At 57.2% G+C, this 230,686-nt stretch carries 226 protein-coding genes, 1 other RNA gene, 4 pseudogenes, 2 riboswitches and 1 other annotated feature (1 of these 234 cut by a window edge); of the genes and pseudogenes, 90 read left to right on the forward strand and 141 right to left on the reverse strand.

Features of this window, described 5'->3' with window-relative positions:
• Positions 1-174: 174 nt before the first annotated feature.
• The 3 genes from ltrA to ssrA form a co-directional block, all read right to left on the reverse strand.
• Positions 175-1,566 (reverse strand): group II intron reverse transcriptase/maturase, encoded by a 1,392-nt coding sequence (gene ltrA / locus GE107_RS07090; RefSeq protein WP_219639000.1) that lies wholly within the window; start codon positions 1,564-1,566, stop codon positions 175-177.
• Between the two features lie 652 nt (positions 1,567-2,218).
• Positions 2,219-3,304, reverse strand: a complete 1,086-nt coding sequence (locus tag GE107_RS07095) for a hypothetical protein (protein ID WP_219639001.1) — start codon at positions 3,302-3,304, stop codon at positions 2,219-2,221.
• A gap of 429 nt (positions 3,305-3,733) precedes the next feature.
• Positions 3,734-4,093, reverse strand: a transfer-messenger RNA (tmRNA) gene (gene ssrA / locus GE107_RS07100).
• A 279-nt stretch (positions 4,094-4,372) separates the two neighbouring features.
• Positions 4,373-4,637: a binding site (T-box leader), on the forward strand.
• Between the two features lie 112 nt (positions 4,638-4,749).
• Here ssrA and asd point away from each other — a divergent pair.
• From asd to GE107_RS07115, 3 genes are all read left to right on the forward strand, one after another.
• Positions 4,750-5,838: an aspartate-semialdehyde dehydrogenase gene (gene asd, locus GE107_RS07105; RefSeq protein ID WP_219639002.1), complete on the forward strand. Its 1,089-nt coding sequence runs from the start codon at positions 4,750-4,752 to the stop codon at positions 5,836-5,838.
• A gap of 261 nt (positions 5,839-6,099) precedes the next feature.
• On the forward strand, positions 6,100-6,405 hold the full coding sequence (locus GE107_RS07110) for a DUF485 domain-containing protein (protein ID WP_219639003.1): 306 nt from the start codon (positions 6,100-6,102) through the stop codon (positions 6,403-6,405).
• Positions 6,402-7,925, forward strand: a complete 1,524-nt coding sequence (locus tag GE107_RS07115) for a solute symporter family protein (RefSeq protein ID WP_219639004.1) — start codon at positions 6,402-6,404, stop codon at positions 7,923-7,925. The genes GE107_RS07110 and GE107_RS07115 overlap by 4 nt, the downstream gene beginning before the upstream one ends.
• An 18-nt stretch (positions 7,926-7,943) precedes the next feature.
• On the opposite strand, the gene GE107_RS07120 is transcribed toward GE107_RS07115, so the two are convergent.
• The 6 genes from GE107_RS07120 to GE107_RS07145 form a co-directional block, all read right to left on the reverse strand.
• Positions 7,944-8,483 (reverse strand): DUF2812 domain-containing protein, encoded by a 540-nt coding sequence (locus tag GE107_RS07120; protein ID WP_370636318.1) that lies wholly within the window; start codon positions 8,481-8,483, stop codon positions 7,944-7,946.
• Between the two features lie 11 nt (positions 8,484-8,494).
• The gene (locus GE107_RS07125; RefSeq protein WP_219639006.1) at positions 8,495-8,833 is read right to left on the reverse strand and encodes a PadR family transcriptional regulator; all 339 of its coding nucleotides are present in this window, start codon (positions 8,831-8,833) and stop codon (positions 8,495-8,497) included.
• 267 nt (positions 8,834-9,100) lie between these two features.
• Positions 9,101-9,781, reverse strand: a complete 681-nt coding sequence (locus GE107_RS07130; RefSeq protein ID WP_219639007.1) for an oxidoreductase — start codon at positions 9,779-9,781, stop codon at positions 9,101-9,103.
• A 178-nt stretch (positions 9,782-9,959) separates the two neighbouring features.
• On the reverse strand, positions 9,960-11,417 hold the full coding sequence (locus GE107_RS07135; RefSeq protein WP_219639008.1) for a M56 family metallopeptidase: 1,458 nt from the start codon (positions 11,415-11,417) through the stop codon (positions 9,960-9,962).
• Positions 11,414-11,773, reverse strand: coding sequence for a BlaI/MecI/CopY family transcriptional regulator (locus GE107_RS07140; RefSeq protein ID WP_219639009.1), 360 nt, complete (start codon positions 11,771-11,773; stop codon positions 11,414-11,416). The genes GE107_RS07135 and GE107_RS07140 overlap by 4 nt, the downstream gene beginning before the upstream one ends.
• A 215-nt stretch (positions 11,774-11,988) precedes the next feature.
• Positions 11,989-13,167, reverse strand: coding sequence for an epoxide hydrolase family protein (locus tag GE107_RS07145; RefSeq protein WP_219639010.1), 1,179 nt, complete (start codon positions 13,165-13,167; stop codon positions 11,989-11,991).
• A 157-nt stretch (positions 13,168-13,324) separates the two neighbouring features.
• Between GE107_RS07145 and GE107_RS07150 the strand changes: the two genes are divergently transcribed.
• Entirely contained in the window at positions 13,325-14,257 is a 933-nt protein-coding gene (locus GE107_RS07150; protein ID WP_370636320.1) for a helix-turn-helix transcriptional regulator, read from the forward strand.
• 248 nt (positions 14,258-14,505) lie between these two features.
• On the opposite strand, the gene yidC is transcribed toward GE107_RS07150, so the two are convergent.
• From yidC to GE107_RS07170, 4 genes are all read right to left on the reverse strand, one after another.
• Complete coding sequence (gene yidC / locus GE107_RS07155; RefSeq protein WP_255570308.1) at positions 14,506-15,324, reverse strand: membrane protein insertase YidC; 819 nt, start codon at positions 15,322-15,324, stop codon at positions 14,506-14,508.
• A 30-nt stretch (positions 15,325-15,354) separates the two neighbouring features.
• The gene (locus tag GE107_RS07160; RefSeq protein ID WP_219639012.1) at positions 15,355-15,606 is read right to left on the reverse strand and encodes a hypothetical protein; all 252 of its coding nucleotides are present in this window, start codon (positions 15,604-15,606) and stop codon (positions 15,355-15,357) included.
• Positions 15,607-15,728: 122 nt separating this feature from the next.
• Positions 15,729-17,477 carry a sensor histidine kinase gene (locus tag GE107_RS27060; RefSeq protein WP_219639013.1) on the reverse strand — a complete coding sequence of 583 codons (1,749 nt, stop codon included), beginning with the start codon at positions 17,475-17,477 and terminating at the stop codon, positions 15,729-15,731.
• Positions 17,467-18,195 (reverse strand): response regulator transcription factor, encoded by a 729-nt coding sequence (locus GE107_RS07170; protein ID WP_219639014.1) that lies wholly within the window; start codon positions 18,193-18,195, stop codon positions 17,467-17,469. The genes GE107_RS27060 and GE107_RS07170 overlap by 11 nt, the downstream gene beginning before the upstream one ends.
• A 345-nt stretch (positions 18,196-18,540) precedes the next feature.
• Here GE107_RS07170 and GE107_RS07175 point away from each other — a divergent pair, with 345 nt between their 5' ends.
• On the forward strand, positions 18,541-19,089 hold the full coding sequence (locus tag GE107_RS07175; protein WP_219639015.1) for a hypothetical protein: 549 nt from the start codon (positions 18,541-18,543) through the stop codon (positions 19,087-19,089).
• Between the two features lie 444 nt (positions 19,090-19,533).
• Here the strand turns inward: GE107_RS07175 and GE107_RS07180 are convergent, their stop codons facing one another.
• A complete protein-coding gene (locus tag GE107_RS07180; protein ID WP_219639016.1) occupies positions 19,534-19,956 on the reverse strand; it encodes a helix-turn-helix domain-containing protein in 423 nt (140 codons plus the stop codon).
• Positions 19,957-20,169: 213 nt separating this feature from the next.
• On the opposite strand from GE107_RS07180, the gene GE107_RS07185 reads away from it, so the two are divergent.
• From GE107_RS07185 to GE107_RS07420, 48 genes are all read left to right on the forward strand, one after another.
• Positions 20,170-20,484 (forward strand): hypothetical protein, encoded by a 315-nt coding sequence (locus tag GE107_RS07185; RefSeq protein ID WP_219639017.1) that lies wholly within the window; start codon positions 20,170-20,172, stop codon positions 20,482-20,484.
• Positions 20,481-20,693, forward strand: a complete 213-nt coding sequence (locus GE107_RS07190; protein ID WP_219639018.1) for a helix-turn-helix domain-containing protein — start codon at positions 20,481-20,483, stop codon at positions 20,691-20,693. The genes GE107_RS07185 and GE107_RS07190 overlap by 4 nt, the downstream gene beginning before the upstream one ends.
• A 335-nt stretch (positions 20,694-21,028) precedes the next feature.
• Positions 21,029-23,026, forward strand: a complete 1,998-nt coding sequence (locus GE107_RS07195) for a Mu transposase C-terminal domain-containing protein (RefSeq protein WP_219639019.1) — start codon at positions 21,029-21,031, stop codon at positions 23,024-23,026.
• A gap of 23 nt (positions 23,027-23,049) precedes the next feature.
• On the forward strand, positions 23,050-24,042 hold the full coding sequence (locus tag GE107_RS07200; RefSeq protein ID WP_219639020.1) for an AAA family ATPase: 993 nt from the start codon (positions 23,050-23,052) through the stop codon (positions 24,040-24,042).
• A gap of 10 nt (positions 24,043-24,052) precedes the next feature.
• Positions 24,053-24,289: a hypothetical protein gene (locus tag GE107_RS07205; RefSeq protein WP_219639021.1), complete on the forward strand. Its 237-nt coding sequence runs from the start codon at positions 24,053-24,055 to the stop codon at positions 24,287-24,289.
• Positions 24,286-24,678 (forward strand): hypothetical protein, encoded by a 393-nt coding sequence (locus tag GE107_RS07210; protein WP_219639022.1) that lies wholly within the window; start codon positions 24,286-24,288, stop codon positions 24,676-24,678. The genes GE107_RS07205 and GE107_RS07210 overlap by 4 nt, the downstream gene beginning before the upstream one ends.
• The gene (locus GE107_RS07215) at positions 24,678-25,328 is read left to right on the forward strand and encodes a hypothetical protein (RefSeq protein ID WP_219639023.1); all 651 of its coding nucleotides are present in this window, start codon (positions 24,678-24,680) and stop codon (positions 25,326-25,328) included. The genes GE107_RS07210 and GE107_RS07215 overlap by 1 nt, the downstream gene beginning before the upstream one ends.
• The gene (locus GE107_RS07220; protein ID WP_219639024.1) at positions 25,325-25,801 is read left to right on the forward strand and encodes a hypothetical protein; all 477 of its coding nucleotides are present in this window, start codon (positions 25,325-25,327) and stop codon (positions 25,799-25,801) included. Before GE107_RS07215 ends, GE107_RS07220 begins: the two co-directional genes overlap by 4 nt.
• The gene (locus tag GE107_RS07225; protein WP_219639025.1) at positions 25,770-26,063 is read left to right on the forward strand and encodes a hypothetical protein; all 294 of its coding nucleotides are present in this window, start codon (positions 25,770-25,772) and stop codon (positions 26,061-26,063) included. Before GE107_RS07220 ends, GE107_RS07225 begins: the two co-directional genes overlap by 32 nt.
• On the forward strand, positions 26,032-26,973 hold the full coding sequence (gene zapE / locus GE107_RS07230) for an AFG1/ZapE family ATPase (RefSeq protein WP_219639026.1): 942 nt from the start codon (positions 26,032-26,034) through the stop codon (positions 26,971-26,973). The genes GE107_RS07225 and zapE overlap by 32 nt, the downstream gene beginning before the upstream one ends.
• A gap of 14 nt (positions 26,974-26,987) precedes the next feature.
• The gene (locus GE107_RS07235) at positions 26,988-27,239 is read left to right on the forward strand and encodes a hypothetical protein (RefSeq protein WP_219639027.1); all 252 of its coding nucleotides are present in this window, start codon (positions 26,988-26,990) and stop codon (positions 27,237-27,239) included.
• Entirely contained in the window at positions 27,223-27,516 is a 294-nt protein-coding gene (locus GE107_RS07240; protein WP_219639028.1) for an AbrB/MazE/SpoVT family DNA-binding domain-containing protein, read from the forward strand. The genes GE107_RS07235 and GE107_RS07240 overlap by 17 nt, the downstream gene beginning before the upstream one ends.
• Complete coding sequence (locus GE107_RS07245; RefSeq protein WP_219639029.1) at positions 27,513-28,175, forward strand: ABC transporter permease; 663 nt, start codon at positions 27,513-27,515, stop codon at positions 28,173-28,175. Before GE107_RS07240 ends, GE107_RS07245 begins: the two co-directional genes overlap by 4 nt.
• The gene (locus GE107_RS07250; RefSeq protein WP_219639030.1) at positions 28,150-28,308 is read left to right on the forward strand and encodes a hypothetical protein; all 159 of its coding nucleotides are present in this window, start codon (positions 28,150-28,152) and stop codon (positions 28,306-28,308) included. The genes GE107_RS07245 and GE107_RS07250 overlap by 26 nt, the downstream gene beginning before the upstream one ends.
• Before the next feature lie 7 nt (positions 28,309-28,315).
• The gene (locus GE107_RS07255) at positions 28,316-28,717 is read left to right on the forward strand and encodes a regulatory protein GemA (RefSeq protein ID WP_219639031.1); all 402 of its coding nucleotides are present in this window, start codon (positions 28,316-28,318) and stop codon (positions 28,715-28,717) included.
• An 11-nt stretch (positions 28,718-28,728) separates the two neighbouring features.
• Positions 28,729-28,941: a hypothetical protein gene (locus GE107_RS07260; RefSeq protein WP_219639032.1), complete on the forward strand. Its 213-nt coding sequence runs from the start codon at positions 28,729-28,731 to the stop codon at positions 28,939-28,941.
• Between the two features lie 20 nt (positions 28,942-28,961).
• Positions 28,962-29,270, forward strand: a complete 309-nt coding sequence (locus GE107_RS07265) for a Mor transcription activator family protein (protein WP_219639033.1) — start codon at positions 28,962-28,964, stop codon at positions 29,268-29,270.
• Positions 29,271-29,403: 133 nt separating this feature from the next.
• Positions 29,404-29,766 (forward strand): type 2 periplasmic-binding domain-containing protein, encoded by a 363-nt coding sequence (locus tag GE107_RS07270; protein WP_219639034.1) that lies wholly within the window; start codon positions 29,404-29,406, stop codon positions 29,764-29,766.
• Positions 29,763-30,059, forward strand: a complete 297-nt coding sequence (locus GE107_RS07275) for a hypothetical protein (RefSeq protein WP_219639035.1) — start codon at positions 29,763-29,765, stop codon at positions 30,057-30,059. Before GE107_RS07270 ends, GE107_RS07275 begins: the two co-directional genes overlap by 4 nt.
• Positions 30,059-30,601, forward strand: coding sequence for a phage protein Gp27 family protein (locus tag GE107_RS07280; protein ID WP_219639036.1), 543 nt, complete (start codon positions 30,059-30,061; stop codon positions 30,599-30,601). Before GE107_RS07275 ends, GE107_RS07280 begins: the two co-directional genes overlap by 1 nt.
• Positions 30,598-31,899 carry a terminase large subunit domain-containing protein gene (locus GE107_RS07285; RefSeq protein WP_219639037.1) on the forward strand — a complete coding sequence of 434 codons (1,302 nt, stop codon included), beginning with the start codon at positions 30,598-30,600 and terminating at the stop codon, positions 31,897-31,899. Before GE107_RS07280 ends, GE107_RS07285 begins: the two co-directional genes overlap by 4 nt.
• A complete protein-coding gene (locus GE107_RS07290) occupies positions 31,896-34,148 on the forward strand; it encodes a phage portal protein family protein (RefSeq protein ID WP_219639038.1) in 2,253 nt (750 codons plus the stop codon). Before GE107_RS07285 ends, GE107_RS07290 begins: the two co-directional genes overlap by 4 nt.
• 15 nt (positions 34,149-34,163) lie before the next feature.
• Complete coding sequence (locus GE107_RS07295; protein ID WP_219639039.1) at positions 34,164-35,111, forward strand: ATP synthase subunit B family protein; 948 nt, start codon at positions 34,164-34,166, stop codon at positions 35,109-35,111.
• A gap of 15 nt (positions 35,112-35,126) precedes the next feature.
• Positions 35,127-35,480 (forward strand): capsid cement protein, encoded by a 354-nt coding sequence (locus GE107_RS07300; protein WP_219639040.1) that lies wholly within the window; start codon positions 35,127-35,129, stop codon positions 35,478-35,480.
• Positions 35,481-35,502: 22 nt separating this feature from the next.
• The gene (locus GE107_RS07305) at positions 35,503-36,417 is read left to right on the forward strand and encodes a major capsid protein (RefSeq protein ID WP_219639041.1); all 915 of its coding nucleotides are present in this window, start codon (positions 35,503-35,505) and stop codon (positions 36,415-36,417) included.
• Positions 36,418-36,430: 13 nt separating this feature from the next.
• Positions 36,431-36,682 (forward strand): DUF7210 family protein, encoded by a 252-nt coding sequence (locus GE107_RS07310; RefSeq protein ID WP_219639042.1) that lies wholly within the window; start codon positions 36,431-36,433, stop codon positions 36,680-36,682.
• 134 nt (positions 36,683-36,816) lie between these two features.
• The gene (locus GE107_RS07315) at positions 36,817-37,245 is read left to right on the forward strand and encodes a gp436 family protein (protein ID WP_219639043.1); all 429 of its coding nucleotides are present in this window, start codon (positions 36,817-36,819) and stop codon (positions 37,243-37,245) included.
• Positions 37,245-37,784, forward strand: a complete 540-nt coding sequence (locus tag GE107_RS07320; protein ID WP_219639044.1) for a phage virion morphogenesis protein — start codon at positions 37,245-37,247, stop codon at positions 37,782-37,784. The genes GE107_RS07315 and GE107_RS07320 overlap by 1 nt, the downstream gene beginning before the upstream one ends.
• Entirely contained in the window at positions 37,781-38,272 is a 492-nt protein-coding gene (locus GE107_RS07325) for a hypothetical protein (RefSeq protein ID WP_219639045.1), read from the forward strand. Before GE107_RS07320 ends, GE107_RS07325 begins: the two co-directional genes overlap by 4 nt.
• The gene (locus GE107_RS07330) at positions 38,269-38,490 is read left to right on the forward strand and encodes a hypothetical protein (protein ID WP_219639046.1); all 222 of its coding nucleotides are present in this window, start codon (positions 38,269-38,271) and stop codon (positions 38,488-38,490) included. Before GE107_RS07325 ends, GE107_RS07330 begins: the two co-directional genes overlap by 4 nt.
• Positions 38,491-38,495: 5 nt before the next feature.
• Positions 38,496-39,902: a DUF2586 domain-containing protein gene (locus GE107_RS07335; protein ID WP_219639047.1), complete on the forward strand. Its 1,407-nt coding sequence runs from the start codon at positions 38,496-38,498 to the stop codon at positions 39,900-39,902.
• 13 nt (positions 39,903-39,915) lie between these two features.
• On the forward strand, positions 39,916-40,347 hold the full coding sequence (locus GE107_RS07340) for a hypothetical protein (RefSeq protein ID WP_219639048.1): 432 nt from the start codon (positions 39,916-39,918) through the stop codon (positions 40,345-40,347).
• 17 nt (positions 40,348-40,364) lie between these two features.
• Positions 40,365-40,712, forward strand: a complete 348-nt coding sequence (locus tag GE107_RS07345; protein WP_219639049.1) for a DUF6848 family protein — start codon at positions 40,365-40,367, stop codon at positions 40,710-40,712.
• A gap of 5 nt (positions 40,713-40,717) precedes the next feature.
• Positions 40,718-40,924 (forward strand): hypothetical protein, encoded by a 207-nt coding sequence (locus tag GE107_RS07350; protein ID WP_219639050.1) that lies wholly within the window; start codon positions 40,718-40,720, stop codon positions 40,922-40,924.
• A 23-nt stretch (positions 40,925-40,947) separates the two neighbouring features.
• Positions 40,948-43,791: a hypothetical protein gene (locus GE107_RS07355; RefSeq protein WP_219639051.1), complete on the forward strand. Its 2,844-nt coding sequence runs from the start codon at positions 40,948-40,950 to the stop codon at positions 43,789-43,791.
• Positions 43,792-43,795: 4 nt separating this feature from the next.
• Positions 43,796-44,452, forward strand: a complete 657-nt coding sequence (locus GE107_RS07360) for a LysM peptidoglycan-binding domain-containing protein (RefSeq protein ID WP_219639052.1) — start codon at positions 43,796-43,798, stop codon at positions 44,450-44,452.
• Positions 44,453-44,457: 5 nt separating this feature from the next.
• Complete coding sequence (locus tag GE107_RS07365) at positions 44,458-45,189, forward strand: hypothetical protein (protein WP_219639053.1); 732 nt, start codon at positions 44,458-44,460, stop codon at positions 45,187-45,189.
• A 5-nt stretch (positions 45,190-45,194) separates the two neighbouring features.
• The gene (locus tag GE107_RS07370; RefSeq protein ID WP_219639054.1) at positions 45,195-45,494 is read left to right on the forward strand and encodes a hypothetical protein; all 300 of its coding nucleotides are present in this window, start codon (positions 45,195-45,197) and stop codon (positions 45,492-45,494) included.
• On the forward strand, positions 45,487-45,906 hold the full coding sequence (locus GE107_RS07375) for a GPW/gp25 family protein (RefSeq protein WP_219639055.1): 420 nt from the start codon (positions 45,487-45,489) through the stop codon (positions 45,904-45,906). The genes GE107_RS07370 and GE107_RS07375 overlap by 8 nt, the downstream gene beginning before the upstream one ends.
• A 2-nt stretch (positions 45,907-45,908) precedes the next feature.
• On the forward strand, positions 45,909-47,057 hold the full coding sequence (locus GE107_RS07380) for a baseplate J/gp47 family protein (protein ID WP_219639056.1): 1,149 nt from the start codon (positions 45,909-45,911) through the stop codon (positions 47,055-47,057).
• Positions 47,054-48,433 carry a phage tail protein gene (locus GE107_RS07385; protein ID WP_219639057.1) on the forward strand — a complete coding sequence of 460 codons (1,380 nt, stop codon included), beginning with the start codon at positions 47,054-47,056 and terminating at the stop codon, positions 48,431-48,433. The genes GE107_RS07380 and GE107_RS07385 overlap by 4 nt, the downstream gene beginning before the upstream one ends.
• Positions 48,434-48,820, forward strand: a complete 387-nt coding sequence (locus tag GE107_RS07390; protein WP_219639058.1) for a phage tail-collar fiber domain-containing protein — start codon at positions 48,434-48,436, stop codon at positions 48,818-48,820. It abuts the gene before it with no gap.
• Between the two features lie 14 nt (positions 48,821-48,834).
• The gene (locus GE107_RS07395; RefSeq protein WP_219639059.1) at positions 48,835-49,263 is read left to right on the forward strand and encodes a hypothetical protein; all 429 of its coding nucleotides are present in this window, start codon (positions 48,835-48,837) and stop codon (positions 49,261-49,263) included.
• Between the two features lie 14 nt (positions 49,264-49,277).
• Positions 49,278-49,634 carry a hypothetical protein gene (locus tag GE107_RS07400; protein WP_219639060.1) on the forward strand — a complete coding sequence of 119 codons (357 nt, stop codon included), beginning with the start codon at positions 49,278-49,280 and terminating at the stop codon, positions 49,632-49,634.
• A 17-nt stretch (positions 49,635-49,651) separates the two neighbouring features.
• Positions 49,652-51,130, forward strand: a complete 1,479-nt coding sequence (locus tag GE107_RS07405; RefSeq protein ID WP_219639061.1) for a hypothetical protein — start codon at positions 49,652-49,654, stop codon at positions 51,128-51,130.
• A gap of 69 nt (positions 51,131-51,199) precedes the next feature.
• Positions 51,200-51,538 carry a diversity-generating retroelement protein Avd gene (gene avd, locus GE107_RS07410; RefSeq protein ID WP_219639062.1) on the forward strand — a complete coding sequence of 113 codons (339 nt, stop codon included), beginning with the start codon at positions 51,200-51,202 and terminating at the stop codon, positions 51,536-51,538.
• A gap of 295 nt (positions 51,539-51,833) precedes the next feature.
• A complete protein-coding gene (locus tag GE107_RS07415; RefSeq protein WP_219639063.1) occupies positions 51,834-52,904 on the forward strand; it encodes a reverse transcriptase domain-containing protein in 1,071 nt (356 codons plus the stop codon).
• 14 nt (positions 52,905-52,918) lie between these two features.
• Positions 52,919-53,701 (forward strand): N-acetylmuramoyl-L-alanine amidase, encoded by a 783-nt coding sequence (locus tag GE107_RS07420; protein ID WP_219639064.1) that lies wholly within the window; start codon positions 52,919-52,921, stop codon positions 53,699-53,701.
• A 219-nt stretch (positions 53,702-53,920) separates the two neighbouring features.
• Here GE107_RS07420 and GE107_RS07425 read toward each other — a convergent pair whose 3' ends face one another.
• The 9 genes and pseudogenes from GE107_RS07425 to GE107_RS07465 all read right to left on the reverse strand — a co-directional run bounded on the left by GE107_RS07425 (position 53,921) and on the right by GE107_RS07465 (position 66,114).
• Entirely contained in the window at positions 53,921-55,480 is a 1,560-nt protein-coding gene (locus GE107_RS07425) for an RraA family protein (protein ID WP_219639065.1), read from the reverse strand.
• 18 nt (positions 55,481-55,498) lie between these two features.
• Complete coding sequence (locus GE107_RS07430; protein WP_219639066.1) at positions 55,499-56,770, reverse strand: ABC transporter ATP-binding protein; 1,272 nt, start codon at positions 56,768-56,770, stop codon at positions 55,499-55,501.
• Positions 56,771-56,792: 22 nt separating this feature from the next.
• The gene (locus GE107_RS07435; protein ID WP_370636298.1) at positions 56,793-57,596 is read right to left on the reverse strand and encodes an ABC transporter permease; all 804 of its coding nucleotides are present in this window, start codon (positions 57,594-57,596) and stop codon (positions 56,793-56,795) included.
• Between the two features lie 164 nt (positions 57,597-57,760).
• Positions 57,761-58,314, reverse strand: a pseudogene (locus GE107_RS07440) (IS1595 family transposase); the annotation flags it as partial.
• Positions 58,315-58,456: 142 nt separating this feature from the next.
• Positions 58,457-59,197 (reverse strand): IS21-like element helper ATPase IstB, encoded by a 741-nt coding sequence (gene istB / locus GE107_RS07445; RefSeq protein ID WP_219639067.1) that lies wholly within the window; start codon positions 59,195-59,197, stop codon positions 58,457-58,459.
• Between the two features lie 4 nt (positions 59,198-59,201).
• Positions 59,202-60,683 (reverse strand): IS21 family transposase, encoded by a 1,482-nt coding sequence (istA, locus tag GE107_RS07450; protein WP_219639068.1) that lies wholly within the window; start codon positions 60,681-60,683, stop codon positions 59,202-59,204.
• Positions 60,684-60,864: 181 nt separating this feature from the next.
• Positions 60,865-61,188 (reverse strand): annotated as a pseudogene (locus tag GE107_RS07455) (transposase); the annotation flags it as partial.
• Positions 61,189-61,421: 233 nt separating this feature from the next.
• Positions 61,422-62,453 carry an Ig-like domain-containing protein gene (locus GE107_RS07460; RefSeq protein ID WP_219639069.1) on the reverse strand — a complete coding sequence of 344 codons (1,032 nt, stop codon included), beginning with the start codon at positions 62,451-62,453 and terminating at the stop codon, positions 61,422-61,424.
• Between the two features lie 49 nt (positions 62,454-62,502).
• Positions 62,503-66,114 carry an Ig-like domain-containing protein gene (locus tag GE107_RS07465; RefSeq protein WP_219639070.1) on the reverse strand — a complete coding sequence of 1,204 codons (3,612 nt, stop codon included), beginning with the start codon at positions 66,112-66,114 and terminating at the stop codon, positions 62,503-62,505.
• A 237-nt stretch (positions 66,115-66,351) separates the two neighbouring features.
• On the opposite strand from GE107_RS07465, the gene GE107_RS07470 reads away from it, so the two are divergent.
• Positions 66,352-67,767, forward strand: a complete 1,416-nt coding sequence (locus GE107_RS07470) for an MBOAT family O-acyltransferase (protein ID WP_219639071.1) — start codon at positions 66,352-66,354, stop codon at positions 67,765-67,767.
• Positions 67,742-68,761, forward strand: coding sequence for a hypothetical protein (locus GE107_RS07475; protein WP_219639072.1), 1,020 nt, complete (start codon positions 67,742-67,744; stop codon positions 68,759-68,761). Before GE107_RS07470 ends, GE107_RS07475 begins: the two co-directional genes overlap by 26 nt.
• Before the next feature lie 60 nt (positions 68,762-68,821).
• On the opposite strand, the gene GE107_RS07480 is transcribed toward GE107_RS07475, so the two are convergent.
• From GE107_RS07480 to GE107_RS07490, 3 genes are all read right to left on the reverse strand, one after another.
• The gene (locus GE107_RS07480; RefSeq protein WP_219639073.1) at positions 68,822-69,316 is read right to left on the reverse strand and encodes a hypothetical protein; all 495 of its coding nucleotides are present in this window, start codon (positions 69,314-69,316) and stop codon (positions 68,822-68,824) included.
• 95 nt (positions 69,317-69,411) lie between these two features.
• Positions 69,412-70,386, reverse strand: a complete 975-nt coding sequence (locus GE107_RS07485) for a glycosyltransferase family 2 protein (protein WP_219639074.1) — start codon at positions 70,384-70,386, stop codon at positions 69,412-69,414.
• Complete coding sequence (locus GE107_RS07490) at positions 70,376-71,782, reverse strand: undecaprenyl-phosphate glucose phosphotransferase (RefSeq protein ID WP_219639363.1); 1,407 nt, start codon at positions 71,780-71,782, stop codon at positions 70,376-70,378. The genes GE107_RS07485 and GE107_RS07490 overlap by 11 nt, the downstream gene beginning before the upstream one ends.
• A 181-nt stretch (positions 71,783-71,963) precedes the next feature.
• Between GE107_RS07490 and GE107_RS07495 the strand changes: the two genes are divergently transcribed.
• Entirely contained in the window at positions 71,964-74,345 is a 2,382-nt protein-coding gene (locus GE107_RS07495; protein WP_219639075.1) for an O-antigen ligase family protein, read from the forward strand.
• Positions 74,346-74,390: 45 nt separating this feature from the next.
• Here the strand turns inward: GE107_RS07495 and GE107_RS07500 are convergent, their stop codons facing one another.
• From GE107_RS07500 to spoIID, 17 genes are all read right to left on the reverse strand, one after another.
• Entirely contained in the window at positions 74,391-76,538 is a 2,148-nt protein-coding gene (locus GE107_RS07500) for a hypothetical protein (RefSeq protein WP_219639076.1), read from the reverse strand.
• A gap of 166 nt (positions 76,539-76,704) precedes the next feature.
• Positions 76,705-79,653: an S-layer homology domain-containing protein gene (locus GE107_RS07505; protein WP_219639077.1), complete on the reverse strand. Its 2,949-nt coding sequence runs from the start codon at positions 79,651-79,653 to the stop codon at positions 76,705-76,707.
• Between the two features lie 464 nt (positions 79,654-80,117).
• Entirely contained in the window at positions 80,118-83,813 is a 3,696-nt protein-coding gene (locus tag GE107_RS07510; protein ID WP_219639078.1) for an S-layer homology domain-containing protein, read from the reverse strand.
• Between the two features lie 195 nt (positions 83,814-84,008).
• Positions 84,009-85,139 carry a glycosyltransferase family 4 protein gene (locus GE107_RS07515; protein WP_219639364.1) on the reverse strand — a complete coding sequence of 377 codons (1,131 nt, stop codon included), beginning with the start codon at positions 85,137-85,139 and terminating at the stop codon, positions 84,009-84,011.
• A 147-nt stretch (positions 85,140-85,286) separates the two neighbouring features.
• Entirely contained in the window at positions 85,287-85,988 is a 702-nt protein-coding gene (locus GE107_RS07520; RefSeq protein WP_255570335.1) for a WecB/TagA/CpsF family glycosyltransferase, read from the reverse strand.
• 101 nt (positions 85,989-86,089) lie between these two features.
• Positions 86,090-87,376: a polysaccharide pyruvyl transferase family protein gene (locus tag GE107_RS07525; RefSeq protein WP_219639080.1), complete on the reverse strand. Its 1,287-nt coding sequence runs from the start codon at positions 87,374-87,376 to the stop codon at positions 86,090-86,092.
• Positions 87,376-89,385, reverse strand: coding sequence for a DUF5693 family protein (locus tag GE107_RS07530; RefSeq protein WP_255570336.1), 2,010 nt, complete (start codon positions 89,383-89,385; stop codon positions 87,376-87,378). The genes GE107_RS07525 and GE107_RS07530 overlap by 1 nt, the downstream gene beginning before the upstream one ends.
• Before the next feature lie 1,041 nt (positions 89,386-90,426).
• Positions 90,427-92,130, reverse strand: a complete 1,704-nt coding sequence (locus GE107_RS07535) for a phospho-sugar mutase (RefSeq protein ID WP_219639082.1) — start codon at positions 92,128-92,130, stop codon at positions 90,427-90,429.
• Between the two features lie 76 nt (positions 92,131-92,206).
• On the reverse strand, positions 92,207-92,647 hold the full coding sequence (gene fabZ, locus GE107_RS07540; RefSeq protein ID WP_219639083.1) for a 3-hydroxyacyl-ACP dehydratase FabZ: 441 nt from the start codon (positions 92,645-92,647) through the stop codon (positions 92,207-92,209).
• 166 nt (positions 92,648-92,813) lie between these two features.
• Positions 92,814-93,323, reverse strand: coding sequence for a CDP-alcohol phosphatidyltransferase family protein (locus GE107_RS07545; protein ID WP_219639084.1), 510 nt, complete (start codon positions 93,321-93,323; stop codon positions 92,814-92,816).
• Positions 93,324-93,458: 135 nt separating this feature from the next.
• Complete coding sequence (locus GE107_RS07550) at positions 93,459-93,689, reverse strand: DNA-directed RNA polymerase subunit beta (protein WP_219639085.1); 231 nt, start codon at positions 93,687-93,689, stop codon at positions 93,459-93,461.
• A 129-nt stretch (positions 93,690-93,818) separates the two neighbouring features.
• Positions 93,819-94,634: a flagellar hook-basal body protein gene (locus GE107_RS07555; protein WP_219639086.1), complete on the reverse strand. Its 816-nt coding sequence runs from the start codon at positions 94,632-94,634 to the stop codon at positions 93,819-93,821.
• A 29-nt stretch (positions 94,635-94,663) separates the two neighbouring features.
• On the reverse strand, positions 94,664-95,530 hold the full coding sequence (locus tag GE107_RS07560; protein WP_219639087.1) for a flagellar hook-basal body protein: 867 nt from the start codon (positions 95,528-95,530) through the stop codon (positions 94,664-94,666).
• 101 nt (positions 95,531-95,631) lie between these two features.
• A complete protein-coding gene (gene mreB / locus GE107_RS07565) occupies positions 95,632-96,630 on the reverse strand; it encodes a rod shape-determining protein MreB (protein WP_219639088.1) in 999 nt (332 codons plus the stop codon).
• A gap of 130 nt (positions 96,631-96,760) precedes the next feature.
• Positions 96,761-97,048: a sporulation transcriptional regulator SpoIIID gene (spoIIID, locus tag GE107_RS07570; protein WP_219639089.1), complete on the reverse strand. Its 288-nt coding sequence runs from the start codon at positions 97,046-97,048 to the stop codon at positions 96,761-96,763.
• Between the two features lie 175 nt (positions 97,049-97,223).
• Positions 97,224-97,958, reverse strand: a complete 735-nt coding sequence (locus GE107_RS07575) for a M23 family metallopeptidase (protein WP_219639090.1) — start codon at positions 97,956-97,958, stop codon at positions 97,224-97,226.
• Between the two features lie 92 nt (positions 97,959-98,050).
• Complete coding sequence (spoIID, locus tag GE107_RS07580) at positions 98,051-98,968, reverse strand: stage II sporulation protein D (RefSeq protein WP_219639091.1); 918 nt, start codon at positions 98,966-98,968, stop codon at positions 98,051-98,053.
• 939 nt (positions 98,969-99,907) lie between these two features.
• Here spoIID and GE107_RS07585 point away from each other — a divergent pair.
• Positions 99,908-100,669 (forward strand): winged helix-turn-helix transcriptional regulator, encoded by a 762-nt coding sequence (locus GE107_RS07585; protein WP_219639092.1) that lies wholly within the window; start codon positions 99,908-99,910, stop codon positions 100,667-100,669.
• A 1,071-nt stretch (positions 100,670-101,740) separates the two neighbouring features.
• On the opposite strand, the gene murA is transcribed toward GE107_RS07585, so the two are convergent.
• From murA to GE107_RS07650, 13 genes are all read right to left on the reverse strand, one after another.
• Entirely contained in the window at positions 101,741-103,117 is a 1,377-nt protein-coding gene (gene murA / locus GE107_RS07590; RefSeq protein WP_219639093.1) for a UDP-N-acetylglucosamine 1-carboxyvinyltransferase, read from the reverse strand.
• 249 nt (positions 103,118-103,366) lie between these two features.
• Positions 103,367-103,675, reverse strand: coding sequence for a DUF1146 domain-containing protein (locus tag GE107_RS07595; RefSeq protein WP_219639094.1), 309 nt, complete (start codon positions 103,673-103,675; stop codon positions 103,367-103,369).
• Positions 103,676-104,472: 797 nt separating this feature from the next.
• Entirely contained in the window at positions 104,473-106,023 is a 1,551-nt protein-coding gene (locus tag GE107_RS07600; RefSeq protein WP_219639095.1) for an NADH-quinone oxidoreductase subunit N, read from the reverse strand.
• 3 nt (positions 106,024-106,026) lie between these two features.
• Positions 106,027-107,643, reverse strand: coding sequence for a complex I subunit 4 family protein (locus GE107_RS07605; protein WP_219639096.1), 1,617 nt, complete (start codon positions 107,641-107,643; stop codon positions 106,027-106,029).
• Positions 107,644-109,509 (reverse strand): NADH-quinone oxidoreductase subunit L, encoded by a 1,866-nt coding sequence (nuoL, locus tag GE107_RS07610; RefSeq protein WP_219639097.1) that lies wholly within the window; start codon positions 109,507-109,509, stop codon positions 107,644-107,646. It lies immediately after the preceding gene.
• A gap of 3 nt (positions 109,510-109,512) precedes the next feature.
• Positions 109,513-109,815 (reverse strand): NADH-quinone oxidoreductase subunit NuoK, encoded by a 303-nt coding sequence (gene nuoK / locus GE107_RS07615; protein WP_370636321.1) that lies wholly within the window; start codon positions 109,813-109,815, stop codon positions 109,513-109,515.
• Positions 109,816-109,817: 2 nt separating this feature from the next.
• The gene (locus GE107_RS07620; RefSeq protein WP_219639365.1) at positions 109,818-110,342 is read right to left on the reverse strand and encodes an NADH-quinone oxidoreductase subunit J; all 525 of its coding nucleotides are present in this window, start codon (positions 110,340-110,342) and stop codon (positions 109,818-109,820) included.
• Positions 110,339-110,788 carry an NADH-quinone oxidoreductase subunit NuoI gene (nuoI, locus tag GE107_RS07625; protein WP_219639099.1) on the reverse strand — a complete coding sequence of 150 codons (450 nt, stop codon included), beginning with the start codon at positions 110,786-110,788 and terminating at the stop codon, positions 110,339-110,341. Before nuoI ends, GE107_RS07620 begins: the two co-directional genes overlap by 4 nt.
• Positions 110,789-110,792: 4 nt before the next feature.
• Positions 110,793-111,815, reverse strand: coding sequence for an NADH-quinone oxidoreductase subunit NuoH (gene nuoH, locus GE107_RS07630; RefSeq protein WP_304516716.1), 1,023 nt, complete (start codon positions 111,813-111,815; stop codon positions 110,793-110,795).
• The gene (locus tag GE107_RS07635) at positions 111,815-112,915 is read right to left on the reverse strand and encodes an NADH-quinone oxidoreductase subunit D (RefSeq protein WP_219639100.1); all 1,101 of its coding nucleotides are present in this window, start codon (positions 112,913-112,915) and stop codon (positions 111,815-111,817) included. Before GE107_RS07635 ends, nuoH begins: the two co-directional genes overlap by 1 nt.
• A 7-nt stretch (positions 112,916-112,922) precedes the next feature.
• Positions 112,923-114,080: an NADH-quinone oxidoreductase subunit C gene (locus tag GE107_RS07640; protein ID WP_219639101.1), complete on the reverse strand. Its 1,158-nt coding sequence runs from the start codon at positions 114,078-114,080 to the stop codon at positions 112,923-112,925.
• Positions 114,080-114,595, reverse strand: coding sequence for a NuoB/complex I 20 kDa subunit family protein (locus tag GE107_RS07645; protein ID WP_219639102.1), 516 nt, complete (start codon positions 114,593-114,595; stop codon positions 114,080-114,082). Before GE107_RS07645 ends, GE107_RS07640 begins: the two co-directional genes overlap by 1 nt.
• Positions 114,580-114,951 carry an NADH-quinone oxidoreductase subunit A gene (locus GE107_RS07650; RefSeq protein ID WP_219639103.1) on the reverse strand — a complete coding sequence of 124 codons (372 nt, stop codon included), beginning with the start codon at positions 114,949-114,951 and terminating at the stop codon, positions 114,580-114,582. The genes GE107_RS07645 and GE107_RS07650 overlap by 16 nt, the downstream gene beginning before the upstream one ends.
• A gap of 196 nt (positions 114,952-115,147) precedes the next feature.
• Here GE107_RS07650 and GE107_RS07655 point away from each other — a divergent pair, with 196 nt between their 5' ends.
• The gene (locus GE107_RS07655) at positions 115,148-115,681 is read left to right on the forward strand and encodes a hypothetical protein (RefSeq protein WP_219639104.1); all 534 of its coding nucleotides are present in this window, start codon (positions 115,148-115,150) and stop codon (positions 115,679-115,681) included.
• A 1,003-nt stretch (positions 115,682-116,684) separates the two neighbouring features.
• Here the strand turns inward: GE107_RS07655 and GE107_RS07660 are convergent.
• From GE107_RS07660 to upp, 20 genes are all read right to left on the reverse strand, one after another.
• Positions 116,685-117,689, reverse strand: a complete 1,005-nt coding sequence (locus tag GE107_RS07660) for an FTR1 family iron permease (RefSeq protein WP_219639105.1) — start codon at positions 117,687-117,689, stop codon at positions 116,685-116,687.
• Between the two features lie 21 nt (positions 117,690-117,710).
• Positions 117,711-118,928, reverse strand: a complete 1,218-nt coding sequence (locus GE107_RS07665) for a hypothetical protein (RefSeq protein ID WP_219639106.1) — start codon at positions 118,926-118,928, stop codon at positions 117,711-117,713.
• A gap of 42 nt (positions 118,929-118,970) precedes the next feature.
• Positions 118,971-119,744, reverse strand: a complete 774-nt coding sequence (locus tag GE107_RS07670; protein ID WP_219639107.1) for a hypothetical protein — start codon at positions 119,742-119,744, stop codon at positions 118,971-118,973.
• Positions 119,745-119,914: 170 nt separating this feature from the next.
• The gene (locus GE107_RS07675) at positions 119,915-121,492 is read right to left on the reverse strand and encodes a glycosyltransferase family 39 protein (RefSeq protein WP_219639108.1); all 1,578 of its coding nucleotides are present in this window, start codon (positions 121,490-121,492) and stop codon (positions 119,915-119,917) included.
• Positions 121,493-121,507: 15 nt separating this feature from the next.
• Positions 121,508-122,218, reverse strand: coding sequence for a glycosyltransferase family 2 protein (locus GE107_RS07680; RefSeq protein WP_219639109.1), 711 nt, complete (start codon positions 122,216-122,218; stop codon positions 121,508-121,510).
• A 32-nt stretch (positions 122,219-122,250) separates the two neighbouring features.
• Positions 122,251-123,723 carry an alkaline phosphatase family protein gene (locus tag GE107_RS07685; protein ID WP_219639110.1) on the reverse strand — a complete coding sequence of 491 codons (1,473 nt, stop codon included), beginning with the start codon at positions 123,721-123,723 and terminating at the stop codon, positions 122,251-122,253.
• Positions 123,720-124,679, reverse strand: coding sequence for a lysylphosphatidylglycerol synthase transmembrane domain-containing protein (locus GE107_RS07690; RefSeq protein WP_219639111.1), 960 nt, complete (start codon positions 124,677-124,679; stop codon positions 123,720-123,722). The genes GE107_RS07685 and GE107_RS07690 overlap by 4 nt, the downstream gene beginning before the upstream one ends.
• Before the next feature lie 580 nt (positions 124,680-125,259).
• Entirely contained in the window at positions 125,260-126,246 is a 987-nt protein-coding gene (locus GE107_RS07695) for a YpdA family putative bacillithiol disulfide reductase (protein WP_219639367.1), read from the reverse strand.
• 645 nt (positions 126,247-126,891) lie between these two features.
• Positions 126,892-127,293 carry a F0F1 ATP synthase subunit epsilon gene (locus tag GE107_RS07700; protein ID WP_219639112.1) on the reverse strand — a complete coding sequence of 134 codons (402 nt, stop codon included), beginning with the start codon at positions 127,291-127,293 and terminating at the stop codon, positions 126,892-126,894.
• A 27-nt stretch (positions 127,294-127,320) separates the two neighbouring features.
• Complete coding sequence (gene atpD / locus GE107_RS07705) at positions 127,321-128,739, reverse strand: F0F1 ATP synthase subunit beta (protein WP_219639113.1); 1,419 nt, start codon at positions 128,737-128,739, stop codon at positions 127,321-127,323.
• Between the two features lie 112 nt (positions 128,740-128,851).
• The gene (atpG, locus tag GE107_RS07710) at positions 128,852-129,721 is read right to left on the reverse strand and encodes an ATP synthase F1 subunit gamma (RefSeq protein WP_304516722.1); all 870 of its coding nucleotides are present in this window, start codon (positions 129,719-129,721) and stop codon (positions 128,852-128,854) included.
• A 65-nt stretch (positions 129,722-129,786) separates the two neighbouring features.
• Positions 129,787-131,301, reverse strand: a complete 1,515-nt coding sequence (atpA, locus tag GE107_RS07715) for a F0F1 ATP synthase subunit alpha (RefSeq protein ID WP_219639114.1) — start codon at positions 131,299-131,301, stop codon at positions 129,787-129,789.
• Between the two features lie 72 nt (positions 131,302-131,373).
• Positions 131,374-131,919, reverse strand: a complete 546-nt coding sequence (locus tag GE107_RS07720; RefSeq protein WP_219639115.1) for a F0F1 ATP synthase subunit delta — start codon at positions 131,917-131,919, stop codon at positions 131,374-131,376.
• Complete coding sequence (gene atpF / locus GE107_RS07725) at positions 131,916-132,401, reverse strand: F0F1 ATP synthase subunit B (RefSeq protein ID WP_219639116.1); 486 nt, start codon at positions 132,399-132,401, stop codon at positions 131,916-131,918. Before atpF ends, GE107_RS07720 begins: the two co-directional genes overlap by 4 nt.
• Before the next feature lie 105 nt (positions 132,402-132,506).
• Positions 132,507-132,725 (reverse strand): F0F1 ATP synthase subunit C, encoded by a 219-nt coding sequence (gene atpE, locus GE107_RS07730; protein WP_219639117.1) that lies wholly within the window; start codon positions 132,723-132,725, stop codon positions 132,507-132,509.
• A 35-nt stretch (positions 132,726-132,760) separates the two neighbouring features.
• The gene (atpB, locus tag GE107_RS07735; protein WP_219639118.1) at positions 132,761-133,528 is read right to left on the reverse strand and encodes a F0F1 ATP synthase subunit A; all 768 of its coding nucleotides are present in this window, start codon (positions 133,526-133,528) and stop codon (positions 132,761-132,763) included.
• A 1-nt stretch (position 133,529) separates the two neighbouring features.
• Positions 133,530-133,904 (reverse strand): ATP synthase subunit I, encoded by a 375-nt coding sequence (locus GE107_RS07740; RefSeq protein ID WP_219639119.1) that lies wholly within the window; start codon positions 133,902-133,904, stop codon positions 133,530-133,532.
• A gap of 38 nt (positions 133,905-133,942) precedes the next feature.
• Complete coding sequence (locus GE107_RS07745) at positions 133,943-134,191, reverse strand: AtpZ/AtpI family protein (RefSeq protein WP_219639120.1); 249 nt, start codon at positions 134,189-134,191, stop codon at positions 133,943-133,945.
• 357 nt (positions 134,192-134,548) lie between these two features.
• A complete protein-coding gene (wecB, locus tag GE107_RS07750; RefSeq protein ID WP_370636302.1) occupies positions 134,549-135,685 on the reverse strand; it encodes a non-hydrolyzing UDP-N-acetylglucosamine 2-epimerase in 1,137 nt (378 codons plus the stop codon).
• Positions 135,686-135,709: 24 nt separating this feature from the next.
• Positions 135,710-136,339 (reverse strand): uracil phosphoribosyltransferase, encoded by a 630-nt coding sequence (gene upp / locus GE107_RS07755; protein ID WP_219639121.1) that lies wholly within the window; start codon positions 136,337-136,339, stop codon positions 135,710-135,712.
• A gap of 162 nt (positions 136,340-136,501) precedes the next feature.
• Here upp and GE107_RS07760 point away from each other — a divergent pair, with 162 nt between their 5' ends.
• Both GE107_RS07760 and GE107_RS07765 read left to right on the forward strand, forming a co-directional pair.
• Positions 136,502-136,798: a hypothetical protein gene (locus GE107_RS07760; RefSeq protein ID WP_219639122.1), complete on the forward strand. Its 297-nt coding sequence runs from the start codon at positions 136,502-136,504 to the stop codon at positions 136,796-136,798.
• Positions 136,799-136,972: 174 nt separating this feature from the next.
• Positions 136,973-137,995: an NADH:flavin oxidoreductase/NADH oxidase gene (locus GE107_RS07765; protein WP_219639123.1), complete on the forward strand. Its 1,023-nt coding sequence runs from the start codon at positions 136,973-136,975 to the stop codon at positions 137,993-137,995.
• A gap of 367 nt (positions 137,996-138,362) precedes the next feature.
• On the opposite strand, the gene GE107_RS07770 is transcribed toward GE107_RS07765, so the two are convergent.
• The 10 genes and pseudogenes from GE107_RS07770 to prfA all read right to left on the reverse strand — a co-directional run bounded on the left by GE107_RS07770 (position 138,363) and on the right by prfA (position 147,853).
• The gene (locus GE107_RS07770; RefSeq protein WP_219639124.1) at positions 138,363-139,610 is read right to left on the reverse strand and encodes a serine hydroxymethyltransferase; all 1,248 of its coding nucleotides are present in this window, start codon (positions 139,608-139,610) and stop codon (positions 138,363-138,365) included.
• Between the two features lie 63 nt (positions 139,611-139,673).
• The gene (locus tag GE107_RS07775) at positions 139,674-140,258 is read right to left on the reverse strand and encodes a TIGR01440 family protein (RefSeq protein WP_219639125.1); all 585 of its coding nucleotides are present in this window, start codon (positions 140,256-140,258) and stop codon (positions 139,674-139,676) included.
• A 71-nt stretch (positions 140,259-140,329) separates the two neighbouring features.
• On the reverse strand, positions 140,330-140,788 hold the full coding sequence (rpiB, locus tag GE107_RS07780; protein ID WP_219639126.1) for a ribose 5-phosphate isomerase B: 459 nt from the start codon (positions 140,786-140,788) through the stop codon (positions 140,330-140,332).
• Between the two features lie 161 nt (positions 140,789-140,949).
• Positions 140,950-141,032, reverse strand: a riboswitch (ZMP/ZTP riboswitch).
• 68 nt (positions 141,033-141,100) lie between these two features.
• Positions 141,101-141,694, reverse strand: a complete 594-nt coding sequence (locus GE107_RS07785) for a low molecular weight protein arginine phosphatase (protein ID WP_219639127.1) — start codon at positions 141,692-141,694, stop codon at positions 141,101-141,103.
• A 28-nt stretch (positions 141,695-141,722) separates the two neighbouring features.
• Entirely contained in the window at positions 141,723-142,283 is a 561-nt protein-coding gene (locus GE107_RS07790) for a manganese efflux pump MntP (protein WP_219639128.1), read from the reverse strand.
• Between the two features lie 121 nt (positions 142,284-142,404).
• Positions 142,405-143,490, reverse strand: coding sequence for an L-threonylcarbamoyladenylate synthase (locus tag GE107_RS07795; RefSeq protein ID WP_219639129.1), 1,086 nt, complete (start codon positions 143,488-143,490; stop codon positions 142,405-142,407).
• 273 nt (positions 143,491-143,763) lie between these two features.
• Positions 143,764-144,555: a stage II sporulation protein R gene (locus tag GE107_RS07800; RefSeq protein WP_219639130.1), complete on the reverse strand. Its 792-nt coding sequence runs from the start codon at positions 144,553-144,555 to the stop codon at positions 143,764-143,766.
• Between the two features lie 999 nt (positions 144,556-145,554).
• On the reverse strand, positions 145,555-146,118 hold the full coding sequence (locus tag GE107_RS27065) for a N5-glutamine methyltransferase family protein (RefSeq protein WP_370636322.1): 564 nt from the start codon (positions 146,116-146,118) through the stop codon (positions 145,555-145,557).
• Between the two features lie 264 nt (positions 146,119-146,382).
• Positions 146,383-146,760 (reverse strand): annotated as a pseudogene (locus tag GE107_RS27070) (class I SAM-dependent methyltransferase); the annotation flags it as partial.
• A 19-nt stretch (positions 146,761-146,779) separates the two neighbouring features.
• Positions 146,780-147,853, reverse strand: coding sequence for a peptide chain release factor 1 (gene prfA / locus GE107_RS07810; RefSeq protein ID WP_219639132.1), 1,074 nt, complete (start codon positions 147,851-147,853; stop codon positions 146,780-146,782).
• A gap of 303 nt (positions 147,854-148,156) precedes the next feature.
• On the opposite strand from prfA, the gene GE107_RS07815 reads away from it, so the two are divergent.
• Both GE107_RS07815 and GE107_RS07820 read left to right on the forward strand, forming a co-directional pair.
• Positions 148,157-149,098 (forward strand): helix-turn-helix transcriptional regulator, encoded by a 942-nt coding sequence (locus tag GE107_RS07815; protein ID WP_219639133.1) that lies wholly within the window; start codon positions 148,157-148,159, stop codon positions 149,096-149,098.
• A 90-nt stretch (positions 149,099-149,188) separates the two neighbouring features.
• Positions 149,189-149,692, forward strand: a complete 504-nt coding sequence (locus GE107_RS07820) for a DinB family protein (protein WP_219639134.1) — start codon at positions 149,189-149,191, stop codon at positions 149,690-149,692.
• Between the two features lie 16 nt (positions 149,693-149,708).
• On the opposite strand, the gene GE107_RS07825 is transcribed toward GE107_RS07820, so the two are convergent.
• The 9 genes from GE107_RS07825 to GE107_RS07865 form a co-directional block, all read right to left on the reverse strand.
• Positions 149,709-150,788: a sensor histidine kinase gene (locus GE107_RS07825; protein WP_255570312.1), complete on the reverse strand. Its 1,080-nt coding sequence runs from the start codon at positions 150,786-150,788 to the stop codon at positions 149,709-149,711.
• Positions 150,778-151,467 (reverse strand): response regulator transcription factor, encoded by a 690-nt coding sequence (locus GE107_RS07830; RefSeq protein ID WP_219639135.1) that lies wholly within the window; start codon positions 151,465-151,467, stop codon positions 150,778-150,780. Before GE107_RS07830 ends, GE107_RS07825 begins: the two co-directional genes overlap by 11 nt.
• Positions 151,468-151,510: 43 nt before the next feature.
• Positions 151,511-152,068 carry a class I SAM-dependent methyltransferase gene (locus GE107_RS07835; protein ID WP_219639136.1) on the reverse strand — a complete coding sequence of 186 codons (558 nt, stop codon included), beginning with the start codon at positions 152,066-152,068 and terminating at the stop codon, positions 151,511-151,513.
• Positions 152,061-152,708 (reverse strand): phosphatase PAP2 family protein, encoded by a 648-nt coding sequence (locus tag GE107_RS07840; RefSeq protein WP_219639137.1) that lies wholly within the window; start codon positions 152,706-152,708, stop codon positions 152,061-152,063. Before GE107_RS07840 ends, GE107_RS07835 begins: the two co-directional genes overlap by 8 nt.
• Positions 152,709-152,845: 137 nt before the next feature.
• Positions 152,846-153,034: a hypothetical protein gene (locus tag GE107_RS07845; RefSeq protein ID WP_219639138.1), complete on the reverse strand. Its 189-nt coding sequence runs from the start codon at positions 153,032-153,034 to the stop codon at positions 152,846-152,848.
• A gap of 1,134 nt (positions 153,035-154,168) precedes the next feature.
• Complete coding sequence (gene ychF, locus GE107_RS07850; RefSeq protein WP_219639139.1) at positions 154,169-155,269, reverse strand: redox-regulated ATPase YchF; 1,101 nt, start codon at positions 155,267-155,269, stop codon at positions 154,169-154,171.
• A 164-nt stretch (positions 155,270-155,433) separates the two neighbouring features.
• Complete coding sequence (locus tag GE107_RS07855; RefSeq protein WP_219639140.1) at positions 155,434-155,634, reverse strand: hypothetical protein; 201 nt, start codon at positions 155,632-155,634, stop codon at positions 155,434-155,436.
• Positions 155,635-155,677: 43 nt separating this feature from the next.
• Positions 155,678-156,481 carry a GAF domain-containing protein gene (locus tag GE107_RS07860; RefSeq protein WP_219639141.1) on the reverse strand — a complete coding sequence of 268 codons (804 nt, stop codon included), beginning with the start codon at positions 156,479-156,481 and terminating at the stop codon, positions 155,678-155,680.
• 147 nt (positions 156,482-156,628) lie between these two features.
• Positions 156,629-157,546, reverse strand: coding sequence for a DUF6612 family protein (locus GE107_RS07865; RefSeq protein ID WP_219639142.1), 918 nt, complete (start codon positions 157,544-157,546; stop codon positions 156,629-156,631).
• Positions 157,547-157,660: 114 nt separating this feature from the next.
• On the opposite strand from GE107_RS07865, the gene GE107_RS07870 reads away from it, so the two are divergent.
• The gene (locus GE107_RS07870) at positions 157,661-157,804 is read left to right on the forward strand and encodes a hypothetical protein (RefSeq protein WP_219639143.1); all 144 of its coding nucleotides are present in this window, start codon (positions 157,661-157,663) and stop codon (positions 157,802-157,804) included.
• Positions 157,805-158,462: 658 nt separating this feature from the next.
• Here the strand turns inward: GE107_RS07870 and GE107_RS07875 are convergent.
• Both GE107_RS07875 and GE107_RS07880 read right to left on the reverse strand, forming a co-directional pair.
• Positions 158,463-159,737: a molybdopterin-dependent oxidoreductase gene (locus GE107_RS07875; RefSeq protein ID WP_219639144.1), complete on the reverse strand. Its 1,275-nt coding sequence runs from the start codon at positions 159,735-159,737 to the stop codon at positions 158,463-158,465.
• A complete protein-coding gene (locus tag GE107_RS07880; protein WP_219639145.1) occupies positions 159,734-160,090 on the reverse strand; it encodes a winged helix-turn-helix domain-containing protein in 357 nt (118 codons plus the stop codon). Before GE107_RS07880 ends, GE107_RS07875 begins: the two co-directional genes overlap by 4 nt.
• Before the next feature lie 375 nt (positions 160,091-160,465).
• On the opposite strand from GE107_RS07880, the gene GE107_RS07885 reads away from it, so the two are divergent.
• Together GE107_RS07885 and GE107_RS26465 are read left to right on the forward strand one after the other, a co-directional pair.
• The gene (locus tag GE107_RS07885; RefSeq protein WP_219639146.1) at positions 160,466-161,203 is read left to right on the forward strand and encodes a hypothetical protein; all 738 of its coding nucleotides are present in this window, start codon (positions 160,466-160,468) and stop codon (positions 161,201-161,203) included.
• Positions 161,204-161,464: 261 nt separating this feature from the next.
• Entirely contained in the window at positions 161,465-161,629 is a 165-nt protein-coding gene (locus GE107_RS26465) for a hypothetical protein (protein WP_370636304.1), read from the forward strand.
• A gap of 133 nt (positions 161,630-161,762) precedes the next feature.
• Here the strand turns inward: GE107_RS26465 and GE107_RS07895 are convergent, their stop codons facing one another.
• The 4 genes from GE107_RS07895 to GE107_RS07910 all read right to left on the reverse strand — a co-directional run bounded on the left by GE107_RS07895 (position 161,763) and on the right by GE107_RS07910 (position 165,032).
• On the reverse strand, positions 161,763-162,998 hold the full coding sequence (locus tag GE107_RS07895) for a cation:proton antiporter (RefSeq protein ID WP_219639147.1): 1,236 nt from the start codon (positions 162,996-162,998) through the stop codon (positions 161,763-161,765).
• 255 nt (positions 162,999-163,253) lie between these two features.
• Entirely contained in the window at positions 163,254-163,565 is a 312-nt protein-coding gene (gene trxA / locus GE107_RS07900; protein WP_219639148.1) for a thioredoxin, read from the reverse strand.
• 87 nt (positions 163,566-163,652) lie between these two features.
• A complete protein-coding gene (locus GE107_RS07905; protein ID WP_219639149.1) occupies positions 163,653-164,078 on the reverse strand; it encodes an RrF2 family transcriptional regulator in 426 nt (141 codons plus the stop codon).
• Between the two features lie 120 nt (positions 164,079-164,198).
• Complete coding sequence (locus GE107_RS07910; protein ID WP_370636306.1) at positions 164,199-165,032, reverse strand: aldo/keto reductase; 834 nt, start codon at positions 165,030-165,032, stop codon at positions 164,199-164,201.
• Between the two features lie 234 nt (positions 165,033-165,266).
• Here GE107_RS07910 and GE107_RS07915 point away from each other — a divergent pair, with 234 nt between their 5' ends.
• The 4 genes from GE107_RS07915 (at position 165,267) to tatC (ending at position 168,833) form a co-directional block, all read left to right on the forward strand.
• Positions 165,267-165,929, forward strand: a complete 663-nt coding sequence (locus GE107_RS07915; RefSeq protein WP_219639151.1) for a DsbA family oxidoreductase — start codon at positions 165,267-165,269, stop codon at positions 165,927-165,929.
• A gap of 193 nt (positions 165,930-166,122) precedes the next feature.
• A complete protein-coding gene (locus GE107_RS07920) occupies positions 166,123-167,796 on the forward strand; it encodes a PhoX family protein (protein ID WP_219639152.1) in 1,674 nt (557 codons plus the stop codon).
• 31 nt (positions 167,797-167,827) lie between these two features.
• Positions 167,828-168,082, forward strand: a complete 255-nt coding sequence (gene tatA / locus GE107_RS07925) for a twin-arginine translocase TatA/TatE family subunit (RefSeq protein WP_219639153.1) — start codon at positions 167,828-167,830, stop codon at positions 168,080-168,082.
• A 10-nt stretch (positions 168,083-168,092) separates the two neighbouring features.
• Positions 168,093-168,833, forward strand: a complete 741-nt coding sequence (tatC, locus tag GE107_RS07930; RefSeq protein WP_370636307.1) for a twin-arginine translocase subunit TatC — start codon at positions 168,093-168,095, stop codon at positions 168,831-168,833.
• 265 nt (positions 168,834-169,098) lie between these two features.
• Here tatC and GE107_RS07935 read toward each other — a convergent pair whose 3' ends face one another.
• From GE107_RS07935 to GE107_RS07960, 6 genes are all read right to left on the reverse strand, one after another.
• Positions 169,099-170,553: an NAD(P)/FAD-dependent oxidoreductase gene (locus GE107_RS07935; protein WP_219639154.1), complete on the reverse strand. Its 1,455-nt coding sequence runs from the start codon at positions 170,551-170,553 to the stop codon at positions 169,099-169,101.
• A gap of 58 nt (positions 170,554-170,611) precedes the next feature.
• Positions 170,612-170,711: riboswitch (purine riboswitch) on the reverse strand.
• 243 nt (positions 170,712-170,954) lie between these two features.
• The gene (locus tag GE107_RS07940; protein ID WP_219639155.1) at positions 170,955-172,160 is read right to left on the reverse strand and encodes an FAD-dependent oxidoreductase; all 1,206 of its coding nucleotides are present in this window, start codon (positions 172,158-172,160) and stop codon (positions 170,955-170,957) included.
• A gap of 41 nt (positions 172,161-172,201) precedes the next feature.
• Positions 172,202-172,819 carry a PadR family transcriptional regulator gene (locus tag GE107_RS07945; RefSeq protein ID WP_219639156.1) on the reverse strand — a complete coding sequence of 206 codons (618 nt, stop codon included), beginning with the start codon at positions 172,817-172,819 and terminating at the stop codon, positions 172,202-172,204.
• 344 nt (positions 172,820-173,163) lie between these two features.
• Positions 173,164-174,030: a transglutaminase family protein gene (locus GE107_RS07950; RefSeq protein WP_219639157.1), complete on the reverse strand. Its 867-nt coding sequence runs from the start codon at positions 174,028-174,030 to the stop codon at positions 173,164-173,166.
• Positions 174,027-174,980 (reverse strand): alpha-E domain-containing protein, encoded by a 954-nt coding sequence (locus GE107_RS07955; RefSeq protein WP_219639158.1) that lies wholly within the window; start codon positions 174,978-174,980, stop codon positions 174,027-174,029. The genes GE107_RS07950 and GE107_RS07955 overlap by 4 nt, the downstream gene beginning before the upstream one ends.
• Positions 174,981-175,012: 32 nt before the next feature.
• Positions 175,013-176,470, reverse strand: a complete 1,458-nt coding sequence (locus tag GE107_RS07960) for a circularly permuted type 2 ATP-grasp protein (RefSeq protein ID WP_219639159.1) — start codon at positions 176,468-176,470, stop codon at positions 175,013-175,015.
• 334 nt (positions 176,471-176,804) lie between these two features.
• Between GE107_RS07960 and GE107_RS07965 the strand changes: the two genes are divergently transcribed.
• Positions 176,805-177,704, forward strand: a complete 900-nt coding sequence (locus GE107_RS07965; RefSeq protein WP_219639160.1) for a cation diffusion facilitator family transporter — start codon at positions 176,805-176,807, stop codon at positions 177,702-177,704.
• A gap of 66 nt (positions 177,705-177,770) precedes the next feature.
• Here the strand turns inward: GE107_RS07965 and GE107_RS07970 are convergent, their stop codons facing one another.
• A complete protein-coding gene (locus GE107_RS07970) occupies positions 177,771-177,962 on the reverse strand; it encodes a hypothetical protein (protein WP_219639392.1) in 192 nt (63 codons plus the stop codon).
• A 241-nt stretch (positions 177,963-178,203) separates the two neighbouring features.
• Between GE107_RS07970 and GE107_RS07975 the strand changes: the two genes are divergently transcribed.
• The gene (locus GE107_RS07975; RefSeq protein WP_219639161.1) at positions 178,204-179,118 is read left to right on the forward strand and encodes an ArsR family transcriptional regulator; all 915 of its coding nucleotides are present in this window, start codon (positions 178,204-178,206) and stop codon (positions 179,116-179,118) included.
• A 192-nt stretch (positions 179,119-179,310) separates the two neighbouring features.
• Here the strand turns inward: GE107_RS07975 and cyoD are convergent, their stop codons facing one another.
• From cyoD to GE107_RS08010, 7 genes are all read right to left on the reverse strand, one after another.
• Positions 179,311-179,658: a cytochrome o ubiquinol oxidase subunit IV gene (gene cyoD, locus GE107_RS07980; RefSeq protein ID WP_219639162.1), complete on the reverse strand. Its 348-nt coding sequence runs from the start codon at positions 179,656-179,658 to the stop codon at positions 179,311-179,313.
• Position 179,659: 1 nt separating this feature from the next.
• Positions 179,660-180,265: a cytochrome o ubiquinol oxidase subunit III gene (gene cyoC / locus GE107_RS07985; protein ID WP_219639163.1), complete on the reverse strand. Its 606-nt coding sequence runs from the start codon at positions 180,263-180,265 to the stop codon at positions 179,660-179,662.
• Positions 180,265-182,235 carry a cbb3-type cytochrome c oxidase subunit I gene (locus GE107_RS07990; RefSeq protein ID WP_219639164.1) on the reverse strand — a complete coding sequence of 657 codons (1,971 nt, stop codon included), beginning with the start codon at positions 182,233-182,235 and terminating at the stop codon, positions 180,265-180,267. Before GE107_RS07990 ends, cyoC begins: the two co-directional genes overlap by 1 nt.
• A 32-nt stretch (positions 182,236-182,267) precedes the next feature.
• Positions 182,268-183,254 carry a ubiquinol oxidase subunit II gene (gene cyoA / locus GE107_RS07995; protein ID WP_219639165.1) on the reverse strand — a complete coding sequence of 329 codons (987 nt, stop codon included), beginning with the start codon at positions 183,252-183,254 and terminating at the stop codon, positions 182,268-182,270.
• 825 nt (positions 183,255-184,079) lie between these two features.
• The gene (ymzB, locus tag GE107_RS08000) at positions 184,080-184,442 is read right to left on the reverse strand and encodes a protein YmzB (RefSeq protein ID WP_219639166.1); all 363 of its coding nucleotides are present in this window, start codon (positions 184,440-184,442) and stop codon (positions 184,080-184,082) included.
• Between the two features lie 24 nt (positions 184,443-184,466).
• The gene (locus GE107_RS08005) at positions 184,467-184,658 is read right to left on the reverse strand and encodes a hypothetical protein (RefSeq protein WP_219639167.1); all 192 of its coding nucleotides are present in this window, start codon (positions 184,656-184,658) and stop codon (positions 184,467-184,469) included.
• Between the two features lie 308 nt (positions 184,659-184,966).
• On the reverse strand, positions 184,967-185,200 hold the full coding sequence (locus tag GE107_RS08010) for a hypothetical protein (RefSeq protein ID WP_219639168.1): 234 nt from the start codon (positions 185,198-185,200) through the stop codon (positions 184,967-184,969).
• A gap of 207 nt (positions 185,201-185,407) precedes the next feature.
• Between GE107_RS08010 and GE107_RS08015 the strand changes: the two genes are divergently transcribed.
• The 3 genes from GE107_RS08015 (at position 185,408) to GE107_RS08025 (ending at position 189,416) form a co-directional block, all read left to right on the forward strand.
• Complete coding sequence (locus tag GE107_RS08015) at positions 185,408-186,250, forward strand: DUF4097 family beta strand repeat-containing protein (protein WP_219639169.1); 843 nt, start codon at positions 185,408-185,410, stop codon at positions 186,248-186,250.
• Positions 186,251-186,440: 190 nt separating this feature from the next.
• Positions 186,441-187,088, forward strand: coding sequence for a hypothetical protein (locus GE107_RS08020; protein ID WP_219639170.1), 648 nt, complete (start codon positions 186,441-186,443; stop codon positions 187,086-187,088).
• Between the two features lie 261 nt (positions 187,089-187,349).
• Positions 187,350-189,416 carry a multicopper oxidase family protein gene (locus tag GE107_RS08025; protein ID WP_219639171.1) on the forward strand — a complete coding sequence of 689 codons (2,067 nt, stop codon included), beginning with the start codon at positions 187,350-187,352 and terminating at the stop codon, positions 189,414-189,416.
• Positions 189,417-189,526: 110 nt separating this feature from the next.
• Here GE107_RS08025 and GE107_RS08030 read toward each other — a convergent pair whose 3' ends face one another.
• Positions 189,527-190,408 (reverse strand): SDR family oxidoreductase, encoded by an 882-nt coding sequence (locus GE107_RS08030; RefSeq protein WP_219639172.1) that lies wholly within the window; start codon positions 190,406-190,408, stop codon positions 189,527-189,529.
• Positions 190,409-190,554: 146 nt separating this feature from the next.
• On the opposite strand from GE107_RS08030, the gene GE107_RS08035 reads away from it, so the two are divergent.
• Entirely contained in the window at positions 190,555-191,535 is a 981-nt protein-coding gene (locus tag GE107_RS08035; protein WP_370636308.1) for a helix-turn-helix transcriptional regulator, read from the forward strand.
• 265 nt (positions 191,536-191,800) lie between these two features.
• Here the strand turns inward: GE107_RS08035 and GE107_RS08040 are convergent, their stop codons facing one another.
• The gene (locus GE107_RS08040) at positions 191,801-192,460 is read right to left on the reverse strand and encodes a Dph6-related ATP pyrophosphatase (protein WP_219639173.1); all 660 of its coding nucleotides are present in this window, start codon (positions 192,458-192,460) and stop codon (positions 191,801-191,803) included.
• Between the two features lie 89 nt (positions 192,461-192,549).
• Here GE107_RS08040 and GE107_RS08045 point away from each other — a divergent pair, with 89 nt between their 5' ends.
• The gene (locus GE107_RS08045; RefSeq protein WP_219639174.1) at positions 192,550-192,936 is read left to right on the forward strand and encodes a VOC family protein; all 387 of its coding nucleotides are present in this window, start codon (positions 192,550-192,552) and stop codon (positions 192,934-192,936) included.
• A gap of 6 nt (positions 192,937-192,942) precedes the next feature.
• Here GE107_RS08045 and GE107_RS08050 read toward each other — a convergent pair whose 3' ends face one another.
• The gene (locus GE107_RS08050; protein ID WP_219639175.1) at positions 192,943-193,980 is read right to left on the reverse strand and encodes a hypothetical protein; all 1,038 of its coding nucleotides are present in this window, start codon (positions 193,978-193,980) and stop codon (positions 192,943-192,945) included.
• Positions 193,981-194,324: 344 nt separating this feature from the next.
• On the opposite strand from GE107_RS08050, the gene GE107_RS08055 reads away from it, so the two are divergent.
• Positions 194,325-194,663: a L,D-transpeptidase gene (locus GE107_RS08055; protein ID WP_219639176.1), complete on the forward strand. Its 339-nt coding sequence runs from the start codon at positions 194,325-194,327 to the stop codon at positions 194,661-194,663.
• 55 nt (positions 194,664-194,718) lie between these two features.
• Positions 194,719-195,654, forward strand: coding sequence for a ketopantoate reductase family protein (locus GE107_RS08060; protein WP_219639177.1), 936 nt, complete (start codon positions 194,719-194,721; stop codon positions 195,652-195,654).
• Between the two features lie 415 nt (positions 195,655-196,069).
• Here GE107_RS08060 and GE107_RS08065 read toward each other — a convergent pair whose 3' ends face one another.
• From GE107_RS08065 to GE107_RS08075, 3 genes are all read right to left on the reverse strand, one after another.
• A complete protein-coding gene (locus GE107_RS08065) occupies positions 196,070-196,864 on the reverse strand; it encodes a TPM domain-containing protein (RefSeq protein ID WP_219639178.1) in 795 nt (264 codons plus the stop codon).
• Between the two features lies 1 nt (position 196,865).
• Entirely contained in the window at positions 196,866-197,429 is a 564-nt protein-coding gene (locus GE107_RS08070; RefSeq protein WP_219639179.1) for a LemA family protein, read from the reverse strand.
• 445 nt (positions 197,430-197,874) lie between these two features.
• A complete protein-coding gene (locus GE107_RS08075) occupies positions 197,875-199,062 on the reverse strand; it encodes a DUF3900 domain-containing protein (RefSeq protein ID WP_219639180.1) in 1,188 nt (395 codons plus the stop codon).
• 303 nt (positions 199,063-199,365) lie between these two features.
• Between GE107_RS08075 and GE107_RS26470 the strand changes: the two are divergent.
• The 4 genes and pseudogenes from GE107_RS26470 to GE107_RS08095 all read left to right on the forward strand — a co-directional run.
• Positions 199,366-200,142 (forward strand): annotated as a pseudogene (locus GE107_RS26470) (COG4705 family protein); the annotation flags it as partial.
• Between the two features lie 550 nt (positions 200,143-200,692).
• Positions 200,693-201,364 (forward strand): response regulator transcription factor, encoded by a 672-nt coding sequence (locus tag GE107_RS08085; protein WP_219639182.1) that lies wholly within the window; start codon positions 200,693-200,695, stop codon positions 201,362-201,364.
• Positions 201,361-202,779: a HAMP domain-containing sensor histidine kinase gene (locus GE107_RS08090; RefSeq protein ID WP_219639183.1), complete on the forward strand. Its 1,419-nt coding sequence runs from the start codon at positions 201,361-201,363 to the stop codon at positions 202,777-202,779. The genes GE107_RS08085 and GE107_RS08090 overlap by 4 nt, the downstream gene beginning before the upstream one ends.
• Positions 202,776-203,363: an undecaprenyl-diphosphatase gene (locus GE107_RS08095; protein WP_219639184.1), complete on the forward strand. Its 588-nt coding sequence runs from the start codon at positions 202,776-202,778 to the stop codon at positions 203,361-203,363. Before GE107_RS08090 ends, GE107_RS08095 begins: the two co-directional genes overlap by 4 nt.
• Positions 203,364-203,714: 351 nt before the next feature.
• On the opposite strand, the gene GE107_RS08100 is transcribed toward GE107_RS08095, so the two are convergent.
• Positions 203,715-204,167: a hypothetical protein gene (locus GE107_RS08100; RefSeq protein ID WP_219639185.1), complete on the reverse strand. Its 453-nt coding sequence runs from the start codon at positions 204,165-204,167 to the stop codon at positions 203,715-203,717.
• 138 nt (positions 204,168-204,305) lie between these two features.
• On the opposite strand from GE107_RS08100, the gene GE107_RS08105 reads away from it, so the two are divergent.
• Positions 204,306-204,515: an H-type small acid-soluble spore protein gene (locus tag GE107_RS08105; protein WP_219639186.1), complete on the forward strand. Its 210-nt coding sequence runs from the start codon at positions 204,306-204,308 to the stop codon at positions 204,513-204,515.
• An 11-nt stretch (positions 204,516-204,526) separates the two neighbouring features.
• Here GE107_RS08105 and abc-f read toward each other — a convergent pair whose 3' ends face one another.
• The 10 genes from abc-f to GE107_RS08150 all read right to left on the reverse strand — a co-directional run bounded on the left by abc-f (position 204,527) and on the right by GE107_RS08150 (position 215,597).
• Positions 204,527-206,470, reverse strand: a complete 1,944-nt coding sequence (abc-f, locus tag GE107_RS08110) for a ribosomal protection-like ABC-F family protein (RefSeq protein ID WP_219639187.1) — start codon at positions 206,468-206,470, stop codon at positions 204,527-204,529.
• Positions 206,471-206,592: 122 nt separating this feature from the next.
• On the reverse strand, positions 206,593-206,724 hold the full coding sequence (locus GE107_RS26475) for a hypothetical protein (RefSeq protein ID WP_255570315.1): 132 nt from the start codon (positions 206,722-206,724) through the stop codon (positions 206,593-206,595).
• Between the two features lie 119 nt (positions 206,725-206,843).
• Entirely contained in the window at positions 206,844-207,869 is a 1,026-nt protein-coding gene (locus GE107_RS08115) for a ThiF family adenylyltransferase (protein WP_219639188.1), read from the reverse strand.
• Between the two features lie 53 nt (positions 207,870-207,922).
• On the reverse strand, positions 207,923-208,198 hold the full coding sequence (locus tag GE107_RS08120; RefSeq protein WP_219639189.1) for a MoaD/ThiS family protein: 276 nt from the start codon (positions 208,196-208,198) through the stop codon (positions 207,923-207,925).
• Positions 208,199-208,204: 6 nt separating this feature from the next.
• Positions 208,205-209,305 (reverse strand): WD40/YVTN/BNR-like repeat-containing protein, encoded by a 1,101-nt coding sequence (locus tag GE107_RS08125; RefSeq protein ID WP_219639190.1) that lies wholly within the window; start codon positions 209,303-209,305, stop codon positions 208,205-208,207.
• Between the two features lie 168 nt (positions 209,306-209,473).
• Complete coding sequence (locus GE107_RS08130; RefSeq protein ID WP_219639191.1) at positions 209,474-211,744, reverse strand: ATP-dependent DNA helicase; 2,271 nt, start codon at positions 211,742-211,744, stop codon at positions 209,474-209,476.
• 1 nt (position 211,745) lies between these two features.
• A complete protein-coding gene (locus tag GE107_RS08135) occupies positions 211,746-212,504 on the reverse strand; it encodes an HNH endonuclease (RefSeq protein WP_219639192.1) in 759 nt (252 codons plus the stop codon).
• Positions 212,505-212,510: 6 nt separating this feature from the next.
• Positions 212,511-213,122: a TVP38/TMEM64 family protein gene (locus GE107_RS08140; RefSeq protein WP_219639193.1), complete on the reverse strand. Its 612-nt coding sequence runs from the start codon at positions 213,120-213,122 to the stop codon at positions 212,511-212,513.
• Between the two features lie 545 nt (positions 213,123-213,667).
• On the reverse strand, positions 213,668-215,065 hold the full coding sequence (locus GE107_RS08145; RefSeq protein ID WP_219639194.1) for an SH3 domain-containing protein: 1,398 nt from the start codon (positions 215,063-215,065) through the stop codon (positions 213,668-213,670).
• Complete coding sequence (locus GE107_RS08150; protein ID WP_370636309.1) at positions 215,052-215,597, reverse strand: RNA polymerase sigma factor; 546 nt, start codon at positions 215,595-215,597, stop codon at positions 215,052-215,054. The genes GE107_RS08145 and GE107_RS08150 overlap by 14 nt, the downstream gene beginning before the upstream one ends.
• Before the next feature lie 120 nt (positions 215,598-215,717).
• Between GE107_RS08150 and GE107_RS27075 the strand changes: the two genes are divergently transcribed.
• Both GE107_RS27075 and GE107_RS08160 read left to right on the forward strand, forming a co-directional pair.
• Positions 215,718-215,846, forward strand: coding sequence for a DUF4023 family protein (locus GE107_RS27075; RefSeq protein WP_219639195.1), 129 nt, complete (start codon positions 215,718-215,720; stop codon positions 215,844-215,846).
• Positions 215,847-216,012: 166 nt separating this feature from the next.
• Positions 216,013-216,423: a DUF1761 domain-containing protein gene (locus GE107_RS08160; protein WP_219639196.1), complete on the forward strand. Its 411-nt coding sequence runs from the start codon at positions 216,013-216,015 to the stop codon at positions 216,421-216,423.
• A 180-nt stretch (positions 216,424-216,603) separates the two neighbouring features.
• Here GE107_RS08160 and GE107_RS08165 read toward each other — a convergent pair whose 3' ends face one another.
• The 3 genes from GE107_RS08165 to GE107_RS08175 form a co-directional block, all read right to left on the reverse strand.
• Entirely contained in the window at positions 216,604-217,830 is a 1,227-nt protein-coding gene (locus tag GE107_RS08165) for an MFS transporter (RefSeq protein WP_219639197.1), read from the reverse strand.
• Between the two features lie 88 nt (positions 217,831-217,918).
• Positions 217,919-219,793: an ABC transporter ATP-binding protein gene (locus tag GE107_RS08170; protein ID WP_219639198.1), complete on the reverse strand. Its 1,875-nt coding sequence runs from the start codon at positions 219,791-219,793 to the stop codon at positions 217,919-217,921.
• Entirely contained in the window at positions 219,774-221,522 is a 1,749-nt protein-coding gene (locus GE107_RS08175; protein WP_219639199.1) for an ABC transporter ATP-binding protein, read from the reverse strand. Before GE107_RS08175 ends, GE107_RS08170 begins: the two co-directional genes overlap by 20 nt.
• A 318-nt stretch (positions 221,523-221,840) precedes the next feature.
• Here GE107_RS08175 and GE107_RS08180 point away from each other — a divergent pair, with 318 nt between their 5' ends.
• Genes GE107_RS08180 through GE107_RS08190 form a run of 3 tightly spaced genes read left to right on the forward strand, consistent with a single transcriptional unit; the run spans position 221,841 to position 224,164 of the window.
• Positions 221,841-222,539, forward strand: a complete 699-nt coding sequence (locus GE107_RS08180) for a futalosine hydrolase (RefSeq protein WP_370636310.1) — start codon at positions 221,841-221,843, stop codon at positions 222,537-222,539.
• A 4-nt stretch (positions 222,540-222,543) separates the two neighbouring features.
• Complete coding sequence (locus GE107_RS08185; protein ID WP_219639200.1) at positions 222,544-223,383, forward strand: 1,4-dihydroxy-6-naphtoate synthase; 840 nt, start codon at positions 222,544-222,546, stop codon at positions 223,381-223,383.
• 37 nt (positions 223,384-223,420) lie between these two features.
• Complete coding sequence (locus GE107_RS08190) at positions 223,421-224,164, forward strand: peptidylprolyl isomerase (RefSeq protein ID WP_219639375.1); 744 nt, start codon at positions 223,421-223,423, stop codon at positions 224,162-224,164.
• Positions 224,165-224,332: 168 nt separating this feature from the next.
• On the opposite strand, the gene GE107_RS08195 is transcribed toward GE107_RS08190, so the two are convergent.
• The 3 genes from GE107_RS08195 to GE107_RS08205 are packed head-to-tail and all read right to left on the reverse strand — an operon-like array spanning position 224,333 to position 225,900.
• Positions 224,333-225,127: a GNAT family N-acetyltransferase gene (locus tag GE107_RS08195; protein WP_219639201.1), complete on the reverse strand. Its 795-nt coding sequence runs from the start codon at positions 225,125-225,127 to the stop codon at positions 224,333-224,335.
• A gap of 13 nt (positions 225,128-225,140) precedes the next feature.
• Entirely contained in the window at positions 225,141-225,482 is a 342-nt protein-coding gene (locus GE107_RS08200) for an ArsR/SmtB family transcription factor (RefSeq protein ID WP_219639202.1), read from the reverse strand.
• 1 nt (position 225,483) lies between these two features.
• Complete coding sequence (locus tag GE107_RS08205; protein WP_219639203.1) at positions 225,484-225,900, reverse strand: SRPBCC family protein; 417 nt, start codon at positions 225,898-225,900, stop codon at positions 225,484-225,486.
• Positions 225,901-226,237: 337 nt separating this feature from the next.
• Here GE107_RS08205 and GE107_RS08210 point away from each other — a divergent pair, with 337 nt between their 5' ends.
• The gene (locus GE107_RS08210) at positions 226,238-227,251 is read left to right on the forward strand and encodes an LLM class flavin-dependent oxidoreductase (RefSeq protein ID WP_219639204.1); all 1,014 of its coding nucleotides are present in this window, start codon (positions 226,238-226,240) and stop codon (positions 227,249-227,251) included.
• A 549-nt stretch (positions 227,252-227,800) separates the two neighbouring features.
• Here the strand turns inward: GE107_RS08210 and GE107_RS08215 are convergent.
• The 3 genes from GE107_RS08215 to desA all read right to left on the reverse strand — a co-directional run bounded on the left by GE107_RS08215 (position 227,801) and on the right by desA (position 230,223).
• Entirely contained in the window at positions 227,801-228,580 is a 780-nt protein-coding gene (locus GE107_RS08215) for a DODA-type extradiol aromatic ring-opening family dioxygenase (protein ID WP_219639205.1), read from the reverse strand.
• A 68-nt stretch (positions 228,581-228,648) separates the two neighbouring features.
• Complete coding sequence (locus GE107_RS08220; RefSeq protein WP_219639206.1) at positions 228,649-229,083, reverse strand: ferritin family protein; 435 nt, start codon at positions 229,081-229,083, stop codon at positions 228,649-228,651.
• Positions 229,084-229,209: 126 nt separating this feature from the next.
• The gene (desA, locus tag GE107_RS08225) at positions 229,210-230,223 is read right to left on the reverse strand and encodes a Delta(5) desaturase DesA (RefSeq protein WP_219639207.1); all 1,014 of its coding nucleotides are present in this window, start codon (positions 230,221-230,223) and stop codon (positions 229,210-229,212) included.
• A gap of 266 nt (positions 230,224-230,489) precedes the next feature.
• On the opposite strand from desA, the gene GE107_RS08230 reads away from it, so the two are divergent.
• Positions 230,490-230,686 carry the beginning of a cytochrome P450 gene (locus GE107_RS08230; RefSeq protein WP_219639208.1) on the forward strand. Its footprint extends 1,168 nt past the window's final position, so 197 of the gene's 1,365 nt are visible here — the first part of the coding sequence; its start codon is at positions 230,490-230,492; its stop codon lies beyond the right edge, outside the window.

The raw sequence follows: 230,686 nt of genomic DNA on the forward strand, positions 1-230,686 counted from the left end.
TTCCTGTCTACGCTTCGTCGTACATGTTGCCATGCACCACGCAAGACTCGGTACAGGACTGCTGGCTAAGCTTTGTCCCGATCGCCATCTCAGGCGACACGTGCCTCTTGAGCTTTCAAGGCGCAATTCCCACACCACCGTACATGCGGGTCCGCATACGGCGGTTCCAAAAGGTTAGCAAAGCTCCGAATAACGAGAAAGCAGACTTTTCAGCCCTTTCGCTTCCAAGTAGGAAGTCGGAAGGGCGTTGTTCGTGTTTCGAGACATTTCCCACGGACCGCGGCGGGAGTTGGCCATGACGAGGCATGCCCACTCCGGTACACCGAGCGCCCGGAGTTCACGGATGCGCGTACGGACCCGTTTCCACTGCTTCCACAGACACATCCGAAGCCGGCGGCGTATCCACTGGTCGAATTGCTCGCAGTGGATTTTCGCAGATGCCAGGCGGAAGTAGCCAAGCCATCCCATCGTGTAACGGTTTAGCTTTGGAATCCTATCCTCCATCGACATCGACTTGGTCCGGTCGGTTAGTTCGCGAATCTTATCCTTGAATCGCTCGACCGTCTTCGGCGCAAGCCGGATCGTCGCTTGCTTGTGGGAGGTGAAACTGAACCCGAGAAACTTTCGGTTCCAAGGTCTTGCCACAGCGCTCTTGTCCCGGTTCACTTTCAGTTTGAGCTTTCCTTCTACGAAGCGGATCACCGATTCCATCACGCGTTCCCCTGCCCGTCTACTCGCCACGAAGATGTTGCAATCGTCTGCATAGCGGACGAACCGCAACCCGCGCCGGGTCAGTTCTTTGTCCAGGTCGTCCAGCAGGATGTTTGCCAGCATCGGACTAAGCGGACCGCCTTGTGGCGTTCCTTCTTCGGTCTTCTGGTAGACTCCGTTTGCCATTACTCCGGCGTTTAAGTAAGAGCGGATCAATTTCAGGATGCGTTTGTCCTTTATCTTCCGCGCCACCCTCGCCATGAGCATGTCATGATTGACCTTATCGAAGAACTTCTCCAAGTCCATGTCCACCGTCCAGCGCAGTCCGCTCTGGATGTAGCCTTGGGCTTCTTTTACGGCGTCGTGCGCTCGCTTGCCCGGTCTGAAACCGTGGCTATGCGGAGAGAAACCCGCGTCAAAGATCGGGTTCATCACTTGCAGAAGCGCTTGCTGGAGGAGCCGGTCCATCACGGTCGGAATGCCGAGCAGCCTCACGCCTCCTCCGGGTTTGGGGATTTCCACCCGTCTGACTGGCGAAGGTCTGTACGTTCCCGATAGGAGGTCGGCTTTCACCGTTTCCCAGTGGGTTTTCAGGTAAGCTTGTAGCTCAGCTACCGTTACACCGTCCACACCGGGAGCTCCTCCGTTCTGGACTACGCGCTTATAGGCGTCCCGAAGGTTGCTTCCTTCGAGCATTCTCTCCAGCAGGTCGTCTCGGTCTTCGCGAGAGGAAGGGGCGACTTGTGCCGACGAAGAACTCGGCGCTCCGACATACCATGACGGCTTCACCGCTTCTCTTTGCCGTGAGCTCCCTTGCGGGATATTCTGCTGTCTTTGCTCTTCGCTCGAACGCATCGGTTTCCTCTCTCCTTTCGGTTCGGCCCTTCCGCTTTCCGGCGTCCCGTACTCGCGTACTATGGCCTCTGCTGACTCCTGCGGATTCAGCAGAGCCTTCCGGCTCTGGTTACGAAATGATTTCGCGTATTCCGCAGGCCTCCCCAGATAAGAGCGTCATCTGTCTGCCCGCGACCACTGGAGTTTACAAGACTAGCCCTTGGCGGCTTTGGATTTCGTTGTGTGATGGCAACTCATCCGACTAACCCTGCCTCAAATCCAGTTCGTGTACCTTGGCCCGTGCATTTGCCTCCGGCTTCCTTCAGATTCCGCCTCACGACGGACACCCTTGCCCTTGGCTACGGTAGGCGCTCGCCAGCCCCCGTTCGGGACTTTCACCCTAAAGATGACGCCCATGCTGGGCGTACATCAAGGAAACAGCCCCCATCTAAGGGGGCTGTTTGTTTCGTAGCAGCAGACTTATGGCCTTACTTTTACAGTTTCATTCCAAGAGAGTTGGGGGAGATAAATGTATACAGAAATTGGAGTGTTGTCCCAAGTATCACGAACGATAACATATCTATAATACTTTAAATTCTCACTTGACTCCTGATACTGCTCATAACCAACCCCAGTCATGTCATGATCTTTATACGTTGCATCTCCCACGGTGTTAAATGTCTGGTCTTCCATTATTGATTTCAGTCATGTGCTCCGAAAAACTTGGGCTATTTCTTGTTACCGATACTGTATATCCTCGGTCGGACCAAAATTTTACCATGCCCGTCACTCGATTATCCCATCCGGTTCCTCCATTGGTTCCAGTATTCATATACGTTGAACTTGCCAATACGTCAATCAACGTTTCCGGGGTAGTGGTACTTTGAAGAAGACCCGTATAACCTTGCGAATATCTGTAGTACCAGATAATGTTTGAAAAAGAGGTCGGGCTACAGCCTTTTCTCCAAGTGAAATCGGGAACCTCAGAGATTGTTCGTGATGAATAGTTTACAATGGTCATGGTACTAATTTCTCCAGGTTTTGTTTTGGAAGACAAGGCCGTTTCAGAGACAAGCTCGGATTCAGCAACTTTTTTTGTCCCGTCCAATGTTCCTTTCGACTTAAAATTACTCTTGTTTTCTTCAGTTTTTTTGCGAATGTCATAGTATACATCGTTGCTCTTTTTAATATAATACTGAGTTGGCCCGACATATACAGCTTTCTCATTTTTACTTTTATTTAAGTAAGGACTGTTTCCCTCTCGCGTTGCTTCAATTACTACGGGAGAATCATCTGCACTAACAACCAAATAGCCAGCATCGCCAACATCATTATCAACATCGAACAAAAATGATGTAACATCGTCTTCAAAGTCAAATAAGGGAAACTGGTAGGTGATATTCGTATTTAACCAGGGAGAGTAGGAACCGTTTTGGCTTACTATACTTACATAATTTTGCGCTGCATTTAAAGCCTTTTGTTTTAGTTCTTGAAATTGTGCGTTGGACATCTCACCGTCATGTGGGCTTGCAAATACGGTTAAGGGAATCAACGCTGCTGCAAATACAAGAGACACTCCGGAGAACAACAATTTCTTAATCGACATAAACCAGCACCTACCTTTTTTTAGTATTTTCTTGCATAAATATAGACGCTGAAATAACATAAAAGTTTCCATTTTAAGAATATCTTTAACAAACGAGACAAGGCTTACCGGAGCGAGCATTTTTACAAGTTGGGGGTGAACAGTTTTGCCCACGGGGTCAATCCCAACGGGCAGGAACGCTCTACCACGGCTACTCGTACTAAACCCCATACGAACAAAAGAGGTCAACCAGCAAAAACTAAATGACCTCATTATACGTACGGGCAGCATTCCTGATATGAAGAAATATCGGGTTTGAGAAATAAAAAGACTCCTTGGTAAGATGTTTTGGGATCCCGGTAGCTGGCCAGCGAACGGATCTCAAAAACAAACCAAGGAGACTACACTATGCATTCTACTCAAGAACAGCGAATTACTCAAAATCACTTCATCTACACTCATTGTCGGTGTAGACATTGCAAAGTTCAAACATGTGGCTCGGCCACAAGATCCTCGTGGAGTTGAGTTTCGAAGCCCAATGCAAAAAATTATACCATGAAATCTTCTTATTCTTGCTTAATCTGTTTGTAATTAGGCTAGTACGGGAGCCGAGGGGAGTCTAACCCCTGTCCGGAAACAACGTCACATAAGCTTCTACGGGTGTAGTTCCAGTTTTGATGTCACCCGTGCAGTGCCCCGGAACCGGCTCTGTATTGAGTCAGCCTGATTGTCTTCTTCAGCTAGCCCCAGGCGGAGACTAGACAGCGTATCCCACTAAAGTTGAGCCCATGTCACGCCACATGGGCGATGGAGTGGAGGAGCCTGGTGACCGTTATTAGGCGGCCAGAGCCAGAGAAGGTTTTTCGTTTGTGATTATTCGCTTTCCGCGTTTTTGAAGCAGCCGCAGCCCTACTACCCGCTACTCATGCTCGAACTGTCCCCGTCGAATCCATAAACGGCCCCACGGTAAGAATTAATTCAAATCAAGTATAATATGGCCTAAACTTTATTCAAGTATAAGCTGGCCAAAACGGCCATTTTATCGTTGATTTCACAGACAGGCACGTCGATCTCGCCATGCAAGCGGCGGAGAAGGCGGAAGTCCAATCGGATCAAGCGTGGCTGGTCAAAAATGCGGAGAGCGTAAAGTCGTTATCCATACCGGAATGGGAATAAGTAACGGACAGGCCGTCCAAGATAGATGTTTACCCTCAGGCCCGAAATCTGTTAGAATAATCATCAATAAATGCGATGAAGAGAAGAGTAGGTAATGGATTCTTTCACAGAGAGCTCCAGCCGCTGAGAAGGAGCAAAGAAGACGTTACCGAAAAAAGACTCTGAGCAGCGCACCGGAACCTGTCTGAGAACGGGGGGTGGTGTGCCAGGAGCTCCTGTTACAGAGCTAGAGTATAAGCCGGACAAGATCGGGCCGTACTCGAAGAGGCGGACATGGCGACATTTCCGCGAATCTGGGGTGGTACCGCGAGAATGCAATCTCGTCCCTAAGACTGGAATCGGTCTTGGGGGTGGGATTTTTTATTTCAATTGAAGTTCGGAACGCATGCAAGAACGGGTAAGCTTTATACAGTCGAAAACAACTCGAGAGGGAGATCAATCGGATGACACCATTATTGAAAGTAGGCATCGTTGGAGGAACGGGAATGGTTGGGCAGCGTTTCGTTCAACTCCTGGACGGGCACCCTTGGTTTGAAGTAACCGCGATTGCGGCCAGCGCCGGTTCGGCGGGCAAGACGTATGAACAATCCGTGCAAGGCAGATGGAAGCTCGCTGCCCCGATTCCAGAGAAGGTAAAATCCATCGTCGTGCAGGATGCCTCGAAAGTGGAAGAGGTTGCCTCCGGGGTTGACTTTATTTTCTGCGCCGTCGATATGAAGAAGGATGAGATCAAGGCCCTCGAAGAGGCATACGCCAAGACGGGAACGCCCGTGGTCTCGAACAACTCGGCTCACCGCTGGACCGAGGACGTGCCAATGGTGATTCCGGAAATCAATCCGAGCCATCTCGACGTTATCGCCGCGCAGCGCAAGCGCCTTGGCACTTCGACCGGCTTTATCGCCGTGAAGCCGAACTGTTCGATCCAGAGCTATGTCCCCATGCTTCATGCGCTGCAGGAGTTCAAGCCCACGACCGTCGTTGCTTCTACTTACCAAGCGATCTCCGGCGCCGGCAAGAACTTCGCCGACTGGCCGGAAATGTTGGACAACGTCATCCCGTACATCGGCGGCGAAGAAGAGAAGAGCGAGCAGGAACCGCTTCGCATCTGGGGCAGCGTGAAGAACGGCGCGATCGTCAAGGCGAGTGCGCCGCACATCACGACCCAGTGCATCCGCGTTCCGGTTACGGACGGACACTTGGCGACGGTATTCGTATCGTTCGAGAACAAACCTTCCAAAGAAGAAATTCTCGAGCGCTGGCGCAGCTTCAGAGGACGTCCGCAGGAGCTTGGTCTTCCAAGCGCGCCGAAGCAGTTCATCACTTATTTCGAAGAAGACAATCGTCCGCAGACGAAGTCGGACCGCGATGTCGAAGGCGGCATGGGCGTATCCGCAGGCAGACTGCGCGAGGATTCCCTGTACGATTTCAAGTTCGTCGGGCTCTCCCACAATACGCTGCGAGGAGCGGCAGGCGGTGCCGTCCTCATTGCCGAGCTGCTGACGGCGGAAGGATACATTAAAGCGAAGCCGTAATCCGATCAAGAGGCAGGAGTCCCCGATTCGAGGAGACCGCAAGGCGAGAAGGGCGAGCCCGGTTACCCTCCGAGGGGTTATAACATGTACAAAGAGCAGACCGCGGTCTGCTTTTTGTTTTTTTTTCAAGGGATTCCTGCCGAATGGGGTATCCATCATCGCCAATGATGTCAAACAAAGCTTGGAGGGGAATATTCGTCCCATCCTTCTCATAAATGTGATTCGAAAGCGCTATCCATCTTAAATAAGGAGGTAACTGGGATGCGGGAGAAAGGCGTAATCTTATCCGCCATTGCTCAGTCACCGAAGTTTCGTGCTCTTCTGAGGCAGAAAAGGAACTTCATCGTTTCGAGTACGGTCTTCTTCCTGGTGTTTTATTTTTTGCTTCCGATACTGACTTCGTACTCCAAAGTGCTGAATCAGCCCGCCATCGGTCCGATCTCATGGGCCTGGGTATTCGCCTTCGCGCAATTTATCATGACCTGGGCGATGTGCATCCTCTATTCGCGCCGGTCGGCCAAGTTCGATGAGACGGTCCGAGAAGTCAAGCGGGAGGTGGGAGTATGAATACCGCATTCTGGCTCTTTCTGGCCATCGTTGCCCTTACGCTCGTGATTACGTATTACGCGGCTCGCAAAACCAATTCGACCAATGAATTCTATACGGCGGGCGGCGGATTGACCGGTTGGCAGAACGGGCTCGCGATTGCCGGCGACTATATGTCGGCCGCGTCTTTCCTCGGGATTGCCGGAACGATCGCGCTGGCGGGCTTCGACGGCTTCTTCTACAGCATCGGCTTCCTGGTCGCCTATCTCGTTGTCTTGTATATTGTGGCAGAACCGCTGCGCAATCTGGGCAAATACACGGTGGCGGACATGATCGCGGCACGTTTCGACGAGAAGCGGGTACGTGGCGTGGCGGCCATTAACACGGTCGTCATTTCCACGTTCTACATGATCGCGCAGCTCGTTGGAGCGGGATTGCTGATCAAGCTGCTGCTCGGGTGGGACTATTGGCTGTCGGTGCTCGTGGTCGGTTTGCTGATGACCATCTATGTGGTCTGGGGCGGAATGCGCGCCACAAGCTGGGTACAAATCATTAAAGCAGTATTGCTCATGGCGGGAACCCTTGTGCTGTCTCTCATGGTGCTCGGCAAATTCCATTTCAGCATTACCGACATGTTCGAGCAAATGAAGACGGCTACGCCGCTGAAGGAAGCGTTCCTAAACCCCGGGAACAAATACAAAAACCCGCTCGATACTTTGTCTCTCAATCTCGCGCTCGTCCTCGGAACGGCGGGTCTTCCGCATATTTTGATCCGCTTCTTCACGGTGCGTGACGCCAAAACGGCGCGCAGCTCGGTGGTCTATGCGACGTGGATTATCGGTATTTTCTACATCATGACGATTTTCCTAGGCTTCGGCGCAGCGGTGTTCGTCGGTCACGAGAAGATCGCGGCGGCCGACAAGGGCGGGAATATGGCGGCTCCTTTGCTGGCGCAGGCGTTGGGCGGGGATTTCTTCTTCGCCTTCATTGCCGCCGTTGCTTTCGCTACGATCCTTGCGGTCGTTACCGGCCTAGTCCTGTCCGCCGCATCGGCTTTCGCGCACGACTTCTACAACCACATCGTACGCGGCGGCAAAGCGACGGAGAAAGAGCAGATGAACGTAGCCCGCTGGGCGGCGGTCGGGGTTGCGGTGTTGTCGATCATCCTGGCACTGGCCGCTTCCAAGCTGAATGTCGCTTTCCTCGTCTCGGTGGCGTTCGCGATCGCCGCAAGCGCGAATCTGCCCGTCATCGTATTTACGATATTCTGGAGGAGGTTTAATACGACTGGAGCCGTCACGGGGATGTTGTCCGGACTCATGAGCGCGGTTATTCTCGTGGCCGCGAGCCCCAGCGTATGGAACGTGAAGGAAGGCGCAGCGATCTTCACCGGCGAACCTTGGTTTCCGCTGGCCAACCCCGGGATCCTCTCGATTCCGCTCGGCTTCCTCGGCGCTTACATAGGTACTCTGCTGTCGAAGAAAAAGGCGGATGAGCGGAAATTCCAAGAAATCGTCGTGAAAGCGAATATCGGTTTGTAGGGCGTCATCTGCAAGAAGCTATCGCGTAAGTTTACTAATCTTCCTGCCCATCTTGACGTAACCGTATAGAAACAGACCAAGGAGGAGTACGTAAATCCCTACTACCGGGATAACAATCGTCCAAAGATTATTACGAAGCAGCAAATTCATCATATTCATAAGAAAAATGCCCATATTCAATAGCAGCATTATACCCATCATCCGTTGGATCTTCCTATAATGCGTCACAAGCGAAGCCATATCCGTATACAACCTAGGCGTTTCCCCGGGCTGCCACGCCCTGCGGAAGTAGTGCCATATTCCTCCGTAGGTGCACACATATTCCCAGCCTGCATCCTGATACAAATCGATATACTCCTGTAATTTGCCGTGTTTCAGAAAGCCCGGTTGATAGTCCAAACTGTACGTATATCGAGCGGATTCGTCACGCGAGAAGGCGCCGCTCAAGAACCCGGCTTTCTTAAGATGCAGGCCTTGACTGGACAGCTCGTTCAACCATGCTTCCTCTTTATCATAATCCCAGCTCAAATTCAGACGGTATTTTCTTTCCGAACGCACTTCCAATTGCCTCACTCCTTAATGGATAGTTGAACGAGCCGCCCCGCTTGCAGAAGCTCCTCGAGCCGACTCATTTCAGCAGCTACCGCCGTTTTGCCGTCATTCGTAATGGCATACATCTTGCGTCGGGAATCCGTGCCTTCAGGAACAGGGTAATGATCGATGAGGCCTTTATTCAGCAATGTATTTAGCGCCGTGTATAAGGTGCCCGCACCGATCTTCACTCTGCCGCTGCTCATCTTCTCGACATCTTGCATAATTCCATATCCATGAGAAGGCATCGCGTACAGCGAAACCAGGATGTAATAAAAAGCTTCCGTAAGCGGCAGTATCTCTTTCTTATTCCCCATCTCGTCCCTCCCCATAATATATCGTAACCCGATATATCCCATGCCGATATAGTATTGCTCGTTATATCGGATGTCAATATCGTTTTGACACAAATATCCATCGATGATGTTTCGTCTTTCGAACAAAAAGAAGGCCGGAAGTCCTAAGGACTCTGGCCTTCTAACCGTCGTTAGCAGCGGCATGTTCTATTAGGCTCAACTATTTAACACAAAGCTTATTCAGCCTGCAATCGCTAATGCGTGAAGCACCTCAAGAGAAAGTAAAAACTAGCCCTGCGCTCCCATCCTGTGCAGTTGGTCATTTTCAAAAATATGCGTGCCAGGCAAATACATCTGGGCCACGCGAAACATGACGTAAGCAACCGTCCGGGCCTGAATAGGCTTGTATTTGAACAAGGATCCCCTGAATACAAAAGCGACCAGCTTGCTCAGTCCGATGGCCGCGCGCTCGCCGATTCGAAACTCCTTACGCTTTCCAAGAAGGAGAGAAGGACGCAGGATGGCAACCGATGGAAGATTCAACGTCCGTATCGCCGCTTCCAACTCGCCCTTCACGCGGCTGTAGAACGTTCTGGCGGCAGCATCGGCTCCTATCGCAGTGATGACCAGGAACCGCTGCACGCCCGCGGCTTTGGCTAATCGGGCCGCCATGAAGGGATATTCATAATCCACCTTGCGGAAATTCGCTTGCGTTCCCGCCTTCTTGATCGTCGTCCCCAGACAGCAGAACACATCGGTAACGTCCTCGAAGCAATCGGCATGCTCGTCAAGCTTATCCCAATCGCTCAGAACCACCTGCTTCAACTTCTCCCGCTCCGGAAGAGGTCTCCTGACCAAGATCCGCACCTCTCCGTATGCTTCCGAATGCAAGAGCTTCTCCAGCAGTTCTTGCCCGATGAGACCAGTTGCCCCCAGCAATATCGCCTTCTTGATTCCGGGTTTATCCATGGCAATCGACTTCCTTTCGCTTACACACTTAGAGCAGGGCATCTTGGTTTCCGCCTCGTCCCAGGGCACGGAATATCCGGCCCCCCTGGCGCAGAATATCGAGGAGAAAGAGAGCTCGGCGCCGTAGTTCATGAAGGCCGGCACGAGCATTCTTTCGAAAGACGCCGCATGGATAACGTTACGTACCGGTTTCATTAAAGGGCAAACTGTTTAAACGATCGATCAGATTCCGCAAGCTTGTTTCGTCTGCGGCATAATGCCTTACATCCACTCCAAGCAATTTGTCGGCCTGATCTCTTGTAAACGTAAAGCTGTATGATGCGCCATCACTTTGCCCGGTGCCGTCAACAATCAAACCGGTTATCCTATCGACGTTATCAATCAGGCTTAAGAGAAGAACGGAATTCCTATAAAAAATTTCACGGCTTATTGCTCCCTCATTTACCGCTTCAGATGCCTTATTCATTATATAATTGATAGTCAATCCATAAGGCTGAGCTTTAGTTTGAAGTGCAATTCCGTTAACCTTCAAACCAACCGGCTCGGGCATTCCACTGATGAGACCGCCTACTTTGACATGATTACCCACATAAAGGGTTTTGTTCTCCATAAGCTTATCCATATTATATCCGGAATAGGATCGCGGCGAGGAAGGCGGTGTCAATTGCTGTAAAGGCTTGGGATTGGCTATACATCCCATAACCAAGGCTGCAATTACGAGCATAGAGCCTGAGACCATCCAAAAAGAAGGCTGACGATATGAGAGTATATTTTTAATTCTTGCCTTAACATGACTCTCTCCAAAGGAAAGCGGGCTGCCGGTTAATAACCTGCTTCTGCTTACTGATAAAGAAAGCAAAGTTGTTGAGTAACTTCTTTTAATCTGGTCGCCCATCTTGTTGATGACGCGCTCATCGCAGGACATTTCCATATCTTTACTCATGAGCGCATAAGAAAGCCACATAAGCGGATTAAACCAATGGACGAAAAGTATCATATATGCAAAAGGTTTTATGAGGTAATCCCGTCTCATGATATGCGTTTGCTCATGCAGTAAAATATGAGGTAACTCGTGCTCGCTCATACCGACCGGAATGTATATTTTCGGCTTTAGAAAACCTAAGACAAAGGGCGTGGCAATCTGATCGGTCTCAAAAATATTATCCTTTACGAGGGTCGCCGTCCTGACTTTGTCCTGTATTTTCAAATATGAAATGACACTGTAAAGAAACAGTATGGCTGCTCCCGTTATCCAGATTATACTTCCGATCCATATGATGATTTGCATCAGATTTGCGCTTGACGTCGGTGCAGCAACTGGGAGAGACGAATTGACCAAACGGCTTATCCCGCGAAATCCAACGTCCACAACAGGGTTTTTTTGCATCCCGATCTCTCGCGGAACAAACTCCATTAAGCTTGTGCCCGGTTTGGCCAGGGACTGTACGAGTTGAAAAATACTGAAGCCTGAAGTGAAACTAACGGGGATGACCAGTCTGATGGCTACAACCGACCATAGGATATAGGCAAATATTTTAGGAGCGCGTCTCAAAAGAAATCTCGCAAGGATTACCGCAAGTGCCGCATAGCTTGCCGCAATGCTCATATTGAGGATAATGAGAAACAAGTTCGTCATCTGGCTGCCTCCTCAATAATCCGCTTCAACTCTTCTGCTTCTTCCTCGGACAGTTTCTTGCCAACCAGAAAGGCGGTTAAAAACTGGGGCAAAGAACCGTTGAAGGCTTTTTCAACAACCGACTGACTTTCGCATTTCTGTGCATCTGTTTTCTTAACAATTGCCGTGACTGTTGCATTCTCGTTCTTGAGGATCCCCCGCTCGCATAGTTTCCTTAAAACGGTATAGGTTGTGGATTTCTTCCAGCCCAGCTTTGTCTGGCTTAACTTTACAAGATCTGTAGAATTAATGGGTTCATGATCCCAAATTAGGCATGCAAATTTGTATTCGGCATCGAACAATTTGTACGTTTCCATTCGGATCGCTCCCTCGATAGGTTTATCCAAGTAAACCCAACTAGGGTGAGTTTATCCCAATAAACCTCACTTGTCAATCATCGGAATGCAGTTGTGCCGACGACGCCCCTTCCGGATCAAACTCACCGTTTAAGCAAAACGCAAAGACACCCGATCGGGTGCCTCTGATCTTGAATATGCGATTCCGATCAATCGGCCCTCTGCAGGCGGCGGACCTACTGGGCATTCACCTGCCGGAAAAACGTCCGGATATCCGCAATCATCAGATCCGGTGCATCGATGGCCGCAAAGTGAGTGCCGCGCTCGTATTCGCGCCAGTGTACGATGTTATTGGCCATGTCGCCATAGTATCGGATCGCGACATCGGATTGCTGGAACACCGCGACGCCTACGGGCGTCGGCGAAGGAGCCTTGGGCGCCCAAGCCGCAGGATCGTGCGCGGCTTCGTAGTACATGCGGGCAGAGGAGTTCGCGGTACCAGTCAGCCAATACAGCATGAGGTTGGTCAGGAAGCGGTCCTTGGCCACTGCCTCCGGGGCATCGCCGAAGCCATAGAACAACTCGCACGTCCAGGCGAGCAAGCCGACCGGAGAATCATGCAGTCCATAAGCCAGCGTCTGGGGCCGGTTGGACTGAATTTTGTTGAAGCCGAACCGCTCCTGCATGAAGTGTCCCAGACGCTGCAGCCGTACCTTCTCCGCATCGGTCAGCTTCGCGAACACCTCGTCTTCGACCTGACCGAAGGGGACGAAACCTACCGTCGCGGCATTCACGTGAACGCCGGTCACCCGCGGTGCCGCGATGCGGCCGATCTCCGGCGCGATGATGGCCCCCATGTCTCCGCCCTGCACGCCATAGCGTTCATAGCCGAGCGCTTCCATCAGTTCGACCAACGCGCCTGCAGCGCGGCCCGGCGTCCAACCCGTTTCCTTCGTTGGGCCGGACAGTCCGAAGCCGGGCAGGGACGGAATGACGAGGTGATAGGCATCCGACGCGTCGCCTCCGTAGGAAGCGGGGTCGGTCAAGGGGCCGATCAGATCCAGGAACTCGACCGGCGATCCCGGCCAACCATGAACGAGCAGGAGCGGCGTGGCGTTCGGCTCCGGCGACCGGACGTGGAAGAAGTGGATATTCGCGCCGCCGATCGAAGCGGTGAATTGAGGCAGCTCGTTCAGCAGGGCCTCCTGCTTACGCCAGTCGAACGCCGTCCGCCAATACTCGGCCATCTCCTTCACGAAGGAGAGCGGGGCGCCGTAATTCCAGCCGGCTCCCGGCAGCTCGTCGGGCCAGCGGGTCATGCGAAGCCGAAGATTCAGGTCGTCCAGTTCAGCCTGGGAAGCCTCAATACGGAATGGCCGGATCGTGCTTGCGACGGTCGTTGCGTTCGTTTTCATAATGGAACTCCTCCTTGGATTTAATTGGGCTTATGTCCTCATTATATGGGCCCTTTTCTGACAACTGTTTGTCAGGAAGAAAGCGTCCGTCAAAAAAATGAGAAAGAACCGCACTGGAAATGTAGAATATGGAAGAGGGGGGAGGAATGTCTTGAAGGTGGAGAGGCTGCTCGGGATTACGATGATGCTGCTTAGCCGGCGACGGGTAAACGCCCAGACGCTGGCTGACAAATTCGAGGTTTCGCACCGGACGATCTACCGGGATCTCGAGACGATTAACGCCGCCGGAATCCCGATCGTCTCCTTTACGGGGAACGACGGGGGCTATGAGATTATGGAGCAATTTCGCATAGACAGGCAGATCGTCACGCTGGAGGATCTCCAATCGATATTAACGGCGCTCAAGGGCGTTCAGGCATCGCTGGACGATGAAGAGATGGACGGCCTGCTGACCAAAATCAAAGCGCTGATCTCCAGATCCGAACAGAATCAACTGGAGGAGTCCGGAGAGACGCTCATCTTCGATACGAATTTATTGCACGGAGGCGGCATTAAGGACAGAACGATACTCGCGCAGCTTCGGCTGGCATCCAAGAATCGAACCGTTGTTTCCTTTACCTACACGAGCACGGAGGGGATCGGCGAGCATCGGGAGGTCGAGCCGATCGGGCTGGCCTGGAAAGGATATGCCTGGTATTTGTACGCCTATTGCAGGGGGCGCGGCGACTACCGGACATTCCGGCTCTCCAGGCTGAGCGGGCTTCGCGTGCATTTGGAGCATTTCGCAAACCGCGGCGTGCGCATGGAGGAGCTCGACACGCGCTGGGGCAACAGGGAGACGGGGCCCGCCGTCGAGCTTCTGCTGCTGTTCCGCCCGCGACTGCGCGTTCGCGTGGAGGAGGCCTTCGGCCCAGCCAACGTCGAGGTTCAGGAGGACGGATCGTTACGGGTCCGAGCCAGTTACCCGGATAATCATTGGATGTACGGGATGATCCTCTCCTATGGGCCTGACGTTCGAGTGCTGGAGCCGGCCTTCGTCGCGGACAAGATCAAGCGTATGGGTGCACAAATCGCGAGCTTGTACGAATAGGAACAGCTCTCTTTCGCGGAATCGGAGGGATGCTGTTTGAGAATGGTACGTTGCAGCAGGGAATACGAAATCGCCGCAAGCAGCAGGACGAGACCGTACAACGCCGTTGGCGCAGGCGCTAAGCTGCTCTCTCCCATCAAGATTCGATCCTCATCTTCGAATTCCCTTTCCAAGCAAACAACCCCTCCGCCAATGAGCCGAAGGGGTCCTGTCCTGTATGCGAAGGCGGTCCAATTTTGTCACATCTTCTAATCTGTCAGAACGGCTTCTTGACTTGTTGGCTTCGCGTACATTTTATTCAAAATAACCGTCTGAAAGATGATGAAGATACCCCCGACCGACCAATACAACGGCAACGCTGCCGGCATTGCAAATGCGAATACTCCCATCATGGCCGGGAACAAGAGCCCGATCATTGCCAGTTGATTATTCGGGTTCTGCTGATTTTGCGGCGACATCGTTCGCGACACGCGGAACTGAACATAATAAACGGCCGCGGCAATGATCGGAAGAACGAGGTCCGGCTTTCCCAAACTGAACCATAGAAAATCGTGATCCGCGATCTCCGGGGTACGTCGTATCGCATAGTAAAAGGCGAGAGTGATCGGCCACTGAAGAAGCATCGGCAAACATCCCATGTTCAGCGGGTTGAATCGATGCTTCCGGTAGAGCTCCATCACTTCGAGTTGCTGTCGTTGCTTGGCATCCGCGCTTGTATCGTTCTTATACTTTGCGTTGATGGCGTTTAACTCCGGTTGGAGAGCGGCCAATTTTTCTCTCATGGCCGTTTGCTTCTTCGTTTGATTCATCATGAGCGGCATGATCGCGATTCGGATGATCAACGTCATCAGCACGATCGATAATCCGTAATCTCCATGGAACGCATTGGCGAAAAATTGAATCAGGTACGAAAAAGGGTATACGAAGTAATGGTCGAAGAACCCGGGCGAAGAGGCATCGATCGGGTTCGATTGGGATGCCGGTGCGCACCCGCATAGCATAAGGACCGCGCTAATTACGATCGTTAGCGGCGCGAACTTCACCCGTTTCCGGGACATGTTGGTCATGGTTATCCTCCCTATTGAATGTATGGGACATCAATAGGAGGAGGGGCAGTCCGCATCGTCATCAGACGATTCTTTACGTCTAACCGTCCGGGCAATCCAGCGTTGGATACCGGTAAGGAGGGGCAGAAAAAGGGGGACAAACGAAGATGAACCCGCGGCAACCCTTCCATGGTCCCATAGGATTTCTTTTTCACCGGCAAAGGAGGTTGTAAGAATTCCAATGGAACAGACAAGACCTGCGGAGAGCAACAATTGAACGATCAAATCCATCAATTGGTCCACCTTCGTTCACCTCCTTGTATCCGGCATATCGGTCTAAATTGTCAATATTATACCGCTCGCACATGAACGATATCAAATGATGACGAATATTCTCCCGAGGACAGCCGCCATGGCTGCGTCGTTCAGGCATCCCAAATGAGGCTGATGACCGTACCTTGTCCCTGCTTGGAATCAACCTCGATTCGGCCGCCCATCGCGTGGACCAGCTCTTTGGTTACCGCCATGCCGAGTCCGCTGCCTTCCATTTCGCTTTCCGTACTCGTTCCCCGGTAGTAACGGTCAAACAATCTGCCCAACGTCTGCGGATTCATCCCTTGGCCGTTATCCCTGAAGTCAACGCGCCATCCCTTGGAGGACAGCTTGGTCAATTCAATCTCAATCGTGGTGCCTAGAGGGTTATGCATCAGCCCGTTGGCTACGATATTTTGAACGATTCGGTCAAACCAAGGCGGGTGAACGGCCGCCTTCACGGGATCGGACGGAGTCGAACAACGAATTTGCCTGCCCTCGTAAGCGGGATGCGCCGCGGCACGTTCTACGGATTCGGTCAACAACGCGCCGATGTCCGCCGTATCGAAAGAGACCGGAACATCCCCGCTTCTCAAGCGGTACGTCAGAGCAAGGTCATTGATCAATTTATCCATGTAGCCCGTCTTCTCCACGATCTTGGACGCGTACTGGCGCACTTCTTCCTCGGACCAGCGATACCTCTCCGCCTCCAGCAGATGGGCGAATCCTTGGATGGAGGCAATCGGCGTCTTCATGTCGTGCGTAACCCCCGCGATCCACTCTTCCCGGTTCCGCTGCGTCTGTTCCACCGTATTCTTGCCTGCCTGAAGCGTCGCGGCAAGGGCATGAATCGATTCCATGATCTCTCCGAAAACGCGGTATTTGCGCTTCCATTCTCCTTTGCGGTTTCTACCGCTTTCCTTGCCCTTCACATGCGTGTACTCGGTGTAATCGCCCTGCCCCAGCTTGTGGATCCACCCCAGCATCAATAAGATCGGCGTTCCAAAGCGGTTCGCATACCAGAGGGAAAGCAGCGTGAAAACGAACAAGGACGATAGGAGAAAGGCCGCGATTCCGATGATCATGACCTGCACTTCCGAATGGATGAACGGAACATCGTCTGCTTCACCGCCGCTTCGGTACGGCGGATACTGAATGACCCAGGTTAGTCCGGTCCTGTCGTCATATTGCGTGTCCATCTCCATGCCGGAGAATTCCGGATTGTGGGCCCGCATCGCCAGTTCCTGAAGCGTGTAGGAGGCCAGCGCATCGTCGGGCTTCCCCCACGAAGAGATCTCCTTGCCCTCCCGGTCAAGGACTTGAACCCAACCTTCTATGCCGTTTAGTAAACGGATCGTCTGATCGGAAAAAGCAATTCGATGATCCGACAGCCGGCCATCATCGATGACGCGCCCGAGCAGATCTTCGGTTGAAGATCGAGCGCCATACAGCAAGGTAAACAGGCGGCCGTCCTTCTCCTGGATCCACAGCCCTAACCGATAGGGAAACGGCTCATTGCCGATCCAGTAATCGATGAGTTGTCCGGGAATATAGCGGGCAGGCAAATCATTCGGAGCGTTGAAGGATTGAAGGACATTTCCCTTCTCGTCCAGGTTTTGCAGCCACCCCCCGTCCTCTCGCAAACGTCGAAGCAGCTCCGGGTCCACGATCAGACCTCGGGAGTCGACGTCCGATTCCGCAATCATACGCGATATCCCCAGCGGCGCGAAGTTTCGGCGAATTTCGATGTCTGTCAGCTTTCCCAACATCCAGACGACGATGAGGACAGCAAACACCGTGAGCAGTGCTCCCGCCGCTGCCAATTGCAGCACAAACCGAATCGCCAGCCGCCTACGTATCACCGGAACGTTCCCCTTTTGGCCGAATCAGCTTATACCCCATGCCCCTGACATTCACCAGATGCTCGGGCTTGGAGGGATCCCGTTCGATCCTCTCGCGGATTCGATGGATATGCACCATGACGGTATTGTCTTCGCTCAGCATATCCTCTCCCCACACGCGTTCGTACAGCTCCCTCTTGCTGAAGATTCGGTTCGGATGCTTACAGAGAAACAAGAGCAGTTGAAAAACAAGTGAAGGACAATGCGAAATACGGCCTTCTACGGTGAGCGTTCCTTCCAAAGCATTCACCTGGAAACGGCCGAAGTCGTAAATATCGGCGGTCCGGTGCTCTTGCGGCGGTTTGGACATCAGATACCGGCGCAGCTGAGCCTGCATCCTCGCCACGACCTCAAGCGGATTAAACGGCTTCGTGATATAATCGTCCCCGCCTACCGCGAATCCGGATAATTTATCGAAATCGGATGTTCTCGCCGTTAAGAACAGGACGGGAGCATCCGTCGTCCTGCGAATGAACGGACAAATGTCGAGGCCGCTGGAGCCCGGCATCATCACGTCGAGCAGCACGATATCGTATCGTTTCCGCTCACATGCCGCTAGCGCGGTTTCCCCGTCATAGGCGGTATCGATGTCCGTGAATCCTTCTTTGCGCAGCACGGTATCCATGATTTCCACGATCGCACGTTCATCGTCGACAATCAGGATTTTGGCGTCCTTCATCCGTCATCACTCCAGGTAAGGATGCGTCTATTGTACCATGTGAGATGAACGGAATTGGAAATGGAATCTTACCGTTACCTTAATTTTCACTTCATGCTCCGTCGGAAGATTAAACGAGAATTAAAGAACCGTTTCATAGAAGGAAAGCTTCTTAAGCTACACTGATCCTACCTGGAAGCGAGGGAGGATCATGGGGATGAAAAGAGAATCCAGAAGTATCTTGTCTTGCCGGGGAGCGGTCTTCTTAGCGTCACTTGTTCTCGTTATCGCCGGCTGCAGCGGCAAAGATGACGGCCATGAGGAAAAGGAGGAGATTACCATGGCTGGGCAGAAGATTTTCGGTCGATGGGTCAAGATTTCGTATCCGACGTGGAGACGTTCCGGCAAACCTCGGCTATACGGCTGAACGGGTATGACTCACGGGTATGGGAGGATCAAACCGGGCGAAAGGGATTGACCGCGGCCATAGACGACAAAGGGACGATCGCCGGCATTCGAATCCTCCCTCATACCCCTCATCCCGAGACCGACGATGCATACTCGAAGACCGTTTTCGATTTTCCGTTTGAAGGGGAATGGCTGGTTTTCTGGGGAGGGCACAACATTCTGCTCAACTACCACTACGAGTTTGAACCCGTGCGTTATGCCTATGATTTTCTGAAAGAGAGAAACGGCTATAGTTACGAGGGGGATCCGAAGCGGAACGAAAGCTACTTCGCCTTCGATCAAGACGTTCTCGCTCCGGCAGAGGGCGTCGTGGCGGCGGCAGTCGACGGCAGCCCGGATAATAAGCCTGTAGGCCAAGTGGACGAAACACGGCCGGCAGGAAACATGGTGGCCATCCTGCATCGCAACGGCGAAATGTGGGGTATCACTGAATATGAGAAAAACTAAACCCCGTTACATCCCGTGATCGGACGTTACCGGGTGTTACAAAAACCCAATAAAATAAAGGAAATGTGAGTGCGTGAGTGTGTCCAGTATGGATAGAGGACGACCTGACGGAGTGAGACGAAATTCCGCCGGATCGCCCTCTTTTTGTTGTTTCAGCCGGACGAGTAACGCATCGACGCGCGGATGTCTGCAAAATCGTTAGAACCCGCGTTACTACGGCGTTAGCGGCGTTACTGGCCGCGCGGCAACGATCCAAAATCGGCCCGAAACGGCCCGGATCGCCGCAGTTATTTTCGCAACTTATTATCGCAACCAGCGCGCATTTTCGCAACCAAAGCAAAACCCGCGCCGCTGCTGGGTTTTCAGCTTTTTCGCACGGCCTCGCCCGCCGCCATTTTCGCAACCGCAAAAATGATATAAAAATCTATCATAATCGACAAAAAATTAAGCCGATTCATGTTTTGCGGCGGCCTCTTCGCGTTCGCTTCCATTCGTCGATCTGGACAACGTTCCCGTCCTGTCTCGCGGGTGATCTTGACCAGACAACAACCCTTCGATATACCCTTCTGCTTTGATCTGATTACCCACCGTCAGTTGTTGAAATTTAGCAAGGAGTACCAGCGCATCTGGCGAAGGAAGCTCTTCCTGATGTGAAATTACACCAGAAACTCTTTCTTTCCCTGTCAACAACCAATCGGTAGAAACATCGAAGTATTCGGCGAGCATAATGATAATATCAATTCCAGGCTTCATTTCATCACGCTCAAACCTACTCAAATTATTGAAATTTAATATTTCCATCAGCTGCCTCTGTTTCAATCCCTTAGATTCGCGTAAAAAGGCGATTCTCTTTCCTAAGGTATCCACTATGTAAGTTCACCTCATTCCCATACTTAATTGATGTAAAAACACATTTTATTCGTTGACATGATGTGAATTTACATTTACAATTGCAATAGATAGAAAAGTACATCACACAGCGATTCTATCACACCTAAGAAGTCACAAACAGTCGATCTTTGAAAACTGAATACGAGAATCCGAGATTTTCACGCCTCAAACGGAAGAAGGTGAGACAAAATGAACAAACTGCTTCAGGATCAACGCGAGGCATCGGCTGCGATCGTCCGGGAACTTCTCGGAGACATCCAGCTGAATGTGACGGAAGGTGAATTTGCCGTATCCTTCGCAATCGAAGAAGCGATGGAAAGCTATGCGGACCTGTTAAAAAGGCAGGAGCAAGAGCTGATCGCCGAGCTGCATCGCACGGTGCTCCACTTGAGCGCCAAGATCGCCGCGACGCGCAACCTGTGGAAGATCGCGGTTCACGAAACCGGCAAGCAGCAAGGCTTGAGGATGGCAGAAGACAGCAACGAAAGGGGTGAATCAGCATGAGGAAGCGTCAGCTGTCGCCGCTTGGCATGGCAGTAAAAATGCGCCTGATCGAAGTGGGGAAAACGCAAGTCGAGCTCGCCAAAGAGATCGGCACCAGCGGCAAATACCTCCACCTGATCCTGATCGGCGAACGATCCGGGAGAACCTTCATCCCCAAGATCGCCCAGGCGCTGGGGATGAGCCCGGATAAACTGGACAAGATTGCGTAAGAGCGAAGCAGCTTTCCTCCTGAAGGCGCTGGAGCTTTGTATCCGTCGGTAGCGTCCATCTACCGAGAGATCAAGTCAATGACAAGGCGGCGGCTTACTTCTTAGTGGATGGCGTTTTGCCGTCCAACTTCACGGAGCCGTCGAGTTTGACGGAACCGTCCATTTTCACGGTGTTTGCCATAGGCGTTCCCTCCTTTCCGGCTCCAGCGCCGTCAGGAGGGAAGCTGCCGCTCTTACGAATCTATGAATCTATCGTACATCAAGCCCGCAGGGCATTCTACCAAATCACTTCATTAAATTACTTTAGGGAAAAGCCGCAAGAGAGGAGGGAACACATGCAGCTAGAACTGACCGTCACGCAAGTGTCGGAGCTCATGGGCGTGTCCAGCCAAGCGATCCGCAAGAAAATCAAGGAAGGCGAGTTCGTCGCCAAGCAAGCGCAAAGGGCCGAAGGCAAGGGCCGTCCGGGCTACGTGATCCCCGTGTCCTCCCTCCCGGTCGATGTCCAGCGCAAGTTCTGGACGACGAGCGAAGTGGCCGCCGCATCCGATATCGGCCCCGCCGAGCCGGACAAGCCGGAACCGACCGGAATCCCGTACACGCTGGCGGAATTGGAACATGCCGTCGGCAAAGCGAAGTTCCGGGAGATGATGGCCGAGGCCGAATACAAGATGGAAATCGTCGAGCAGGCGATGAACCCGCCGAAAGGCGTCGAGCGAACGCTCTGGATCACTCGCCTGGCGAAGAAGTACGGCAAGAGCACGGCCACCCTTTACCGGGACATGGAAAGATTCGAGGAATGGGGGGTTTTGGGACTGATGAGGAAGTCGCGACTACTGACGCAAGGGCCGCAGCGGACTTCCATTGAACCCGAGGTCGAGAAGTTTATCCGCATGAAGTACCTGGACCGGCGCAAGCCGAAATCGGCGCACATCTTCCGCGAAACAGTGAAATTCTGTGAGACAAACGGTTACAAGGAGCCGTCCCGCGCGAGCGTGTTCCGGTACATAAGCGACATGGAAGACTACGAGCCGGACCTGTGCTGCCTTGCTCGTGAAGGTGAGGAGGCATACTGGAAGAGATTCGCCGAGAAGGCGACCCGCAAGGAGCCGGAGTTCGTCAACCAGGTCTGGATGGGCGACCACCACAAGCTGGACCTGTTCATCAGCTATCGCGGGCGTGCGATCCGCCCGTGGCTGACCGTCTGGTTCGATGTATGCAGCCGCACCGTTGTCGGCTGGTGCCTCTCCGATCAGGCCAATGGTCGCACGATCGCCCTGGCGCTGCGCCACGCGCTGCTGCCGAAGAAGATCGTGAACGACGACGGCACCGAAGACACGCTGGAGATCGGCGGCATCCCCGGTATGCTCTACATCGACAACGGGGAGGACTACAAGGCGCAAGTACGCGCCGGGAAAAAACATGAGGATTGGGAACTGTCGCGGGAAACGCGCGGCATCTGCGCATCGCTGGACATCAAGGTCCAGTTCGCGACGCCGTACCATCCCTGGGCGAAGGCGCACGTCGAGCGATTCTTCGGCACCTTCACCGATCAGTTCACGCGCTACCAGCCCGGCTGGTGCGGACCGAACAACGAAGACCGGCCCGAGGGCTTCGATGAGAAGATTGCCCACGAAAAGGGACAGCTGCTAAACCTCGAAGAGCTGTCGGAGCGCATCGAGGCGTATTTGTACGACTATCACACGACGGTGCACCGGACGATCGGCATGGCACCGATGCAAAAGCATTTCTCCACACCGAAAATTCGCGAAGGCTTCGCCGACGAACGCGCCCTGGACATCTGTCTCATGGACGTGGAACGTGCGAGTGTATCCGCGAACGGTATCGAACGGTTCGGCACGCGGGGGCGTCCTCGCTGGTACTGGCACCCGGAACTGCCCGCCTACGCCGGACAGAAGGTCATTATCCGCTACGACCCGAACCGGATCGGTGAGCTGCTCGTCTTCCACCCGAAGACCGGCAAGTACCTGTTCACGGCAACCAACAAGGAGCTGCTGGACTTCAACGCCACGAAGGACGACGTGCAGGAGTTTCTCAAGCGGCGCGCGGCCCGGCGCAAGCAGGTCAAGCAGATGCTGCACGAATCGCAGGCCACGCTCGAACAGGTCGTCAGCGAACGCCAGGGAGCCGGTGCCCGCATGAAGAGCGGATCGGTCAGCGGCGCGAAAAGCAACGTCCGGGCGATGCTCGGCACCGAGCAGGTCGTCAAGCAGCGTGAGGAGCAAGCGAAGCAAGGAAACAAGTCGAAACGCCCGGCCAAGACGGTCAGCGCGTTCGAGGAGTACATCCTGCGCGAGGGCACGGAAGGATAATCAATCAAAGGAGGTAATGCCAGATGGCAGTAGCACAGCTGGTTCAATTCGAGGGGGACGTGTCCAAAGAAAGAACCCTCCTCCAGAAGGTCGTTCAGGAAGAGGGCGCAAAGATCACAGATGTGGCTCGGGAACTGGGCAAGTCTCGGAGCACCATCTCCCTCTATATTAACGGAAAATATCCCGAAAGTGAAGAATTGCGGGAAACGGTCAGAAATTACCTGCGCAACATCGGCGTGTGGGAGGACGAGCAGGACGAGGTGGGACAAGCTCCCGCCGTCAGCTACATCACCGGCGCGGATGAGCTCCCCTTCATCGAGACAAGCGATGTCAAGCGGATGCGGTACGTGCTGAAGAAGGCCGCGACGAAGCAAAAGTTCGGCATCGTCGCCGGTGATCCCGGCCTCGGCAAGACCGAGACGCTGAAGAAGTACCTGCTAACGAATCCCGGCAGCGCGATCTACGTCCGCTGCAAGAGCACGCACACGGTCAAGAGCCTTCTTCAGGAACTGGCCGACGCGCTCGGCCTGCCGGATTACGGATCGGCCAGCCAGCTGACGCGCCGGATCGTGAAGCAGCTGAAGCGCACGCCTTTCTTCCTCATCTTCGACGAGGCCGATCTGCTGAAGTCGGCGGATAAATACGAGGCGCTGCGCGACATCTACGACGAAGCCGGGAACATCGGCGTCGCTCTGGTCGGCAATCTCGCCCTGGCGGAAATGTTCCTCGACTTCGCGGACATGCGCCCGGAGCTGAAGCGCTTGGCCGACCGCGCCCCGTTCCACCAGCGCCTGCAAGGGCCTTCCCGCGAGGAGGTCGAGCAGCTGCTCGAACGGGTGAACCTGACAAGCGGCGCGCGCAAGCTCATGATTCAGATCGCCCTCAACCCGCGCAAGGGCGGCCTGCGCAACTGCGTCGAGATTCTGGACGTGCTGCTGGACATGACCAAGGGCGAACCGATCACCGAAGAAATGGTCCTGCACATCGGCCAGATCAACCTGAACGCCAATGCGTGAGCAAGTACCAATGCAGCTGTTGCCGGAAGTGAAGCAATTTTTCGAGCGTTTCATCCAAGCCGTCACGGCCACCGTCCGCGCCATCGTGCAGGCGGTGGCGAAGCACTATCCGGCGCTTCGGGCGATCGTCGAGCGGGAAGACATCCGCCGGAAGCGGATCAAGCAGCTGTCCTACCGGAAGAAGAGAAGTCAGGCCAAGAACTGGCGCAAGTGGCGCAAGCGAAGGAGGAGGCGGCCTGCGCGATGAAGGACAAGCGACACGCCCGCCCCAAGTCCTCCCCGCCTCCGCAAATCAAGCCCTCACGCCGGGCAAAGCATGCCGAATGGGTGCGTTCCTGGCGACGGCGGGTCGCAGCCGCACGGGAACGCGGACGGGAACGCCGCCGCCTGTATGGGGGCAAACCTCTCCGCATTTACGATGTCGCATATGAAACGCCGGAAGGCGACATCCGCGTCGCATATGTGGAAGGCGTGGTCGATGAGGCGGGTGCCGTCTCCTATGTGCTGGGGCGCTACGCTGTGGCCGACATCGTGAGAGTGATTCACACCGGGTACCTGAACCCGCCGCCGGAGCGCCCCGGCACGATGCCGGACGGCAAACCGAAGCTGGAACTAAAACTGGATGAATTGTGGTGATGACCGTGGCATCAACGAAGGGCCACACGGGAACGCCGATTCCGAAACGGGAGGTCGAACTGCGCGCTACCTGGTCAAGCGAATGCGTCACACGGCCAATGACCGAAGAGGAGCGGCTCAAATACGGGGTCGCATCCCCGCCGAAGATCACGAACGCAGACGGCGTTCAGGAAAGGAGGCCGATCACCTTGCCGCCGCGCAAGTACGAACACGTCACGAAGGAACTTGTGCTCGCCGAGTTCGCCAAGGGCAAGACGATCCATCAGATCGAGCAAGAGCAAGGCATGAAAATGAACACACTGCAAGCGAAGCTGCGCGCCTGGGGCATCCGCAGCCCGCGCTCGCCGTTCAAATCCGAGAGCGAAACGATGAAACGTCCGCCCTCCCCGACTCCGGCCAGCCGATCGGACAGCCGGATCGAGGACATCATCTGCGACGTGCAGCTGGAGCTGCGCCGGGCGATGAGCAAGTTCCCACGTTTCCACTCGGCACATGAAGGCTATGCGGTGCTGAAGGAGGAAGTCGAGGAAGCCTGGGAAGCAATCAAGGCGAACGACCCGATCCACGCCCGGATCGAGATGATGCAGGTCGCCGCGATGGCGATCCGCTTCTTGCACGACATCCCCATACCGAAGGAGGCGGTCCTATGACCACGACGCCGAAACCGACGAAGCGGAGCGCCTCCCCGACGATAAAGCGCCGCAAGCGAAAGCAAGAGAGGAAGCCGACGAAAGCCGAGCTCCGCCGCATCCTGGGCATCGAGCCTCCGCCGCCGAGGCCGAAGATCAACCGGAAGAAGCTGGCGCGGGAAGTGGCAGGCCGCTGGCACGATTCGCGCATCACGCACATTGAGCTCTCCCACTATTTCAGCATGGTCGGCGGCATGATGCTCGCGCAGATCAAGGCCAAGGCCGCGAGGAAGGCTTCCGTGTTCGACGATCACCGGATCACGGACGAGGAGCTCGGCTTCCTGAAATTTATGAGGGCCATCTGCGATTACCACGACAACCGGCGAGAGGTCAAAACCTACGCCGACATCGAAGCGATCGTCGAAGGACGGTTCGTTTCAGGGCAAAAAGGCGGTGAAAGCGATGACGAAAAAATGGGCCTCATCCAAAAGTAAACCGGCGCATACGGAGCGGACCGTGATGGCAACTCCTCCCGATCCGAACCGCTGCTTCGTTCACTTCTCCCGCATTCTGACCGCCGGAACGGCTGCGGTTTGCCTGCACAGCCTCCTGCGGCAGGTGGAGAAGCAGCCATCAGGCCGCCCGATCGAGGCGATTCGCTTCGACCCGGACAGTCTGATCATGGAAGTGCTGTTCGTCCCGCTGGAAGGAGGCGAAGTGTCGCATGCAGAGCATCAAGGAGGCGCTGGAAGGTAACGAATCGCTTCAGGCGCGCCTGGCCGAAGTGATGAACCGGTACACGCCGGACTATTTCCGCGAACGGCTGCCGGAGCTGGCGGAGCTCGGGGCGACGGACGATCAAATTCGCAAGGCGTCCGCGCAGCTGCTCGACCGGGTTCGGCAAGCCGAGCAATGCCAGGGCTGCACGGACTACGCCGCCTGCCGCCGCCCTGCCGGTCAGGAAGGCATGCAGATACATCTGGACATCCAAAGCGAGCACATCACAAGCCTGCACAGCATGTGTGAACCGTTCCGGGCGCATCACCGGGAGCTGCGCTGGCAGCGGCTGCTTTCCCTCTCCGGGAAGGCCGCCAGCGACAAAGACTTCACGTTTGATAACTTCCCAGATGCGCAGAAGCGGCGTCACAAGCAGCTATGCGCGTACATTCACCGATTCGCCCAAGAGTTCGCGCCCGGCGCAAGCGACAAGGGCGTTTACATATACGGACCGCCGGGAACGGCGAAGACGCACCTGGTCCTCTCGATGGTCAACCGGTTGGAGGAACGCCGCGTGCCGGTGCTGTTTATCCGCACCGACGCGATCTTCCGAAACATGCGCGGCATGCTCTCGAAGAAGGAATCGCTCGATACCCTGATCGAGGCGTACTGCACGACGCCGGTGCTCGTCATCGACGAGTTCGGCCAGGAGGCCGGAACCGAATTTACGGTCGATGTCATGTTCGAGATCGTGAACGCCCGTTTCACCGGCAACCTGCCGACGTTCGCGACGAGCAACTATGCGCCCGACCAGGTGTATGAGAAGGCCATGCGCAAGCACCGCCTGGAAGAAAAGGTCGAAGCGATCCGCAGCCGCCTGAACCAGATGATGAAGCATGCGCACATGGATGGCGAGGACGGTCGCAAGAAAGACCGCGAAACCTTTTGAAAGGAGGCGAGACCATGCTGCTGCAACTTTTGAGCCAAGCCATACGCCACCGGGACGAACCTCCCGCCCTCCCTGTCAGCCACGAGCTGGAACGCGCTCGGACGGAGCTGGCGGTCGCCTGGCAGCACTTCGACCAAGCGGAACCGGCGTTCGTGGACGCCGCGATCCATCGCCTGGTCGCCGCCGAGAGGGCGTACTGCACGCTGCTCAAGGAACAAAAAATCTCATTCAGCGAAAGGAGTTTTTCCCTTGAAATCATTCAATAAGAAAATCAACAAAACCGGAGCCATCACCCTGCCGTCCGCTCTCCGCCGCGACTTCGGCCTGACCGGCGGCGAAAAATTCAAAATCGAAGTATGCGCCGAAGACGGCACGATCCTCCTTCAGCGCACGAACGGGCAATGCCTGTTCTGCGATTCCGACAAGCAGCTGATCGTCCACAAGGGCCGGTTCGTGTGCGCCAAGTGCGTCGAACAGATGGACGTGGACGTGTCCGAGCGGAAATTCGCGAACGCCTTCGTCGGGCAGGAGGCGAGCTCATGAGCACATCCCTCGCCCAGCTCGTCGATGAAGCGATCATCCTGGAGCGTAAGATGAAGGAGGACAAGAAGCGGCTCGACGCCATCAAGGCCGAGCTGACGACGGCAGCCTATGCGGAAATGGACAACAAGAACCTGTCCCATCTGCAAATCTTCGGCACCGCCGGTCGTTTCAATGCCGTTTACAAGGAAAAGTTCGAGATTGACAACTACGAGCGCCTGCTGACCGTGCTCGGCGAGCTCGTCCGGGCGAAGGTGGCCCGCAAGGAAGAGGTCAAATACGATGTCGAAGCGAGATTCAAAGCGGCCCTCATCGCCCTGTTCAAGGGTGATTACAGCCGGGACATCCAGATCGACGACGTGCTGCGCGAACTTGGCCTCTCCCCCGACGCGATAAAGACCGTCAAAAAGAAGCTCAAGGGCGAATACCTGAAGGACAAGAAACTGCTGGAGGCGCTCGGCATCCAGGGCGATCTGGAAGAGGAACTCGATGCGATCCGACTGGCGAAGAATGCCGAGCTGATTGACCGATTCTTCGCCGAACTGACCGAGGAACAAATCGAGATCGTGAGAAAATCCGTTTTCGTCGAAGACAACATCAGCGTGGGCTTCGAATACGTAAAGGAGGACGATGCAAATGGCAATGCCGGTTCAGAAGATTGAGGAAATGACGCGGGTGGAAATGAGCCCCGACTTCGACAAGCTGTTCGACGCCGATCTGAATGCCGCGACCGGGGGTATGTACCGCCGCCAGATGACCGTCGAAGAGTGCCAGCGCCTGACCGGGAAGGAGTGATTCCGCCATGAAGATCACTCCCGAGCAGCGCCGCAAAATCTTCGGGCTTCAGAGACAGCACGGCATCGAGGAGGATAATCTGCGGTCAATCGTCGAGCAGATCAGCGGCGACCGCAGCATTTCCGCCCTGACCAAGGAGCAGGCGATCAAGGTGATCGACCGGCTTTGCAAGCTCGTCGGCGAAGCGCCGAAACCGCGCGAGCACCGGGCGACGGACGCCATGCTCGGCAAAATCCGTCAGCTGGAGAAGGAGCTCGGCTGGGCAGACGAGCCCAAGCGTCTCCAGGGCTTCGTCAAAAAGCTCACCGGCGTGGAACGGATCGGCTGGCTGACGAAGCAGCAAGGCATGAAGGTGATCGAGGCGCTGAAGAAGATGCGCGATCGCGGTTATCAGCGCGCCGCGCCGTAGGGGCTGGCCGTGTGAGTAGGCGGAGCGCCTCGCGCCTTCTGGCGGCGACGTACCTCATCTGCCCTGTCTGCCGCCACGTCTCGGTCATTCAGCGGCGAAGGTGCAAGCTGAAGAAATCCGGCCACATCAAAACGCTGTGGTGCCCGTCCTGCCAGGCCGTCACCCAGCACACCGAAGCCAAAGAATGGGAAATCGCGAGACAAAATGAAGACGATGCGATATAATGCCAGGAAGGAGGATGACAATGGAGTTGACGGAAGAGCTCGTCTCCGAAGTCAGCTGCGAGGAACTGCCTCATCCTTACAGGAAGATGGCCGAGCTGATCGGCGTGCCTGCGACGCTGGAGCTCGCGAAGCACTTCGGCGGCACCTACGAGTACATGCCGAAGTTCGACAAGGCCATCGGCCCGGCTCGGGACCGCATCATCTGCAAGGAATTCGACGGGACCAACTACAAAGACCTAGCCCGCAAATACAACCTGTCGGAAACGTATATCCGCAGCCTGACCCGACCGAAGGAAGCAGGCGAGCAGCTGGCCCTATTCGATGATTAGCAAGTTTTCCTATAAGTAGTTTACCGCGTGAAAAAACTAACGGGGTGTGATCGAGTCCGATCGCACCCCTTTGTTATGCTCACAATAGACCAAATCTATTGTGAGCATTTTTCTTTTTGGGAGGGAACTAGCATTGGATCAACTGCCAACCGGCGCACTTATCACCACTATCTCCGTGATGGGTTCCATTCTGCTCACGCTTGCCAGCATCATCGGGTATTTCCTCAAAGACATTCGCGCCAGCGTGAAAGAGAATCAGACAGCCCTGGACAAGAACCTTCAGGAGATCGAGAAGGACTTCTCGGAGTTTAAGGCCGAGCTTCCGCAGAAGTACGTCCTGAAAGACGACTTCAACCGCGCCCTGAAGGAGCTGAAAGACGATCAGACGCGGGCGATCGCGGGGCTTGAGCATAAAGTCGATACGCTCACCCGCGACGTGCGGGAAATGCTCCAGAGCGTGAGCAAACTGACGGGAGCTGGAGGGAAAGGCGAATGAACAACAAGGAAGCGAAAGAAATCCGGGGATTCATCCTGACGATCCTCAAGGTCCAATATCCGAGCCCGGCCAGCGACCGGCTGATCTCGCTGACACTGAACGACAGTCAGCTGGACGGATCGCTGCCGCAAATCCGCAGACACCTGCACTACCTCGAAGAGAAAGGATACGTCCGCACCGAGGAAGGCAACGAGCTCGGCATCCAGCGCACGATGGCCACCCTGACCGCCAAGGGCATCGATCTGCTGGACGGCAACATCCCGGATGATCCTGGTGTGCTGGTGATCCGCTGATGAGCAGCCGCCGCAAGCACAGCAAAGTGCTTCAGCTGCCGCCGGAAATCGTCGAGGCGGTCAACAAAAAACTGACGACCGGCGCAACGTACCGCGACATCGCGGACTGGATCAATCAGATGGCCGAGAAAACCGGCGTCGAGGTCAGCCACATGGCGGTGCAGCGGTACGGCAAAGACTTCCTCGGTCGGCTGGAGAAGCTGCGGATCGCCCGCGAGCAGGCCAAGGCGATCATCGAAGACAACAAGGACCGACCGGCCACGGAAATGACCGAGGCGGCGTCCAATCTGGCCGTGCAGCTCATCCAGGAAACGCTGATGGCTGCCCAGGACGAGGGCGGCGTGATCGACAAGGGCTTGATCGAAACCATGAAGGCGCTCGCCCAACTGGAACGCAGCTCGGTTCAGCGCGAGAAGCTGAAGCTGGAGTTCCGGCAGAAGGCCGAGAAGGCCGTCAAGGCGATCGAGGAAACCGGGCGACAAAAGGGGCTTGACGCGGAAACGCTGGCCTACATCAAAGAGCAAGTCTACGGCATCCTATGACGCGGCCTGCGATCCAGCTTACCGAATACCAGCGCAAATGGGTCGAAGACAAGAGCCGGTTCAAAATCTCCCTGAAAGCCCGGCAGACCGGCTTCTCGTTCGCGGTTTCGCTGGAAGTCGTCCTCGACTGTCTCGATCACCGAACGACGTGGGTGCTCCTCTCACGCGGGGAACGGCAAAGCAAGGAGCTCATGGAGAAGGTCGCCATGCACACCCGCGCGATCGGCGTTGCCTGCGAGGAGCTGGAGACGACCTTCCGCATCGACGACCAGGACATCCGACAGCTGGAAGTCCGCTTCCCGAACGGCAGCAAGATCATCGGCCTTCCGGCCAACCCGGACACCGCGCGCGGCTTCTCCGGCAACGTCGTTCTGGACGAGTTCGCCTTCCACGCGGACAGCCGAAAAATCTGGACGGCCCTCTACCCGACGATTACGCGGGGCTACAAGCTGCGCGTCATCTCGACGCCGAATGGCAAGTCGGGCAAGTTTTACGACCTGTGGATGGACAACACAGGCACCTGGTCGAAGCATTTCATCGACATCTACATGGCGAAGGAGCAAGGGCTCAATCTCGACATCGACGAGCTGCGCAAGGGCTGCGAATCGGAGGATGACTGGCTGCAAGAGTTTTGCTGCGAGTTCATCGACGAGGCCGGATCGCTCCTCCCTTACGAGCTCATCACCCCTTGCGAGACGGACGAAGCGACGTTCGCCCTGCCGGAGGACTTCTCCCCGATCGGCGATCTTACACTCGGCGTGGACATCGGACGCAAGCGCGACCTGACCGTCATGTGGGTGCTCGAATACACCGGCACGCTGTACTGGACGCGAGCGATCCACGTTCTGGAGAAGCAGAAGTTCAGCGTCCAGCGCGAGCAGCTGTTCACCTACCTGTCCATGCCGCGCATGCGCCGGGCTTGCATCGACGCTACCGGCATCGGCATGCAGCTCGCCGAGGAGGCGGTCGAGGCGTTCGGCACCAAGGCCGAGGCCGTCGAGTTCACCGGGCCGGTCAAACAGGAACTCGCGATCACCCAGCGCCGGACGTTCGAGGACAAGGCCGTGCGCATTCCGATCGACCGGGTGCTGCGCAACGACCTGCACTCGGTTCAGAAGATCACGACGGCAGCCGGGAACATCCGGTACGCCGCCGAACGCAGCGAGAACGGCCACGCGGACCGCTTCTGGGCGCTTGCCCTCTCGCTGCATGCAGCAATCAATAACCCGTATGTGTCGCTGGATGTAACGGTCGCCCGGCGCAGCACAGCGCGGAGGATGATGGAGGGATACGGATGATTCTCGGTCCAGACGGCAAACCAATCAAAAAACCGGATACGAGCGAGATCGCCCGCGTCCTGAACACGTTCGGCGCATTTATGAAGTCGCTGCCGAACCCGGACATCATCCTGAAGAAGACCGGCAAGTCGGCGGAGATTTTCGAGGAGATGAAGACCGACGCGCATGTGTGGGCGGAGCTCACCAAGCGCAAAAGCGGCGTCCTCTCCAAGGATTGGGACGTACTCCCTGCCTCCGACGACAAGCGCGATCTGGAGATCGCCGCCTTCATCAAGGAGACGTTCGAGCGGCTCAACTTCGACCAGGACATGCGGCAAATGCTCGACGCCGTATTCGCCGGTCGGAATATTCACGAGCTGATCTGGACGGAACGGGAAGGTCGCTGGACGATTGCCAACATGAAGGACCGCCCGATCGAATATTTCACCTTCGACATCGACGGGAACCTTCGCTTCCTGAAGAGCTTGGCCGACATCGAGGGCGAGCCGGTGCCGCCGGGCAAGTTCCTGACCGTCGTCCACGAATCAGGCGACGATCACAACCCCTACGGCGTGGCGCTGGCGACGAAATGCTTCTGGGCGTGGCAGTTCAAGAAGCACGGGTTCAAGTTCTGGGCGATCTTCATGGAGAAGTACGGCATGCCGACCGCAGTCGGCAAGTATCAGCCCGGCACGTCGCAAGCCGATCAGGACCGGCTGCTCGATGCGCTCGTCTCGCTCGTCCAGGACGCGGCGGTCGCAATCCCGGCCAACTCATCTGTGGACTTCATCGAAGCCGGTGACGCGAAAGGCGACGCGCACGAAGCATTCCTGCGCTTCTGCAATGCGGAAATCTCGAAGGCGATCCTCGGCCAGACGCTGACGACCGAGCTGCCGACCGGCGGATCGTTCGCCGCCAGCAAGACGCACGAGGGCGTCAAGGACGAGATCATCGAGGCGGACGCCAAGATGCTCATGAGCGCGATCAACACGGACCTGATCCCGTTCCTGGTTGCCTTCAACTTCGGCGAGGTCGATTCGTATCCGTACTTCCATATCAACTTCGAGACGGAAGAAGTGCATAAGGAATGGGTGGAACGCGATGAGAAGCTGGTCAATATGGGCGTGCCGATCGCGGTGGACTACTTCTATGAGAAGTACAACATCCCTCGCCCCGGCAAGGATGACGTGCTGGTGAAGAAGGCGGAAGTCGCCCCTTCCCCGCTGTTCGCGGAACAAAACGTCTCACAAAAAGCGCGAAAAACGCACGACCATGATCGCGAGCTGCACGTCGTCCAGTTCGCCGCAAGCGAGGACGACCAGCTGGAGAGGGCCGATCAGCTTCAGCTGCTGTTCGCCCGGTCCGTGGACGCTGCGCAGCCGATCGTCCGCCGGATGTGGAATCACCTGGTCCAGCAAGTGCGTGAATGGAAGGACTTCGGCGCTGCCGATGTCAAGCGTTTGCAGCCGGATCGGGATGCGATCGCCGAACTGGCCGAGCTGATGAACCGCACCGGCATCGTCGCCTATGCGATGGGCGAGTACGGCGCGCACCTGGATTACCTGAAGGCCGAGCGCGAAGGCAGCGCCTCCTTCGCGGATGAAGACGACGAGCTGACGTATAAGGTCATTGCCAAGCCGGTCAAATTCGAGGAGGCGATCCGCTACTTCTCGCAGCTGATGCCGCTGAACATCGAGCAGTACCGGAAATTGAATGAGGAGCTGAAGGCGAAGCACTTCACGCTGGCTGGCGTGCAAAGCCAGGATATGGTCCGGGCGATCCACGAAGCGCTGCTCGCTTCCCTGGAACAAGGGACGACCTTCGACGACTTCCTGAAGTTCGTGGACGCCAAGGCGGCGACGCTCGGCATCGCCGAATCGGACCCGTGGCACATGGAGACGGTGTTCCGCAACCAGATTCAGACGGCCTACAACACCGGCCAGTATGAAAAGCTTCAGCAGCCGGAAATGGTGGATATGTTCCCCTTCTACCGGTATTCCGCCGTCATGGATTCGGGCACGCGGGCCAGTCACCGGGCAATGAACGGCCTGATCGCGCATCGCGACGATCCGATCTGGCAGGAATGGTGGCCTGCGAACGGGCATCGCTGTCGGTGCGGCGTGATCGCGATCAACAAATACCGCGCCGCCCGAGAAGGCATCACCCCGGCCAACTTCAGGCCGGACGTATCACCCGATCCGGGCTGGGCCAAGCCCCCGAGCGTCTCGCTTAGGGAAGTGCCCGAATCGGTCAAAGACCGCGAGGAATAAGGAGGCAAACAAGCGATGAAATGGTATGAAGTGTTCCGCGCCGGGCGCTATGAGCCGCAAGGTGACTTTACCGAAGACGACATTCAGCAAGTCGTGGACAACTACGACCCGAACAAGTTCGAGGCGCCGATCGTCATCGGGCATCCGAAGCAGGACGATCCGGCCTTCGGCTGGGTGTCCGCCCTGAAGCGCGAAGGCGACAAGCTGCTGGCATCGTTCCGCCAGGTGGTGCCCGAATTTTCGGAGGCGGTCAACGCCGGGCGTTACAAGAAAGTGTCCGTCCGCTTGCGCAAGACGGACAATGGATGGACGCTGCGGCACGTCGGGTTCCTCGGCGCAGCCGCCCCGGCGGTGGAAGGACTGAAGCCCATCGAGTTCTCCCAGGAGGACCGTGAAGGCATACAAATCGACCTGGAATTTTCAGGTGAAAACAAGGAGGCCAAGAAGATGCCGGACAACAAGGATGACATCAAAAAAGAAGTGCGGGCCGAGCTTGAAAAAGAGTTCGCCGCCGAGCGTGAGAAGCTCAAGAAGCAAATGGAGGCCGACTTCGCCGCCGAGCGCGAACGGTCCCGCAAGCAGCTGGAGCGCGAGCGCGACATCCACGCTCTGATCGACGAGCACAAGACGAAGCTCCCTCCGGCGCTGCGGACCGGCCTGGCCGAATTCATGCAGCAGCTGCCTGACGAGGAGACGGTCGAGTTCTCGGCGGAAGGCAAAGCGGTGAAGCAATCGCCGTATCAGTTCTTCCGGTCGTTTGTCGGCAATCTGCCGGACAAGGACGCGCTGTTCACCGAGTTCGCGAAGAACCAGGCGAGCGGCAGCAAGACCGCCGACTTTGCGGTCGGCCCGAACGAGCAGGTCGATGAAGATCGGCTGGAGCTCGACAAAAAGGCCCGCGACTTCGCGGAGAAAAACAAAGTGAGCTACGAAGAAGCGGTCATCGCCGTTTCTCGGGCGTAAGGAGGGCAAGCGGCCATGAACACGCAATATAATCCCGGTCATACGATCACCCGGATCGCTTCCGCCGCGGTCGGCGAATACCGTTTCGTCACCGCAGCCGGAGCACAGGCCGGAGCCGGAGCCGCCGCGATCGGCGTTTCGCTGACCGCCGCCGCAGCTGCTGGCGCAGCGCTGACGGTCGTCACCGGCGGCACGGCCCCGGTCGTTGCAGGGGCTGCCATCAACGCCGGAGATCCTGTCACCAGCGACGCGCAAGGCCGGGCGGTTCCGGCAGCCGCAGGCAACGTCATCAACGGCGTCGCCCTGGAAGCCGCAGCTCTCGACCAGCCGGTCGAAGTGCTGATCGGCGCACCGTATGCCAAGGCATAACCAACCTAAAGGAGGCTAAACCATGCCCGGATTAGAGAAGACGAGGATCGTGGACCCGATCCTCACCAACGTGGCCATCGGCTACAAGAACGCCGAGTACATCGGTGAAAACTTGTTCCCGGTCGTGCCGGTGGACAAGGAGCAAGGCAAAATCCCGAAATGGGGCGCGGAGGCGTTCCGCATCTACAACACGCGCCGCGCGATCCGCAGCAAGACGAACCGCATCGAGATGGACGCGACGACGGTGCCCTACTCCCTGGAGGAAGAAGCGCTCGAAGCGCCGATCGACGACCGCGAGTTGGAGGAAGCAGCGGAAGTGCTGAAGCTCGAAATGAGCCGCACGAAGATGCTGACCGACAACATCCGGCTGAAGATGGAGAAGGACCAGGCGGATGCCGCGCAAAACCCGGCCAACTATTCCGCCGGTCACGTCGAAGCCCTTTCGGGCACCGCCGTATTCACCGATCCGGCCAGCAAGCCGATCGATGTGATCGGCGACGGACGATCGACCATTCGCAGCAAGATCGGCCTGTATCCGAACGTGCTGGAGATCGGCGCGTCCGTGTACGAAGTGCTGAAGAATCACCCGCAGATCATCGAAAAGATCAAGTATTCGATGAAGGGGATCGCGACGACGGACATTCTTGCCGAAATCTTCGACGTGAAGAAAGTCGTCGTCGGCAAGGCGGTGTACGCGGATCGCGACGGCACGATGAAAGACGTATGGGGCAAAAACCTCGTCCTGGCTTACGTGCCGGAGAGCTCCGCCGACATCTGGGTGCCGAGCTACGGCTACACGATGCGCAAGCGTGGCCGCCCGCAAACGTCGAAGTACCGCGACGAGACGGTCAAGTCGAACATCATCCACGTTGCCGATGTGTACGGTGTGGAGCTCACATCCAAGGACGCGGGCTTCCTCATCACCGGTGCGGTATAAGGAGGGCTAGGTCATGGCGGACAAGGAAAAGCAAACGACGGCATCCTACAAGGCTTTGCGCCAGCTGCGGCATAACGACGAGAAGGTCAAGCCCGGCCAGACGGTCGAGCTGACCGAAGCCGAGGCGGAGCGCCTGCTCGATCTCGGCGCAATCGAAGCGCTGGAAAAGCCGAAGTCCGGGGGCAAGAACTCCGGCTCCGGCGGTAAGACGAAGGAAGGCACGGACGATCCGAAAGACGGCGAGAACGACCCGCCGAAAGAATAACGTCCAGACGCTCTATTTTCGATTCTGACGGCTTGGGGGTATAAAAGGACTCACCGAGCCGGACAGGGGCGTTATCACGCGTTATAACGCGGTTTCCGAACGTGCTGGAAGGTTGAAGGGAGTGAACATCGACAATGTACTGCACAATCGACGACCTGCTCGGCCAGATCGACAAGTCGAAACTGATCGAGCTGACGAACGACCGGGACAATCCGGCGGTCGATGAGAACGGACAGGAAATCATCCATGAGGGCAACGCGAACAGCGCGATCGACGCGGCGACGGCGGTTGTGAACACGTACATCGCGATGCGCTACCCCGTCCCTCTCTCCCCCGTTCCGAAAATCGTGAACAAGCTGACGGCGGACATTGCGATCTACAACCTGTTCACTCGTCACTACAACGATGAGGACAACGTGTTCACGCGCCGGTACCGGGACGCGATCAAACTGCTGGAAAAGATCGCGGCAGACGAAGTGAAACTCTCGGCCAATGAAAGCGGCATTCGCACCTACGCCCGCCGCAAGGTGTACGGCGAGGATTTTCGGAGGATGTACGACTGATGGCTGCCGAGGGCGTTCGTGTCGAGGGTGACTGGTCCCGGCTGTTCGAGACGCTCCGCGATCTGAACCTCTCCAAAAGCGAGCTGCGGATGCTGAACGCGCAAATCGCGCAGATCGTCGCTGAAGGCTCGAAGGAGCGGTTCGAGACGGAGCGATCGCCGGAAGGTGAGTCCTGGGAGCCGCTTTCCCCTGCTACGCTCATCGCCCGCGCCATGCGCAGGACCAGACGAAAGGACGGTTCCAGCGGGTATCGGACGAAGCGCGGCAAAGTGTCGAAACGAGCCGAGCGGATCGTCGCCAGCGGTAAGCCGCTGAAGGATACCGGGCGACTGATGCGCTCGATCGCTACGAAGGCGACCGGCGAAGGCGCAGCCATCGGCACGAACCTCGTGCAGGCAGCGATCCAGCAGCTCGGCGGCAAAGCCGGGCGAGGAAAAAAGGTCGAAATCCCGGCCCGTCCTTTCCTCGGCGTATCCAGCAGCGAGGAAGCCGACATCAAGGAGCTCATCCAGGAGTTCATTCGGGAGCGTGTCCAATGATCCACACGGCAAAAAATCTCATCGAAACGACTTTGCAAACCGGCGGAATCAAGCAGATTTTCCGCGACGAAGACGCCTTCGACCGCGTTCGGGCTTCCCCTTCGGCGATCATCCTGACCGCCCGCGAGAAGCTGGAGCCCGATCACCGGAAGGCGGCCAAGTTCGAGAACGCCGGGCGGCGCTTCCTCCGATCGAAGCGATTTAGGCGGATCACGCCGATCGAAGTGACCATCTTCGACCGAGACGAGGAAAAGGTCGATGCCTGGATTCGGTTGCTGCTTGCCGAGCTGCCGGACGGGATCGACGACGGCCAGGGCAATTATACGCCGCTTAGGCCGAAGGAAATCGAATGGATTCCCGACCAAAAGGACCGCGCGGCGGCCACGGTGTTCATCGAATTTGAATGGGGCATCTATACCGACCGCGAGCTCGGCAAGATCGAGCAGGTTCGGATCAACAACATTACGGTGGAGGAGACAAGCCCATGAGTGAAAAAACGAAACCGGCGTCCGACCCGAAACCGGCAGCGGAACAAAGGCCGATCGAAGAATGGCGGGATGCCCTGGGCACCGGCCAGACGCTTTTCGTCGGCCTCCTCGCTGCAAGCGGCTGGGCGGAAGGCTACGAATGCACGCAAAAAGAGTATGAAAAGGCCGTCGAAAGCTTCCTGAAGAAGCCCGTGCGGCCTGATAAGAAAGGATGGTGAACGGGATGCCGACAGGACTTCCTGACGCGAAAGTCGTCATCCAGGACGGCGGCCTCGGCGCATCACACGACGCGGCTGGCGGCGTCCATCTGAAAATCGGTGTTTGCTCGCTGGGCACGCCGAACCAAATATACCGGGTTTCCGACCCGAGCAAGATCGCATCCACGTTCGGGACCGGCGAGCTTGTCCGCGCGCTGCTGGATTCCATGCAGCTTGGCGCTCGTGACATCATCGTCATCCCGGCAGCGGCCAGCGTCGCGGGTACGGTCGGCGCGGTGACGAAAACCGGCACCGGCGGCAGAGTGCTGAATGTAACCGGCACGCCGAACAACCGGTACGACGTGATCGTAAAGATCGTGAAGTCGGGCGCGGCCAACGCGGCGCAGTATCAGCTCTCGCTGGACGGCAGCACGTTCGGACCGGTCCGCACGATTCCGAGCAACGGCACGATCGCCTTGCCGGACACTGGCCTGACGCTGAATTTCACGTCACCGACGCCTCCGACGACCGACAACTTCGTCGAGGGCGACGAATACCGCTTCGAGACGACCGCGCCGCAAATGAGTAATGCCGACTTTTTGGCCGCGATGAACGTGGTCAAAAACAACTCGCTGAATTACGAGTACATCCACGTCGTCGGCGAGAGCGACAGCTCCCTGTGGGCGATGTGCGCTTCTGACGCGGTGGCGCTGGAAGAGAACCACAAGCCGATCCACTTCATCTGCGAAGCGCAGCGGCCCGATGAGGGCGAAACGGTCGATCAGTGGGTGCAAGCCCTGATTACTGCCCGCCAGAGCTTCGTCAGCGACCGCGTGTCCGTCGTCGCCCCGATCGTGCAGGTCGCGGCGCTGGACGGCAGCGTCCGGTGGACGAATCTCGCAGGTGTGTATGCCGGGATTCTGGCACGCGCCCGTGTCAGCGAATCGCCGGGCAAGGTGATGAGCTTCCCGCTCACGAACGTGACGGCGCTCATGGAAGGCATGGACAACAGCCATATCAAAGCGCTCGACGACGCCGGTTACATCACGGCCCGCACGTTTGAGGGGCTCTCCGGCTTCTATATCACGAATGGCCGGATGATGGCGAATGCCGGTTCCGACTTCGAGTTCGTCGAAGTACGCCGGACCGTGGACAAGGCGGCACGGCTCGTTCGCCAGGCCAGCGTCCGGTTCGTGCAAAGCGAAGCGGACGAAGACGGACTCGACAACTTGATCGCCAATCTGGCCGCACCGCTTTCCGGTCAAATGATGTCCGCTGGAGCGCCGGAGATCAGCGACTTCACCCTTTCCATCCCGGAAGGGCAGGACATCTTCTCGACGCGCAGCCTGGACATCGATCTGGCCGTCGTGCCGATCCCGATCATGAAGTGGATCACGGTTCGGCTGAAGCTGCAAAATCCGAATTTAAGCTAAAGGAGGAAGCTGCATGATTAACGGCAAGGTGTACGATTGGGAATCGATCAGCGTCGGCCTGCCTTACGGCGTGGCGATCGCCATCTCCGGAATCGACTACGACGACGAGCTGTCCGCCGAGCTGGCGTATGGCAAAGGCGCGGCTCCGCTCGGTTACGGTAACGGCAACTATACGGCTAGCGCCAAGATCACCCTTCTGCGCGATGAGTTCAACAAGCTGTTGGATTACGCGCGCGGCCAGGGCAAGCCGCTGTACCGGCTGCCGCTCTTCCCGATCACCGTTTCATACGCCAATGACGGCGAGCGCACACGGACGGACGAAATCCGGGGCTGCAAGTTCACGAAAACGTCCAACAAAGGGGCACAAGGCGACACGAAGCTCGAAGTCGAGCTCGAAATCCTTGTGACCGGCCAAATCATCCGCGACGGCGTTCGCGCAATTTGACAGGAGGGTAACGATCCATGAGCAAAGCAGCCAAAGCACCGATCAACAAGGAAGAGCTGAAGCAAAAATATGGGCGCGTGTACGAAATTCGCATCGAAGGGCTGGAATACGAGAGTGGCGACGAAGCCGAGTTCGTCTTCTACTTCACCCGCCCGAAGTCGAGCGACATTTCCCGGTTTACGAAGGAGCTCAACTCCAAGCCGGACATGGCGATGAAAAATCTCACGTTCTCCTGCATCATTCCCGAGCAGGAAGAAGAGCTGCGTCAGGCAGCCGACGAGTTTCCGGGGCTGCCGTTTAACACCGCCAGTCGCCTGATGGAGCTTGTCGGAGCAAGCGCGGCCACCAGCTTAAAAAAGTTATAGAAGCGGTGTCCGAGCGCTTCGAGGAGATCGATTCCAACTTCCTCGAAGCCGGGCACCTGCTGATCCGCAAATACTTCCCGGAAGCTCCCGACAATCTAGAACTAGAGGACTTCTCCGAGTTCTATGCAAAGTCGTTATGGTATGAGGACCGGGAAATCAAAATCCACGCCGCTGCGATCGCAATGGCCTTCGGCAGCGGTAAGGAAAAATGACGGCGCGCGAAAGGGGCGCATATATGGGCGGTTTAAGCTCGCTCTTCAAGTTGTCCGTCATCATGAACATGGTCGATAAAGTAACGCCGGAAGCGATGAAAGCCGGTCGGTCGATTGACAACCTTCGCGGTGACATGGGCGAGCTTGAACGGGCCTCCAAGTCGTTCGAGCGGACCGGCTCCAGCCTTCGATCGACATTGAGCGGACTTGCAGTCGCGCTCGGCGGGTTCGCTGCCGTCAAGAAGGGGTTTAGTTGGCTAGTCGGCGCAAACGCAGACATGGAACAGTACAAAAACACCTTGTCTGTCGTGCTGAAGAGCGAGGAAGAAGCCGTCAAAACGCTGGAATGGGCGCAGCAATTCGCCGCGAAAACCCCGTTCGAGATTCCGCAGATCGTCGAGGCGACGACGCGGATGTCCGCCTACGGCATCAATGCGCAGAAGACGCTCGGCATCGTCGGCGACATGGCGTCCGTCATGGGCAAAGACCTGATGCAAGCCGTGGAGGCCGTTGCCGATGCGCAGACCGGTGAGCTGGAGCGCCTGAAGGAGTTCGGGATCACCAAAGGCATGATCGAAGACCAAGCGAAGCTGATGGGATCGAACCCGATCAACAACAAGGGCCAGATCACCGATATGCAAGCCTTCAACGATGCCTTGTTCGCCCTGATGGAAGACCGGTTCAAAGGCGGCATGGAGATGCAAAGTAAGTCGTTCAAGGGCATGATCTCCAACGCCCAGGACTTCATGGGCACGCTCGGACGAAGGCTTGGCGCTCCGCTCTTTGACAAGCTGAAGGAAGGACTTGGCTCCTTCTTGGGCGTACTGGACCGACTGCAAGACAGTGGCGCGATCGACCGGTTCATCGGCAACGTACACCGAGCCGGAGCGATCGTTGCGAATGAAGTGGCTTATGCGGCAGGGCTCGTCCGCACCGGCTTCCAAGCCGTGCAGAAGGTGGCGGCCCCGATCTTCAGTTTCCTGCGGGACAACTGGCAGAGCATTCGCCCCTTCGTTCAAGGCATCGCTATCGCAATCGGCGCGGTCGCGACCGCTCTCGGTGTGATGAGGACGTACACGATGGTGGCGACGGTCGCCATGCGGCTGCTGTCGGCGGCGATGCTAACTAACCCGATCGGCTGGATCATCCTCGCCGTCGGCCTCTTGATCGGCTGGCTGATCAAGCTGAACGGCGGCATCGAGGGCACGAAAAAAGTGCTGCTCGGTTGGTTCGACACTCTGAAAACCTGGTGGCAATCGGATGGCACGCAAGCCTGGGTCAGTCGGGCGGTGTCCGCTCTGCGGCAGTTTGCCGATCAAGCGATGCAAGCGTTCGGCTGGATCAGGCAGCAGGCCGTCACGTACTGGCCGGTGATCCGGGACGCGATTGTTGAAGCCTTCGCCTACATCCAGACCAACGTGCTGCCGATCGTCACGAGAATTTTCCGAGACGTGAGCGGAATGATGGCGCGGATATGGGAAGTTGCAAGACCGATCCTGACGCAGCTGCTCGCAACCGGCGTCAAAGCGTTCCGTGACATCTGGGATGCGGTACAGCCGCTGGCCGTCACACTCGGGCGCTTGTTCCAGACGGTGTTTCCGGTCGTGCTCGCGGCGGTGGCCGCAATATACCGGGCGGTGACGACGTATCTGCCGCCGGTGCTCGCCTTCGTCGGCGAAGTCTTCCTGGCGATTTATCAGGCGGTCGTACCGATCATTACGAACGTGGTGACGAGCGTAGTCCAGGCGTTCAATGCGGTGCTGACGTGGGCGCTGGCGATATGGCCGTATGTGCAGCAAATCATCGCGGGTGTGTTCACCTTTATACAGTGGGTTTGGGCTGCGATCGGACCTTATGTCATGGCGGCGCTCGAAATCCTGAAGTCGATCATCATCAACGGATTCAACTTCATCGCAGCGACGATCCAGTTCATATGGACAACAATTAAGAGCATTATCATGATCGCCTGGGCGGTCATCTCGGGCATCATCAAGACGGCGCTGGCGATCTTCACCGGTGACTGGCAAGGCGCTTGGGATGGCGTCGTGGGTATTGTCACCGGCGTCTGGGAAGGTATCAAGACCTTCATCGGCGGATTCGGATCGTGGCTCTTTGAAAGTGGCAAAGCGATCATCAACACGCTGGTGGACGGCATCAAGTCGGTGGCGACGGCACCGGTCGAAGCGGTGAAAAACATCTTCGGCAAGGTCCGCGAGCTGCTACCGTTCTCCGATGCGAAGACCGGACCTCTCTCCGATCTGACGTATTCGGGCTCGAAAATACCGGGCACGATCGCGGAAGGCGTGGACAAGGGCGCAGGACAGCTGCGCGCCGCAGCTTATCGGATGATGGACGGCGTGGAGCTCGATCGGACGTACCCCGTCCGCTTCATGGCGGAAACTGTGCCGACCGACATCCAGGAGCTGAGTGTCGCGGCGAGCTTCACACAAACGCTGAAACATCAGTTCACAGACCTTGCGGGCATGATCGTCTCCGGCTTCCGTCGCGGGGCCGAATGGCTGCAAGCGGCAGCCGGATCGCTGACCTTCGGCATCCAGCCGATGCCGGTACCAGCGATCCCAGGCGGCGGCGGAGTATCCGGCGGTTTCCCTTCACCAGCCCCGTTTCCAGGCGTTCCCGACACGGATGACGCGCCGTTCCCGGCAGCTCCGTCGCCAGGAATGCGCCCGAACCGGGTGGACGTGAAGGAAGTATTCCGCGAAAGCACGACCGTTCGTGAGACGATTCGTGAGAAAAACGGCCAGAAAGGCCCGACGATCGAATTGCATTATCACGGCGGCAGCGAACGCGAGCGCCGCAACTTCTTCGACGATCTGAAGCGATTTATCGAACAGCACAGGGAGTGAGCGTATGGATATTCGATTGGAAGACGAGCAAATCAAAGTCGGCGATACGCTCCTCCCTGGTGTTTACGATGGGATGGAAATCACGGGCGACATTCGTTCCGACGAAGAGGAGCTCAAAGGCGGTAAAAAGGTCGTTAATTACAGCTACAACCCGGCCACGATCCGGCTGAACCTGAAGCTGCTGAACGACGACAACGGGACGGCAGAAGCGAAGCTCGCCATCATTCAAAAGGTGTTCCGTGCTTCCCCGTCCCAGAAAAAGCCGCAGACGTACAAGTTCGTATCCAGCCATGCCAAGGCGCGCGGCATCGGCCAGGTGATGATGCTACGGCTCCGCAGCCAGGACACCAACACGAACGACATCATCGCCGTCAGTCTGGAATTCCAGGCGACCGAATCGACGACCGTCTCGGTCCAAAAGGTGGCGGCAGCCTCCGGCGGCGGCCAACAGTACGTCGTCAAGAAAGGTGATACGCTTTCGGCCATCGCAAGGCAGTTCGGCACGACGGTCGATGCCATCGCGAAGGCCAACAACATCGCCAACGTCAACCTGATCTATACCGGCCAGCGTCTCACGATCCCAGGGGCCAGCAGCAGCCCGACAAGGCTCGCCGCTTCGTCCGCAGCGGTGGATGACGCCGACGCGCCGAAAGTGAGGTGACGGTAATGTTCCAGCAAATCCGCATCGGGAACGTGGTCGTCTCAAGCGGTCTGAAGGCGCTCGATGTGTGGCGATCCCGCAAAGACCCGGCAGGATATGCCTCCTTCCTTTTCAAGGACGAAGTGGAGATCGACACGCCCCAGGGGGCCATCGTCGAGATCGACATCGGGTACGACGAGAAGAACGTCGCCAGGGTGTTCACCGGCGAGGTCAGCCGCCCGGATCAGGAGTGGATCGTCGCCAAAGACAGCATGACAAAACTGCTGCAAACGAAGGTCATGCAAACCTTCTTGCAGGCGACACCCCAGGACATGATCCGGTTCGGGCTGAAGCTGGCCGGAATCGAGGCGTTTTCGATTGCTTCGCAAGTGTTCGGACCGAAGGATCAGGTCGTTGCAAACCTGAACGTGCATGACATGATCCGGCAACGCATCAATCCGTACTGGAGCATCGACTTCGCGCCTTACTTCGACACGCGAGACGTGTTTGTGTGGCAGCCGCTCGAAAAGCCGGACCAGATGTTTCTGTTCCAATACGGAGAGAACATCCTCGAACTGATAGCCGACGGCGCGATCGGCATGTTCCGAACGGTGTTCGTTCCAGGCTTGGATCACTCGCAGTACATCACGATCTCGCACCCTCGGGCGAACGGGATCGCGCTGGTGGAGACGGTGCATCACTTCATCCAGGACGAGAAGCTGCGCTCCGAAATCTATTACAAGTTAGAAAGCGAGTGATTCTCATGCCGGACGAATTGGACACGTTCAAAGAAGCGGTCAAAATCATCATCGAAAAAGAGTTTCCCGAGCTCTTGAGCCCGGCTCGGCACATGATGAAGGCGGTCGTGATCGACACGAAACCGACCGGCTGCGACCTTCAGGTGTTGGCGGCGGACGGTACCCCTCACCCGTCCTTTCCGCCGTTGCCGAACGTGCCGATGCCGTTCGGGATGACAGTCCGGGTTGGAGGCAAGGTCCGCGTCGGTTTTTACTACGGTGACCCTGCCCTCCCCTACATCGACGAGGTGTTAAACGATGATTGACGATTGGGCGGACATTTACCTGGACGATGAGGGGAATTTCAAGGCATCCGCTGACGGCGACGTGCAGCTGGTGACGGGAAAGGCGGCGTACTTGCAGGATGTCAAGCACGAGCTGGAGACGGTTCTCGGATCGTATCCGCTCGATGAGACATACGGCACCCGCCTGATCCTGTACCTGCAACGGGAGAACACCGAACTGTCCAGGCAAGAGCTGATCCAGGACGTGGAGGAAGTCGTGCAGCGACACTCCTTCGTCGTTCCGGGGAGCGTGGACGTTCGGGCCGATTCGTGGACGCTGCGGGAGATTGACTTCAGCGTATCGTTCAGCGTTCAGACGCCGGACGGGATCGAATCGGCGGAGCTGACGGTGCAGATTACCGTGGACGGCGTTCGCGTGGTAAGGAGTGAATGAACATGGATGAAGACTTGATCCAAGCCAAAACCGAAGACGAGCTCATGGAAGAAGCGAAGCAGCAGCTCCGCGATCAGCAGTTCCCGGCGCGTCTTTTGCGCAAGGGCGGTGTGTTCTACACGCTGCTGGCGCTGTTCTTCCGGGCGCTCGCCGCTCTGTACGGATTGCTGCCAGTCATCGTCCAGCAAATGTTCGTACACTCGGCGACCGGCAAATGGCTCGATGTCGCGGCGCGGGAGTATGGCGTCTTCCGGAAGCAGGCCACCAAAACAACCGGCACGATTACGTTCGTGCGCAGCAATACAAGTCAGCGCATCACCATTCCAGCAGGGGCGATCTTCTCGACCGACCCCGATCTGGAAGGCAACGAGCGCCGGTACTACCTGAAGGAGAACGTCGTGCTGGCAGTCGGCGTCGCGGAGGCGGAAGGCGCGATCGAAGCCGAAGCCGCCGGGGCCGCATACAACGCCGCCAGCGGGACGATCCGCAACTTGCTGACGTTCATTCCTTACGTGACCATCGAGAACCGGGACGACTGGCTTGACCGCGAAGGGACGGACGAAGAAACGGACGAAGACCTTCGGGCCCGGACGCTTAACCGCTGGGAACAGCTGTCCACCGGCGGCATTCGCGACTATTACCGCTCGCTGGTGGAATCGATCAACGGCGTCGTGGCCGTGCATATCGAGGATGACCATCCGAGAGGCGAAGGCACGGCGGACATCATCATCTCCAGCGTCGCCGGTGTGCCATCGGAATCGATCGTCCAGGAAGCGCAGCAGCTGATCGACGAAAAGGGATCGATCATCGGCGACATTCGGGCGTTTGCCGCTGAACCCGTCGAGATCGATGTCCACGTCGTGCTGTACTACGATCCCGAGTACGCCACGCCCGAGGCGATCGAGACGGAAGCGAACCTCCGCATCCAGGAGACGTTCCGATATGGCGCAACGAGTATCAACGACGGCATCCTGCGCATCGATCCGCGTTATCCGTTTGACAGCTCGATGCTCTACTCCAACCTGCGCAGCGCGGCGAGCGTCGTCCGTGTGGACGTGCTTCAGCCTGTCGGATCGGTGACAATCACCCGCAGGCAGGTGGCGGTGCTCGGAACGGTGCAGATTGACGTTCAGGAGGCGGATCGGGTATGAGGAAGTTCGCTGACGATCTCTTCGCCTGGGCGCACGGAATATTCAAGAAACTGCCGCGCAAAGCGGATATGGACATCACGAAGCTCACCGGCGTGATCGGCGGCATGTTGGACGACGCCAAGCAAGCGACCTTCCGGGTGCGGGAACTGAAGTTCATCATGACATCGGAAGGCCGGGCGCTCGATCTGCACGGCATCGATCGCAAGATGCCGCGCTTGGCCGGAGAAAGCGACGAGAGTTACCGCAAGCGCCTGCTGGCCGCCTACGATCTGTACCGCGAAGGCGGAACCATGCCCGGCATGAAGCGCGTCCTGGAATCGCTCGGGTACCCGGCAGCCGAGATTTATCCGCTGTACCGCGAGAAGTACAAGTTCCATCTCCAGGACGGACAGCTGCTCATGGACGGAACGCAGTCGATGACAGCGAAGGAGGAAGGCGCAAACGTCGATTACTTGTCCAAGTGGTCGCAGTTCCTCGTCTACCTGAACGCCAGCGACGAAGCACTCCTGGAACGCGATCGCGACCGGCTGCTCCATATGATCAACAAGGCGAAACCGATCGAATCGAAGCTCTATGCGTTCATCTTCACCTTCGCCGCCCTGACGGATTATACGCTGCGCAGCTCCGGGGAAAGTGCGATCCTCTCCCCCGCGTACCTGCTCAACCGGCCCCAGGGCTACCGGATGAACGACCGCCGGGTGATGGACGGCTCGATCGATATGCGAAATGCCTTCGCAAAAGGATCGGACAGCATCTCGACGTTCGCCGAGAATGACCGTCAAATATTCGCCCTGCACGATCGGAAGCATCGCATGAACGGCCAGCTTACGATGTCGGCACAGCCGCACATCATCCATTCGGCGGCAGCGTCTGTCCAATCGAGCACCGATACGGCGATCAACCTCGTGCACCGGCAGCAAGACTCCGCCTTCAGAGCGGGCGTGAGCGAACCATATCACGCGCCCCGCATGAACGGCGCGCTGGGCATGGACGGCATGAAGCAAGACATGCGAGTGGACGGCCTTGCATACAAAGTCCGCAGCGCATTTGCGACCGCCACGAGCGGCGGAGCAGCCGGGCACATGGGAGACGGCATTCTGTTCATGACCGGCCAGCACTTGCGCTACATGGACGGCCAGAACAAGATGTCGAACGATCAGCTGATGAATGGCGCTCTGCTCATGAATGGAGCAGCTCGCATGCGTCCGATCGCGACGCATCTGGCCTATGCCGAAACGATGGACGGTCGTCGCCAGTTGGGCGGCAGATGGCGTATGGACGGCTCGGCGAAGATGAGACTCTCGGTCGTAAGGCACAACAATGCCGCGCTAATTGTGAGACGAAATGATTATGTCATCGAAAGGAGGGCCATCTGAATGAGCTATCAAGTTACCATGCTGCAAGCCAGGAAGGACATGGCGAAAGCCCGGATCGGGCAGATCGCGCTGCCGAAAATCACGCACATCGCGTTCGGCACCGGCGGCCATGCTCCGGGTGATGTGCTGACACCGGTCAAGCCTTCGGAGACGGCGACCGCTCTGGAAACCGAAGTTGCTCGGTACCCGATCGCTTCGGCCACGCTGATCAACGACACGACGGTGCAATACAAAGTCGTGATCCCGAAGGGAACGCTGAACGGCGTAGTGCTCACCGAGCAGGCGCTCATCGATCAGAACGGAAAGGTTGTCGCGATCAAGACGTTCGGAGCCAAGAAGAAAGAACCCGAGGATGAATTCACGTTCACCTGGGATGAAGACTTTTAAGGAGGGAATCCCCGATGCCACTCAATGGTACGAACACGTTCAGCCCTACCGTGACCGAATACGACGCGCAGACGCCCGTCGTCTATACGGTCTACAACGAAGTGCACCAGGCACTGCTGAACAACACGGTCTTTCTCAAAACGCTGGCTGATGCAATCAACGCGGAAGTGCAAGCGGCACGCGAAGGCAAAGCCTCACTGCTGGCAAACCTCCAATCGATTCGCCTGGCGCTTCAGTCCGGCACGGGTAACTTCGGCGGTGCAACCGGCACCACGATCACCCACAATCTCGGCACGACGAACTTCCGCGTGTCGATCACGCCGACGGCCAACCCGGACGGCGCACTCGGGGAAGTGTGGGTCGTCAAATCGTCGAACACGATGACGATCTTCAACTCCGGCGACTTCCGAGGCGCGTTCGATTATCAAATTTTCAAGGATTAAGGAGGAATCGGCCCATGTTACAGATGGTCAATGAAGGGCGACCGGCCACGATCACCGAGGAAGATGACAAGCTCGTCGTCGCACCGTTTACGTTCGGCGACAGCATCAAGTGCCAGGGTGGCGCGTTCAGTCTCAACGAATGGGAAGGTCAATGCTTCCGCCTTTACCTCGATGCGGATGGCAGCTTGAGCACCGACGACACGCAAGGGCACTTCTGGCAGCTCGCCGAGGCCCATGTGCCGCCGCGCGAAATCGTGATGGTGGAGACGGATGAACGGGATGACAACGACATGCCGATCGTCGTCAGTCAGAAGCAGCCGCTGAACGTGGCGGAAGATGTCACCGTCAGCGTTTGGGCTTTTCCAGAATGAATTGAGGAGGAATCAAAATGCCTGGTTTAAGTTTAGCGCAATTACGAGATCAAATCCTCGCCGGTACGCGGGAGAAACATTTCATCCATAACAGCAAGTCCGACGGGTCGGGTACGAATGCCATCTCCACGATGGTGTACGTGCCGAAGTTCAAAACAGCAGGTCTTCCCCAGCCGGAACTGAATGGCATTGAAATGGGCGGCTTCTGGGTGGACAAATACCAATGCAGCCAGCCGGATGCAACATCGAAAAGTCGCGGAGCGACGAACTCCAACGCTCCCGGTTTGGTCGCCGCCGTATCGCAGGCGGGCGTCGTACCGTGGACGGACATCGACTGGAACAATGCAAAGACGGCCTGCGCAAATCGCGTGATCAATGGCGAAGCCTGCCGCCTGATCGGCCCGAAGGAATGGGCTGCGATCGCCTATCTGTCCTGGCTGCTGAACCCTGACTTGAAAGGGAACACAAGCTATGGCCGCGATCACCGCGACGCGAACTCGTGGGAAAACTTCGGCATTAAAGACCCGATCGCGCCACAATATGCCGGACAGATTATGAGCAGGACGCTTACGGGGACGGGACCGTCCTCTTGGAGCCACAACGGCCAAGCGAACGGAATTTTCGATATTGTCGGCAATGTCTGGGAATGGGTGGACCTACTGATCGAAGACGGCGTATATGCTCATGCAAAGACCGCGAAGATCAACGACGCCGACGGTATCACCGCCGCCGACAGCACGATCGCGCTGAAAGACATCGAATATCCGGCGTGGCCTGCTTCCGGGGTTGTCACGATCGGCAACGAGGACATCAAATATACGTCGTTCCTGGACAACGGCGACGGCACCGGCGCATTGATTGGCTGCACGCGCGGGTATAACGGGACGACGGCAGCGGCAGCGGCCAACAACGCCACGGTCACGCTCAAGCTGCGTTACTGCATCGCGCCTCCGGGCGGATCGGCGGCGAAGTTGTCCGCGAACATTACGGCGGCTCAAACGACGATTCCGTATGTGTACCCGGACAATTACAAGGGACCGAACCTTCCGAGCTCAGGCACGATTCAGATCGACAACGAGCAAATCACGTACACCGGCAACGACGGGGCCAACTTGACCGGCTGCACACGCGGTGCGAACGGCACGACAGCGGCAGCGGCCAGCGCGGGCAAAGGGTTCGCCACGGTGAATACGAGCTTCAACTACAACGTGACGGCCACCGGCGATTACGGCCAGTATGGTCAAGCGAAACTCGACCTGCTCTCGATCGACGCCGAACTGAAGGCGCTCGCGCTTCCCAATTCGGTCAGCTCCGGCGGTAACAGCAATTATAAAAATCTTCATGGTTACTGGTGGCGAGCATACAAACAGCGGGCGGCTCTTCGCGGCGGCAACTGGAACGATGGCTCGCCTGCCGGGGTCTTCGCGCTCAACTTGAACAATCTGCCGTCGATCACGTACACGAGCATCGGCTTCCGCGCCTGCAAGTCAATCTGAAATCTGGTTTTCTGAAAATCTGTTATCTGAAGTTTTGGCGCAAAAAGAAGCTAGAGGAGAAAACGCAGCGTGACGCACGAATTGGTCATTTACCAGAAGATGTACGATCTGATCTTGTACGCTTACCCGGTCGTGAACCGGTTCCCGAAGCAACAACGGTTCACGCTGGGGCAGCAAATTCAAAATACGATGCTGGACATCCAGAAGAACATTATCCAGGCCAACCGTCAGAAGAACAAAGCGCCGATTCTCTATCAAATCGACACGGATTTAGAAAAGCTGAAATTCTTGATCCGTCTCGCGAAAGACTTGGGGTTCATTGACATCAAGAAGTACGAGCACCTGGGCAAGCAGATCGCGGAAGTCGGTCGCTTGCTCGGCGGCTGGTTGAGGAAGTTCAGCAGATGAGAAACTTGGGGCCAGAATCTAGGCGGCTCTTCGCGGCGGCAACTGGAACAATGGCTCGAATGCCGGGGTCTTCGCGCTCAACTTGAACAATCTGCCGTCGAACACGAACACGAACATCGGCTTCCGCGCCTGCAAGTCATCAATGCGCCCGATCCTGCGGTGGGAACCGTTTCAGGCTGTGCGCTTGACTTGGGATTCTGGTCCCGTCCTGGCGCACCAGCGACAGGCAAATATATGAACCGTCCGACCGGGGCAAGTAGGATCGAACGTCCTGGAAGGACAAGGAGGAGACGAGATGCCGCGACGATTCGGCGGGCTGTACCCGCAGATATATGACTTTGAGAACCTGCACATCGCCTACCTGAAGGCTCGAAAGAATAAACGCTTCCGACACGAGGTTTTGCAGTTCAGCAGCAACCTGGAGGAGAATCTGATCATTCTTCAGAACGAGCTGATCTGGAAGACGTATCGCACAAGCCCATACCGAGAGTTTGTCGTGTATGAGCCGAAAATGCGGAACATCAAAGCCTTGCCGTTCCGGGATCGCGTCGTGCAGCACGCCATAAACAACATCATCGAGCCGATCTTCGAGCCGACGTTCATTTATGACAGCTACGCCTGCCGCGTGGGAAAAGGCATTCATGCCGGTTCCGAACGGCTGGTGTCCTGGCTTCGAGAAACGGATCGGAAATGGAATGGGCGCGTGTATGTGCTGAAGGCCGATATATCGAAGTATTTCCCGTCGATCGATCACGGCATCCTGATCCGCCTTCTATGGCGAAAGTTGAAGTGCAGGGATACGATGCAGCTGCTTCAGCACATTGTCCGAGGCGATGAGGAGAACGGCGTCGGCATTCCGGTCGGCAATTTGACCAGCCAGCTGTTCGCGAACATCTACTTGAGCCAGCTTGATCACTACGTCAAAGAGACGCTCCGCATCGGCTACTACATTCGATATATGGACGACTTTGTGGTCCTCCATCACGACAAGCAGGAGCTGCACCGCATTCATTACGACATCGAGCAATTCCTGAACAGGCGTTTGCGCCTGCGCCTGAACCCGAAAACGGCCATCTTCCCGGCATCACAAGGCGTCAACTTCTTGGGGTATCGCACTTGGAGGACGCACCGCCTGGTACGAAAGAGCAGCGTCATCCGCATGAAGCGGAAGATGCGAAAGTTCCAACGAGGATATGCCAAGGGAACGATCGGACTGGAGGAAATCGAGCGAACGGTGCAAAGCTGGATCGGTCATGTCAAGCATGCGAACTCGTACAACTTGCGCAAGCATCTATTCGCCACACATACGCTCGTCAAGGGCGAACAATACGCAAAGACACAGGGAACTGGGCAAATCAAAGAGTGAGGAGTGAACGGAAAATGAAAGTAGCAATCGACGCCGGTCATGGGCCGGACACGCCGGGGAAACGCTGCCCCGACGATTCCATGCGGGAGTTTCAATTCAACAGCGTAGTCGCCCGATATGTTCGCGATGGCTTGAGCGGCTACATCGGAGTGGAAACGATCTTCACCCACGCGGACGACGGCAGCCGTGACGTTCCGCTCAAAGAACGGACAGATAAAGCGAACGCCTGGAAGGCGGATGTGCTTGTCTCCATCCATGCTAACGCTATGGGGGAGGGTTGGAACGACGCGCAAGGCATCGAGACGTTCGTCTATACGACGCGCCCTGCGGAAGCTGTTAAGCTCGCAGAAGCTATCCAGCAGTATCTGGTGATGGGAACAGGCCGGAAAAATCGGGGCGTTAAGGCGGAGAACTTCCATATGCTGCGTGAAACTCACATGACCGCGATTCTCGCGGAGTGCGGCTTCATGACCAACCGCGAAGAGGCAGAGCTCCTGAAAAGCGACGCATACCGACGTAATTGCGCAAATGCGATTGTGGCCGGGATCGTCAAGGTGTACGGCCTATCGAAGAAGACGCAAACACCTGCACCTGAACCGGAAAACAGTGGGAAGTTCAAGGACGTACCGGACGGCCATTATGCCAAAGGTGCGACGGAACGATTGGCCGCAAAGGGCATCATGAACGGTATGGCAGACGACTTCTTCGGATTCGGAAAGCCGATTACCCGCGAGGATGCCGCCGTCATCGTGGACCGCGCGGTGACATATCTGGAACAAAAAATCTCACAAAACTAGGAGGGAGTCATCCATGAACATCGACATCGGAATTTACGACGCGACCCTGATCCCGGCCATGATCTTCATTCTGTGGATCGTCGGCCAGGCAGGATTGCATAAGCGTTTCCTGCCGATTGTGGCGCTTGTTCTCGGCATCGTGCTCGGCCTGATATTTATCGGAGCCACACCTGAAGGCGCGATTGGAGGCGTGCTCTTGGCCGCGACGGCGATCGGGTTTCACAGCGGGACAAAGAACGTCATGCAAGCTCTCCAGAAGACGCCAGCAGGAACTGAAGACCTGATTGGCGAACAAGTACAGATACCCGGCCTCGAAGGCTGGTATGAAGTCACGAGTGCCGAAGCTGACGGCACCCTGAAGATCAAACAAGTAACCGCCGATAGATAGGCGATGATGCGAACAAAACAGGTCGATGGAGTGGGCACGACAACCCGCTCCGCCGACCTGTTTCTACACAGTCTCCCTAAACTACTTTTCGCAAAAAACGTGAGATTTTTTCGCAAATTCGATGCGACGCCACACGTATTTTCGAAGATCTCCAAGAGAACAGCCCGCTCTTTTTTTATGGTATCACAAGCTCTTCTAAGAACTTCCTTTTCATCCTTTCGAGGGATGACTACGATGCCGTCCCTATCACCGAATATAAGGTCGCCAGGCTGAACTGTTACTCCCTCAATCGAGATTTGTTTATTCATATGTTCTACTATTGCCCGCTTCCTCACATCCTGGCAGTTATATCCTTTTGAAAAAACAGGGAAATCCAAGCTCTTCACTTCTCGGCTATCCCTTGTCATTCCTCCAATGATGGCTCCAGATGCACCGGAACGTATCGCTAAATTCGCATTTAACTCACCGAAATAGGCATAGGAGTTACACTCGTTCTCTACTGCAATAATGTCGCCGTTAACGATCGAAGAATAGGATTTCAGAGCTTCGTATATCCCCCTGAAATCCTCTCCTTCTTTAAGCGCTCGGAGTTTGAGCGTTTTGGCTCTCCCCATTATTTTCCGGTCTTCCAAATTCAGAGTATATCCGCTAACTACGCCGTTAATGCCCAAATCATCCAGGATATCAGACAGCATAGGACTTGACAAAAAGTTCTTTATATTCCGGAGGTACTGTACCTCCTTGGAGTGCAGCCCCGTGGTAATCAGATTTGCAAGTTCAAATTCGCTGGGATAATTTACATCCACAGACTCGATGGGTGATGCCTCTAATAAATAGACGTTCTCGCCGTATCTCCTTTGATACGCTATGGCGGTTTCCTTGCGAATTACATACATCCCCATTGTTTCGATTATGGTGTCCGGCAAATCACCGCTATTTGGGATTTTATGCTTGTCATAATTGGGGCTGTCTTGATTCCAGGTATATTGCTTATCTCTCTTGATAAGGACGACGGAATCATAGCTATGATCTTTTATGAGTAGATCTATAGCTTTTTTGATTGTTTCCTTCTGAATAAAGGGACTTGTGCATAAAACTTGGACATAAATATCGGCATCTGCATGATTGACTTCATTCAAAAGCAACTGGTGTCCGTCCGTTTTATTCGTCGCAAACCGGGGGTCGCGTTTCATGATTTTGCAACCGGTGTGGCTCGCGATTTCCATCATTTCCTGACTATCCGTATCCAAGTACACTTCATCGAGAAAATCACATTCCATCAATTTTTCAAGCGTATAGAGAAAAAGAGGTTTCCCATTCAGAAGCTTCATGTTTTTAGATTGTATACGTTCACTTTCACCTTTTGCCGGCAAAAAAGCCACTACTTTCATAGTAAGTCCTCCTGTTTGTTAAAGAACCATAAATTTAGTCGGAGCATAGACGTATCCTTCAGCCATACCACGTGAGCTGACGATACTAATCTTCTTGACTGGCCACCTTTGATCCAATTCGACTCTTTCAGCACCCGATATATCCGCCAACCCGAGAAATAGCATGTATTCTCCTGCTGCCAGATTGAGATTGAACTCAAGGCTAAAGTAATTCATGCCTCTTTGAAGCGAAATATTTTGACCAGCCACGATCGAGTTATCTCCCCAGATCACAATACCGTTTACATCTTTAAAAGAAAGTCCGATTACGACGGCTTCAATATCCTTTTTTGAATGAATAGCGATTTTGAAGTAACAAGTATGTCCTGACTTCAAGACCTCAGCATCTTGCCACCCGTCAGCCTGATGGGTTACATTGATTTGTTTTATATAGGCATCATGACTTCCAAATCTATGTTCATCGACGGATTCGTTCGTTTGATTGCCTGTATATTCTATCTCTACGGGTTTCTCATATGGAGAATCTTCGCCTTCATGACGGCGAGAGGTTCTCATATATTCCTCGTATTTAAAAATGACTTTTTCTACTTCGTGCGAGTCTTCGATTACAGCCCCTTCATGAAGTAGAATAGCGCGAGTACAATAATTTATAATTTGTTGATTGCTGTGGGATACCAATAGAATCGTGGTTCCTCTTTTTTGCATTTCTTGTAACTTCATGTAGCATTTGCTCTGGAATACAAAGTCCCCTACGCTCAATGCTTCGTCTACAATCAATATATCCGGCTCAACGTTGATTGCTACGGCAAATGCCAACCTAGCGAACATCCCACTGGAATATGATTTGACAGGTTGAAAGATAAAGTCGCCGATATCAGCAAACTTCAAGATACTGTCAACCTTTGCATCGACCTCTTCTTTCGTATACCCCATCAAAGTTCCGTTCAAGTATACATTTTGCATTCCGGTATACTCAGGATTAAAGCCCGCTCCTAATTCCAACAAAGCCGATACTTTACCATTAACCATGATTTGACCGGAAGTAGGCGACAGAACTCCGGTGATCAATTTGAGCAATGTTGATTTGCCGGAACCATTTTTTCCGACGATCCCAATGGTCTCCCCTCGATAAATTTCAAGCGAGACAGAATTTAACGCCGAAAAATTTTTGTGGTATTTTTTTTTAAAAGGATGAAGTGCTTCTTTTAAACGATCAAGGGGTCCATCGAAAATTTTATAGATTTTTGTTAATTGGTTGATTTTGATTACCGGATGATCTTTATGATTCATCTCTAAGAACTCCCATGTCGATTTATAGTACTTCAGAAAAATGAGGTTTCAACCGTTTAAATATGATGAGTCCCGCTAAAAATACGATTCCGGTAATCAACCAGAATCTCTGCAACTCGGTTGTTTGTGTGAAAAACGACTGATGATAAATCAAAGATTTTCGATATCCCTCTACAACATAAAACATGGGATTCCAATCAATAAACCATTGGTATTGTGGAAGTACGATCTTATACGACCACATGATCGGCGTCGTCCACATCCCTAATTGCAGAAATATAGATATGATCTGGCCGAGATCTTTAAAAAAAACCATAAGGGCCGAAGTAACAAAGCTAAGGCCTGTTACTAGAACAGACATGCAAAACGAATAGTATATAATTTGTAAAGCATAGAAGTTTAATTTATATCCGTAAAGTAAAAAGATGATCACTAAAAATCCAACAAAAACGATATGTATAAATATCGCCGAAATTACTTTAACCAATGGCAAAATACTGATTTTAAATACGATTTTCTTGACTAAATAGCTGTACTCATAAAAACTGTTCGTTGCGCTGGATAAAGCTTCCGAAAAGTAAAACCAAGGGATAAGTCCCGTAATAAACCAGATTGCGAACGGTACGTTATCGTCGACCGGCATTGCTTTCAATCCATATTGAAAAACGTACCAATACACCAATATGCTCATGATAGGTTGGACGAATGCCCAGACTACTCCGAAGTAGGAGCCTGCATACTTGGTCTTAATATCGTTCCACGCCAGGGAGAGGATCAATCTTCGATTACGGATAATATCTTTAGTAAAGTTTGTGATTGAAGCCACCTTGATCCCCCAAAAAAAAGTATTTTGTCGTCCACGATATTATTTTATCAAAGATACGCGAATCTTTATATCTTTATATGTTTCCACGCTTTCCACTTTTCTTACTTTGATAAATGATTAAGTCCCCAGGTCCCATGATATATCTGCAGATATTAAGAATCAAGGTTAAAACGGTCCATCCATTTCTTCAGACGGCTATGGTAACTGTTGACGTTTTGGATGTGGTACACGCCTTTCACACGTTGTTTCCCGTCGGACTTGAAGAGCCAACCCTTTTGAATTCGCATAGGAACTGAATGCCCTCCACGAATCCGTGCAAAGCACGTTTGTAGTCGATAAATGACCACCAATAACCTCATCTAACTTCGTTGTCCGAATACGCCCTCGCCCAAGAACGCCAGAGTAAGTCATCTTCTGACGGTCACGGGCAACCAGTACACACACTTGGTCGTCGCTGATGATATTTGGCTTTGCCGCCACGTTTACGCGGTTTGCGTTCGGTGATGTTCCGTTTACCTTTTTCAGAGAATAAGAAATAAGTCTCGTCCATTTCGACGATACCCTGGAAAGTTTCAGTTGGAATTTGCTTCAAAGCGGCAAGGATTTTATGACGCCAGTAAAACAAGGTTACATACGTTACCTCGTCATGCAACTGCTCAGCACATTTTCTAAGCGAATAACCCTCAATCATACATTCAATGAATCGAACCCAAAGATGAGGTTGTGTTTTGTCAAGTAGAATTCCCTGTTTGGATCATCGATTTTTCCCTAGTCGGATCATCAGCTTTTCCCTGGTGTAGTCATCAGAAAATCCCTGGTCTAATCACGAGAGTTCCTTGGTCAATTTCCAGTTTTGGCGGTTACTTTTGGCGCATAAGTGCATGCTTCAAGCGGTAACTCTCGCCCTCAAATACAATCAATTGCCCGTGATGAGCAAGCCGGTCAATCATGGCTGCGGCCATCTGGTCGTCAGTGAAGATCGAGCCCCATTTCGAGAACTCCAGATTAGTGGTAAGAACCAAGCTCCGTCGCTCATAGCTTGTGGCTATCACCTGAAAGAGCAGTTGTGCTTCTTCCCGGTCCATGGGCAGATAGCCCCACTCGTCAATAATGACGAGTTCGGCCTTCTCAAGCTCCTTCATCGTCCGTTCCAGAGAACCCGCGCGCTTGCTCTCGCTCAAGCGTGTCACCAGAGAGGCCGCCGTGAAGAAACGGGTCGCCATGCCCATCTCGCATGCCTTCACACCAAGTGCAATAGCCAAATGCGTCTTCCCGGTACCGACCGGACCGTATAGTACAAGGTTCTTTTTGTCCCGGACAAACTGACACGAGGTCAGTTCGTCCGGATGAAGGGTAGAAGGCACCCGCAGCGCATTCATCTCGTAGCCTTCGAGTGTCTTACGAATCGGGAAGGCGGCGCGCTGGAACAGCCTGGCCTTGCGCAAGCGCTCGCGGTGCTCAAGCTCTTCTTTAAACACCTGGTGTAGAAACTCTTCCTGCTTCGGCGTCGCCTCCAGGTCGCATAAGCGCACCGCATTTTGGCTGAGAATGAGCTGCTTGCAAAACAGCGAAATCTCGTTTCGGATCTGGCTTCGGTCCATTTATTTAGAACCCCCCTGTCGGCACCGGCAGCAATGCGTCATCGTACAGCCGCATGTCCGGTCCCGGCGTCGCTGCGGTATCGAGTCCGTAACCGGCAATTCGCGCCGCGATAACAGCGGTGTTCACGGAAAGCCCGTCCGCTCGTCGGCGTACAATCGCCTCTTGCAGACTCGTTACGGCAACATCGAGGCCGTACTGCTCGGAGAGTTCCTTGACCATACGCAGCGCCTGTCTCAGACCACTGCGGTCCAGATCGTCCATGTAGTCGCGAACGTCGTAGGACATCTGCGACCGCATGACACTGTTCTTCCACCCTCCGGGCTTGGCAATGAGCGAATCCAGCATCGTCAGCCAATCAACGGTATCGGTCCGTTCACTGCCGAACTGCCGGTTGTGCCGCGAAATCGGATCGCCGGCTTCGTCCAGCGGCTCAATGAAATGGGCACCAACGCGCACCACAATTTCCTGCTCGGCGTACATCGGCGACGACGAATAAGTATGTTTGCCATCAAGCACAAATTTGCCATAGCCGTTCGTCTTGACATGCTCGTAACGGCACGCCTCAAACGGCAATCGGGGCAGCGGCAACAGCGCCTGCCGGTCGGCCTCGAACAGCTCGCAGATCGGAACGTCCTTCTTGTAGTGCTCTCGGAGGTTGTCCAGATCGCACATCCGCAAGAGGTCCGTGTTCCACTCGAGCAAAGACGGCGCCGACGGCAGCGGTACGAAATAGTTCCGGCGGACGTAACCGACCTTGTTCTCGACATTGCCTTTCTCGTGGCCGCTGGCCGGGTTGCAGAAGGTGACTTCAAAGCCGAAGTGTGATTGGAACCGCTGAAACAGCTGCGTCAGCCGTACCGTCTCGCCGATCCGTCTTCCGGCACCAGTTGCATTGTCCAGTACGAGACGCTTTGGTACGCCGCCAACGTGATGGAAGATGTCCATGAGCCCTTGACATAGGCACTCCGCCGTCTCTCCGTGGAAACACTGTACGAAAGCTGCGTTGCTCTGCGGAAAGGAAACGACTAAGTAACGACAGGTGGTGAGCACGCCGTTCAGAATCACATCGCATTCGCCAAAGTCGGCTTGTGCTTCCCCCGGATGCCACCTAAGCTCAAGGAAGCCGTTCTTGCCCAGCTTCTGTTGCTTACGAACCTCACGCACATAGCGGACTACCGTTAGATAGGAGCAATCGAACTCCGGACGAAGCTGGAGCAGTCTGTCGTACACACGCTTCGCGGTATGCCGCTGCTTGTAGCGATTGCGTTCATCTTTTGTTAGCCAGGTCTCAATGGTCGCCTTGTATGGATCCAGCTTTGAGGCACGCTGCTCTGTAGACGGCGGCTTTGGGGAGAAGTCCTCCTGCTCCATGTACTTGCGTACCGTCTTCGGATCCATGCCCACCTCCTTGGCGATTTGGTACGGGCCCAACTGCTGCAACTGCAATTCTTTCACGCGGTGGATCTGCTCCATGCTCTTCGTCATCCTTTCTCCTCCTTGTAGTTGCACAAGGAGAATTGTACGGGACAAGGTGACGACCAGGGAGTCGATTTCCACAAACGGAATTTCCAGTTCCAATCAAGGAATTCCTGATGATCCGAACAGGGATTTCCTGTTGATCACAACAGGGAATTTCTATTGATCGAAACCTCCAATTTTATTTGATCATAAACAGATGAGGTCTTCGCGTGCGTTGGAGAGGGGTATACGTGAGGTCGTTAAACGTTTGACGGCAGGACTTGCAACGGTAGCGTTGACGCTTGACCTCTCCAGTACGTGTTTTTACAACGTACTTCCCAAACCTCACGACTGAGTGGTTTGTACAATGCGGACAAACAAGCCCATCTTTATGCTTCTGCTCTTGAATTTCGTCTATCGCTCGTACTGGAGTCGCCGTCCCCTTGGTTCGGGACTGCAAAAATTAAATAAGCTCTCGCTTTCCGCTGTCGTCCAAGGAATAGGCAAGCTTCTTTACTTCCTTCAAATCCATGGCTAAATCATCTCCGAACAGGATGTTACCATAATTATAGAACAAATGTTCGAATGTATCAAATATCAACAATAAGATTAAACATAGCCAAAAGAAAAAGAGCCTAGAAAGGCTCTCAATCTTATCAATCATCAATACTTGACAACTATTGTATTAAGCTGATACGGAAGGAGTGGGTCTCCAAAGGTAGATGGGAAAATACCACCACTTCCCCTCTAATCGAGTCAGTCAAATTAATTGGAAATTAGTATCATTACTGCTGGCAACGTCGTCACATTGTTGTGATTGTTAATTTCTCTGATAGAAACTACGTGGGTACCATTATCAAATCTAGTTGTATCCAGCGTATAATGGAATCCTGCATTTCCATTGCTGTAGTCAGGAAATGCCGATTTCACGTCTACCCTTGCATCCCCGTAAATTGCTTGACCTGCCACCGCTCCATCAATCAGCACTTCGATCTTCGAGACTCCGGCTCCATCCAAGAACCATCCAGTAACGTTATAGCTTCCGCTTAACGTTGCTCCCGAAGCAGGATTCTCAACATTCCCTTTGGGCGGCAATGCGTTCGAAATCGTCACCGTTATCGCTGGTAGCGTCGTCACGTTACTATTATTCGCGGTCTCTTTGACTGTAATCGTATGATTTCCATTGCTATATTTCGTCGTATCCAGCGTATAATGGAATCCTGCATTTCCATTGTTGTAGTCCGGAAAGACAGTCTTCACGTCCGCTCTTGCATCCCCGTAGATTGCTTGCCCCGCAAGTACTCCATCTACCAGCACTTCGATCTTCGACACTCCGGCCCCATCAAGGAACCATCCCTTGACGTTATAGTTGCCACTTAGCATTGCTCCCGAAGACGGATTCTCAACATTCCCTTTGGGCGGCGATCCGTTCGAAATCGTCACCGTTATCGCTGGTAGCGTCGTCACGTTACTATTACTCGCGGTCTCTTTGACTGTAATCGTGTGACTGCCGTTACTATATTTCGTCGTATCCAGCGTATAATGGAATCCTGCATTTCCATTGTTGTAGTCGGGAAATGCCGATTTAACATCCGCTCGTGCATCCCCGTAGATTGCTTGCCCCGCAAGTACTCCGTCTACCAACACTTCAACCTTCGAAACTCCGGCCCCATCAAGGAACCATCCCTTGACGTTATAGCTACCGCTTAGCGTTGCTCCCGAAGCCGGATTCTCAACATTCCCTTTGGGCGGCAATGCGTTCGAAATCGTCACCGTTATCGCTGGTAGCGTCGTCACGTTACTATTATTCGCGGTCTCTTTGACTGTAATCGTATGATTTCCATTGCTATATTTCGAAGGGATTCTCAACATTCCCTTTGGGCGGCAATGCGTTCGAAATCGTCACCGTTATCGCTGGTAGCGTCGTCACGTTACTATTATTCGCGGTCTCTTTGACTGTAATCGTATGATTTCCATTGCTATATTTCGTCGTATCCAGCGTATAATGGAATCCTGCATTTCCATTGTTGTAGTCCGGAAAGACAGTCTTCACGTCCGCTCTTGCATCCCCGTAGATTGCTTGCCCCGCAAGTACTCCATCTACCAGCACTTCGATCTTCGACACTCCGGCCCCATCAAGGAACCATCCCTTGACGTTATAGTTGCCACTTAGCATTGCTCCCGAAGACGGATTCTCAACATTCCCTTTGGGCGGCGATCCGTTCGAAATCGTCACCGTTATCGCTGGTAGCGTCGTCACGTTACTATTACTCGCGGTCTCTTTGACTGTAATCGTGTGACTGCCGTTACTATATTTCGTCGTATCCAGCGTATAATGGAATCCTGCATTTCCATTGTTGTAGTCGGGAAATGCCGATTTAACATCCGCTCGTGCATCCCCGTAGATTGCTTGCCCCGCAAGTACTCCGTCTACCAACACTTCAACCTTCGAAACTCCGGCCCCATCAAGGAACCATCCCTTGACGTTATAGCTACCGCTTAGCGTTGCTCCCGAAGCCGGATTCTCAACATTCCCTTTGGGCGGCAATGCGTTCGAAATCGTCACCGTTATCGCTGGTAGCGTCGTCACGTTACTATTATTCGCGGTCTCTTTGACTGTAATCGTATGATTTCCATTGCTATATTTCGAAGTATCCAGCGTATAATGGAATCCTGCATTTCCATTGTTGTAGTCCGGAAAGGCAGTTTTCACGTCCGCTCGTGCATCCCCATAGATTGCTTGGCCCGCTAATACTCCGTCTACCAGCACTTCGATCTTCGACACTCCGGCCCCATCAAGGAACCATCCCTTGACGTTATAGTTGCCGCTTAACGTTGCTCCCGAAGCCGGATTCTCTACATTCCCTTTGGGCGGCAATGCGTTCGAAATCGTCACCGTAACCGCTGGTAGCGTCGTCACGTTACTATTATTCGCGGTCTCTTTGATTGTAATCGTATGATTTCCATTGCTATATTTCGAAGTATCCAGCGAATAATGGAATCCTGCATTTCCATTGTTGTAGTCCGGAAAGGCAGTCTTCACGTCCGCTCGTGCATCCCCATAGATTGCTTGGCCCGCTAATACTCCATCTACCAGCACTTCGATCTTCGACACTCCGGCCCCATCAAGGAACCATCCCTTGACGTTATAGTTGCCACTTAACGTTGCTCCCGAAGCAGGATTCTCTACATTCCCTTTAGGCGGCAATGCGTTCGAAATCGTCACCGTTACCGCTGGTAGCGTCGCCACATTACTATTACTCGCGGTCTCTTTCACTGTAATCGTGTGACTGCCGTTACTATATTTCGTCGTATCCAGCGTATAATGGAATCCTGCATTTCCATTGTTGTAGTCGGGAAATGCCGATTTAACGTCCGCTCGTGCATCCCCGTAAATCACTTGACCTGCCACCGCTCCATCAACTAACACTTCGATCTTCGAGACTCCGGCTCCGTCCAAAAACCATCCAGTAACATTATAATTTCCGCTTAGCGTCGCTCCCGAAGGCGGATTCTCTACATTCCCTTTGGCCGGAAGAGGGACTCCACTTAATTGCCTTACCTTAATATTATCTATATACAATCCCTCTACTGTTTCTGTAGAGTCCGAAGCTATGCCAAATCTTATTCTAAAATTACTAGTCGCGTAACTGTTGTCCAAAGCGAAGTATTTATTCTTCCAGCCGGACGCTCCTGTAGAAGAATTTTTAAGAACCCAGGTTTGCCCTCCATCTTTACTTACCTCTACTCTTGAGTAATCATATCCCTTCTCCAAATTCATCCACTGATCCCACGAAACAACTACTCCTGACGTAGCTGCTGTTAAATTAATAGCGGGTGACTCTATATAACTCACTTCATCATTATTGTAATTACCATCAAGATTTGTTCCCCATAATTTTGTTATTGAACCGCTAACAGGTCCTGTTGTCGGGATTCCCCACTCCCACGAATTGTTGGTTCCAGTAAGGGCAAATTGACCATTGCTATTTTCGAAATCCTGTTTGTACATCTCCGCAAGATTATTTATATTCAACATCCAACCAAAATCTAGCCTTGGCTTCGTTATATTATTCGCTATATCGGTGATGGGGACACCGCCATTTTGAATCATATTTAATATCTCGTCTACGGAAGCATTTGGATACTTCTGCTTTAGAACAGCCCACGCTCCCGCTACATGAGGTGCGGCCATTGATGTTCCCGACTCCTCGATAAATCCTCCACCATTGTTAGCGGATGTTATATTAACTCCTGGAGCCAATAAGTCCAGATAGCTGTAACTATTTGAGAAATCTGCCACATCATTATATTTAGTTGTTGCCCCTACTGTAACTGCAGAGGAAACACACCCCGGAGCACTAACTGAATCTTTATAACCCTCATTACCGGATGCAATTACGGTGGCAATTCCAAGAGATTTTAGATTATCAATTATCGCTTTTGTCGGATCATCATCACACGTACTGTAGGAACGGCCACCGCCTAGACTCATATTTACAGACGAAATATGAAACTGAGAACTCAGTTGATAGACCCGTTCCAAGCCACTAATAATATCAGAAGTATATGAAGATATACAATAAGTACTTGAATTGCACGCCTGAGGTGTAAATTTAGAAAATACTTTTATCGCAATGATTTTGGCATCCTTGGCCACACCTGAAAAAGCATCTCCTTTACCAGCCGCAATGCCGGCTACATGAGTGCCATGTCCACATCCTTCAATACCTGTACAATCCAAGCCGGAATTTGATGCCGTGGATTCACCAACTCCTCCGGGACATAATGATTCACTGCCATTGTTTGAATTTGTAGTCGAGTAACAAGCCTCGGAAACTACTTTGTTTGACAAAAAAGGGTGTGTCTTATCTACTCCCGTATCCAGAATCGCGACCGTTTGGTCTTTCCCTGTATAACCCTGTGACCAAGCCATTTCAGTATTTATTATATTCGTACTATCTACTAAGTATGGTGAATCCATGCTTTCTTTAACAACAACACTATTAAAGGGAATAGGAACATCTTCTACAATGCTTTTTACATTCACATCATTTAATAAGACATCCAATCCATCCGAGTCTACTTCAAGAGTTAAATAAGGAATCGTTTTGAACCCTTTCATCGTTTTTGCTTGAATGGGCAAGTTTTCGGCGATATGATCTTTGATTGTGTTCTGAACTTTTGCGATTCGGTTATGCTGATCAGATTTTTCAGCATTATCCAACTTCCCTTCCGGTTGGAAAGGCGTGTTCATTTCGATGATAATTTTAACTTTTTGTTTTTCTTTTAAGATTTTCTTTAAACCCTGAACTTGTTGCGTTTTTTGTGCTATGAATTGTGCTTGAGTATCCGGTTTTTCTGCGTCAACAATCGGTACTATTAGGCTAAAGAGCAGAAACGATGCAGTTAGTGTATAACTTATCCTTTTTAAGTACAGCAGCCACTTCTGAAACATTAACAAGCACTCTCCCTAATAGTAATTGTCTCCTCGGTACATATTCCTATCTTAATAGGGGGAATTTTCATTGTAAAGATTAGGAAAGACATAAACAATATGATTTATAAGATATATTCTTACCGAATTCGATGTGCAACATCACCTAGCACCCCACAATATTCCTTCTTGATGATTCGCTTTGATATAATAAGGGGAATACTTATTGGCAGACGTAAACATTCATTGAGGTGCTTCATGTTCTTCTACTCCCCTAACTTCATGATCTTTTTCCTGGTGCTGCTGATTCCGTATCTGGTTCTCAAGAAACAGCGCCTGTGGCTCCTCGCCGTAGCCAACGCGATCTTCTACGTTGCGCACCCGGAAGGATTCCTGGTGCTGTTCCTCGCGATGGCTGTACTAACCTTCGGGATCGTCCATCTGATGACCGTTCCCAGGTGGCGCTGGATGTTCTGGGTCGGCATTGTTCTAAACGTACTGAACCTGGCTTTCTTCAAATACACGCTATTCGTTCTCGATAATTTGAAGACCTGGTTCGGCTTCCAGTCCGCTGCGGCCGATTCGATCGCTTCCTCCATCGTGCTGCCGCTGGGAATTTCCTTTTACACGTTCGAATTCATTTCTTATCTCATCGACGTGCGTAGAGGGGACTCCAAGCCTACGCGGTCCTTCGCGAATTTCTGGGTATTCGTGTCCATGTTCCCGCACCTTATCGCGGGACCGATCATGCGCGGTGACGAACTGTTTCCCCAGCTGGACAAACTCCGCGAAAAGAAAATCACCTGGAACGATATCCGGTACGGGGTGTATCTGTTCGCGATCGGGATGGTGAAGAAGGTCGTCATCGCCGATCAACTGTCCCCCATCGTGAAGGAATTGTTCGACAAAGGGCCGGCGTTAACCGGGACCGAGTCCTGGATGGCGGCCTATACGTTCAGCTTCTACATCTATAACGACTTCTCCGCTTACACGGACATGGCGATCGGGCTGGGGATCATGCTGGGCGTTCGTTTCGCGGACAATTTTAATTCTCCCTATTTGAGCGGAAGTCCGAGCGAATTCTGGCGCCGCTGGCATATGACTCTGTCGCGATGGATTCGGGATTATATCTACATAGGCCTTGGAGGGAATCGAAAAGGGGCGCTCCGGCTGTACTTGAACCTCATGATCGCCATGCTGATCTCCGGGCTCTGGCACGGAGCCATGTGGACGTTCGTGGTTTGGGGCGGCATCCATGGGCTTCTGCAGGTCGTCCACCGTCTGTCGCTCGGGCTCAATCGCTGGAAATGGATTGCAGCCGCACGCGAAAGCCGTATCTATCGAGTTGCGGCCATCTTCATATTTTACCACGTCGCGACCTGGACCTGGGTGTTCTTCCACGCGCCGAGTATCGACATCGCCCTCGACATGACCTGGAAAATGGCCCATGCCCACGTAGGCAACATCGTCCGTCATCCGACCTTCCCGCTGATCGTGGGACTGTTTGCGGTGCATCTTGCGGAGTACTTGTTGCGCAAGCATGAAGGGCGCCTTGGGCAGGCCTGGAACCACGTTCCGTTCCCCTTGCGGAGTGCCGCCTACCTGCTGATCACCTTGGGCTTGATCTATTACCTGCAAGGGGGCAAATATGAGTTCATCTACTTCCAATTCTAAAAAGAAGCTATGGCGACGGTTCGGCTGGGGTTTCGTGGGATTTGTGGTACTGTTCGCAGCTGCGGAGATATTCGTGTTTCGAGATCTGGATTTCTACGCGATGGAGTATCGCTCATCCGTAGGCCAGTTCGCCGAGTTGGATTACTCTTTCCGGCATTCCAAGCCCGATAAGGTCAATGTGGCTATATTCGGTGACTCGCAGAGCAAGGATGCCCTAAGACCCGATCTCCTCGCGGCAGCCTCGGGCAGAAGTCCGGACTCTATCTTTAACTTCAGCATCAGCGGAGGCAAAGCGTTCGACATTTACCACACGTACTTGAAATACGAGGATTTTTTGCCCAATCTGAAGGAAGCGATCGTGGTGGTCAACGAGCACCAAATCAATTCCTTCAACATGGAGAACGACGAGAAGTACCGCTTTTATGCCGGACTCCAAGACCGTATTCGGATCATGAACTGGGATAATTACGGGGAACTCACCATGGGGTGGGTGTCCAAGGCTTTCGATATGCGTGGGATTTGGAGCCGAATGTTGAAATCCTATTTCAATGGGACACTGCCGAAAAAAACGCTTGCTGAAGTGTACAAGCCCGGCGGCCTTAGGGCAGAGACGCAGCTCGAGAAAGACGGTTTAACCCCAGCTTACGCCGAGAAAAGAGCTGACGGATGGTTCGAACAATATGATACGGCTGGCCTGCAAACCGACTCTTTGGAGGCGTTGTTGCATGATCTCCATGCCCGGGGAGTTCGAATCGTCATTCTCCAAATTCCTCGTTCAGAGTTGTTTGAAGAAACAGTGAAACGTAAATACCCCGCCGAACAGCAGGAGTATTTCGATATCATCTCTACACTCGCGAAGAAGTATGGGGCCGAATTTACAGTCATGTCCAATGAAGGGCTTACGTTAAAAAATGACTTTCGAGATACGAACCATGTTCGACCCAAGGGCGCGGATATCGTTAGCGCGGAGGTTGCGAAGCGATGGTTGAAATGACGTGAAGAAGGCCGAGACATCCAGTCTCGGCCTTCCTTTTTAAGAATAAAAGCATGATAGCTATTTCAATTGATATCCGCCACGTACGAGCACGATCAGTTCCACTTTCGATTTGGGATCCTGTTTTACGCCCCTGCCATCCCTAGGGAACAAGATCAGATGATTGTTGCCGATCGGCTTGCCTGGCGCGATATCCAGTCCGTCCGTCATATCCGATAAGCCGTTGGCATCCGGACTGAACGCGATTGCTTTACCCGTCCGGACGATCAATTCGCCTCCGGCGTTCACGATGATGGTTTTGCCTGTCGGAACCTTAACAACCTCTAACGGAGCCATCGCGCCGCTGCCGACTGGCGGCGTGCCTCCGCCGCCTCCCTGCACGATTTCCGCGATCTTCTGGTCGACATAACTTTTGGTGACGACCGGATCATCTCCGGAACCGGGTATCGCAGTCGAATCCGCCTCGACGGTCGAATAGAAACCAATAACGCCTATTAATGCGGCAACCGTCAAAATTCCAAGCCATGTGCGTCCTTTTTTCGAGAATTTCAGCATCTTATCTCTCTCCGATCGACAATAAGGTTACTCATTTGACGCTTGCAATGACCATATAGTTGCGATGGATTTCGTAAGAGTTTCCCTTATGGAAGTCATCCTTTCATACTCATCCCGTTGCCATTTACGGACTGCAACTTAATCAGGATCCTTCGATGCATACTAAAACGCATCGTCAGAAACTGCGGCAATTTGCGGTAATTTTTACCCAGCTGATATCCGATAAACTTAGCCGCGGAATCCACGAGAAGCGCAGGAATCCAGTTCCAAGCTCTGCTTCTCATAAGCTTTCGAAATTGCATTTTCAGAAGATGCGATCCTTCTCGACCGACGGACGAAAATGGATATATCCATTCATTCATCCTCATTGACACGCCGTTGTCGAAATACCGTTTGAACTGCTGCTTCAGGGAGTAATTGTGGGAGTGCAGCACTTCCGCCTCGGCGACATAAGCAACGGCATAGCCGGAAAGAACGCACTTGGCGGCAAAAAACAAATCCTCGTTGAAAATAACCGGCTCCGGAAATCGGCCTAATTGGATGAATGTATCCTTGCGTATCGCCGAGCAAACATTGGAGCAGAAGAAGGTTTTGATCCCCATTCTTGGGATATTATTTTGATCTTTGAGATAGGAATGCTCCGGATAATTATGCAAGCGCGATAGTCGCTCCAACACGTTTGCATCTGATTTGGCGATTTGCCTTCCATAGGCACATCCGATTTTTGGATTTTCGAGCAAGGGCTTCGTTAATTCTTCGAGCATTCGTTCATGATTCGGCACAGCATCTTGGGTCATGAAGACGAGGATTTCCCCGCTTGCCATCGTAACCGCATAATTGCGGGTTCCACCATGGTCAAAATCGCTTTGATCAATCACATACACCTTCGCACCATTCTTCCTGGCGCGTTCAGCCGTACCGTCAGTCGATGAGGAATCGATCACAATGATTTCATGAGGGGGCAATGTCTGATTCCAAAGCGATTTCAACAACGTTTCCGTTTCGGGGCCGGCATTATAGGTAGGAATGATGACGGAAACGGTGTACGGGCTTCTATGCTCAATAGGCATTGCGGTTTACGAATCCTTTGTAGATTGTTTTCAGTATGATTTTTAAATCAAAAAGAAACGTCCAATTCTCGAGATAAAACAGATCGTGCGAGATTCGGTCTTGAATCGACGTATCGCCTCGTAATCCATTCGACTGCGCCCAGCCCGTAATTCCAGGCCGGACATGATGCTTCACCATGTATTTGGGGATTTCCTCCTTGAATTGCTCCACGAAGTAAGGACGCTCCGGCCGCGGGCCGACTACGCTCATATCGCCGATCAATACATTGAAAAATTGGGGAAGCTCATCGATGCTTGTTCTTCGCAAGAAGGTACCGAATTTCGTTCTGCGCGGATCTCCTTCCACGGTCCAATGCGTATCCGATACTTCTTGGTTGGACACATGCATCGTTCGAAACTTGTACATACGGAATGTCTTTCTATCCAACCCCATTCGTTCTTGACTGAAGATGACAGGGCCTTTGGAAGTTAACTTGATACCAACCGCAGCGAATAACATCACAGGGGAGGTGATGACGATCGCGGCAATGGAAAAGATAATGTCGAACGTTCTCTTAACAATGCGGTTACTTAGCTCATCCAGGGGGATGTCGCGCACGTTGATGAGCGGGATCCCTGCAAAATTATCGAAGTAAGGGCGCGCGGGCAACAAGTCGAAGAAATCCGGAATAATCAAGGATTTGACACCAGCGTTATCGCAAATCTCAATAATTTGTGCGTATAAGGAATGGGCCGTCAGTGGCAAGGCAATAATTACTTCGTCTATCGGGTGGTCCCTGATTATGTTTGCTAAATCCGATACTTTGCCGATAACGGGCTTCAAGCTTTGATGTTCCGAGGCATGCTGCTGAATGCTATCATCAAGGAAACCATAAACTTCGTATCCAAGTTCCGGATGCATTTGCAAGCTGTGATAAAAACTGCGCCCGACAGATCCGGCCCCAAGGATCAGAATGTATTTTTTATTGAATCCTTTGCTACGGAGCCGATAAAGCGTCATTTTTAACAAGTACCGGTACAGCATCAGTACGATCATGTTCGTTATGAAGAACAAGAGGAGAAATTCGCGCGAGATATGTAACTCCTTTAACGCATATAGCAAGCTAAGTAGTGCTAAGAAACTTAAACTGTGTACCTGGATGATCTTGAAAACGTCTGCGGAAAAATTCTTTTTCCGCCTTGGCGTATAGAAGCCTACATAAAATCCGATCAATATCGAAACGAATGCATACACCGTGCCCCAGAGCAAGTAACTCTGGAAAGACAACGTGATCACAGACGGAACCCAACCGCTATAGAATTTAAACCAATAAGCGCACAGAAAAATGAGAAACATCATTGTGGAGTCCGATAATACGTATATTTGCGTCAAAATTCGCTGATTCTGTCGAATCACTTCCATCACCTATCCGTAAATGTTGGAATCGTAAATGCTGTATCGCCCATTTCAATTTTATCAAAGATGCTCAAATACATATAGTCTTATGTTTTCCCACCGCCACAAAGCGTTTCTCTCTATTGCTATTGATCGCTTTATTATCTTACACTGTTTATGAATACATCGAAGGAGAAAATCCATGAAAAAACAACAATCTTTGCAGTTCAAGAACTTTTTAGTCCCAGCAATAGCGGTTTTCCTCTCCCTTTACGCTCTCTACAATAAAGCGCTGTTTAACGCTGCAATGACCCAGTACGACAAAACGATTTATTTGTTCGTTTTGCTTTCATCGCTTTCATTTTTGATTTTAGCGGTAGTGATTAGAAAATCATTAAAAGGTTTGAATGTTCTGCCTGTCGCATTGATGTCACTCGTTCCATTATCATATTTTGTTTCTTATTTCTTTTCCGCCTCCAGTTATATGGCGTCAACCGGTATTTTAATTAGTTTATTGTTATTTCTCCTTTTCGTTGCGGGGCTTATCGTTTCAAGAGTTCCTGGACACATCCAAAGAGCCAGCGAAATCGTGCTATCGACAGGGTACATAGTCGTTGCATTCGGGATTCTTAATTGGTTTGGCAACGCGTCGTTCTGGGGACTTTTTAGTTGGACGAATGCCTCCGGACAAGCCAGCACCGTATTCCCCGATGCGGTTTGGATGGCTGCCGATGGGCCGCGGCTGGCATCGGTATTCCAATATTCGAACACCTATGGCGGTTTTCTTCTGGCTCTTATCCTCATGTCCGTTCATGCGATGATCAGTTCAAACAGCAAAATATACCGGCATATAGCCGCTGTGATGATGGTTCCGCTCATTGTCTCCTTCTTCTTAACTCTCTCCCGGGGTGCGCTTGTCTTGTTACCTGTGATGGTAATAATCGTTCTTTTCTTCTATAGACCAGCCAAGCAAGTCCTTTATTTTCTTTATTTGGCGCTTGCTTCTGTCATTTCTTTAGTCATTCTTAATCTGGTCTCCAAGTTGGGCAAAAGCCTTCAAGAGACTTTCAGTAGCCATGATTTCACTGTCGGATGTTTGATCGTGCTTGGAGCATCCATTGTCTGCGCCGGATTCTTCTGGTTATTGAACAAGTTTTCGCCAAATCTACTCAAAGCCATTGACAACCGTTTAAACGGCCTTCGTTTCTCGTCACTATTCTTTCCATTCAGTTTGATCCTACTTTCTTTGATTGCATTCTATCTTCTCTTGTATACAAATGTTTCGCGTATTCTCCCAGAAAGCGTATCAGCGCGAATTCAAAATATTGATTTAGGTCAACAAACCGTTTTGGAGAGGCAGTCTTTCTTTACGGATGCTCTGCGCATTTTCGCTGATCACCCCGTTTTTGGCGCCGGCGGCGGCGCATGGAAAGCATTATATCCCCAGTATCAGAGTTATCCTTATATTAGTACGCAAGCCCATAATTTCTTCTTGCAATATTTATTAGAAACTGGTATCTTCGGTCTCTTATTCCTCCTTCTTTTGATTGTTTTTATTGTGGTATTCTACTTACAATCTTTCCTGCGTCATAGGCAAGCAGGCACGGAGCCCGACAATTCTCTCTTTTACTTCTTTATCTTTATCATCTGTTTGCTGGGGCACAGCTTCATTGACTTCGATATGAGTTATGTTTATGTCGCAGGTCTTGTCTTTTTCTCGCTTGGAATTCTCAGCAGTTCGGTAAGTAAGTCTCTTCTCGATCATAAATACAATAAGTGGTCATCATGGTTGATTGGTATCGCTTCTTCGCTCACTGTGATATTTGCTGGACTTCAATATCTTGGTTACGTCAATTATCAGAAATCACTATCACTTGCTCAGCAGAGTGTTTCGTTCGAACAAATGATTTCTCCTTTGAACAAAGCAGTTTCAATATCTAAAAATCCAACGTACCTCAGATATCGTTTAGACTTTTATCAGCAAGGATATCAACGATCGAACAATGCCGATTACTTGCAAAAAGCAATCGAAACGGCGAACTTGTACAAGAAGTATGAACCGAATGACCGGAATGGTTACTTGCTACTCAATCAGTTTTATCAACAAAACAATATGACAACTGAAGCCGTTGCGGTCATGGATGAGGCCATTAAGAAGTTCCCCTGGGACATTGGCATCTATGAACAAGCCATAGGTTTAAACGCCCGACTCGGAGATCAAGGAGCTAATCAATCCTACTGGAATAAAGCATTAGATTTATATAACAGAGTCCAAGAAAAGGTCAAATTTTTAAGCAACCTGCCGGAGAATCAACTGAAGGGACAAGCATTTTCGGTAACGAAGACAATTGCCTCAACGGTCAGTCAGATCTATTTCTTTCAGGGACAGTATCAAAAGAGCGCCGAACTATTAAAACGATTTGTAGGCACAAATTATAGCCAGACCGAGGACCGGATCGTCATGAGATTTTACCTGGCAACCTTATCGAAGATGAACCAACCCAACGATGAACTCTATAATAATTTTACCAAAGCACTTCCGGAGGAAGCTGCGGAGATTGCTCGTCTAGTTGCTAAAAAATAATATAAATGGTTGAGCGATTCGCTCAACCATTTATTTTTCTTCTGATTAGTTTGTAAAAGACCGATTAACAAGCCATGGAATCTTCTCGGTTGCGATTAATTTTTTATAACCCGGCTTTATTTCATGATAGATGTTAAGATTGTAATCTTTCAGCAAAGTAACATTCATTACTAACTCCTGATCTGTCCAGCTTAATTCCAGCGTATTCGTTCCGACCTTCAAAGAAGCATCACTGCTCGCTTGATCTCCATTTGAGATTGGCAGAGCTTTACTAAATACGGATTTTTGATTGGCATCATTTAATTCGATGATAATTTTTTGATCTTTGATGTCCGCCTTCGTTAATAAATCCTCTTCCAACGTATAATCGAAGTCTAATTTCACAAATGTTTCCGCAGATTGAGAATTCGGAAAACGAATTTGCGTGGCAACTCGTTCTATGGACAATTTATAGGGCAGAATGTCGATATTCCGGATACTATTTTGTTCTTTCTTTTCGGCGGGCATAACGAATGAATAAGGTGAAACATACCCTGCCAGAACGCTTTCGCTTTGCCCTGCTGTTGTTCCTGTCTGCGTCGTCTCCAAGATAGCCTTCCCGATTACCAATTGAACATCGGAAACATCAGCATCTTTAGGTATGGACGCCGTGGCATATAAGAGTGCTGTACCGCCAGGATTTAATTTATCCGTTAACGATTGAATAGTAGCAGGGAATACCGTGCCATCCTTTTTCTCGAAATAACCTGCCAATTGCTGAATGGTGGTCAAGCGCTTCTCTTCATTCGTCACAATCACTTGAGCAGCAAGCACATTTCCGTTCTGTCCTGCGAATGTCATCAGATTCCGAATCTTGACATCCGAACGGTAACCCACGTCGGTAATTTTGAAGCCCTTATCCCAATTCACGGTTTGCACGGGACTGAAAGTACCGGAATGCGTAAATTCCACCAAATCCGTGTTTTCAGTACTTCCCGATTCTTTTTGCTGTAAAAGTAAACTAACCTTCCTTACATCAAATGTGTAGGGGATTCTTCCTGCTACTTGGAAATCCATCGTTTGTCCGGGTTGAAGTGCGATTATCTTATTGTTTGTTAATACGGATACGCTTTTTTCAACTTTGTCATCAAAAATAAACTTGCCGGTGAAATCGGGGAGCGGAATGGTATCCGATCCTTTGTTCTGGATCGTCAAGTTCGCAATTACCAAATCGTCGTCTTCGATCGGAAGTCGATTCAAGGAATTCATTTTTACATAATATACACCCTGTGAAGTTGTAAAAGAATAATACTTATCGATATCGTCTCCTGAGCTCGTATTAGCCTTCGGAAGACTGAATAGCGCAAGCGGAATCTTATCTTTCCCTTCATTAACTGGATAACTGACAAGCATGCTCCAACCATTTTCTTTTACCGTAATCGGAATAGAGGTCGTTAGTTGAAATTCCTTTTCCGTTAAAGGCTCTAGCACTGTCCCTTTGATACTCGAGCTGTTGAGTGAATAAAGCAAATTGTCTTGCGTTTGGATATACAACTGATATTCGGGAAGAGCAATCGAACTCGTACCTTCGTTTTTAAAGACAACTTTTAATTCAGGTTTATAATACTTTGAACTCTTTCCAATCGTCGCTTGTTCAATATATATAGAAGTTTTGCTGTCCCCTATGTTTATATACCTTCCGGTGTTTGCTGTAGTTGTCGGGTTATATCTTTGCGATACCGATATTTGACCAAGCGTGTTCGTATAAGAGGGAACGGAGAAATCCCATTTGATGACTTTAATAATCAAATCCGTAACCTTGATATTCAAGCCGACTTTACCGTAAAATACGATATCTTTTTGGGTTTTCGCTGGGATGGTTTTCACGTCATTGTTAGCTGTTTGAATGGTGACTTTCGTACCGTTCTTGGTACTTACATTCACCCAGTAGTCAATGAAGTTCAAATCGGTGTTGCTGTTATTATTGATGCTTACAGTAAACGCAGCTGTTTGACTATTACCATTTGGCATGACCATGAGATTGCTTACTTCTGCCGTCACATTTTCTTTTAAAGTAACTTTTCCTAAGGAGATGGGATTCTGTATGATGATCTTCGTTTCACTATCTTCAGCATATGAAACTTGATTTAATGCTGGAAAACCTAAAGCAAATACCAAAAACATTACTGCAACTAGCCTTTTAAGAGTTACCATTCACGTCCATCCTCCTGCACTGGCTTTATATACTATAGACGTTTAATTGTGCCATTTAGTTTCGCCAATGGAGATGTATATTAAAAGCTAAAAGGAGATATCATCCATAAAAAAGGAAAAGGATGAGGCATCCCTCATCCTTTTCCCTTGTTCAGTTCAGCAATAATTATTCGCCGAAGAATACCGTGCTCGTCGATTTACCGTTCGGAGCTGTAGCAGTCACTACAAACTGATACGGTTTAGTTCCGTCAACCTGAGTGAACGCGGTAATTACACCCGATGTCGGATTGATCGTCACTTGAGCGTTGGTGATGTCAGATACGGTGTAACGAATTCCAAGCAGTTTTTGGAACGTTTGAATGTCGGTTGCGTCATATTCGATACCATAGTTGTCTTTTACTTTTGCCGTCATGAGGGCTCCTGCATCAACAAGGGCACTACCCGTTCCGAGATCTTCGGAGGAATCGGACGACAAGGAGTCAGCCACAACCGCATCGTTTTTGACCGTTACTTTAGCGCTCAGCGTAGCCGTTTCACCATTAGCTTTGTAAACAACCGCTGTTACCGTAGCTTCGCCAGCTTTGTTACCAGTTACAAACGCAGTATTACTACCCGTAGTAACTTGTGCAACGAGGTTGTTCGAAGTCGTAACGTCTTTGATGTTTGCCGGATAAGCAACGGTGTTGCCTGCGTTGTCTTTAACCGTCAAAGTAATTTCTTTTTGCGTTTTTCCACCCAGGATGGAATACGGAGCAGCCGGGAACAACGAAGCGTTGTCCAGCGAAGCATACAGGCTCGTGATGTCGCTGATGCTATAGTTCAGTTGAACCAGAGCCGGGTTGATCGCTTCGATCGATACCGTTACCGGCGTAGCGATGTCTCTCCAATCCGAACCAACCTTTTGCTGCAAGGTTGCTTTCAGAGAAGAAGTACCGAAGATGCCAGTTTGTGCATTAAACTGCTTGTTATCTGCATTTACGTTGTCCAGGGTGTATTCATAGACCGTGGATGCAACGGAAAGCGAGAGGGTACCGCCCGAAACCGTGATACCCGATGCGTTCGGAACGTAATCGTATTGGACACGGTAATCGGTAGACGGAGTGTTGCCGCCGATGTTGTCGCCATATTGGTCTTTAACCTGGAAGTCAAATCCGGAAGTTGCGTTCAATACCGCTTTAGCAGCCGGCTTCTTAGCAACAGTCAAGGAAGCAGGTACGCGAGGATCAGCAACAACGATTTGCATTGTCTTCAAGGTGTTAACGTTAGGCGAGAGAATGCTTGCCGTTACGAAAACGTACGACTTGGCATTCACGGTTGTTGCTCCGAGGCGGATTTTGCCTTTGTCCGGTCCAACCGTTATGAGTTGAGCAGATGCTACGCCGGACGCAGTAACCGTGATGCGATCTTTGTTGTCGACGATTTCTTGCGGTGTCAACTTGTCACCATTAGCATCATAGGCATTCAGCGTTACCAATTTGCCGCTGTCGCCTTGAGCAAGCGTACCGTTGAACTCAAGGTCGAGTTGCGTAGCGACTTTGGAAGTGCCAACATCGAATTTCGTGGTGGCAACGCCGGAACCAGCATACACAGTCAACGTGTGAGTGGAAGCTTTGTCTTCTTTCTTCGACAGCGAAACGCGAACTTCAAACTCGTCATCGTTATCGAAGTCACCGTCCGTTACGACTGCATATTGGGAATACGGAACGATGTTAGTGTTGAAGTACTTACCGTTCACCTGCTGGAGAACGTTTTGGCTGACGGTAACAGGGTTGCCGTATTGGTCGAACAGTTTGACATCGGCAGTTGCCGTTTCACCAACGTTGATCAGGGCAGTTTTACCGTTATCATACTTCATTTCGCCGAGCTCCATCTTCGATACGAACGGAGCGAAGCCCAGTTTGAACACCTTGTTAGCAGTGAGGTGCGTGTCGTTGAAGTAAACATATACCGGAATCTGGGTCAGACCAGAAGTAGCTTTGTTTGCATCAACGGCAGCTTTGGTGTTCAGCTTGATAACCAGGTAACCATCGCTGTCCTTCGTAAGCGAAGGAGAGAAATCAGCCGAAGCGTTCACCGTGAAGTTAGCGGAACCAAAAGAAGCGAACTCGCCGTATTGGTTCTCAGCTTTCAACCGAATGCGCGCATTCGTCGTCGTTGCGATTTCGTCCGTCGCCGAAACGAACTCGAGCTTCGAAACGGTTTCTTTCTCGCCTTTGAAAGATGCAGTAGCAGTAGCGATTTCTTCAGCTGCGAGACCGCTCAGCGTTACCGTGTAATCCGCTTCGGTGATTTTCGTGTCCGTCAAAGTCAGCGTAGCGGTTTTCTTGTCATCGGACCAAGCCGAGGTCGTAGCAACCGTAGCCGTGCCGCGTTTCAGCGTCAATACAGCTTTGGCAGTGTCGACAGCTTTGTCCAACGTAACCGTTACCTTGGAAACACCGGTCGCTTTAGCGGATGCTACGGAAACTTTAGCCGGAGCTTGCGTTTTCACGTAGACTTCGTACGAAGCGTTAACAAGGATTTCACGGGTAGCAGCAGCCGTGTAAGTAGTCGGCAGGTTGATGCCGTTGTCGATCAGAGCTTTGATGTAACCAGCAGCCCAATCAGCAGCGCCTTCAACTTTAGCATCGGCTACCGGAGCCAATCCGAGAGCTTTCGCAGCGGCAACTGCAAGCTCTTGCACCGTCACGTCGCCATTCGGATTGAATTTACCGCCGCCGACACCTACCAGAAGATTTGCTGCAACTGCAGCTTCAACTTCTTGGTAGTACCATGCGGTTTTAGCAACGTCCGTGAACGTTTGAACCGTCGGCTCAGCGTCAACGTTGATGCCCTTGAGAAGGCCAAGAACGCGAGCGAATTGAGCGCGGGTCATATTTTGATTCAGACCGGCACTGCCATCGGCCATGCCAGCGAAAATGCCTTTGGCTTTCAGCGCGTCGAATTTCTCTTGCGCCGTAGCCGGGTCAGCTGCCGAAGCAACGGACGCGAATGCGCCGAATGCCAGGGCCGCGGACAGAAGAACGGATAAACTTTTCTTCATAACCTTTTTTTCTCCTCCTTGGGAAAACATCTGTTGGTGTTGCGTGGAAGATTGATAGCTCGATTCTCTCATCGATGTTTCACCCCCTTCCCTGAGTTGAGCGATTGTCTATAATTTGTGTCTGCAATCATGAGACCTATGTAGGAGAATCATGTCGCAGAAACTCGTAAACGGAGTGAATCTGCCGAAGAAAACAAAAATAGGCAGGGAAAAATATGCCACTTCCCCCATTATACATGAGGAATATATGAAGCGCAAACGCATATTTTACGAGATTCGTAGCTTCCCGGTCTTAGGTCCCGGTTGTTTTTGTTACATGTTGTTTAACGCTGTTGCTCGGAAAAAGTTGCGGCGAATTCGGAAATCGTTAAAGTTTTTTTCGCAGATTCCATTATGTATTACTATGTACGACCCTCAAGCCTCTTTAGTATAGCTTGTGACACCGTCTTCGTCATCGCTTAACTTTTTCCTTTTCGTCCAAGTTCGAACAAATCCGATCGCCTCCCGTCCGTAAACAGGAGGCGATCCGCGCGAAATTAAAGCTTCTTCAGACTTTTCAAGATTTTCTCGGTGATCACGGCCGCATCGGCGCGTTTTAAGAAGGAATCCGGCTCGAAACGGAAAGTCTTAGCCGGCTGGGTGTTCACGATGCCGCTGATAAACTTGGCTTTAACTACGGCTTGAACGGAACTTGCAGCATAGATGTCCATGGTGTTGGCATCGGTAAACTGCTTTTGCAGAGCTGCCAGATCTTTCTCGGCATTCGCGTTACTCTTCACTAGATTGAGCGCACGCGCGACCATAACGGATGCCTCTTGACGCGTAATGGGGTCGTTCGGGAAGAACAATCTGGGTGATTTCCCACGGATAAAGCCTTTCTTTACCGCGGTCTCAACATACCGATAGTTCCAGAGTGCCCCCGGGAAATTGATTGGTAACACGTCGTCGAAAGTCATGTTGTTCGGGTCGTATTCAAGCGGGATGTCCAATGCTTTTACGAGCATCTGGGCAAATTCTCCGCGGGTAATATTGTCATACACCCCGAAATTGTTGTTATCTTTGTTAGCCATAATCCCTTTGGACAACATCGTTTCCAATGAGAATCTTGCATAAGGGTGTCCAATAATATCGCTGTAGCTATATCGAAGAGCCATTACCGCGTAATAACCGAAACCGTCGAATGAAGCGGTAACCGTCTTGTTCTTGGTGTTCGTTACGCCTCCTACATTGATCCATCCGCTGGAAGTGTACCGCCATACGCTCAGGTTGGATGCCAAAGCATCCCGAATGTTGCTGTCATACTTAATGGTGATCGTCCCCCGCTGTGACGGCTCTAACCATTTGTTCGGCTCAAATACCCGATTATAGAAGATATGGTTCGCGGCGAACGGATCCATTGCATTCACAAGCGTGTAATCCGGTTTGGATGAATCGAAGTAGCCGGCATCCACCCAAAACAGATTCGACGCGAAGTTGAAATTGTTGAGAGGCCTGATCCGATCGATAGCGAAATCGTCGGTACTGATTGTCTTAATCGTGCCGTCCAAATAATTGCCGTCAGGGTCCTGTTCGCCGACTGCGTTATATTTCTTCACAGCTCGCCCATCTGTCCGGTCGGCGATGCCAAAGTACAGTTCTTGCGCATCGAACAAATCGACCGTTTTCACGTCCTGTCCCGGATTCAGGTTTGCTTGGCGCAGGAATGTATTTTTCGGGAAGGACAACGTGAGGTCGTTTTTGAAAATAGCCAGTTTGCCCGATGTCGGGATTTTCGCCTTATATTGAGCACTAATCGAATTGTCGGCCGCATAGTTGACGGTAAAGCTGCCATTTATCTTCTGCTTCCCTTGAACCACGGTAAATTTCACCGTATTGTTGCCTGGCTTCAGAGGTTTAAGCTCATAGCGGAAAATATCTCCCTGACCTTTGGTCATCTCGACTTTGCCAACAAGGACCTGATCCGCTCCTTCTGCCTTGATGCTGATCTTCAGGAAGTTCGCATTAATGACACTTTCCTCCGGAAGCTTAGGAGACAAGACAATATACGGCGATAGGTCACGAATGATCGTCACGGTCTCGCTGACCGATACCGTTCCCGCACGGACGATTACCGTAATGCTGGTTGCACCCGATTGCGGCAATCCGACGTTCCAGAGACGAAGTTTCACCGGGCTCGTGTTGTCGATGGAAGTGAGACATTGATTAACTGAGCCCACAACGACTTCAAAGCAAAGCCCAATGCCGTCCGTCGCATTCGTATCGTTGATGTTCAATTTAGCAGGAGTTGACGTACTGTTTAAAGATACGGTTGCCAAGCTATTTCCATCGACTTGGACTTCCATGTCCGTCGCATTTGCGACATCGAAAATCAAATCGAGTTTTTTCTCCGTCGTGTTGTACTGCTTGGTGCCGGTAGAAACGAACTTGGACAACGTATCGCTGAACTGCCGCTTTACCGGAGGCGTAGTATCCACAGTCGGATCCACGACGAACGGAACCGGAAACATGTTTGAGATACTAGGGTTCGTTCCCGAGACGTAATATAACGTTAAAGTCGTGGATACCGGAACCCCGTTCGCAACCCCTTTGAAGATCAGAGTATTCGGACCGGGGACTAGATGAAGTCCCTTGGAATAGGGATCGAAACTGAAACCGCCTGAAGTTGTCGTCCTAGGCGCGCTTGCAGGCAACAAATCATAGTCGATTCCGTTGAAATTCAATTTGAGTGTATCTAGTTCGTCATCGTTTGTTAAATTGAAGTTGACCAATGTTCCATTAAAGCGGTCCGAACTGACAAAATCGTTCGTCCAAGTCATGCCGTCAAACAAATTGTCCAACTGAATGGACGGTGCAGGCGTAAAGGTCAAAGTTCGGGTAATCGTGTCCGATTTGCCACCGCTTGTAATCTTAAAAGTAAGCGTAATCGTTCCACTTGGCATATTGGTGATTTTGATCACTGGCTGATCGTTTTGATTCCTGAAAGTCGCATCATAAGTGAATGAACCGGAAGGAACTGGGTTCCCGCCTTGCGTTGCGGTAACCGTTGTGGTCCCCCCAGAAGCGGAGAAGTTCCCTGTGTTCAACACCATCCAAAAAGGAGTTTTGAACACGGTCGAATTGTTCGGAAAAGAACTGAAGGACGTATAGGAAACAGGCGTCCCTTCCGTAACGTTATAAGCTTGCTGAACGTCGGTAATAAATGGTGATGTACTGTCACGAAACTTAAAAGTAATCGGGAAGTCAGTATTTGGCGTCGGTGTCGTATTCGTCACGGTAAGCGTATAATCGCCGGTCGTATCGATCGTCAAGTTCCCCGTCGTGAATGAATAAATCACGTAACCGGTGCCCGTTCCGACCGAAACGGGGGCAGCATCGGTGACTGTCGCGACAGTAGTAGCACCGTTCTTCAGCGAAACTGTAATATTCGGCGCGGGGGAGGTGCTGCTGACGATAACTTTACCGGTAACGGGCACGTTGTTTTGAGCAGTACTGAATGTCGGATTGCCATCCAAGGGCTGCGTGCCGGCTTGAATGTCATATGCAGTGAAGTTGCCGTTGTAGTAAGCCAAATAGCGGGTTTGTTGGTACGTCTTCGTAGCGTTTCGCGCCACAATGACCAATTTGTTTTGCCCAGGGGTCAACCCAATATTAGACAATACGAACGTAGAACCGGAGCCCCCGATCATTTGGGTCCCGTTAATCGTTACTTCTGTCGCGTTAGGGGCTTTAATATTAATCGCTTCGGAGGAGCGCGTGGTGACCACGGTCGCGCCGTCTGCCAGGTCTCGTCCGTCTGCCAATTTTATCTCCGTAATGACAGGGACATTGTTGAAATTGACATAGGCATCTCCCGATACGGCATTGCCTGTCGTATTCACCCCGGTGATGGAAATACGGTTTAATCCATCGTACAGACTGACACCCGAAAAGAGGAAGCTGTTTCCGGTTATGGTTGGTCTTGTGGATCCAACGGTCGTTTGTACAGCCTTGCCGTTGACCAATTGCTCGATTTTATACGAAATGGATGATGCCGTTACCCCGCTGAACGTTCCCGCGATATCCGTGATGTTGCTGTTCACGTCGGTGGGCGCGGTCTGATCCGTGCTGAAGTCGCGGAATTGGAAGTACACGGAAGGCGCAGCATTCGTTATCGACGGGCTCATGGGCAGCGTCGGCAAGACTAGAGCCACGATAAGCAGCCACAAAGTAATGCGCAGTCGATTGGGTTTCAAAAGTAAATCCTCCTCGCTGAACTTGGTTCAAATAAATCCCATATGTATTTACCTTATCGGACGTCTGCGCCCGATTGTTTAGCCGGCGAATTAAAAATGAGACCGCGTGCCCATAAAAACGAAAGGCTTCATTGTGCACGCACAACGAAAACCCCGATAGCGTTACTGGCTTCGGGGTCGGGATTCATATAACGATCACTTCGAACGGCTCTCCGTCTGCGGCTTCATCAGACGCCTTGCGAAGAAGTTGATCACCGGGCGCCGCGACTTGTCGACGATACCAATGAGCTCCGCTCCGATCTGCAGCAGGAACACCAGCACGCAGATGACGATGAACGTCACCCAGTTGCCGAAGCCGGTCTTGGTCAGCGCCGATTGCAGTACTGCGCAGCCGCCGAAGAACGCGGCGATTCCGTAGATGACGAGAACCGTCTTGCGGTGGCTGAAGCCCAGCTGCTGCAAGCAGTGATGAAGATGGCCCTTGTCGGCCTTCATCAGCGGTTTCTTGTTCACCCAGCGGCGAACGATCGCGAAGAACGTGTCCGAGAGCGGTACGCCGATGATAAGCAGCGGGGTCACGAAGGACAGCACCGTGATTTGCTTAAACCCTAACATGGACAGCATCGCCAGGCTGAAGCCGAGGAACAGCGCGCCCGAGTCGCCCATGAATATTTTCGCGGGATGGAAGTTGAAGACGAGAAAACCCAAAATGCTGCCGAGCAGCACGATGGCCAGAAGCACGACCGTGCCGTTGCCCATGATGATCCCCATGCCCATGATGCTGGCGATGGCGATGGCGGAGACGCCGGCCGCGAGGCCGTCGAGCCCGTCGATCAGGTTGATCGCGTTCGTGACGCCGACGATCCAGAAGATCGTGAGCGGGATCCCGATCCATTCGCCCAGCGGCTGCATGGCGGATCCGAACGGGATGTTGACGATGTTCATTTTGATATCGAAGCCGAAAACGACGACGCACGCGACCCCGATCTGGACGAGAAACTTCAGCTTCGCGTTCAGGTCGAACCGGTCGTCCAGCGCGCCCAGCAAGATGATCAACGTGCCTCCCGTGAGGAGGGCGCCGATCAGGTTGCGGTTGCTGGCCATCATCAAGTTGTTCGGAATGAAGTTCAAGAGAAGAAGCACGACCAATGCGAAAGACGCGTAGATCGCGAGGCCGCCTAGGCGCGGCATGATGCGCGAGTGGACTTTCCGGGCGTTCGGCACGTCGACCGCGCCGACGCGGAACGCGAATTTCTTGACAAGCGGCGTAAGTAAGAGTGCGAGCGCGAGCGAAGCGATGAATCCGGATATACCGATTCCGATCATGAAGCCAGTTGGCATCGATTAACTCCCCTTTTATAAGCACCGGTTAGAATTATAAACCCGGCGCCCGGAAGTCAACAAGGCGGTTATCCTGTCGTTTTCCGGCAAATTGGTTCATTTTCGCGATTTTCATGATGTTTTCACGAGGCATTAGCCTTGTTTGAGGACCTTATCTCCGTCCCTCATCACTTTCAGCGCAAATCGGGGCAAAACCAGCATTCTCCGGTAGCGGGCCGGTTCCTGAAGCAAGCGGTAAAACCATTCGAGATGCATTTTCCGGAAAAGCTTCGGCGCCCGCTTCAGCTTGCCGGCAATGACGTCGAAGCTCCCGCCGACGCCCATCATCACCGGTACTTGCAGCGCGCTTTCGTATTTCGCCAGCCATGGCTCCTGCGTCGTCAGCGAACGCGCCACGAACAGCAGGTCCGGATCCGCTTCCCGGATCGCCGCCACGACCGACGCATCCTCATTTTCCGTAAAATACCCATCCCGGTACCCGACGAAACGGACGCCCGGATATTGCCGCTGCAGATTCGCGTGAGCCGCTGATATCGTTTCCTCGGTCGTGCCGAGCAGGTACACCTTCCAGCCGCGCAAGTCACCTTCGCGTAGGAGCTCGTGCATGAGATCGAACCCGGCGACGCGCTCCTGAACCGGCTGGCCGACATGGCGGGCGGCCCACACGACCCCGGCCCCGTCCGGGACCACGAGATCGGCGGTCTGCAAGGCGCGGTGGAACGAAGGATCCTCCAGGCCGGCCATGAGCATGATCGGGTTGCCTGTCACGATGCGGTGCGTACGGCGGGATTCCACGGCATCCACCAGGTAGCGGACCGTTTGTTCCATGTTCATTTTCGAAAACGGGACGCCGTACAGCGTCACCGTCGGGAATGCCCGTGTCTGCGATGCGATACCGGAACTCACCTCGGCGGCACCCTCCCCATTCATCTGTGTTAAATACGTTTGTAATCCAAAATTTGTTGCGCGGGACGGATGGCTTCTTTTTTCAACCGGTCGATAGAGCCCCCCGCGGATATACGCCATGCATCGGGATCGTCCAACAAGCGGGCGGCTCGGTCCGCGAAAATGGCGGGATCGAGCGCTTCCGTGGAACCGATCGCTTTCTGTCCGATCCGGGCCAAAAATTGGTCGATTTTCGGATCGTACGAGAGACCGAGCAGCGGCACTTCGCGGTTGGCGGCATAGATGAGCGAGTGCAGCCGCATGCCGAACAGCAGCCGGCACCGCCCCACCTCGCCCAACATCGCCTGCGGCTCGTCGTGCGCCGGCGCAAGCTCGCACGCCACGCGCGCGCTCGCGAGCCGTTCCATCACGTACCGGGACGCATCCTCGTCCAGGCCGTGATGGAACGGCAAGAAGCGCAGCCGGACGCTCCGCCGTCCGGCCAGCGCTTCCAGCGCGGCCGCCGCGCGGTCCAGGTCCGCGCGGTCGCCGCGCCAAAAACGGACGGACACGCCGACCAACGCCGGCCCGTCCGCATCCTCCCGCTCGCGCGTCCCCGCGAGCGGCGCCTCCCCTTCGCCTCCACTTCGACCGGCGCTCTCCGACAGCACCCCAGTTCGCGCGCAATCGGCTCCGGCTCCGCCTTGATCGGAGACGCCCGCAAGCTCCGCCACACCTTCGCCCCTAGAAACGCCCGAGCCCGAAGCCGTCGCCGAAGCTGCGCCACCGGCGACCGATCCGCCGACCGCCTCTCCCGGCATGGGAAGGCCCATGACCGGATCCGGCACGACCTCGACGCGCTCGCCCGGCACGCCGAACTGCCGCAGCAGCGCCGCCGACTCCTCGTCGCGCACCGACACATAGGCCGCCTTGCGGAACGCCCGCGCGATCGGCCAGCGGAATATCGACCGGTTCACCGGGCCGATGCCTTGCGCGTACACGAAAGTCGGCTTCCCGCACCAACGGGCCATTTCCATGATCCCCAAATAATACGGAATCGACCCGAGCCCGGTGGCGTCCTGCAGCAGGCTTCCCCCGCCGCTGATGAGCCCGTCGCTCGAGCGCAGCGCAGCCCGCACCGCCCCCAGCTTCAAACGCGGCACGGCTTCCACGCCGTACTGCCGGCTTGTCCAATCCGGATCGCCCGACAGCACGACCGGCTCCACCCTCACGCCGCGTTCCTTGCCCGCGTGCTCCAAAGCCGTCAGGATGCTTTTCAGCACCGCCTCGTCTCCGCTGTTTTTAAACCCGTAGTACCCAGACAGAACGAGACGCATCACTTCGCCTCCCGAAGCTCGCCAAGCCCGAACCGTTTCCAAATCCGCTCCCCGACCTGCCAAACCGCGATCAGCACGAGGCCGATCAGCAAGCCGAGTCCCAGCCCGAGCAGCACGCGCGCAATCGAAAGCGCCAGCGGCGTATGGATGTGCGCGAACGTATCGACCATCGACAACTGCGCGATCGTGCCGAGTACGAGCAGGAACGACGCATAGCGATACCGCAGCGTCAGGAAAATGCCCGCCAGCATGATCGGGTGCCCCAGCAGGAACTCCTTCGTCCGCGGACGCACCCCGAACGTATTCTCGAGCAGCGAGCGGAACGTGAGCTCGATGCCCGACACCGTGCCCGCGTTGCCGGTCCGGGACATGTAGTACAAGCCCGCCGCGCCCAGCACGCCGATCGCCGCGATCCAGAACACCGTGATCGGCGTCATCAAAATCCGGCGCGCGTTTCCAATCACCGATCCGCCCGGACCGTACAGGAACACGTACACGGCCGCGAGCGCAATCGGCGCCGCATGAAGCAGGCTCACGCCCCGGAACTGCTGAAGCACCAGATTATACGAAATATGATTGAGCAGCGCCACCACGATCGGGATCGCCGCCATGGAGAGCAATGCCGTCCTCAAGTACAGCAAAACCGCGCTGCCCAAGCGCCGTCCCGCGCTGAGCCCGTCCGAGCGGTTCGCGCGCAGCCTGCGCACGAGCAGGATCACGGCGGCCGTCGGCGCCGCGATCGCGGCGAACAACGCAAGCGACTGCACCATCAACGTGGGCTTCAGCACGTACAATCCCGCGCCGCCAACCACGCCCGCCGCGAAAGCGAGCGCGATGAGCGACGGAAGGAACATCCCGACGACGATGGACACGAGCGCGATCCCGCCCAGCATGGCGAGCCCGCGCAGGAGGGTTTCCGCAGGGGCATGATGCACCTGGAACGCGTGAGGCACGCCGAACGTGAAGCCGAAGTGTTTGAGACCCTGCACGGCTCCTCCGCTCAACCCATGATTTTCGCCTTCCGCCGCTCCGCCCGCCGCCTGGCCCGATTCGACTTTCTCGCCTTGCAGCGCGTCCACGATCGTATCGAGCGGATTCGTCAATTTGCCCTTCAAAGCATCCCTCGACGGAATCGCGTTCAAGAATACCATGCGGATGTTGCGATCCTTCACGGCCAGCAGGATCCGGTCCTCCAAGGCGTCGGTCTTGATCACGGCCATCTCCTGGTCGGTCACGGAATGGGCGCGGATCACGTTATAGTCGATCAGTTTGGCCAGCTTGCCCAAACCTTGGACCGGCGTTTTCAAATTCTCGAAAGAAGCGATGCCGATCCCGTTGTTCTGCAGCATGTACGCGAACCGCTGCACGCCGTCCGGCTTGCCCGGCCCCGGCGATTCCTCGCTGAATCCGGGAACGGCGTCCCCGTCGAACGTGATGCGGTCGATGCCCGCCGCCTTGAACGATTTCAGCCAAGCGTCAAGCCGCTCCGCGTTGAACGGTTCAAACCGGTCCGAAAGCCGCGGTACGACCCACAGCCCCAAGTCCCTGAGCTGCCGGATCTCGATCGGATTCGGCTGCATCGGCCGGAGCATGGCGTCGTCCTTGCCGATGTCGAGAATGACGCCCTTGCGGCCGTCCATCGCCCAGTCCGACACGGTCACGCCGTGCGCTTCGAACCCTTCCCGGACGATCCCCTCGATCTCGGCGGCATGGTCCGGATTCAAAAACAGCACATAAGTGCGGTTGTCGTTCTTGTCCGGCACCCGGCCTTGCAAGGCGGCGGCTTCCGCAGCGCTGTATACCTCGGTTTCGCCCGCCCAGCCGAACTCCTCCAGCGTGCTCTCGTACACGACCGCCCCGTTCACTCCGGCCTGCATGAGCCGGTTCAGCTCGTGCTTCACGGTCGCTTCGGGATCGGCCTTCCCCGCCCCGATTTGCAGCAGATCACGGTAATCGATGACGATCGCCGTCTGGTCGGCGGAAGATTCCGTCTGGGACCTGGCGTACATGACCGGCAGCGATGCGATGACGCCCAAGAGCACCAGCCACCACAGCCAGCCTGCCGATTTGCGATTCACTCTGTTCAACCACTGAGGCACAACCGTCACTCCTTCAAGATGAGTCCATTATGATGTTGGGCTAACGTCGTTGATTCCATCGGGGAACGGGACAGTCGTGCTGTGGTCCTCCCTGTGCAGCCGCGCCTCTCGGCACCCGTGCCGCACTCGCAAAAATTAGCGGCATTTCTGCCGCTAATGGTCTCATATTCGGCAACTGCTCGCTCTCGGTTTCATGGTGACTTCGAATCCGCTATCAAACACGTTGGCCATCTTGTTGCTCTGCCGCGCCAAAATCGCATGCCTCGGTTGTCAGCTCAACGCTGCTTGGTCCTCTGCACCAATCCTGCTCGCTTTGTAAGCGCACTGGCGATTTCGGCACCAACTTAGCGCCGCTATTTCGCCTCGCTCACCCGCGATCCCGCGAATTCGCGTCTGTGCGCCACTATTTCGCCTCGCACATCCGCGATCCCGCGAATTAGCGTCTGTGCGCCGCTATTTCGCCTCGCACATCCGCGATCCCGCGAATTCGCGTCTGTGTGCCGCTATTTCGCCTCGCTCACCCGCGATCCCGCGAATTCGCGTCTGTGCGCCGCTATTTCGCCTCGCTCACCCGCGATCCCGCGAATTCGCGTCTGTGCGCCGCTATTTCGCCTCGCTCACCCGCGATACCGCAAATTAGCGTCTGTGCGCCGCTATTTCGCCTCGCTCACCCGCGAGCCCGCGAATTAGCGTCTGTGCGCCGCTATTTCGCCTCGCTCACCCGCGATACCGCGAATTAGCGTCTAGTGCGCCGCTATTTCGCCTCGCTCACCCGCGATCCCGCGAATTCGCGTCTGTGCGCCGCTATTTCGCCTCGCTCACCCGCGATCCCGCGAATTAGCGTCTGTGCGCCGCTATTTCGCCTCGCACTCCCGCGAGCCCGCGAATTCGCGTCTGTGCGCCACTATTTCGCCTCGCTCACCCGCGAGCCCGCGAATTCGCGTTTTCGCCTTACGCCAAAGCGTCTACGCGGGCCATCACATTGGCGACCAGGCGCTCCAGCGACGCAGCGGCCGAGTTCAAATCGCCCCCGCGCACCGCGAAGTACAGCTTGATTTTCGGTTCCGTGCCCGAAGGCCGCAGGCAGAACCAGGATCCGTCCGCAAGCATGAACTTCAGCACGTTCTCCGGCGGCAGGCCGTCCAGTCCCCCGGCGTAGTCGAGCATGCGGTCCACCTTCACGCCGGCCACCTCGGTCGGCGGATTGGACCTCCAATCGGACATGATCGCGCCGATTTTCTCGAGGCCGTCCTTGCCCTTCAACGTGCGCGATTCCAGCTTCTCGAGATACGTGCCGTACTCGCTGTAAAGCTCGAGCAGCACGTCATAGAGCGTTTTGCCTTGGGACTTGTAATAGGCGGCCGCCTCGCAGATCAACAGCGAAGCGACGACCGCGTCCTTATCCCGCGCGTAAGTGCCGGTGAGGTAGCCGTAGCTCTCCTCGTACCCGAAGAGGAAAACATGCTCGTTAGAGCTCTCGAACTTCGTCATCTGCTCGCCGATATACTTGAAGCCCGTAAGCGTATTGATGACCTTGCAGCCGAAGGAGGCGGCAATGTCGGCTCCCATCTCGCTCGTGACGATCGTCTTGATGACGGTTCCGTTCGCGGGTAGTTTGCCCTGTTCTTTGAGTTTCGATAGCAGATAATGGACCATGATTGCGCCGGCCTGGTTGCCGGTCAATACGACGTACCGGCCTTCGTCGTTCTTCACGACGGAACCCATGCGATCGCAGTCCGGATCCGTTCCGATGATGATGTCGGCTCCGACTTGATCGGCCAGCTTGATCGCCAGTTCAAACGCTTCATGCTCTTCCGGATTCGGGGATTTCACCGTCGGAAATCCGCCGTCCGGCTGTTCCTGTTCCGGCACGACATGGACGTTGGCGAAACCGGCTCGCGCCAGTACCCGGCGGACCGGCAAATTGCCGGCCCCGTGCAGCGGGGTGTAGACGACCGTCAGCGCGTCCCCGGCCCCCTGGCGCAACAGCTCCGGCTGCACGGCCTGCGCCTTCACCGCGTCCACGAAGTCCTGATCCGCCTCGTCGCCGAGCCATTCGATCAGGCCTTGGGCTTCCGCTTCGGCCTGGCCGATCCGCTTGACGGCGTCGAAAGACTCGATTCGGCGGATGCTTTCGATCACCTGCTCCGCCTGGTCGGGCACCAGCTGGCAGCCGTCCGAGGCGTACACTTTGTAGCCGTTATATTCCGGCGGATTGTGGCTTGCCGTGATGACGATGCCGCCGGCCGCGCCCAGCTTGCGCACGGCGAAGGACAATTGGGGCGTCGGGCGCAGCGTACGGAACAGATACGTCTTGATACCGTTTGCCGCCAGCACGCACGCCGCTTCCAGAGAGAATACGTCCGAATTGCGCCTGGAATCGTGGGCGATCACCACGGAAGGCGCAGCGCCCCCCTTAAGCAAATATTCCGCGAAGCCTTGCGTCGCTTTCCCGATCACGTAACGGTTCATTCGGTTCGTTCCCGCGCCCATGACCCCGCGAAGTCCCCCGGTTCCGAATTCCAGATCCCGGAAGAAACGGTCCTCGATTTCCGCCGTCTTGCCGGCGATGGACCTTAGCTCCTCCTTGGTGGCCTCGTCGATGCCCGGATCCTGCAGCCATGCCTCGTACAATTCCTGCGGCGTTTTCTTCATCCCTCAACTCTCCTTTTACCGGCTTATCGTCTATCTCTATAAGAAGGTCCACGCTTGCGCAGTGTCCTGATGTCCATTACCCTTTCGGGGCAGGGTCCGACAACGCGAACATCAATTCGCCTTCGGCCACGACGGCGCCATCTACCTTGGCGGTCGCTTTGCCTTTGCCGATCGGTCCTTTGAGCCGGGTGACTTCCAGCTCCAGGATGAGGGTGTCGCCCGGCTTCACTTGACCGCGGAACCGGAACTCGTCAATGCCGGCGAAGAAGCCGAGCTTGCCGCGGTTTTCTTCCACCATGAGCATGGCGACGGTTCCGACCTGCGCCAGCGCCTCGACGATCAGCACCCCGGGCATGACGGCGTATCCCGGAAAATGCCCCGTGAAAAAAGGCTCGTTCATCGTCACGTTCTTCAGCCCGACGGCGCGTTTGCCCGGTTCGACTTCGAGGATGCGGTCCACGAGCAGAAACGGCGGACGGTGGGGAATGATCTCTTGGATTTGGTTAATATCGAGCATTTGCGATCTCCTCCATGGCAGGAAATGGTTGCCGCCGCATAGACGGCCGTTTATTGGCCCATACTAGGGTTGTCCCCTTCGGCGAACTGCAGTCGCGAAGGTTGATATAAGAGAGCTTGCATCCGCGCCCGCAGGACGGGCGCGGCCGCGGGCTCTTTTGTCTCCGTCAGGAAGCGCGGTTCAAATGGCGGAATTGCAAGACATAAATGCCGGAAGTCAGGAACGAGAGCACGATGCCGATCCAGAACAGCAGCAAGCCCCCCGGCTGGTCGAGCAACAGCAGCACGATCGCTCCATAGTAAACGACCGTCGTCGCTTTGCCGAGCCTGTTGGCGGGAACCGTTTTGAATCCCCGGAAATGAAAAAACGCCGAAAAGGCAATCATCCCGATTTCCCGGAACGCCATGACCGCCACCGCTTCCCAGGGGATTCTGCCTCCGACGAGCAGCGAGGCAACGATGGCAAGCATCATCAGCTTATCCGCCAGCGGATCAAGCATGATGCCGGTGACCGTAATTTGCCCGCTTCGGCGCGCTATGTATCCGTCCAGAAAATCCGATAAGCCCGCCAGCAGCACAGTGACGAGAGCCGCCAAAGGATAGCCGTTCAAATACAGCACCAGGAAAAGAGGAATGAGCGCGAACCGGGACATCGTGATCAAATTCGGTACGTTCATCCCCTACGCTCCTCTCGCTCTTCCATCCGCTTGGCCATAAGTTCCCCTCGCTCATTATACCGTTCGCCCGGTCAAATGAAAACTCCCCGGCACGGCCGGGGAGCCAGCGGCATCTCGTCTGTCAGGGGAAGGCAGTCAGCCGTCCGCAAACACGAGATCGTACATATGCTTCCAAGTGTCTATCTCGAACACTTCCGATACCGGTCTTCCGCCGAGCACGGCGTAACCGGCCGCCAACCCTACGATCAGCGCCAAAACGCAAAGACCGGGAATAATCAATACCTTGAAGGTGATCCACAGGATTCGTCCGATCGTCCGGCCGGCTGAGCGTCCTCCGGACACCGTCGGACGGGGAGATGCAGTCATGCAGCTTTCGTCTCCTTCGATAACGCCCGGGGGCGGTTGGTTTCCACGTTCGCTCGCTGCACCACAATGCGAAGCATTGCTGCCTGCAGGCGGAACGGACGGGACGACTTTGTCGCCCTTTCTATCCTATCATCCCCGGAGATTATTCGCCATTCCCAGCATCTGATCCGCGGAGGTTAACGCCCTCGCGTTAAGCTGGTAAGCGCGCTGGACGGACATCAGGTCGGCCATCTCGTCCGTCAAGCTGACGTTCGATTGCTCCGTGAACCCTTGCCGGACGGCTACGCCGACTGGCCTGGCGGGGAGCTGCTGCAACACGGAAGCCGGATTCGTGCCTTGCTCGATGCCGTACAGGTTGTCCCCGATCGAACGCAGAAGCTCCGGCTTCAGCACCTGGACGAGCTGCAGCTGGCCCAGTTCGATCGGCGTCGTCCCGCTGTTGCCCACGGCAGTCAGCGTCCCCTCCGGCGATATCGTCAAGGTCCGGCCGGCGGGAACGATGATGTTCTGGCCCCTGCTGTCCCGGACCGCCATTCCGGCGTCGGTGACGAGCTGTCTGTCGCCGCTCGGCAGCGCGACCAGTTGGAAGGCTCCATGGCGGGTATAAGCCGGCGTGCCGTCGGGCATGGTGATTTCGAACAGCGCGTTCCCTTCGATCGCCACGTCGTTCGGGTTGCCCGTCGCCTGCAGGGCCCCTTGGGTCATGTCCAGCATCATGGACGACAGGCGTACGCCCCAGCCGAGCGTGAATCCCGGAGGCGTCGCGCGACCGGGCTGCCGGAACGCCTCCTCGTGCGGCTGCAGGCTGGTCAGCAGATCTTCGAAAACCGAGGTTTTGCGTTTATAACCGACGGTATTGATATTGGCGATATTATCCGCAAGCATGTCGAGCTTCCGTTGCAAGGAGCCGATCGAGGCGGATGCGGAGATCATGGAGTTGTTCAAGCGGCGATTCCTCCCGTATCAGGCATGGATTACACCCTGCCGACTTCGTTCACGGCTTTCTGAAGGCTGCTGTCGTAAAATTGAATGACCTTCTGGTTCGCTTCGTACGCGCGGAGCGCGGACATGATGTCCACCATCGATTGGGCGGAATCCACGTTCGACCGCTCCAGGAATCCCTGGCGCACTTGCACCGGGTCGCCCGCCGCGAGCTGGCGGATGCCGGCCGGATCGCCCTCGTAACGGAATCGCCCGTTGCCTTGCCGGGTCAGATCGTTCGGGTTGTTCACCACCGTGAGCATAAGCCGCGGACTCCCGGGCAGCGGCGCGTTCAGCGCACGGCTGTACAGGATGCCGTCCGAAGTCACCGCGATGTCCTCCCACGACCCGTTGATGACGATCGGCTGGCCGTTGGCACCCAGAACCGGCACTCCGTCCGCGGTCAGCAGCGTTCCGTCCTGCGCCGTCTTGAAGCTGCCGTCTCGGGTATATTGCCGCTCGCCGTCCGGCGATTGCACCGTGAAGAAAGCCTGCGGCTGGTAAGTGACGTTGCCGTTCGGATCCACATACTTGCCGGAATCGTCGAAAACGGCGCCGTTCACCCGAATGTCCGAAACCAATGCCAGATCCTGCGGCCGGTACGTCTCGAACAGATCGCCCTGTACGAAGGACAGCCGGTTCTCTTCCGCGAATACGCCGGTCGTCAGCTTGCCGATCGGCCCCTTCTTGACGTTCTCCCCGCCCATGGCCGAGATCAGCATCTCCGGAAACGCCCGCGTCATCGCGTTCATCGCCTTGTAGCCCGGCGTGTTCAGGTTCGCGATATTGTTCGTGACCGTATCGTGGCGCCGCTGCTGGGCCATCATCCCCGAAGCGGCCGTATATAATCCCCTTAGCATGTTAGCGAACCTCCCTGCATTTGCATGACGACCGATCCGCCGCGCCGGCGGCGCGCTTCCATCGATCGCGCGTACCGAGACGACTGCTTCGTCGCCCCGGTTTAACCCAACTTTCGGGTCATTTTATCCAAATGATCCAGCATAATGCCGGTACCTTTCACGACGCAATGCATCGGGTCTTCCGCGATGAGCACCGGGACCTTCAGTTCGTCCGCCAGCAAGGCGTCGAGTCCGTCCAGCAGCGCGCCGCCGCCGGTCAGGATGACGCCGCGGTCGATGATGTCCGCGGACAGCTCCGGCGGCGTGCGCTCGAGAACCGACTTGGCCGACGAAACGATGGCCGACACCGGCTCCCACAGCGCGTCGCGGACTTCGTCCGAATGGACGGTAATCGTCTGCGGCAGCCCGGATACCATGTCGCGGCCGCGAATGTCCATTTCCTCGCTGCGGCCGTATGGATACACCGTTCCGATCTTGATTTTGATATCCTCGCCGGTCCGTTCCCCGATCAGCAGTTTGTACTTGTTCTTTATGTATTTCATGATCGCCGCGTCGAACTTGTCCCCCGCGACTTTAAGAGAAGAGGCGGTTACGACGTCGCCCATGGATAGGACGGCTACATCCGTCGTGCCTCCGCCAATATCGACCACCATATTGCCGCTGGGCTGGAAGATGTCCATGCCCGCTCCGATCGCCGCCGCCTTCGGTTCCTCTTCCATGAACACTTCCTTGGCTCCGCTTCTCTCGGCGGCCTCGCGGATAGCCTTCTGCTCGACCGAGGTAATGTTGCTCGGCGCGCAGATGAGAATCCGGGGACGGCTGTACCAGCTGCGACCTCCCACCCGCTGGATGAAAGCTTTCAGCATCATGTCCGTGACTTCGAAGTCTGCGATCACCCCGTCCCTCAGCGGACGGATCGCCACGATGTTGCCCGGCGTCCGGCCGACCATCCTCCTGGCGTCTTCGCCGACGGCGAGAACCTTTCTCGTGTCGCTCTCGATGGCGACGACCGACGGTTCGTCCAGGACCACTCCCCTGCCTTTCACATGAATGGACACGTTCGCCGTGCCGAGGTCGATTCCGATGTCTTTGCTGAACATGAGCCTTGGCTCCCTTGTGCGATTGGAATGGATAAATTTCGACAAATTTCAGGTTTAAACATTCATAATATTATATTATTCAACAGCGTTTTTCGATTTCCTTCTTTTTCTTCCCGGACTTTTGGCGGAATTATACTTTCCCGGCCGTCATCACTTCCCGTTTCTTCACCGTCGTTTTCTTGTATTTGATCTTGGTCGCTTCTCCTCCCCTCAGGTGCCGGATCGATTTGTGGTACTCCAAAATGTGCTTGACTTGGTCCGCCAAATCCGGATTGATCTCCGGCAAGCGTTCGGTCAGGTCTTTATGCACCGTGCTCTTGGAGACGCCGAATTCCTTGGCAATCGTACGCACCGTATTCCGCGTTTCCACAATGCATCGGCCGATCTTGATGGTGCGTTCCTTGATGTAGTCGTGCACGCTCCCGCCTCCCTGCTGAAATTGATTGGTACATTATATGAGGGGCGCGGTCACTTATTCTTTGTTCCGGGGAGCATGTGCGTCTTTGGTCGCAGGATTTAATCCCCAAAATTACGGAAAGCCGGGCCGTTCCGCTTCGTGCGGATCGGCCCGGCTTCTTTTTCCGGAAACCGCTTTATTCGGTTTTGATCATGCTGGCCGGGTTCACGGACGTACCGTTGCTCAGTACTTCGAAGTGGACGTGAATGCCTTCGGCCGTTTCCAGCGGGCTTTGTCCTGCGCTGCCGATCACATCGCCTTGCTCGACTTGTTGGCCGACTTGGACCTTGATGTCCTTCAAGCTTTGGTAGACGGTCTCCAGTCCGTTGCCGTGCTTGATGCGCACCTCATAGCCGTTAACCGGCGTCTGTTCGGCCACTGTTACTTCGCCGCTAAGCGCTGCCAGTACGTTGAAATCCTTGGCGTCAATGCGGGCGAGATCCACGGCCGTGTGCGGCGTGAACTGGTTGTCGCGCTCGATCAAAGCGGCTTGGCGCTCTTCTTCCGGCGCGGACGCGTCGTAGAAGGCCATAACCGTCTTGAACGATTCGAACTTGTCCACCGGCCACCGGAGCGTTTCTCCGTTCGCCGCTGCCTGCGCTGCGTCCGGGCTCGCGGTTTCTTCCGCGCCCGCTCCGGTTTCCACGCTGGCTTGACCGGGAACGGATTGATCCGCGTCTTTCCCCTGGCCACCCGCGTTCAGCCAGAGGATCGTTACGATGATTGCTGCCGCGGCCATGTAAGCTGCAGGGAAGACCCACCGTTTGGACAGCAGCTTTTTCCAGCCGGAAGGTTTGGCCGGCACCGATCCTGCGACCGACTTGGGAGATTCGTCGATCTTGCGAGTCGTTTTGTTGCCTTCGTTATTCATTTTTCCATCACCTCAGTAAGCCATTGTTACCAGGTGACGGGGTTTTATACCTGAACGGTTTGCAAGTTTGCAATTTTTATAGTCTAACTTGCCTATGGGGAATTTCCGATCCCTTCCGCAAGTTTCGAAACTTCCATCAGCTCCGTCCCCGAATAATAGTATTTGACGATCTCTTCCGCGCTACTCCCGGCTCGGGCCATGCCTTGCGCCCCCCATTGGCTCATGCCGACGCCATGCCCGCTTCCGTAAGTCGTCAAAATGATTTCGCCGCCTTCGACGCTCCAGGTGAATGAGGCCGACCGGAGCCCCAGCTTGTCCCGGATTTCCTGCCCCGTGAACGTCTCGCCGCCTACTTTCATCGTTTTCACCCTTTTGCCTGCCGACCACTCCGTCACCTTGATTTTCGGATAACCGAACAGTCCGGCGGCTACGGGCAGCGTTTTGACCCCAAGCTTGGCATAAAACTTCTTCAGCGGAAGCCGGGCGGTCTCTACGGAGCGCGGAGCCCCCTTCTTGTCCCACGGACTGGCAACGGATCGAAGGTACGGGACTTCGCCGGGAAATACGTCCTCCGAGTTTTCCGTATATCCGTTACTGGTCGAAAAATAAAGCGCCTGAATCGGCTGCCCTCGGTATGCGATGATTCGGCCCTTCGTACGAGCGGCTGCCTGGGTGAACTTGAGCCACGCTTGCTCGTCCTTCCTTCTCAGAAGCGCCATGTCCGCCAGGGACCGGTAAACCTGGTGAGTCAGGGTGTCCGTCACGTCCGCTCCGGCGACCGGCATGCCCGATTCGTCATGCAGCAGCAGCCGGCGTACGATGTAGGTACGGGCGGCGAGCGCCTGCGCTTCCAGTGCGGCCGGCTCGAAATCGGAAGGCATCTCCCCCGCGACGACTCCCCGGACGTAGGTCTCGAGCGGTACGGTTTCGACGCGGCGCTCAGCCGTGAGATATACCCGAACGTCGGGCAGGGACTCGGCAGGGAAGCTGCTTTGCCTATTGGCTGGCATGCTATCGCGTCCGTAATCTGATGGGGACTTGTCCGACGCGGATGAATCGCGGGCTTGCGCACCATTTTGTTCATACGTGCCGGCAAGCTCGTCCGACGAGGAAGTCCGCTTGTGAGCCGCAGTGGGTGAATCAGGGTTGTTCGCATCTCGGGACTTTGTTGTGTTGTTTGGGTTGGCTGGGTTGGCTGGGTTGGTTGGGTTGGCTGGGTTCGCTGAATGGCCGGATTTTGCGAAATGAGCGGTGTTGTTCCGGCTGTCTTGGGCCGAGTTTTCCGCGCTTGTCCAACCGTTTTTGGAAACTTGGGCGGCGAGCGCATCCGAGCCTGAACTCCGGGGATGCAAAGAAACCCATAGGATGAGCGCAAGGACCAATCCTCCCGCAAACGCCGTCCATTCCATCGCGTTGCGCCCTTTCATGTGCTCCCTCCGCGTTTGGATTGCGCCGGCGGCTTGTCCCCGCCGGTCAAGAGAGTTTATGCGGATGATGGCGGAGGTAGAACTGCGATGGAGGCGGGATGAAGGCGGGATGAAGTCGGCCCTATTGGAATGACCACGGACTGAGTGAAGGGGATAGGGTGGATTACGGCTTAACCGAGCTTGAACTAAGGGAAGAAGGTTGGATGGGATACGGCGTTTCCTAGACAAAGCGAAGAGGATAGGGTTGTTTCGATTTGTCTTTTTCCGAGACTGAGCGAAGAGGATAGTTTTTTTTGAGATATGGCTTTTCCGACTCTGAGCGAAGACGATAGGGGTGTTTAGAATTGGCTTTTTCCGAGACTGAGGGAAGGTGATAGGGTTGTACCAGAATCAAAAGTTCTTGCCTATACCGTCCGTCTCTGTTACTCTCTTAGCAGACAAGGTCGTGAAGCACACGCCGTCTGTACCGGAATTATCCGGTCGGGCGGCGTTTTTATTTTCTTGTCCAGGGGGGACCAGGGTATGGTTCAGATCGCGAACAAGGGAGATCCGAGTACCGACAACCCGCCGAAACATGAGTACCCTGCCTTTCAAGAGGCTTATCGGCGATGGTTGAAAAAGCATATTCGCGAAAGCACGGGCGAACGCAAACGCAAGCTCTTGCAGGGCCTCGGCTACTCGGAATATGCATTCGTTTCCGAAACGTGGTGGCCGCTTTTCGGCAATTTCGATCACTTATACCCGGAATATGCGGTTTTCGATTCCAAGGATGGCACCCGGTTCCTGGACTTCGCCTACATGAGACCCGGCCTGATCATCTGTTTCGAGATCGATGCGTTCGGAACCCATCACGCCAAAATATCGCGTTGGAAGTTCGACGACAATCTGGACAGGCAGAACGACCTGGTGATCGACGACTGGAAGGTTCTGCGCTTCTCGACCGATCAGGTCACCACTAACCCCCGCCACTGCCAGAGGACAATCCAACTCGCTTTCGGAAAATGGGGGATCATCAAACCGCCAATCGTTCTGGCCGATCCGATCGACAATGCAATCGTCAGGTTGATGGAAGGTCGCAAAATTGCCCTCTCGCCCATTGAAATTGCCCGCGAGCTGGGTTGGAGCAACGCCACCATTGCTAGACATTTAAAAAGCTTGCAGAAAAACGGCATTGTATTTCCAAAAAAGTCGGGTATGACAAGGACCACTCGTTATGTCCTTAACAGAACTCCTAGCGCCACTGCTGACTCGAAGCAGGACTTTAAAGGCAAGGAAGTTCCTTGAACAAGAGATGGATCTGTTTTGCGGATTAGTGGCGCTGCGTCGTGATTTCGGCGGATTGGCGAGACAACGGGCGGATTAGTGGCGCTGCGTCGTTATTTCGGCGGATCGGCGAGACAACGGGCGGATTAGTGGCGCTGCGTCGTTATTTCGGCGGATCGGCGAGACAAGAGGCGAATTAGTGGCGCTGCGTCCTTATTTCGGCGGATCGGCGAGACAACGGGCGGATTAGTGGCGCTGCGTCGTTATTTCGGCGGATCGGCGAGACAACGGGCGGATTAGTGGCGCTGCGTCGTTATTTCGGCGGATCGGCGAGACAAGAGGCGAATTAATGGCGCTGCGTCGTTATTTCGGCAGATTTGCGGTACCGGAGGCGGATTAGTGGCGCTGCGTCGTTATTTCGACGGATCGGCGAGACAACGGGCGGATTAGTGGCGCTGCGTCGTTATTTCGGCGGATCGGCGAGACAAGAGGCGGATTAGTGACGCTGCGTCGTTATTTCGGCGGATCGGCGAGACAAGAGGCGAATTAGTGGCGCTGCGTCGTTATTTCGGCGGATCGGCAAGACAACGGCCGGATTAGTGGCGCTGCGTCGTTATTTCGGCGGATCGGCGAGACAAGAGGCGAATTAGTGGCGCTGCGTCTTTATTTCGGCAGATTTGCGGTACCGGAGGCGGATTAGTGACGCTGCGTCGTTATTTCGGCGGATCGGCGAGACAACGGGCGGATTAGTGGCGCTGCGTCCTTATTTCGGCGGATCGGCGAGACAACGGGCGGATTAGTGGCGCTGCGTCGTTATTTCGGCGGATCGGCGAGACAACGGGCGGATTAGTGGCGCTGCGTCCTTATTTCGGCGAATCGGCGAGACAACGGGCGGATTAGTGACGCTGCGTCCTTATTTCGGCGAATCGGCGCTACCGCGGGCGGATTAGTGACGCTGCGTCCTTATTTCGGCGGGTTGCGCTCCCCCGCAACCAATCGGCCTTCTTGTTCGTTTACTTGGAAACGAGACAAACAACAAAGGATGCCCTTAGGGCACCCCTCGCGCAAGTTAGGATAAGGACGTCCGCCGCTTTAGGCCAGCGTCGGTTGAATGTTCAGCACGCCGATTTCCGGTGCGGCGCGCTCTTCTTGCCTGAGAACGATGGTCGGCGGCATCTGGGCTCGCTCGGTTTCCGCCAGCAATTCCTCCGGCGAAGGCGCGCGGAGAATGTCGGCGCCGAGCGCGGACAGCTTGCCGACGATGTCCATGTATCCGCGGTCGATATGGTGAAGGCCGCTGACTTCCGTTACGCCGTCGGCAACGAGAGCGGCGCAGATCAGCGCGGCTCCCGCGCGGAGATCCGTGGCTGCAACGCTTGCTCCTGTCAGGCGCGTGTTGCCCGTCACGATGGCCGTACGACCGTCGACCTTGATTTCCGCGCCCATCTTGGCGAGCTCCTCCACATGCATGAACCGGTTCTCGAACACCGTTTCCGTAATGATGCTGGTCCCTTCTGCTCTTAGCAGCAAAGCCATCATTTGCGCTTGCATGTCGGTCGGAAAACCCGGATAAGGCAGCGTTTTGACGTCGACCGCACGCAGCGGATGCTGGGCCCGTACCCGGATTCCGTTCTCATCGCAATCGATGACGACGCCCATTTCCTCCAGCTTCGCCACGACCGGACCGAGATGGTCGCGGATGGCTCCTTCCACGTACACATCGCCGCCCGTAATGGCGGCCGCAATCATGTAAGTACCGGCTTCCACCCGGTCGGGGATCACTTGGTGCTCCACGCCGTGCAGCCGTTCTACGCCTTCGATGCGGATCATGCCTGTACCTGCTCCGCGGACTTTGGCGCCCATTGCGTTAAGTAAATTGGCCAAATCCACGATTTCCGGTTCTTTAGCCGCGTTTTCGATAAGGGTCGTACCCGTTGCGGTCGCTGCCGCCATCATGATGTTTTCGGTGGCCCCGACGCTTGCGATGTCGAGGTAGATTTTCGCGCCGCGCAGCTTCCCGTTGACACTCGCTTCTATGGTCCCTTGGCCGAAACCGATTTCGGCTCCCATCGCTTCGAAGCCTTTGAGATGCTGGTCGATCGGGCGCGTGCCGATGGCGCATCCGCCCGGCAAAGAAATTCTTACCTTGCCCAAACGCGCAAGCAGCGGTCCCATCACGAGGAAGGACGCCCTCATTTTGCGGACCAGCTCATAAGGCGCTTCGTACGAATGAAGCGAATCGGCGCTCAGGCGGACGCTTCCGCCGGCAATCCTCGATTGAACCCCCAAATACTCCAGAACCTGCAAAATGTTGTGGACATCATCCAGGGCGGGCACGTCGTGAATGACGCAGGATCCTTCTTCCGCCAGCAGCGTGGCGGCGAGGATCGGAAGGACGGAATTTTTGGCGCCGTGAACACGGACAGCCCCCTGAAGTGGACGGCCTCCGCGGACGATGATTTTGCTCATGGGTGGTTCCCTCCGCGCGTTAATAAATCATTCCGAAGCCGTACTCGATACCAAGCCCAACCCCGAAAAAACCCAAATCACACAAATTCCATCTTACCACCGGCAGGTTGACTGGCACAAGCGCCAATCCCTTCCTTTTACCGGCCAAGATTCGTCTATTTTCGGTCAAATGGGACAAAAAGTCCGATTCTCCGCCTTTTACCCATTGTTTTCATTCCAGCTTGCGCTTATGCGGCTTTACGCACATCATCATGACGGAAAGAGCCACTTGACGGACCCGGCCCAATGCCAGTAATTCAGCAGGAAGCCGGCGGCCAATTGACCCAGGCCGATCGCGATCAGCAGACGCAGCAGCCGGGCTCTGGGACTTGCGGGATGCCGGAGAATCCGTTCGAATTTCACTTCCTGAAGCAGTACCCAGGCGAGCGCTATGCAGCCAAGCGTGACGAAGATGGAGAACAATCCATCCCAGGCAATGGAGTCCAACCCTCCCGTATTGTCCACTACTCCATTTCCCCTTTCATCCGCCGCGCCGCCGCCCGATGCTTGGTCGAACATCCGCCGAGACCTTCGTTATTTCCGTCCCTGTACCGGTTCCCGATCGAATGTTTTTCCTCTCCTCAGGATTTGCAGGTTCGGAGTCTTCAATGCCACGGCATGGCAATTTCCATTCATCGGGCACGCGATTATTCCCTCATACAGGGTAATATATTCCACTTCCCTCATATGCGTCCCGAAACCCATCCAAACTAAAGGGAGCACAACCTCTGCGGTCATGCCGCTCCCCGCTCGTTCGTAAATCCGGCCTCTCGTGTATGCATGCGCTTTCTGCCGCCGGACCCGGTCCCCTCCTTCTCGCCGCTCGCCTCGCCCATCATCTGGAGGAGTCACGTTTGTACCCGACCGTCCGCGAAGCGCGTTCGAACGGCCAGCCCGTCTACTCGGGAAATGTCGGGCGGTTTCGCGCGCGCTTCTATCCGAAGCGGATGGAACCTATGCGCGTATCGGCGTTACCGGACGGCAAGCGGCGATGAACGGAAGCCGGTTCCGGTTTCCTTCATCTGCTCCCGCCCCTGGGAGCAATACCGTCTGTCCGGCGAGCGTCACGATAACGGAACGGATGCGGAAGCCTGGAAATTCCGTTCATCCCTTCCGAAACTCGCCTTCTTTTCGCCATTACAATAGTTCTTCGATTATCGACACGATTTTCCCTTCTTCGTTTTGTAAAATAGGGTCTTTGGTCGCAATCTCCCGAATAAATGCGTTCCAATGGTACATGCGCGATAAGCGAACAACCGCAAAAAAACCATCCCTCGCGCGACCGCAAAGGGATGGTTCAAGGTCGCTCCAGAACGCTATCTGGCAAGAAAATCCGCCGGGATCGAGAACAACGCGTCAATCCAGCCGAGCACCGGCTTGGGCAGAAAACCGAGCGCCAGCGTCGCCGCGACGCAAAGCCAGATCGTGACGCCCGCCGGTCCCGGGATCCGGATCGACGAATCGTCGGACCCGCTTCTCATGTACATTTGCCGGATGAAGGAAAAATATACGGCATACGAGACGACGGTGGTGACGAGCAGAATCGCGGCCAACCAATAGGCACCCGTCTGCACGGTCCCGAAGAGGATGAACAGTTTGCCGAAAAATCCGCCCGTCACCGGCAGACCGGAGAGCGAGCACAGCAGCACGGTCATGCCTGCCGCGGTCCAAGGCGCCCGGTAATACAGGCCTGCGAATCCGGACAGCGACTCGTTGCCGGAGCCCCGGCTAACGACCGTCAGCACGGCGAAGGCCCCGATGTTCATGAAAGCATAAGCGATCAGGTAGTAGACGAATTCGGAAAACAGCGACGAATGCAGAGGCGTCAGATGAATCGCCAGCGGCGTCAGCAGAATGCCGGCATTCGCAACGCCGGACAGGGCCAGCAGCCGCTTGACTTGGCGCTGCCGCAGCGCGCCCGCCGTCCCTACGATCATGGCGGCCGCCGCCAACACGGACAGGCCGAGATACAAATCCTTCTGTACGAACGGATCGTCTTTGGCGAAAAAGGCGGTGTTCATGAAAATCCGATACAGCATGGCGAACGCCGCTCCTTTGGAGACGACGGCCAGGAAGGAGGTGACCGGGGTCGGCGCCCCCTGGTACACATCGGCCGCCCAGGCGTGAAACGGCGCAAGGGCAAGCTTCATGGCGAACCCCGCCGTCATCAGGAAGAAGGCCACGTAGACCAGCGCCCGGTAATCGGTGATCGCTGCCGGAATGCCTTCGCCGATGAAGGCCAGATTCGTCGTTCCCGTTACGCCGTACAAGAAGGACATCCCGTACAGGACGAACGCGGAGGCGACTCCCCCGGCAACCAGGTACTTGAACGCGCCTTCCGCGGACAGCCCGCTCCGTTTGCGCATGCCGACCAGGATGTAGGAAGTGATGCTAAGCAGCTCCAAGCCGACGAACAGCGTGATCAGGTCGCCGGACGAAGACATGACCATCGCGCCCAGCGCGGCGGGCAGCATGAAGTAATAAAATTCGCCTTTAAGCGGAATGTCCGAACTCCTTACGGAACCGAGGGACGAAAGCACGATAAAGCCGGAAGCGCCCAGGAAGACGAGCTTCAGCAGGTTTCCGAAATCGTCGATCCGGTAGCTGCCGCCAAGCAAATTGCGGAAAGCCGCCGTCGGATCTTCCGGGTGCGCCGCGGCCGCATTTTTGAAATCGATCATCAGCCAGACGACGAACGCGGCTGCCGACGCCAACCCGACTAGGGTCAGCCATCCGATGATGTTGCGGTTCCAGCTCCTCGGCAGGAACAGATCCAGGACGGCGAGCACGACCGCGAAGATCGACAACGTCAGCTCGGGGGCGAGGTACCAGGCATCGCTCCAGGTTAGTGTAGGCAAATGGATCATGCGTCAGCCCCCCGTCCTCTGTTGGAAATGTTCGAGCAGCCCGACGAAGCCGTGCTGCATCACGTCGGTTAGAATGGACGGGTATACTCCGAGCAGCACGATGAGAGCCGTCAAAGTGATCATCGGCAACGCTTCGACGAAGCGGGCGTCTTTGATGTCCGCGCAGCGTTCCTGCAGCGGTCCGAACGTGATGCCGAGCACGCTACGGAGGATATAGACGGCGGCGAACAGGATGCCGAGCACCCCGACTGCGGTCATCCCTTTCATCGACCCGAACAGGCCGAGGAACGCCAGGAATTCGCCGACGAAGCCCGACAGTCCGGGCAGCCCCAGCGAAGCCAGGCCGGCGGTGAGCAGAATGCCCGACAGGAACGGAACCGATTTGGCCAGCCCGCCCAATTCGCCCAGCTGCGTCGTGCCCGTGCGCTCATACAAGCTGCCCACGAGCAGGAACAGCAGCGCGGATATCAATCCGTGCGACACGGATTGGAAGACCGCGCCTTGCAGCCCCACCTCATGGAGCGATGCGATGCCGAGCAGCACGATCCCCATGTGGCTGATGCTGGAGTAGGCCAGCACGAGCTTGAATTCCTTCTGCACGCAAGCCAGGACGGCTCCGTACAGGATGTTGATGACGCCAAGCACGGCGATCACGGTCGACCAGTCGGCCAGTTGAGCCGGGAAGAGCGCCGCGCCGAAGCGGATCAAGCCGTACACGCCCATTTTGAGCAGGACGCCGGAGTGGATCATGACGACCGACGGAGGTGCCTCCGTATGCACGCGGAGCATCCAGGTATGGAGCGGAAAAATCGGGATTTTGATCCCGAACGCCACCAGCAGCAGGATAAAAGCCGCCCATTTGAGATTGTCCGACAAGAAAACGCCGAGTCCGGCCATTTCTTCCGATGCGTTATTCGCGTACGACTGAGGATCCGCCAGATTCTTAAGCAACACGTCATAACTGCCGCTAAATTGGACGGTATATCCGTCTGCCCCTTGGACGGCCGTGAATCCCGCGGTTGCGATCAGGATCAGGAACGCCAGCAGCATGGCCGCGGAGCCTAGTCCGTTGTAGACGAGGAAGCGGGTAGCCGCCTTCTCGCGCCCGTAATATCCCCAGATGCCGATCAGGAAGAACATCGGGATCAGCGTCAGTTCGAAGAAGATGAAGAACTCGATGAGGTCGCGGGCCAAGAAAACGCCGTACATGCCGGTTTCGAGCAGCAGGAACAACGAGTAGAACGTTTTCCAGCGTTTGCGGATGTGTACCGAAGCCAGCAGCGCCATCGCCGAAACGATCGCGGACAGCAGCAACAGAGGCAGCGAAATGCCGTCCACCGCCAGGTGATAATCGAATGCGATCGACAGCGATTTGGCGTTAATCATTTCCTTGTTCAAAGGCACCGACAGCCAGGTGTAATGCTCCGTGAACGCGGCGCCCCCGACGCCGGGACGATACGCGGCGAACAGGCATAACGTCAGGGCGAGCGGGATCAGCGTGAAAACGAGCGCGGCGGCCCGCAGCCAGACGCTTCGCTGTCCCGGCAGCAGAAGCACGAGCAAAGCGCCGGCGAGCGGCGACAGCAGGATCAACGACAGGACCGGAATGTTCTCGAGCATTTACCAGAACCTCCTTCCGGCGACAGCGAGCGCGAGGATGACCAGACCGATGAGCGCCGTCAGGACGTACCCTTGCACTTGGCCGCTTTGCAGCCGCGTGTTCAGCCGCCCGATCGCGGAAGCGGACATGCCCGCGAGCCGAACGGCCCCGTCGACGACATAGTCGTCGAAAGCAATCAGCAGCTTGCCCAACCCTTCGAGGGGTTTCACGATAACGTAATGGTAGAGTTCGTCAACGTAATATTTGCGCTCCAGCAGCCGGACCACACCGGGCATGCGGGACGAGACGATGTCCCGACGCACGGTGCCTTTGGCATAAATCAGCCATCCGAGGTAGACGCCCAGCAGCCCGACGGCCGTCGACACGATGATGACCAAGCCGCTGGCGTGCTCTTGCTCCGCCTCGCCGGTCAGCCATTCGCCGAACCATCCGTTAAACGGCGTCTGCACGAACCCGGCAAGGGCTGCCAGCACGGCAAGCACGACGAGCGGAATCGTCATGACGGCCGGAGACTCGTGCGCATGGGCGTCGCCGCGCGGTTTGCCCGCGAACACCAGGAAGAACAACCGCGCCATGTACAGCGCCGTGAAGAACGCCGCGACGACCCCGACGACGAAGTAAACCGGATGACCGTCGAGCGCGGCCGTCAGTACGGCGTCCTTGGACCAGAATCCGGCCAGCGGGGGAATGCCCGACAGCGCGAGCGCGCCGATGCCGAACGTCCACGCCGTGATTTTCATTCGGCCGCCGAGTCCGCCCATCTCCCGGATATCCTGCGTATGGACGCTGTGAATGACGCTGCCCGCCCCGAGGAACAGAAGCGCTTTGAAGAAGGCGTGGGTAAACAGATGGAACATCGCCGCGCTGACGGATCCGACCCCGAGCGCCAGCATCATGTAGCCGAGCTGGCTGACGGTGGAGTACGCCAGAATCCGCTTGATGTCGTTCTGGGCAAGCCCGATCGTAGCGGCGAAAATCGCGGTGAACGCGCCGATGACGGCTACGGTGTCCATCGCGGCCTGCGAGGCGTGGAAAATATCGAACGTTCTCGCGACGAGGAACACGCCGGCGGCGACCATCGTCGCGGCGTGGATCAGCGCGCTGATCGGCGTCGGGCCTTCCATGGCGTCCGGAAGCCAGACGTGAAGCGGGAATTGGCCCGATTTGCCCACCGCTCCCAGGAAGATCAAGAGCGCGATCAGCGTCGTGATTCCTGTCGAGATGACGCCCGTCTGCGTGCCGAAAACGTTATGCAGGTTGGTGAAATCAAGTTCGTGGTTCGGCATGTACCAGAACAGCAGGAGGATTGCGATCAAGAGGCCAAGGTCCCCGATCCGGGTGACGATGAACGCCTTCTTGGCCGCGGCTCTCGCCTCCGGCTTCCGGAACCAGAAACCGACCAGCAGGAACGAACAGACGCCTACCAGCTCCCAGAAAATGTACATCGTCAGAAGGTTGTAGGAAAGGACGAGGCCGAGCATGGAAGCCGAGAACAGCGCCACGTAGGCGAAGAAGGTGGAGATTCTCTCGTCGTCCTTCATGTAGCCTTGCGAGTACAAATTGACGAGAAAGCTGACCAACGTGACCACGACGAGCATCAGGCTCGTCAGGTTGGTCACTTCGAAGCCGATCGGCAGGGTCGTGTTGCCCACCTGGATCCAATCGAAATGGTTGCTGTACTCTTCCGCCGTGCCGGATAACCGCTGACCCGCGATGAGCAGGGACAAGATCAGGGATACGAGGCTGGCGAGCGTGCCGATCCAGGCGCCCGCGCGTCCCGCTCCGCGGCCCATGGCCGTCAGGGCGGCGAACGCGGCGGCCGGGAACACCGGAACGAGCCAGGCGTATTCTGCCAGGGAACTCATGCGCTACCTCCTCAACTCGTCGAATTCGTCCACGTTCACGGAAGTTTTGGCCCGGTAGATCGCAACCAGGATCGCGACGCCGACGGCGGCTTCCGCGGCGGCGACGGTCATCGTGAAGAGGGAGAAAATTTGCCCGGTGAGCGAAGGCTGTACGCCGTATTTGGAGAAGGCGACGAGATTCAGGTTCACCGCGTTGAGCATCAGTTCGATGGACAGCAGGACGATGATGGCATTGCGTTTGGTCAGCACCCCGTACAAGCCGACGCAGAACAGGACGGCGGCCAGCGTCAGGTAGGAGGCGAGCATGTTCATTTCGGATCCTCCTCCTTCTTGGCGAGCGCGATCGCGCCGATGAAGGCGACGGTCAGCAGCACCGAAACGAGCTCGAACGGAACCGCCATCCGCGTGAACAGCTGCATGCCGATTTCCCGCGTGGTGTCCGCCGGAAGCGATGCGGTTTCCGCGGGGAAATCGGCGTCGCGGATCGCGAAGATCAAGATGGCGAGCAGGCACAGGCAGCCGACCGCGGCCAGCGTCTCGAGCAGCGGCCGGGCCGGCTCTTGCCCTTCGCCCTGATGCTTGGTCATCATGATGCCGAAAATCATCAGGATCGTAATCGCGCCGACATAAAGCAGCACTTGGACGAAGGCCACGAATTCGGCGTCCAGCACCACGTACAGCCCCGCCAGGGCGATAAAGGTGAACGCAAGGGACAAGGCCGTGTGGACGACCTTCGTGAAATTGAGCGCCATGACCGCGCCGACGATGGCGCAGACGGCCAGCGCGAAGAAAGCGATGAATTCCCCGGTCAATTGGATGTTGAAATTCATCAGGCCTTGGCCCCCTTCTGGGGTGCCCCGATATTGTTGTTGTCCTGGCGGATATTCTCGGTGTTGCTGCCCAACCATTTCAGATCCTTGAACAGATCGTCACGGCTGTAGGCGGCGAGCTCGAAGTTGTTCGTCATGACGATCGCCTCGGTCGGGCATACCTCCGTGCACAGGTCGCACAAGATGCAAATTTCGAAATTGATGTCGAACGTGTCGAGAACCTTGCCCTTCTTCTCCGGGTCCGGGTTCGGCTTGCCGGAGAGCGTGATGCATTCCGTCGGGCAAATGCGCGCGCACTGGTTGCACACGATGCATTTTTCCTGGTCGACGTATTGGATCCCGCGGAAGCGGTCCGGCATCTCGATCGGAACGTCGGGATAGGACAAGGTCACCTTCTTGGCGCCCATCGTTTTCAGCGTGACGCCAAGGCCTTTGATCATACCTTTCATGTCGTCAACCTCCCATTCCGAACAGTTCGATCAAAGCGGCCGTGATGAAAATGTTGAGGATGGCGAGCGGCAGCAGCACTTTCCAGGCCAGCCCCATCAGCTGGTCGACCCGCAGTCGCGGGAACGTCGCGCGGATCCAGAACAGGCTGAACACGATGAAGGCGAATTTCAGGAAGAACCAGACGACGCCCGGAATGATGTCGAGCTGCGGAAGGGGCGGATTCCAGCCGCCCAGGAAGAGCAGCGTCGTCAAGCAGGCGATCGCGTACACGTAGACGTACTCCGACAGCATGAAGAACGCGAACCGGAATCCGCTGTACTCGACATGGTAGCCCGCGACCAGCTCCGACTCGGCTTCCGGCAAGTCGAACGGCGTCCGGTTCAGCTCGGAGATCGCGGCGACGATGAACACGGCGAAGCCCACGATCTGCGGCAGGAAGTTCCAATGCCAGAAGTAGCCCGCTTGGGCGGCCACGATGTCGCGCAGGTTCAAGCTGCCCGCCAGCATGACGCAGCCGACGACGGAGATGACCAGAGGAACCTCGTAGCTGATCATCTGCGCGGCAGACCGCATGCCCCCGAGCAGGGCGTACTTGTTGTTCGACGCCCAGCCGCCGATGACGATGGCGATCGTCGTGATTCCGGAGAGCGCGATGTAATACAGGAAGCCGACGTTCAGGTCGGCGAATTGGAGGTTTTGGCTGTAAGGGATGAACGCCAGCACCGCGAAGGACGGTACGAACGCCAGCACGGGCGCGAGGATGAACAGCCCGCGGTCCGCCTTGGCCGGAATCGTATCCTCCTTGAGTAGCAGCTTGGACACGTCCGCCACCGTCTGCAGCAGGCCGAGCGGGCCTACCCGGTTCGGGCCTTTGCGGAACTGCATCCAGCCGATCACCTTGCGTTCGAAGTAGATGGCGTACGTCACGAACAGAATCACGAACGCGAGAACGCCGATCGCCATGGCGATGAAGATCGCCGCATGGCCCCAGCTAAGGGGCTTGTCGATAAAGCTTAACGGTTCCATCAGCAGTCGACCTCCCCGAGCACGATATCGATGCCGCCGAGGATCGTGACCAGGTTCGTCATGCTCTCGCCGACGAGAAGCTTAGGCAGGATTTGCAGGTTCACGAACGAAGGCCGGCGGAACTTCAGCCGATAGGGCTCCGCCTTGCCTTTGGACACGATATGGCAGCCGATCTCGCCGCGCGGCGATTCGATGCGCACGTAGATCTCTCCGGCCGGCGGCCGGATGACGCGCGGAACTTTGCCCATCGTTTCCCCGTCGCCCGGGAAATGTTCAAGCGCCTGCTCAAGAATGCGGATGCTCTGCTCGATCTCTCCCAAGCGGCAGAGGTACCGGTCGTAGCAATCGCCGTTCTTGCCGGTCACGATGTCGAAATCGAATCGGCTGTACAAGCTGTAAGGCTCCGTTTTGCGAAGATCCCATTCAACCCCGGTGCTGCGCAGGTTGGCCCCGGACAACCCGTACGCGATCGCGGTGGCCGCGTCGTACTTGCCGATGCCCTTGATCCGGGAGAGGAAGATTTCGTTGCCGCTGACTAGATTGTGGTACTCGTCCAGCCGGAGGCGCATGTCCTTCACGAACTGTTTCGTCCGGTCGATCCAGCCCTCCGGGGCATCCCATTTGACGCCGCCGACGCGCATGTAGTTATAAGTGAGCCGAGCGCCGCACAGTTCGTTGAACAATTGCAGGATCCGCTCGCGGTCGCTGAACGCGAACAGGAACGGGCTTAGGGCGCCAATATCCAGCAGATAGGTGCCCCACCAAACGAGGTGGCTGGCGATCCGCTGCAGCTCCATGACGATGAGTCTGAGGAATTCCGCGCGTTCCGGAACCTCGAGCTCCATCATCTTCTCGACGGCGTGGCAGAGCACGTAATTGTTCGTCATGGCGGACACGTAGTCCATCCGGTCGGTATAAGGAATGATTTGCGTGAAGTTCAGGTTTTCGGCCAGCTTCTCGGTGCCGCGATGCAAGTAACCCATGACGGGGGTCGCTTCCGTGATGATTTCGCCGTCGAGCTTGACCACGATCCGGAACACGCCGTGCGTGCTCGGATGCTGAGGGCCGACGTTCAGCAGCAGTTCTTCGGTACGAATCACGCTTAGCTTACACCTCCGGGTCGAGCGGTACGTAGTCTTTGCGGAGCGGATGGCCGACCCAGTCGTCGGGCATCATGATGCGGGTCAGGTTCGGATGTCCCGGAAAATCGATGCCGAGCAGGTCGTAAATTTCGCGTTCGTTCCAGTTGGCGGTCTCCCAGATCGGCGTGACGGAAGGAACGGACGGCTGCTCACGCTCCGTGCGCACCTTGATGCAGTAGGTTTGGCGACGCTCCATGTTCAGCGGATAGTACACGACTTCCATGTACGTCTCATAATCTACGCCGGAGACGTTGCGCAAATAACCGCAGGTAAGCTCCTCATGGTCCCGGAACAGCCTCGCGGTTTCGAACCAGCGGCTGCCCTTCACGACAAGCGTAGGCAGATGGTCGTTCGGTTCGTTGATATACGCTTCTTCCACCGCATCCTCGCCAACCCGTTCGCGGATCAAGGCGACGGCGCGGTCGAGCCGGGGCTGGTTCGGCGAAGGCGGCTTCGGAGGCGGCGCGGCCGCTCCGTCGTTCGCCCCCGCCTCCGCGGCCGCCGGAGCCTTGGCTTCGGCGGCTTTCGCCTGGGCGGCGGCCGCTTTGGCCGCTTCTTTCGCCTCCAGGGCGGCTTTGCGGCGGGCGGCCTTCTCTTCGTCCGTCTCCTTGCGGCGGGGAGGCGCGTCGCCGGACGAGCCTTCTGCGGCGGGCGCGGCGGGTGTGGCCTCGGCTGCCGGCGCCGGCGTTGCTTCCGCGGCGGAGGCGGGTGCGGCGGCCTCCGCCGCCGGGGCGGGCGGCGTACCTGCTGCCGGCGCTTCCACTGCGGGTGCGGGTGTTGCCGGCGTACCTGTTGCTTGTGCCGCCGTTGCTGGAGGCGCTTCCGCCGCGGGGGCGGATTCTACCGTCGTTTCCTCGGCGGGCGCGGATGCGGGTGCCTCTATCGAAGGCGAAGGTTTGGTGCCGGTTGACGCATCTGCTGCCGGAGCTTCCGTTGCTGCCGGCTCTTCCGCTGCCGGCGCCGGAGCCTCAGCCGCAGGCGCGGAGGCTGCCTCGGCTTCCGGCGGATTCGCGGGCGCGGCCCCGGCCGGGGCTTCAGCCGGGCTCTCTTGCGCTCCGGACGATTCCGTTCCCTGCTCGGTTTCCGCCCCCTGCCCGTTTTCGCGTTTCAGCTCATCGCTCATCAGCCGGTCACCTGCTTCCCGGTCTTGGCTTCATAACGGATTTTCTCCTGCAGTTTGTTGATTCCGTAAATAAGGGCCGCCGGATTGGGCGGGCAGCCCGGAATATAGACGTCGACCGGCACGATCTGGTCCACGCCTTTGACGACGGAATACGATTTGATATACGGACCTCCGGCCGTGGCGCAGGAACCCATCGCGATGACCCATTTCGGTTCCGGCATTTGGTCGTAGAGGCGTTTGAGCAGCGGTCCCATTTTCTTGGTTACCGTTCCCGAAACGATCATCACGTCCGCTTGGCGCGGCGATGTCCGGAACATGACGCCGAACCGGTCCAAATCGTAGTGGGGCGCTCCGGCGGTCATCATTTCGATGGCGCAGCACGCCAGACCGAAAGTGAGCGGCCAAAGCGAGTTGCTCCGGGCCCAGCCCTTCAATTGCTCGATGGTGCCGAAAAAGACGTTTCGTTCGATTTCCTGACGCTCTTCCGGCGTCACCTTCTCTAAATCGAATTCCATTGCAGCACCTTCTTTTTCCAGGCGTAGATCAGGCCGACGAGGAGCAGCCCGATGAATATAACCATTTCCACCAACGCAAATAGGCCGAGCTGTCGATAGGCTACGGCCCAAGGGTAGAGGAAAACGGTTTCGACATCGAAAACGACGAACATCAGGGCGTACAGGTAATAGCGGACGTTGAAGCGGATTTGGCTGTCTCCGACGGGATCGTTGCCGCTCTCGTAGGTGGTTTCTTTGCCCGGGGAAGGTTTATGGGGACGAAGCAGCCTGCCGAGCGACAGCACGAATATCGGAAAAGCAATCCCTAAGACGAGGAAAACGGTAACGATGACGTACGAATTGATGTACTTCTCCACCTGCTTACCTCCGCGCTTCGAAGTCGAAAAAATGCCGCCTGGCTTGGCCTGACGGTCAATTTTCCTTCACAATTATAACAAATGCTCCCATCCAAGTCCATGAAAAAGCGTTTTCAAGCCCAAGGCCCCGATCGGACGCTCGATTCCTTGAAGTGATATAATGGTATCCGATCTGACAAGAGAGGAAGAATGGATTTTGAAAAAGGCGAATGTGACCGTTGCGATGCTGCGTTTGATGACTGCGATGGTTCTGTCGGCTGCTCTTGCGATTTCCCTTGCAGGATGCGGCTCGAGCGGCGGAACGTCAGGCGAAACGTCCGGTTCGTCGGCTCCGCAAGCCTCCGGCGGGTCTCCTTCCGCGGAGAATCCGTACGCCGCAGCGGGGGTAAGCGATCCGGCCGCGTTCCGGCAAATGTTCGAGGACTTGAAAACGGCGGTCGCGGCCAATGACAAAGAGAAGGTTGCCGAGCACGCGCTGTATCCGATTCGGGTCAACGTCGGCAAAGTGGCGGTTGAAGTGAAGACGAAAGAAGATTTCGTGAAGCAATACGAACGGATCATGACCGAGAAGGTCCGGAAAGCTCTTGCCGCACAAGACGCGGACACGCTCTTCGTGAACGAAGAAGGCGTCATGGCGGGCAAAGGCGATGTCTGGTTCGGAGCGACGGCCGAAACCCCGCAGCGCTACGGCATCACCACCGTCAATGTAGGCGATTCGCCTCGGCGGTAGGACAGCCGTCGATTTGTGGCATTTTGGCGGCGCAGAAACGCTAGATCGGAGGATCGCTGGCGCAACGTGCGTTTTAGTGGCGGAGAGACATTATTTCGGCGCATCACTGGGACAACGTGCGATTTAGTGGCGGAGAGGCACTATTGCGGCGCATCACTGGGACAACGTGCGATTTAGTAGCGGAGAGGCACTATTGCGGCGGATCGCTGGGACAACGTGCGATTTCGTGGCGGAGAGGCACTATTGCGGCGCATCACTGGGACAACGTGCGATTTCGTGGCGAAGAGGCACTATTGCGGCGGATCACTGGGGTAAAGTGCGATTTAGTAGCGGAGAGGCACTATTGCGGCGGATCACTGGGGTAACGTGCGATTTAGTGGCGGAGAGGCACTATTGCGGCGGATCGCCGCGGCAACGTGCGATTTAGTGGCGGAGAGACATTATTTCGGCGCATCACTGCGCAACATGCGATTTAGTAGCGGAGAGGCACTATTGCGGCGGATCGCTGGGACAACATGCGATTTAGTGGCGGAGAGGCACTATTGCGGCGGATCGCCGCGGCAACGTGCGATTTAGTGGCGGAGAGGCACTATTGCGGCGCATCACTGGGACAACGTGCGATTTAGTGGCGGAGAGACATTATTTCGGCGCATCACCGGCGCCACGTGCGATTTAGTGGCGGAGAGGCACTATTGCGGCGGATCACTGGGGTAACGTGCGATTTAGTGTCCATTGGAACCGAAAAACCGGACCTTCGCCTCAGCGAAAATCCGGTTAAATTCGTCTTCGTGCCTAAACAATCCGCCACTCATACCAGTGGACGTGGGACCTTATTTCGGCGGGTTGGCGGAAATACGAGCGATTTCCTGCACGTGGGACCTTATTTCGGCGGGTTGGCGGAAATACGAGCGATTTCCTGCACGTGGGACGTTATTTCGGCGGGTTGGCGGAAGTACGGGCGCTTTAACGGATTTGGGTCCGCCTTATGCCCCTTGGGTCCGCCTTATGCCCCTTGGCTCCGAGCTGCCGTGCCCAACGTTTCCGCGCCCTTATCCGGCAAAGCCGCATTTCCGGCCGTCTCCGTCCCCGCGCCCGATTTCGCAGCTCCAGCCGCCGGAATGGCAGCCGGTTTCGGTCGCCGCGTCAAGATGAAGAACACGAAGAAGTAATACGCCCAGTAAACGCCGAACTCCTCGAGCGACGGGTTTTGGGTGTAGCCCAGAAATGCCTTGAAGAAAATGCCGACCTGCCCGTTGATCAGCGGATGGTGTCCGGTATCCCGGATATAGTGGGCTTCGTCGTTGGGATGCTCCGGCATCAGCCACTCGATGTTGTACACTTCCGCGATTTGCCCGCCGGGGGTACGGTAAACGGAGCCGATGATGCCGATATCCTGCATGATGCCGACCGCTTGCACGAGCAACCCGCCGGCGATCAGCATCAGGAACACGCTCGTCGCCCGAAAATAATGCTTCAGCGAAATCCGCTTCGTGCCCCGGAAGAACGCGTAACCGAGAACGCACGCCGCCACGAGGCCAAGCAGCGCCCCCCAGTTCTGCATGGCCGACTGAATGTCGCCCCCGCCGATCGCGGCGAAGAAAAACACGGTCTCCACGCCCTCCCTCAGCGTAATGAGGAAGGAGTGGATAATCATGTTCATGACGCCGCCCGTCGTCAGGATCGCGGCGACCTTGGTCTGCACGCTGAGCTGGTAATTGCGGCTCTGCTTGCTCATGAACAGGATCATGTGGGTAAGCAGCACGGCCGACGCCAGCATGATGCCGATGCGCAGATAGTTCTGGTTCGACATGCTCTCGTAGCCGTCGAGCGCCACCTGGAACAGGAGCGCCACCCCATAACTCGCCGCCAGAGCCAGCGCGACTCCGACCCATACCCATTTGTTCCAACGGGTTTCGCCGATCCGTTTGAGGTACGTCAGAATGACGCCTACGATCAGAATCGCTTCCATCGCCTCGCGGAACGTAATGAGAAAGGCTTGCACGTTCATGGGGGGGGTCACTCCTGTTGCTTACAGTTTGGACAAGGCGGCGAGAATCGCGTCCGCTTGCTTCTTCGCTTCGTCGGCATTGCCTTCGTCGATCGCTTTGACATAAGCTTCGCTCGCGGAAGAAACGGACGCGTAGCCGGAACCAAGGAACACTTCATGAGCGGATACGAACATGGCCGCTTCCATCGCGTGGACCCGCGAGTCGTCTTTTTTGCCGTCTTTCAATTCTTGCTGGGATTCCTCCAAATATTCCTTCACTTTGCCGGTCAGGGCCGCGATGAGCGAGGCTTTGATTTTCGCGGGCACGACCTTGGAGGCGTCCCCCGAACCGAAAGCTTCTTTGACGGCGTTGGCGTCGGCTTCGCTGCCGCCCTTCAAGTAAGCGTAGACCGGCAGGAACAGGAAGTAGCCTTCCGTCATCTCCTTGGCTTGCTCGGCTTTCTCGACCTTCGGCATTTTCTCGCCGTACGCATACGTCGCGAGCGTGAACGCTTTGATCAGCGTTTTGTCGAGCATCTGGCGATGCACGTTGAAGTCGGCGTAATTGCCGGCTTTGACGTCGGCTTGGAGCGCCGGGATGACGGCGCTGGCAATCGAATCCTTCATCGTCGTCTTGAACTTGTTATCGCGTTTCTCGACGAACGGCTCCAGTACGCCTTTGTAAGCTTGAACGGCTTGCTCCAGAAGCGCGGACGCTTTGGCGGTGTCGCCGTCTTTCAGCGCCGGGCCCGCTTGCTTGTTGACCAGGTCCTTCACTTGGAAGTAGAAGTACCAGATCAGGCCTTTCTCCACGGCTTCCGCCACTTGGTCCGCGTTCATGTCGCCGGCGATCGCGTGATCGAGCACGAACGAAATATTCTCGTCGATGAGAGGAGAACCTTCCTTCAGCGTGGCGTCGATCGCTTTCACGTACGTTTGGAAATTTTGCTGGTACGTTTGCTGAATCGTTTTGAGGTCTTTCTTGTCTTCCGCCATCTCGACGATCGCCTTGTAGTCGGCCGTCAGCTTCGGCACGTCCAGCGCAAGAGGCGCGGGAGAAGGCGAAGCGGACTCGGCAGGCGAGGCGGACGGCGAAGCCGAAGGAGATGCGGAAGGCGAAGCGGCGGGAGAAGATGAAGCCGAAGCGGAAGCGGGCGACGCCGCGGGTGCGGAAGACGCTGCTTCGTTATTTTTGGAACCGCAAGCGGAAAGCGTTGCGGCAATCAGTACGACGGCGAGCGATGCGGAAATCTTGTTCATGTTTTTTGGGACCCCTCAGTCTGATAATGGATTGAAATGAATTTAGGCTTTGCGGCGCCGCATCCGCCAGAACAGCAAAGCGGCGAGGAGGACGACGACTGCGATGGCACCGATCGTAACGGAGGCGTTGGTTTTGTTCGTTTCGGCCATCGGCGCATGGGCCGCGGGCGAAGCCGTCGGATCCAGCGTTGCCCCGCCCCCTGCGGCTGCCCCCGCCATCGGGAACAGCGGCGCGATCGTATCGTAAATCAGCTTGATATTTTGCTTGAAAGCTTCGGGATTCGGATCTTTCTTGCCCACGCCGAGCAGACCCGGATTGCCGAGCGCTTCGAGCGCCTTGTCGAAAGCCTGGTCGAGCTCGGTCAGCTTGCCTTCGGCGGGCGTCCCCGACAGGTAAGGCTTCAACGCCTCGTAAGTGGCGCGCGCCTTGGCCAACAGCAGCTTGGTGTCGCTATAGTTCTCGAATCCTTGCTCCGCATACGTGAAGCGCCGGTCGAGGTTCAGGACGAGAACGCCCTTCCAGTCCTTGAGCACGCGGTCCTTGTCTTGCGCCGCGAACGCGTCGTCCAATTCCTTCGTGACATCCTTGCCGAAATGGGAATCGATCTCCGAGCGGGTTTCCGCGTAAGCCGCTTTGGCTGCAGTCCAATCGGGGCTGTCCGCGTTCAGCTTGGAAACGATCAATTTGAATGTTTCGGCCACGGCCTCCGTATTCGCGTTCCCGTAGGAATACGCGCCGGCGGACGCGGGAAAGATTCCGGCCATGAGCAGGACCGAAAACAAGGCGATCAACGTACGGACTTTAAGCAGTTTCATCCTTCCACCTTCCGGTCGATCCGAGGCTGCCGAATCGAGGTTATGTATCCTCGGGAGACCGGGCGGGTTTCGCGTTCTCGCCGGCTCCAGAGGTAATGATAATCATTTTCAATGGCGGTGTCAATAGCAGAAGGGCGATTGTCACCAATTGGTTACAGAATGTCCTTCGGCTATCCTTTCCACTCATAAAGCGCGATCGTTCCGTACACCGGATCCAGCCGGGAATCCGACCGGTAAACGGCGAGAAGGCGTACTTTGGCCGCCGGGACGTCCGCCTGCCGGCGGAACTCGTCCCAAACGCTGCCCGTGAGCAGAATTCGGGAGCCTCGCTCCGCGGCTGCATTGGCCAGGAAGTACTCATAGGTGAAAATAGGTTGGGTCTGTATAGGTACATTCAGGTAGCGCAGCACCCTCTCTTCCTCCCACGTGTACAGGATAGCGGAAGATTCCGAATCCTTCGCAAGCGCGTCAGCCAATTGATAGACGGCCGGGCGTTCGTGCTGCTGGAGGGAAACGAGCCGCGCCCCTTCCGCAGCTTGCAGCGCGGCGAGCAGGACGGCGAGCACGATTGCGGCGCTTCTGCTTCTGCCGATGCGAAGCCGAAGCGCGCAGGCCGCCAGGGCGAACATCGACAACGCGGCGAGCGGCGCGGCATGGCGGGGTTTGGCGATGTTTTGCCCGAGCAGCGCCCATAAGGCATAGGCGAGTACGCAAACGGCGAGAATGAAGGCTGGCGATGCGGTCAGACGGCGAAGGCTGCTTGCATTCGGGCGATTGGAAACCGCCCAACGTTGTCGCCATCCCCAGGCTGTCCAGATCAGCAACGCTCCGGTTATGACCGCCAATGGAACGAAGCGGGCAAACGTTCCCGTCCACAGCCAATTGTCGGCGGCGAAGCGCCAGATCCGTTCCCCGAACGGCAATCCGGCTTGCGATACCCCGCCGCCCCACTCGGTGAAGTGGCCTTCCCCGAAACCCGCGAACAAACGAAGCGTTTCCGCAAATCCTCCTTCCGCCGCCGCGACGGCCCCCACCCAGAAGAATTGGAAAGCCGCCGCGGACGCCGCCCAACCGGTAAGCCTAAGTACGCGTTGCGTAACGGTCCTTCGTAGATCTCGCGCTTCGACGATCCCTGCGATCAACAGACCGATTCCAAAAGGCACATAGGACAGACGCGTCCCCATCAGCAAGCCGAACAAGAACGCCGCGGCCAGCCAACGTCCGTTCGAACGCCGCTCGGCGAGCCTTACGAGCGACCAGAGGAACCACCATAGCAGCGCCAAAGCCGCCCCTTCCGACATCGGCCGGACGGAGAGCGTCCAATTCATCGGCAGCGTCAGCACGATCGCCGCGGCCAGGGAAGCGGATACAGGCGGAATCCAGCGGCGGGCGATCCGGTAGATGGGCCAAGCGGAAGAAGAGGCGAGCAGCAGATTCCATCCGCCGAGGGCGAGCACGGGATCTCCCGACAGCAGGCGCATGAGCCGGCCGCCGAGGATGAAATAAGGGTAACCGGGCGCGTGCGGCTGCATGGCGAGCAGGTCGAAGCGGTCAAGGGCGAGCGTGAAATCGACCTCGTCCCAGGAGGCGGCCCAAGGCGACAGATGGAACACCCCGAACGCCGCATAAGCCAGCACAAGCGTCAGCACCGCCGCCGCACCGAGTCTCTCCGATTTTGCGCTCTCCGCTTTTGCCCTTTCCGCTTTTGCGCTCTCCGCTCTTGCGCTCTCCGCTTTTGCCCCGTTCATCCTCTCGCCTCCCCGCTATTTTCTCGGATCCGAACCTCGCGCCGGCAGCCTCAGCTCCCGCCAAATCGCGGGCAGCACGCGGGACACGTACGCCCGGAACTTGATGAACGATTCCCCTTGCGTTCGGACGCGGTAATGGATCGGCACTTCCATCATCCGGAAGCCTTGCCGGACCAGATTCAACGTCAGAACCTGCGCGTAATTGTAATCGTGCACGATCCGCGCAGCCAGCATCGCCCGCCGGCTGAAGCCGCGCATGCCGGACTGCCCGTCCCATATCCAACGGCGCAGCAGCAACGATTGGAGAAACGTGAACGCGTAATTGCCCAGTCTGCGCGTCAGCGTCATGCCCCAGATGTTGCCTTTGAACCGCGAGCCCATCGTGTAGTCGGCCGTGCCGTCCAGGATGGGCGCGAGCACGTCCGGGATTTGCTCCGGGGGATATTCGTTGTCGGCGTCGATCATGAGCCCGATGTCCGCGCCCAGTTCGCAGCAGAGCTTGAGTCCTTCCCTCACCGCCGCGCCCAGCCCCCGGTTCGAAGGGAAAGAAACGACATGGTCGGCTCCCGCCCTGCGTGCGGCGTCTGCCGTTCCGTCCGTGGAGCCGTCGTCGATCACGAGCACCTCCACTTCGGCACCGGGTCTGAAGCGGCGGGGAATTCTCGAGATGACGCCCCCGATGTTCAGGGCTTCGTTATGGGCTGGCAGAAACACGATGATTTTCATGAAGTCGGTTTTCCTTTGCGTTCGGTAAATGGTTAGGGTCGCTCGCGCGGTTTCAGGGCATCCGTTAGCACGGGCCCCCTGCTGTGGCTGGGATAAGGCGCGCCGAGCAGGTAGGCCAAAGTCGGAGCCATCGAAACGAGGGTTTGCGGCATGTCGATTTTGACGCCTTCCCGGACGCCATGGCCTGCCATGAAAAACGGCACCCACCGCTCCCCTTCATCCAGGTGTCCGTGACCGCCGATGCCGATCGCTTGTCCATGGTCCGCGCATACGATGATCGTGGCTTCCTCCATCAAACCCCGGCTGTCGAGCCAGCCGACGAACTCTTCCAGCAGGCGGTCGGCTTGTTCGATTTTTGTCCGGTACTCGTCATATAACGCGCCTCGGCTGTGTCCGATTTGATCCGTGCCGATGAGCTGGAGCACAAGCAGGTCGGGATTGCGCTGCTCCACCACCTGCTTCGCCAATTCGACGGCCATCGGGTCGGCCTTGTCATAGTGCGCGACCGCCGTTACCGCGTCCACATCGTCGCCCATGGAGTCGATCAGGTGGGCGATGCCGACCAACCTTCCCGTTTTGCCGACCTTCCGGAGCGAGTCGAAAATCGTTTCCGTCCGGACGCCGAGCCTCCACACCATGTTCGATGCTATGCCGTGCTCCTTCGGATACGTGCCCGTGAACATGGAAGAGAAACAGACGACCGTCCGAGCCGGATACACCGTCTCCATGGCGGTGTATTCCGTACCTTGGGCGCGCAGCTTCTTCAAGAACGGGGCGTCCGCCTCCTCAAACCTGTCCTTGCGCATGCCGTCGACGACGAGAACGTACACTTTTTTGCTCACGGCACCGGTCACGGGCGGCAGCGTCTCCGGCGATTCCCGGCGCTCCTTCGGCTTCCAGTCGAACAGATAACGGTGCAGCAACCAAGCATAGATAAGCACCGCGCATCCGAAAACGATCGCTTCCATCCATGCCGCCGATGTCGGTCCGAAGGGATTGCGGCTCCACCGGTAGAGCATTTCCATCATGTAGAGGAGCAGCATCGTTTTGGGAAGCTGTTCTTGGGCATTGCCGCTCGTGGAATCGCTGTGCTGCAGGACGAGTTTCCAGAACCGCGTGAAATTGAGCCAAGAGGTGCCGATCCGCAAGTGATAGTAGAATGTGCCCCAGAAAAACACCGTAAAAAAGAAAAACAGCCCGATTCCGGCCAGCCAGAGCGATAGCGTCTCGCGGGCGCCTCCCCATAGGACGATAGCCGCGACGAGCGGGAGCCACAGGTAATTCCGGAGATATAAAGGGAAGTCGTAGATGAAGTAGGCGTAAAAAAGCGGGAGCGTTCCGAGTAACGCTACCGCCAGAGCGGTCCAGAAGCCGGCGTTGGTCCAGCTGTCCGCGTGGTAGAGCAGGAAGGTGCCGAGCACGAAAATCGGCGTAAACGGACGTCCTTCGTTGAGCAGGTTCCATGCGCGAGCGGCGATGATTTCGAATCCGGAAGCCCTTTTCATTGGGCAGGCTCCTCCTTTCCGGTACGGCGGCTTCGGAGCCACCGGGTGATATCACGCGTTCCGATCGGAAGGATGAGCCAGGAAACGGCCCCTGCCGCGAACGCGAATAGGAATTTATAAGCGTGCGAGACGACCGCGGCGGTAAGGGCGGCGGACCGCTCCTCGCCAAGAGCGGCCAACGAGGCCGACATCGTCGTCTCGTACGTCCCGATCCCGCCCGGCGTCACATGGAACAGCTGGCCGGCCACCGTCATGCTGTTGACCCAGACAGCTTCACCGAAAGGGATCTGAGTCTTCAAGGCGATCAGCACTCCGAATGGAACGACAGCCTCGAACACCCAGCTTGCGGCTGTGATCAGCCAGGCCTGAAACGCTCTCCGCGTTCTCAGTCGCCGGAGCAGCAGGAGCTGCCTTTCTGCGAATCGGATGCCGCGTTGGTTGGCGAAACGAAGTCCTGCCAGCAGGAGGATCAGGCCGAGCACCGCCGCCCCGGCGATGAAGAAACCGCCGCCCGGAACCCAATCGACGCCGAGTACGGCTAATCCGATTCCCCCGAACAGCAGAAGAACGGATATATCCATCACCCTCATGACCGCGACCGTGTGGAGTGCCTCGTCCCAGTTTTGGCGCTCTAGTTTGGCAGCCAGACCGGTTCGAACGAGGTCGCCTGCTTTGATGGGGAGCAGGTGGTTGATGAAGAGGCTGTAACCGAGCGGCGCGACGTGTTTCCACGCGGATTGCCTGGCATTGGCGTACAGCTTCCAGGCCGCGGATTTCAGCAGGAACGACGCGGCGTAAGCGATTGTCATGATCACGAGTATTCCCGGTGATCGGAGCAAGGAGGAGAAGGCGGCCGACAGCTCGCGGACCTGCAGATAACGTCCCGCCAACCAAGCGAAAACCGCCAGCATCGCGACGCCGACGGCTCCCCGCAGTATTTTCGCTATCGAAACCATCGCTTTTCCTCCGATTAGAGCTTCGCAGAGTTGTCCGCTGCTACGGCGGCGATTATAGATGAGAACAATTCTCAACATTCTACTTAGTATACTTGCGGGCGCCCACAGCGTCAAATGAGTGTTTGCCTGGTATTTCCTGGGATGCGGGTTTACCTGGGGTAAACTGGGATAAAGAGAATTATTCTGGCTGAGTCTGCGTGAGTCTGGGTGAGTCTGGTGAGTCTGCGTGAGTCTGGGTGAGTCTGGTGAGTCTGGTGAGTCTGGTGAGTCTGGTGAGTCTGGTGAGTCTGCGTGAGTCTGGGTGAGTCTGTTTGAGTCTGCGTGAGTCTGGATTGTCCCTATGGTTAGCCCTGAAGACTACGCTACCGAAGGCTTCCATTCCATTTAAAGGGAAAACCTCCCATTAAATTGCGTCGATGAGTCGATTTGAACGATATTTGTGGGAAAACTCACCATTAAATACACGCATTCTCCGAAATACCGTCCTTATAGCAAATATTAGTGGGAGGTTTTCCAACTAATTGATCCAGGACCTCTTACTGAAGTGATTAATGGGAGGTTTTCCCACTATTCTTTTTTTCTAACCTTCCCGATCACGCTTCGCCACGAGATGTTCCGCGATTTTGCGCCCGTGAAAGCGGCCGCTTTCGATAAAGATCTCGTTCGCGTCCCTCCCCGTGGACACGACTCCCGCCAAATACAAACCGGGAACGTTCGTCTCCATCGTATCGGGGTCATGAGTCGGGGGGATATCCCCATCCGGCGCTTGGACGCCCATCGCACGCAGAAAGCCGCGATCCGGTCGGAAACCCGTCAGGGCGAGCACAAAATCGCACCCGAGTTGTTCGGTGTTGCGGGCGGTTTGAATGGTTACCTCATCCGTACGAATCGCGATCACACGAGATTGGAGCCTGAGCTCGATTCTCCCCTTGCTCACCATGCTGTCGAAGATCGGCCGTACCCACGGTTTAATGTTCGCGGAGACCGATTCTCCTCGGTAAACTACCGTCACCTTGGCTCCGACGCGTTCCAGCTCCAGCGCGGCATCCACCGCGGAATTGCTGCCGCCGATGACCACGGCCCGCATGCCGGCGTACGGATGCGATTCGCGGAAAAAATGCGTCACGTGCGGAAGCTCCTCTCCCGGAATGCCGATCCGGTTCGGATGATCGAAATAACCCGTGGCCACGACGACCGCTTGAGCCCTCGTCTCCAACGCTTCTCCGCTGCGCCGGACGGACCGTACGATAAACGCCCCGTCCTCCGTCCGTTCCACGGCCGTCACTTTCTCGTACCTGCGAATCCGCATGTTGCGCCGCTCGGAGACGATGCGGTAATAATGAAGCGCTTCAAGCCTGGACGGCTTATCGTGCGGGGTAATAAATGGAACACCCGCAATCTCCAGCAGCGCCGGCGTACTGAAAAACTGCATATTCGTCGGGTAACATGTGATGGAATGGACGATGTTCTCCTTCTCGATGACGAGCGGATCGAACCCCTTATCCTGCAGCTCCGCGGCGGCCGACAATCCGCACGGCCCGGCCCCGATGACAACGACATCCTCGATCCTCACGTTCTCGCACTCCCTGTTCGTGCTTTTTCTATTCTGTAAATTTTACTTCAACGCTGGTCGGGAAGCAAAAGGAGGAGGAGGCACTTTGTCCCGCCAACCCGCCAAAATAATGTCTCTCCGTCACGATTCCGCTCTTTATCCCGCCAAAACGCCAAAATAATGTCTCTCTGACACTATCCCTCGCATTCTCCCGCCAACCCGCCAAAATAATGTCCCTCCGTCACGATCCCTTGCAACGTCCCGCCAACCCGCCAAAATTATGTCTTTCCGCCACTATTCCTCGCATTCTCCCACCAACCCGCCAAAATAATGTCCTTCCGTCACTATCCCAAGCATTGTCCCGCCATACCGCCAAAATAATGTACCTCAGTCACTACCCCCACGCAATGTCCCGCCAACCCGCCATAATAATGTCCCTCCGCCACTATTCCTCGCATTCTCACGTCAAGCCGCGAAAACAATGTCCCTCCGTCACTCTTATGCTCTTTATACCAATGAGCCCTCACCTTTCGGAATGACACTCTTAAAACTCGCCTAATTGGCGCACACAGCACCATCCACCGCTCGCCCCACGCACGCAAAAAGCCCGCAGCGCAAACCCCCGAGGGGGCCGTGCTGCGGGCTTTCCCGCCTAACAGCTTATTCGCCGCCGGCGGCCGTGATCCGGCTGAGCGCGCGCTGCAGAGCGAGCTCCGCGCGCTTGTGGTCGATCTCGGTCGAGCGGTCGGCCAAGCGGCGCTCGGCGCGTTCCTTGGCCTGGCGGGCCCGGATTACGTCGATGTCCTGGCCTTGCTCGGCCGCTTCCGCCAGGATCACGACTTTGTCCTTGCGGACTTCCATGAAGCCGCCATGGACGGCCATGTATTCGTCCTTGCCGTCGATCTTGGCTTTCACGGGCGCGATCTTGAGCGGCGTGACGAGCGGAATGTGGTTCGGCAGAATCCCGAGCTCACCCGCAACGCCCTTCACGACGACCATGTTCACGTCTTTCTCGTAAACCTTGCGTTCCGGCGTGACGATTTCGAGTCGTAGGGTGCTCATTTCGATTCCTCCCTGGCCGGCGGCGGATTAAACCGCAGCAGCGAGCTTTTTGGCTTTCTCGACGGCGTCTTCGATTACGCCGACGTTGTGGAAAGCCGGTTCCGGGAGATCGTCATGCTTCCCTTCGAGGATCTCTTTGAAGCTGCGGATCGTTTCTTTAACCGGTACGTAAACGCCCGGGATGCCGTTGAAGGCTTCGGCGACGTGCAGCGGCTGCGAAAGGAACAGCTGAACGCGGCGCGCGCGGTGAACGACGAGCTTGTCTTCCTCGGACAATTCGTCCATCCCGAGGATGGCGATGATGTCGAGAAGCTCTTTGTAGCGCTGCAGCAGACGCTTGATGCCTTGCGCGACGTTGTAGTGCTCTTCGCCCAAGATTTCGGGCGCCAGAATCCGGGAAGAGGACGCCAGCGGGTCGACCGCCGGGAAAATCCCCATCGCCGCGATGTTACGCTCCAGGTTGGTCGTCGCGTCCAAGTGAGCGAACGCGGTGGCCGGAGCCGGGTCGGTATAGTCGTCCGCGGGCACGTAGATGGCCTGGATCGACGTGATCGAACCTTTTTTGGTCGAGGTGATGCGCTCTTGCAGCTGCCCCATCTCGGTAGCCAGCGTCGGCTGGTAACCTACCGCGGACGGCATCCGGCCGAGAAGCGCGGATACTTCCGAGCCCGCTTGCGTGAAGCGGAAGATGTTGTCTACGAACAGCAGCACGTCGCGGCCTTCTTCGTCGCGGAAATACTCGGCCATCGTCAGGCCCGTCAGGGCGACGCGCAGACGCGCTCCCGGCGGTTCGTTCATTTGTCCGAATACCATCGCCAGCTTGGAGATAACGCCGGACTCCGCCATTTCGTGGTAGAGATCGTTCCCTTCGCGGGTACGCTCGCCTACCCCGGCGAATACGGAGATACCGCCGTGCTCGGATGCGATGTTGTGGATGAGCTCCTGCATCAAGACGGTTTTGCCTACGCCGGCGCCGCCGAAGAGGCCGATTTTGCCGCCCTTGGTGTAAGGAGCGATCAGGTCGACGACCTTGATGCCCGTTTCCAGCATTTCCGTCTGCGTCGAGAGGTTCTCGAACGTCGGAGCGGAACGGTGGATCGGATACGTTTTCGATTTGTCCGGTTCACCTGCGTTGTCGATCGGCTCGCCCAGCACGTTGAATACCCGTCCCAGCGTAACCGGTCCGACCGCAATCGTGATCGGAGCGCCCGTATCCACGGCTTCCATGCCGCGAACGAGACCGTCCGTGGATGACATGGCAACCGCGCGGACCAGGTTGTCGCCCAAGTGAGTCGCGACTTCTACCGTCAGGTTGATGTCGCGTTCGTTGGCGTTTTGCGCTTTATGCTCAATTCGGATTGCATTCAGGATCTCGGGCAGATGGCCGTGGTCGAATTCGATGTCGACGACCGGACCCGTAATCTGAATGACGCGTCCCTTGCTCATGCTTTTCCCTCCTTGACATTTCCCAAATAAGAAGCCATCTCATCCCCGGGCATACGGAAGCGGATGCTGATTCCTTATTTGGGATCCCATATACTGCCTGCCTTCTAATCCTTTATTGCTGCGCGTTGGCGCCGCCGACGATTTCCGCGATTTCCTGTGTGATCGCCGCTTGGCGCGCGCGGTTGTAGGTCAGCGTGAGTTGCTGAATCATCTTCGAGGCGTTCTTCGTCGCGTTGCCCATCGCCGTCATCCGAGCCCCGTGCTCGCTCGCCTTGTTGTCGAGCAGCGCGCTGAACACCAAAGTCTCCGCGTATTTGGGAAGCAGCACTTGAAGCACTTCCTCCGCGGACGGCTCGTATTCGTAGTCCGCCTTCGCGCCGCCGGCGCCGCCGAGCTCGCTCGCGTCGAGCGGGAGCAGCTTCTGCAGCGTCGGGATTTGCGTGATGGCATTGCGGAATTCGTTGTAGACGAGAACCAGCTCGTCGTACGTTCCGTTCTCGAATCCCTGGACGGCGGCAGCCGCGATCGGTTTCACGTCCGCGAACGTAGGAGAGTCGGTCATCCCGGTCACTTCCTGCGCGATCGGGATATTCCGTCTCCGCAAGAAGTCGCGGCCTTTGCGCCCGATGACGAAGACCGAATATTGATCTTGCGAGCTATGCTTCTCGCGAATCGTAATCAGCAGCTTGCGGAGCAGGTTGGTGTTGAGTCCGCCTGCGAGCCCGCGGTCCGAAGTGATCACCAGGTAGGCCGTGCGCTTGACCTCGCGGGTCTGAAGCATCGGATGCTTCACGCTGCCGGAGCCGCCCGCGATGCTGAACACCACCTCGCGGAGCTTGTCGGCGTAGGGCCGGGAAGCGAGCGCCGCGTTCTGGGCGCGCTTCAGCTTGGCGGCCGACACCATCTCCATCGCCTTGGTGATCTGCTTCATGTTCTGCTTGCTCTTGATCGAGCGTTTGATTTCGCGCATGCCTTTAGCCAATCCAAATCACCACCTTATTGCCGGGCCGCCCCCCATCGGACGGTCCCGGCCGCCTGTATCGCGTCTTAAGCCGTTACGGCAAAACCTTTTTTGAACGCACCGATCGCTTCCACGAGCGCTTTCTCGTTATCGGAAGTCAGGTCTTTCGTATCGCGGATCGACGCGTAGATTTCCGGACGGTTGGCATCCAGGTAGCTCAGGAATTCCGCTTCGAAACGGCGGACGTCCTGTACCGGAATGTCGTCGGTGTGGCCTCTCGTGACGATGAACAGCGATACGACTTGGCGCTCAACCGGAAGCGGCTGGTTGATGCCTTGTTTCAGGATTTCCAGGGTGCGCACGCCGCGGTTGAGGCGCGCTTGCGTCACCTTGTCGAGGTCGGAGCCGAACTGCGCGAACGCCGCGAGCTCACGGTATTGGGCCAGGTCAAGCTTGAGCGTGCCCGCAACCTTCTTCATCGCCTTGATCTGCGCGGAGCTTCCGACGCGGGAAACGGAAATCCCTACGTTAACCGCCGGACGTTGGCCGGAGTAGAACAGGTCGGCTTCCAGGAAGATCTGGCCGTCCGTGATGGAGATAACGTTCGTCGGAATGTAAGCCGATACGTCGCCCGCTTGCGTCTCGATGAACGGCAGCGCGGTCAAGGAACCGCCGCCGAGCTCGTCGTTCAGCTTCGCCGCGCGCTCGAGCAGACGGGAGTGGAGATAGAAAACGTCGCCCGGATAAGCTTCGCGGCCCGGAGGACGGCGGAGCAGCAGGGACAGCTCGCGGTATGCCGCGGCTTGTTTGGTCAAGTCGTCGTAGATGACGAGAACGTGCTCGCCTTTGTACATGAAGTACTCGCCCATCGCGCAGCCCGCGTACGGCGCCAGGAACAGCAGCGGTGCCGGTTCGGACGCGCTGGCGGACACGACGATGGTGTAGTCGAGAGCGCCCGCTTTGCGGAGCGTTTCGACGACGCCGCGGACGGTCGACTGCTTCTGGCCGATCGCGACGTAAATACATTTCACGCCGTTGCCCTTCTGGTTCACGATCGTGTCGATCGCGATTTGGGTTTTGCCCGTTTGGCGGTCGCCGATGATGAGCTCCCGTTGGCCGCGGCCGATCGGGATCATCGAGTCGATCGCCTTGATGCCGGTCTGCATCGGCTCGTGTACGGATTTACGGGCCATAACGCCCGGGGCCGGGGACTCGATCGGACGGAACGCGGTCGTGGCGATCGGGCCGTTGCCGTCAATCGGTTGGCCGAGCGCGTTGACGACGCGGCCCAGCATTGCTTCGCCAACCGGCACTTCCATGATGCGGCCGGTGCGTTTGACCTGGCCGCCTTCTTTGATATTCGTGTACGGACCCATGATAACGACGCCGACATTGTCTTCCTCGAGGTTGAGGGCCATGCCTACGACGCCGCCTTCGAACTCGAGGAGTTCGCCGGCCATACATTTTTCCAGACCGTGGACGCGGGCAATCCCGTCACCGACTTGAATGACGGTACCGACGTCAACGACTTGGATATCGGATTGGTAATTCTGGATTTGCTGTTTGATCAGCGTGCTGATCTCTTCAGGCCGAATACTCAACTCGTTTCACCCCTGTTTCCTACGACGCAACCGCTGGCCAGCGGCTCGCCGCTGCCGGTTGTCGTTGATATATTACACGGACGTTTGCAATTGCTTGGAAAGCCGATCCAGCTTGCCGCGAAGGCTTCCGTCGTACAAGGTATCCCCGATGCGGACGGTAAGCCCGCCAAGCAGCTCTGCATCGACGACGTTTTCTACGCGTACGGTTTTGCCGGTCAGCGCGCCGAATTGGGCGGCCAGCTTGCTCTTGTATTCCTCGGACAACGGCTTGGCCGAAGTCACGAGCGCGTCGGCGCGTCCCAGGACGCTGCCCGACACGATGCGATAGGCATCGAGCAAGGAGGCGATCTCGCTCTGGCGTCCGCGTTCGATCAGCAGGCTGATCGTATTCAGGACGATGGAGGACGCTTTACCGCCGAATGCGGCTTGAATCGCCTTCACCTTGCTCTCCGCCGTAATGCCCGGAGCGGCCAGGAAAGCGCGGATTTCCGCGTCTTTGCCGGTCGCTTCCACGATCGCTTGCAATTGGGTTTCCGTTTCCGCCACAAGCCCTTGTTCGCGGGCCAGCTCGAACAGCGCCTTGGCATAGCGCCGCGCTACGACCGTCCCCCGGCTCATGACTTGTTCCCTACCTCTTGGAGATATTGTTCGACCAGCTGCTGCTGGGTTTGCTCATCGACTTGCTTCTCGATGATCTTGGAAGCGATCAGGACGGACAGGCCGCTGACTTGCGCCTTGAGCGCGGCGACCGCCTTGTTCTTCTCGCTCTCGATGTCGCGAAGCGCTTCTTCTTTCAAGCGGCTCGCTTCGCTGCGTGCAGCCGCGAGAATTTCGTCCGCTTGCTTGGAGCCCGTCGACTTCGCTTGCTCGATGATGTCGTAAGCTTCCTTGCGGGCTTGTTGCAGGGCTTGCTTCTGCTCTTCGATATATTGGTTCGCTTCATCGCGGTTCTTCTGCGCGTTCTCCATCTGTTCCAGGACCATCTGGCGGCGTTTCTCCATGACTCCGAACAATGGCTTGAAGGCGTAACGCTGAAGCAGGAAGAACAGGACCGCGAAGGCGACCAACTGGATCAGGAAATTTTCCCATAAGAAATTCAACGGAACTTCACTCCTTTCACACGGCTGAACTCATCTTGCTCGGGTTAATGGCAAAAGGAAGGCGAGGAGGCAAGTGGCACTCCGCGCCCTGCAGTTTATTGATGGTTACGCCGACCACATGAAAGCAAGGACGAGCGCGATGATCGGCATGGCTTCTACCAGACCGACGCCGATGAACGCGGTAGCCGTCAGGGTGCCGCGAAGTTCCGGCTGACGGGAGATGCCTTCTACCGTTTTGCTGAAGATCAGACCGTTGCCGATACCTGCGCCCAGGGCGCCCAGACCGAATACGATACCTGCTGCCAACATGCCGTAAATTTCCATTGTGTAAATCCTCCTCGAAAATGGGTTTGTAGATTTTAATGGCTTTCTTCATGAACGATGGCTTGAGAGATGTAAACCATCGTGAGCATGGTGAATACGAACGATTGGATCGCGCCTACGAAAATACTGAATCCTTGCCACAGCAGCATCGCCGGAATGCCGACCCAGCCCATGCCGAGAATGACGCCGATCATGACCTCGCCCGCGAAAATATTGCCGAATAGACGCAAGCCGAGCGTCAGAGGCTTGGAGACGATTTCGATCAAGTGGATCGGTAAGAAAACGACATTCGGGTTGTGCGTATAGTGCTGCAAGTAGTGCTTGGTGTTGTGGCGCAAGCCTTGCACGTGCGACAGGACGATGACGATCAAAGCCAGAGCCATGGTCATCGAGGCATCCGCCGTCGGCGACTTCCACCAAGTGAAGGCCAGATGCTCATGCTCGCCCGTAACGAACAAATGCATGCCGAAGAATGTTGCATGGTCCGCATCGTGCGCTTCCGTGACGATCCCGATCGGCAGGCCTAGCATGTTGGACACGAAAATGTACAGAATCAGCGTCAAGCCGAGGGCCAAGTAAGGTTTGCCTTTCTTGAAATCCATCGCTTGTCCGATGATGCCCTGAACGAATTCGACGACCCACTCCAGGAAGTTCTGGAGCTTGCCGGGGTTCTCCACCGACAGATTCCGCACGGCCAGCCGGCACAAAATAAGGACGACAAGGCTCGACAGGACGATCATGAACAGGGCGGACAAGTCCAATCTGAATCCGCCGAGGTTAAGCAACGGAGCTAAATGTTCCATCTTATTGCTTCTCACCCCTTTCATCGGAGGCGTGACCGCCGGTTTGGCGGCTTATGGCTGATAATCCCAATATCAGTGTGACCAACGGCCCCGCTAATAAACCGGCCGCCGTCGCCGGGAGATTAAACTCCAGGTAGCGGACGGAAATCACGGCCGCCAGCACGCCGATGGCGGCGCGGGACACGAAGCCGAACATGCCGAATCGGCTGCGCTGCCCGCCCGCGGCTCTCGCCGCGATGGCCGAAACCTTCCAAGCCAGGTGCAAGGAAACGAGGAAGCCTCCGGCCACGCCCATGAGGAAACCTCCGAAAACCGGCTTCCAATCGGGGCGGAACGCCCAACCCAAGCAACCCAAGGACAAAAAAAATAGCGTCATGCGCGCGTTTCTCCGCATCAAAGAAGGCAAGTCGTTCATCACGGTCTCCGTTTCCCCGAGAACTTGCGGATCGTCGTCACGGCGGTGCCGATTCCGGCAACCAGTCCGGCGATGACGCCGGTCAAGTACCCGTAATCGGTTCCATTCCGGTCGTCATATAGCGTTCCCAGCCACCAGCCAAGCACCACGCATACCGCGAATTCCACTCCCAGTCCCATGACAAGGCCCGCGGTTTTCCACGGATTTTCGTCTTGGGGCGGCTTGGACCCGTGCGGAGAGTCCGTCATCCTTACTCGCTCCTTCGATGCCCATGTCGTCGAAACGGCTTGTCAAGTAAGCCCTTTCTCCCCCATGTTCCACGTTTTATTGTATCTTTCGGTTACAACGTTTGTCAATGAAACCAAATTCAAAAATTGTGTGAACGGACAAGCCCGAAACCCCTGTCAGATCAAGACTTCCGAGGTTTTTGAACCGTACAGTTCCACTGTATGCTGTATGTTCCCGCCGCGCTGCCGCGCCTCCCGCGGATCGTTTTCCAGGTTTCGGATATATCGGTTCTTAACCCGCATGCCGCCAAACGCAAAAAGGGAACCCGATCCGCCGCCGTTTAAGCGCGGAGAGGTTCCCATTCCTGCGGACCGGGTTTACCGGAACGAATCCGGCCGGTCCCCGCGGCCGAAATGATGAAGGATGGCTTGCACGATGCGCTTGGACGCTTGGCCGTCCCCGTAAGGATTCGCGGCTTTGCTCATCCGCTCGTAAGCGGCGCTGTCCGTCAGCAGCGCCCGCGCCCGGCCGTATACCTTCTCTTCGTCGGTGCCGACGAGCTCCAGCGTGCCGGCCTCGATGCCCTCCGGCCGCTCCGTCGTATCGCGCAGGACGAGCGTCGGAACTCCGAATGACGGGGCTTCCTCCTGAAGCCCCCCCGAGTCCGTCATGATCATGAAAGCGTGCGGATAGAAATTGTGGAACTCGAAAACGTCCAACGGCTCGATCAGCTTCACGCGGGGGTGATCGCCGAGAATCTCATTCGCCGGCTCGCGCACGGCCGGGTTCGGATGCACGGCGTACACGACGGCGACGTCCTCGAATTCGTCGGCCAGCCGCTTCACCGCGCGGAAAATGTTGCGGTGCGGTTCCCCGATCGCTTCGCGGCGATGCGCGGTCATCAGGATCATCCGTTTGCCCTTCGCCCAATCGAGCACGGGATGCCGGAAGCTCGGGTCGACCGTATATTGGAAAACGTCCGTTGCCGTGTTGCCCGTCACGTAGATGCGGTCCGCCGGCTTGTTCTCCTTCAGCAGATTGCCCGCGGACCATTCCGTCGGCGCGAAGTGGACGTCGGAGAGGACGCCCGCGAGCTGACGGTTCATTTCCTCCGGGTACGGGGACAGCTTGTTCCAGGTCCGAAGCCCCGCTTCGACATGGCCGACTTGTATTTGCTGGACGAATGCCGCGTAGCTGGCCAGAAAACACGTTTGGGTGTCCCCGTGCACGAGCACGATGTCGGGCTTCGATTCCGCGAGGACGGGCTCGAGCCCCTCCAATACGCGAACGGTCGTGCCGGTCAGCGTCTGCCGGGGCTGCATCACGTTCAAATCGTAATCGGGACGGATCTTGAAAAAGTCCAGCACCTGGTCCAGCATTTGGCGATGCTGCGCGGTTACGCAGACAATCGGTTCGATTTGCTCCGGATATTTGCGCAGTTCGAGCACGAGCGGCGCCATCTTCACCGCTTCCGGACGGGTGCCGAATACGGTCATGACCTTGATCTTGCTCACGTTGGGGTCTCTCCTCCGCTCAAACTAATTGGTGCCGTACAGCCGGTCGCCCGCGTCTCCAAGACCGGGCACGATGTAGCCGTGTTCGTTCAGCCGCTCGTCCAGCGCCGCTAAATAGATGTCCACGTCGGGATGGCGCTCCTGGACGGCCTTCACGCCCTCCGGCGCGGCGATGAGGCACATCAGCTTCGTCGGCCGGCAGCCTCTCTTCTTAAGCAGGTCGATCGCGGCGTTCGCCGACCCGCCCGTGGCCAGCATCGGATCGATGACGATCAGCTCCCGCTCCTCGACATCCGTCGGCAGGCTGACGTAGTATTCGACCGGCTGCAGCGTATCGTGGTCCCGGTACATGCCGATGTGTCCCACTTTCGCGGAAGGCAGGATTTGCAGCACTCCGTCCACCATGCCCAGCCCCGCGCGCAGGATCGGCACCAGCCCCATCGTTCTGCCGGCAATGCGGCGCCCTACGGCTTCCGCGACCGGCGTATGTACCGCAATCTCTTCCAGAGGGAGATCCCGTGTCAACTCATAGGCCATGAGCATCGCCACTTCGTCCACCAATTCGCGGAATTGCTTCGTATTCGTTTCCTTGTCGCGTATGATCGTCACTTTATGCTGAATCAGCGGATGATCGCAAATCACGAGTCGCCCCATGATTTTCCTCCCTCTCGTTCTCTGCCCCAAAACACGGCGATGTCGATTTTACTTGCCCTTCATTATAGCATTGTCTCCCGAACCTTGCGAACCGGCCCCGAATCCGCACGGAATCCGGGACATTCGCATAGCATGGAGCATCGATAACAGGGAGGAATACCTATGCAGCCTGCTCCGGCAAGAGAGGGCGAATCGCGGATTTACCAGGCGGATTCCGCTTGGTGCGAGCAAGTCCGGTCCGCAAGGGAGAAGCTGAGCCGCGTTTGCGCCCGTTGCTCGAACCGCCTCGTCCGCGTGCAGACGATCGACGGGCACGTTTACGAAGGAACGGTGGTCGGAACGAGCGGAAGCTACTTGTATCTGATGCCCAGGGACACGCGCTTCTTCGGCCCTTGGGCGGCCGGCTTCATCCTGCCGCTCGTGCTGTTCGATCTGCTCGCCATTACGCTGTTGATCTAGCCGCGGCGCTCGGCCGCCCGCCCTTGGCGGGTTTTGTTTTTTGGGCATGAAATGAAGAACGGACCGTTTGCAACTTCGCTTCATTTTCGGATGCGGCTTTCTTTTTTGCAGTGGGGGTTGGATTCCGGTAAAATGGAGAACATATCCTATCCCCTTGCGTCAGGAGGCGTTCGCATGAGCCGTTTGGGCCAGCCCTTCTCGCTGAAAAGCCTGAACCTGAAAAACCGGATCGTAATGAGCCCGATGTGCCAATATTCCGTCGATGCCGAAGACGGAGCTCCGAACGACTGGCATTTCGTCCACTACGCCTCGCGCGCCATCGGCGGCACCGGCCTCATTATGATGGAAATGACCGACGTCGAGCCGGACGGGCGGATCTCGAACCGCGACCTCGGCTTGTGGTCGGACGGGCACATTCCCGCTTTCCGCCGCGTCATCGACGAAATCCATCGTCACGGTGCCAAGGCGGCGATCCAAATCGCGCACGCCGGGCGCAAAGCGCTGGACGCGGAAGTTCCCGTCGGCCCGGGAGACGAGCCGTTCGCTCCCGACGCGAAGAGACCGCGGGCGCTCACGACGGAAGAAGCCTGGCAGATGGTCGATAAGTTCGCCGATGCCGCGCGCCGCGCCGTGGAAGCGGGCGTCGACGCCATCGAGCTCCACGGCGCGCACGGCTACCTCATCCACCAGTTCCATTCCCCGGGCATCAACAAGCGGACGGACGCGTTCGGAACCGACCTGGCGAAGTTCGGCGTCGAAGTCATCCGCGCGGTGAAAAAAGAGATGCCCGCCGATATGCCGCTTATGATGCGGATCTCGGCAGTCGAGTACATGGAAGGCGGATACGGTCTCGACCACTCGCTTGAGCTGTGCCTCGCCTATCGCGACGCGGGCGTCGATCTGTTCGACGTCTCGTCCGGCGGCGAAGGGGGTCCGCCAGGCCCGCGGAAACCCGGCAATTACCCCGGTTACCAGCTCCCGTTCGCGCGGGCGGTCAAGGAGAAGGTCGGCGTGCCGGTCATCGCCGTCGGCCTGCTGGACGATCCGGCCCTGGCCGAACATGCCGTCGCCGGCGGGGACGCCGACCTCGTCGCGATCGGTCGCGGGATGCTGCGCCAGCCGTATTGGGCGGTCGACGCCCTGCGCAAGCTGGACGGCAAAGCCGACGTGGTCAAGCCGTATCAGCGCGGATATTGAGAAGCCCGATTCATGCGAAAACCTCCCTCTCGATCAGAGGGAGGTTTTTGCTTTCGCCGTCCCGGACGGCTCTGCCGATCAGAGCATAAATACAACTAGATTTTCTCGATTTGCCGTTTTTCGAAGCGCTAAGAGCTGAAATACATTTATTTTTCGCCAAAGCTTCATTTTTCTGCCGAAACTCGCTGCGCTAATTGCATTTTGGTCTGTAGTCATCGGATTTTGAGGGAAATAAGACGGATTAACTGTATATAGGTTCTTAGGCCCACTAAGAATGCATGGCCCTCTCACCCAGCACCTCCTTCAAACAAAAACATCCCGCTCCACCGCAAAGCGGAAACGGGATGTCGGACGCACATTCCGGTTCTTAATACGCGAGGTCCGGATACAGCGGATACTGTGCGGCGAGGTCGCGCACCAAGCCGCGGGCCTTCTGCAGCGTGGCCTCGTCCTTCGGGTTCTTGAGCGTCATGGCGATGACCTTGGCGATCGTCTTCATCGCGCCGGCGTCCATGCCGCGGGACGTGACGGCCGGCGTGCCGATGCGGATGCCGCTCGTGACGAACGGGCTCGTCGGGTCGAACGGAATCGCGTTCTTGTTGACCGTGATCGCGACGGAGTCGAGCACGTGCTCCGCGTCCTTGCCCGTGATGTTCAGGTTGCGCGTGTCGATCAGCATCAGGTGGTTGTCCGTGCCGCCGGAAACGAGGTTCAGGCCTTCGGCCAGCAGAGCTTCGGACAAGACCTTCGCGTTGGCGACGACATTGCGGGCGTAATCCTTGAAGGACGGCTGAAGCGCTTCGCCGAGCGCCACCGCTTTGGAGGCGATGATGTGCATGAGCGGACCGCCCTGCGTGCCCGGGAAAACAGCCTTGTCGATCGCTTGCGCCCACGGCTGGCGGCACAGGATCAAGCCGCCGCGGGGACCGCGGAGCGTCTTGTGCGTCGTCGTCGTGACGAAATGCGCGTGCGGCACCGGGCTCGGGTGCTCGCCCGCGGCCACGAGGCCGGCGATGTGGGCCATGTCGACGAAGAACAGGGCGCCCACGTCATGCGCGATTTGACCGAGCTTCTCGAAATCGATGATGCGAGGATACGCGCTCGCGCCGGCCACGATCATGCGCGGACGGTGCTTGAAGGCCGCTTTGCGGACCTCGTCGTAATCGATCGTGAACGTAGCCTCGCTCACGCCGTAAGCGACGAAGTTGTAAAGCAGGCCGGAGGCATTGACCGGGCTGCCGTGGGTCAAGTGGCCGCCGTGCGCCAGGTTCATCCCGAGCACGGTGTCTCCCGGTTGCAGCGCGGCCAAGTAGACGGCCATGTTCGCTTGCGCGCCGGAATGCGGCTGCACGTTGGCATGATCGGCGCCGAACAGCTCCTTCGCGCGGTTCCGCGCGATGTCTTCGGCGATGTCCACGTACTCGCAGCCGCCGTAATACCGTTTGCCCGGATAGCCTTCGGCGTATTTGTTCGTCAGCACCGTGCCCATCGCTTCGAGGACGGCGCGGCTGACGATGTTCTCGGAGGCGATCAGCTCGATGTTGTCGCGCTGGCGGCCCAGCTCCAGGTTCAACGCTTTGACGAGTTCGGGGTCTTGCTGGCGCAAATGTTCCATTTCGGAAAACCTCCTGAATTTGAATGAGAATTTATTGCACTTATCCGCCCGAGTTCGAGTTCATCACTCGCATGTATCGCTCGGCGGCTCGGCAGCAGGAAGCTGGTATACGGCGCGCGCTCCGCCGATCAATTTCGGACGGCTGTACGCCGCGGTCAGGCGGGCTTCCCCGATGAAGCGGACGGACGGGCGGAAAGGAACCGCGACGGCGCGCAGATGCATGCCGATCAGCGTCTCGCCGATATCGAGGCCCGCGTGGGCCCGAACGCTTTCGACCAGGCAAGGGTCCTTCATTTGCCGGTACGCATAGGCTGCCATCGAGCCGCCGGCTTTGGGCACCGGGACCGCCGACACGATCGTCCAGTCCATCGCTTCGGCCAAGGACCGTTCCGCCACCAATGCCCGATTCAAATGCTCGCAGCATTGCCAGACGACGTCGAAGCCGATTCGGCTCCGGACACGGTCCACGCCGTCGTATATGGCGGAAGCGACCGCCTCCGTTCCCGACGTGCCGATGCGGCGGCCTTGCACCTCACTCGTGCTCGTGCCGATCACGACCAGCCTGCCGGAGCGGATGCCGCCGGCGGCCGCCAGCTCGTCAAGCGCCTGCTCGACCAGATCGGCGATGGGTCTCTGTTCCGTCTCCATTCGCGGTCACCTCCACGAGATAAGGCCGTCTGACGTACGACCGCGGCGATCATGCCGCGAATCCTGCGGGATTACGGATGCAAAGCCTGCTTGTTTTCCAGCTCCATCACTTTGCGGATTCGGTTCTGATGCCGCTCTCCCCGGGAGAACGGCGTGTCCAGCCATACCTTGACGATCTCTTCCGCGACGCCGGGCCCGATCACCCGCTCGCCCATGGCCAGCACGTTGGTGTCGTTATGCTCGCGGGTCGCCTTGGCCGAGAACAGGTCGTGCACGAGCGCGCAACGGATCCCGGGCGTCTTGTTGGCCGCGATGGACATGCCGATGCCCGTGCCGCAGATCAGGATTCCTCTCTCCGCCTCGCCCTTGACGACCATTTCGCAAACGGGAATCGCGTAGTCCGGGTAATCGACCGAATCGGCGCAGTCGCAGCCGACGTCGAGCACTTCGTGTCCCTGCTGTTTCAGGTACGGAACGATGACGTCTTTCAAACGGTAGCCGGCATGATCGGCACCAATCGCAATTTTCATGGATAACTACCTCCGCTTCGCTGTCATACAAGGTATTATACCTGAATCGGGTGCAGGTCAACAGTTGGGCTCCGCCGCCTGCCCGGCGGGTCCGGTCCGCGCATTCCCCCTCGAACCCCGGATAAAAGACAAAAAAGAGCGAACGCGCTATGAAGCGCGTTGCTCTTCGCCCAGGCGACCGGCCGTAATTCCGATGCTCCCCCGTGGTTCCACCCACTTCGCGTCGCCAGTCACATCGGAACTTTGAATTGTATTTTCATCATAACGGAGCGCAGCGGAAAAATCAATCGGATTTCGGCGAATCCGGTCCTTTCAACCTTCAGATCCGTCCCCTGGGCCCAGTTTGTCCACCACGCGGCGCAGCGCCCCCTCGATCTCGTCCGCGCTTCGCTCGTATACATCCGGCGGCCCTCCGAAAGGATCGGCGATGTCGAAGTCGGGCAAACGCCGCTCCAGCTCCTCCAGCCGCTTCCGGTCGGCTTCGCCGAAGGGCTGCCCCGTGGCCAAGCTCACTTGCCATTCGGCATAAAGCCGCTCCGCTTCTTCCACGTCGTCCATCGAAGCGTCGTCCCGGAGCGCGAATTCCTTGAGCGTGTAGGTTTTGCCGGCAGCTGCCGGATGGCGCTGGATGATCGCCCGCTTGTGGGACGACGTCATCGCCAGGATGAGGTCCGCCCAAGCGACTTCGTTGGCGGTCAAGGACCGGGAAGGACCGGGAACCGGCAGATTCCGCCGGCGAAGCGCCGCGGCCGCGTGGGGAGAAACCGGATTCCCGTCCATTGCCCCCACGCCGGCCGAGCGGATCTCAAGCGGCTTGCCGGCCTGCCGCGCCATTTCCCGCAGCATCGACTCGGCCATCGGACTCCGGCAAGTGTTGCCCGTGCAGACTAACAGAACGTTTCGCATGTTCTCCCCCTCCCTTCCATTAGTTTATTCATAACAGAAAAAGCAGCCCGAACGCAAACAAGATCACGCCGCCGAACGCTTCTCCGTACCCGCCGAGAGAATGGCCGACCTTGCGGCCGAGCAACAAGCCGAGCACGCTCATCAATCCCCCGAAAAAGCCGAACATGAGCACCGTGAACAAGAGATGCCCGGAGAACATTCCGAGCGATACCCCCACCGAAAAAGAGTCGATGCTGACGCTTAAGGAGAACACGAGAAGTCCCCACCCCGTGCGGTGGTCGATCGATTCCGATTTGTCCCCCCGCAGGGAGCTGTACACCATATGCCCGCCCAGCAGCAGGAGAAGAGCGCCTGCGGCCGAGGTCGCCACACCGCCGAGCAGCGAGCTGACGTATTGCCCCGTCACCATGCCGCCGAGCGGCATCAGGATATGGAACAGCGCGATGACGGAACTGAGCTTGATCACGTCGAGCAGCCTGACGCCTTTAAGCCCGATGCCGATGCCCAGCGAAAAAGCATCCATGCCCAGCGCGGCAGCCATGAGCAGGATGGCGATCAAGTGGCCGGCGGACGCGGACATCTCCAACATAGCTTATCCCCCCCGCGCGATCCGGAAACGGCGGCTGCCGCCCGCGGACGCGAAATCCGCCTACGCTCTTTACTGAGCATATGCGGACAAGACGGGGAACATGACCCGCGCAAGGGACAAGTTAGCTTACGCCTTGCTTCCCGACGACCCTCTCGCGGCCTCCGGCCGCTTTGCGCATGCGGTTCATGAGCGCCGAGCCGATGCCCTCCTCGGGATATCCTTCCGCCACGATGAAGTCCAGCCCCAGGCCGTCGCATTCGCGCAGCGCGGCGTACAGCCGTTGCGCCGCCGTTTCGGGCGCGCGCCGGGAGCCGCAAACCACGATTTCGTCGGCGGCTCCTTCGTACCGTCCGGCATGCTCGGCCGCGGCGAGGATCCCGACCCGGCGTCCTTCCCGGCGCGCATCCGCCGCCTCTTGGCGGACCGCGGCGACCACGCCTTCCGGGTCGTCGCCGGTGACCAGCAGCATCTCTCCCCGGGGCGCGTAATGCGTATATTTGACGCCCGGGGAGCGCGGCCCGGCCGTGGCGGACGCGTCCGCCTCCCGTTCTCCGGACTCGACCGGCGCATCGGGACCCGCTGCGGCTTGCAGCTGCTCCCGGGTGACGCCGCCCGGCCGGAGAATATGGATGACGCCGTCCACCACCCGGACCACGGTCGACTCCAGTCCGACGCCCGTCGGCCCGCCGTCCACGATCCCGTCGATCCGGCCGGCCAAATCCTCCGTCACGTGCCGGGCCTCCGTCGGGCTCGGACGTCCGGAACGGTTGGCGCTCGGCGCGGCCAGCGGACAGCCGGACAGCTCGATCAGCCGTCTGGCGACCGCGTGCGACGGCATCCGTACCGCGACCGTATCGAGCCCCGCCGTCACGAGGGGAGATACCGCCCCTGGCCGGACGGGAAGGACGAGCGTGAACGGTCCCGGCCAGAAAGCGCGAGCCAGCCGCCGTTCGATCTCGTTCATGGATTCGGCGAGCGACTCCGCCTCGGTCTCCGACGCGACGTGCACGATCAGCGGATTGTCGGACGGACGTCCTTTCGCTTCGAATATTTTGGCAACCGCGGAGGTGTTCCGGGCGTCGGCGCCGAGGCCGTACACCGTCTCGGTGGGAAAAGCGACAACGCCGCCGGCGGCGAGCGCCGCGGCGGCTTCCTTCAAGCCGGAGGACGAATCTTCCGCCGGCCAATATTTCGTTTCCGTCATCATTTGGGGATCCATCCTCGGACGGCCGCGGGAATCTGCACCCGTACGCCGCCTTATTTTCTAAGAGAAATTATAGCATAATCTCGCACGCTTGCGGCCGGGCAGAGGCGAGGGCACCTCCGGTTCCCGTCCGCGATGAGGAAAATCCGCTCCATCCCCCGACGCTTTCCGTTTCGGCATATCCCCCTCGCTCAGGAGAAGATCGAGCTCAGGAGAACATCGATCCCAGGAGAAGATCCAGCTCAGGAGAAGATCGACCCCAGGAGAAGATCCAGCTCAGGAGAAGATCGACCCCAGGAAATCGCCCAGCTTCTGCAGCAGCTCCCACAGAAAGAACCGGGCTTCCGGTTTCTCCGAATCTTCACCGTCTTCAGCATCCGCTGCGGCTGCCGATTTGGACGGCAGGGAGGACGTTTTCGCGATTTTGCCCGCCGATGATTTGGCGCTCCCCTTGCCGTCGGCTTTGGCTTCCGTTTGCTGCGCCGGGGCTTGCTCTTCCGATTTCGTCGCCGCGGTCAGGCAGAGCGGAGGAAACAGCACGCACCACCAGTTTGCGCCTTGTCCGCCTCCAAGCGAAATGCGCAGCGCTTCGTAATCTCCGGCGGCGTATTCGCGGCCTTCGAACGTTTTTCCCGGGAACGGGACTTGGGCGAGCTCCGTCGTCGCGCGGTAGGAGACACCCCAATCGACGAGCGTTTGGTCAGCCGTTTGCTGGATTTCGTCCAGATGGGACGCGATTAGCGCGCGCGCCTCGTCATGCGTGGCGGGCATCGCTCCCCAGGACTCGATCACTGCGGCGACCCGGTCGCGAACGTCGCCTTTCACTTTCTGGTCAAAGGCGGAATCGGAGTTGGCGAGAATCCGGATACGGATGGCATCAGGGGGGATCGGATCCTCCGTTTCCGTTGAGGCAGTTGCCGATGCGGCAGCCCCCAACGCGGAGGACAGGCCGGCCAGAAGAACCATGAGGGCCAAAGCGGCTTTAACGGCGGCAGACATAGAGAATTTCGAAATGGCGGCAGTCAGCAAGGCAAGGAAATTAGAAAAATGATGGCCGAGACGTCGCATAGTGGTTCTCTCCCTTGAGCACCCGTCGGCGCCCGCTATGCGTTCCGGAACGTCTTAGCCATCAGTATGTCCACTCGGCGAATCTATAAACCTAGCAATTCTCGAAAATGAGGCGGGAAGAGCGTCCCGATGTAACGTTCCGCGAAGTCACGATACCCCTGCACTATCGCAAAAATAAAGTATTGTGAAGTCACTATTTTCAACAGGCGCTTTAAGCCGTTCTCACAGGCTTAAACCTCGCCATACGCCCCTCACCAGACACTTTAAGCCGTTCTCGCAGTCTAAACCTCGCCATACGCCCCTCACCAGACACTTTAAGCCGTTCTCGCAGTCTTAAACCTCGCCATACGCCCCTCACCCGACACTTTAAGCCGGTCTCGCAGTCTTAAATCTCGCCATACACTCCTCACCCGACACTTTAAGCCGGTCTCGCAGTCTTAAATCTCGCCATAAGGGTACCGTCAAGAAGTCTGTGTAGTAGGATTATCCATCGGCGGAGATAAGCTCGCCCGACGAGCTTAACAGTACCCTGCACGCTGCCGCGCGGCGGAGATAAGCTTGCCCAGCGAGCTTAACTGCATGCATACACTCCTCACCAGACACTTTAAGCCGGTCTCGCAGGCTTTAACCTCGCCATACGCCCCTCACCAGACACTTTAAGCCGTTCTCGCAGTCTAAACCTCGCCATACGCCCCTCACCAGACACTTTAAGCCGTTCTCGCAGGCTTAAACCTCGCCATACGCCCCTCACCAGACACTTTAAGCCGTTCTCGCAGGCTTAAACCTCGCCATACGCCCCTCACCAGACACTTTAAGCCGTTCTCGCAGGCTTAAACCTCGCCATCGCCCCTCACCCGGCGCTTTAAGCCGTTCTCGCAGGCTTAAACCTCGCCGAGGGATCCCTTCTAATACCGGTTTAACGAAACTCCTTCCGTTATTTCAGCGAAATCGCGATCCTTCGAGGGAATAGAGGAACCTCCGTTCCGTTATTGATGCGAATCACCGTACCGCGATTACGTGCCGTTGAATCCCGGCGTAATCGACGACGAAGCGGATGTCCGTCCAATCCGCCGCGGCGCGCAGCAACGCCGCCACTTCTTCGGCTTGTCCGGCGCCAACCTCCCACGCAACCAAACGGGGCAGCCGCGGCAGCATGCTCAACTGTTCCGCCATGCGGCGGTATGGCTCCAATCCGTCATCGCCGCCGTCCAGCGCGAGATGGGGCTCATGCTCCCGCACTTCCCGCTGCAAGCCTGGCAGGTCGCGAGATGGAATGTACGGGGGATTGGACACGAGAATGTCGATCGGCGGCCCCTGAACGAAGGGGATAAGCAGGTCACCAAGCACGAAGGAGATACGGCTCATAACGCCGTGCAATGCCGAGTTGTCCCGTGCCATCGCGATCGCGTCTGCGGACAAATCGCTGGCCGTCACCCTCCACCCCGGTCGTTCGGCCGCCAGCGTCACCGCCAACGCGCCGCTGCCGGTTCCGACGTCCAGCACGTGCGGAAGCCCCGGTGCCGCGCCAGCGCCTCCGGCTGCAACAACATTCGCCGCTGCCATTCCTCTATCTCCCTTGTCAACGTTCCGGCTCTCACCGGCCCGCTCTCCATCTCCCGCCGCTGCATTCCGGCTCTCACCGGCCCGCTCTCCATCTCCCGCCGCTGCATGCAGGCTCTCACCTGCCCGCTCTCCATCTCCCGCCGCTGCATGCAGGCTCTCACCTGCCCGCTCTCCATTTTCCGCCGCCGCATGCAGGCTCTCACCTGCCCGCTCACCATTTCCCGCCGCTGCAGGCAGGCTCGTACCTGCCTGCCTACCCTCGGCCGGCGGCCATAGCCGGTCGGCCTCCGCCAGCACGGCTTCCGCGAGCAGCTCCGTCTCGGGCCGGGGAATGAGCACCGCGGGGCTCACCTCGAAGCGCCGCCCGTAAAAATATTGCTCCCCCGTCAAATACTGCACCGGTTCCCCCGACGCCCGCCGCCGCAGGAACGCTTCCCAAGCCTCGTCCAATTGCGCGTCCTCCGGCCAAGGCTCCCGCCAGTCCCGGAGCAGCTCGGCCTTGCTCTTCCCGAGCAAATGCAAAAGAAGAAGCTCCGCATCCGCGGCCGCTTCTTCGATCCCCGCTCTCTCCAACCTGTCCGCGCCGAGGCGCCAAACTTCCCGCAGCGTCTGCCCGCCGCGAACTCCCTCAACTCCGCCCAAACCGGGAGCCTCCTTGCCGTCAGCCCATATTTTCGCGTTCCAGCGCCGCTTGCTGTTCGGCCAGCGTCAGCGTCTGGACGATCTCATCCATATCCCCGCCCAGCACGGCGTCAAGCCGGTGGAGCGTAAGCCCGATGCGGTGGTCCGTCACCCGGCTCTGCGGGTAATTGTACGTCCGGATGCGCTCGCTCCGGTCGCCGGTGCCGATTTTCTCCCGCCGCTCGCCCGCGTACTTGGCTTCCTCTTCCTGCATCTTGATGTCCATGATGCGGGCGCGGAGCACCTGAAGGGCTTTGGCTTTGTTGTCGTTCTGCGACTTGCCGTCCTGGCACGTCGCCACGATGCCCGTCGGAATGTGGGTCACGCGCACGGCCGATTTGGTCGTGTTGACCGACTGGCCGCCGGCGCCGCTGGAGCAGAACGTATCGACCCGGATGTCCTTGTCGAGGATTTCGATGTCGACTTCCTCCGCTTCCGGCATGACGACGACCGTGGACGTGGACGTGTGGATCCGCCCGCCCGATTCGGTCTCCGGCACCCGCTGCACGCGGTGCGCGCCGCTCTCGTACTTCAATTTGCGGTACGCGTCAGGCCCGCTCACTTGGAAAATGATTTCCTTGAACCCGCCGAGATCGCTGGCGTTCGCCTCCAGCACTTCCGTGCGCCAGCCCTGGCTGTCCGCGTATTTGACGTACATCCGGTACAGGTCGGCCGCGAACAGGTTCGCTTCTTCTCCGCCGGCGGCGCCGCGGATTTCCACGATGACGTTCTTCCCGTCGTTCGGATCCTTCGGCAGCAGCAGAATGCGGATGCGCTCCTCCAGCCAGGAGCGGCGTTCTTCCAGCTCGGCGATTTCCAGTTTGACCATTTCCCGCATTTCGTCGTCGAGCTTCTCTTCCAGCATCGCTTTGGCCCCGGCCAATTGGTCGAGCACCGATTTATATTCCCGATAGCCCTGATACGCTTCCTCAAGGCCGGATTGTTCCTTGGCATACGATCGAAGCCGCGCGGCGTCGTTCACGACGTCGGGGTCGCACAGCAGCTCGCTCAATTTCTCGTATCGATCCGCCAACGCTTGCAGACGGTCCAGCACTTCTCCTCAACCTCCATGAAATGCCCGCCCCGGAGGGACGCGGCAGATTGCACCCTCTATTATACCACATCCCCGCAACCCCTCGCCTTCCGCCATTTGACCCGCCGCTCTCTTCCCCCGTCGATGAAACAGGCCTCTCCGCTCATCTGCCGGGGCTGCGATACGATCGGGCGAATCCGAAGAGCATGCGTAGAATTATGCTGCATGAATCATTACAATATTCGGTAACGAAAAGAAAACACGGAGGAGGGTGCAACCGATGGAAGAGTCGCGGCAACCGCACGCCCGTTTTCGGAACGCCTTATGAAACTCGACCGCCTGCTCGCCATCACGATGCTGCTGCTCAATCGCAAGCGGGTCAGCGCCAAGGAGCTGGCCGACCGCTTCGAGGTCTCGCTTCGGACGGTCTACCGCGACGTGGAGACGATCCAAATGGCCGGCATCCCGGTCGTTTCTTACGCCGGCACGTCCGGCGGGTACGAAATCATGGACCGGTACCGCCTGGACCGGCAGATGCTTTCCTTCGAGGAGCTCAACTCCATTGTCGTCGCGCTGAGGGGCATCCGGACGACGCTGGACGACCGGGAGATCGAGCCCCTGCTCGACAAGGTCGGCGCGCTGTTGGGCAAATCCGAGCACGAACGGCTGGACGAATCCTCTGACCGCCTCGCGATCGACATCAACCCCTGGAGCAGAGGCGCGGAGGACAAGGAGAAGCTAACCGGGTTGCGCGAAGCGATCCGGGACCGCAAGGTGATCCGTTTCGAATATACGAACGCGGAAGGAGACCGGACGAGCCGTTCCTGCGAGCCGATGAAGCTTGTACTGAAAGGATACGTCTGGTATGTGTACGGTTATTGCCTGCTTCGGCGCGATTTTCGGATTTTCCGGCTTTCGAGAATCCGGGAGTTGGACATCACGGGGCCCGTGTTCGTCCGAAGGGAAATGCCGGCAACCGACAATCTGCTCCGCTGGGACCGCATGATCCATGAATCCGTCCTGGATCTCGTCTTGCAATTCGCTCCGAAAATGAGGGCTCGGGTGGTGGACGAATTCGAACCCGCTTCGATCGAGGATATGCCGGACGGCTCCGTCCGGGTTCGTTTTTCGCGTCCAGACGGCCCTTGGCTTTACCGTTATCTGCTCGGATTCGGCACGGACGTAAGGGTGCTTCAGCCGGCGGAAACGGCTCTCAAGCTCCGCGCGGAAGCCGAAAAAATCGTGAAAATGTATTCCGAAAGCTGACACCCTGTTGTCAGCGGACCTCCCCTATCATGGGGTTGCGGCGAATCGATATCCGTCGCGATAACCAACCCCTGCAAGGAGGAAACGGAAATGTTCAAAACGATTGCGGAATTCACGGCCGAATGGGGCCAAGTTACGGAAGGCACCAAACGGTTGTTCGACACGCTGACGGACGACTCCCTCTCCCAGGCCGTCGGTCCTAACCGGCGCACGTTGGGCCGGCTGGCCGCCCATATCGTCACGGCTCCTCATGAAATGATGTCCCGAACCGGGCTCTCCTTCGAAACGCCTCTCGCATACGATTACATCCCCGAGTCCGGGGCGGAAATCGCGCAAGCCTATCGGGCCATGGAACAAGGCTTGCTGAATGCGCTCCGGAACCAATGGGACGACGCCAAGCTGGCCGAAGTTTCCGAGATGTACGGGGACGAATGGCCGAACGGGTTCACGCTGCGCGCCGTCATCCATCACGAAATCCATCACCGCGGCCAAATGACCGTGCTGATGCGCCAAGCCGGCCTTCAGATTCCCGGCATGTACGGCCCCGTGATGGAAGACTGGGAAGAATGGGGCATGAAAGCACCGATCGTGTAATGCGCCGCCGTCACCGCTAGCTGCCGGCTTCCTCAGCCGGCAGTTCGAAGCCGAAGACGTACCGGCCCGACTCGTGGGTAAACCGGATGGCTCCGCCGTGCAGCTCGACGATGCTCCGGGCGATGGACAGACCGAGCCCGGAACCGGAGGGAAAGACGCTGCTCGTTCTTGCATCGTCCGCCTTGTAGAAACGTTCGAACAGCTTGCTCTCCTGCTCCTTCGTGATCGGCCGGCCTTCGTTCTCGACCGTGATCCGGGCCCTGCCGCGGTCCGCCGCAAGCCTCATCCGCACCGTTCCGGGCTTGACGGAGAATTTCAGGGCGTTCGCGAGCAGGTTGTCGACCGCCCTCCGTATTTTCGCCGGATCCATGGAGACGAACAGGGGCTGCGCCTCGACGGACGCTTCCAGCCGGATTCCGTTCTCCTCCGCGATCGGTTCGTATTCCACCCGGATTTGGTGGATCAGCTCCCGGAAGTCGACCGTTTGAAGCCGAAGCGAGTCCTCTTGGGTCGTGAGGCGGGTGTATTCGAACAGATCGTCGATGAGCTTCTTGAGCTGAGAAGCCTTGTTCCAGGCGTTGCCGACGAAGCGGTCATACTCGGAATCGTCCCGGTAATCCCGCTCTTTGAGCAAATCCAGATACCCGATCAAACTCGTCAAGGGCGTCCTCAAATCGTGGGAGACGCCCGTGATGAGCTCCATTTTCGATTTCTCGATCTCCCGTTCCTTTTCGATCAGGCGCTGCAGCTTGGCAGCCATCCCGTTGACGTTTTCCGCGACCTTGCCCAATTCGTCCTGCCTGGCCGAATCGACGCGATAATGCAAATTCCCGTTTGCGATGACCGCAAGTCCTTCGCCCAACTTCCGCAAATCCCTCACGAAGCGGCGGGTCAAAAAGTAAAAGGCCAAGAGGAACGCGGTCACGTATACGAGCACCGACAGCGGAGCGGCAATTTGCAACGGGATCCTCTTATACTCCAGCGGAACGGCAAAGGACGCCGCCAGTCCGGCCAAGTTGCCTCCGACGAATGCCCAGATCATCCGCGCTCGGATGCTGGATCTTCCGGATATCCGGGCGAGCACGTTATTTTTCAATTTTATACCCCACTCCCCACACCGTCTTGATGTAACGCGGCTCGCGGGGGTTGATCTCGATTTTCTCCCGGAGGTTGCGGATGTGGACCATGACGGTGTTGTCGGAATAACCGGCGGGTTCCTTCCACGCCTTCTCGTAAATTTGATCCGCGTGAAACACCTGCCCCGGGTGGCTGGCGAGCAGCTCGAGAATCGCGAATTCCAGCGGCGTCACGGCCACTTCTTCCCCTCGGACCGTCACGGAATGCTTCGCCCTGTCGACCGTCAAATCCTGAACGGCCAATACGGCCCCGTCATCGTGCCGGGCGTGGAAGCTTTGGCGGCGCAGCTGCGCCTTGACTCGGGCCATGAGCTCGAGCGGGCTGAACGGTTTGGCCACGTAATCGTCCGCGCCCGTGGAGAGGCCGTTGATCTTGTCGATGTCTTCTTGTTTGGCGGACAGGAAAATAATCGGCACAAGCGCCTGCTCCCGGATTTTCATGCAAGCCCGAATCCCGTCCATCTCGGGCATCATCACGTCGAGAACGACGAGGTCGACCTTCTTCTCCCGCACGATCTCCACCGCTTGAGCCCCATTCTCCGCCTCCAGGACCTCGAATCCCTCGTTGCGCAAATACACATGGACGACATCCCGGATTTCCGGATCGTCATCCGCCACCAGAACGGTCGCTTTGCCCATCGGTCTCCCTCTCTTCCCGAGTTTTCGGCCACGGTTGAATCCATTATATCTTCCGGCGGCAGACGTAAACAAAAGCCGGGGGCAAATTCCAGGGAACGAACCGGATCCGCTCGACCCGGAACGAATTGGAAAGCCGCTTCTTCATCTGCAGGGAGTACTGGAATGCGACGAAATAACCGCCCGGCTTGAGCGCCCCTTCGATTTGCCCCAACAGACGCTCCCTTAATTCCGGAGAAAAGTTGAAAAACGGAAGCCCGCTGAAAATGCAGTCCATCTGTCCCGCGCCCGAACCTGCCAACTCTTCCAGCATATCGGCCGCGTCGGAGTAGCAGCGGAAGCCGGGGTAAGCCCGCGTCAAGCTCTCCCTCATGGCCGCATCCTTCTCGAACAAATGCATTGCCGTGCCGGGGAGCGCGCTGCGTGCCAAGTGACGGGTGATCGCCCCGGTTCCCGCCCCCAGCTCCGCCGCCGCGGTCACGGCCGCCCACGGAACGGAGTCCGCCATCGCTCGCCCCAGGAATCCCGAGCTGGGCATCACGCTTCCCACTTGCTTGGGCTGTCGGACAAATTTGCGGAGGAAGAGAAAGCTTTCCCTACTCATGGTCCGTATACCTCAGCTTCCGTAGAGAATCGGGCAACATCCGGCTTCTGGGGCCCGCGAGTAGCCATGCCGCAAGCCGGAACATCACTTCGGCGAACAAGATGCCGGCGGCAACGTCCGCGATGACATGCTGCTTGATGAACAGCGTCGAAGCGATGATGCAAACGGCGGTCGTCAGGACGGCCATTCTGAACCGCGGCCTGAGCACGATCGAACCTTTGATCATCAGGCAGCTGGTCATCACGTGAATGCTCGGAAAACAGTTGTACGGTTGATCGGATCGATATACCAGCGCCGCCAACCGGTGCAGCAAGCCGTCGGACGTGATGTCCGGGCGCGGGACCGTCGTTTGGAATAAGAAGTATACCGCGTAACAAGCCAGCAGGCCCATGCAGATCGCGAGAAGCGTTCTGACGTAGGCGAGATAGCTTTGCCGGAAAATCGCGACCAGCGTTACCGCAAGGAACGGATACCACAAGAGATAGGGGATCGCGAACACGGGCAGGAACGGGGTCCGTTCGTCCAGCGGCGTCACCAGGGAGTGCACTTGATATCCCGAATGGTTCAGCCAAACGTATATGTTGCTCAAGAGCGGGATGGCCAGCATCCACAACAACGGGGCGTTGTTTTTTCCGATCATTTTTTTCTCCACCTCTATCGGATTCATGTTCGAATCCATCTTAGGGGAGAAGAATAAGGAATCCCGCGGGAACTTTCTGAAGAATAAATAAAGAAACGATAAAAACGGATCAAATGAAAAAGACTGCCCTCCTGGTCTTAAAGAGACCTTTGAATGGCAGCCTGGCATGATAGCGAGTATTCGCTTGCGGCAGTATCGTCCAGCAGAATCGGATCGATCGAAACCTGCGGCGGGATGCTCTTGGTGACGGCAGGTCCGTAATAGGCCCGGATCTTCGTTCCTTTCAACAAATCGGCCCACTTGAGCGGTTCGCCTTGCGCGGACACGACCGCCGATTCTTTGCCCGCGTTCAGAACGAGGCCAGGCTTGTAGACGTCTGCTCCTACGTTCCCGAACGAGAGCCGCGTCCCCTCCTCGGAGATTTGGATATCTCCCAGTGCATCCTCGCGGATCAGGCGCTGGGCGCGGATGACGATTTTGTTGGGAGACGCTTGAGGAGGAAAGCTGAGCGCGACGGCAGCGCGATCGTTTTAGTTTTGGTGCGTTGCATGATTCTTTTCCCCTTTCCCTGTGGCTGAATCCGCCAGTCGGTCATTCCTCCTGACGAAGCTGCCGCCGGCAAGGTTGCGGAATGAGCTGCGGCTCAACAGACCGATGCAAAAGGGAGCGGCGGGAGTTATGCTTGCGGGACAGGCTTATCGCGGCCGCTTCGCGTCGGTGGAACGGAGTTAAGCTTGCGGGACAGGCTTATCGCGGCCGCTTCGCGTCGGTGGAACGGAGTTATGCTTGCGGGACAGGCTTATCGCGGCCGCTTCGCGTCGGTGGAGCGGAGTTAAGCTTGCGGGACAGGCTTATCGCGGCCGCTTCGCGTCGGTGGAACGGAGTTATGCTTGCGGGACAAGCTTATCGCGGCCGCTTCGCGTAGGTGGATCGGAGTTATGCTTGCGGGAAGCTTATCGCGGCCGCTTCGCGTCGGTGGAGGAGTTAAGCTTGCGGGACAGGCTTATCGCGGCCGCTTCGCGTCGGTGGCACGTAGTTAAGCTTGCGGGACAAGCTTATCGCGGCCGCTTCGCGTCGGTGGCACGTAGTTATGCTTGCGGGACAGGCTTATCGCGGCCGCTTCGCGTCGGTGGAACGGAGTTGTGCTTGCGGGACAGGCTTATCGTGATGGCTTCGCCTAGGTCGAGAGGAGTTAAGCTTGCGGGACGGGCTTTCCGCGGCCGCTTCGCGTCGGTGGCACGTAGTTATGCTTGCGGGACAGGCTTATCGCGGCCGCTTCGGGTAGGTGGAGCGAAGTTATGCTTGCGGGACAGACTTATCGTGGCCGCTTCGCGTCGGTGGAGCGAAGTTATGCTTGCGGGACAGGCTTATCGCTGATACGGGCTTAGGGTGCAGAGGCTCGAGAGCCCGTACCAACGAACGAAAGGCGGCCCGAAGGCCGCCCCGATACCGCAATCTCGTTATACGTTAAACCGGAAATGCATGACGTCGCCGTCGGCCACCACGTACTCCTTGCCTTCGAGGCGGAGAAGGCCTTTCTCCTTGGCTGCGTTCATGGACCCGGAGTTCACCAGGTCTTCGTAAGAGACGACTTCCGCGCGGATGAAGCCCCGCTCGAAATCCGTATGGATGACGCCGGCCGCCTGGGGCGCCTTGGTCCCCTTGCGGATGGTCCAAGCGCGCACTTCCTGCACGCCTGCCGTAAAGTAGGTGTACAGCCCGAGCAGCTTGTAAGCCGCGCGGATCAAGCGGTCCAGGCCGGACTCGGCGAGACCGAGCTCCTCCAGGAACAGCGCCTTGTCCTCGCCCTCCAGCTCGGCGATTTCGCTCTCGACCTTCGCGCTGATCGGCACGACCTCCGAGCCTTCGGCCGCGGCGAATTCGCGGACGCGCTTGACGTATTCGTTTCCGTCCGCGTTCGCCGCTTCGCTCTCGCTGACGTTGGCCGCATACAGAACCGGCTTGATCGTCAACAGGTGAAGATCCCGGACGAGCAGCTTCTCCTCGTCGGACAATTCCACGCTTCTGGCCGGCTTCTCGTCCAGCAGCGCCTTATGGATGCGCTCCAGCGCCTCCAGCTCCTGGGCGTATTTCTTGTCGCCGCCCTTCAGGTTCTTGCGGGTGCGTTCCATCCGTTTCTCCACGGTATCCAAGTCCGCGAGGATCAGCTCGAGGTTAATGACTTCGATGTCGTGGATCGGATCGACTTTCCCCGACACGTGGGTGATGTTCTCGTCGTGAAAGCAGCGCACGACATGGACGATGGCATCGACCTCGCGGATGTTCGCGAGGAACTTGTTGCCGAGTCCCTCTCCGCGGCTTGCTCCCTTCACCAGGCCGGCAATATCGACGAATTCGAACGCCGTCGGGACGATTCGGTTCGGCACAACGATTTCGGCCAGCTTCTGCAGCCGCTCGTCCGGCACCTCCACGACGCCCACGTTGGGATCGATCGTACAAAACGGATAATTGGCGGATTCTGCGCCCGCCTGCGTAATCGCATTAAACAACGTCGATTTGCCCACGTTCGGCAACCCGACGATTCCACACGACAGCGGCATAAGTTCGACCACTCCTCTACAATTCTCAGCACATTATAACGCAGATTGCACGGGGCCGCCATTGTTGCGAAGGCCAAAACGGCTCCGGCGTCCCGAAGCGGCAAAAAAAAACCGGAGTCTCCCCGATAGGGAGGAGACCCCGGTTCGCAAGATGCATGCACCCTCTAAACCGACATGGATTGGCGCAACCGGCGGATCATCAGCTCGCTCGCCCTCCGGATCGCTTGATCCTGCGACACGGAACGGTGCTGCTGCTCCAGCCCGTCGATCCAACGGACAATTCCGTCATACGCGTATGGCGTTAGCATTTGTTGCTCCAGTGCGGCCTGTGCGACCGCTCGAATGATTGGAATCTGACGACCCACGGATCCACACTCCTTCTGGATCCGATTTTACCATAATTTGGTCCTACGCGCCACTGGCATTTGCTTCTTCCCCCATATGGTCACCAGCCAACCGTTGGACGGTGTTCACTTGTTCCTGGAAAATGCCTTCGAAAATGACCCCGTAAAGCTCGCACAGCAGCTCGACCTCCCGGCTCATCGGCTGGATGCCGTCCACGGTCAACACCACCCAAGTGCTGACCGGGACGCAAATGAGGGAGCGGTAAGGCGATTTGGAATCGTGGTTCGGTTCCCAGTCGTCGTCTTCCGTTACGTCGTCGACATGGATCATCTGCCTCTTGCGAAGGCAGCGTCCCGCGATGGAACGGTGGATGTGCAGCCTGCGGTTTCCGGGATGGGTTTTGGGAAAACCGGAGCTGGCGAATACAAGCAGAAGCTCTTCGTCCTGCTGCACCCACAACGCGCATCGGTGCCTTCCTCCCGCGCTGACCTTGATGTCGGACGACAACGTGTCCAGACAGCGTTGGGACAGCGATTCGATCTCGTTCATGCGGGTCATGAGATTCAGATGGGAGCGCAGCGCGTTAAGCTGATGCAGCAGCGGGCTCAAGTTGCCGCAAGCCGTAGCCAACTGCGACGCGACGTTCTCCTGCCGTTCGGCGCGCCGGATCGCTTCGTGCAGCCGGTCGTGCAGCTGCTCGATGCGGCGGTCCCGGCTCATGATGCTGTGCATGGCCCTCGTGATCCTGGACGCTCCGAACAAAGTCATCCCGAAGAAGATGATCAGCACCAGGAGAAACAGCACGGCGGACACGCTGTAAAACCAGGGCGGCAACTTATCCAGGATTCCTTTCAAAAAACTGTCCATGAACTCCCCCCTTTTCGAATGGCAACCGTTTTCAGTTTATTGCAATTTTTGGATTCCTTCAAGATTCTTAATTCCTAAATTCTGGATAAAGATGCGCGAACGCCACCGCTTTCACGTCCGGGAGACGGAAAACGATGGCGCATGCGGTTAAGACGACTCCGATGAAGAATCGGGTTCGGGCGCTTCCAAAGCGGCCTTCGGAACCGTGACGTTCTCGGACGCGTTATGCTTGCTGTAGGTCCCGCTGAGCGTCTGCGTCAACGTGGAAGGCTTGCCCGCCTCGTACTCGACCGTCATCGACGATTCGATCTTATACGACAGCGGCCAATGCTTGTTCGCGTCAAGCGCGAGCTCCACCTTCAAACTTTCGAGCTTAATGGTTTTCCGAACCTTCGGATCCATGCCGGACAAGTCGAGCGTGCTCTCCAGCACGTTTTCGAGAAACGCCGACGCGGGCGCTCCTTTGCCCTCGTACCGGATGATGTCCCGACCCCCGTTCCGCTCCGTCTGCAACCCGCTGCCCAAAGATCCGACGGCTTGCAGGGCTTTTGCCGGATTCGCCTGGAAATCGGACAGCGTTTTCTTGATCTCGGCCGTTTCCTGCTTAGGCGTCTTGGTCCACTCCTCGATCTCCGGCTCGTAGACGTAATAGGCGTCCGGCACGAGAATCGCGCGGATGCTGTAGGTTTGGCCGTCCATGTCGCTCTTGATTTGCTGGTCGAGCTTAAGCGGCCCCAGCTCCGCGCGGCCTTGCATCTTCACGGAAACGGCCGAGTTGCCTTCCGCGCCCGGGCCGGCCAAATGCTGCACCAAATCCATTTCGAAAGCGTATCTCTTCAGCCCCTGGGCCGCCTCTCGGGCCTGCTCCAGCACTTGGGTTGCAGAGGAGCCGGGAGAGGCCGAAGGCTTCGGGGTAACCGGGGTCGGCGCGGAAGCGGACGGAGTCACCGCCGGAGATCCGGAGGAAGCGCAGGCGGCAACGCCAGCCATGCAGGCGCACGCTGCGATAACGGCGAGAACAAGACGGCCGGAGCGGCGGATGGACGGGAGAGAGTACCATTTCATTCGGATCAACCTCCTCGCGGATAACTTGGGAAGAGAATGCGCACAATCACAGCGTACCCCAGCAAAGGAGAGAGTTTGACTCCGTCAAACTCCCTAATTGGAGGAGGAATCGCCATGGAAAATCGGAAGCATAAAGGCAACTACGACGGCACCGCGCATATGGAGGCGGAAAACCAGGATATGGCGTTCGTCAATGACACGCTCGAGAGAACGAAATCCGTAGCCCCGGTTCCCCGCAAGAAGAAGAAAACGGATTGATGGGGGCCTCTCCGTCCCATTGGTCCCTTCACGGCTTGCCGCGAGTCCCTCTTGTGTAACATACCCGAAACCTCGAAGTCAATCGGACCATCCGCCTTAAATAGAAAAAAAGCCGTTCCCGAAGCTTTCTCTGCCCGGGTGCGGTTTTTTTCTGCGGCTGACCCATTCGCAACAACAGCATGTCAACCTCTATCCAATTGGTCTCTTATCCGGATTCAGCAACTCGATTTGTGCCGGCTCCGTCGTCAGCGATTCATCTCGGCTCGAATGGCAAGATTCATTCGGGAATTCCGTCGCCGCTACCCTGTCCTTTGGTTGTGTCACATTTATGGTATCCTTTCCATGACCAGGCGGTTCGAAACTGTTTGAAATTTCGAATAGAAAAGTCCCGAAGGCGGTAATTTCGATAAATCTGTTCTAAAAATCATATAGAATCTACGCAAATAGCCGGAATCCCCACGATTCTATTCAACAATGCTGTCGTTGTGCCTTGTTGTCGTTGTGCCTTGATGAAGCTCGAGCGCTCAGACTGTCCCTGTGCAAACCACAGTCCGCCCGAGCGCTCCAAAGGCAAAATCGCGGGTGTCCAGAAGGCGCAGCGCCTCGGAATTCCCCTTCCGGGGAAGGGGGATTCCGAGGGCGATCCCTTGGAGGATGGTTAACCATTCAGACCTTCGCCTTTCAGCCAAGCGTCTTTGTCGTAGCCTCTTTCCTCCCAGTAGCCGGTATGGTCCCGGTCGATCAGCTCAATCCGGTTCAGCCATTTGACGGATTTATACGCGTACATCTTCGGTACGATCAGCCGGACGGGTCCCCCATAATCGCGATGGATCGGCTTGCCATCGTGCAGGACGGCGACCATCACGTCGTCCATGTTCGCCTGCTCGAGCGTCAGCGAGTCGGTGTACACCCCGTCACCGGAATAGAGCTTTACCGTGGTCGCCGACGGCTTGACGCCTGCCTCCCTGAGCAACCGGGATAGCGGAATGCCTTCCCAAGTGTTCTTGTATACCGACCAGCCCGTCACGCAATGGAAGTCGCTCACCTGCACGGTTCGGGAGAGCTGAAGGAACTCGCTCCAACTCCAGGAGGCCGGCCGCTCCACCAACCCGTCGATCGTGAACCGCCAAGTGTCGGACGTGAACGTCGGCAGCCTCGTGACCGTATAGACCTGGAACCGCCCTTGCGCGCCGCCGCCGATGACGTTCGCGGAATCCGGCAACGGCTGGGGCGCAGGCAGCATCCGATTCGGATCCGTCTCGGGGACTGCATCCCCTCCCGGAACGAGAGATGACCCTCCGGGCACCGATCCCAGCCAGCGGAAAAAAGAAGGCAGCACGGCCACCGCCAGCGCCGCGCCGAGCGATATTTTCAGAAATTGGCGGCGGGTCAGCCAAGGTCCCGGAACGGACGGACCGGGAGGCACTGTCGGACCTTGCCCGGCAAGCTCCCCCGATTCCGCGGCGTCCGACACGCGCACCGCTCTTCTCTCCGGTTGTTTCATCCACTTCATGCGGGTGACGGAATGATAGAGAATGTAGGGCAGCCCGACGTACGTCAATAATTGATGCGTAAGCAGAGCGACGTTCGCCCAACGGGGCGGGAAATGCCTCAGCTGCCACAGCACGATCCCCGATAGGAGCCAGCCGACGAGCAGGAACAGGACGAAGCCCAGGTTCCCCTTCTGGCGGGGCCGTTGCCTCAGTTGCTTCAAGTGCCGTTTGGCCATTGGCGCGTACAACAGGACCAGAATGCCCGAAATGACGCCGATCGCAACGTGAAGCTGCTTGATCCAAATCCTGCCTTCCCCGAGTTCGCGGATGACTCCCCAAGCGAGCAGCAGCCCGCTGACCGCCAGCGCCAGCACGAGCCAAGCGTTCCAGCGGTGAAGCTCCGCCAGCTGTTTGCCGAATCCCGGCCTTTTCCGGTTCATGCGCTCTTCCTCCTCTCTCGTATCCGAACGGTGAGGCACGCGGATTCCGATGTTTTCTCCGCCGAGACGGTCTTGATGAAGACCGGGTCAGACGGCTCGGGCTCGATCTTCTCCCGGAGCCGCCTGACGTGGACGGCAACCGTCGTCTCTCCCTCGAAATCGATGTCCCATACCCGGTTGAGAAGTCGGTTTCTGGAGAATACTTGTCCGAGATGGCGCACGAACCCGTGCAGCAGGTCGAACTCCTTGGCCGTAAGCTCCGCTTCCCTTCCGTCCAAGGTTACTTTGCGAAGGGCCGGGTATACGGAGAATCCTTGGAAATGGCGGTCTTTCTCCCGTTTCCCACTGTCCATCCCGCGTGCCGGACACCGAAGTTTCCCCCTTGACGGTTTGATACTCAAATTATAGCACACGCACGGTGATGCCTGATGAGGAGCCCCGCATCACCTGGTTTATCTGCCGCGTCCGGTTTAGGGCCATCCATCTTCCCGTCCATCTTGCCGTCATCCATCCATGTACCGCTCACTGCCAACCGCGCTCTAACCACTTCCGTAACGATCCCTTGCATTTTTTTACGAAAAAACTGCGAGCCGATCCGGCGGCTGTCCGAGGAGGGCGGCAACCTGAATTTGGGAGCGAGAAAATGTTCATTTTAAGCGTTTCCGAGCGGAACATCCGAAGAGATTTTGCGTCTAAAAAAATACCGAACAGCAAGGAGGAATGCATCGATGCGCAGAACTATCCCGTTTCTGCTTCTTATGGCGCTTCTGGCGCTTCTGTTATCCGGCTGCGGAAATTCGCAAGCAAACGACGCGAATGCCGGAGGCACGGCCAATTCCGGCTCTATCTCTGAATCTCCTGCCGCAGGATCCCCTTCCGCGGGCACGGGCACGGTCACAACCCCCGCGTCGCCTTCGGCCTCCGAAGAGCCGGCCTCTTCGCAATCCCCGGCTCCCGAATCCGGCGCCGACCAAGCGTTGCTCCGGGCGGCCCGCAACGTCGTGGACGCGCTTCGCGACCGGGACTTGGCGAGCCTGGCGGAGGCGGCGGACCCGCAGCAAGGCATCCGTTTCTCTCCTTACCTCCATATCGACGAGAAAACCTCCCTGGTCTTCAAAGCCGGCGAACTCCCCAGCTTCAAGGACGCGAAGAAGCTCACCTGGGGTTCGTACGACGGCAGCGGAGAGCCGATCGAGCTGACGTTCCGCGATTATTTCGAGAAGTTCGTCTACAATCAGGACTTCTCCGGCGCGCCGATCGTTAACGTGAACAAGCTGGCGGCGAAGGGAACAATGACGTTCAACGGCCCGGACGTGTACCCGGACGCATCCTATGTGGAGTTCCATTTTCCGGGCTTCGACAAGAAGAACGAAGGCATGGACTGGGAGAGCCTGATTCTCGTATTCCGCCCGTCGGGGCAGGATTGGAAACTGGCCGCGATCGTGCACGGGCAATGGACGATTTGACGGATCCATCCCGAATATTTCCTCATCAAGGCGGCAGCCGCGAGCCCTGCGTTCGCGGCTGCCGTTCCGTTTTGCTTCGCTCCTCCGAAGCGGATATGCTAGCCCTCCGCGAATCGCATACATATTTGCATAGCGACAAGACCCGAGTGCATCGAGTCCATCCGGGAGACGCGGAGAGATTGAGCGTACGGACGGGCGACCCTCTTCGAATCTCGTCCCGGCGGGGGGTTCATCGTCGTTCCGGCGAGGGTGACGGACACCGTGCCGATCGGCATGGTTTTCGTGCCGTTCCACTACGGTTCCCTGCACGATACGCAAGCAGCAAACGAGCTGACGCCGGAGTTGTGGGACATGGTGTCCAAGCAGCTTCAATTCAAAAACGGAGCGTACAGGGTAGAGAAACTGACGGCGGAAGGCAGGCGGTGACGAGCATGGCGGGATCGATCCTTGCCTTGATCCAAGCAAGCGTTCAGGCGGCGGCGAAGCTGCAGCGATTGCGGCAAGGCGCGAATCCGTTGCCGGCCCGAACTTCCGGATTATGGCGATAGGAGCGTGCGCTTCATCCTTCCGTCCGTATCTCCAGCCCCAGCTTGCGCGCCGCCCAGGCGGTCGTGCTGGCCTGCACGAGAATCGTCAGCATGATCGCCATGAAGGTTACCGAGGCGATCACGTCCGCATGGGGAACGCCCATCCCCGCGATCATCCCCGAGAGGGCCGCCGGAATCACGCCGGTCTCCCGCACCCATACCATGAAAAGCAGCTCCTTCGGCGTCCATTCGGCCTTCCGGTGCGGCAAAGCGCATGCGTATACCGTAAGCGGCCGCGCGACCGCCATCAGGACGAGCACCGCGATCAGGCTCTGCCACCAGTACTCGGCCACCAGCCGGAAATCGACCTGGCTCCCGAGCAAGACGAAAATGAGCATCCGCATCATGACCGTCAAGTTGTCGGAGAAGTGGGTCATTTCCGTTTCCTTATGCGCCATGTGTACGCCGAACGTCGGAGCGTTGCCCCAGACAAGACCGGCGACGAACGTGGCCATGAACCCGCTCACGTGAAGGAGATCACCGATCACGTAGGCGGCGAGGGCGAGCGCCAGCATGGCGATGGTCGTATAATCTCCGAAAATGCCCAGCATCTTGTGCCCGACCAGATACAGCACGACAAACGCAAGCGCCGCTCCGGCGAGGATGCCTCCAACCGCGGTGTACAGGAATTCCCCGATCATCGGCCCCGCTTGGAGTGCCTGCTTCCCCGTCGCTGCTGCCAGAAGGGCGAACGTCACGATGGAGCCGGTGGCGTCGTTGAAGGCGGATTCGCTTTCGACGGTTTCGCGCACCTTGTCCCGAATGCGGACTTGCCGGAAGACGGGGATGATCGAGGCCGGATCCGTGGACGCGATGACCGCGGCCGCGAGGAATGCGTACAGCCAATCGATTCCGAATGCATAATGGATGGCGGCACCCGTTACCCCAACCGTGATCAGGACGCCCGGTACGCTGAGCAGCCCGACGGTCCATCCGACCTTCTTCAATCCCTTCAGCCGAATATTCCTTCCCCCGTCGAATAGAATGAGCGCGGAACCGGCGACCAGTATGAGCTGGTTCGTAAGGGAGCTGCTCGTTTCGTTCACCCAGTGAAGTCCTTGCCCAAGCGCCATCCCCGCCGCGATGAAAAGCACGACGTCCGGCAGTCGAAGCCATCCCGCGATTTTGCCTGCCAACGTACCCGCCGCGATGATGATGAGAAACAACAGGAACAAGTGGTGAATCATTTCCGTCGCTTGGTTTTCCATACTCGAACGACCGCTTCCTTCTCCTCATGATGGAACGTGCCTGATGCCTCTACCGATCATGCTCCCATCATAATCAACCCGGCAGTCATGGACAAGACCAACGACGAACCGAGTCGGCCCGTAACGATCGGCCCCGTCGGTACAGGGAGCCGCCCGAAACGGAAAAACCGCCGAAGGCGAGAAGTCTCGCGATCGGCGGTTGTGCCATTCAAATGCTCGGAATCAGGCGCAGCCGTTGTAACTTGTTGGGCCCGATTAGACCAAGTTTTGAATTTTGGCTTGCAGAGCGGCTTTGCTTTGCAGGCCGACGAGTTTGTCGACCGGCTGGCCGTCTTTGAACAGGATAAGCGTCGGAATGCTCATGACGCCGAATTGGCTCGCCAGTTCCGGCTCTTCGTCCACGTTGACTTTCGCGATCGTCGCTTGGCCTTTCAGTTCTTCGGCAAGCTCTTCCACGATCGGAAGCTGCATTTTGCAAGGTCCGCACCACGGAGCCCAGAAGTCCAAGAGGGATACCCCTTGCGCGACCGTTTCATTGAAATTGTCTTTCGTGATAGCGACTGCCATTTCACATCTCTCCTTCGGGTAAAATGGAAAACGAGTAAATCGGATATGATGATCGGGCACCTCTAATATGCCCGTTACACCCCGGCTCTAAGCCTGTTGCTTGGCCTTCACCTGCGACAGCATGCGGCCGATCGTGATCCCTTCGAAATACGCCTCCAGCTGGCGGTCCGCCCCGCAGAACACGGCGTTCATGACTTCCGCCATGTTGGAGCTGACGACGCAATCTTTCTCCGGATCGCCGCTGCACCAGCTTGGCGCCAAGGAACCTGCCGCCAGCGAGCGATACACGTCCGCCAGGGTCACTTCGTCCGGATCGCGGGACAGCCGGTATCCGCCGCCGGATCCTTCACGGGTTCCGATGAAGCCGTGCTTGCGGAGGCAGCCCATCACTTTGCGGACCCGGACCGGATTGGTGCAGACGTTCTCGGCGATCTCCTCGCTCGTTGCCATTCCTTCGGGTCGGTGAGCCAGCAGCACGAGACTGTGAACGGCTATGACGAATTCACTGTTCATGGCTTCTCCTCCCCGCCGGATACTGTAATAATATCAGTTACAGTTGAATTTGTCAACGAGTCGCCGCTGCCATTCGGTATGGTTCCGCTCCGCCCAGCGTTTTATGACGGACGGCCGCTCTTAGAAATCGAAGTTGTCCGGGTCCGCCCCGAACCTGCGGTCCTCGTTTAAGGAATCGATACGGTTCATGTCCTCGGGCGCCAGCTCGAAATCGAACACGTCCGCGTTCTCGCGGATCCGGGATTCCCGTACCGATTTGGGAATCGTCACGACGCCTTGCTGCAGGTGCCAACGGATCACGATCTGGGCCGGCGTCTTTCCGTATTGGGCGGCAAGCTCCTGAAGGAGCGGAAGATCGAGGTTGCCTCGCATGAGCGGCCGCCAGGATTCGATCTGGATGCCTTCCTTGCGGCAGAACATCTGCAGCTTCTTCTGTGTCAGCATCGGATGGAGCTCGACCTGGTTCACCATCGGCTTGATGCGGCAGGAGCCCATCAGGTCCTCGAGGTGGTGGATGTGGAAGTTGCTGACGCCGATCGCCCGGACTTTGCCTTGGTCGTACAGCTCTTCCATTGCGCGGTATGTATCCTTATATTTGCCCTTCACCGGCCAATGTACCAAATATAGGTCGACATAGCCCAGATCCAGCTGCTTGGCGCTCTCTTCGAACGCCCGGAGCGTATTATCGTAGCCTTGCTGGTTGTTCCACACCTTGGTCGTGATGAACAAGTTCCCGCGAGGAATCCCGGATGCCCGGACGGCGCGGCCGACACCCGCTTCGTTGCCGTACATCGAAGCCGTGTCGACGCCCAGATATCCGGCTTTCAATGCCTCGGAGACGGCCTTCTCCACCTCTTCGCCCTCTTGGGTCCGCCATACGCCCAAGCCCAGACGCGGCATTTCCACGCCGTTCAGCAGCTCGGCTTTCGATTCGATCGTCAATTTCACGTTCATTCCTCCTCTAATAGGGAGTTTGACGGAGTCAAACTCTCACCGCTTCAGGGAGTTTGACGTCTTATAGGGAGCTTGCATGAGCAAACTCTCCCCGCTCAAACTCTCTCCTCACGCAAAACCAAACGCTCTCCATTTTACCATGCCCCCGAGCAGGCCGCACGTTGTACCGAGGCCTTTCGTCTGCCATACTGGGGATACCGCGTTACCATTCCGAAAGACGAGGTGAGCTGCTCCGTGAAAATCGATGTGTATTCCGATATGATCTGCCCTTGGTGCCGGATCGGCAAGAAAAACATGTACGACGCGATCATGGCGTGGGCCTCCGAAGTGAACGAAACGATTCCCGTGACCTACCGCGCCTACCAGCTGGATCCGACGCTTCCTCCGGAAGGCAAGCCGTTCCGTCAAGAGATGGAAGCCAAGTTCGGCGGAGCCGGGCGGCTGGATCCGATGCTGCAGAGGGTGACCGAAGCGGGCGCCGGCATCGGCCTCACGTTCCGCTTCGACCGAGTTACGCGGATGCCGAATACGCTCCTGGCCCACCGGATCACCGCGATCCTCCCCGCGGAACTCCGGCAACCGTGGGTCGACGCCGTCATGGACGCCCATTTCGAGGAGGGCCGGGATATCGCGCAGGCGGACGTGCTGTTCGAACTGGCTTCCGGCATCGGAGCGGATCCGGAAGACCTTCGTCCGCGTTTAGCGGCCGGGGAAGGCACGGCCGAGGTCGAACGCGATTTCGAGACGGCGAGGAACCTGGGCATTACCGGCGTGCCGTTCTTCATTATCAACGGAAAGTACGCCTTGTCCGGCGCTTACCCTTCGGCGCAATTCCTCGCCGCCTTCCGGAAGATCGCCCAGGAAGAAGCCGCTTCTTCCCCATCCGCCGAATCTTGAGCATGCGGAAACACCCGAACAGGGTGTTTTTTATTTCCTAGAATGGAACTGCCCCGCTTCGAAATCCACTTTACACAACGTTCGTAAACGATTCCCATTTTTACAAGTCCATGCACTCCGTCTAATCTCCTTTTTACATGGGCCGCCTATGCTTGTATTGTTGGGCCAATCATGTACTGGGGAGTGTGCACGAATGGAAAAACAAATGGACCGCCGCAAGTTCTTGTCTTACCTGGGGACGGGTGCCGCCGCGCTGGCCGCCGCATCGGCCGGACTGGGCACTCTGGAAGGCAAAGCTTCCGCGGCATCGAAAACCGCAGACCATCTGTTCGGATTCAAAACGAACCGGGTGAGCGGGTACTTCGAGCCGATCCAGCCTTCGAGCGAAGATCAGCTCATTCTTCCGAAAGGCTTTCAATATGACGTGGTAGCCGCGTTCGACGACGTCATCAACAAGGACGGGGACAAATTCGGCCAAGGCTGCGATTACAACGCGTTCTTCCCGATTGACGGCTCGAATAACCGCGGACTGCTGGTCACCAATCACGAGTACACGAACATTTTCCTCCACGGTCCGATCAAGGACGGCAAAATGACGGCCGAGCAAATCAAAAACGAGCTGTACTATCAAGGCATGTCGGTCATCGAAGTGTATCAGGACGAGAACGGCGCGTGGAAAATGGACACGAAGTCCAAATACGCCCGCCGCATCAACGGCTTCTCGAAATTCGAGCTAACCGGTCCGGCCAAAGGGTCTTCCGCGGTGGGCAACGTCTCCACCGTCACGGGCACGTTCGCCAACTGCTCCGGGGGCGTCACGCTGTGGAACACGGTCATGTCCTGCGAGGAGAACTTCTCCACCACCGCGTCTGCCGCAAGCCTCAATGCCACGCACTACGGATGGGTCGTCGAGATGGATCCGTTCGATGGTTCGTTCCTGCGGAAGCATACGGCGCTCGGCCGTTTCAACCACGAGAACACCGCCATGGGACTGGCCAAAGACGGCCGCGTCGTCGTCTACATGGGCGATGACAAGAAAGACGCCTGCGTTTACAAATTCGTTTCCAAAAACAAGTACAACCCGAGCGCCGGGAAGGGCAACTCGAACCTGCTCTCCGAAGGCACGCTGTACGTGGCGAACCTGAAGAAGGGCCAATGGATCGCGCTCACGATCGAAGCCGTCAAGAAAGTGCTCGAGAGCGCCAGCTTCAAAGCGCCTTCCGGCGTGAAGGGCACGAAGGAAGACCTGCTGAAGATGTTCCAAACTCAAGGGGACGTCGTCACGAACTGCCATGAAGCGGCTCTGCTGCTGGGCGGCATGCCGACCGACCGTCCGGAAGATATCGAGATTTCGCCGTTCGACAACACCGTGTTCATCTGCCACACGAATAACGACAACCACGGCAACATCCACGGTCACATCACCCGCATTTTCGAAAAAGACAACGATTTGGGCGCCACCGAGTTCGACTTCGAAATTTTCGCGGCAGGGGGCCGGCAATCGGGCTTCAGCTCCCCAGACAACCTGGCTTTCGATTCGAACGGCAACCTATGGGTCGTGACGGACATTTCCTCGAGCAGCCTGGGCAAAGGCGTGTACACCCCCTTCATGAACAACGGCTTGTTCGTCATCCCGACCTCGGGTCCGAGCAAAGGCGACGCGCTGCAGTTCGCTTCCGGGCCGGTTGAGTGCGAAATGACGGGACCGTTCTTCACGCCGGACGAAAGAACGTTGTTCCTGTCCATTCAGCATCCGGGCGAAGAAACGTCCGACCTCAGCAAGCCCACCAGCCTGTGGCCGCACCGCCCGGGCGATAAAATCCCGCGCGAAGCGGTCGTGGCGATCCGCGGCTTCAAGCTCGGCTAATTCGCGAAACCTTAAATAGGAGGCTTTCCCTATGCCATTCGGAAATATCGGGATCGGCGGACTTATCCTGATCCTCATCATCGCATTGATTATTTTCGGACCGTCCAAGCTGCCGGAGCTCGGCCGCGCCTTCGGACGCACGCTCAGCGAGTTCAAGAACGCGACCCGGGAGATGGTGAACGGCTCCTCCTCCTCCGATCAAGAGGAGAAGGCCGGCAACAAAGAAGCGGCTGCCGCTTCGGAAGCGGCTCCGCGCCTGGTCTCGGCCGAATCCAAGCAAGGGTAGGCGAACGCGGGTGAAAGGGAAGGGGCAAGGAAACAACCCGGAAACCAGCTTCGTCGGCCACCTGGACGAGATGCGCCGCCGCTTGATTTTTACCCTGATCGCGTTCGCGGTCTCGCTGTGCGGCGCATTCCTCTACGTGCAGGAGATTTACCGGTGGCTGGTGCGGAATTTGGATCAGAAGCTGGCCATCCTGGCGCCTTCCGACGTCTTGTGGGTGTACCTGAAGCTGGCGGGCGTGGTCGCCATTGCCGTCACGCTGCCGATCGCCGGTTACCAGATCTGGCGGTTCGTGTCGCCGGCTCTGCGGCCCCAAGAGCGTCGGGCGACGCTGGCCTATATCCCGTGGCTGGCCGTCCTGTTCGTCGCGGGGATCGCATTCGGCTACTGGATCATCTATCCGATGGTGCTTCAGTTTCTGGAAAGCATGTCGGGCGATTTCGAAACCGTGTATACGGCGGACAAGTATTTCTCGTTCATGCTCAGCGTGACGGTTCCGTTCGGCCTGCTGTTCGAAATGCCGGTGACGGTCATGTTCCTGACCCGCCTCGGGATCCTGAATCCCGCCCGGCTCGCCAAAGCCCGCAAGCTGTCCTATTTCGCGCTGACCGTGACGGCCGTACTGATCACGCCGCCGGACATCGTGTCCGACATCATCGTCGTGATCCCGCTGTTCCTGCTGTACGAAGTGAGCGTCGCGTTGTCGAAAATCATTTACCGGAAACGGATAGAAACAAGGGCAGAGGCCGCGTGAATGCGCGGTCTCTTTTTTATTTCGCCTATGCATCTCGCAGAGCTATGAATATAGGGTACGCGAGCCGCTTTTTTACCGACTGCCTCGCGAATCCGCGAAAATAGTGTCCGTGCGCCGCTATTTCGCTCGCCTCCCCACTAATCCGCCAAAATAGTGTCTGTGCGCCGCTTGGTGCAGACAGACAGCACCATATTGGCGCGAGTTTGTTTGTTTTTCCCCCATTTGGAGAGTCAGCCGTGGACATCACCATCTGCACGCGCCGCCGCTATCCAGCCGCTTGTTCGGCGATGGCGCGGGCGATCCAGACGCCGGCGGCGCCCGCCTGGGCCAGGCCGCGGGTGACGCCGGCTCCGTCGCCGCCGCAATAGAGGCCGGCGATTTCCGTTTCCAGCGACTCGCTCAGCTTCGGCCGGGCGGAGTAGAACTTCGCCTCCACGCCGTAGAACAGCGTGTGCTCGGAGGCGATGCCGGGCGTCACCTTGTCCAGCGCCTCCACCATTTCGATCAGGCTCTTCATCGTATTGTACGGCAGAACGAGGCCCAGGTCCCCCGGGACCGCTTCCCGCAGCGTCGGCTCGATGAAGCCTTCCTTGATCCGGCCGTCCGTCGACCGGCGGCCGCGGAGGATGTCACCGTACTTCTGCACGATGACGCCGCCGCCCGACAAATCGTTCGCCCGCTTGCAAATCTCCCGCGCGTATTCGTTCGGCTTATCGAACGGCTCGGTGAACTTGTGCGACACGAGCAACGCGAAGTTCGTGTTCGCCGAGCCTAGCGCCGGATCCTTGAAGGCGTGCCCGTTGGCCGCCATGACGCCGCTGTGGTTCTCCACGACGACGTGGCCCGACGGGTTGCTGCAGAAGGTACGGACCCGCGTTCCCACGGACGTGTTGAAGACGAACTTCCCTTCGTACAGATGCTCGTTGATTTCCCGCATGACGACGTCCGACGTTTCGACGCGCACGCCGACATCCACCTGGTTGTTCACCATTTGCAGGCGGCGCTTCTTCAGCACATCGGCCAGCCAAGCGGAACCGTCGCGCCCGGGCGCCACGACCACGCGCGGCGCTTCGATCTCTTCGCCGTTTTTGAGCAGGATCCCCCTCACCTGATGGGAACCGCCCCCCTTCACCGTCAGCAAGTCCGCGACTTCCGTCTTGAACCGCATGTCGACGCGCTCCATCAGATACGCATAGATCGACTTCAGGATTTGAAGGTTCTGTTCCGTTCCCAAGTGACGCACCTGCGCGCGCAGCAGCTTCAGCCCGGCGGCATAGCCCCTGCGCTCGATGTCGCGGACGACGCCGGTCGTCGGATCGGTCACCTGCGGCGTCGCGCCGTGCTCCAGATTGATTTCGTCCACATACCGGATCAAGCTCAAAACTTGCGAAGGCGGCAAATAATCCGTCAACCAGCCCCCGAACTCCGTCGTGATGTTGAATTTGCCGTCGCTGTACGCGCCCGCCCCTCCGAAACCGGCCGTGATCGAGCAGGCCGGCAAGCAGCCGGCATATTCCTTCTTGCCGGCCGGCGGCGGGCACAGCTCGATTTTATTGTCCAGAATGGGACAGTGGCGGTGGTGAATGTCATGCCCTTTATCCACGAGAAGCACCTTGAGCCCCGGCGCTTTCCTCGTTAGTTCATAGCAAGCGAATATACCCGCCGGCCCCGCGCCGACCACGATGACATCATAGTTGCTCATCTCTTCAGTCGCCTCCATTCGAATCCGTTCGCGCCCCCGGCAGACAACGCAAAAAAATTCCCGACTGCCGAAGAGTGTGGACAAGCCACATCCTCGTAGTCAGGAATTGAGCGGTTCCTGGTAGAGACCTCCGGCCCTGTTGCCGGAGATATACGATGGACGAATCGGTTGAGCTATTACTTTCCTATCGATAGGGTAACGCAAATCGGCGTACGCGTCAAGCACCATCCGCCCATATTATTCGGTTATTATAATAATATATCCGCTTTATAGACAGTATTATCATTAAACATTAGTCAAAAGCCGAACATTCGACGTAAATTTACAGTCGCAGTTCAACCTTAACACCGCGGCGTGAAACGTAATGTTCGGCAATCACGCAAAACCCGCATCCGGCCGGATGCGGGTAAATCCGTTCTTCAATGGTACCCCGATACTTTCGAATTCCAATCGACTCTGTAGGAGTACATCCAGTCCGATGCCTTCGGATTCGCGAACAGCTTCAGAAAAACAGGCGTCGTGAGATCCCGGAACCACTGTTTGAAGGGACCTGTCACATGTTTGCCGGAATCGCCGTGCCTTCCGACTTCGTACATTTTGGCCGTACGCTCGCGCCTGAGCCGCTCGTACGTTGCGTAAGCCTGCTCCGCATCCGAAAAATCGCGCAAACATTTCGCAAGAACGGCGGCATCTTCGAGCGCCATCGAGGCCCCCTGACCGGAGCTGGGAGAGATGGCATGCGCCGCGTCGCCAACCAGAGCGATCGGTCCCTTGTGCCAGCTTGCCGGTTGCTTCGGCAGTGCGTAGGACGAGAAGAAAGGAAACGTCGTTTCCGCTCCCTCTATGATCTTCCGGATAAAAGGCTGGTCGTCTTGATAAACCTCCAGCATCATCCGTTTCCTTTCTTCATCCGTGATGCCCCGGGATGCGTCTCTGGCAGGTTCTTTTGCTGTTGGCCAATTGGTAAACCAGTAGATGAATCCGCTTGGGCTTACGTGATATCCGAAAAAACCCCGCTTGCAGAAAATGAAGTGAATCGTTTCCGGTTCGCAAGGAACTTGAACCCCCGAGGTATAACCTCCGCTGTTGATTAATCCGGTAAAGGAGGCACCTTGAAATCCCGGTTCGATAATCTGGCGAGTACGCGAATGTACGCCGTCACAACCGATCAGATAGTCGCCGGCCGCCGACGTACCGTCCTGGAAAGAAGCAACCGCTCCTCCCTCGGAGGTCATCCGGATATCCTCCAGCTTTTTGCCCCTGATGATGGGAATGCCTTGGCGTTCGGCTTCTTCCGAAATGATATTACCGAGCGGAACCCGTTTAATGAAGACGCTTTTCAGCCCCCCTCCCGCCAATACGCCCCCGCCTAAATGTCTGCCTTTACCGTTCGACATCTTCCATTTGCTAACGGCTGAGCCTTCGCTCAAGACGGCATGGTCAAGTCCGAGCTCTTGCAGCACAGCCAAACCATTGCAGGATAAAGTGAGCGAGAACCCTTCGGAAGATGTTCTTGCTTCGTAGATCTCCGCATCGATTCCCGCCCTCTTGAGAAACAGGGCCAGCGCCGGACCGGCGATCCCGCCTCCGATGATCAGCGTTTTTTTCTTCGTGTTCGTCAACATACACACTCTCCTTACCATTATAAATTGACGCTTTAACGCGGCTATTCCTTGCTGTTCAAACGCGTCGCAATCTCGCGCAGCCACTCCTCATTCCACACAAGCTCTCCATTTTGCATATCGTCGCTGACGGAGCGAACCCACTGCCATTCTGCCGAAAGCACAGCCTGCTTATATTCGGTTTCAAGCATGAATAATCTGGGAAGCATATCCTTGTACGTTTGCAGGTCTGAACTTAAGCGATGTATTTCCTTTTGGAGATAGGCCGATCTTTTCTCTAACTGGTTCACCACGTCTTCCGGCGTCAACAGGGAGAGGAAAGAGACGGCAACGGGAAAGTCGGGAAATTCCTGAGCCGGGACGGACAGCATTTCCCGAAGCCACTCTCTCAGCAGCTTCCGCCCTTCCTCCGTTGATTCGTAAACCGTGCGATCGGGTTTTCCCGCTTCTTTCAACGTGTCTTGAACGGATATCAATCCGTCCCGCTGCAAGCGATCGATGGTCTGATAAATACTGGCACGTTGGCGTACGTTAATCACTTCATCCTTTCCTCTTTCTTTGAGAAGCTGTTGCATTCGGTACGGGTGCATGGGCTCTTCTGCGAGAAGCGCAAGTATGGCCAGGGCGACGGGGGAACGTTGGATTTTTTTCGGCTTCATCATGGTTATAATATTACTAGTCATTTTATGACTATGTCAAGCGCTAAGTGACGAGATCGGTAAAAATGCCCAAACAAGAAATAAAACGGTGTCCTGACCGGTATCCGCCGTGTAAAGGGTACCGAAAGACGTTCCGCCAAGTCATGAATTGCTGGAAAGATATTAACGATAGAATACCTTTGTCGGGATACCGTCCGGATAGGCCGGTTTCCCGAAACCGTATGCCGGATTCGCCCCGCCGGAGTGGAAACCTATCATTTCTCGCGTGTCAAAAAAACCACTCCTCATCGGAGTGGTCCGTCTGTCCCCTTGCGCGGATTCGAATGAATGCATGTTCTTGCCCCCGCCTACCCCGTCTCCGCCAGCCGTACGTCGACCGTCACCTGAAGTTGCTGCTCCGGGGTTCCGCGGTAGATGCCCTTCACGGGCACGATATCCCCGTAATCCCGGCCATGGCCAAGCTTGACGTAGCGCCAGTCCACGAGATTGTCGTTCGTGGGATCGATGCCCGCCCATCCCGCGCCGGGAATGTATGCCTCGACCCAGGCGTGGGACGCTTGCTCGAAATCGGCGTTGCGACCCTGCAGGTCCCCGACGAAATGGTACCCGCTCACGTACCGAGCGGGCACTCCCTTCAGCCGGCAAACCGCCAGCATCAGATGCGCGAAATCCTGGCAGACGCCCGATCCGATGCCGATCAATTCTTCCGCGGTCGTCCCGACGCCGGTCGACTGGGGCTTATACTCGAAATCTCCGAAAATGCGGCCGGCCGCCTGCCGGATGAACGTGAACACCCCGTCCTTGTCTCCTCCGATCCCTTCCGCGTAGCGGGCGATCTCCGGATGGAACGAGGCGTAAGCCGATGGGAGCAAATACTCGGCATACCGGTCGATGAATTCCGGAGAACGCAACCGCCCCCACGATTCCCCGGCTACCCGTTCCGCAGCGGCCTCGACATTCCTGTCCCGAGTAACGACGATGGAATGAGCCGTGATAACCAACTCCTTGTGCGGATCGTTAGCCGTGAAAGCGTGCACGCGGTTTCCGAAATAATCTTCGTACGATAGCAGCGAAACGTTCGGTTCGATCACAAGGCGGTGCTGGTAACAAGCTTGCCGATCGTCCGTTCGCGGCGTCAGCCGGACTTCATTGACACTGTCCGTCACCGCCGAGGCGTAACGGTACCGGGTCGTATGGCGGATGTCGAGCCTCATGCGGTAACCTCCCGTCCGGGGGAAAAAAAGGTCTTGGCCATCGTCTCCCCGAGCTGCCGATTGCTGAGCTGGAGATGGTTCAACACGTTGTCCAGGCTACCGAACGTAATGTCTCCCCGCTCCAAGTATCCGAGCTCGGAGCGGGCCTTTCCCGCCAGCCGGATCATACGTTCCAGAGCGGAATCGGCTTTGGCGGATGGTCCGCGAAGCGATTTGAGATGCTGCTCGAACGAGGCCAGCGCGAATTGGACCGATCTCGGAAAAACCTCCTGCAAGATGAGAAAGCGCGCGATCTCCTCCAGGTTCACCCCCGCCGAGTCCATACGCCGGAACGCTTCCGCGCCGCCGACCGAGCTCAGCATCGCCATCATGCGGCCATACGACGCGGCTCCCTCTTCCGGAACGGCTTTGCGCACGGACCTAAGCAGCCGGATCACGTTTTCCGACCTTTCCAGGTACCTTCCCGCCTCCATCATGTGCCACGACTCGTCTCGCGGCGCGATGGACACGGCCGTACCCTGGAACGCGGCCAACCCCTCCTTTACCTTATGGAAGAACCGGTGAGGCGACTGCTCGACGATATCATCCGTCTTGACGCCCTTAAGCCACAGATAGAAGCCGTTGAGCAGGTTCCATAGTTCGGCCGGCAACTGTTCCCGGATGTTCTTCAAATTATCCCGGGCTTGGGCTACGCAGCACAGCAGCGAATTCGTCTGAGCCGTGTCCAAGGCGAGGAAAAACAAAACGTCGCGTTCCCGGTAAGTCCCGAACTTCTCCTCGTAAAGCGCGGGATCGCCAATCGCTTCCGCGACCCGCTTCCATACCGCTTCATCCTGCTTATCGCCGTCATCCCTGAGATGATAATACACGTCCAGCAGCCGGGCATGATTCTCCGCCCGTTCCAAGTAGCGTCCGATCCAGAATAACGATTCCGCAATCCGGTCCAGCATGGGCCTCCTCCTCCGCGGCCGACCGGCCGTCTTTATTCCGACAATACCCAAGTATCCTTGCAGCCTCCGCCCTGAGACGAGTTGACGACCAGCGAGCCTTCCCGCATGGCGACCCGCGTCAGCCCTCCGGGCAGTACGCTCACGCCGCCCGAGCCCAACACCGCGAACACGCGCAGATCGATATGGCGGGATTCGAGCCGACCATCCGCGTGGATCGGTGCGGTGGAGAGCTTGATGGTCGGCTGGGCGATGTAGTTGTCCGGGTTCGCCCGGATTTTGGCGGCAAACAGAGCACGCTCGGATTCCGTGGACGACGGGCCGATCAGCATGCCATACCCGCCGGAAAGCGAGGTCTCCTTCACGACCATCTCTTCCAGCCGTCCCAGCACGAACTCGCGCTCCTCGGGCCGGCTCATCAGGTACGTCGGAACGTTGTTCAGGATCGGGGGTTCGTTCAGGTAGTACCGGATCATGTCCGGCACAAAGGTATAGATCGCTTTGTCGTCGGCCACGCCGGTCCCCGGCGCGTTGGCGATCGCGATGTTCCCGAACCGGTAAGCGTTCATCAAACCGGGGACGCCGAGTAGGGAATCCGGACGAAAGGCGAGCGGGTCGAGATAATCGTCGTCGATTCGTCGGTACAGTACGTCGATCTTCTTCAGTCCGTCCAGGGCGCGAACGTAGATTTTATGGTCCCGGCAAACGAGGTCGCGGCCTTCAACGAGCAACAGCCCCATCTGCTGGGCGAGGAATGTGTGCTCGAAATAGGCGGAGTTGTAGCTGCCCGGTGTCAACAGCGCCATGACAGGCTCGCCGGCGTCGGTCTGCGCCAGGTTTCGCAGCGAATTGCGGAAATCGTTCAGCAGCCGGTCGATGCCTCTGACGGAATGGCTGAAGAAGAGTTCGGAAAAATCATGGGTCATGATCGACCGGCTCTTGAAGACGTAGGAGAAACCGGACGGCGATCGCAGATTGTCTTCCAGCACATAATACCGGCCCTGCTCGTCGCGGATCAGATCGATGCCGGATGCGGTCACGTAGATGCCGCCCGCTACTTGAAGCCGCATCATTTCGGTGCGGTAATACCGATTGCCCATCACCATCCGCCTGGGGATGAGACCGTCTTTCAGAATGTTCTGGTCTTGGTAAATATCCGAGAGGAAGGCGTTCAACGCCCTCACCCTTTGCTTTGTCCCGCGTTCGATCATGTACCATTCGTCGGCGGGAATGATGCGGGGCACCAGGTCGAACGGAATTGTCCTCTCCAGCATGTCGGAGGAATCCCCTTGGGCTAGCGTAAAAGTAATGCCTTCTTCCAACAATCGCCCGTTCATCCGAGATTGCCGGGCCGCCCTCTCCTCCGGCTTCATGCCCATCAACCGTTCATGCACCTTGGCGTAGTGGGGGCGCACCTGTTGTCCGTCCTCATACATTTCGTCGTAAAACGGGGAGGAAGGCGACACCGCCGTCCGCTCATTCACCTGTTCCATAGGGAACGACTTCCTCTCCGGATGGGATTTTACTTGTAATGATAGGATCGGGATCGATCAATGTCAATATTTATTACATGTAATTATTAAATTTCATTATTATATGACAATTTTATTTCATTTTATGTTACATTTGTGTCAATGTTTCGATTTCCCTTCATCCCCTGTATTGTGTTACAATGAACAACAGCCAGAAAGCCCATGCAGAGAGGGCGGTTGTCCGACATGAACGGCATCACCCCCCATTTATCCAACAAATGGAAACGAGCCTTTGACCCGACGGGTCAAAGGTTTTTTATTTGTTTGCACCGGGCAAACTTTGTTAGAAGGAGTCATGATTGTGGCGGAAATGCATAAGCAAGGCCTTACGGCGATCTGGATCAGCCTGATCAGCAACGTCATCCTTACCATCATGAAGCTGGCCGCCGGATTGGCGCTCGCGAGCCCCGTCCTGCTCGCCGACGGCGTGCACAACGCGGGAGACATTATCGCCACGGTGGCGGCATTGACCTCATCCATGGTCTCCAAGAAGCCGGCGGACGAAGATCACCCGTACGGGCACGGCAAGGCCGAAGTGGTCGCTTCCGCGCTCGTCGCCGTCATCCTGGTGCTCGCCGCGTTCTGGATCGGCGTGCAGTCGGTCGGCGCCCTGTTCGAGCCGCCGGAGGCGGAAAGCTGGCTCGCGCTTGGCGCAGCCTTCCTGTCTCTCGTGTGGAAACAGGCGCTCTACGTCTATACGATCCGAATCGGACGGAAATCCAAAAGCAAAAGCGTACTCGCCACCGCTTATGATCATCTGGCGGACGTGTACGCTTCCCTGGCCGCCGTCTTGGGGATCGGGCTGGCCGTGCTCGGCGACCGTTTCGGCTGGACGTGGGCGGCCTATGGAGACCCGGTCGCCGGCATTATCGTGTCGCTGCTCGTTCTGAAGCTGGCGTTCGAAATGGGTCGCGAAGCGGTCGATATCCTGATGGAGAAGAACGCGTCCGCGGAGAAAATCGAGGGGTATCAGGGATTGATCCTCGGGATCGGCCATATCAAGCGGATAGATAGGATCCGCGCCCGCGAGCACGGCCATTACATCGTGGTTGACGTACGGGTCGGCGTACCCGGCGACTTCACGATCCAGCAGGGCCACGATATCAGCCGGGAGATCAAGAAGCGCATCATGGACTCCGATCCCGACGTCGTCGAAGTGATGGTGCATCTGAATCCTTGGTACGACGCAGAGTGACAACGACAAGAGGCCTTCCCCAAGCTTCACGCCGGGGACGGCCTTTTGTTTTCGAGCTCCGGCTTGTTATTCGAATACCGGCCTTCCATGCGCTTCCCACTTCAGCTTCCGGACAAACGTGTGCCGATACGGATCGTACGCGGGTGGGCTGTACAGCATATACGGACCTTCGATCCGGCCGTGATTGCCCCGATCCGGCAGCGGCTTGCCTGTCCGAGGATCCATCTTCATGATGAATAATAGTTTCAATTTAGACATAACGGCGCTTACAAACTGAACCTTGAAGAAGGTTCCATACTGACGTGAAGATGATTGGCTAGGGTTTCGCCGTCCTCCTTTCGAGGGCTCTATTGTCAACTATTTTCGTTAACTATTTAATGTTTTTATGAAATAGTTTGTACTTTTACTCATTAAGTTGGTCGATGGCTACACAACCTTGTCATATGTTAATTCGGCACGGTATATTTAATAAAAAAATGAACGATTGGAAGAGGTCCACATGGAGTCGATCGTATCGGAGAACAACCTCCCCTTATTCGAAGCGCTTGCCAGCAACATGCGGATCAAGATTATCGAGCTGCTGGGGCAAGAACCGATGATCATGAAAGATCTCGCCTCCGCGCTTGGCCTCAGCAACTCGATGATTACCATGCACATCAAGAAGCTTGAGCGTGCCGACCTTGTCCGCACCGAGATGATTCCCGGCAAGGGCGCTTCGCAGAAGCTTTGCACCCTGGTCGCGGACCGGATTGAACTCGTCTTTCCCAGTAAGGGACGAATCCCGCACAACTTCCATATTTCCAACATCCCGATCGGCCACTACACCGATTTCGACGTCAAGCCTACCTGCGGCTTAGCATCCAAATATAAGGTCATCGGCGGCGGATTCGACGACCCGCGCTATTTCCTCGATTCCGAACGGGTCGACGCGAAACTCCTGTGGTTCTCGAGAGGGTTCATCTCGTACAAGATACCGAACTTCCTGCTGCCGGAGGAAGAGCCCGAAGAGTTGGAGATCACGATGGAGATCGCCTCGGAGGCCCCGCTCTCGAACGTGCATTGGCCGTCCGACATCTCCTTTGCGTTTAACGGTTTTCCGATCGGCAAGTGGACCAGCCCGGGCGACTTCGGCGGCACGCGCGGCAAGTATACGCCCGAGTGGTGGGACATCAACATGAACCAGTACGGCCAGCTGGTCCATATCCGGATCAACGCCGACGGCACCTTCATCGAAGGGACGAAGGTGTCGGAATATACCATCGGAGATGTCGATATCCGGCGGTTGCAGTGGGAGCTGAAGCTGGAGGTCAAGGAAGACGCGAAGAACATCGGCGGCCTGACGATCTACGGCGCCGGCTTCGGCAATTATTATCAGGATATCGTTTGCAAGCTTACGTACTTCGACCGGAAGTAACCGGACGGACGGCACTGCGACCCCATTGGGCATAGCGTCATAAACCGGGGAGAGGGAGACGAAGGAAACAAGGATGTCCGAATGGACTTATTCCTTGGGTTGAACAAGAACAAGACCGAGCTGCTGCCCGCAGGCAATCACTCGGTCTTTTCTGCATCTAATGCGGCTGAGCGACCCTTAGCGCTTCTGCCTTTACCCAACCTTATTGTACGTCATGATCCAGATCGAGCCGCCGACGATCGTCACGAGAATGGCGATGCCGAGCAGCAGCACCATCAGATTGTACCGCGGCTTCTTCTCTTCGCGCAGGTGCATGAAGAAGACCAGCTGGACGATGAACTGAAGCACTGCCGAGCCGAGCAGAACAACATGGGCCGCCGTGCCTTCCAGCCATTCGTTCAGCACCACGAACAACGGAATCGCGGTTAGAATGAGGGAAAGCACGAAACCGGCGACGTAAGATTTAAGCGAACCGTGGGACTCCTGTTCATGCCCGTGCCCGTCTCCGTGTCCGCCATGGCCTGCGGTATGCTGCGCCATCTTACATCACCCCCATCAGATAGACGATCGTGAAGACGAAGATCCAGACGACGTCGAGAAAGTGCCAGTACAGGCCGATGACGTTCGCCTTGCGGCGGGTAACCGGAGTAATGCCGTGCCGCGCCAATTGGATGATCAGCGCGGTCATCCAGACCAAGCCGAGGGATACGTGCAAGCCGTGCGTACCGACCAGCGTGAAGAAGCCGGATAGGAACGCGCTCGTCCCGATCGTCGCCCCTTCATGGACCATGTCGATGAATTCCGTTACCTCGAGCGTGATGAAGGAGGCGCCGAGCAGGATGGTGACGGCCAGCCAGCCGATCAAACCCCGACGGTTGCCTTGGTTCATCGACAACAGGGCGAGCCCGCTCGTGAACGAGCTCGTCAGCAGGATGAACGTTTCGGCGATGACGCCCGGCATCTTGAACAGCTCGGCCGGCGTCGGCCCTCCGGCCGTGTTGCCGTGCAAGACGATATAGGTCGCGAACAAGGTGCCGAACAGAATGCAGTCGGTGATCAGGAAGATCCAGAACCCCATCAGCCGCAGCGATTCGAGATCGTGGTGCCCGTCGTCGTGCGTATGGGCGTGCGCGTTGCCGTTCGCCATCAGACAGCCCTCCTTGCCGCGGCTTCCGTGCGTTCGATTTCATCCACCGGGATGTAATAGTCGGTATTGTAGTTAAACGAGTGCGCCAGCATGCATGCGGCCACGCCGACGAATCCCGGTATGGCGATCCACAGCCAGTTGAACACCAGCCCGAAGCCGGCAAGGAACCAGCAGAACGACATGATGAACGGGATGCCCGAGTTCTTCGGCATGTGGATCGGCTCAAGCGGCGGCTTCGGAGCCGGAGCTTCCCCGCGTTCGCGGCGGAGCTTCTCCTCCCACCACGGATCCTTGCCGGTGACGACCGGAAGCGTCGCGAAGTTGTAATGCGGCGCCGGCGACGGAATCGACCATTCGAGCGTACGGCCGCCCCAGGGGTCTCCCGTCGTGTCGCGCTCCATGAATTTGATGCTGTGGAGAATCTGCCACACCTGGAACAGGAAGCCGATGCCCATCAGGAAACCGCCGACCGTGGACACGAGATTCAGCTCCCACCAGCCGGTGTCCCAGCCATACGTGCTGACGCGGCGCGTCATGCCCATGAGGCCTAGCGCATACTGGGGCATGAAGCAGACGTAGAACCCGATGTTCCAGAACCAGAATGCCCATTTTCCGATTTTCTCGTGCAGCTTGAAACCGAACACTTTCGGCCACCAGTAATACAACCCGGCAAAATAACCGAAGGCGACGCCGCCGATCAGCACCTGGTGGAAGTGCGCGATCAGGAAATAGCTGTTGTGGAACTGGAAGTCGGCCGGCGCCACGGACAGCAGCACGCCGGTCATCCCGCCGACGACGAAGCACGGGATGAAGCCCATCGTCCACAGCATGGGCGTCGGGAAAGTTATCCGTCCCCGGTACATCGTGAACAGCCAGTTGAACACTTTGACGCCGGTCGGGATCGCGATGATCATCGTCGTGACGGCGAAGAACGCGTTGACGTCCGCGCCGGATCCCATCGTGAAGAAGTGATGCGCCCACGTCGTGAAGGAGAACACCGCGATGCTCATGAGCGCGAACACCATCGATTTGTAGCCGAACAGCTTTTTGCGCGAGAACGTGGCCACGACTTCGGAGAAGATGCCGAATGCCGGAAGCACGACGATATAGACCTCCGGATGTCCCCACATCCAGATCAAGTTGATGTACATCATCGGGTTGCCCCCGCCGTCAAGCGTAAAGAAGTGCGCCCCGAAATAGCGGTCGATGAACAGCAGCGCGAGCGTCACGGTCAGGATCGGAAACGCCAGCAGGATCGTCAGCGAGCTGGAGAGGACCGACCAGGTGAACATCGGCATCTTCATCAGCTTCATGCCGGGCGCCCGCATTTTCAGAATCGTGACGACGAAGTTGATCCCGGTCATGAGGCTCCCGATCCCGGAAATCTGGATGCCCCAGATGTAGAAGTCCTGACCGACGCCGGGGCTGAAGGCCTTCCCCGACAGAGGCGGATAGGACAACCAGCCGGCATCCGGCGAGCCGCCGATGACGAACGACATATTGAACAGCATGGCGCCCCAGAAGAAGAGCCAGAAGCTGAGCGAGTTCAGGAACGGGAACGCGACGTCGCGCGCCCCGATCTGCAGCGGCACGACGAGGTTGAACAGCCCGAACATAAGGGGCATGGCCATGAACAGAATCATGATGACTCCATGCGTCGTGAAAATGGCATTATAGTGCTCGGGAGTCAGAAAGTCGTTGTTCGGCATGGCCAGCTGGGTCCGCATGAGCAGCGCGTCGACGCCGCCGCGGAATAACATGAGCAGAGAAGCGATGACGTACATGATGCCGATCCGTTTATGGTCGACGGTCGTAATCCATTCGCTCCAAAGCCACTTCCATCTTTTGAAATAGGTCAGCACCGAGACGACTGCGATGATCGTCATGACGATCGCGACGTCGGCGCCGTAAATCAGCGGGTCGCCCGTCACGAAAAACGTCGAGGCGAATTCCTTGATCCGATCCAGCATGGCGTAACCTCCTTTACCCGTTCATCATCAAGCTAATGATGTTGATGTTCGCTTGCCGATTCGCTTCCGCTGCCGGATTCCGGCATCGGCATGTCTTTCATGTCTTTCATGTCTTTCATGTCTTCCTCGGTCGAAGCGGCGCCTCCGTGCTGGTGGCCCGTGCCGCCGCCCGAATATTTGGTCACGATGCGATCGAACAAGCCTTCCGGAATGGAAGAATAATCCTGCGTGCCCGTCGTGCCGGGCTCGGCGAGTTTGTCGTAGCCTTCCTGCGTAAGGGCTGGCGCCGTGCGTTTGACGTTCTCCACCCATTTGTCGAAATCGGCTTGGGACGTGACCCGCGCGTCGAACCGCATTTTGCCGAATTCCTTGCCGCTGAAGTTCGCCCCCATGCCCATGTAGGTGCCCGGTTCGTCCGCCATTAGGTTCAGCTTCATCGCCATGCCGGACATCGTGTAGATCTGGCCGCCGAGCTGCGGAATCCAGAACGAGTTCATCGGAGCGTCGGACGTAAGCTCGAAGCGCACCGGAACGTCTTCCGGAAATTGCACGTAGTTGACGGTCGCGATTCCCTGCTCGGGATATTGGAACAGCCACTTCCAGTCCAGCGACGTCACCTGGATCACGATCGGCTTCTTGTCGGATTCGAGCGGCTTGGACGGCTCCAGTTTATAAGTGTAGTGGACGGTGACGGACGCCAGGATCACGATAATCAGGATCGGGATGCCCCACCATAACAGTTCCAGCTTCGTGCTGTGCTCCCAGTCCGGCCGGTAGGCGGCTTTGCTGCCGGCTTTGCTGCGGTATCGCCAAGCGATTGTGAAAGTCAGCACAAGCACGGGGACGATGATCACCAGGCACAGCAGCGTGGAGATCAGGATCAAATCCAACTGATGCCGCCCCACGACGCCTTTCGGGTCGAGGACGACGAACTGCCCCGCGCATCCGGACAGCATAGCCGCCAGGCCGATCAGGGTCAGGACAGCCGCGAACCGGCGGATTCCTCGCGTAAGCTTCATGCGTTCATCTCCTCTATCTTCCGTCTCTCTGTTTTCAACATACCAGAAACCTCGCTCCGTGACTCCCCTGTTAACAAATGCGTCAACGATCCGTCGCAATTTAGCAATACTTTGTTCACCGTTTCGACGAGAGTTTGATTTTGGCAGCCGGGAGAGACCGATGGGCAATGGGTTTGGGGGCGCTCTAGCCGGATTTTTCCTGGCTGCAGGCGGTCGAGAAGGAGGTGTGGGGCGCTCTAGCCGGGTTTTTCCGGGTTACGGACGGTGGGGTGGAGAGTTTGGGGCGCTCTAGCCGGGTTTTTCCGGGTTACGGACGGTGGGGTGGAGAGTTTGGGGCGCTCTAGCCGGGTTTTTCCGGGTTACAGACGGTCGAGTGGAGGTTTGAGGCGCTCTAGCCGGGTTTTTCCGGGTTACAGCGGTCGAGTCGAAGGTTTGAGGCGCTCTAGCCGGGTTTTTCCGGGTTACAGCGGTCGAGTGGAAGGTGTGAGGCGCTCTAGCCGGATTTTTCCTGGCTGCAGGCGGTCGAGAAGGAGGTTTGAGGCGCTCTAGCCGGGTTTTTCCGGGTTACAGACGGTCGAGTGGAAGGTTTGAGGTGCTCTAGCCGGGTTTTTCCGGGTTACAGTGGTCGAGTGGAAGGTTTGAGGCGCTCTAGCCGGGTTTTTCCGGGTTACAGTGGTCGAGTGGAAGGTTTGAGGCGCTCTAGCCGGGTTTTTCCGGGGTGGAGGCCTAACTGGCGGGTATGCGACGTCGAAAAAGACGTCCCCCGGCAGGCTTGGACAGCCTGGCCGGGAAACGTCTGCGTTTGCGCTCCTATGTATTTCCGAGTCAATGCACGCGTTCGAGGTCGGGAGACAAGGCGTAATGGGCTCTGTCAGTCTGCAGGATGACTCCGTCCTCCGAAGCTTTGGAAATGCGCAGCCCGTCGACCGGTATCACGTAACGGTCCTGGGGCAGCGGGGCTTCCCCCGTCTCTGTACGGACGGTCCCGCGGCCATGGAGCACGAGCGAGTTCCCTTCCGTATACCCGTCGATCGACCTGTCGTCCGGACGGTACCCCACTTCAGCGAGCGTCAGCCGCACCCGATCCAGGTCGCGATCCTCTTTCTTCTGAATCATGATCGAACGGTTCGTCTGTCCCTGCAGCCAATCCATCAACGTGCGCACGGTCGGATCCATGCCCATCCCCATGCCTGTGCCTCCCTCTCTCATCGACTAGATGGTCGATTCCCCGTTCGAATTCTGCGCTTGGTTCTGATTCTCCTGATTGAACGCGCTGCGGCTTTCCACATTGTCTTCGGAGCCGTATACGATTTCGGCCGCGCTTTCCGTTTCCATATCGGGAACGGGCAGCTTGTTGGCCGGAGTGGTTTGGACGTCCGCTTTGGATGCTTTGTCTTTTGACATGCTCGACACCTCCCTTGTTTTGCCTTCGGTTAGGATAGGTGACTGCCGGACGAATTATTCGGAGTAAGTAAACCGGCTACGCCTTCCTCTTCGGACGGATAGACGTTTTATCGAAGTGATTCAGAAAAGTATCGCGGATTCTACACGTTCTGAATCACTAAGCCAAAAAGCCGCATGCCGAAGGGTTCCCTCCGGAATGCGGCTTGCTAGGATGGCAGGACGACTAACGCATCAGCAGCAATGACTGGGTTTCAAGATCGCACGCAAGCCCGAAAGCACGCAAGATGTGCCATGCATGCGGCCAATCCTTATTCTTGCGCCGTTTCCCCGATCACGTTCTCTTCCTGGCGTCTCTGCATCAGAGGCGCGATGGCTCCGAATACCAGAATTTGCAATCCGCCGACCAGAAACCCGATTCCGACCATCAGGCCGAGGTTCCGGTCGTTGAATTCGGCCATATTCGAAATGCAGCAAACGATTCCGAGCGTGACGACGATCGCTGCGATCCATTTGAGCGTGCGGGACATTTGACGATTGACCATGTTGCTCACCTCTTCGCTTGAAAGCGCTCTTTGTGAACATTCTATCACAAAAATGTGACGATTTATAGTCGCCGTTTACACAAAATTCCGCGGCCCCCGAATCGGACCAAAGTCGGGGTTCAGCCGGACCGCAAGACGGTTCAACGAAGAGGAAAATTCCGGTATGCTTCATGATAAAGCCAAGACATGGAGAGGAAGACCAAGCAAATGAGAAAACGATGGGTTACCGCCGGCGCCATTCTGGTCGCGATCGGGCTGCTCGGCTTGAAAGTCCCGGAATTCGGCAAACCGTCCAGGACGATCGAGAAAACGTGGCCATTCCAGACGGGTGAGCTTCGGGAACTGTACGTGCAGAGCGATTACCGGGCGGACGTGAAGTTCGCGGTCAGCGAGAACGGCTCCAATTCCGTACATTTGCAGGGACAGGTTGCGGACAAAATGATCGAAGCCGTGCAACGGACGAATCTGTCGGACGGCAAGCTCAGCTTGGAATTGCGCAGGCCCGGATGGAATTTCGGCTTTCTCGATATCGGATCCGGGCGGGCGAAACAAGAAATCGTCGTCACGCTCGCCAAGGGCACCAAGCTGGAAAACCTCGCAATTCATATGGATTCCGGAAGCCTTACGCTCGAAGACGCCGCCGCCGATGCCGTGGATATTACGATGGATTCGGGCAGCGTCACTTTAAAACGGTTGAGCTCAGGCAAACTGACCTTGAAGTCCGATTCCGGCAGCATCGAGGGCAGCGATATTCAGGCCGACACCACCGTGAAAGCCGACTCCGGCTCCGTCAAGCTGGAACGCGCAACCGGCCGCATGAATCTCCAAGCGGATTCCGGGAGCATCAAGCTCTATAAGGACGATACCGCGGACACGGAAATCCATGCGGATTCCGGCAGCGTGTACGTGCATCTGCCCGCTTCGTTCGCCGGCTCCTTCGATTTGAAATCCGATTCCGGCAGCGTGAACGCTCCCGAATCCAAAGGGGAGACGAACGACTTGGTGAAGGTGCGCGCGGACAGTGGAAGCATCCGGGTGGAGCAAGGATGAAGCAGTTCCCGTAAACGAAGCGAACCTTCGCCGCTAACTCCGATCGCCTTTCTGGGGACTACGGGGGACCTAAGAGACGCTTCCTCTCAAATTTTCCTAAACTTTCGGAGGTTTTGGACAACCGGGTGCATAGGATATGATATAAGGGAAATAGAAAGCAACGGTTCCGGGTGAAAAGGAGGATCGGGTGATGTACGGAAGTTTGGCAATCGTGGAGATGGGGTTCAGTCTGATTCTGCTTCTGTCCGCATGGTTGGCCGTGCGCCAGGCGCTGCGACTGCCCAATAGCGGCACCGCGGAGAGGCTGCACCGCAAAACGCGAAAGCTGTTATCCTTGACAGGGTGGCTGACGCTGCCGGCATTGGTCGTCTTCTTCTGCATCGGCTCGATGATGATGTCGCTTCCTTCCTTGTTCTGGGAAGACCGGCTGCTGCTGAACGCGCCTCTCATCGGGGCCCCCTTGCTCGCCGTCTGGTTCACGACCGCGCCGATGCTCCTGCAGCTCCGGAAACAGAGCAACAGGGCGAGCGGCCCGATCCATCCTTCGGTCAAAGCCCACCTGCGCAGCCGATTGTTCGTTCTGCCCTACCAGTCGACGGTATTGGGGGCAGCCACTTCGTTCTACTGCACGCTGATTTCTCCGGTTCCTTACGATCCGTTGAGAATCGCGGCTCCTCTATCCGTATACGTTATCGTGATGGTTGCCTTATGGATGCACCACGACCGCCGTTTCGCCCGTGTGCGCGAATGGCTGCGAAGCAGCCGCGCGCAAGGAAGGGCCGACGGTTCCCCTCTGCCGATCGCGGATCAGCAGGCGGAATCCCGGACGCGAATATGACCGTGCCATCTGCGCTCTGACTGCGCTTCGCCTCGGCGAAGCGCTTTTTCTATGTCCGAATGGCGGGTGTTCCGCTCGACTCCGGTCGGGGAGAAAACCGAGCGCGGGATGGATTCGGGCGAGCCGCATTTCCGATATGCTGGGAGAAGTAAAACGGCTAAACCGTCCTTTTCGGACGGTTAGACGTTTTATCGGAGGCGATTCAGAAAAGGATGGCGGATTTAATACTTTCTGATTCACTCAACGAAGGAGGACTGCACCATGTATGGAAGTTTGACCGGGATGGAGCTGGGCTTCACGCTCTTATCCGTTATTTGTGCATGGATCGCGGCGAACAAGGCATCCAATGCCGTCTACGGCGCCGCGAAGGCAAAACTGAGCCGCAACATACGCGGCACGACCGTTTGGGCCGCAATCGCGGCGATCCCCGCTTTGGCGGCGATCTTGAGCATCGCGGGGATCGCGGCGACCCAACCGCCTCTCTTCTGGAAGGATCGGCTGCTGATCCAAGCACCTCTCATCGGCTTCCCGTTGCTTGTCGTTTGGGGATATTCGCTGCCGAACTTGTGGCGCTTGAAGCGAAACTCCCTTCGTTCCCCGGGCGCGCCCGACAGGACGATCCGAAGCGCCTTGGCGGCGCCCGGCGTCATCGCGCCTTTCCAGGCGGCCGCGCTGGGGGCGGCAACCGCGCTCTATTTCGTGCTCGTTGTGCCTTCCCCTTTCCGTCCTCTTCAAGGGGCTCTTCCGTTGTTTCTGTGCGTGCTTGCCGTTACGGCATTGTGGATGCTGCACGACGGGAGATGGCAGCGCGCGCTCGGCGGAAGCACGGAATTCGAACGCCGGCTGTGGCGGCGGACACTGGCCAAGCTCGGCGTCATCTGCGTCGCAGCCGGATTGGCGGGCATTGCCGTTAACGCGGGCATGCAGAACAGCCGGTTGCCGGAACATCTCAATATGGCCTCCGGGCCGATGGATTTCGGCGGCGGTACCGCACTGTCCCACGATGTCGCGCAAGCCGTCTCCGTCGCCATGCTCACGGGTCCGCGCAAAGAGCAGCCGGATCGCCGGATATCGTTAACCGCAGAGAAAAAGACCGTACGCCTGTCCTCCGGGAAAACCGTCGACGCTTGGACGTTTAACGGGGAGGTTCCGGGTCCGGAGATGCGCTTCAGGCAGGGCGAGCTCGTGGAAGTGACGCTGACGAACCGGGACATCGATGAAGGCGTTACGATCCATTGGCACGGTCTGGACGTCCCGAACGCGGAAGACGGGGTCGCCGGGGCCACCCAGGACGCCGTCATGCCGGGACAATCCCACGTTTACCGATTCCGGGCGGAGCAAGCCGGCACCTTCTGGTACCATTCCCACCAGCATTCTCAGGAAGCCGTATCCAAAGGGCTGTTCGGCGCGCTCATCGTAGAGCCGGCGGATTCGGCGAAGTCGTCCCGCCAGCAGAAGGATTTCACCGTCATCAGCCATCTGTGGGACGATTCCGGATTTGCGATCGGGGCAAACGACGGGGTTTGGCGCGAGACCGTCGCCCCCGGCACGCAAGTGCGGCTGCGGCTCATCAACACGGACGACTGGGTCCGGCAAACGTACCGACTTTCCGGCACCCCCTTCCGCGTAGCCGCGATCGACGGAACGGAGCTTACGGAGCCGGGAGAGCTCCGCGATGCCGAGCTTCGGCTGACGACCGGCGGACGGTACGACGTCACGTTCGAGATGCCCGACCGTCCGGTTTATCTGTCCGTAGGCCGCGACGGCAAGCTCGGGCTGCTGATTAGCCCGGACGGAAAGGGTGACGTGCCCGCCCTGGAGAAGGCGTCTTCCGTTTTCGACCCGACGCATTACGGCAAACGGACGGAGGCCCCGTTCGGACCGGACAGCGAGTTCGACAGGCATTTCACGATGGTGTTGGACAACAAGCTCGGATTTTACGATGGAAGCTGGAACTTCGTCTACACGATGAACGGCAAAGTGTTCCCGAACACCCCGATGTTCATGGTGCGCGAAGGGGATCTCGTGAAGGTCACGATCGTGAACCGGGGCTCCGTCGACCATCCGATGCACCTGCACGGACACCATGCCCTCGTCCTTTCGCGCAACGGCGAAACGGCCGACGGCAGCCTCTGGTGGTCGGACACCCTTGATGTCCAGCCCGGGGAATCGTACGAAATCGCCTTCCGGGCGGACAATCCCGGCCTCTGGATGGACCACTGCCACAACTTGACGCACGCCGCCGTCGGCATGACGATGCACCTCATGTACGAGGGGGTCTCCACTCCTTACGCCGTCGGCAGCGAAACGGCCAACCGGCCGGAGTGAACGATCCCCGTATCGGCATCCGGCGGCCCTTCAACTCCGGGAATACTGCTTAACCGGGCCGCCGAAAGGCTTGCTGATGGAATGTCCTCTCCCTGCGGCCGGGGAGGACATTATTTATAAAACCCCTGCTCCTCCGCATACCGCCCCCAATGCGGACGGTTCCCGTCCGCGTCCTTGAAGCCGTATTCGTCCGACAGCCCCCAAGAGGTGAAAATCCCTCCCGTGCGCGCCATGAGGTCCGGATCGGCCGCGAGCGCGGCCACTCCGCGCGCCACGAAGGCGGGCGTTTCCGACATGACGAAGTGCGGCTCTTTCTCCACCGCATCCCGCCAATTCTCTTCTTTCACCCCGAAATGGTCCAGCATTTCTTCGGAGCGGAGAAAGCCGGGCGTCACGGATACTGCCGCGACTCCATGCGGCTTTAACTCCGCCGCCATGCTTTCGGCCAAGTGGATGACGGAGATTTTCGCCAGGCTGTAGTACAGATTGCCGCGGTAACGGTAGTCGAAGCCGTCCGTGATTTCCACGATCAGCCCCGCCCCCCTTGAAACCATGAGCGGCGCTCCGTAATAACTGGTGATCATATGAGAGTGCACCGCCCGCCGCTGCATCAGAAGCCCGTCGCCCAGCGGGGACTGCCAGAACGGAGTGCCCCAGGCAGACAGCTTCTCACCGCCCCAGATGTCGTTAACGAGAATGTCGAGCCTGCCGTCTTGTTCCTCCTTTACCCTCCGAAACAGCTCGGCCACTTCTTCCTCTACGGTAAGGTCGACGCGCACGGCGATTCCTCTGCCCCCGCGGGCCGTCACGAGCTCCGCCGTCTCTTCGATCGTCTCCGGGCGCGCCAGATCGGACGGATTGCCCCGGACGCTTCGCCCGGTGCAATACACGGTCGCTCCGTTCGCTCCCAATTCGACCGCGATCGCCCTCCCTGCCCCTCTTGTTGCTCCGGCTACGACCGCCACTTTTCCTTTCAACGGTTGCTCAATCATCCGCATTTCCTCCTTATCGAGGTTATCTCTGTTGCTCCGTCAGGGGTAATCCCCATGACTCAGAGGTTCGTAAGTATGATAAACTTCGGAATATGACAGCTGGCGTCATATTCGTCGGGTATCCTAACAATATCGGGAAATGAGGGGTGAAGCGCTTGAAAGCGGACCGGCTGCTGGCTATCCTGATCGCGTTGCAGGCGAACGGTAGAGTGACGGCGAGAGAATTGGCCGGCCGGCTCGAAGTGTCGGAGCGGACGATTCATCGAGATATGGAGACGCTGGGAATGGCAGGCATACCGGTGTACGCCGACCGCGGCTATCAAGGCGGCTGGTCGTTGCCGGAGGGTTACCGTACCCGGCTGACGGGGCTCACGTCGGAGGAAATCTCGTCCTTGCTCGTGCTCGGAGCCTCAGGCTTGATCCGGGATCTGGGGCTTGCGGACAGCGCGGAGGCCGCATTGCTCAAGCTGCTGTCGGCGCTTCCCTCTTCCGTCCGCCGGAACGCGGAGATCGCCCGCCAGAGGATCCACGTCGACGGTGCGCCTTGGCGCGCGCCGGCGGGATCGGCCGCGGCGGATTCGGAAAGGCTTGCCGCCGTTCAGCAGGCCGTCTGGGAGGAGCGCAAGCTCCGAATCCGTTACCGGGCGATCGAATCGGAGACGGACAAGGAACGGACCGTATCGCCGCTCGGACTGGTGGCCAAGCAAAGCGTCTGGTACATGGTCGCGATAGCCGACGGCGACTTCCGCACGTACCGGATCTCCCGGCTCACAGAAACAGAGATGCTGGAAGAAACGTTCGAGCGCCCCGATGCCTTCGACTTGGCTGCATACTGGGAGCAATCTACGCTGCGTTTTCAAGCTGCCCTTCCTCGCTACCCTGCCGAGGTCAAGGTCGACGAATCCCGCTGGCCGCGTTTCAGCCGCGAGAGATATGTTTACGTGCAGAAAGAGCTGTCTTCCGAGGGCGGCTGGACCTTCGCGGAAGTGGAGTTCCACACGCTCGAATCCGCCTGCGCGATCCTGCTCGGCTATGGGAGGCACGCGCTGGCCCTTGAGCCGGAGGAACTCCGGCAAGCGATCCGAGCGGAGGTTCAGGCGCTGGCCGTGCAGTACGGGAATGAATAAAGGCTGTTCGGGACTGTGAACTTTGAACTGCACCCCGAAGCAGCCTTTATCACATGGGGGATGCTGTCTCTGGCGCGTGTGGCCGCAACCCACCGGCAGCCGGGATTACCCGGGCTACAGGGCAGGTTCCGACTCGCACACCCTCTGTAACCGGTTTTTTTACAAGAGTACCGCTCGCCACGCCAGCGCCGCATAAGGCGCTCGCAGCGTTTTGCGGCGGAGCGCTGCCTCAGCCGCCCACGAAACGCCGCCATGCAACAACGAGCTACCGACCATGCTCCAGCCGTTTCGTCGTTTCCAGCTGCAGCACTTCCCCCTTCGTGAACGGCACGGAACGGCGGAACAGCGGGCCGTCGCACACGAACGTGTGGTATTCCCCGCCCTCGCCCATCGGGCAGACATCTTCCCGCAGGATGTCCTCGTAGAACGAGCGGTCCACCTCGCGGCCCAGCCAATCGCCGGACAGGGCTCCGTCCCTCACCCGGATGACGACGGCCCGATACCCGGATTCCACGAACCGGAGCAACGCTTCCCTCGTGCCGTCCGGCTTCATCCACAGGGGGTACAGTGCCTCCAAGTCCGCGGCACGAGCCACCCCCGTTCCCCACTCCCGATGCTCGGCAAGAAACAAATCCCCGAAAGCGACGGCCTCCAGCCGGAGACGGCCCTTCAAATCAACCAAAGCTTCTATGTAATCGCGAGTATAGGTATCAAACGTGCAAGAGACGAACTCCGCCGGCAATCCGAGCGCTTCCGCCTGATCCCGAATCCGCTCCGCCCTCTCCCCGTGGCCGAACGTTCGACCGATGTCCGCCGGAACGGTCGTGATCAAGCAGACGACTTCGTACCCGTCCTTCACCAGCCGATCCAGCGTCATGCAGCTGTCCTTGCCTCCGCTCCACGACAGCGCGACTCTCCTTTTCACTGACAACCCCCCGCTCCCGATGCAGGAATCCTCACTCCTCTGTCGAAACCAAAGGCTAACGAAACCTTGATCCAAGGAGGAATTTCCCCATGTCCGAATCGACCGTTTCCGTTCGCCGAATCGCCCAAATCTCCATCCGCGTAACCGACGTCGAGCGTTCGGCAGCCTTCTACCAGCGCAAGCTGGGGCTTCCCTTGCTGTATTCCCAATCCAACATGGCGCTGCTCGATTGCGGCGGCATCCGCTTGCTGCTCGGCATCGCGGAGACGCCCGAATTCGATCATCCCAGCTCGACCGTATATTTTCAAGTGGAGGACTTGGACGACGCCTGCCGCAAGCTGACCGCTGAAGGAGTCGAGTTCAGGGGCAAGCCGCATAAGGTGGCTGAATTCGGCGGAATGGCCGTCTGGATGGCCTTCTTCTATGACCCCGACCGCAACGTCCACGCGCTGACGAGCGAAGTGCCGATCGGCTGAACGCGATCAACCCCGAGCTTGCACGATGCTCTGCACGAATCCCTGCGGATCGTCCAGCGCCAAGTAAATGCCGGTCACTTCTCGCGGCTGAAACAGCAAGCCCTCTACCGTTAGGGGCCGGTTCAGCTCGATCCGTACGTTCGGCGCTCCGAGTATAGGACAGGCGAAATGCTTGAGCTCCTTCGCTTCCGGCTCATATTCGGGGGCGGACGCAATGCCTCCGATCGCATCCAGCGGCACGTCGGCTTGCAGCCTTAACCCGAGCCGGATCCGCAGCACGCCGTCCATGATCCGGACCGGCCGAAGCAACGAAGCCCGGCAATCCGCCCACACGAGAGCGAGAAGCCATACGTCTGCAGCCGTCAGGATCCACGCCGCAAAGTGAGACCATTGCTGCACGAGCAGGTGCACGAAAACCGCTTCGAAAGCGACCACGTGCGTAAGGATTCCGGCATAGAGAAGCTGGGACGTTTTGCGATGATACGTGAATAGACTTCCGTCTGCCGCGGCTTCGGACACCCGCCTTTTCCAAGAGAAAAGCAAATAGTGGATCACGCAGATATCATGCAGGACAAACGACTTCAGTTTGCTTGGGCCGAATTCGCTGCGCATGGCCGAACGAAGCGCCTCGCCAAAGTCGTTCTCCTTACGCGCCGAATGCCGGTAGGCCCGGATCAAGCGATAGACAACTCGGATTTCATAGCCGACGACGGCAAGCTCAATCGCAAGTATAGTCAGTTCGACCGGCCAAACCGCGCTCCAAACGCGACCCCGAAGGCCGTCGGGAAGCACGAGCCAGGCTGCGGCAGCGCCGGCGATGGTGAACGGAATCATTTTGACGATGGATTTCCCATTGCGGCGAGCACCGAGGAGCCAGTATAAGAACGGAATGACCAGCGCGAAATCGAACAATACCGCATAGGCCAACACTGCATCGGATTCTCCGAACGGAGTCATTCGAGCAGCCGCGGAATCGACGGCCAAAATCAAAGCGGTGATGCATAGGAACAGGATGCCGGACCGGTTGATTTTGGATAGGGTCATCTCTTGCGCCTCCTCGCGGGTCGCGGGGTTTCTGCTTCCATTGTAAACCAACTCACTCCCTGCGGATCAGGCTGCCTTTTACGGAACGGTGACAACCATAAAAACCATTCGGAAGCACGACACACAGTCCGTCCGAAGCGGTCTGTTCCACGCGGCTATGATGCCTTCGGCCACCGGCGGCCCGGTTGGTTGTCGCGGTTATCAGGAAGCGGAGCCGCTCCCACAAGGAAGTCGCAGGGTCCTGGCTCTCTTCCGGCAGCCTCCTGCAACTTGAGTCACGGTCGCTCCGGCGAAACACCCCCTGTCTGCATCTGCCATATGGTAACAGCAGGAGGTGGCGGCGGATGCCGAACTATCGGATTATCGTCGATCTATCGGACCGCAAGCTCCATCTGCTGGACGGGGACACGGTCGTGCGAACGTATCCCGTCGGCATCGGGCGCATTGCGCATGCGACGCCGACCGGCAGGCTGCACATCGTGAACAAATCGCCGAACCCCGGAGGGCCGTACGGCGCTTACTGGATGGGCCTGTCCAAGCCGCATTACGGCATTCACGGCACGAACGATCCTTCCTCCATCGGCAAAAGGGTTTCGAAGGGCTGCATACGGATGTATAACCAGGACGTGACGGAGCTCGCGCGGCTCGTCCCCGTCGGAACGTCCGTCACGATCCGAAATTGACACCTTCCCTCTGCAGTGTTATAGGTTAAGGGAATATGCGGAGGGAGGCTGGATCATGAGAATATTGGTGGCGGGAGCCGGCGCGGTCGGGGGGTATGCGGCTGCCCGGATGCTGGAAGCGGGGGCGGACGTGACGCTGCTCGTGAGGGAAAACCGAAGGCGCCAGCTGGAGCGCGACGGGCTTGCGGTGATCAGTCCGCTCGGAGACTATGCGGGGGTTCCGAAGTTGATCTCGGCGGGCGAGGCGGGCGAGCCTTACGATCTGATCGTGATCGCGATGAAGGCCTACGGTTTGGAAAACGCGCTGCGCGATCTTCGTCCTTATGTCGGCGCACAGACGGTGCTTTTGCCGTTCTTGAACGGCTTCCGGCACATGGACGAGATCGCCGCCGCGTTTCCCGGGCAGCCGCTTTTGGGCGGAGTGGCCCGGATCGAATCGACGCTGGACGAGTCCGGCCGGATCGTCCACTTCGCTCCATACCATTCCTATACGTACGGTCGGGTCGAAGGCATGACCGACGAGCGTTACGCGGCGCTGCAGGCGAAACTGTCGAGTATTCCGCTGCTTCGCGAGCACGAGGACATCGTCCGGGATTTGTGGGAGAAATACTTGTTCATTACCGTCATGTCGGGCCTGACGACGCTGTTCGACGCCTCCGCAGGCGAAATCCGCGACGTGCCCGACGGCATGTCCTGGTTCGAGCGCCTGTTCGCCGAAACGGCGGAGACGATAAGGGCCGCGGGCGGCCGCCTGTCGGACGGCATCGAGACCCGGCAGCTTCAAGTCGTGGCTGGCATGTCCGCGGGCAGTACGACTTCGATGCTGCGGGATTTGCGGCAAGGTTTGCCGACGGAGGCGGCCCACATTCATGGGTACTTGCTCGAACAGGCGCGCCGGCACGGAGTTCGCGTCCCCTTGCTGGAGACGGTTTTCCAGAGACTGGCGATCTATGAGAGCAAAAGGCGGACCCCATCGCTTGAGAAAATGTGACAGGTTGTTTTTACATCGGTTGGCTTGATATCGATGGAGGCGAGCTTGGCTGAGAGAGTGCGTTGGCGTTGTGGGAGTTTAAGCTCGTGCGGCGAGCTTAACGTGGATGGCGCGCTGGCGTTGGGGGAGTTTAAGCTCGTGCGGCGAGCTTAACGGTACCTGGCGCGCTGGCGTTGGGGGAGTTTAAGCTCGTGCGGCGAGCTTAACGGGTACCTGGCGCGCTGGCGTTGAGGGAGTTTAAGCTCGTGCGGCGAGCTTAACGTGGATGGGCAAGGTAAAGCGAAAATAAGGTGTCGGCAGGGTCTTATTCGCGGACCGGCATCATCAAAGGGGAGATCTCCTTCCTCCCCGATCAAACGAAACAAGCGGGTCCGCAATCGGGCCCGCTTGCTCGCAGATTCGCCGGGAAACTCGCTTATCGGCTGGCGCCGCCTCCGCCGGAGGAACCTCCGCCCCCGCGCCCTCCCCATCCTCCGCCGCCTCGGCCGCCTCCGGACGATCCGACTCTTCGGCCGATCGATTGAAGGAGGGCATACGTCACGGCCCCGCCGGTAAACTTGAAGTCGAGAAGGAACAGCAGAACGATGGCCGCGGCTCCCAGCAGCTTGACTGGCCAGGGCAGCGAGTTCCAGAAGCCCTCTTCGCCTTCTCCTCCGTACCCGGGGGCAGGCATGTCGGCGGAACCGATGGACGAGGCGTCGATGCCGTATTCCGCCGCCATTTCGCGGATCAGGGCGCTCTGCGTAAGGAAGAACGCTTCGTCGAAACGGCCGGCGTTCCGGTTCGGAACGAAGTACCGGTCCAGAATCGCGCCGGCTTTGCCGTCGGGAATGCGGCCTTCCATGCCGTAGCCGACTTCGATCCGCACACGCTTCTCACGTTCGGCGTATAACAGCAGCACGCCGTCATGGCTTTCTTTGCCGCCGAGACCCAGCTCGCGGAACTTGGCGACCGCGTACTCTTCGATCGTGATGCCGCCCAAATCGTTCACGGTCACGATGCCGACCTGCGCCGTGCCGGTCCGCTCGTTCAGCCAGGTCGCCTGCCGGTACAGCTCGTCCCGGGTCTGCCCGGAAATGATGCCGGCTTCATCCTGCACGTAAACGCCATACCGGGAATCGCCCCGCGCCCAAGCTCCGCCCGCCGCGGCCAGCACGACGAGCGCAGCAAGACATATCGCAACGAGACGCTGCAGCCGCACTGCGGCCATATCAGAACTTCACCTCGGGGGCCGTGTCCGTCCCCTTTTGGGCTTGGAAGAAAGCCTTCTTCCCGAACCCGAACATGCCGGCATACATGACAACGGGAAATCTCCGGAGCTTCGCGTTATAGATCGAAACCGCGTCGTTATAATCTTTGCGGGCAACCGCGATGCGGTTCTCCGTCCCGGACAGCTCATCCATCAGTCGAGTGAACTGCGCGTCAGCTTTGAGATTCGGGTAATTCTCCACCACGACCAGCAGCCTGGAGAGCGCGCTGGTCAGCTCCGCGTCCGCGGCCGCTTTCTGCTCGGGCGTCCCGGCTCCGGCGAGCCGGGCACGCGCGTCGGATATCGCGGTTAACACTTCTTTCTCGTGCGCGGCGTAACCTTTGACCGTTTGGACCAGATTCGGAATCAAATCCGCACGTCGCTGCAACTGAACGTCAATCGCCGCGAATTTGCTTTCCGCGTCCGTTTCCGAAGTCACGAGCCGGTTGTAGGAACCGATGGCGGTAAAGATCACGATCAATACCAAAGCCCCGGCGATCAGCCAACCCATCGTCGAACGTTTCATTCTCCTGCCTCCGTCCATGAATGCTGCCGCCCCCTTCCGGGGGCTGTCCATTCCTACTCTACTCTCCGCATTTCCCGCGTATGATATACTCGAGGAAAAATCAGCAAGAAAAGGAGCGCATCATGCCGGATTGGTCCTATCGCACTCTGTTTCGCCCTTGGCTGCAGAAGCTGCCCACGCGGCTTGCCCGGACGCTCGTACTGCGCGGCATGGGGACCGTAAGCCGGCTCCCGGGCGGCACCCTGCTCATCAAGACGCTGGGGCACGCGGAATCGATGGCACACGCTGCTGTATGGCGGCCTCCCGGCCTTCCTCGGGGCGTTCAGCATACACTTCGAAATCGGCTATACCGACTTCATTCATCTGCTGCCTGCTTATTTCGCCGCTTTCTTGTACATAGCCGGCCTTATCTTGCTGCACCCTTACATGACGCGCCGACCGGAGGCTACTCCCCGTAAGCTTCCGGTCCGCCATCGGCGTAACCGCCCGCCGCCGCGGCTTCTTCTTCCTCTTGGGCCCGCTGTTTCATCCGTTCCAGCACGACGGCGATATCGTCCGGCTGCAGCAGCTCGACGGGCGACACGCCCCGCTCGAATTCGAAGTTGTCCCCTTCGATCAGGACGACGAACCGCCCGTTGTGGCTCGCGAGGTGGATTGATTTGCCGTAGTCCGCCATGTGCCCGCGCACCGATACGCCCGCGAGCTTGAGCTTCAGCTCCAGCTCCGGCTGGTAAGCCGTGAGCCGGGCCGCCGCCTCCAGGACGCGTTCGTGCGCCCACAGCTGCTGAAGCTCCCTCTTCTCCGAGGCGGACCAGAGCTCGAATTGCTTCTTCTCCCGCTCCATTTCCTCGATCGCTGCACCCGAGGGCAAGACCGCTTCCTCGGCTTCCGCCGCAACCGCGGCGGCGACTGCCGCCTCCGGCCACTTGGTTTCGATGTACTCCGTGAACATTTCCGCCACCTGGTCGCTGACGATCTCCGGTTTCGATTTCTCGTAGGACACGTATTTCAGGAAATCCTCGAAATAGCGCGCATGCGACGCCTGGTGGATTTTGAGCTCCCATTCCTCCAGCATCCCCGGCTCCGGCATGTGCGGGTACATGATGGACTTGATGTTCCGCGCGTTGATGGCCATCTCGACCTTCGTAATGAGGCTCCGCTCGTCGGAGATGCGGGCGATCTTGTTCTCGAAATCGCATTTCAGAAGGAACAGTAACGGATCATCGAACAATTCGTTCAGCTTGGCGAGCGCCACGATGAACGCCCCGCCCCTCACGGCGCTGGCTTCCATGTAGATCCGGATCAAATCGTCGCTCATGGCATGGAATTGGGGCTTGTCGGGGGCGGTACGGATGCGCTGAAACAGGTTGTAGTTGGGGTTGCTCGTGAGCTCATGGCCCGGTTCGACCATGAAACGCCCGATTTTGGTCGGCACCGCCTCGCTGGCGGGATTGATGTCGGCCTTGCGCTTGCCGATGCGGGCGAACTCGCCGTCGAGAAACGCCTTCAGCTCGCTGTCCTGGTACTCCTCGTGCGTAAGGGTCTGATAGTGCTTATAACGCTTGGTCGTATCGGTTTCCGAGGCGTCGGAGCGGATGACGAAGAAGCTCAGGTACTGAACGGAAAATTTCATGCGCGGCCCCATTCTCCTTGTGCGTGATCTCGTAACTCTCCTATTCTAGCGGAGAGCGATGCGATCTGTAAAAAGGAACCCGGCGGACGCTTAAGTCCATATGCGTTGAACCATAGTCGTGAATTCTTGGTGCATGGCTCCGCCGGTTTGAAGCCTAGGACTCTAAAGCGACGAGCAGGTGAACATTCTTTTCGCGGCAGAATGGGTTTCTTTCGTTTTTTTCACAGTGAATTTTCATTTTCGGTTGCTATACTGGGTGGCAAAGCTTAGTAACATCTATCCTATTGTTACGGAGGTTACCCCATGGACAACGATTCGCAGCATGTAAACGGTGCAGCTCAATCGCCGGGCAGGCACATGTTAAGCAAGGTACCGGAAGTTACGATTTTCTTCTGGATCATCAAAGTTTTATGCACAACGGTTGGAGAAACTTTTGCCGATTTCCTTAATTTCGGTCTTGGATTCGGTTTAACGAACACGACAATGATTATGGGAATCGCGTTTTTCATTTTGTTGTTTCTTCAATTCAGGGCGACGAAATATGTTCCGGTCATTTATTGGCCGACGGTTGTGCTTATAAGCGTATTCGGAACGCTCGTAACCGATAATTTAACGGATGCAATGGGTGTGCCGCTCGAGCTTAGCACAGCGGTTTTCGCCTTCCTTTTAGGACTGACATTCCTGTTATGGTACATGAGGGAAAAAACCCTCTCGATCCATTCGATTTATACGAGACAAAGAGAAGTTTTCTATTGGCTTACCATTCTGTTCACCTTTGCGCTTGGAACGGCAGTCGGCGATTTATATTCCGAACAACTCGGCCTTGGCTATCTTTACACCGGAATAACGGTCGTCATCATCATCGCTTGCCTATTTTTGGCTTGGAGATTGAAGCTTGACGGGGTGTTGGCGTTTTGGGTTGTATATATTCTTACACGTCCGCTCGGAGCGTCCTTGGGCGATTATTTGTCCCAGCCAGCCATTAATGGCGGATTAGGCTTGGGGACCACAATGACCAGTGTCATTTTTCTTGTCGCTATTTTGGCGATTATCATTCTTCTGGCCGCGACAAAAATCGATACCCTAACCAAAAGTGAACCGGCAGAAACCAACCAGGAAAGCGGAAGCAAGCAAAAGGTTTTGACGCAAACCGCAACGGTGCTGTGTTTTTTCCTGGTTGCCGGGATTGGCGGTTACGTCCGGTTAAGCAGCAACATCGCATCGCAAACCGATCAATCAGCGTCGCAAACCGCCGGTTCGCTGCAAGCGACAAACGGTGCCGTTCAATCAGCATCGCACACCGATTCTCCGCAACCTGCATTATCCGGAAGATTATCGGATTTCATCACACTTGAAAATGACATGCTAAAGGATGTAAACGCCAATGACTTTGCTTCAGCGAATAAAGGCGCCGACGAGCTGGAGCATCAGTGGGACATCTCGGAGCCCAAGCTTAGAAAAGCCGACGGCGCAACTTGGACCCATATTGACGGAACGATTGATGTCGTCCTGGCGGCCGTTCGTTCGGGACATCCGAATGCCGGCAAATGCAAAACTGCGCTCGACAATTCGCTCCGTGTCTTGAACGCAGCAAACAAATAAGAGGAACGAGCCGTCCCGGAGGTGAGACATGAACAGCGTTCTTATTGTGGAAGACGAATACAACTTTGCCCGTTTTGTCGAACTGGAGCTGAGGCATGAGGGCTATAACGTTCAAGTAGCCTTCGACGGCCAGGAAGGCTTGTGTATGGCGCTGGAAAAGGAGTGGCATATGATCCTGCTTGACGTCATGCTCCCCGGAATGGACGGCTTCGAAGTGTGCCGCCGCATTCGCGAGCGCAAGAACACGCCCATTATCATGCTGACTGCGAGGGACAGCGTCGCCGACCGGGTGTCGGGGCTCGATACCGGCGCCGACGATTATATTCCGAAGCCGTTTGCGATTGAGGAGCTGCTGGCCCGGATGCGAGCCGTCGATCGGCGCCGTTCCTTGCTAGCGGGCAATGGGGACGTTCTGGCGTTCCGCGACCTTCGGCTGGATCCCGCCGCAAGAACGGTCTTCAGGAACGGCGAGACGATCACGCTTACCAAGCGGGAGTTCGACTTGCTTGCGGTGTTTATGAGCAACATTAAGCGCATATTGACAAGGGAGGCGCTCATCGAAAGCGTTTGGGGAGTCGGCGCCGACGTCGAAACGAACGTTGTGGACGTTTATGTGAGGTATGTGCGAAACAAAATCGGCGACAGCGGGGAAGACGGCTATATTCATACGATACGAGGGATAGGATACGTGATGCGATGATAAAGTTGCTTCAGCGTATAAACGCTTTGCCTATGAGATGGAAACTGGCAGTCTGGTTTTCATCGCTCATTATCGTTCTGTTCGTCGTATACAACGGCGCACAATATTTCGTGCTTGACCGCTGGGCGCTCGGCCAGGAAGAGCAGCAGCTTCTGAAAAGCGCGGATGAAATGGAAGGATATTTCGCAAGCGGAAAAAAGCTGGACGATCCGGAAAGCAAAAGGTTTCTGGAAAAAGTCAACGACAGCTATCAATTCATTCGCATTTTGGATGAGAAGGGCACGCCTCTGCTGACCATCAGCGAAGGATTGCCCCCCGAGTGGGTCCCGCCGGAAACATCGGTTAAACGGGAAGTGATGAGCGAATGGCACGAAGAAGATCATCTGCTTGTTTTGCGAAGCCCATTCCGTGCTAGGAATGCCCGCGGCACGATTGAAATCGTCCGCAACCTGGAAAATTACGAACGGCTCGGCCATGTCCTTTTTGCAGTGATGGCTTGCGGAGGGCTTTTCGGCATTGCGATGGGAGCCGCGGCCAGCATACTGATGGCGGGTCAATTTACGAAGCCGATTTCCCGTCTGGCCCGGACCATGGAAAATATTAAGCAGCACGGTTTGTCCGAAAGGGTTGAGATTTCGGATACCCGCAATGAAATGTCGATGCTCGGGCAAGTGTTCAATGAAATGATGGACCGTCTTGAAACGTCGTTTAGGCAGCAGAAACAGTTTGTCGAAGACGCTTCGCACGAATTGCGCACCCCGATCGCCATTATTGAAGGCCACTTGGCACTGTTAAAGCGTTGGGGCAAAAAGGACGCGTCGGTCTTGGATGAGTCGCTTGACGCTTCGTTGCAGGAGCTCAGCCGGCTGAAGGGATTGACGCAAGAGCTGCTCGCTCTGACAAAGGCCGAATCGCTGCCCGTATCGCGATCATTCGCTCCGTTCGGACCCTCCCCCTGCATCGGAAAGATTGTGGACGATTTTCGCGTTATTCATCCCGACTTCCTGTTCGAGTCGGATATTCGAATCGATTCCGGGGACAAGCTTGCCGTTTCCGAGGATCATTTCAAACAGATTCTGCTTATTATTTTGGATAATGCGGTGAAATATTCAGGGGAGAGCCGTGTCGTTCGGGTGAACTGTTTCGCCGAGGGACAAGACCGGATTGCGCTTGAAGTAGCGGATTATGGCATAGGCATTCCGAAATCGGAAATCCCGCGCGTATTCGACCGGTTCTACCGTGTGGATAAAGCGCGAACACGGTTCAGAGGCGGAAGCGGCTTGGGACTCTCCATCGCCAAAAGAATCGTTGACAGCTACGGTGGAAATATCTCCATCATCAGCAAAGAAAACAAAGGGACGATCGTGACCGTTTCATTTCCCCGTCCACAGCAGGAGAAGGAGAATCACACATGACGATCGCACAGCTGGATTTTGTGGTTTTCCAATTGATTAACGAACATGCAGGCAAGCTGCCATGGCTCGATGCCGTGATGCGCTATTTCGCACAGGACGCCGAGTATTTATTTTTTCTCGGTATCCTTGTTTATTGGTTTGCCCGAACGGACGAAAACCGGAAAATGGTTGTTGCCTCCGGGATGTCAGCCTGCCTTGCATTAGCCGCCAGTGGAGTCCTAAGCGATCTGTATTTCCGGAACAGGCCTTTTGTCCATCACCATGTGATGCAGTTGATCGGCCATCCGGCGAACGCTTCTTTCCCGAGCGATCACGCGACAGGGGGATTCGCCATCGCCGTATCGATCTGGCTGGTCAAAAGGAAGCCGGGCCGGTTATGGCTTGCGGCTGCGGCTTGTATCGGTTTCTCGCGCATATGGACAGGTGTGCATTATCCGCTTGACGTCATTGCAGGCGCTTTGATCGGTTCAGTATCGGCCTTCGCCGTTCATCGCCTCTGCAGGACGAATGCTCTAGTCGCATGGACTGCAGCCGCAATCAAATTCTATGAACGGGTTGAATCCCGCGTATGGCCTGTTCGATAACGGCATGTTTAGGAGATTGAATTCTCGCTGCAAGAATGGGAGCTCATCGTTCTGTGGGGCGATGATTTCTAAGTCTGAGTCACGCAGCGGTGATGCCATCCGAGCCCGAATTCGGAAGTTCGTACGCAAGGGCGGTCCATCGATAAAACCTTGATCCACAAGACCTCTTCGAAGCCGGAGGGGTCTTTTTCGTCCATTGCGGCAAAATCGACACGATTGACCGCGTACATTCGCCGGAACGGCTAACAGGGGAAGGCCATACGATAACATGCGGCTACGGAGAGGACGAGGGAGGGAAACCGGACGGTCAAAACCGCAGCGGGAACGGTAATCGCCGGCTGCGAAGCATGGTTATCCGAAAAATACTGCCCCGTTCCTGAGAAGAAGGCAACGCCTTCGCCGCCAAGGTCCTGAACGTGGAGATCCGCAGAACACGTTCTTTGTCTTCACGGGTAAGCGAAAACCTTTCTTATTCCGGGAAAGGAGGTGGTAAGCATGGGATACGGGTGTCATGACCATGTCCAAAGATTCTACTCCAAAAAGCGCAAAGTCAAAGTATTCAACATCAAAAGAGTCAAAGTCAAAGTATTCAACATCAAGAAAGTCAAAGTGAAAAAATTCAATATCAAAAAGATCAACCTCAAAAAGTTCAACGTCAAAAAAATCAACGTCAAAAAGGTCAAAGTCAGAAAACGCAATATTAAAAAATTCGATTTCAAGAAAAAACACCACCATCACCACTGGAAAAAGCACCATCACGGGAAGCACCACCACTGGTAATAACGGCACCATCCCTTCCCGCATTCCGTTAGCCGCATGGAAGAAATCCGACTCCGCCGGGGGAATGATTTATAAGGGGCGCCAGGCGGCGCCCTTTTTTTTCCATCCCGTGCGGATATGGGAGGGAAACCCGGTACATACTGTGCGAGAGGTGATGACGCCATGAACGCTCAAAGAGCGAAAGAAATCGCCGAGTCCCCGGAAATGGTCGACGTCTCGTATTACGGCGTTCCCGTGTATATCCAGCACGTGAACGCGGGAGCCGGAACGGCGAGAATTTTCCCGCTCGACAAGCCGGGCGAGGAGCAGACCGTTCCGCTCGACACGCTGACCGAAGGATTCGAGACCGAAACGGACCTGCCGTTCGTCTGAACCCGCGCGGGCTACGATTGCCCGCGCATCCATTCCTCGTAGAGCCGGTCCAGCCGCTCCTTCAGCCTCTCGCGTTTCGCCCAGCCTTCGGCGAGCGCCGTCAGATCGGCCGACGATTCCGCTTCGGCCAATTCGGCGTCAAGCCGGGCGAGCTCGGCTTCCGCCTCCGCGATGGCCGCTTCCCATGACCGGGGATCTGCAGCGGCCTCCGCTTTCGCGGCGGAGGCCTTCTCCCGTTTCGCCTGTGCCTGCGGAGCGGCGACTGTGCCGGGTTGGCTCGGCGGTCCGGCTGCCGGACTGGCGGATAGATGATCTTCGGCCGGGCGGTGGCTGGCGCTCTTCTCCCGGTAGTCGTCGTAGTTCCCGAGGTACGCGGTCAGTCTGCCGCCGCGGATTTCCCAGATCCGCCCGGCGAATCGGTTGAGGAAGTAGCGATCGTGGGAGATCGCCAACACCGTGCCGGAGAATTCCTCCAGCGCCTCCTCCAGCGCTTCGCGCGACGCGATGTCCAGATGGTTGGTCGGCTCGTCGAGCAGCAGCAGGTTCGGCTTCCGATGCATGAGGAGCGCCAGGCGAAGCCGCGTCCACTCTCCGCCCGACAAGGAACCGACCGATTTGAACACGTCAGGCCCGTAGAACAGCTGTTTGGCCAAACGATGGCGTGCCTCCCCCTCCTCCAGCCGCGCTTGTTCCCGGAAGAATTCCAGCACGCTGCGCCCTCCGTCGGCGGGCTTCTCTTCCTGCCCCAGGTATCCGACGTCCACCCGGGCTCCCAGCGCGATCTCGCCGCCGTCCGGCTCCAGTTCCCCGAGCAGCAGCTTGAACAGCGTGCTCTTGCCCGAACCGTTGTCCCCGACGATCGCCGTCTTGTCGCCGTAGCGGAGACTTCCGTCGATGCCGGCGAGAATCGTGCGGGAACCGAAGGATTTGCGAAGTCCCCGGAAAGCGAAGACGTCATGGCCGGAACGGTCCGCCGGGGCCGCGCCGAATTCCGCCGTTCTGCGCTCGAGCACGGGGCGTTTCACCTTCCCCATCCGCTCCAACGCCTTACGCATCGAGGCCGCCCTTCGGAAGAACTTCCCGTTGCCCCCGATCCTGCCCCATGTTTCCAGTTGCTTGATCGCTTCCTCCATTTTCGAAATCTTTTTCTGCTGCTCCTGGTATTCGGCGAACTGCTTCAACAGCCGCTCTTCTTTCTCCTTGAGGTAGCCGGTGAAGGTTGTGGGGTACACGGCAGCCTCCCCGTCCTCGATCTCTACGATTCGGGTGACGGCTTGGTCCAGGAAGTAGCGATCGTGCGACACGATGACGCAGGTCCCGGGGTAGTCCCGGAGATACGCTTCGAGCCATTCGACGCCGGCCAGGTCCAGATGGTTGGTCGGTTCGTCGAGGAGGAGCAGCGAGGGCCTTTCGATCAACAGGGAAGCGAGCGCCGCCTTCGTCTTCTCGCCGCCCGACAGCGACGCGAATCGGCGCTCGAATTGGCCGGCGTCGATCCCGAGACCGGAGGCAACTTGAGCGATGCGGGCTTCCATCTCGTAGCCGCCCCCGAGCTCGAAACGTTCCTGGGCAGACGAATACTGCCGCAGCATCTCGCCCAGCCGGGCCGGATCGGCGGAGAGCCCTGGATCCGCCATGGACTGCTCCAGCTCGCGCATCCGTTCCTTCAGGCGCAGGACCTCGCCGTACCCTCGCGCCAATACATCGTAGAGGGTCAGAAATTCACCCGTTTCCGGGATCTGCCGCAAATAACCGATTCGGGTTTCCTTGCGGATGGCCAGCATGCCTCCGTCGGGAGACTCCTCTCCCGCGAGGAGGCGGAGCAGCGTCGTTTTGCCGCAGCCGTTGCGACCGATCAGGCCGACCCTTTCCCCTTCGGGAATTTCGAACGTGATATCTTCGAGCACCAGCTTGGCGCCGTGGTATTTTTTCAAATGTTGGCAGCTGACGATCATCTTGAGTTCCTCCTAGGTGGATTCCCTCTCGACAAATCCTGAATGATGGCGAAAAACGGCAAAAGACGCGGGAAACATCCCGCGTCTTCGCCTTCGTTCATCCGATGAGGCCGAGACAGGAATCATTTCGCGATGGGAATAACCGTATGGGTAAAAATGGACAGACTTCTCCCGTCGGCCATTCCTGCATGCACGATGCCGGCTGCCTGAATAGGCTCCCGGCTCAATTGGTTATTCTCGCATTCGCGATTCATCCTGCCTCACCTCCTTCCAGTGAATTGGAATCAGAATACCATACAATCGGGCTGTCCGCAATTCCGGCGGAGCGGGTAGTGCCGAAACGAGTTGCCGGAGCGGGTCCGAACGAAGAAGATCAGGAGCCGACGTACCGGTCGTACAGCGTTCTCGCCCGGGACGGGTCTTCCGTGCCTTGAACGAGCACCCTTCCGTCCGGGAAGAGCACGAGACGCTCCCCTTCCGGCAGCTCGGCCCGGAGCAGGAACGGGTTGCGGCTGACCGTGCAGGAAGGGGCGAGACGCCGCTCCCACGCTTCCAGGTCGAAAGGCCGCGCCCCCTGGATCTGCACCGTTTCCCTGCCGCACAGCGTGGCGGCATCCTCCGCGTCCGCCTCCAAAGCCGGGTACTGCCGCAGCCGGCAGGTCGGGCAATCCTTCCTCGGCTCGGGAAGCTTCAGGTTCATCGAATGGTAATGCCAGACCTCCAGCGACAGCAGCCCGCCCCGGCGTGCGCCGGCGTCGCCGACCATGTGCTTCAGCGCTTCGACGGCCTGGAACGAGGCGATGATATCCACGATGGGAGCGATGACGCCTACCGTATCGCAGGTCTGCCCCCCGCCGCCGTCCCCCGACCCGATCAGGCAGCGCAGGCAGCACGTTTCCCCGGGAACCAGCATCGCGGTCATGCCTTGCGCGCTGACCGCGCCTCCGTAGACGAACGGGATTCCTTTTTTGAAGCAAGCGTCATTCAGCAGCAGCCTCGTGCGGAAATTGTCCGTCCCGTCCAGCACGAGATCGATGCCTTTCATCAGCTTCTCCGCGTTCAGGGGGGTGACGTCGGACACGATCGGATCCAGCTGTACGTCCGAGTTGATGCGCGCCAGCTTCCTCCCTGCCGCCACCGCCTTGGGCAGCGCCCCGGCGACGTCCTCTTCGTCGTACAGCATCTGGCGCTGCAGATTGCTCGGCTCCACGTAGTCGCGGTCGACGATGCGGAGCGTCCCGACGCCCGCGCGAACCATATGGCTCGCGAGCACCGTCCCCAGCGCGCCCATCCCGACGATGAGCACGCGGGAGGAAGAGATCCGCCGCTGCCCTTCCGGACCGATGGGAGCGAACAGCGTTTGCCTGGAGTATCGTTGATTCGGCGTGATCGGCTGCATGATCATCCTTCCCGCCGCAGGCACGCGCTTATCGGACGGCGATGGGATTTCGTTCATCCGCCGGAAACGGCCTGCAGCACCCTCAGCTTGTCGCCGGGCTGGATCGGAATGTCCAGATCGTCCAGCCAGGCGATATTATCGTCATTATAATAGAGCAGGACATGCTCGCGCACGTTTCCTTGTTCATTATAGAGATGTACCCTCAGCAAGGGATACGTCTCGACCAGAAGTCGCAGCGCCTCGGCGAGCGTGCCGGCCTCCAGCGGGAATCGCGTCCGGCCCCGGGTGCAGTCGCTGATCAGAAGCGGAACGCTGACCTCAAGCTGCATCGGCGGTCAATCCTCCACGATCCATGGTTTCACGCACAGGATGCGGGACAGCTGGCCGGGAAGCCGCTCCCAGGTGCGGCCGCGGTCCAGCGAGCAGAACAATTCGCCGGAGGTCGTGCCGAAATAGAGGCCGTACGGATCGAACGCGTCTACCGCCATGGCGTCGCGCAGCACGCTGACGTGATGCGGCTCGTCCGGCGCCGCGTCACCGACCGGCGACCAGCGGTTCTCGCCCTTGTACATGCCGTACACAAGCAGCTTGCCTCCCGATACCGAGCGCTGCTCGCTGCTTTCCAGCGGGAGGAGGAACAGATCCCCGCCAGGCGAGACGACGATCGGGAACCCGAACGGGGCATCGCCATCCCGCAAGGTCACGCCGTCTTCGATCGTGAACCAGCTGTCGCCGCCGTCCGTCGATTTGAAAACGCCGCCATGTTCTTGCATGTACAACGTGTCGGGATTAAACGGATCGAGAACCATTTTGTGCACGCAGAACCCGACTTCTTCCTGAGGCTGGCCGGTCGGAACGCGGGCCAGTCCTTGGTTGCGGGGGGTCCATGTCTCGCCCCCGTCCTCGGTGCGGAACACGCCGACAGCGGACATGGCGACCCACATCCGGCGCGCATTCCGGGGATCGATCAGGATCGTGTGCAGGCACATGCCTCCCGCTCCGGGGAACCAGCCCGGCCGCGTCGGATGCTTCGTCAGGCCGTCCAGCTCGCGCCAGGTCGTCCCGCGGTCGCGGCTGACGAACAAACCGGCCTCTTCGGCGCCCGCGAACAGCGTGTCCGGCTCCGACGGATGCCCCGGCACGAGCTGCCAGATGCGGTTCAAGCTGAACCCGGTCTCCTTGGGGTAGGACGGCCCCTGCTCGATTTGCGTCCAAGTCTCGCCGAAGTCCTCGGACACGCGGATCGTCGCGCCGTACGCGGCATGCGAGGTGCCCGCGAAAATCCGGTTCCCGTGCCGGCTGTCCCCCAGTACGCTGTAAACCTCCCATCCCGGAAGGAAGGGACCTTTCAAGCTCCATTCTTTGCGGTTCTCATCGGACGCGTACAGGAAGACGCCTTTGTTCGTACCGACCAGCAATGCCATTCGCTTCGCCATTGAATTGGAATACCTCCCGTGATTGGGTGCCGGTTCCGGGATGCCGCTTCTCTACATTGGAATTCGAGAATCCGCGGACCAAATCCTGCCGGCTGGCGGGGAAAGCGGCATCAAATTTGGGGCCGATCCTCATCCGCTTCTTGGAATGATGGCAATCCATATGCCCCGCTACTCGGTTTTCCACTCATCCGGCAACAGTCTCCGGTATCGGGCTTGGCGGTATCGGTCGTCGACCAGAACGAGCACGCCCTTGTCCGTTTCGGAACGGATCAGCCTGCCGCCCGCCTGCTGCACCTTGTTCATGCCCGGGTATACGTACGCGTAATCGAAGCCGTTTCTTCCCGTTTCGTCGAAATACCGTTTCAGCGTTTCCCGTTCCGGTCCGACCTGCGGAAGGCCGACGCCGACCACGACGACGCCGTTCAACCGGTCGCCCGCGAGGTCGATGCCTTCGGAGAATACACCGCCCAGTACGGCGAACCCGGCGAGCGGTCCGGATTGTTCCTCCGCATAGGCGGACAGAAACCGGGCCTTCTCCTCCTCCGCCATCGTCGGATGCTGAAGAAGCGCTATCGCTTGCGTACCCTCGGCTACAAACCCCTCGTAAACGGCATTCATGTACTCGTAGGAAGGAAAGAAGAACAAGTACTTGCCGGGCCGCTCTTCCAGCAGCTCCCGGAGAAGGCGGACCAGCGGCTGTACGGACCGTTCGCGGTCCGCATAACGGGTCGACAGCGGAACGACCGACACCTCCCACTGTTCCTTGGCGAACGGCGACGGCACCGCGAGCCCGTAATCTTCCGGCTCCGCGCCGAGCATGTCCTTGAAATACGCAGCCGGCGTCAGCGTGGCCGAGAAGTAGACGCGCGAGCGGAACCCTTGGGCCGTTTGGCGAAGCAAATGCGAGGGATCGAGGCAGAAGAGCTTCAGACGCACGTCGTTTTTCGAAAATTCCGCGTAAGTCGCGAACCTCTCGTCGTACAAGCTTCCGATCCGCACGAAAGCCTGGACCGCGTAATAGGCGTCAAGCAGCGGCTGCGGCGCCGATTCGGCGCGCTGCAGAACGAGTTCCGCTTGTCCGGCGAAGGCCTCGGCCAGCTGGAGGAGCGTTTCCGGCGCCTCCTTCCACACCCGGTGCCGGTCTTCGCCCTCTTTGCGCAGGGCGATGAAATGGCCGTTGATCGCTTTGGCCGCTTGAAACACGCCGGGATTCACCCCTTTGTATTCCCGCTGGATGGCCAGAAAATCGGACTTTCGAAGCTCGGCGGAGAACATTTCCCGCGCCCGGTCCACCAGGTTATGGGCTTCGTCCGCCAGCAGCGCCGTTTGCTTCTTCTGCTCGCCGCTCAGCCGTTTTAAGGAAACCCGAGGGTCGAAAACGTAGTTGTAGTCGCAAATGACGGCGTCCGCGGCATAGGCTGCGTCCAGGGAAAACTCGAATGGGCAAACCCGATGCTTGCGTGCATACCGCTCGATGACGAGCCGCGTCATGAGCGTTTCGTTCGCCAGCATATCCAGCAGCGCGCCGTTGATCCGGTCATAATAGCCGTCCGCGAATTCGCAGAATTCCTTGCTGCAGCGGACCTCCTCCCGAAAGCAAATCTTCTCCTTCGCCGTCAGGGTGACGGCCGGCAGGTGCAGCCCCCCATCCCGCAGCAGGGCAAGGGTGTCTTCCGCCGCGGTGCGGTTCGTTGTCTTGGCGGTCAGGTAGAACAGGCGGCGGATATGCCCTTGTCCGATCGCCTTCACCGCGGGAAACAGAACGGACACCGTCTTGCCGATGCCCGTCGGCGCTTGGGCGAACAAGCCGACGCCTTCCTCCAGCGACTTGTACACGGCTCCGGCCAGCTTGCGTTGTCCCGGACGGTACGCGGCGAACGGGAACGCCAGCCGGGCGATGCTCTCGTCCCGGAGCCGCGCATTCCGGAGCGACATCCGGGCATAAGGGGCATACGCTTCGATGGAGGCCATCACCGCCCGCTCCAGCTCGGCGAATTCCTCCTCGCGTTCGAACGCGACGGTCTCTCCCCTCTCCACATGGACATACGTTAGCCGAATCCGAATCTTCGGAATGCCGATTTCTTTCGAGTAGAGATAGGCATAGCACATCGCTTGCGCCCAATGGACCGGATATTGCCGTTCGTCGATCGTCTTCGGGTCCAATACCGTGGACTTGATCTCCTCCACCACGATCCGGTCGCCGTCCTTTCGCAGCCCGTCGCAACGGCCTTCCAGCACGAAAAGGAGATCCCCATACGGAATCTCCGAAGACAGAAACACTTCCTTGCGGTCGTTCTCCCCGTATCCGCCCTGCACCTGCCGGTGAATCCTCGATCCCTCCGCCAGCGCCACGGGCGAACGGAACCCGGTTTCGATATCGCCGCGCCTGTATGCGTACTCCACCAGGGACCGGACGGAGATGCGAACGACTTCCGGCATGTCAGCCTCCCGCGCGCGCACCTACGAATTCCTCCAAATCGCGGTCCCCCTTGGACTGGTTGCAGGTATTACAGGCGCAAACGCAATTGTCGGGCGTCGTGTGGCCGCCCTTGGCGCGCGGAAGCAGATGATCGATCGTATCGCCGTATTGCCCGCAAAAATGGCACGTATGTTTGTCCCGAGTGAGAATGTATCGCCGGAAAGCCTTGTTGCTGAAAAGGCGGCGGATCGTGTGGCGGTTCACCACGACGGCCGCGCGTTCCTTGACGAGCGTAACCGCGAGCTCCAGGTCGATTTCCTGGAACCATCTGCGGCCCTTGTCCGTCCGTCCCCGCATGCGGATGAAGCCCTGCCGGGTCGGCACCAGAAGCGAGGGATCGGCCGGATCGGCGACCGCATGGCCTGCCGACTCCGGCTGCCTGTTCCGGGGCGGCTTGGCCGGGCGGAGCGGCGGCTTGGCCGGGCGAGTCAGCTCCGCGGCGCGGGGCGGCTTGGCCGGGTGGCTCGGCTGCTCTGGGCGGGGCGGCTGCTTGGACCGCTTCGGCTCCTCCTTGAAACCGGAGGGATCGTCGGAATCGGGGCCGGTTGACGGCTTTGCGGCAGGTACGGCGGCACGCTGCTTCTTCGAACAGCTCTTGCACCGCCCCCGGCGGGACTGCTCGCCGGACCGGCGCCCGGTCCTCCGGCGGAATTCGCTTAGCGGCTTGCTTTCGCCGCAAGCCGCGCATTGCTTGGATACGACCGTTTCCGCGTCCGCCATCCGGCTTCACTCCCCTTCCCGACCGGCCTTCCCGACGAAGTGCCGCTCGATTTTTCTGCTGATGAATAAAGATGCGGCGATAAACAACACGACGTAGACCCCTTCGAGTGGCCGCTCGATAAACCTGCCGACGTCATGACCGATGTAGGAAACGGCCAAGACCATGATCGCTTTGCCGCATGCGATCGCGATGATGAAGGACCGGACGTTCATCCGGGCGACGGCCGCGGCCATGTTGATGACCACGAAAGGCCCGACCGGGAACAGGCTGAGCAGGAAAACGTAGCTGAACGCATTGCGCCGGACCCAGACGAGGGCTCGCTGCACCTTCGGTTTCCTCATCCAGCGTTCGAGGCGGGGATGGCCCGCGATGCGCCGCACGATGAGGAACGTGGTGACGCAGCCGGCCACGATCCCGATCCAGGAATAGAGAAAGCCCAGCCACATTCCGTAAACCGCCGCGTTGACGCCCACGATGAGAATGGTCGGCAGCGGGGGAACGAAAGACTTGGCAAACGTCAACAGAATGCCGGGCAGCGGACCGAGCGAACGGTAGCTTTCCAGCCATCTTCGGAGATCTTCTTCCGTGAGGGAAGACAAATAATCGGACAGACCCATGTTTCACCCGCGCTTGGACATGAACTCACCTTTTGAGTATACCATGGCAAGGCCAAAGAAACAGGCACCCCTTGCGAGGTGCCTGCGGAATGTTTTAACTGCGGATATATCGGATGACCAATCGTTCCGCCTCGTTCAGGATGGAGTCTCTGATCGCCAGGGATGCACGCTCTAACCCGGTTTTTCCGGGCTACAGCACCTCTGAACGCAGGGATGCACGCTCTAACCCGGTTTTTCCGGGCTACAGCGCCTCTGAACGCAGGGATGCACGCTCTAACCCGGTTTTTCCGGGCTACAGCGCCTCTGAACGCAGGGACGCACGCTCTAACCCGGTTTTTCCGGGCTACAGCGCCTCTGAACGCAGGGACGCACGCTCTAACCCGGTTTTTCCGGGCTACAGCGCCTCTGAACGCAGGGATGCACGCTCTAACCCGGTTTTCCGGGCTACAGCGCCTATGAACGCAGGGATGCGCTCTAACCCGGTTTTTCCGGGCTACAGCGCCTATACCTCCCCAATTTGGACGCCCCTTTCCGAAACATAGTTGCTATTGCATCGGCAGCCAGTTGACTTTCCAGACACCGTCTTTGTTCAGGGTCAACCCGAAGTGCTTGACGCTCTCGGGATCCTTGCTGCCGTCCGACATGACTACCCAAGCGGAATCGCTTTTGATTTGCTCTTCGAGACGGTAACGTTTCTGATACGTCTCCCACTGCTGCCTGCTCCGTTCTCTCCCCTCGGGGTCGTTCTCCACATCCTTGAGAAATGTCTCCAGATCGGGGGTCGCAAACTCGTGGCCTTGGGCATACAGGGCGTGCACCGTTCCATAATCCCCTTCCCGGTTCGCCTCGACGTAATACCGGAAAATCTCGAGCGGCCGCTTGCCCTTGAGCAATTCGTCGGACTTCTTCTCCGCATATTCCTGATATGCTTGCTTTTCTTCCTCGCTCATCAGCCACTTCGGGTCCGCCGGCTGCTCTCCGGATTGGTCGATGACTTTATACGCAAACGGATTCGGAATGAAATCCTTCTTGTCCACGTACCCGATATATCCGCCCGGAGCATGGAACTGATAGCGGCCGCCGACCTCCCCTTGGATCCAAATCGGTTCCAGCGCCGGCGGCGCGTCGATCGTTTGCCCGTCCTCCCGGTACACCGTCGCCCCCGGCTTCAAAAATCCTTCCTTCGCTTTCGCGGGATCCCACGCCTCGAGCGCTGAAGCCGGCACCCATTTATCCCCCGCATAAGGGGAATCGTAGGTTACGATATTCACCCTCATCCACTCGCCGTATCGCGCGGTGACCTGCAAGACCTTGCCCGGCTCCAGCTCGAAACCTGAAGGCTTCGGCTCACCGGGATACATCCGGAAGGCAACCGGAGTTTTCACGATCATCTCATACGGCTCGACTTTCTCGGCCCGGTCCTTGTCGTCCTCGGTCAAGTACCACTTCGGAATCCAGCCTTCGGACGGGATCGACGACATCAAGGGGTTCACGACGTAGACAAAATCCCCCTGTTTCTCCTTCACGAAGTAAAACGAACCCGGCGGAGCCACGAACAAAACGGGCACCGAGCCGCCATAGGCCTCGGGCTTCTCCAGCACCTCCACTTCGCTCTTCAGGGAATAAGGTCCCTCTCCCCACCGCATTGCCTGCGACGGTTCAGGCTGCACGGCGGAAGGCGAGGATATGTCGGGATAAAGAGATCGAGTCTGACCGTCGTCCGGCCGATTCCCCGCATAAACCGCGATTCCCGCCGCCAGCACCACCGCGAAAACCGCAATGCCCAGCGCCGCACGCCTCCCCCGTCCACCCGCCCGAACGCGTTCCCGCTCCATTTTCGCAACCTTCTCCTCTATCTTCATAATATTGTCCATCGTAAAAGTTCGGCGGACGAGCGGCTCGTTCCGCAGTCCCCGGTACCACTCCGGATTAGGCTCTTTCATGCGCGTACTCCCCTTTCCATGCGGCGTTCACTTTGCTTCGGGCGCGCGACAGCCGCGATTTGACCGTGCCTTCCGATACTCCCAGCAGCTGCGCGATTTCCTTCTGGGTCATGCCGTATTTGGCATCCAAGACGAGCACCTCGCGGAATTTCGCCGGCAACCTCATCACGAGCTCCCAGATCTCCTCGGACAGCATCCTCCCCATCGCGTCTTGCTCGGCGGACGGATGAGTTTCCCGCGTCACTTGCCGATCCACCAGCATGACCTTGCGCACGAACGCCGCCCTCCGATGGTTGACGGCGATATTGCGGGTAATCGCGAGCAGCCACGTCCGCATCGACGATTCGCCCCGGAACGAGCCGATCTTCCGGTACACCCGCAGAAACACGTCCTGGGAAACGTCATCCGCCATCTCCGGGCTGCGGGTCAGCAAGAACGCGTAATTCCACACGTCCTTCCCGTACGTCACCATCAACTCCCGGAAGCCGTCCGCGTCCAATCGCTCGACCAGCTTCCAATATTCCCGCTCCATAAATTCACCTCGACCATTAGACAACGCAAACGTCCCGTTAGTTCCGCCGTGTTTTCAAGTTATCGGATTCGCGCCGGGTGGGAATCGTACACAGAGAAGGTCCGAAAGGAGGCTGACGGCGTGGAGAGCACCGAGGAATTCGTCAAGAAGCTCAAGGACAACGAGAAAAAGCAGGAACACAACCGAAGACATGGCGAGGGGGATCCGGGCAAAGTGCTGCCGAACAAACGCAAAGGCACGATGAAATGAATAGACATCGCCGCCGAGTGACAGCCATGGCATCCGGGAGACCGGGGTCATGGCTTTTCGTGCGACAGGAGGGAATTCCCTTTACAGCCGGCGGGAAATGACGATACTTAGAGAAGAAGGCATCATGCAGCACGACAATCGAACTCAGAAGGGGACTTTTTCTAAAATGGTGGATTTTGCGAAAATCGATTATTGGGCCGTGATACTGGCTGCGCTGGCGACGATGGTTCTCGGGTTTCTATGGTACTCTCCCGTGCTGTTCGGCAAAGCCTGGGTCAAGCAGATGGGCAAGAAAATGGAGGACATGTCCGGCGGAGGCGCGCTGACTTACGTGCTGACGGCACTGACCGCGCTGGGCGGTTCCTTCATCCTGGCGCTGCTCGTTACCCTGGGCGGGGAAGCGACGATCGGCTGCGGCTTGGGCTTGGGACTGCTGCTCGGCCTCGCCGTGTCCCTCAAAATCGGCATGAACTACCTGTTCGAAGGCCGCTCGCCGACGCTGTACCTGATCACGGTCGGCTATCATATCGTTTCGTTCCTCGTCAGCGGACTGATCATCGGCGCCATGCAAGGGTGAACGCCGCCGCATAGGGCGGACACACCCTCGCAGCCACAGCCAATTAAAACGGCTACGCCGTCCTTTTCGGACGGATAGACGTTTTATCGGAGGTGATTCAGAAAACGGATGTTATACTTTCTGAATCACGCAAAAAAGCGCCTTCGCGGACGGCCGCGGAGGCGCTTTGCCATGCCAAGGTTATCCCTGCTTCAAACGGGGAGCGAGCCGACCCCGCATGAACAGCCAGCTCAGCATCGGGGCGCTGCCGATCAGCAGCATCATCCAATTGATGACCATGGGCGCCTTGCTGATGCTCAACGTGACGATGAATACCGTCATCCCGACGATTCTCCCCGCGTTGAGCGAGAGCTCCCGCAGCACCACGTACTCCGCCCGCTGCCGGACGCTCTGTTCGTTCGTGCCGATCAGATCGAACACCGAGGACGTCATCGGGATCGTGAAGAACGGGATGAACAGCGAAGTGCCGATGCCGAAGACGAGCAGCGTCGTGAAGTTCACGCCGAAGAAGAAAGGCAGGATCACGAGGGTCATCGCCACCGTGCCGACCAGCATGCCGATTCTCCGCCAGCGCGGCTTCAGCCATCGGCCGACGGCGTAGAAGGTGACGAACGCGACGATCTGCGTGATCGACGAATAGTTTCCGAGCTTCATTTCGCTGCCGGTGTGAATGTAGACGAGCAGCCCGATCATGACGCCGAAGACGGTCTCGCGGAAGCCTTGGGCGATCAGCGCCCCGATGACCGGACGCCACGGACTGTCCGGAATCCGCCAGATTCGCACGGGCAACCCCCATTCGTACCGGCCCTCCATCTTTCGGTTATGCAGCAGGAAACTGACCAATACCCCCGCCACGAAAACGCCGAGCGATACCATGAACATGATTCGGTACCCGCGCTCCCCCGACATATGGGAGATCAAATAGCCGGAGGCCCAAGGAGCCGCCATGCCGACGAGGGAACCGGTCACCCCGGTAAGTCCGTTGAATTTATCGCGGTTGCGGGCATCCGTCGCTTCGAAATAGACCACGTTGAAACCGAGCCAGAACATGCCGACCGCAATCCCCTGCACCATGCCGAGAAGCCAGACATAATGGGCGGCCCCCTTGCCCAGCAGCAGCACGATCCCGTAAAAACACGCCGACACCGCGATTCCGATCCGCAAGCACGTGCCGCTCCGCCCCCGTTTGGCCCAACAGCCCCCCACCCAGAAGGTGATCGCCATGAAAACGTGGGTGAGCAGCGTAAACCAGCCGAGAAGCACGAAGTTATGCGTCGCTTTCCATATGTAGATACCCAGGAACGTCCCGGATATCATGGTCGCCGTTACGAATAGTCCGTTCACCAGCAGCAAAAGCCGGGTCTGGCCGTCGAGCCGCCCGTTGCCGGAAGTATTGCCTAAGGGCATGCGGCCTGTCTCCTTTGCTAGGACTGTAAGAGCGGTGCCGGTTTCCATCCGAACACCGTCTTACTCTGCCCAAAAAAGGAGACCTCGATTAGTGCCCGGCGGCCGATTCGAGATGGCCGAACTGGTTCATGAACATGCCGTAGTATACGCCTTGGCGGGCCATCAGCTCATCGTGGCTGCCTTGCTCGACGATTTGCCCCTGATCGATGACCATGATGCGGTCCGCCTCGCGGATCGTGTTCAGCCTGTGGGCGATAATGAAGGACGTCCGCCCTTTCATCGCCTGCAGCAGGGCTTCCTGGATCTGCAGCTCCGTCCGGGTGTCGATGCTGCTCGTCGCTTCGTCCAGGATCAGAATCGAAGGCTTGGCCAGAAATACCCGCGCGATGGCCAGCAGCTGGCGCTGGCCTTGGCTGAGATTGCCCCCGTTCTCCGAGAGCACCGTGTCGTAGCCGTTCGGCAGCCTGCGGATGAACGCCTCCGCGCCCGCCATCGAGGCGGCCTCCCGAATTTCCCCGTCCGTCGCGTCCGGCTTGCCGTAGCCGATATTTTCCTTGATCGTGCCCGAAAACAAATACGTGTCCTGCAGCACGATCCCGAAGCAGCGCCTAAGGCTGTCCAGCGTATAGTCGCGGATATCCCTGCCGTCGATTCGGATAGAGCCCCCGGTCACGTCGTAGAAACGCGTCAGCAGGTTCACGATCGTCGTCTTGCCCGCGCCGGTCGGACCGACGAGCGCCGTGCTGCTGCCGGCCGGCGCCTCGAAGCTGATGTCGCGCAGGATCGGAACGTCCGGACGGTAGCCGAAGTCGACCCGCTCGAAGCGGACGTGTCCGTCCGGACGGTCGAGCGGCACCGCTTCCGGCCGGTCCGCAGGCTCCTCTTCCTCGTCCAGCACCTCGAACACCCGCTCCGCCCCCGCGATGCCGGATTGGAGCAGGTTGAAGGTGTTAGCCAAATCATTGAGGGGCCGCACGAACTGACGCGAGTAGCTCAGGAAGCTGGCGATCACGCCGACGGTGATGAGGCTTTCCACGGCCAGCCAAGCCCCGGTGATCGCGATGGCGGCGAACCCGAGGTTGCCGATCACGTTCATGATGGGCATGAGGAAGCCGGAGCGGATTTGCGCCTGGATGCCTACCCGGCACAATTCCTCGTTGATGGCGTCGAACTCGCGGATGACCTCCTGTTCCCGGTTAAACGCCTTGACGATGTGGATGCCGGAAATCGTCTCCTCCACGTGGCCGTTTAACACCCCAAGGCGGACCTGCTGCTCCTTGAAGAGAGGCCCGGTCTTGCGCGCGATCGTCTTCGTGAGCAGAAACACCGCAGGAACCGTAATCAGGCTCGCCAGCGTCAGAAGCGGGCTCAAATAGAGCATCATGGCGAGCGCGCCCAGGATGGAGATCGAGCCGGTCATCGCCTGCACGACGGCTTGCGCCACCGTCGTGCTGACGTTGTCGATGTCGTTGGAAAGCCGGCTCATCAATTCCCCGTGGGAACGCGTGTCGAAGAAGCGGAGCGGAAGCTTCTGGATTTTGGCGAACAGCGCGCGCCGCAGGCTCATGACCATCCGCTGCGACACGCCCGCCATCAGCCAGCCTTGCGCGAACGTGAGCGCCCCGTCGGTCGCATACGCAGACACAAGCGCGATCAGGGCGATTTCCAATCGGGTGAAATCGACGTAGCCGCCTTCGGGCGACATGGAATCGATGGCGACGCCGATCAAGTAGGGCCCGGCCAGCGTAATCGCGGAGTCGGCGAGCACCATGGCGAAGATGAACGCCAGCAGCGCCTTTTCCTTGCCGAAATAAGACCACAGACGCCGCAGCGTCGTTTTCCAATCCTTGGGCTTGGCAACGGGACCTCCGCGTCCGGGATGACCCCCGCCGAAACCGCCGATGCCCGGTCCGGCGGCGGGTCTTGCGCTTGCAGCGGACGGATTATTGGGCGCTTGGGACATCCGCCTTCGCCTCCTTCCCGATCTGCGATCGGAAAATTTCCTGATATGCGCGGCAGCTCTCGAGCAGTCGTTCGTGCGAGCCGATCCCCGAGATTCGCCCGTCGTCCAGCACGACGATCCGGTCGGCGTCGATGACGGAGGTGATGCGCTGGGCGATCACCAGGCAGGTGATCCCTTGCGCGTACGCCTTGAGCGCCTCCTTGATCCGGGTTTCCGTCGCCGTGTCCACCGCGCTCGTGCTGTCGTCCAGGATCAAGATGTCCGGCTTGCGGACGAGCGCCCGGGCGATCGAGAGCCGCTGCTTCTGGCCTCCGGAGAGGTTGACTCCTCCTTGTCCGAGCCGCGCCGCGTACCCTTCGGGGAAGGACAGGACGAACGGCTCCGCCTGGGCCATTCGGGCGGCTTCCGCAATCTCTTCCATGGAGGCGTCTTCTTTGCCCCACCGGATATTGTTCTCGATCGTCCCGGTGAACAGGACGGATTTCTGGGGCACGACGGCGATTTTCCGCCTCAGGAGGCTGGGGTCGAGCGTCCTGACGTCCACGCCGTCGATGAGGACCGTGCCGGACGTCGCATCGTAGAACCGGGGGATGAGGCTGACCAGCGTCGTTTTGCCCGCCCCCGTGGAACCGATAATCCCGATCGTTTCCCCCGGCATGCAGGCGAAAGAAACGTCGCGCAGCACCGGATCCCCGGACGCCCCCTCATAGGAGAAGGTGACCCGGTCGAACTCGATTTTGGCAGCGTTCCCGGCGCGGTTGCCGGACGGCGGCGCCTGCTCCATCCGGCCGTTTTCCGCGAACACCTCTCCGATCCGCTCCGCCGAAGCTTTCGCTCGGACGAACATGTTGAACACGAACGAAATCATGAGCAGCGAGAACAAGATCTGCGTCATGTAATGAATGAACGCGAGAATGTCCCCGACCTGCATCTGCCCGGCGTTCACCCGCTGGCCCCCGAGCCAGAGGATAGCCGCGATGCCGAAGTTGACCGTCAGCATCACGCCGGGACTGAACGTCGCCATCACCCGCGCCGCCGCCGTGGCCCGAAGCCGGTATTCGTCATTCGCGCGCGCGAACTTCTCCGACTCGTGTTCGAACCGGTGAAACGCCTTGACGACGCGCACCCCCGACAAATACTCCCTGGTGGCTCCGTTCATTCGGTCCAGCGCCGCCTGCACCTTCGCGAACAGGGGGAACCCCGTTTTCATGTTGAAAAAGATGAGCAGCCCCACGATCGGGACCACGACGAGCAGCACGACGGCCAACCGGGGATTCAGGTGCACCGCCATGATCAGGCTTCCGATGCAAATGAGCGGCGCTTTGACGAAAATGCGCATGAGTCCGTTCACGAAGTTCTGGACTTGCGTCACGTCGTTGGTAATGCGGGTCATGAGCGACGGCCGTTCGAACTTGTCGATGCTCCCGAACGTGAACGACTGGATGCGCCGGAACAGGTCGGACCGCACGTCCGTGCCGAACCGCTGCGACACCCGGCTGGCGATCAGGTTGCGGATCGTCGCGCCCAGCGCCCCGATCGCGGTCACCAGCAGCATCCAGCCTCCCAGGCGGAGCACCTCGTGAAGATTCCGCTCGGTGACACCGTCGTCGACCATGCGGGCCATGATCGTCGGCAGCAGCAGATCGGAGGCCGATTCGACCATCAGGAAGAAGATAGCGACGCTAAACCACTTGCCGTATTTCCGGATATAGGGATGAAAAATGCGCACCAGACAGCCTCCTTTGACGCAATCTGCGATGGAGTGAAAAAGCGGGAAGAACCGTTCGAATCCCCTGCAAGTTCTAAGATACCGCTGCGCGGGGCAAAAGTCACGGGCACCCCCGTCCCTTTGACAGCGCCTGAAGTTCGCGTTAATTTGGTTAGAGGGATGGATGTCGGATGGATGGCGAGGGACAAGCATCTAGCCGATCGTTACCGGCATGATGCCATCGAACCCGGTCGGATGGAATTGCGTTGGCTCGCGGAAATAAGATGTTCCGGTAACGTTATTAATGAAGCAGACGGCACTAGGAGCGCATTAAGGAGCGTGGAGAAAACGGAGAAGGGGAACGAGCACTTACGAGCGCGTAAGCGGGTACTCATCATGACTGCCGTGGAGGCTGAGCGGCAGGCGGTGCTTCGAGGCCTTCGGGGAGACGCCCGGTTCGAGGTCGACTTGGCAGGCGTAGGACCGGCGCTGGCGGCGGCACGGACCGCGGCCGCGTTGGTTTCGGCGAAGGGCGGCGGAGACGGCGGTTTCGGCTTGGTTGTGAGCGCGGGAATCGGCGGAGGCTTCTCCGGCGCGGCCGAAATCGGAAGCCTGGTCGTGGCGAGCGAAATCGTCGCCGCGGACTTGGGAGCGGAGACGCCGGAGGGGTTTCTGCCGCTGGACGAGCTGGGGTTCGGCTCGGCCCGGACTGCAGTGGATGAGGCGGCGGCCGGAAGGCTGGTCGAAGCGCTGAAGTCGGCCGGACTTCCGGTTCGGTCGGGTCCGGTGCTCACGGTGTCCACGGTGACGGGCACGGCAGCCACGGCGCTGAACCGGGCCGGGCGCTTCCCGGGCGCCGCCGCGGAAGGCATGGAAGGCTACGGCGTGGCCGTCGCCGCAAGCGACCTGGGGGTGCCGGCCCTGGAGCTGCGCGCCATCTCCAATCCCGTCGGCCCCCGCGACCGTTCCGCCTGGCGGATCAAGGAAGCGCTGGAGGCTCTGGAAGCTGCGAGCGCGATTTTACCGGAGGTGCTTTGAGAGGATGAAAATCGCTTTTTCTCCGTGTCCCAACGACACGTTCGTCTTCCACGCCTGGGTGCACGGGCTCATCCCCGGCGCGCCCGAGCTGGACGTCCTCTATGCGGATATCGACGTCACGAACCATCTCGCCGCGGCTCCCGGCGGACCGGACGTGCTGAAAATCTCGTACGCCGCGCTGCCGTGGGTGCTGGACGAGTACCGGCTCATTCCGTGCGGCGGCGCTCTGGGAAGGGGCAACGGACCGCTCGTCCTGACTGCGGGAGAACGGACGGGAATCTCGGGCCCTGCGGCGTTATCCGGGAAGCGGGTGGCCGTCCCGAGCGAGAGGTCGACCGCCTGCCTGCTCTTCCGGTTGTGGGCGGCGCAGCAAGTGCCGGGCGGCTTGGCAGAGGTTATCGTCATGCCGTTCCATGAGATCATGCCGGCCGTGCGCGATGGCAAGATCGACGCCGGTCTCGTCATTCACGAGGCCCGCTTCACCTACCCGAACTACGGGCTGTCGCTGCTGGCCGACATGGGAAGCTGGTGGGAAGCCGACACCGGCCTGCCGATTCCGCTGGGCGCGATCATCGCCCGCCGGAATCTCGACGCGGAGCGGATCGCCTCCTGGACGAGACAATCCGTCGAGTACGCATGGGCGCACCCGGAAGCCTCGAAGGATTATGTCCTGCAGCATGCCCAGGAGATGGATCCCTCGGTGGCTCAGTCGCACATCGATCTCTACGTGAACCAATTCACCGCCGACCTTGGCGAAGAAGGTTATGCCGCGATCGACGCCTTGCTCGGCCGGGCCGCTCGCGAAGGGCTCGTGCCGCCCATTGAACGATCTAGACTGCGGTAGACAACAAGACACCCAAATAAAGGAGTCGATACGAATGATGATCATCCGCAAGCTTCGTTTTCCCATGTTGTTCATTCTTGCGCTTACGCTTGTGACGGCGGCGGGCTGCGGCAAACGCAACGAGACGAACGCCGGCGGCGCTCCGTCTTCCGCTTCCGCGTCGCCGTCCGCTTCCGACTCCCCTGCCGCTTCCCCTTCGCCCTCCGCCTCGCCTTCGGCGTCCGGCGAATCCGCTTACCACTCGGACACCAATCCGGTCGTGACGATCGAGATGGATAACGGCCACATGATCAAACTCGAGCTGTATCCGAAAGTCGCGCCGAACACGGTCAACAATTTTATCTCGCTCATCAAGAAAGGCTTCTATGACGGAACGATTTTCCACCGTGTCATGCCCGGCTTCATGATTCAAGGCGGCGATCCTCAGGGCAACGGCACCGGCGGACCGGGCTACGAGATTAAAGGCGAGTTTACCAACAACGGTTTCCGGAACGACCTGAAGCACACCCGCGGCGTACTCTCGATGGCCCGCAAATCCCAGCCGCTCGACTCGGCGGGCTCCCAATTCTTCATCATGGTGGCCGACGCCCCTTCCCTGGACGGCGATTACGCGGCATTCGGCAGCGTGATCGAGGGCATGGACACGGTGGACGAAATCGTGAACCAGAAAATCGATCCGAACGATCCCGCCGGAACGAGACCCGAGAAGCCGATGGCGATCAAGAAAATGACCGTGGACACCAAAGGCGTGGAGTATAAGGAGCCCGAGGTCATCAAGTAAGTGCGGGCTCACAGCCGTATGCCTCAGCGATTGCCAAACGGAACGTATCAACAAAACAAGGGCCGTCACTCAGGTCAGTCCAACACCTGAGCGATGGCCCCTTATGTATTCCAGCTTGCACCATTCTGCTTTTCCAGCTAACCGGAGTTTGGATTTTCACCGCAGCATCTATCCGGAAGTGATGGAACTCAAATAGCGCCCGATTTGGACCTTATTTTGGAATCCGATATTACGATAAATGCCCTGACCCGCTTGGGAGGCATGCAGAATAACCCGTTCGGCGCCCCTGGATTTCGCCTCCTTAAGCGCATGCAGGGTGATCGCTTTCCCCAAGCCGCGGCCCCTGTAGTCTGCGGACGTCGCGACGAAATAAAGGCCGGCCACTCCGCCCTCTTCGAACATCGTGGCGGTCGACACCGGCCTTCCGTCCAGCCAGGCTACGAAATGCCGAATGGGAGCACCCGTATCGAGCCCGGCGTTCAGAAAGAACCTTTCCAGAGCATCTCTCACTGCATCCGGCAGATTGAAAGCGGGTTGCAGGATTCCGGCCAACGCCTTCACATCGGATGGATGGACGGCCGGCAGGATTTCAAGGGGGGACGGCGGTTCCGCTCCGAGAGGATCCCACTCGCCCAATTCGAGCGCCATCCCCGGCATGCGGCCGATCCTCTGAAATCCTCTCTCCTCCAGTAAGGCCTCTTTGACCTCGCATTCCGGATCGTCCGACCAGGTTAACCATAAGCAAGGTACATTGGCGTTGCGGTATTCAACAGCCGTTTCCTCGATTCGAACGGCGTCTGCGGAGAACTGCAGCACGCGATTCAACATGGGAAACGGAATGTGATGCCGGTGGCGGATTATCCCGCCCCCGCGCATAAATTCCGTATCGGGATCGCAGCGCATAATCGTCTCGAAAAAGTCGACCATATTGCCTCGAATATCTTCTGCCGCGCTTGCTGCCATACTCTCACTCCTATTATGATTCGCCTGTTTCTTCGGATTCTTCTTCCACGTACCGCTTGAGCGCGGCCATCTTGTTCTCCCAGTACCGCTCGAAATAGGAGAGCCACCGCCTAAGCTCCAGCAGCGGATCGGGATCCATCCGGTACCGGGTCTCGCGTCCGACCTTGCGTTCCTTGACGAGCCCGGCTTCAGCCAGAATCCGCAGATGCTTGGAGACCGCCGTCCGGCTCATCGGAAAATGCCCGCTTAGCGCGGTCACGGGCATCTCGCCTTCATCCAGCAGCTTCAGCAGCTTGCGTCGGGTCGGATCGGCGATCGCCTGGAACACGTCGTGCTTAGGAGCCGTCTGCGCCATCTTAGCCTTCTACGTACTGAGCGAGTTTCCGGCCGATGCCGACCCAGCCGCCGGACATTCTCTCGCGCACTTCGGCGTGGGGTTGGCCGAATTCGGTGACCTTTGCCGGATCCCATCCGCCGTGAATCAGCGTAAACTCGGTACGGCTTTCGTCCAGCTCCTTCAACTCGAAAGTCAAAGTCCAATCCTTGCCCCAGCGAAGCGACAGCCGGTTCGGGGGATCGACTTCCGTCACCTTGCAGGGGGATTGCCCGAACGGGCCGGCTTCCAGCAGAAACTCATGCCCTTCCACGGGCTTCACGTCGCCCGGCATGAACCAGGCCGCGAAGCCTTCCGCCGTCGACACGGCGTTCCATACTTTGGCGATCGGGGCTTTCAGGATTTGGGTTTGGCGAATATCGGGCAATGTTTGCGTCATCGGGTATCACAACCTCCGCATCAAGTTTTCAAATTCTGATGGATCGAAAAATGCGAAACCTTTTGGTTTCATTTTGAATTATACGAAACCAAAAGGTTTCATGTCAACCAGCGCCATCTCGGAGGATACGAGGTTCGCTTCCTTTCCCTGCTTCGTCCGATACTTCACCCGAGTTGCCGGCATAACGCCCGAAGCATTCGGGAACCAGCACCGCCATCCGCAGGCGCCCTAAGCGCACGCCCGGCACATGCAAGGAAAGGCCTAAGTTTGCTATGCTAAGGGAACTATTCGATTCATTCCATTCATTCCATTCTCAGCGAACGGGAGGCTGGTGTCCATGGCAGCAGGAATACCACGTATTCCTTTGTCCGTCCTTGATCTTGCTCCTATCGTTGCCGGAGGCACGGCCGCGGATTCGCTCCGCAACACGCTCGATTTGGCCCGTCACGCCGAACGGTTGGGTTACCGCCGCTATTGGCTGGCCGAGCACCACAACATGCCGGGCATCGCCAGCTCGGCCACTTCGGTGGTCATCGGCCATGTCGCGGCCGGCACGGTGAAGATCCGCGTCGGCTCCGGCGGCATCATGCTGCCGAACCATGCCCCGCTCGTGATCGCGGAGCAGTTCGGCACGCTGGAATCGCTGTACCCCGGGCGCATCGACCTCGGGCTGGGCAGAGCCCCGGGCTCGGATATGCGGACCGCCCGCGCGCTTCGCCGTACGCTCGGGACCAGCGGCGACGACTTCCCGGAGCTGCTCGGCGAGCTGCGCGCGTATTTCGATCCGTCGTTCGATCCGTTCACGCCGGGCGTGCGCGCCATTCCAGGCGAAGGCCTGACCATCCCGATCTGGCTGCTCGGCTCCAGCGGATTCAGCGCCCAGCTGGCCGCCCGCCTCGGCTTGCCTTTCGCGTTCGCCAGCCATTTCGCGCCGGATTATTTGCTGCCCGCCCTCGAGCTGTACCGCACCAACTTCCAGCCGTCCAAAACGCTGGATAAGCCGTACGTCATGATCGGGATGAGCGTCATCGCCGCCGAAAAGGAAGAAGAGGCTCGCCGGCTGGCGACCTCTCCTCTGCAGCAGTTTCTGAATATCGTCCGCGGCCAGACCGGCCAGCTCAAACCGCCGGTCGACAGCATGGACGGCCTGTGGACGGAGCAGGAGAAGGCGGCGGTCCACTCGATGCTGCGCTACGCGATCATCGGAGACCGGAATACGATCCTCGAGAAGCTCCCGGCCGTCCTTGAAGAGACGCAAGCGGACGAAATCATCGTGACCGCCCAAATTTACGATCATCAGGCTCGTTTGCGATCTTATGGAATCCTTGCCGAAACCGTGATGGGCGGTTAAGCCCGTTATTGAACGATGCCGCAGCGGATCAATGGCTTTCCCAGAGCTCCGGCCGCTCAAGCAGCTGCCGAATCTTGCGGGCTGTGTCGTGATCCTCCATGGGAAGGTGCACGGCGACTTGGAGTTCCGCCGAATCCGGAAGTTGAAACGTAAGATGCTCGAACGCCAGCACGGCCCGCCAGCGGATGGACGATCCGTTTGCGGCCCTCCGTTGCGTCGCTATTTCGGCGGAATCTCAAGGCAACGCGCGAATTCGTAGCGGTGGAACCCCTATTCCACCGTCTACTTACGCGGACGAAAATTAAACCGGATAACGCGAACGCGAGTAAGGCGAAGCCCAGGAACGGAAACGGGCTGTGCACGGACACGTACCGGATGCCGCAGCCTCCGAGCAGCGGGCCGAGGACGCTGCCTATGCTGAAAGGGATCGAGGCGATCAAGCTTTAGCCGATGAGCACCGGTTCACCCTCCCCCGACAAAACGCAAAAATGAAAAGCGGCTCCGGGAAGCCACTTTTCACAAGTCAACACCCCTATTTCGTTCATGCCCTCATCCGTACTGATAGACGCTGTTCGTGAACGCATCCATCATCAAGCTCAGATGAAGCCGTTTCGAGGTCCGTTCCCGATCCGCCGCGCCCATCGCGTAGAAGATCGGAACGAAGTGCTCCTTCGCCTGCTGAGGGACGGCAACCTTGGCGTAGGGAGCAAGCTCCTCGTACCGGAACAGGGAATCCAGATCCCACTCCGCCATGCGATCCCCCAGCCATTGTTCGAAGCCGAGCGCGAGTGCCTTCACCGCGGCCTTGTCCTGCACGCCGAACAGTCCGAAATTGTGCACGGTCACTCCGCTGCCGATGATCAGCACATCCTTCTCCCGCAGCGGCGCCAGAGACTCTCCGATCCGGTATTGCTCTTCCGGAGTCAGCTCCGGGTTCACCGACATGGCGATGAGAGGAATATCCGCGTCCGGGTAGATCCGGTTCAGAATCGTCCAAGAACCGTGGTCCAGCCCGCGGCTTAGCTCCGCGCGGTTCTCGATCCCGCTGTCGCTCAGCAGCCGCTGAACCTCCCGGGATAGCTCCTTGTCGCCTTTGGCCGGGTACTTCACGCGGTATAGCTCGTCCGGAAAACCCCCGAAATCGTAAATCATCGAATAACTATCGATCTCGCTGACCATCTGGATCCGGCTCTCCCAATGCGCGGAAAACAAAACGATGGCCGCAGGACGCGGAAACGTGCGGCCGAGCTCCTCGAGATACTGCGCGTATTCACTCTGCTCGATCGCGACCATGGGGGAGCCATGCGCGATAAACAACGATGGGATCATTGGGCTCATACCTCCTTGCTCTATTGTTGCCGATCATGTCGCGGATTTGCAAGGGGTCGCCCGAACGGTCAAGAACGCATCAGAAAATACAAAAACCAAACGGCATGGTTCTGCTCATCCGCCGCCGCGCGGCGGAAGGCTTCCTGAACCGTTCGGTCGGCGGATTTATCCGCGGTCTCCAGGTAGAAATCCACCGTTTCCTGTTCGTCCTTATACGCGAAATCCAGTCCTGCCTTATATTCGGCGGGGCACCCTTCGTTCATTGTCGGTGTCGGCTGGCGGCCGCTCAAACGGAAATACAGTTGCGTAAAATGCTGGTAATGCCGGATTTCGTCCTGGCGGATTTCGAGAATCCGTTTCCTCGTTTCCTCATTCGGCGCCAGCTTCGCTAATCTCTCGTAACATGCAATCGCGCTATACTCCCCGTTAATCGCCTTGGCGATATCGTTCAACAAACCCTGATCGGTCGGAAATCGCTCATAAATCGACAGGTAATCGAACATGCGGGAATGAGCCTCCTCTATCGCGCCGCCTTCATGGGCGGGAGCCTGATTTCAAGGTATGCGGATGCATGCAAAAAGGTCCTGCCCCAGGCAGGACCTCCAAGCTGTCGATTCGTACGCGTTGCATCACACCTTGACCCGCTCGGCCGCGAAACGACGCAGCTCCCTGAATCCCATGAAGCTCTTGGTCGCCTCGTTCCAGACCCGGAATCGAAGCGAGCGTAGGCTCGACCACAAGGTGATCGACCGCACTTCCTGCAGCATCGGATTGTGGCGGTGCGCCTCCTCCAGGAAATAGTTGGGAACCCTCGGGCTCAGATGGTGGATGTGATGAAAGCCGATGTTGCCGGTGATCCAATGCAAAAATTTAGGGAGCTTGTAGAACGAACTGCCGTGCATGGCGGCTTTGACATAGTCCCAATTCTCTTCTTGCTCGTAATACGTATCCTCGAATTGATGCTGCACGTAGAACAGCCAAAACCCCGCCGCTCCGGAGAGCAGAAAAATCGGACCTTGCACGAGAAGAAAAGCCTGCCAGCCCAGGGTCATGCATAACGATCCCGCAATGGCCGCGATTCCGAAGTTCGTCAAATACGTGTTCATCCGTTCCTTCCACCCCGCCTGCCGCCGATTGAACCGGTATAAGAAGAGGAAAACGAATGTCGGTCCCAACCCGAACATGATGAAAGGATTGCGGTACAGCCGATATCCCGTCTTCCGCAGCCATGACGATGACAAATACTCTTCCGCCGTCAGGGTCCAAATATCCCCCGTCCCCCGCTTGTCCAGGTTGCCGCTGGTCGCGTGGTGAATCGAATGGCTGTTCCGCCATTGGCGGAACGGAACGCTGGTCATGATGCCGGTAATCGTTCCGACGATCTCGTTTGCGGCTTTGCTTCTGAAGAAAGATTTGTGGCAGCAATCATGGAAAATGATAAAAATCCGGATGAGCAGCCCGGCAGCGGGAACCGTCAGCGCAAGCGTCAGCCAATAGGAGACCGATAGGCTCAGGTAAGCCAAATACCATAGTAGAAAGAAAGGAACGAGCGTATTCACGAGCTGCCAGACGCTGCGGGATACATAGGATTTCTCGAACGGAGCAATGATTTTGCGCCAACCGACCTGATTTTCATGGGACATGCTTAGAATCTACCTCTTTCCGGCTGCATAGGAGTAAACGAATAAGACCAACTCCTATAATACGCGCAAAACGGCAAACGGTTCCTCCATCAAAATAATCCTTCTCCCGCAAGTGGGTATTACGATGCATGACGGAGCGGAAATCGAGATCGCGCAGCCGCTTCATTCATGACAAATCGCATGACTCCGGTAACTAACGGCCATTACAGGAATTGGAATATACTGGTGACATCATCGTTCACATCGAGAGCGAAGGAGTCATGTTCATGCCACAATCGACAACGCTGGCCGAACCGAAGACGGAGCGTCAGCGCACCCTGCTCGGGGGCGATCTGAAAGCATTCCGCCGGGATCCGCTGGCGTTCTTGACCGAGCTGTACCGCCAAGGCGGCAAAACGGCCCCCATCCGGCTCGGTCCGCAGAAGATCACCGTGCTGTTCGATCCCGAGATGATCAAAGAGGT

This window comes from Cohnella sp. CFH 77786 (assembly GCF_019400745.1).
Taxonomy (GTDB): Bacteria; Bacillota; Bacilli; order Paenibacillales; family Paenibacillaceae; genus Cohnella.

Coding starts and splice junctions, on each gene's coding strand:
- GE107_RS07390 (WP_219639058.1), top strand. CDS start 48,434: ATGAGCTATCAAGTTACCATGCTGCAAGCCAGGAAGGACATGGCGAAA.
- GE107_RS07765 (WP_219639123.1), top strand. CDS start 136,973: ATGAGCCGTTTGGGCCAGCCCTTCTCGCTGAAAAGCCTGAACCTGAAA.
- atpD (WP_219639113.1), bottom strand. CDS start 128,739: ATGAGCAAGGGACGCGTCATTCAGATTACGGGTCCGGTCGTCGACATC.
- GE107_RS07545 (WP_219639084.1), bottom strand. CDS start 93,323: ATGAACGTACCGAATTTGATCACGATGTCCCGGTTCGCGCTCATTCCT.
- GE107_RS07220 (WP_219639024.1), top strand. CDS start 25,325: ATGACCACGACGCCGAAACCGACGAAGCGGAGCGCCTCCCCGACGATA.
- GE107_RS08210 (WP_219639204.1), top strand. CDS start 226,238: ATGGCAGCAGGAATACCACGTATTCCTTTGTCCGTCCTTGATCTTGCT.
- GE107_RS07645 (WP_219639102.1), bottom strand. CDS start 114,595: ATGGAATTCGATTTAGAGAAGGTGACGCCGGAAGAGCGTCAGGAAATC.
- nuoK (WP_370636321.1), bottom strand. CDS start 109,815: ATGCTCGCCTCCTACCTGACGCTGGCCGCCGTCCTGTTCTGCGTCGGC.
- GE107_RS07185 (WP_219639017.1), top strand. CDS start 20,170: ATGAACAAACTGCTTCAGGATCAACGCGAGGCATCGGCTGCGATCGTC.
- GE107_RS07250 (WP_219639030.1), top strand. CDS start 28,150: ATGGCAATGCCGGTTCAGAAGATTGAGGAAATGACGCGGGTGGAAATG.
- GE107_RS07880 (WP_219639145.1), bottom strand. CDS start 160,090: ATGGACAGTGGGAAACGGGAGAAAGACCGCCATTTCCAAGGATTCTCC.
- GE107_RS07770 (WP_219639124.1), bottom strand. CDS start 139,610: ATGGAACATTTGCGCCAGCAAGACCCCGAACTCGTCAAAGCGTTGAAC.
- GE107_RS07535 (WP_219639082.1), bottom strand. CDS start 92,130: ATGAAGAAAACGCCGCAGGAATTGTACGAGGCATGGCTGCAGGATCCG.
- GE107_RS07395 (WP_219639059.1), top strand. CDS start 48,835: ATGCCACTCAATGGTACGAACACGTTCAGCCCTACCGTGACCGAATAC.
- GE107_RS07315 (WP_219639043.1), top strand. CDS start 36,817: ATGTACTGCACAATCGACGACCTGCTCGGCCAGATCGACAAGTCGAAA.
- GE107_RS08145 (WP_219639194.1), bottom strand. CDS start 215,065: ATGAAAGAGCCTAATCCGGAGTGGTACCGGGGACTGCGGAACGAGCCG.
- GE107_RS07415 (WP_219639063.1), top strand. CDS start 51,834: ATGCCGCGACGATTCGGCGGGCTGTACCCGCAGATATATGACTTTGAG.
- GE107_RS07145 (WP_219639010.1), bottom strand. CDS start 13,167: ATGAAAACGAACGCAACGACCGTCGCAAGCACGATCCGGCCATTCCGT.
- GE107_RS07500 (WP_219639076.1), bottom strand. CDS start 76,538: ATGGTAACTCTTAAAAGGCTAGTTGCAGTAATGTTTTTGGTATTTGCT.
- ychF (WP_219639139.1), bottom strand. CDS start 155,269: ATGCCGCTGTCGTGTGGAATCGTCGGGTTGCCGAACGTGGGCAAATCG.
- GE107_RS07800 (WP_219639130.1), bottom strand. CDS start 144,555: ATGCGACGTCTCGGCCATCATTTTTCTAATTTCCTTGCCTTGCTGACT.
- GE107_RS08170 (WP_219639198.1), bottom strand. CDS start 219,793: ATGTCCCAAGCGCCCAATAATCCGTCCGCTGCAAGCGCAAGACCCGCC.
- GE107_RS08165 (WP_219639197.1), bottom strand. CDS start 217,830: ATGCCCTTAGGCAATACTTCCGGCAACGGGCGGCTCGACGGCCAGACC.
- GE107_RS07665 (WP_219639106.1), bottom strand. CDS start 118,928: ATGAACAAGATTTCCGCATCGCTCGCCGTCGTACTGATTGCCGCAACG.
- GE107_RS07950 (WP_219639157.1), bottom strand. CDS start 174,030: ATGAGGCTCGACATCCGCCATACGACCCGGTACCGTTACGCCTCGGCG.
- GE107_RS07680 (WP_219639109.1), bottom strand. CDS start 122,218: ATGAAAATCATCGTGTTTCTGCCAGCCCATAACGAAGCCCTGAACATC.
- GE107_RS08055 (WP_219639176.1), top strand. CDS start 194,325: ATGCCGAACTATCGGATTATCGTCGATCTATCGGACCGCAAGCTCCAT.
- GE107_RS27065 (WP_370636322.1), bottom strand. CDS start 146,118: ATGGCAGCGGCGAATGTTGTTGCAGCCGGAGGCGCTGGCGCGGCACCG.
- GE107_RS07380 (WP_219639056.1), top strand. CDS start 45,909: ATGGATGAAGACTTGATCCAAGCCAAAACCGAAGACGAGCTCATGGAA.
- GE107_RS07515 (WP_219639364.1), bottom strand. CDS start 85,139: ATGATCGGAATCGGTATATCCGGATTCATCGCTTCGCTCGCGCTCGCA.
- GE107_RS08130 (WP_219639191.1), bottom strand. CDS start 211,744: ATGCCGGAAGTCGTTCGCATCTCCGTCCGGTCCCTGGTGGAGTACGCA.
- GE107_RS07290 (WP_219639038.1), top strand. CDS start 31,896: ATGATTCTCGGTCCAGACGGCAAACCAATCAAAAAACCGGATACGAGC.
- GE107_RS07935 (WP_219639154.1), bottom strand. CDS start 170,553: ATGGAGGCGACTGAAGAGATGAGCAACTATGATGTCATCGTGGTCGGC.
- GE107_RS07405 (WP_219639061.1), top strand. CDS start 49,652: ATGCCTGGTTTAAGTTTAGCGCAATTACGAGATCAAATCCTCGCCGGT.
- GE107_RS07140 (WP_219639009.1), bottom strand. CDS start 11,773: ATGGAAACGTACAAATTGTTCGATGCCGAATACAAATTTGCATGCCTA.
- abc-f (WP_219639187.1), bottom strand. CDS start 206,470: ATGATCGTCAGCTGCCAACATTTGAAAAAATACCACGGCGCCAAGCTG.
- yidC (WP_255570308.1), bottom strand. CDS start 15,324: ATGACCAACATGTCCCGGAAACGGGTGAAGTTCGCGCCGCTAACGATC.
- GE107_RS07700 (WP_219639112.1), bottom strand. CDS start 127,293: ATGAGCACCCTACGACTCGAAATCGTCACGCCGGAACGCAAGGTTTAC.
- GE107_RS07960 (WP_219639159.1), bottom strand. CDS start 176,470: ATGGAACAGGTGAATGAGCGGACGGCGGTGTCGCCTTCCTCCCCGTTT.
- GE107_RS07215 (WP_219639023.1), top strand. CDS start 24,678: ATGACCGTGGCATCAACGAAGGGCCACACGGGAACGCCGATTCCGAAA.
- GE107_RS07130 (WP_219639007.1), bottom strand. CDS start 9,781: ATGGATAAACCCGGAATCAAGAAGGCGATATTGCTGGGGGCAACTGGT.
- GE107_RS07575 (WP_219639090.1), bottom strand. CDS start 97,958: ATGAATAACGAAGGCAACAAAACGACTCGCAAGATCGACGAATCTCCC.
- GE107_RS08050 (WP_219639175.1), bottom strand. CDS start 193,980: ATGACCCTATCCAAAATCAACCGGTCCGGCATCCTGTTCCTATGCATC.
- GE107_RS07170 (WP_219639014.1), bottom strand. CDS start 18,195: ATGAAGGACGCCAAAATCCTGATTGTCGACGATGAACGTGCGATCGTG.
- cyoD (WP_219639162.1), bottom strand. CDS start 179,658: ATGGCGCAGCATACCGCAGGCCATGGCGGACACGGAGACGGGCACGGG.
- GE107_RS08150 (WP_370636309.1), bottom strand. CDS start 215,597: ATGGAGCGGGAATATTGGAAGCTGGTCGAGCGATTGGACGCGGACGGC.
- GE107_RS08140 (WP_219639193.1), bottom strand. CDS start 213,122: ATGGGTCTGTCCGATTATTTGTCTTCCCTCACGGAAGAAGATCTCCGA.
- GE107_RS07945 (WP_219639156.1), bottom strand. CDS start 172,819: ATGATGAAGCCGAAAAAAATCCAACGTTCCCCCGTCGCCCTGGCCATA.
- GE107_RS08075 (WP_219639180.1), bottom strand. CDS start 199,062: ATGAAATTTTCCGTTCAGTACCTGAGCTTCTTCGTCATCCGCTCCGAC.
- GE107_RS07990 (WP_219639164.1), bottom strand. CDS start 182,235: ATGCTGGATCGGATCAAGGAATTCGCCTCGACGTTTTTCGTGACGGGC.
- GE107_RS08105 (WP_219639186.1), top strand. CDS start 204,306: ATGAACGCTCAAAGAGCGAAAGAAATCGCCGAGTCCCCGGAAATGGTC.
- ltrA (WP_219639000.1), bottom strand. CDS start 1,566: ATGCGTTCGAGCGAAGAGCAAAGACAGCAGAATATCCCGCAAGGGAGC.
- GE107_RS07860 (WP_219639141.1), bottom strand. CDS start 156,481: ATGGACAGTTTTTTGAAAGGAATCCTGGATAAGTTGCCGCCCTGGTTT.
- istB (WP_219639067.1), bottom strand. CDS start 59,197: ATGGACCGAAGCCAGATCCGAAACGAGATTTCGCTGTTTTGCAAGCAG.
- GE107_RS08190 (WP_219639375.1), top strand. CDS start 223,421: ATGATCATCCGCAAGCTTCGTTTTCCCATGTTGTTCATTCTTGCGCTT.
- tatA (WP_219639153.1), top strand. CDS start 167,828: ATGCCATTCGGAAATATCGGGATCGGCGGACTTATCCTGATCCTCATC.
- GE107_RS08160 (WP_219639196.1), top strand. CDS start 216,013: ATGGTGGATTTTGCGAAAATCGATTATTGGGCCGTGATACTGGCTGCG.
- mreB (WP_219639088.1), bottom strand. CDS start 96,630: ATGTTCAGCAAAGACATCGGAATCGACCTCGGCACGGCGAACGTGTCC.
- GE107_RS07385 (WP_219639057.1), top strand. CDS start 47,054: ATGAGGAAGTTCGCTGACGATCTCTTCGCCTGGGCGCACGGAATATTC.
- istA (WP_219639068.1), bottom strand. CDS start 60,683: ATGACGAAGAGCATGGAGCAGATCCACCGCGTGAAAGAATTGCAGTTG.
- GE107_RS07975 (WP_219639161.1), top strand. CDS start 178,204: ATGGAGTCGATCGTATCGGAGAACAACCTCCCCTTATTCGAAGCGCTT.
- GE107_RS08135 (WP_219639192.1), bottom strand. CDS start 212,504: ATGGCGGACGCGGAAACGGTCGTATCCAAGCAATGCGCGGCTTGCGGC.
- GE107_RS07470 (WP_219639071.1), top strand. CDS start 66,352: ATGTTCTTCTACTCCCCTAACTTCATGATCTTTTTCCTGGTGCTGCTG.
- GE107_RS07505 (WP_219639077.1), bottom strand. CDS start 79,653: ATGAGAGAATCGAGCTATCAATCTTCCACGCAACACCAACAGATGTTT.
- GE107_RS08220 (WP_219639206.1), bottom strand. CDS start 229,083: ATGTTCGATTACCTGTCGATTTATGAGCGATTTCCGACCGATCAGGGT.
- GE107_RS07330 (WP_219639046.1), top strand. CDS start 38,269: ATGAGTGAAAAAACGAAACCGGCGTCCGACCCGAAACCGGCAGCGGAA.
- GE107_RS07690 (WP_219639111.1), bottom strand. CDS start 124,679: ATGGTTTCGATAGCGAAAATACTGCGGGGAGCCGTCGGCGTCGCGATG.
- GE107_RS07465 (WP_219639070.1), bottom strand. CDS start 66,114: ATGTTTCAGAAGTGGCTGCTGTACTTAAAAAGGATAAGTTATACACTA.
- GE107_RS07485 (WP_219639074.1), bottom strand. CDS start 70,386: ATGCCTATTGAGCATAGAAGCCCGTACACCGTTTCCGTCATCATTCCT.
- GE107_RS07365 (WP_219639053.1), top strand. CDS start 44,458: ATGTTCCAGCAAATCCGCATCGGGAACGTGGTCGTCTCAAGCGGTCTG.
- GE107_RS08090 (WP_219639183.1), top strand. CDS start 201,361: ATGATAAAGTTGCTTCAGCGTATAAACGCTTTGCCTATGAGATGGAAA.
- GE107_RS07175 (WP_219639015.1), top strand. CDS start 18,541: ATGGGTCAAGATTTCGTATCCGACGTGGAGACGTTCCGGCAAACCTCG.
- GE107_RS08185 (WP_219639200.1), top strand. CDS start 222,544: ATGAAAATCGCTTTTTCTCCGTGTCCCAACGACACGTTCGTCTTCCAC.
- GE107_RS07685 (WP_219639110.1), bottom strand. CDS start 123,723: ATGAAAAGGGCTTCCGGATTCGAAATCATCGCCGCTCGCGCATGGAAC.
- asd (WP_219639002.1), top strand. CDS start 4,750: ATGACACCATTATTGAAAGTAGGCATCGTTGGAGGAACGGGAATGGTT.
- nuoL (WP_219639097.1), bottom strand. CDS start 109,509: ATGAGTTCCCTGGCAGAATACGCCTGGCTCGTTCCGGTGTTCCCGGCC.
- GE107_RS07910 (WP_370636306.1), bottom strand. CDS start 165,032: ATGAACGTGAAATTGACGATCGAATCGAAAGCCGAGCTGCTGAACGGC.
- GE107_RS08060 (WP_219639177.1), top strand. CDS start 194,719: ATGAGAATATTGGTGGCGGGAGCCGGCGCGGTCGGGGGGTATGCGGCT.
- trxA (WP_219639148.1), bottom strand. CDS start 163,565: ATGGCAGTCGCTATCACGAAAGACAATTTCAATGAAACGGTCGCGCAA.
- GE107_RS07895 (WP_219639147.1), bottom strand. CDS start 162,998: ATGGAAAACCAAGCGACGGAAATGATTCACCACTTGTTCCTGTTGTTT.
- GE107_RS07205 (WP_219639021.1), top strand. CDS start 24,053: ATGCAGCTGTTGCCGGAAGTGAAGCAATTTTTCGAGCGTTTCATCCAA.
- GE107_RS07740 (WP_219639119.1), bottom strand. CDS start 133,904: ATGACGCTATTTTTTTTGTCCTTGGGTTGCTTGGGTTGGGCGTTCCGC.
- GE107_RS07325 (WP_219639045.1), top strand. CDS start 37,781: ATGATCCACACGGCAAAAAATCTCATCGAAACGACTTTGCAAACCGGC.
- GE107_RS07520 (WP_255570335.1), bottom strand. CDS start 85,988: ATGAACATGGAACAAACGGTCCGCTACCTGGTGGATGCCGTGGAATCC.
- nuoH (WP_304516716.1), bottom strand. CDS start 111,815: ATGGAACCGTTAAGCTTTATCGACAAGCCCCTTAGCTGGGGCCATGCG.
- GE107_RS08100 (WP_219639185.1), bottom strand. CDS start 204,167: ATGCGGGAAGGGATGGTGCCGTTATTACCAGTGGTGGTGCTTCCCGTG.
- GE107_RS07605 (WP_219639096.1), bottom strand. CDS start 107,643: ATGCTCGAGAACATTCCGGTCCTGTCGTTGATCCTGCTGTCGCCGCTC.
- GE107_RS07225 (WP_219639025.1), top strand. CDS start 25,770: ATGACGAAAAAATGGGCCTCATCCAAAAGTAAACCGGCGCATACGGAG.
- GE107_RS07255 (WP_219639031.1), top strand. CDS start 28,316: ATGAAGATCACTCCCGAGCAGCGCCGCAAAATCTTCGGGCTTCAGAGA.
- GE107_RS07640 (WP_219639101.1), bottom strand. CDS start 114,080: ATGAGCGATGAGCTGAAACGCGAAAACGGGCAGGGGGCGGAAACCGAG.
- GE107_RS07235 (WP_219639027.1), top strand. CDS start 26,988: ATGCTGCTGCAACTTTTGAGCCAAGCCATACGCCACCGGGACGAACCT.
- GE107_RS07320 (WP_219639044.1), top strand. CDS start 37,245: ATGGCTGCCGAGGGCGTTCGTGTCGAGGGTGACTGGTCCCGGCTGTTC.
- fabZ (WP_219639083.1), bottom strand. CDS start 92,647: ATGCTCGATATTAACCAAATCCAAGAGATCATTCCCCACCGTCCGCCG.
- GE107_RS07420 (WP_219639064.1), top strand. CDS start 52,919: ATGAAAGTAGCAATCGACGCCGGTCATGGGCCGGACACGCCGGGGAAA.
- GE107_RS07285 (WP_219639037.1), top strand. CDS start 30,598: ATGACGCGGCCTGCGATCCAGCTTACCGAATACCAGCGCAAATGGGTC.
- GE107_RS07245 (WP_219639029.1), top strand. CDS start 27,513: ATGAGCACATCCCTCGCCCAGCTCGTCGATGAAGCGATCATCCTGGAG.
- GE107_RS07865 (WP_219639142.1), bottom strand. CDS start 157,546: ATGAAATGGTACTCTCTCCCGTCCATCCGCCGCTCCGGCCGTCTTGTT.
- upp (WP_219639121.1), bottom strand. CDS start 136,339: ATGGGGCGACTCGTGATTTGCGATCATCCGCTGATTCAGCATAAAGTG.
- GE107_RS07775 (WP_219639125.1), bottom strand. CDS start 140,258: ATGGAGACGGAACAGAGACCCATCGCCGATCTGGTCGAGCAGGCGCTT.
- GE107_RS07965 (WP_219639160.1), top strand. CDS start 176,805: ATGATTGTGGCGGAAATGCATAAGCAAGGCCTTACGGCGATCTGGATC.
- GE107_RS07875 (WP_219639144.1), bottom strand. CDS start 159,737: ATGAACCGGAAAAGGCCGGGATTCGGCAAACAGCTGGCGGAGCTTCAC.
- GE107_RS07375 (WP_219639055.1), top strand. CDS start 45,487: ATGATTGACGATTGGGCGGACATTTACCTGGACGATGAGGGGAATTTC.
- GE107_RS08120 (WP_219639189.1), bottom strand. CDS start 208,198: ATGCAGCTTGAGGTCAGCGTTCCGCTTCTGATCAGCGACTGCACCCGG.
- GE107_RS07870 (WP_219639143.1), top strand. CDS start 157,661: ATGGAAAATCGGAAGCATAAAGGCAACTACGACGGCACCGCGCATATG.
- GE107_RS07815 (WP_219639133.1), top strand. CDS start 148,157: ATGAAACTCGACCGCCTGCTCGCCATCACGATGCTGCTGCTCAATCGC.
- GE107_RS07495 (WP_219639075.1), top strand. CDS start 71,964: ATGAAAAAACAACAATCTTTGCAGTTCAAGAACTTTTTAGTCCCAGCA.
- GE107_RS08010 (WP_219639168.1), bottom strand. CDS start 185,200: ATGGTCAATCGTCAAATGTCCCGCACGCTCAAATGGATCGCAGCGATC.
- GE107_RS07110 (WP_219639003.1), top strand. CDS start 6,100: ATGCGGGAGAAAGGCGTAATCTTATCCGCCATTGCTCAGTCACCGAAG.
- GE107_RS07280 (WP_219639036.1), top strand. CDS start 30,059: ATGAGCAGCCGCCGCAAGCACAGCAAAGTGCTTCAGCTGCCGCCGGAA.
- GE107_RS07550 (WP_219639085.1), bottom strand. CDS start 93,689: ATGACTGCATCTCCCCGTCCGACGGTGTCCGGAGGACGCTCAGCCGGC.
- GE107_RS08115 (WP_219639188.1), bottom strand. CDS start 207,869: ATGCAGCCGATCACGCCGAATCAACGATACTCCAGGCAAACGCTGTTC.
- GE107_RS08195 (WP_219639201.1), bottom strand. CDS start 225,127: ATGGCAGCAAGCGCGGCAGAAGATATTCGAGGCAATATGGTCGACTTT.
- GE107_RS07190 (WP_219639018.1), top strand. CDS start 20,481: ATGAGGAAGCGTCAGCTGTCGCCGCTTGGCATGGCAGTAAAAATGCGC.
- GE107_RS07595 (WP_219639094.1), bottom strand. CDS start 103,675: ATGTTCGACCAAGCATCGGGCGGCGGCGCGGCGGATGAAAGGGGAAAT.
- GE107_RS07670 (WP_219639107.1), bottom strand. CDS start 119,744: ATGAAACTGCTTAAAGTCCGTACGTTGATCGCCTTGTTTTCGGTCCTG.
- GE107_RS07295 (WP_219639039.1), top strand. CDS start 34,164: ATGAAATGGTATGAAGTGTTCCGCGCCGGGCGCTATGAGCCGCAAGGT.
- GE107_RS07970 (WP_219639392.1), bottom strand. CDS start 177,962: ATGTCTAAATTGAAACTATTATTCATCATGAAGATGGATCCTCGGACA.
- cyoA (WP_219639165.1), bottom strand. CDS start 183,254: ATGAAGCTTACGCGAGGAATCCGCCGGTTCGCGGCTGTCCTGACCCTG.
- GE107_RS07305 (WP_219639041.1), top strand. CDS start 35,503: ATGCCCGGATTAGAGAAGACGAGGATCGTGGACCCGATCCTCACCAAC.
- ymzB (WP_219639166.1), bottom strand. CDS start 184,442: ATGGGGATGGGCATGGATCCGACCGTGCGCACGTTGATGGATTGGCTG.
- GE107_RS07560 (WP_219639087.1), bottom strand. CDS start 95,530: ATGCTAAGGGGATTATATACGGCCGCTTCGGGGATGATGGCCCAGCAG.
- GE107_RS07475 (WP_219639072.1), top strand. CDS start 67,742: ATGAGTTCATCTACTTCCAATTCTAAAAAGAAGCTATGGCGACGGTTC.
- GE107_RS07660 (WP_219639105.1), bottom strand. CDS start 117,689: ATGAACGTGCAAGCCTTTCTCATTACGTTCCGCGAGGCGATGGAAGCG.
- GE107_RS07360 (WP_219639052.1), top strand. CDS start 43,796: ATGGATATTCGATTGGAAGACGAGCAAATCAAAGTCGGCGATACGCTC.
- GE107_RS07425 (WP_219639065.1), bottom strand. CDS start 55,480: ATGAAAGTAGTGGCTTTTTTGCCGGCAAAAGGTGAAAGTGAACGTATA.
- GE107_RS07790 (WP_219639128.1), bottom strand. CDS start 142,283: ATGTTGGAGATGTCCGCGTCCGCCGGCCACTTGATCGCCATCCTGCTC.
- GE107_RS07300 (WP_219639040.1), top strand. CDS start 35,127: ATGAACACGCAATATAATCCCGGTCATACGATCACCCGGATCGCTTCC.
- GE107_RS07335 (WP_219639047.1), top strand. CDS start 38,496: ATGCCGACAGGACTTCCTGACGCGAAAGTCGTCATCCAGGACGGCGGC.
- GE107_RS07795 (WP_219639129.1), bottom strand. CDS start 143,490: ATGATGACGGAAACGAAATATTGGCCGGCGGAAGATTCGTCCTCCGGC.
- GE107_RS07585 (WP_219639092.1), top strand. CDS start 99,908: ATGGTTCAGATCGCGAACAAGGGAGATCCGAGTACCGACAACCCGCCG.
- GE107_RS07525 (WP_219639080.1), bottom strand. CDS start 87,376: ATGCGTCTCGTTCTGTCTGGGTACTACGGGTTTAAAAACAGCGGAGAC.
- GE107_RS26475 (WP_255570315.1), bottom strand. CDS start 206,724: ATGAATCGCGAATGCGAGAATAACCAATTGAGCCGGGAGCCTATTCAG.
- GE107_RS08095 (WP_219639184.1), top strand. CDS start 202,776: ATGACGATCGCACAGCTGGATTTTGTGGTTTTCCAATTGATTAACGAA.
- GE107_RS07830 (WP_219639135.1), bottom strand. CDS start 151,467: ATGGGCAAAGCGACCGTTCTGGTGGCGGATGACGATCCGGAAATCCGG.
- GE107_RS08025 (WP_219639171.1), top strand. CDS start 187,350: ATGTATGGAAGTTTGACCGGGATGGAGCTGGGCTTCACGCTCTTATCC.
- zapE (WP_219639026.1), top strand. CDS start 26,032: ATGCAGAGCATCAAGGAGGCGCTGGAAGGTAACGAATCGCTTCAGGCG.
- murA (WP_219639093.1), bottom strand. CDS start 103,117: ATGAGCAAAATCATCGTCCGCGGAGGCCGTCCACTTCAGGGGGCTGTC.
- GE107_RS08015 (WP_219639169.1), top strand. CDS start 185,408: ATGAGAAAACGATGGGTTACCGCCGGCGCCATTCTGGTCGCGATCGGG.
- GE107_RS07200 (WP_219639020.1), top strand. CDS start 23,050: ATGGCAGTAGCACAGCTGGTTCAATTCGAGGGGGACGTGTCCAAAGAA.
- GE107_RS07675 (WP_219639108.1), bottom strand. CDS start 121,492: ATGAACGGGGCAAAAGCGGAGAGCGCAAGAGCGGAGAGCGCAAAAGCG.
- GE107_RS07955 (WP_219639158.1), bottom strand. CDS start 174,980: ATGCTGGACCGGATTGCGGAATCGTTATTCTGGATCGGACGCTACTTG.
- GE107_RS08125 (WP_219639190.1), bottom strand. CDS start 209,305: ATGGCGAAGCGAATGGCATTGCTGGTCGGTACGAACAAAGGCGTCTTC.
- cyoC (WP_219639163.1), bottom strand. CDS start 180,265: ATGGCGAACGGCAACGCGCACGCCCATACGCACGACGACGGGCACCAC.
- GE107_RS07840 (WP_219639137.1), bottom strand. CDS start 152,708: ATGATCGGAAAAAACAACGCCCCGTTGTTGTGGATGCTGGCCATCCCG.
- GE107_RS08005 (WP_219639167.1), bottom strand. CDS start 184,658: ATGTCAAAAGACAAAGCATCCAAAGCGGACGTCCAAACCACTCCGGCC.
- GE107_RS07745 (WP_219639120.1), bottom strand. CDS start 134,191: ATGACGGACTCTCCGCACGGGTCCAAGCCGCCCCAAGACGAAAATCCG.
- GE107_RS07115 (WP_219639004.1), top strand. CDS start 6,402: ATGAATACCGCATTCTGGCTCTTTCTGGCCATCGTTGCCCTTACGCTC.
- atpE (WP_219639117.1), bottom strand. CDS start 132,725: ATGGAAATTTACGGCATGTTGGCAGCAGGTATCGTATTCGGTCTGGGC.
- GE107_RS08065 (WP_219639178.1), bottom strand. CDS start 196,864: ATGGCCGCAGTGCGGCTGCAGCGTCTCGTTGCGATATGTCTTGCTGCG.
- nuoI (WP_219639099.1), bottom strand. CDS start 110,788: ATGAAAGGTATGATCAAAGGCCTTGGCGTCACGCTGAAAACGATGGGC.
- GE107_RS07530 (WP_255570336.1), bottom strand. CDS start 89,385: ATGTACGCCAGGTCCCAGACGGAATCTTCCGCCGACCAGACGGCGATC.
- desA (WP_219639207.1), bottom strand. CDS start 230,223: ATGTCCCATGAAAATCAGGTCGGTTGGCGCAAAATCATTGCTCCGTTC.
- GE107_RS07370 (WP_219639054.1), top strand. CDS start 45,195: ATGCCGGACGAATTGGACACGTTCAAAGAAGCGGTCAAAATCATCATC.
- GE107_RS07785 (WP_219639127.1), bottom strand. CDS start 141,694: ATGCGAAACGTTCTGTTAGTCTGCACGGGCAACACTTGCCGGAGTCCG.
- GE107_RS07940 (WP_219639155.1), bottom strand. CDS start 172,160: ATGTTGACGAACACGAAGAAAAAAACGCTGATCATCGGAGGCGGGATC.
- GE107_RS07310 (WP_219639042.1), top strand. CDS start 36,431: ATGGCGGACAAGGAAAAGCAAACGACGGCATCCTACAAGGCTTTGCGC.
- GE107_RS08205 (WP_219639203.1), bottom strand. CDS start 225,900: ATGACGCAAACATTGCCCGATATTCGCCAAACCCAAATCCTGAAAGCC.
- GE107_RS07195 (WP_219639019.1), top strand. CDS start 21,029: ATGCAGCTAGAACTGACCGTCACGCAAGTGTCGGAGCTCATGGGCGTG.
- GE107_RS07210 (WP_219639022.1), top strand. CDS start 24,286: ATGAAGGACAAGCGACACGCCCGCCCCAAGTCCTCCCCGCCTCCGCAA.
- GE107_RS08070 (WP_219639179.1), bottom strand. CDS start 197,429: ATGAAACGTTCGACGATGGGTTGGCTGATCGCCGGGGCTTTGGTATTG.
- GE107_RS07920 (WP_219639152.1), top strand. CDS start 166,123: ATGGAAAAACAAATGGACCGCCGCAAGTTCTTGTCTTACCTGGGGACG.
- GE107_RS07265 (WP_219639033.1), top strand. CDS start 28,962: ATGGAGTTGACGGAAGAGCTCGTCTCCGAAGTCAGCTGCGAGGAACTG.
- spoIID (WP_219639091.1), bottom strand. CDS start 98,968: ATGCCAGCCAATAGGCAAAGCAGCTTCCCTGCCGAGTCCCTGCCCGAC.
- GE107_RS08020 (WP_219639170.1), top strand. CDS start 186,441: ATGTACGGAAGTTTGGCAATCGTGGAGATGGGGTTCAGTCTGATTCTG.
- GE107_RS07835 (WP_219639136.1), bottom strand. CDS start 152,068: ATGAGTAGGGAAAGCTTTCTCTTCCTCCGCAAATTTGTCCGACAGCCC.
- GE107_RS08045 (WP_219639174.1), top strand. CDS start 192,550: ATGTCCGAATCGACCGTTTCCGTTCGCCGAATCGCCCAAATCTCCATC.
- GE107_RS07760 (WP_219639122.1), top strand. CDS start 136,502: ATGCAGCCTGCTCCGGCAAGAGAGGGCGAATCGCGGATTTACCAGGCG.
- GE107_RS07905 (WP_219639149.1), bottom strand. CDS start 164,078: ATGAACAGTGAATTCGTCATAGCCGTTCACAGTCTCGTGCTGCTGGCT.
- GE107_RS07600 (WP_219639095.1), bottom strand. CDS start 106,023: ATGATCCATTTGCCTACACTAACCTGGAGCGATGCCTGGTACCTCGCC.
- GE107_RS07430 (WP_219639066.1), bottom strand. CDS start 56,770: ATGAATCATAAAGATCATCCGGTAATCAAAATCAACCAATTAACAAAA.
- GE107_RS08200 (WP_219639202.1), bottom strand. CDS start 225,482: ATGGCGCAGACGGCTCCTAAGCACGACGTGTTCCAGGCGATCGCCGAT.
- GE107_RS07345 (WP_219639049.1), top strand. CDS start 40,365: ATGAGCAAAGCAGCCAAAGCACCGATCAACAAGGAAGAGCTGAAGCAA.
- GE107_RS07340 (WP_219639048.1), top strand. CDS start 39,916: ATGATTAACGGCAAGGTGTACGATTGGGAATCGATCAGCGTCGGCCTG.
- GE107_RS08030 (WP_219639172.1), bottom strand. CDS start 190,408: ATGATTGAGCAACCGTTGAAAGGAAAAGTGGCGGTCGTAGCCGGAGCA.
- GE107_RS08215 (WP_219639205.1), bottom strand. CDS start 228,580: ATGATCCCATCGTTGTTTATCGCGCATGGCTCCCCCATGGTCGCGATC.
- GE107_RS07480 (WP_219639073.1), bottom strand. CDS start 69,316: ATGCTGAAATTCTCGAAAAAAGGACGCACATGGCTTGGAATTTTGACG.
- GE107_RS07400 (WP_219639060.1), top strand. CDS start 49,278: ATGTTACAGATGGTCAATGAAGGGCGACCGGCCACGATCACCGAGGAA.
- GE107_RS07125 (WP_219639006.1), bottom strand. CDS start 8,833: ATGGGGAATAAGAAAGAGATACTGCCGCTTACGGAAGCTTTTTATTAC.
- GE107_RS07355 (WP_219639051.1), top strand. CDS start 40,948: ATGGGCGGTTTAAGCTCGCTCTTCAAGTTGTCCGTCATCATGAACATG.
- atpB (WP_219639118.1), bottom strand. CDS start 133,528: ATGGAACATTTAGCTCCGTTGCTTAACCTCGGCGGATTCAGATTGGAC.
- GE107_RS08085 (WP_219639182.1), top strand. CDS start 200,693: ATGAACAGCGTTCTTATTGTGGAAGACGAATACAACTTTGCCCGTTTT.
- rpiB (WP_219639126.1), bottom strand. CDS start 140,788: ATGAAAATTGCGATTGGTGCCGATCATGCCGGCTACCGTTTGAAAGAC.
- GE107_RS07720 (WP_219639115.1), bottom strand. CDS start 131,919: ATGAGCCGGGGGACGGTCGTAGCGCGGCGCTATGCCAAGGCGCTGTTC.
- GE107_RS07820 (WP_219639134.1), top strand. CDS start 149,189: ATGTTCAAAACGATTGCGGAATTCACGGCCGAATGGGGCCAAGTTACG.
- GE107_RS07135 (WP_219639008.1), bottom strand. CDS start 11,417: ATGACGAACTTGTTTCTCATTATCCTCAATATGAGCATTGCGGCAAGC.
- GE107_RS07885 (WP_219639146.1), top strand. CDS start 160,466: ATGCGCAGAACTATCCCGTTTCTGCTTCTTATGGCGCTTCTGGCGCTT.
- GE107_RS07275 (WP_219639035.1), top strand. CDS start 29,763: ATGAACAACAAGGAAGCGAAAGAAATCCGGGGATTCATCCTGACGATC.